Origin of the sequence: Methyloversatilis universalis EHg5 (assembly GCF_000378945.1) — a bacterium.
GTDB lineage: Bacteria > Pseudomonadota > Gammaproteobacteria > Burkholderiales > Rhodocyclaceae > Methyloversatilis > Methyloversatilis universalis_A.
This window is the reverse complement of the sequence record NZ_KB900539.1, coordinates 811,697-1,042,382: the sequence shown is the minus strand read 5'-3', so window position 1 is coordinate 1,042,382 and position 230,686 is coordinate 811,697. Positions and strand designations below refer to the sequence as shown.

The following is a 230,686-nucleotide window of genomic DNA, read 5'->3' as shown; positions in this document are numbered from 1 at the left end:
ACCTCGCCGACCAGATGCGCGGCGCCGAAATGGTGTTCATCACCGCCGGCATGGGCGGCGGCACCGGCACCGGTGCAGCGCCCATCGTCGCCGAGGTCGCCAAGGAGATGGGCATCCTGACCGTCGCCGTCGTGACCAAGCCCTTCGACTACGAAAACCGCATGCGCGCTGCCGAATCCGGCATCGATGAACTCGCCCGCCACGTCGATTCCCTCATCGTCGTGCTGAACGAGAAGCTGATGGAAGTGCTGGGCGAAGACGCCAGCCTGGAAGATGGCTTCAAGGCTGCGGACAACGTGCTGCGCAACGCGGTCGGCGGCATCGCCGAAATCATCAACATTCCGGGCCTGGTGAACGTCGACTTCCAGGACGTGCGCACCGTGATGGGTGAAATGGGCCGCGCCATGATGGGTTCGGCCGAAGCCGCCGGCATGGACCGCGCCCGCATCGCCGCCGAACAGGCCGTTGCAAGCCCGCTGCTCGAAGGCGTCGAACTGTCCGGCGCACGCGGTGTGCTGGTGAATATCACCGCCAGCCGTTCGCTGAAGATGAAGGAAGTGAAGGACGCGATGGAAACCGTGCGCGCCTTCGCCGCCGAAGGCGCCCATGTCATCTTCGGCACGGTGTTCGACGATTCGATGGAAGACCGTCTGCGCGTTACCGTGGTCGCCACCGGCCTCGGCGCACCGCGCGCGATGAGCAGCAAGCCGCCGATGACCATCATCCGCACCGGTACCGACGATGTCGCGATGCCCGCTGCCGCCACCGGCACCGACTACTCGCATCTGGACATCCCGGCGGTCATGCGTGGCCGCGGTGGCCGCACCGCCTCTTCCGCGGTCGAAGCCATGCGCGCCAACGGCGTAGAAACCCTGGACATCCCGGCCTTCCTGCGCAAGCAGGCCGACTGAGCGTCCTCCGCAGCATCCGTCCGGTCACCCGCCCGACCGGACGGAAACGCCCTGTTACACGGGCATGACGCGAAGGTGAGATAATCGTGAATATCCGCTTTCAGCTGTCGTTCCAGCCATGATCCGGCAACGCACCCTCCGCTCCATCGTCCGCGCCACTGGCGTCGGGCTCCATTCCGGCCTCAAGGTCAATCTCGAACTGCGCCCGGCTCCGGTCGATACCGGCATCGTGTTCCGTCGTGTAGACCTGACTCCGCCGGTTGAACTGCGTGCCGACGCGCATGCGGTCGGCGACACCCGTCTCGCCTCCTGCATCGGTCGCGAAGGCGCCACCATTTCCACCGTCGAACACCTGATGTCGGCACTGGCCGGTCTGGGCGTCGACAACGTGTTCGTCGATGTCGATGCGCCCGAACTGCCCATCATGGACGGCTCGGCATCGACCTTCGTCTACCTGATACAGCAGGCCGGCATCGTCGAACAGCAGGCCGCGAAGAAATTCGTGCGCGTGCTGAAGACGGTCGAGGTGAAGGACGGCGACAAGTGGGCGCGGCTCGATCCGTACGAAGGCTTCAGCCTCGAATTCTCTATCGAGTTCCGCCATCCGGCGATCGAACGCACCGGTACGCAGGTGAAGGTGGATTTCGCTCACCAGTCCTATGTGAACGACGTGGCGCGCGCGCGCACCTTCGGCTTCATGCACGAGGTCGAATACCTGCGGCAGAACGGGCTCGCTCAGGGTGGCAGCCTGGAAAACGCCATCGTGATGGACGAGTACCGGGTGCTCAACAGCGACGGCCTGCGCTACGCCGACGAATTCGTGAAGCACAAGGTGCTGGACGCCATCGGCGACCTCTACATCCTCGGTCACCCGCTGCTGGCGGCTTTCTCGGCCCACAAGTCCGGCCATGCGCTGAACAACGCGCTGCTGCACGCACTGCTGGCCGAACAGGATGCCTGGGAATGGGCCAGTTTCGACCAGCCGGCCGCCACGCCGTCGGCGGTGTCGCACCAGTACCGGCCGCTGATCGATGACAGCGGCTCGGCACCCGCCTTTGCCTGAGCACCGCGCGTGCTGATCGTCCGGCTGATCGGGGTATTGCTGATCATCGCGGTCGGCGCCTGCTTCCTCGCCTTCGTTCTGACCGGTGACCGCCGCTATCTGGCACTGGCCTGGCGGCTGATCCGCTACGCGGTGATTGCGGTGCTCGGCTTCTTCGCCCTGCTGGCGCTCGAACGCGTCATCGTGCTCTAGCGCTCCCGCGCCCGCTTTTCCGCCGTTCAGCCCTTCTTCGCGCGCTCGATCAGATGTTCGATCGCCTGCCTCAGCGCGCTGTCCGCCTGCAGTGACGAGACCCCTGCCTGCAGCCCGCGCCGCGCCTGTTCACTCACCGGTCTGGCCGCCACCGTTGCCGGAACCCTTGGCGGATCAAATGCTTGCACCTTCACCCTGACTTCGGTAACCTCGCCCGCACTTTCCTGCAGCGCGATTCTGGCGCTGGGCAGCAACTGCTTCAGCCGGTGAGCAACGGCGCCCGATGAGGCGCTGACCACCACAACACCCTGCTTCACATTCATCACCCGACTGACCTGTGTCAGCTCGGGCGGCAGAAATTTTTCATACGCTCTCTGCACGCGGGCAATCAGCCGCACATGTGCAGACAGGGTGGCCAGTGCGTCCTGCGCGTCGAGATGATGGTGCAGCGGGCGTGCGGACATAAGAAGATTCTTGGGAGCGGATGTGCAGATTATTCTGGTTTCCGACCGCCTGACAACGGCCAAGGCCATCACCATCCGGCCCTGGCATCTTTTCGGCGCACTGTTTGCCTTCACCACGCTGGTCCTGCTGCTGGCCTCGGCCTTTTCCTTCATCACGCTCAAGCACGCGAGCAGCCTGCGCCTGCCGGTGATCGACGAAATGATCGCCGCCGCCCGGGTTCAGGAAACAGAGCGCAGCGAACAGTTCGTCCGCGAGAACCTGAACACGATGGCGATCAAGCTGGGGCAGATGCAGGCCCAGCTGATACAGCTGGACACCCTGGGCAGCCGGCTGGCCAAGCTGGCCGGTGTCAAGGCGCCGGAACCGGTCACCGATCGCCCGCTGCCCGGCCGGGGCGGTCCGCTGATCACGCCGGAAACGCTGTCGGCCACCGAGCTGGAAGCGCAGATGAAGCATTTTTCCGACCTGCTGGCGCAGCAGGACGACTATCTGGGCGTGATCGAGTCGGAACTGCTGCTGGACCAGGCCACGCTGTCGCTGGTGCCGTCCACGCTGCCGGTCACCGGCGGCACCTGGAACGCATCCGGCTTCGGCTGGCGCATCGACCCCTTCAACGGCTCGCGGGCGATGCATGAAGGCGTGGATTTCGTCGCCGACGTCGGCACCCCCATCATTGCCGCCGCCGCCGGCGTGGTGATCGACGCCAGTTTCCATCCGCAGTACGGCAATGTGGTCGAGATCGACCACGGCCGTGAACTGACCACCCGCTATGCGCACGCCAGCAAGCTGCACGTAAAACCGGGCATGGTGGTGCGCCGTGGCCAGAAGATTGCCGAGGTGGGCAGCACCGGCCGCTCGACCGGCCCGCACCTGCATTTCGAAGTGCGGGTGAAGGATGTGGCCCAGAACCCGAACCGCTTCCTTGAACTGGCCCGCAAGGCCCTGCCGCCGGGCGCCCGGATAGAAACCGCCGGCCGCCGTCCCTGAAGCGCCGCACGCGGCGCGCACGCCACGGCCGGGAACCCCGGCCGCCGCATCCAGTCCCTTGCTGCCGCCGGTGACTTCGTCACGCAACACCGCCGGCGTACGCTGGTCGCCGGACCGGGCCACTTCGGCCCGCATGCTAGAATCCGCGACTTTTCCGCCATCGGTTCGCCCGCCACGGGCCTCTGTCTTCGATGATTGCTTCCCTGTTCACCAAGATTTTCGGCAGCCGTAACGACCGCCTGCTGAAAAAGTATCGTCCGGTCATCGCGCGCATCAATGCGCTGGAATCCGAACTGTCCGGACTGAGCGATGAAGCGCTGGCCGGCAAGACTGCGGAATTCAGGCAACGCCTGGCCGATGGCCAGACGCTGGACGACCTGCTGCCAGAAGCGTTCGCCGTGGTGCGCGAAGCGAGCAAGCGGGTGCATGGCATGCGCCACTTCGACGTGCAGATGGTGGGCGGCATCATGCTGCACACCGGCAAGATCGCGGAAATGCGCACCGGCGAAGGCAAGACCCTGACCGCGACACTGCCGGTCTACCTGAATGCGCTGGCCGGCAAGGGCGTGCATGTGGTGACGGTGAACGACTACCTCGCCAGCCGCGATGCCGAACAGATGGGCAAGCTGTACGCCTTCCTCGGCATGAGCACCGGCGTGAACCTGTCGCGCATGCCGCACGACGAGAAGCAGGCCGCCTACGCAGCCGACATCACCTACGGCACCAACAACGAATTCGGCTTCGACTACCTGCGCGACAACATGGTCTATTCGACCGGCGAGCGGGTGCAGCGCGGCCAGAACTTCGCCATCGTCGACGAGGTGGACTCCATCCTGATCGACGAGGCGCGCACGCCGCTGATCATTTCCGGCCAGGCGGACGACCACACCGACCTCTACGTGAAGCTCAACGCGGTCGCGCCGCTGCTCGCCCGCTGCGAGAAGGAAGACGGCCCGGGCGACTACTGGGTGGACGAAAAGGCGCACACCGTGCTGCTGACCGAAGCCGGTCACGAGCACGCGGAAGATATCCTGACGCAGCACGGCCTGCTCGAAGCCGGCCGCAGCCTGTACGAGCCGGCCAACATCACGCTGGTGCACTTCCTGTACGCCAGCCTGCGCGCGCACAACCTGTATTTCCGCGACCAGCAGTACGTGGTGCAGAACGGCGAAATCATCATCGTCGACGAATTCACTGGCCGCCTGATGCCGGGCCGCCGCTGGTCCGACGGCCTGCACCAGGCGGTGGAGGCGAAGGAAGGCGTACAGATCCAGGCCGAGAACCAGACCCTGGCCTCGATCACCTTCCAGAACTACTTCCGCATGTACGGCAAGCTGGCCGGCATGACCGGTACCGCCGACACCGAAGCGTACGAGTTCCATCAGATCTACGGTCTGGAAACCGTGGTCATCCCGACCCATCGGCCGATGGTGCGGAAGGACAACAACGATCTGGTCTATCGCACCGCGAAGGAAAAGTACGCCGCGGTCATCGCCGACATCAAGGACTGCCATGAGCGCGGACAGCCGGTGCTGGTGGGCACCACCTCGATCGAGAGCTCGGAGCTGCTGTCCAACCTGCTGAACCAGGAAAAGCTGCCGCACCAGGTGCTGAACGCCAAGCAGCACGAGCGCGAAGCGGACATCGTCGCCCAGGCCGGACGGCCGGGCGTCATCACCATCGCCACCAACATGGCCGGCCGCGGCACCGACATCGTGCTCGGCGGCAATGTCGAGAAGCAGGTGCAGGCGCTGGAGCGCGACGACAGCATGGGCGAGGCGGACCGCGCCGCGCGCATCGAAAAGCTGCGCAGCGAATGGTCCTCGCTGCACGAACAGGTGGTGAAGGCCGGTGGCCTGCACATCATCGGCACCGAGCGCCACGAATCGCGCCGCATCGACAACCAGCTGCGCGGCCGTTCCGGCCGTCAGGGCGACCCGGGCTCGTCGCGCTTCTATCTGTCGCTGGAAGATCCGCTGATGCGCATCTTCGGTGGCGAGCGCCTGAACGCCATCATGATCCGTCTCAAGATGCCGGAAGGCGAGGCGATCGAGCACGCGATGGTTAACCGCTCGCTGGAATCGGCGCAGCGCAAGGTCGAACAGCGCAACTTCGACATCCGCAAGCAGCTGCTCGAATACGACGACGTCGCCAACGACCAGCGCAAGGTGATCTACGAACAGCGCAACGCGCTGCTCGAAGCCGAGAACATTTCCGAAACCATCACCGCGATGCGCCACAGCGTGCTGGAAGACACTTTCCGCCAGTACGTGCCGGCCGAAAGCGTCGAGGAACAGTGGGACCTGGCCGGTGCGCAAGCCGCCTTCCTGTCCGAGTTCCGCATCGACACGCCGTTCGCGGAATGGATCGCGGCCGAGCCGAATCTGGCCGATGACGATCTGCTCAAGCGCGCTCAGAGCCTGTCGGACGACCAGTACGCGGTGAAGGTGGCGCTGGTGGGCGCCGATTCCTTCGGCCAGTTCGAACGCAACGTGATGCTGCAGAGCCTGGACAGCCACTGGCGCGAACACCTGGCCGCGCTGGACCACCTGCGTCAGGGCATCCACCTGCGCGGCTACGCGCAGAAGAACCCGAAGCAGGAATACAAGCGCGAAGCCTTCGAACTGTTCGAAGGCCTGCTCGATCAGGTGCGTGTCGAGGTCACCCGCGTGCTGGTGAATGTCGAGATCCGTTCGCAGGAGCAGATCGAGGAGAGCGAACCGACGCCGCCGCAGCTGGACAACATGCGTTTCACGCACGCCGACTTCGACCCGGCCATGGCGCGCGACGATGTGGATCCGCTGGCGCCGCCGGCCGGCGACAACGCACCGGCGCAGAGCGGCCCCAAGGTCGGCCGCAACGACCCCTGCCCCTGCGGCTCGGGCAAGAAGTACAAGCAGTGCCACGGCCGCCTCGCCTGAGGCAGTCCGGCACTTCGGGGCGGCCTCAGGGCCGCCTTTTTTGTTTCAGCCGCCCGTACGGCCACAGGAGCCCACCGACATGAGCACCGACACGCCCGCCGCCCTTCCGTTTCCGGTTTCCCGGCGCGCCCGCGACATCGCGCCCTTCTTCGCGATGGAAATCGGCAAGCAGGCGGCCGCGCTCGATGCGCAGGGGCGGCGGGTGATCCGGCTCAATATCGGCGAACCGGACGAAGGCGCGCCGCCGGCGGCCCTGGCCGCACTGCGGACGCAGCTGGACGGCCGGCCGGTGCCCTATACCGACGCGCTCGGCCTGCCCGCCCTGCGCAGCGCCATCGCCGGCTTCTACCGGCAGATGCACGGCGTCGAGATCGATCCGGGCCGGGTGGTGGTGACTGCAGGCGCTTCGGCCGCACTGCTGCTGCTCACCGCCGCGCTGGTCGATCCGGGTGACGAGGTCATCGTGGGCGACCCGTCCTACCCGTGCAACCGCCAGTTCCTGACCAGCTTCGGCGCCGACATCCGGCTGGTACCGACCACCGCGGCCAGCCGCTTCCAGCTGGACGCTGCCGCGGTCGACGCGTACTGGAGTGCACGCACCCGCGGCGTCATGCTGGCTACGCCGTCCAACCCGACCGGCACCTCGATCGCGCCGGCGGAACTGGACGCGATCTGCGCCCTCACCCGCGCCCGCGGCGCCTGGTGCATCGCCGACGAGATCTACCTCAACCTGCAGCAGGACGACGCGCAGGGCCGCGCACCGCAGACCGCGCTGGCGCGCAATCCGGACGTGTGCGTCATCAACAGCTTCTCGAAGTACTTCGGCATGACCGGCTGGCGGCTGGGCTGGTGCGTGCTGCCGGACGCGCTGGTGCCGGCGGTCGAGCGGCTGGCGCAGAACTACTACATCTGCCCGCCCACCACCGCCCAGATCGCCGCGCTGGCCTGTTTCACGCCGGAATCGCTGGCGGTATGCGAACAGCGCCGCGCCGGTTTTGCGCTGCGCCGGGGGCTGGTCACGCGCGGCCTGACCGACATCGGCCTGCCGCCGGCGGTCGCACCGGACGGCGCCTTCTACGCCTGGTTCGACGTGAGCGAAACCGGCCTGCCTGCGTGGGACTTCTGCCAGCAGGCGCTGCAGCAGGTTCAGGTCGCCCTCACCCCCGGCCGTGACTTCAGCGTGCTGGAGCCGGAGCGCTACGTCCGCCTGTCCTGCGCCGCCTCGGTCGAGGATCTGGATGAAGGGCTGGCGCGACTGGGCCGCTTCGTGGCCGGCCTGCGCGGCTGACGCCGGGCGCTCAGATGCGCGCCGGGCGGAACTGGCGGGTATCGTCGAAATAGGCGGGGTCGAGATTGTCCGGCGTCATGCCGGGCAGACCCAGCACCGGCAGCGGCTTCAGATCGCGCGGTGTGGCCGGCCACTGCCCGGCTTCGATGCGGGACGCCAGCCAGCGGTCGAAGGCCGCGACATTGGTGAGCACATCGGCGGCGCCGCCCGACAGCTCGTCCACGTGCAGATGGAGCACCTTGGCGCACAGACCGATATGCGGCGCGCGCGCCTTGTCCATCAGCGCATGACCAATCACGTGCAGCCGGGCCCGTTCGAGCGCGGCGCGACGCTGATGCATGGCTTCGCGCCAACGGTGGCTGCGCAGCGCATCGATGAGCGCGGCATCGTCACTTACCAGCACCAGACCGTCCTCGTCGAACTGGGTCAGCGCGTCGCGCACCTGGCCGCGTTCGCCGGCCGGGCGCAGTGCGATTTCGGCGCAGTGGCGCGCATTCATCGCCGCCTTGATACGCGGATAGCGCAGCCACACCAGCGCGTTGAACAGGTCGTGCCAGCAGGCATCGCGGGTGCCGACCCGTCCGGTGGCGGCGATGCGCGCCTCGTAGCCACCGGGCTCGCCCGGCGCATCAGCGGTAAAGGTGAGCGGAATGCCGGCAAAGTTCAGCGGCCGGCCCACCGTGGCCGCCAGCCGGTCGATGCACACCGCGTCGGGCGGACCGTCCGGCGGCAGACGCTGCAGCAGGGCGTGAACACCCGCATGCAGCGGGCCGGTGCCGACGAGGTCGGCGAGCGACGGCGTCAGGATGGGTCGGCGTCCTTCTTCACCGGCACGAAGGTGAAGTCGTCACCCTTCTTGCGGAAGGTGCCGATGGCCGCCGGCTCGGTGGCCGGCTTGTCGATCACCGCGAACACGCAGTCATTGGTATTGACCGCATACCAGCGGCTGGAACCCTGACGCAGCAGGTAGCGGTTCGGCTCGCCGCCATCGAACACGGTCACCACCGCGGTATTCAGCCGCGCCGGCTTCATGTCGAAACGGCGCTGGCAGGTCGGCATGCGCGACACCACCACCGCCATTTCGTACTGGTCGCTCCAGAAATACGGCTTTTCGCGGTTGATGATGAGGGCGTGTTCCTTGCCCTCGATCATGTAGGCGGCGGTGTCGATTTCGCAGCCGGCCAGCAGGGCGGCGAGCGGCAGCAGAAGCAGCGTGCGCAGGTGTCGTGTCATGGATGGACGGCCGGGTTCATTCGAGGCGCCAGGCCACGCGCTCACCCGCGCGCAGCGGCACCAGTACATCACCATCGGCAAATGCCTGTTCCGCCTTGACCTCCCAGGATTCGCGCACCAGGGTGATCTGCGACGCATTGCGCGGCAGGCCGTACCAGTCCGGGCCATTGAAGCTGGCGAACGCTTCCAGCTGGTCGAGCGCGCCGGCCGCGTCGAACGCTTCGGCATACAGCTCGATGCCTGCGTGCGAGGTGTAGCAGCCGGCGCAGCCGCAGGCGGCTTCCTTCGCGCCCTTGGCGTGCGGTGCCGAATCGGTGCCGAGGAAGAAGCGGCGGTTGCCCGACGTGACTGCGGCCACCAGCGCCTGGCGATGCACTTCGCGCTTGAGCACCGGCAGGCAGTAGTGATGCGGCCGCACGCCGCCGGCGAAGATCGCATTGCGGTTCATCAGCAGGTGATGCGCGGTAACGGTGGCGGCAATGTTGTCACCGGCCGCAGCGACGAATTCGGCGGCGTCCTGGGTCGTGATGTGCTCGAACACCACGCGCAGCGACGGATGACGGGCCAGCAGCGGCCGCAGCACGCGCTCGATGAACACCGCTTCGCGGTCGAACACATCCACGTCACCGTCGGTCACCTCACCGTGGATGAGCAGCGGCAGGCCGCGCTCGGCCATGCGCGCGATGGCGGCGTCGCAGCGGGCGACGTCGGTCACGCCGGAATCGGAATTGGTCGTCGCGCCCGCCGGGTAGAGCTTCACCGCCTTCACGAAGCCGGATTCGATCGCACGATCAATCTCGTCGGGCGCGGTGTTGTCGGTCAGGTAGAGCGTCATCAGCGGCTCGAAAGCCGGCAGACCCGGCGTGGCGGCGTGGGCCGCCAGGATGCGGTCACGGTAGGCGGCGGCCAGCGCCACCGTGGTGACCGGTGGCCGCAGATTGGGCATCACGATGGCGCGGCCGAAGCGGCGCGCGGTGTCCGGCAGCACCGCCGTAAGCGCGGCGCCATCGCGCAGGTGCAGATGCCAGTCGTCGGGGCGGGTGAGGGTCAGTCGGTTCAAGAGCGTTCCAATCAGTCAGCGGAACCCGCCGGCGTCGCGCCGAGGGATGGGTCGCCTGTGATTATCCCGCATAGTCGCCCGCCCGCCCAAGCCGACCGGCCGCTTCAGTCGTCTTCGTCGTCCTGCGGTGCGTCGACCGCCTGTGCCATCGCGTGGTCGTACAGCAGCTTGCGCGGTGCCCCGGTGATGGCCTGGGCCAGCTTCACCGCACGGCTGGGCGGCAGTTCGTCCAGCAGCAGGTCCAGCGTGCGACGCGCATCGGCGCCCAGCCCCTCTTCCGGCCGCGCACCGGCCAGCAGCAGTACGAATTCGCCGCGCTGACGGTTGGCGTCGGCCGCCAGCCAGGCCGGCGCCTCAGCCACCGGCAGGCGAACGATCTGTTCGAACAGCTTGGTCAGTTCGCGCGCAATCACCAGTTCGCGCTCCGGCTGCATGACCGCCGCGATGTCGGCCACGCAGTCGACGATGCGGTGCGGCGCTTCGTAGAACACCAGCGCGCAGTCCTCGCCGCGCAGCGCTTCCAGCGTCTTGCGGCGGGCAGCGGACTTGACCGGCAGGAAGCCGACGAAGCGGAACTGGGCATCCAGCAGGCCGCTGGCCGACAGCGCCACCACTGCCGCACTCGGGCCGCTGACCGGTACCACGCGATAGCCCGCCTCCTGCACCGCGCGCACCACCCGGGCGCCCGGGTCGGACACCGCCGGCGTACCCGCATCCGACACCAGCGCCACCCGCTTGCCGTCGGCCAGCGCGGCGATGAGCCGCTCTGCACCGGCGCGTTCGTTGTGCTCGTGCACTGCCACCAGCTGTGCGCCCAGACCGAGGTGGCTGGCCAGACGCGCGGTTTCGCGGGTGTCCTCGCAGGCGATCAGGTCGGCGGCACGCAAGGCCGCGATGGCGCGCGACGACAGCTCGCCCAGGTGACCGATGGGCGTGCCGACGACATACAATGACACTGTCTTGAATTCGGACTGGGAATCGTCATGACCGGAAGCGGGAGAGGCGTGCATGCTCATCGTCGTGCGGGCTGCGGGCGGGCCGCCATTCTGAGCGCCGCTGCCCGCGGCCACAAGCCGGCATGAAAGCGCCGGCCGACCCCAGGGCCGCCCACGGCGCGGCCGCCGAAGCGCTGGCCGCCCGCTTCCTGCAGTCGCAGGGCCTGACCGTGATCGGCCGCAACCTGCGCTGGAAAGACGGCGAACTCGATCTGGTATGCGAGCACGGCGATACCCTGGTGTTCGTCGAGGTACGCATGCGCCGCAACGACCGCTACGGCGGCGCCGCCGCCAGCGTAGGCGCGGCCAAGCAGGCGCGGGTGATCCGCGCCGCGCAGCACTGGCTGGCCGCACAGGGTCGGCGCATGCAGGCCCGGCCCGCGCGTTTCGACGTGATCGCGATGCGCGCACTCGACATGCAGGGCATCGAGTGGATACGCGATGCGTTCGGTCTTTAGCCTGTGCGCGCTGCTTTGCCTGACCCACGCCGCTCACGCCGGCGATCTGCGCATGCTGGCCCAGCGCTCGCCGCTGGCCGGTGCGCAGTTCCACCGGCTGGCCGAAGTGTGGCCACAGCTGTCGGTCGGCGACCCGCTGACGCTGGAGCGGGAGCCGGACAACCGGCACGACCGCCGGGCGGTGCGGGTGCTGTGGCGCGGCGTCATGATCGGCTACCTGCCACGTGCGGCGAATTTCGAGGCGGCCGACGAAATGGACGCCGGCGCCCGGCTCAGTGCACGCATCGGCCGGCTGGCGCCCGACCCGGACCCGTGGAAGCGGCTGCGGGTGGATGTGTGGGTCGAACTGGCGCGCTAACGACCGCCTCCGGCCCGAAAATTTGCAAGCGCAGGTATCGGTCTGCAAGCAGTCTTCACAAAACCGGCCAGCGCAGCCGATCTTGGTACACTGCCGGCCACAGACAACGCTGCGAGCTCACATGAATCTGGTTTCACGCATTTCAGAGCACTTCATCGACAGCGCGCAGACCAAGCTTTCGTCCACCGAAGTGCTCGCCGCGCCGATCGCCGACGCGGTCGAAGCCATGGTGGAAAGCCTGATGGCCACCGGCAAGATCCTCGCCTGCGGCAATGGCGGTTCGGCGGCCGACGCCCAGCATTTCGCGGCCGAACTGGTCGGGCGCTACGAGCGCGAGCGGCCGGAACTGGCGGCCATCGCGCTGACGGTAGACAGTTCCATCCTGACCGCCATCGCCAACGACTACGCCTTCGAGCAGGTGTTCGCCAAGCAGGTGCGCGCGCTGGGCCAGCCGCAGGACGTGCTGCTGGCCATTTCGACGTCCGGCAACTCGGCCAACGTGATCGCCGCGATCAATGCCGCCCACGAGCGCGAAATGCGCGTGGTCGCGCTGACCGGCCGCGGCGGTGGCCGGATTACGGAACTGATGAGCGATCGCGACATCCACATCTGCGTACCGGCCGAACGCACCGCACGCATCCAGGAAGTTCACCTGCTGACGCTGCACTGCCTGTGCGACGGCATCGATTGCATGCTACTGGGAACCGAATGATGACCAAAACCCGCACCACCCCTTCCTACACCCGTCCGCTGCTGATCGCCGCGCTGATCGGCCTCACCGTGCCCGCGCTGCAGGGCTGCTTCCCGGTGGTCGCTGCCGGCGCCGGTACCGCGGTGCTGTCGGCTCTTGACCGCCGCACCAGCGGCACTCAGGTCGAGGACGAAGGCATCGAACTGCGCGCCGGCAACCGCCTGCGCGAAAAGCTCGGCAACCGCGCCAACGTGAGCGTGACCAGCTACAACCGCAACGTACTGCTGACCGGTCAGGTGGCCGACGAAGCCACGCTGGCCGAAGCGGCCACCATCGTGTCGGAGGTACCGAACGTGCGCGGCGTGAGCAACGAAACCGAAATCGCCGGCGTGTCTTCGCTGACCCAGCGCTCGAACGACGCGCTGGTCACCTCCAAGGTGAAGGCGCGCATCCTCGATTCGCAGCGGGTGAATGCCAACCACGTGAAGGTGGTGACCGAGAACGGCCGGGTCTATCTGATGGGCCTGCTGACCGAAGCCGAAGGCCGGGCCGCGAAGGAAGTGGCCGCCTCGACCTCCGGCGTGCGCAAGGTGGTTGCCATCATCGAAACCATCTCGCCGGAAGAAGCCCGCCGTCTCGACGCCACGGGCAGCGCGAAGAAGTGATGCGCTGAGGGTCGGGTGCGCATCCGCGCCCGACCCGTTTCACCCCGCCGCCAGCCGCCTGCGCAGCGCGCGCAGCACGAAGCCGATCAGCGGCAGTTTCTCGTACAGCTCCTGTGCTGCATCCCAGTAATCCCGGTGATCGATCACCCTGCCCTGCGCGTCGAAACGCAGGCGGGTGGCACCGACGATGGACTGCGCACGACCGCGCATGACGAAATGCATGGTCCATTCCAGCCATGCTGCATCGCCTTCGCACATCGCCGAATGCACCTTGAAGCGCGGCGTCTCGACCTGTTCGAACATGTGACTGAAGATGCGTGCGACTGCAGCGCGCCCACGCACGTCGTTGAACGGGTCGCAGAAGTGCGCATGATCTGCATAGAGCGCGGCGAGCGTGTCGACAGTGGCGGGCGTCAAGGTTTCGAAGACCGAGATCAAGGTGCGCAAGCGGGCATCGGCAGGCATTCGGACATCTCCATTCTTGGGATCGGCGGTGATCGACCGCTGCATCGTGATCGTGAGCAGGCGCGCTCCAACGGAAGACCCGGCTCAAGCCGGGAAACCCGTGGGCGGCTTGTGGGCGCAGGCTTGGTCGCGATAGCCACCGGCAGCACGGCTATCGATCAGAAAAAGTGTCCCAGACTTACCCGTGCGAACGCGACTCCCAGATCTTCTGCAGTCGCTTCACCGATACCGGCACCGGCGTGCGCAGTTCTTGTGCGAACAGGTTCACGCGCAGTTCTTCGAGCAGCCAGCGGAATTCATCGATGAAAGGATCGGTCACACCGGCGCGCGCGCGGGCGATGCGCTCGCGCTCCCACGGAGTGGCCAGCGACTGCCAGTCTGCCAGCGCACGCGCATCGCGCGCCGGGTCGCCGCGCAGCTTGTCGATGCGCAGGGACATCGCCTTCAGGTAGCGCGGGTAGTGGGCCATTCGCTCGAACGGCGTGCGCTCGATGAAGTGTCTGGTCACCAGCGCATCGAGCTGGGCCCGCATGTCGGCGCCTGCGTCCGGGTGCGCCTTCAATGCGACCAGCCGCTTGTTAAGCGCGGCGTACTCGGTCAGCACGCTGCCGGCGAGGCGACCGATTTCCTGCGCCACCAGCGAAATGCGCGGCCGCGCCTCGTCGCGCCGCACCGCAAAGCTCGCGGCGTCAGCAGGCCACGGCTCCATCATGCAGCAGCGCTCCAGCGTGGCGGCGATCAGCTGGGCGCGCAGCTCGGCTTCGCTGCCCAGGTTCATGAACTGCATGGCCATGTCACGCAGGCCGGGCAGACTTTTCTCGATGAATTTCACCTGATCGCGCAGCTCAAGCGCGAACAGGCGGCGCAGACCGCGGCGGTGCACCTCGTACGCCGCTTCCGGCGTATCAAACACGCGCACGCTGACCGCATCGCCATCGTCCTGCAGCGCCGGAAAACCGATCACCATGCGGCCGGCAACCTCGACTTCCATCAGCTCGGGCAGTTCGCCGAAAGCCCAGCTCGTGTAGCGGCCCTCGCCCGCCGTCTGTGCCGCGGCAGCCGGCGGCGGCGCTTCGGCGCGCCCCTTCTTCGCGGCCGGCTGCGGTACCGGCGCCTTGGCGACGGCGTCGCGCGCGCCGAGCGCCGCCAGGGCGTCGGCCATGCTTCCGCGGGCGGCGCGCGCCTCCGGAGCAGGCTTTACGGTGGGTGCCGGCGTCGATGACGTGACGGGCGTGTTCGCCAACGCGGCGGCAGGCGCCGCAGTCGGGGCGGCAGACTGTGGCTGTGCGGCCGGCAGGGCGATGCGCGCCTGTTCGAAGCGACGCGCCACCTCGTCCTTCAGCCGGGTGCGCAGTTCGGCCAGATTGCGCGACTGGCCCAGCACGCGGCCGTGCTCGTCGATTACCCGCACATTCATGATCAGGTGGGCCGGCAGGTTTTCGGCACGTATCGCGTCCGGCGGCAGCTTGAGGCCGACATACACCTCGATCGCCCGCGCCAGCACCTTCACCAGCGGCTCGGCCTGATCGTGTTCCTGACCGAGAAATTCATCGACGAAACCGCTGATCGGCTGGATGCGATGCCTCAGCTTGGGCGGAATGGTCTTGGCGAGCTGCACCACCTTTTCCTCGATCAGGCCCGGCACCAGCCAGTCCAGCCGCGCGGCCGGAATCTGGTTCAGCAACGTGAGCGGCACCGTGAGCGTGACGCCGTCGTCAGCCGCATTCGGTTCGTGCCGGTATTCCAGCTTCAGCTTCTGGCCCAGCAGATCCATCTTCGCCGGGAAGCGCTCGCTGCTGACTCCGGCCGCCTCGTGCCGCATCAGCTGCTCGCGCGTCAGGTGCAGCAGCTTCGGGTTCTCGCGCTCGGCGTCGCGGCGCCAGCGCTCCAGGCCGCGCAGGTCAATCACGTCCGCCGGCAGGATGGAGTCGTAGAAGGCCTCGATCAACGATTCATCGACCAGCAGGTCCTGCCGCCGCTGCTTTTCCTCCAGCCGCTCAATCTGGGCGACCAGATCGAGGTTGTGCTGCAGGAACTTCATCTGCTTCAGCGCGACGTCGCTGACATCGCCATTGACCAGCGCCTCGCGGATCAGAAGCTGGCGCGCCAGCGCCGGGTCGGTCCTGCCGTACTGCACCGCGCGCTTGGCGTACAGCGTGATGCCGTGAATGACGCCGCGCTCCCAGGCCACGGTTTCGCCGCGGCTCTTGGACCAGTGCGGTTCGTAGGTCGAGCGGCGGATCAGATGGGCGCCCACTTCCTCCACCCACTCCGGCTCGATGCGCGCGAGGCAGCGTGCGAACAGCCGGGTGGTTTCGACCAGTTCGCCGCACATGATCCACTTCGTGCTCTTCTTCGCCAGCGCCGAGCCCGGGTGCGGCCAGAACTTGATGCCGCGCGCGCCCAGATAGGGCGGTTCGCCGGCGCGCGCGTCCTCGATGCGCTGACCGAGATTGCCCAGCAGTCCGGTCAGCAGCGCGCGGTGCAGCGCCTCGACCGCGGCAGGCTGTTCGTTCTCCTTCCAGTCGTGCTCGGCGCACAGCGTGTGCAGCTGGGTATGCACGTCGCGCCATTCGCGCATGCGCATCCAGTTCAGGAAGTTGTCGCGGCACCAGGCGCGCTGCTTGGCCTGCGACTGGTGATGCCACACTTCGTCGAAGGCCGACCACGCCTTCAGATACCACAGGAATTCGCTGCGTTCGTCGGCAAACTTCGCGTGCGCCTGGTCGGCGGTGCCGGCACGCTCTTCCGGCCGTTCGCGCGGGTCCTGCACCGACAGGCCGGCGGTGATGATGAGCACCTCCTTCAGCGCCGAATGGTTGCGCGCGGCCAGAATCATGCGGCCGATGCGCGGGTCCAGCGGCAGCTTCGCCAGTTCGCGGCCCAGCGTGGTGAGCCGGCGTTCCTCGTCCACCGCGCCCAGCTCCTGCAGCAGCTGGTAGCCGTCGGCGATCGCGCGCGGCGCCGGCTTGTCGATGAAGGGAAATTCCTCGACATCGGTCAGCCCCAGCGCCTTCATGCGCAGGATGACGCCAGCCAGCGACGAACGCAGGATTTCCGGATCGGTATGCGCGGCGCGCTGGGCAAACTCCTGCTCGTCGTACAGCCGGAAGCAGACGCCGCTGGACACCCGCCCGCAGCGGCCGGCGCGCTGCTTGGCGGCCGACTGCGCGACCGGCTCGACCTGCAGCTGTTCGACCTTGTTGCGGTAGCTGTAGCGCTTGACCCGCGCCAGGCCGGTATCGACCACGTAGCGGATGCCGGGCACCGTCAGCGAGGTTTCGGCCACATTGGTCGACAGAATGACCCGGCGCCCGTTCGAGCCCTGGAACACGCGCGACTGTTCCTGCGCCGACTGGCGCGCGAACAGCGTCAGGATGTCCGGCTTCACGCCGGGCAGCCGGGTGTGGTGCTTGCGCAGCGTTTCCGCGCATTCGCGGATTTCCCGCTCGCCCGGCAGGAACACCAGCACATCGCCCGGGCCGGTCGAGAAGGCCTCGTCCACCGCGTCGGCCACCGCATCGTACAGATCCCTTTCCTTGTTGGCGTCGAACGGCCGCCAGCGCATTTCGATCGGGTAGAGCCGGCCGCTCACCTCGATCACCGGCGCCGCCCTGCCGTTCTGCGCGAAGTGGTTCGCGAAGCGCTCGGCGTCCAGCGTGGCCGAGGTGACGATCACCTTGAGATCAGGCCGGCGCGGCAGCAGCTGGCGCAGGTAGCCAAGCAGGAAATCGATGTTCAGGCTGCGCTCGTGCGCCTCGTCGATGATGAGCGTGTCGTAGGCCGACAGCCAGCGGTCATGCTGCGTTTCCGCCAGCAGGATGCCGTCGGTCATGAGCTTGATGCGGCTGTCTTCCGAGGTGCGGTCGGTGAAGCGGATGGCAAAGCCCACCTCGCGACCCAGCGGCACGTTCAGTTCCTTCGCCACCCGGTCGGCGGTGGCACGCGCGGCGATGCGTCGCGGCTGGGTGTGACCGATCAGCCCGCGCGCACCGCGCCCCAGTTCCAGGCACAGCTTGGGCAGCTGTGTGGTCTTGCCGGAGCCGGTCTCGCCGCACACGATGACCACCTGATGCGACGCCAGCGCGGCGGCGATCTCGTCGCGCCGCGCCGACACCGGCAGCTCTTCCGGATACTCGACCTTGGGCGCCGACGCGCGGCGCGCCGCCACCCGGGCCTGCGACGCCGCGATGCGTTCGGCCAGCTTCGCCGGCCACTTGTCCGGCGCCCGCATGCCGGGCGCCAGATCGCGCAGCGCGCGCGCAATGCCGCCGGCCTCGCGGCTCATGCAGGTTTCGAGAAGGGAATCGATGTCGGTCATGGGGACGATGCAAGGGGCAAGCGAAACCCTCGCAAGCACCCTGACTTGAATCTATGAGCTTGTTACCAGAATCTGACCTCGCCGGTTCAGCCGGCGAGGCGGTGCCAGCCCCACCAGCCGAGCGCGGTTAGCGCCAGCGAACCGAGCACGTGGGTCGCCACCGTCGCCAGCGCCCAGCCGGTGTCGCCGCGCTCGAACAGCGCGAACACCTCGCCGGAAAAGCTGGAAAAGGTGGTCAGCCCGCCGAGGAAACCGGTGGTGGCCAGCAGCCTCAGGTGGACCGGCAGGTCCGGCACGGTCTGCATCAGCCCCAGCGCCACGCCCATCAGCAGGCCGCCGATCAGGTTGGCCGCCAGCGTGCCGAGCGGAAAGCCGGCAAACAGCGGGTTGAGCGCCAGCGACAGGCCCCAGCGCAGCCAGGCACCGAGCGCCGCACCGACGCCGACTGCGATGAAGTTATGCATCCGTAGGCCTGACGATAGACGTGCGGCTCGGATTGTAGGGCCTGACGTGTGCTTTGCCGAATGGCGCACGTCAGGCCCACGCCAGACCGGGGGGCGGGCGCGAGCCCGGAGCACGTGCCCGCCGCCGGCGATCAGCCCTGCAGCCGCTGCAGCAGGGCGCGCAGCTGTTCGATGCCAGCCAAGTCCAGCGGCTGCAGCGGAAGGCGGGGCAGACCCGCATCGAAGCCCTTCACCCTCAGCCCCGCCTTCACGGTGGTCGGCAGGCCGCCCTTCAGAATGAACTGCAGCACCGGCAGCTGGCGGTAGAACAGTTCGCGCGCCGCCACCATATCGCCCTGCACGCAGGCCTCGTAAAGCCGCATCGGCCACTGCGGAATCAGATTGGGCGCCGCGGTACACCAGCCGACCGCGCCGGCGGCGAACGCTTCGAGCGCCAGCGGATTGCTGCCATTGAAGAACGGCACCCGGCCGTCGGACAGCTGAGCGATGCGGTGCATGCGCTGGATGTCGCCCGAACTTTCCTTGACCATGGTGACGTTGTCGATCTGCGCCACCATGCGGCAGATCAGCTCCGGCGACAGATCGATGCCGGCGGTGGCCGGGTTGTTATAGACCATGACCGGAATGCCGATGGCACGCGAAATGCGCTCGAAGTGGCCGAACACCTCCTGTTCGGTGAGCTTCCAGTACGACACCGGCAGCACCATCACCGCGTCGGCGCCCAGCGATTCGGCAAAGCGGGCGCGGCGCATGGCGCCCTGCGTGGTGAGGTCGGAAATGCCGACCACCACCGGCAGACGGCGCGCGACATGGCGTACCGAGGCGTCGGCGACGGCATCCCATTCGTCGTCGTCCAGATAGGCGCTTTCGCCGGTGCTGCCCAGCGGTGCGATGGCGTGCGAGCCCTCTGCGACCAGGCGGTCGATCAGCGCCTCGAGCGCCGGAACGTCGACCGCGCCGTCGCTTTCGCGAAACGGGGTGACCGGGTAGGAAACGACGCCCTTGAGCGGAATGCTGTTCATGTCTGCAGATCCTTGTGATGGTAAGAAACGGGGGAAGGCGGCGGGGCGCGGTATGACGGCTCAGTCCAGACAGTCCGGATGACGGCGCAGCGCGCGGCGCGCGTGGTAGTCGAAGGAGGCCTCGTTACGGCGCGGCGTAGAAATCCAGTCATGCGCCTCGCGGCCGAGCACGTCGGGGATAGGCTTCACGGTGCCGGCGGCCATCGCAGTCAGCTGCATGCGCGCCGCGCGCTCCATCAACAGGGCCAGCACGCAGGCTTCCTCGACCGTGCGACCGGTCACCAGCAGACCGTGGTGCGCCAGCAGGATGGCGCGCCGGTCGCCCAGCGCCCCGGATATGAGTTCGCCCTCCTCGTTGCCGACCGGCACGCCCGGCCACTCGGCCAGAAAGGCGCAGTCGTCGAACAGCGGGCACAGATCCATGTGCGACACCTGCAGCGGCACTTCCAGCATGGACAGCGTCGATGCATGGAAGGGGTGGGTATGGATGATGCAGTTCACCTCCGGCCGCGCCCGGTAGATCCAGGTGTGGAAACGGTTGGCCGGATTCGGCATGCCTTCGCCGGACACGACGTGCAGGTCGTGATCGACGTGCACCAGGCTGGACGCCGTGATTTCGTCAAAGCCGAGGCCGAAGCGCTGGGTGTAGAAGGTGTCGGGCGCTTCCGCCCGGGCGGTGATCTGCCCGGCGAGCCCGGAATCGTGGCCGCCTTCAAACAGGACACGGCAGGTCAGCGCGAGTTTTTCACGGGTGCTGCGCTCGGGCACCTTGAGCGCGGTCTGCATCCGCTCATGCGCCCGGGCCATCAGTTCGGCCTTGGGCAGCGACAGGGTGTCGGTCATCGGGAAACTCCTTACTGGACGTTGCGCCGGCAAGCACCGGCGACACCCATGCTAGGATTTCAATGGACCATCAAAAACATCCAGAATCTGAAACATTGATGGTCCAGAAGCCCTGCCCACACCCTGCCACGGAGACCTGCCTTGCTGCGCCGCTGGACGCTGACCATGACGCTGGACCGCAACGGCCCGCTGCCGGTGCATCTGCAGATCGCACAGGCGGTGATCGACGGCATACAGAGTGGCCGGCTGCTGCCGGGCACGCCGCTGCCCGGCAGCCGCACGCTGGCCGACTCGCTCGGCGTGAACCGCAAGACGGTCGTGCTGGCCTACGACGAACTGCACGCTCAGGGCTGGGTACACACGCAATCCAAGCGCGGCGCCTTCGTGTCCGCGCAGCTGCCGGCGGCTGCCGACGCCCGCCGCCAGCCGGCCGACCGCTGTCCGCTGGCCGACGTCGGCCTGCCCGCGTCGGACAGTGACGGCCCGGCACCCGGGCGGCTGATCGAATTCAGCGACGGCGTGCCGGATACGCGGCTCATTCCGTTCGACGTGCTGTCGCGCGCCTACCGCCACGCGCTGATCGCCACCGCGCGCGCCAACCGGCTGGCCTACGGCGACCCGCGCGGCTGCGCGCCGCTGCGCCAGGAAATCGCCGCCATGCTGAGGCTGGAGCGCGGGCTGGACTGCGGCGAACATCATGTGTGTGCGGTACGCGGCAGCCAGATGGGCATCTTTCTCGCCGCCCGCATGCTGGTCAGGCCGGGCGACCACGTGGCGCTCGAACAGCTGAGCTATCCGCCCGCCCGCGCCGCCTTCGCCTCCTGCGGCGCGGTGCTGCACGGCGTGCCGCTCGACGGCAGCGGGCTGGACACCGATGCGCTGGAAGCGCTGTGCCGTCGCCAGCGCCTGCGTGCCGTGTTCGTGACGCCGCACCACCAGTTCCCGACCACGGTCACGATGAGCGCGGAGCGGCGCATGCGCCTGGTCGAACTGGCCCGGCGCTTCGAGTTCGCCATCGTCGAGGACGACTACGACCACGAATTTCATTTCGCGCACCGGCCCATGCTGCCGCTGGCCAGCATGGACCACGGCGGTCGGGTGATCCACATCGGCTCGCTGTCCAAGGTGCTGGCGCCCGGCCTGAGGCTGGGCTACATCGCCGCTTCGCCGGACGTGATCCGCCGCTGCGCCGCCGAAATCACGCTGATCGACCGCCAGGGCAATGCGCTGACCGAACTGGCGGTCACCGAACTGATGCACGACGGCGAACTGAAGCGCCACATCCGGCGCGTCCGCCGCATCTATCAGTCCCGGCTGGCGGATGCCGCCGATCAGGTGCGCGCGGCGCTGCATCCGCATGTCGATTTCGATCTGCCGGGCGGCGGTCTGGCGCTGTGGCTGAAGCTGGGCGGCGACATCGACATCGACCGGCTGGCCGCCGATGCGCTGGAGGAAGGCGTGCGCATCCTGCCCGGTTCGCAGTTCGCCGACCGCCCGGGCCCGGTGCCCGCTTTCCGGCTGGGCTACGGTTCGCTGGACAGCACCGAACTGGGCCGCGGTCTGGCCCGGCTGCGCAGTGCGCTGCAGCGCCAGACCGGCCCGTTGTAAGGTTGCGGCACGCGCCCCGGTCTGATGCGATGACACCTTCACCACGCCCATTGCCGTGATTCTCGGATTCAACGCACGCAAGAGCTTCGAACAGGCGGTCAGGGCCTTCAGCCCTGACCTGTATCGCTTCGCCTGGTGGCTGTGCCGCGACCGCTTCGTCGCCGAAGATCTGGTGCAGGAAGCCTTTGCCCGCGCATGGAAGTCCTGGGGCAACCTGAAGGACGCCGAAGCCACCAAGAGCTGGCTCATCACCATCGTGCGGCGCGAACATGCACGGCTGTACGAGCGCAAGCAGTTCGATTTCGTCGACACCGAACTGGAAGACCTGCAGATCGCGGCCGAGCACGCGCCAATCGAACTGTTCGAAATGGAAAACCTGCTCGACAGCCTGCCACTCACGCTGCGCGAGCCGCTGGTGCTGCAGGCGCTGGGCGGCTTTTCCTGCGCCGAAATCGCCGACATGCTGGACACCACCGAAGGCGCGGTCATGACCCGCCTCACCCGTGCGCGCCAGACGCTGCGCGGTGCGCTGACCGCCCAACCGGCCCGGAGAGCCGAATCATGAGCCGCCCCGAACACCACGCCCCCGCGTTCAACTGCATCGACTTCCGCCGCGAAAAGCTGGCCGACCCGCGTCGTCTGTCGGAAGCGGCCGAAGAACACCTGATCGCCTGCGCCGCCTGCCAGACCTTCTCGCGCCGGATCAATGCGGCCGAACGCACGCTGCAGCAGGCGGTGGCGGTGGACGTGCCGGACGGGCTGGCCGACCGCATCCTGGCTGGCAACCGCAGCCGGGTGGCGCAGCCGTTCAAGCTGTGGGCGCTGGCCGCCAGCGTGGTACTGAGCGTAGGCATCGGCCTGCAGTACGCCTACCGCACGCCGGGTCAGCAGAATGTCGAACTGGCGGTCGAGCACGTGATGCACGAGCCGGAAGCGCTGATGAGCACGCGGCTGATCGAGCCGCAGCGTGTCGCCCAGGTGCTGGAAAGCTTCGGCGCCGAAATGAAGCTGCCGCTGACCGCGGTGCGTTACGTGAAGCTGTGCCCGGTACCTGGCGGCACCGGCTGGCACATCGTGTTCGACACCGGCCACGGGCCGGCCACGCTGCTGCTGATGCCGCAGAGCCGCGAACGCACGGCGGCCACCCGCATCATCACCGCCTCTTACCGCAATATGGGCGTGCATGTTGAACCCGGCGGCCAGGGCGTGTTCGCGGTGGTGGCCGCGGACGAAACGCGCGCGCGCGCCGCTGCCGAAATGCTGCACCAGCATGTGAGCTGGGGCCCGGGTGCTGCGCTGGCCGACGAGGAACACGTGCAGCGGCCACGTAGCTGATCTCCCCGCGGCGGACCTGCCCCGCCGCAGATCCGCCGCATACCCGGTCCATCGTCACGACAGCGCAGGAACGCAGGGCTTACAATCCTGCGTCCGTTTTTTGCCCGCCGGGCACCACCGACGATGGAACTGACCCGCCTGCTGTCCCAGCTCGACAACCGGATGCTCGGAGAAATGTTCTCCGAGGACACCATTGTGCGCGGCGGCCAGTACGTGACCCGGGTCGGCGATATCGACGTGCAAGGGCCGACACTGCGCGCGCTGGTGCGGGGTACCCGCCCGCAGCCCTACCAGGTCACGGTGCGCCTGGAGCGGCGCGAGTACTTCGGCGAACGCACGCTGGAAATCGCTACCCGCTGTTCCTGCCCGGTCGGCAACCGCTGCAAGCACGCGGTCGGCCTGCTGCTGGCCGCCAAGAAGCAGGGCGAACTGATCGAGCGCCCGCGCGCCGAAGTGCTGCGCTGGGCGCAAAACCTGCAGAAGCGTCTGAGCGACCGGCCAGCCGGTGCGTCGCGCAAGCGCAACGCTGCGAAGGAAGCGATCGCCTATCTGGTCACCCCGCGCGGCACCCAGCCGGCCGACCTGCGGCTGCTCAAGGCACGCCCGGGGCGCGACGGCACGCCGGGCGCCGACAGCCAGCCATGGTTCAACTTCGAACAGGCGCTGCTCAAGCCGCCCGCCTTCGTGCAGGACAGCGATCTGCCTGTGTTCCGCACGCTGCGCGACGCCATACGCAAGCGTGCGGTCAGCGTATTCGTACCCTTCGAGCTGCGCGGCGCCGACGGTCTCGCAGTGCTGCGCGCCGCGCTCGACACTGGTCGCTGTGTCGTGCGCGCCGACGAAGGCAGCGATGAAACCCGCCCGCTGAAGCCGGGCGAAGCGCGCGCCGGCCAGCTCGAATGGCAGACCGAAAAGCTGGGCGTACGCGCCCTGCTCGCCTGCTCACCGCCAGCCGACTGGACGCTGCCGACCGACCCGCCCTGGTACCTCGATGTCGCCCGCGGCATGGCCGGCGAAATCACCCACCCGGCGCGCGAGGCGGTGCAGGCAGTGCTCGAACTGCCGCTGCTCACCACCGCCGAACTGCCGCTGGTGGCCGAGGCGCTGGCTCAGGCTGCGCCCATGCTGCCCTCGCCGCTGGGTCGTGACGCCTCCAGCCTGCCGCGCATCGAGACGGAACTGCGCCCGGTGCTCAAGATGGCCAGCCTGCCGGTGTGGCACGTGAAGCCGCACCGCCGCTACGACAAGGCGCTCGGCCACGCGCTGTACGACATCGCAACCGTCGCGCTCAGCTACGGCCAGGCGAAATTCGCCGCCACCGACAGCGCCGACCTTGCCACCCTGCCCAATGGCCGCGCGGTAAGGGTCACGCGCGATCTCGCTGCCGAACAGGCGGCACTGGCGCTGCTCGGCGAAGTCGGCTTCGCACCGGTGCAGGCGCGCTGGCTGCAGATGTACGAATCGCTGCCGGTCGGCGCGCTGGGTCTCGAAAGCGAAGAGGCATGGGCCCGCTTCTTCGGCGACGCCGCCGCCCGGCTCACCCGCGCTGGCTGGCAGATCGAGTGCCCGCCGGACTTCCGCCACCGCGTACTGGTGGTTGACGAATGGCACGCCGAACTGGACGAGAACGAGAATGGCTGGCTGGAGCTGTCGCTCGGCATCGACGTCGGCGGCCGCCGGCTCGACCTTGCGCCGCTGCTGTACGCGCTGTTCAAACGCGACGGCCGCTGGCTGGACCCGATCGCGCTCGACCGCATGCGCGACGAGGACACCACCGACCTGTTCACCGCCGAAGGCGAACGCATCATCGTGCCGGCCGGTCGCATCAAGCCGCTGGCGCGCACGCTGGTCGACCTGTTCGACAGCCCGGCCGGCGGCGCGCTGCAGGTGTCGCGCATGGACGCACCACGGCTGGCCGATGCGCTGGACGCGAAATGGACGCGTGAAGGCTTCCGCTCGATCGAACAGTGGGTAGACCGCCTGCGCGGCATGCAGGGCGTGGCGCCGGTCGAGCCGCCGGCGGGCTTCGGCATCGAACTGCGCCCCTACCAGCGAGAAGGTCTGGCCTGGCTGCAGCACCTGCGCGCGCACGACCTCGGCGGCATCCTGGCCGACGACATGGGCCTGGGCAAGACGGCGCAGACGCTGGCCCATCTGCTGACCGAAAAGCGCGCCGGCCGCCTGGACCACCCGGCGCTGGTGGTGCTGCCCACCTCGCTGGTGTTCAACTGGCAGCGCGAAGCCGCCCGCTTCGCGCCCGAACTGCGCGTGCTGAAGCTGCACGGACCGGATCGCGCAAAACTGTTCGAGCGCATCCCTGAACACGACGTCTGCCTCACCACCTACCCGCTGCTGTGGCGCGACCACGAAAAGCTGGCCGCGCACGATTACCACCTGCTCATTCTCGACGAGGCGCAGACGGTGAAGAACGCAGGCAGTCAGGCCGCGCGCGCGGTGCGCCTGCTGCGCGCCCGCCACCGGCTGTGCCTGACCGGCACGCCGCTGGAAAACCATCTGGGCGAACTGTGGGCGCAGTTCGACTTCCTGCTGCCCGGCTTCCTCGGCGAACAGAAGAACTTCACCCGCGGCTGGCGCACGCCGATCGAAAAGCACGGCGACCCGATCCGCCGCGAACTGCTGGCGCGCCGGGTGGCGCCCTTCATCCTGCGCCGGCGCAAGGACGACGTGGCGGCCGACCTGCCGCCGAAGACCGAAGTCGTGCGCACGGTCGAACTGACCGGCCGCCAGCGCGACCTGTACGAAACCGTGCGGGTGGCGATGGACAAGCGGGTGCGCGACGAGATCGCGCACCGCGGCTTCGCCCGCGCCCGCATCGTCATCCTCGACGCGCTGCTCAAGCTGCGCCAGGTGTGCTGCGACCCGCGCCTGCTGAAGTCCGACAGCGCCACCCGCGTGAAGGAACGCGCCAAGCTCGAACTGCTGATGGACATGCTGGAAAACCTGCTGGCCGAAGGCCGCAAGGTGCTGGTGTTCTCGCAGTTCACCGGCATGCTCGACCTGATCCACGAACAGCTGGTCGAAGCCGGCATCGGCTCGGTCATGCTCACCGGCGACACGCAGAACCGCGAAGCCGTCGTGCGCCGCTTCCAGGAAGGCACGGTGCCGGTGTTCCTGATCAGCCTGAAGGCCGGCGGCGTCGGCCTCAACCTCACCGCCGCCGACACCGTCATCCACTACGACCCCTGGTGGAACCCCGCCGCCGAAAACCAGGCGAGCGACCGTGCCCACCGCATCGGCCAGGACAAGCCGGTGTTCGTCTACAAGCTCATCGTCGCCGGCAGCATCGAAGAACGCATCGTCGCGCTGCAGGAAAAGAAGGCCGCCCTGGCCGAAGGCATCCTCGGCAACGACGAAGCCGCGCTTGAGAAATTCGGCGAGAACGATCTCGCGGCGCTGTTCGAGCCGCTGGCGGACTAAAGGCCCCGCCCGACCGGCTGCCTCGCGCCGCCAGAAATCCTCCTGGCATCGTCCTCACGCCTCTGGTAGCGTTCGCCGCCATGTCTATGGCATCGAGATATGACAGTCCGTGACGCTGAACGGAGCACGCCGCCCGTCGGGACGTGCGACGCGAATTTGCACCGGGTCAAGTGCTTTCCATCATTCGAGCAGGACCCCGGACCCGGGCTGGCGACATACGGTCTGATTGACAAGCCGATTCCAGGCACATATTCCAACAAACAAGACATCGAACCGATGAACGCCAAACCGAATCGCTGGGTCGCTGTGCTGCTGGCTGTCTTCCTGCAACTGGCGGCCATGCTCTATGTCGCGCGGCCCGGATGGGCGCTTTTCTATTTACTGCTCCCGCTGACAGTGGGCGTGTTGGGCGAAATCCATCTTGGCGACCCGGACGGCCGGAACGTGGCCGCTGCGATCCAGCTCGCTATTCTTCTCACCTGCGCGGTACACGCCTATCACCTCGCGAGGACGTATCCGGGCGAAAAACGCCGCCCAGCCTACAGCCGCTGGTACGGCCTGCTGGGCGCAGCAGCGGCGCTGTTACTGGTGCTCACCACAGTTCGGGCGTTCATCGGAGAACCTCATAGATTCCCATCGTTGGCGATGCGCCCCACCATCCCGCCCGGAGCCCTGCTGATTACCCAGAAATGGGGCTACGGAAACTACAGCGCCTACGGCATCCACTTTCACCGGTCACCGATCACTTCTCCGCTCGTTCGCGGCGACATCATCGTCTTCGAATATCCGGCAGACAGATCCGTGCCATTCGCGAAGCGACTTATCGGCCTCCCGGGCGACAGGGTGACCTACAAGGACGGCCGTCTGGTCGTGAACGACGTTCCGGTTGCATCGCGCCAGACAGCCGATTTCATCGATCCGAAGACCTCGGAACGGCTGCATGCTTTCGTGGAATCACAGGGCGATATCGAGTACTCGATCATCCGACAGAAGGAAGGTCTCAACCTGTCCTCAATGGCCATCAGCTTTCCGCATCGCGACAGATGTATCTATGAAGCGGACGGCGTGACCTGCGAGGTGCCGCCCGCCCACTACTTCGTGATGGGCGATAACCGCGACCAGAGCGCCGACAGCCGGGTGTGGGGTTTTGTACCGGCCGACCACATCATCGGAAAGGTCCGCTACATCCTGCCTTGAGGCAGGTAACTCGACGGGCCATCACGAGCGGGCAGCGTAGAGAAACCAGGCCGGCGGCAGCCACCAAAGAATTGGCTAGGGCACGCCTGTGTTCGTATCTAAAGCTATCGTCGCCAGCAGCTTTGAGAGCGTCGTTTTGCAGAAAATGAGAGCCGCCCTAGCCGCAAGTCCCCTCGGAAACGACGAAGCGGCGCTAGAAAAATTCAGCGAGAACGATCTGGCGGCGCTGTTCGAGCCGCTGGCGGAATAGGCCGCCGTAAGTTCAGCGCCGGGAGCTTCCGGTTCATGCGTACGGAGTACGACCGACCGGGCCAGCAGACGGCGCCCATCCCTTTACGTAAAGGAAGCGCGGGCCGGGCTTCCGGGCAGTCCCGGAGGTCATCCGGATACCCGCGCTGAATCATCGCTGCACGGATGCCTTGAGCATGGCTGCTCGGACAAACGGCTGATGGCGGCAGCCGCGTCGATATCCGATCATGCGGCGCGATTCATGCGGCATACCCACCGAACGATCTTTGCGCGGATGAATGAATCCGCAAGCCCTGATCCGTTACACCGCGCCTTGATGTTCGGACGCCAGCACTCTCCCGTCACGCCCCAGAAAGGATTGGGAATGAAAAAAACCCTCTATGCCGCGCTCCTGTTACTGGCCTCATCCAGCGCGAGCGCAGCGCCGGTCAGGTGGGAACTCGTGGATTTCCGGTTCAGTGACGCGGCCACCGCCTATGGGTCGTTTACCTACGACAGCGACACGGAAACCTTTCACGACATAGACATCCGTACGACCGATGGCCCGACACAGGCCGGACGTCACTATGTGTCCACGGCAGGCACCTGGGGCATGAGTGCGTCCACCGGAACCCTGGCTTTCAGCGACAGCACCGGGCCGGATTTCACCAACGCGGGCTGGTTCCGGATGGAAATCTACGTTCACTTCAACGCGTCGCCGGGGACCATCGCCGAACAGTGGTTTCCAGTCGGCGCCGAGAGCTTCTGCATGAACGAATCGTGCTGGACGGCAGCAAGTGAAGACATTGCTCCGGGCCAATCACGAAGGCTGACGGCCGGTTACCTGATCGCGGCAGCGCCTGTTCCGGAGCCGGCGCCAATCGTACTTAGCACTGCGGGCCTGATGGTGCTCGCCGCGCGTCTCGCCTCACGCAGGCGCCGCATCTAGCCCTGCCGGGCGTGCGCCCGATGCACGCCAGGCACCGTCCGTCATTGAACAGCTACACTCGGGTTCCGCGACCATTGGCCACCCTGCCCGGAGCCCCCATGCCCCACCTCCTCCACATCGAATCCTCTCCCCGCAAGCAGCGCTCGGCCTCGATCGAGGTTGCGCACGCCTTCATCGACGCCTGGCAGGCGGCGCATCCGAACGGCACGGTGGATGTGCTGGACGTATGGTCCGAGCCCTTGCCTGAATTCGACGGCGCCGCGCTGGACGCGAAGTACGCCGGCCTCGCCGGCACGCCGCTGACCGACGCGCAAGCGACAGCGTGGGCGCAGATCCGCGCGCTGGCGGCGCGCATCCAGAAGGCGGACCGGCTGCTGATCAGCGCGCCGATGTGGAACTACTCGATTCCGTACAAGCTGAAGCAGCTGATCGACGTGGTGTCGCAGAAAGACCTGCTGTTCACCTTCGACGAACGCGGCCAGCTCGGCACGCTCGGCCACTGCAAGGCGGTGCTGGTGCTGGCGCGCGGTGTTGAGGTGGGCGACGCGCCGGACGCGCTGAAGTCGTCGGAGTGGGACCTGCAGCGGCAGTATCTCGACCTGTGGCTGCGCATGATCGGGATCACCGAGGTCGAACACGTCATCGTGCAGAAGACGCTGTACGGCCCCGAAGTGGACGCCGGCTCACGCGCCGAGGCGGCGGCGCGGGCAGCCGTGCTGGCGGCGACCTTCTAGGGCCGCTTCGCCTGCGCGCCGGTCTTGCAAGGACTACGCGCAGACACCGCCTTCCGGATCAGCCCACTCACGATCAGGCCGTACGCCATGCAATCAAAGGAACACTGGGAACAGGTCTACAGCAGCAAGTCGTCTACCGGTGTGAGCTGGTATCAGGAACACGCCGAACAGTCGATGCAGCTCATCCGCGCCACCGGTCTGCCGCGCAATGGCGCACTGATCGACGTGGGCGGCGGCGCCTCGACGCTGGTGGATGATCTGCTGGCCGAAGGCTACCGCGACCTCACGGTGCTGGACCTGTCTGCCGGCGCGCTGGCCACCACTCGCGAGCGGCTGGGTGAGCGCGGGCAGTCGGTGTGCTGGATGGAAGGCGACCTGCTGCAGGCCGCCCTGCCCGCCGCTCACTATGGCCTCTGGCACGACCGGGCGGTGTTCCATTTCCTGACCGACGAGGCAAGCCGTCAGGCCTATGTGGCGCAGGTGCGGCACTCGGTGAAGCCGGGTGGCCATGTCATCGTCGCCACCTTCGCCGAGGACGGGCCCACCCAGTGCAGCGGCCTGCCGGTCATGCGCTATTCGCCGGACGCACTGCACGATCAGTTCGGCGCCGGTTTCGCACTGCTGAAGCAGGCACGCACCGACCACCGCACGCCCTTCGGCTCGGTGCAGAAATTCATCTACTGCTACTGCCGGCTGGCGGCGTCCTGACCGCGCTGTCGATCCACCGCCGGCTGCTTCGTCGTTCACACAGCGCGGCGGATGTCCTGCCGCCCCTCGTAGGAGACCTGTCATGCCGCAGCAGATCTACATCAACCTGCCGGTGAAGGAGCTCGCGCGCTCGAAGGCCTTCTTCAGCGCGCTCGGCTTCACGCTGAACCCGCAGTTCTCGAACGACGACGCGATCTGCATGGTGGTGTCTGACACCATCTATCTGATGCTGCTGACCGAGCCCTTTTTCGCCGGCTTCACCGGCAAGCCGATCGCCGACGCGACGAAAACCACCGAAGTGCTGCTCTGCCTGTCGCGCGACAGCCGCGAGGCGGTGGACGAGATGGTGGCGAAAGCCCGGGCGGCCGGCGGCGCGGTGCCGCGTCCGCCGCAGGACTACGGCTTCATGTACGGCCACGGCTTCGAAGACCCGGACGGCCACATCTGGGAGCTGTCCTACATGGACCTGAGCGCCGCACCGCCCGACTGAGCGCGCGGACCGGGCGCACTGGACGGTACAGCCGGGCCGCCGCATGACATGCGGGACGGCTACACTCCAGGCTTCTCCGCCTTGCGGCGGATTACGGACACCTCCATGTACACGCTCCGCCTGGCCGGCCGCCTCCTGTTCATCTGTCTGTTCGCCACGCTGCTGGCCGGCCGCGCCTGTGCCGCCTCGCCCGGCGCCAGCCCCGAGGAACTGACCCGCGACTATTTCAATGCGCTGAAGCTGATGGGCTTCGGCGCGATCGCGCCCTACACCCATCCGGTCGAGCGCTCGCGCTTCAAGGCCATGATGCTGCCCTTCTACGTGGAAGAGGCGCGTGCCGGCCAGGTCGAGCTGCTGCACATGACCTTCGGGCAGGACGCCACGCTGGGCGAGGTGCAGGCCGCTGACCCCTACGTGTTCATGAACAACTTCTTCCGTTCGCTCGAACAGCGCATGCCCGCCAACGTGCAGTTCGAGCGCATCGAGGTGCTGGGCACGGTGGCCGAAGGCGAAACGGTGCATGTACTGGCCCGCGTGACCGTAGCCACCGAAGGCGTCACCTTCACCAAGCTGGAAGTGCTGTCGCTGCGCCGCTACGAAGGCGAGTGGATGGTGATGCTGGCTGCGCAGTACGAAGGGCTGGCGCAGGCGCTGGGCGCCCGCCGCAACGCGCGCTGAGGCGCGACCCAACAGGAGGAACACACGATGACATCCACCGGAAGCTGCCACTGCGGCCGCATCGCCTTCGAGGTCGAGGGCGCACCCGACGCGCTGACCGCCTGCAACTGTTCGATCTGCCGGCGCAAGGGCACGCTCATGTGGTTCGTGCCGCGCGACGCGCTCAGGCTGAAGACGCCAGCCGCCGACATGGCGACCTACACCTTCAACAAGCACGTGATCCGCCACCACTTCTGCCCGGTGTGCGGCATCCACCCCTTCGGTGAAGGCCGTCTGCCCAACGGCGCCGAAATGGCCGCGATCAATGTGCGCTGCCTCGACGGCGTGGACATCGACGCGCTGCCGGTGCGGCATTACGACGGACAGGCGCTGTAGCGGTGAAGCCCTGCGTTTCGCTCATCACGCTGGGCGTGGACGACCTGGAGCGAGCGCTGGCCTTCTACCGTGACGGGCTGGGCTGGCCGACCGAAGGCATCGTCGGCCGCGAATTCGAGCACGGTGCGGTCGCCTTCTTCGAACTGCAGCCGGGGCTGAGGCTGGCGCTGTGGCCGCGAGCCAGCCTCGGGCATGAGACCGGTATCACGCCGGGCGCGCCGGACCCGACCGGCTTTTCGCTGGCGCACAACGTCGGTTCAAAGCCGGCGGTGGACGCGGTGATGACGCAGGCGTCTGCCGCCGGTGCCCGGGTGGTGAAACCCGCCGCGGACACCTTCTGGGGCGGCTACGCCGGCTGCTTTGCCGACCCGGACGGCCATCTGTGGGAAGTGGCGTGGAACCCGGCCTGGCCGATGGACGAATGATTCCGCGCGATCAGGGCTCGGTCGAGAAGTCCCTGGGCCTCGGCGCCAGCGCAAAGCGCACGCAGCCCTCGCGGTTCAGTTCCAGCGTCAGCGCGTAGCCGGCCGCTTCGGCCAGGCGGGCGGACTGATAGAGGCCGACGCCCAGACCGTTGGCGGAGGCGACCGGTTCGCGCAGCAGGCCGGCTTCGACCTCCGGCCGGATGGCGCTGCCGTCGTCCTCGACCGACAGTCGCTCGCCGCCCAGACGCAGCACGATGACGATGCCCGGTTCGGCCAGCCGCTTCTGCAGCGCGTTGGCGATCAGGTTTTCCGCAACCGCCGTATAGAGGGCCCCGGGCAGCCACTGGTCGGGGTCGGTCGCCCCCTCCACCGCCACGCGCTGTCCGGCGAAGCGGGCAGACATGGCAAGCAGCCATTCGGGGGCCGGCATCCATTCGCCGTCGGCTGGCGTGGGCCGGCGCAGCTTGTCCAGCGTCGCTTCCAGCCGCGCGGTGATGACCGGCAGCTGGCGGGCCAGCAGCGCGTTGGCGCGCGCCGCGTCGTCCGGGCCGTCGGCTTCCTGCAGCGCGTAGCACAGCGTGTTCAGCGACTGCAGCAGGTTCTTCACATCGTGGGTGAGGCGGGCGCCGGTGTCGTGAATGGCCGACAGATAGCTCAGCCGTCGCAGTTCCTCGGCGCGCAGCCGCGCCTGATAGAACTGACCGAGCAGCTGCACCAGCAGGTTGAAGTGCCACACCAGCCCGCCTGACAGCGGGCGTTCGGTGTACAGCGCCAGTTCAAGCAGCGGATGCTCGAAATCGTAGCGCTGCGCGCCGCGCCCGCCGAAGCGGCCTTCGTGCGCCGGACCGTCGCCGCCTCGGGTACGCCATTCACCGCCCGCCACCAGCGGCAGCGCCAGCAGACGGTTGGCGGCACGGGCGACGAAATCCTCCGGCCGGCCGTCGCGCTCGGACAGCGCGGCCAGGCTTTCCAGCCAGCGCTCGTAGGGCAGCGCCAGCGACAGCACATAGCGGGTGAAGGCCACGCCCAGCCCGCCGAATCCGCCGCGCGGATTCCACGCCCAGCTCAGCAGCAGCAGCATCGCGGCCAGCACGCCCAGCGTGCCGAGCAGCGCCCGCAGGTAATCGACACCGGACAGCAGCATCGCAGCCAGCGTGCCCAGCGCCAGCACCGCCAGCAGCAGCAGGACGAAGAGGCCGGACACGAAGTCGAGTACGTCGCGGTCGCGGTCAGCGCGTTCGTGGCCGGACACGCCCAGCATCACGGTGAGCGCCAGCGGCGACAGCCACAGGCCGAGCGGGGCGATGCCGGCCGGCACCGACAGGCCGGGCGGCAGAGCGCGCGGCAAGGCCACGGTAAACAGCGCGGTGATCAGATAGGCCAGCGCGCCCAGGTAGTACACCCGCGGCCCGCGCGAGGTCGAATAGAACACCTTGCCGCCGATCAGGCCGGCCAGCAGCAGCATCCACAGACTGAGCACGCGCGGCCCGTAGAACACCACCAGCGCCAGCACCACGACCGCCAGTGCCGCCAGCCCGCGCGCTTCGACGCGGCTGTGCACGCCGACCAGCGGCTGCCACATCAGCAGCAGTCCGACATGGACCAGCAGCAGCACACGGCCGTAGCTCACGTCCTCGCCCACCCAGAGCAGCGCGTGCAGGCTGGCCAGCACGCACAGCAGCAGCCAGGGCCGGACGGCGGACAGCCAGGTCAGCAGCCGGGCGATATGGGCGGAGGTGTCCGGCCGGTTCACGCGCCGGCCCTCACCCGCAGCGGGGCGCCATGCCGATGACCGGATCGTGACGAATCTGTCGAAAAACGGTCACAGCTGGACAGTGATTCGGGCCGTGATTTGAACGTATGACCAAGGTCATACGCGCCCTTTGAAACAGGCATCGAAAAAAATCGTTTCGGATTCAGCATGATGCGCACTGCCGGCCAAATCTGCCCGGAACAGGCACGGAACATGCAGGATTCCTCGCAAGGAGACACTTCATGAAATCCACGCAACAAGGTTTCACACTGGTCGAAATCGCCATCGTATTGGTCATTATCGGTCTGCTGCTCGGCGGCGTGCTCAAGGGTCAGGAACTGATCAACAGCGCGAAGGCGAAAAGCCTGGTGAACGACTTCCGCACCATTTCGACCGCGATCTACGCCTACCAGGACCGCTTCCGCTTCATGCCCGGTGACGACCCGGCCGCCGGCCAGCACGTGGGCGGCGCCAATGCCAGCAGTCCGAACACCGAGGCGCGCGGCAACGGTCGCATCGGCGGCAGCTGGAATTCGACCACCGCGACCGATGAAGCCTTCCTGGTGTGGCAGCACCTGCGCATGGCCAATCTGCTGACCGGCACCAGCGACATCAGCGATACCGGCGCCGCCAGCCCTTACTATCCGAAAAATGCCGACAACGGCCGCATCGGCATCACCGGCGCAGCACCGATCACGCCGGCCACAAGCTCGGCCACATCCAACCCGTCGGCCGCGTTGCCGATGACCGGCGCCTTCTTCATCTGTTCCGACGGCATTTCCGCCCGTCTTGCACGCCAGGTCGATTCAACCATGGACGACGGCGCCACCAACACCGGCAACGTGCGCGCGATGTCGCAGACCGATGGCGCCGGTGCCGCCACCGGCACCGCGGTCGAAATCACGCCGGCACTGGAAGCCGAAGGCCGCCTCTACACGGTCTGCGTCGCCTTCTGATCGACGCCTGACGCCCGGCCGGGAACGCAGCACGCCCGGCCGGTCCTCCCCGCCCCTTCCCGCCTCGTTTCGTCCTACCCCCGCTTCTCTTCCCGCACGCTCGGCCGCTTCAGCAGCCCGGCTTCGCCCTTCAGCAGCCGCGACTCCGCCTTCGCCAGTTCGGCCGGCTCGCCCAGCAGCACCACCACGTCACCGCTTTCAAAAGCCAGATCGGAACTGGGCTCCAGCGCACGGATGCCGCGCCGGCGGATCGCGCTCACCTCGACCCGCACGTCCTCGAAACGGAATTCGTCGATGCGGTGGCCGATGGCCCAGGCGCCGGGTGCCAGCGTGACCGAATGCAGCCGCTTGTGCTGCGCCTCGCTGACCGCCTCTTCCGCCAGATGCTCGGCGCCGCGGTAGAGACCGCGCAGCAGGTGGTAACGGTCGCCGCGCAGCTGGCGAATGCGCTTGAGCACCCGGTTCAGCGGCACACCCAGCAGCACCAGCGCGTGGGTGGCCAGCATCAGCGACGATTCCAGCGATTCCGGCACCACCTCGGTGGCACCCGCGGTCGACAGCTTGTCGTAGTCGCGCTCATCGAAGGTGCGCACCACCACCGGCACGTCCGGCCGCAGGTCGTTGGCGAGGTGGATCACCCGCATCGCCGCGTCGGTATCGACAAAGGTGACCACCACGATGGACGCGCGCGCAATGCCGGCGGCGATCAGCGTTTCACGCTTGCCGGCGTCGCCGAACACCACGGTTTCGCCGGCCGCCGCCGCCTCGCGCACCCGTTCCGGGTCGAGATCCAGCGCGATGAAGGTGATGCCCTCGTTCTCCAGAAAGCGGCCGAGGTACTGGCCGTTGCGGCCGTAGCCGCACACGATGGCGTGGCTGTCGGTGGCCAGGGTCTGGGCGGCGATGGAGGTGAGCTGCATCGAGCGCAGCAGCCATTCCGACGGCACCAGCCGCAGCACGATGCGGTCGGCGTAGTGGGCGATGATGGGCGCGGTGAGCAGGGTGAGCAGCAGCGCGGCCAGCACGATCTGCAGGATGCGGTCCGGGATCAGGTTGGCGGCATCGGCCAGCGCCATCAGCACGAAACCGAATTCGCCACCGGCGCACAGCCACAGACCCACGCGCAGCGCATTGCCGGGCGACGAGCCGAACAGCCGCGACGCGCCGGCCGCCACCACGAACTTGCCGATCAGGATGAACAGCACCGTCGCCAGCACGAAAAACAGGTCGGAAAACACCAGCGTCAGATCCAGCTTCATGCCGATGGTGACGAAGAACAGCCCGAGCAGCACGTCGCGGAAGGGCTTGATGTCCTCTTCCACCTGATAGCGGTACTGGGTTTCCGAAATGAGCATGCCGGCGAGGAAGGCGCCCAGCGCCAGCGACAGGCCGGCCAGTTCGGTCGCGAACGCCATGCCCAGCGTCACCAGCAGCACGTTGAGCATGAACAGTTCGGGCGACTTGCGCATGGCCACGATGTGGAACCAGCGCTGCATCATCCGCGGGCCGAGGTAGAGGATGACGGTGAGCGCCACCGTCGCCTTGACCGCGGCCAGCGCCAGCGCTTCCATGCTTTCTTCCGCACCCAGCGCCAGCACCGGAATGACCACCAGGAAGGGCACCACCGCCAGATCCTGGAACAGCAGCACGCCCACCACCTGCCGGCCGTGGGTGGAATCCAGTTCCAGCCGCTCGACCAGCAGCTTGATCAGCACCGCGGTTGAGGACATCGCGATCGCGCCGCCCACCGCCACCGCACCCTTGAAACTGAGGCCGAACAGCCAGGCGAAACTGACCACGCCCAGCACGGTGAAGGCGACCTGGGCCGCGCCCAGGCCGAACACCAGCCGCTTCATCGAAAACAGCTTGGGCAGCGAGAATTCGAGCCCGATCGAGAACATCAGGAACACGATGCCGTACTCGGCGAAATGACGCGCCTCGTCGGTATCGGGGATGAAAGCCAGCGCATGCGGGCCGGCGAGCGCGCCGACCAGCAGGTAACCGAGAATGGGGGGCAGTCCGACGCTGCGGAACAGGCCCACCACCAGCACCGAGGCGGTAAGCAGAAGAAGAACCAGCTCGAGGGCAGACATGGTGGCTTTGCGTTCGGTCCGGCCCCGCATCCCGGAGCGGCCGCCTGTCGGAGCAGGTTGTTATAATCCGGGCCGATCATAACCGATCGCCCCTGCGCCCGTAGTACGGGCGACTGACGGCGCCCGACCACGCTCTACAGCGCATACGCTGCCACCCATCCCGATTTCCCTGTACCGCGCATGACAAACGCCGCCCCGACCGACAGCCCCACCCTGCTCGCCAGCGCCCGCCGCGTGCTCGACATCGAAGCACGCGCGCTCGACACGCTATCGGCCCGGCTGGGCGAGGAATTCGCCCGCGCGGTACGCCTCATCCTGGACAGCCCGGGCCGGGTGGTGGTGAGCGGGCTGGGCAAGTCCGGCCACATCGCGCGCAAGATCGCGGCCACCATGGCCAGCACCGGCACACCGGCCTATTTCGTCCACGCGGCTGAAGCGCTGCACGGCGATCTCGGCATGATCCACCGCGACGACGTGCTGATCGCGCTGTCCAACTCCGGCGAAACCGCCGAGCTGCTGGCGGTGGTGCCGCTGGTGCGCCGCCAGGGTGGCAGCACCATCGCGATGACCGGCAAGCCGGCCTCCACGCTGGCCACGCTGGCCGACGTGCATCTGGACGCCGGTGTCGAGTTCGAGGCCTGTTCGCTCAATCTCGCGCCGACCGCCAGCACCACCTGCGCGCTCGCGCTGGGCGACGCGCTGGCCGTGGCGCTGCTGGAAGCGCGCGGCTTCCGCGAAGACGACTTCGCGCGCAGCCACCCGGGCGGCGCGCTCGGCCGCCGCCTGCTCACCCATGTGCGCGACGTGATGCGCGCCCGCGACGCGGTGCCCACCGTGACCACCGCCTCCACCGTGACCGAAGCGCTGCTGCAGGTCACCCGCGGCGGCATGGGCATGACCGTGGTGCTCGACGCGAACGGCGCGGTGGCCGGCGTGTTCACCGACGGTGACCTGCGCCGCGCGATCGACCGGCTGGGCGACGTGCGCGCGGTGCCGGTGGCCGACGTGATGAGCCGCCATCCGAAATCGATACCGGCCCACAGGCTGGCCGCCGAGGCGGCCGACCTGATGGAAACCCAGCGCGTCAGCCAGCTGCTGGTGACCGACGAACACGGCGCGCTGGCCGGCGCGCTGACCATGCACGACCTGATGCAGGCCAAGGTGATATGAGCGAAAGCACGGTACTGGAGGCCGCCCGCAGGGTGCGCCTGATGGGATTCGACGTCGACGGCGTGATGACTGACGGCACCATCTGGTTCGGGCCCGAGGGCGATTCGCTCAAGGGCTTCAATACGCTGGACGGCCACGGCCTGAAGATGCTGGCCGGCGCCGGTGTCGAGGTGGTCATCATTTCCGGCCGCTCGTCGCCGGCGGTGCGCCACCGTGCCGCCAACCTCGGCATCACCACCGCGCTGCTCGGCGTCGAGAACAAGCGCGAGGCGATGCGCGAGCTGGCCACGGCCCGCGGGCTGGACATGGACGAATGCGGCTACATGGGCGACGACATCGTCGACCTGCAGGTGCTGCGCGCCTGCGGCTTCTCGGCCGCGCCCGCCAACGCCCACTTCTTCGTGCGCCAGCACGTCGCCTGGGTGGCCGAAGCCGACGGCGGCCGCGGCGCGGTGCGCGAGGTGTGCGAGTACCTGCTCGACGCCCGCGGCGCGCTCGACGACCTGCTGCAGGACTGCCTGCGTTGAACCTCCAGCGTCATGTGCAGCAGGCGCTGCCGCTGCTCATCCTCATCCTGCTGGCCGGCCTGACCGTATGGCTGGAGCGCGCCACGCGGGTGGAAGACAGACCGTCGTCCGGCAAGCTCAGGCACGACCCGGACGTGATCGTCGACAACTTCACGCTGCGCCGCTTCGACGAGAAGGGCGAAGTGCAGCACACGCTGAACGGCACGCAGCTGCGCCACTTTCCGGACGACGACAGCACCGAGCTGGACGCCCCCAATCTGGTGTATCGCGGCAAGGTGTCACCGACCCGGATCACCGCAGACCGCGCGCTGCTGACCAAGGACGGCAAGGAAGCCATCCTGCGCGACAATGTGCGGGTGCGGCGCGAGGCCGGCCCGTCCAACCCGGAAATGACGCTGGACACCACGCTGCTCTATGTCTACCCGGATGACGAGATCGCGAAGACCGACCAGCCGGTGAAGATGACCCACGGAAAATCGGTGGCGAACGGCGTCGGCCTGTTCGCCGACCGCGTCAAACAGACCTACGTGCTCGAATCGCGCGTCAAAGCCACCATCGAAAGAAGCCGCCGCCCATGACCCCGCGCACCGCACTGAAGGGCCTCTGCGCCCTGCACCTTCTGGCCGCCGCCGCCCTCCCGCTGCCGGCGCTGGCCGAGCGCGCCGACCGCGAAAAACCGGTCAACCTCGAAGCCGACAAGGTGACGGTCGATGACCGCACCCGTACCCACGTGTTCGAGGGCAATGTGGTGTTCACCCAGGGCACGCTCACGATCAAGGCGAACAAGGTGGTGGTGACCCAGGACGCGACCGGCTACCAGAAGGGCGTGGCCACCGGCGGCGAAGGCGGCCTGGCACGCTTCCGCCAGAAGCGCGAGGGCATCAACGAGTGGATGGAAGGCGAGGCCGAGCGCATCGAGCACGACGCCAAGACCGAAATCACCCGCTTCTTCGTGCGTTCGCACGTGAAGAGCGGTGGCGACGAGGTGCGCGGCCAGTACATCGAATACAACTCGCTGACCGAGAACTACACGGTGACCAATTCCTCCGACGCGAAATCGGTGCCGTCGGCCGGCGACCAGTCGAAGCGGGTGCGCGCCATCATCCAGCCCAAGACCGCACCGAAGGAGTAAGCGGCGCCGGGTCATGATTTTCATGACCCGCTTTTCAGCAGTGGCACGAAGCCGGCAGCGGTCACCCTTCCCATACTTTCATCCAGGCAGCGCAGTCGCGCTGCTCTGTCAGAAACACAACATTCAGGAGAGAGATATGAGCTGGGAAACCCCGAAGGCCACCGACCTGCGTTTCGGCTTCGAAATCACCATGTATGTTGCCAACCGCTGAGTCGGCGCGTATAGAAAGAAACGGCGGCTTGTCCGCCGTTTTTTTTCGTCCGTTGAAAACTTCGCGGACGGTGCGCGCAGCCGTATGCGGAACGCTTGCTGCACAGCGGCGTCCACGTCGTGGTAAAATATCCCGCGCCGGGTGAGGCGCGGCACGCCCCGGTCCTTACCCACAGGAGACCCCGTGCTGAATCAAGCGGAACCCGCCGCGCCGCGGCCCCCGAGGCAGACGGTGCTGGTGGCCGACGACACGCCGGAGAACATCGACCTGCTCAGCGGTCTGCTGCATCAGGACTACCGGGTCAAGGTGGCCACCAATGGCGAGAAGGCGCTGGCCATCATCAATTCGGACGACCCGCCGGACCTCATCCTGCTCGACGTCATGATGCCGGGCATGAATGGCTACGACGTGTGCCGCCGCATCAAGGCCAACCCGGACCGCCGCGGCATTCCGGTCATCTTCGTCACCGCCATGACTTCGATCGAGGACGAGCGCCTCGGGCTGGAAGTCGGCGCGGTGGACTACATCACCAAGCCGATCAGCCCGCCCATCGTGTGCGCCCGGGTGCGCACGCATCTGGCGCTGTACGACCAGACCCGCGCGCTGGAAGAGCGGGTACGCGAACGCACCGCGGAGCTGCTCGCATCGCGCCAGCAGATCATCCGCCGGCTGGGTCGCGCCGCCGAGTTCCGCGACAACGAAACCGGCAATCACGTCATCCGCATGAGCTACTACGCGCGGCTGATCGGCGAGGCCAGCGGGCTGGAACAGGCGGCCGCAGAACTGCTGTTCAACACCGCGTCCATGCACGACATCGGCAAGATCGGTATTCCGGACGCGGTGCTGCTGAAACCGGGGCCGCTCAGCACCGCGGAATGGGCCGTCATGCGCCGGCACCCGGAAATCGGCGCCGAAATCATTGGCCGGCACGATGACGAGCTGCTGGACACCGCACGCACCATCGCGCTCACCCACCACGAACGTTTCGATGGCAGCGGCTATCCGCACGGGCTGATCGGCGAGGCCATTCCGCTGTTCGGCCGTATCGTGGCCATCGCCGACGTGTTCGACGCGCTGATGAACAAGCGCCCGTACAAGGACGCGATGGCGGTGGAGGACACGCTGCAGGTGATGGCGCGCAGCACCGGTACGCACTTCGATCCACGGCTGGTCGAGGCTTTCCACCGCGCATTGCCGGACATGCTGCGCATCCACGACACCTATGCCGATACCCACGGCCCGATGACCGATGTCGATGTGCCGCCGGAGGCCGCCCGCCCGTCGTCCGGGCCCTTGGCGGAGGCGGCAACCGGCGCGACCGACTGAAGACAGCTCAGCGCGGCGTGCCGGCGCGCTCGCGCAGCGCTTCCAGCCAGCTGGCGGCGCGTTCGAAGTCGTAGCGCTTGAGCGCCTCGTGCAGCGAGGTGGCCAGCGATTCCAGCGGGGTGCCCGACAGCGTGCGCATCAGGTCCGCCGCCAGCGGTCGCGCTTCGGCGTCGCTGTCCGCGATCAGGCTCTGCAGCAGCGACAGCGGCTCGACCAGGGATGCCCGGTCAGGCGGGTCGCGCTCTTCACCGGCCGGGTCGGCCAGCCAGGCGTGCGCCTGCAGGGCGTCGAGCAGCGCGTTCAGTTCGCGCCCGGTCGCGCTCAGCGCATCAGTCACCTCTGCCGCCGGTGCGGCGGCACTGACCCGATCTTCCAGCCTGGAAGCCATGCGGTGCAGCGCATCCGCACCGATGGTGCCGGCCAGGCCGCGCAGCGTATGCACCAGCCGGCCCTGCATCGCGGCGTCGTCCATCGCCCGCGCCAGATCGAACTGTTCGACGAAGTCGCGCTGGCTGCGCACGAAACCGTGCAGTACCCGCCGGTAGAGCGGTGTCTTGCCCATGCAGTGCGACAGGCCGGCGGCGGTATCCAGCCCGGGCAGCGGCGGCACCTCCGCGTCGCCGGCCGGCGCGGCCTCGGGCAGCGGCGCCGCACTGCCGCGCGGCTGCAGCCAGCGAGCCAGCGTGGCGAACATCTGCGGCACGTCCAGCGGCTTCGGGATGCAGTCGTTCATGCCGCAGGCACGCATGCGCTCGCGGTCGGTTTCCAGCACGCTGGCGGTCATCGCGATCACCGGCAGCGCCTCCAGTCCGGGCAGCGCGCGCAGTTCGCGGGTGGCGGTATAGCCGTCGATGACCGGCATCTGGCAGTCCATCAGCACCGCGTCGAAGCGGCCATCGCCGGCCAGCAGGTCCAGCGCCTGCCGGCCGTCGCCGACCACCTTCACCTCGATGCCGGCGCCTTCCAGCAGATCCACCGCCAGTTCCTGGTTCAGTTCGTTGTCCTCGACCAGCAGCACCCGGGCGCCGGCCAGCCCGGCGGCGGCCTCCGCACCGTTGTCGGCACCCGGATGGCGCGCGCTGTCCTGACGCCGGCCGTAAGCCTGCGACACGGCATCCAGCAGCGAGGACGGCGTGACCGGCTTGTGCAGCACCGCCTCGAACTGCCGGCCGGCCGACTGGGTGGCGACATCGTCTCGCCCCAGCGCGGTGACCAGGATGAGACGCACGCCGCGGCGCGGCCAGCGGCACCGTATCTCCTCCGCCAGCTGCACGCCGTCCATGCCGGGCATCTTCCAGTCGATCAGCAGCAGGCCGTAGCGCGCGCCGTCGTGCTCCAGCCTTTCCAGCGCCTCGTCGGCACTGCCGGCGACGTCGGTGTCCAGCCCCATGCCGCGGCACAGCGTGGCCAGTACCTCGCGCGCACCGGCATGGTCATCCACCACCAGCACCCGGGTGCCGCTCGCTTCGCCGGCCAGCGCCGGCCGCGACGGTGCGGCACTCTGCTGCAGACCGAAGCAGGCGGTGAAATGGAAGGTGGAGCCACGGCCGGGCGCGCTGTCCACCCAGATGCGGCCCCCCATCAGTTCCACCAGCTGGCGGGAAATGGTGAGCCCCAGCCCAGTACCACCGTAGCGGCGGGTAATCGAACTGTCGGCCTGGGTGAAGGGCTTGAACAGGCGGGCAATCTGCGCCTCTTCCATGCCGATGCCGGAATCGCTGACCGTGAAATGCAGTTCGACCGTGCTTTCGTCGCATGACTGCAGCGCCACGCCTATGGTCACGTCGCCGCGCTCGGTGAACTTGATCGCGTTGCTGCCCAGGTTGATCAGTACCTGGCCCAGCCGCACCGGATCGCCGATCAACGCGGTGGGTATGCCGGCGTCGGCGCTGAACAGCAGTTCGAGGTTCTTTTCCTCCGCCTTCACGCCGATCACGTCGACCAGGTGGTCGATCACCGCGTCCAGCCGGAAATCGATGCGCTCGATGTCCAGCCGGCCGGATTCGATCTTCGACAGATCGAGAACATCGTTCAGGATGGACAGCAGGCCACGCGCCGCGCGGTGCGCCTTCTCGACGTAATTGCGCTGGCGCGGCGGCATGTCGTCGCGCAGTGCCAGATGAGTCATGCCGAGAATGGCATTCATCGGCGTGCGGATTTCATGCGACATGTTGGCCAGGAAGCTGGACTTGAGCCGGGCTGCCGCCTCGGCCGCGTCGCGCGCACGCTCAAGCGCCGCCTCGGCGTCCTTGCGCACGGTCACGTCGTGCGCCAGCAGGCAGTAGAGCTGGCGCCCGCCCTGGGTGATCGGAATCACCGCCAGCTCGACCGTGAAGACCTGGCTGTCGGCGCGCAGGAACTGCCATTCGCGCGTCTGCGCCCGGCCCTCGTCACGCGCCCGTGCCAGCAGCCGCTGAGCCGCCGCCTCACTGTCCTCGCCACCGGGCTGCAGCGCCGGCGACATCGGCGGCCGCCACGGCAGCAGATGCTGCAACGCCCGCTCCGATGCCGCGCCGAACATCTGCAGCGTGGCCGGATTGCAGCTGAGCACGCCGCCGTCGTCGCTGACGAACATGTAGCTGTCGAAGGAATGTTCGAACAGCGCGCGGAACTTGGCGTCGTTCAGCTTGCGTTCGGTGATGTCCAGCCAGTAGCCGTTGTACAGCGTGCCACCCTCGCCGTCCGGCACCGGCGCGCTGTCGAGCCGGAACCAGCGCGGGCCGGCAGGCGTGTCCATCTGCACTTCGCGGAAGCCGACCGGCGGTTTGTCCTCGTCCAGCCCGGACGCCTGCCAGGCCCGTTCAGGCGAACGCGCCAGTTCGTCCGCCGACACGCCGAAAAGCTGCTCCACTCCGTGACCGAGGAAGGCAAAGCGGCCCAGGCGGCCAAGCGGCTTGTGATACCGGAACACGGTCAGCGGCAGCGCATTGGCCAGATCCAGCAGTTCGCTGCGGGCGCGCTGAGCCTCCAGACTCTGCCGTTCGCGCCGTTGCCACAGCGCCAGCAGGGCCAGACCGAGCAGTGCCACGACGATGCCGCCGCCCACATGGCGCTGCCAGATCGGCGCCTCGTCGCGCATCGGCAGCAGCACCCACACGGTGTAGGGCGCGCCATCCATCGGCCGGCCGATCACCATGTGGCGCATGCCGTCTATCACCTGGAAATGCAGGGTCGTGCCGTCTGACATGTGCGTCTCGTCGTTCTGCCAGGGCAGGAAGGGCGGCGAGGTCTTGTACAGCGCGCGCAGCCTGTCTTCGGGCACCGAGGTGGTCACCGCCGGCACGAAGCGCTTCAGGACCACGCCGGCCGGCGAACCCAGCACCACCACGCCGTTGCTGTCGGTCACCAGCGCGAACTGGTCGTAACCGCCGAACAGGTGCTTCATTGCATCGGCTTCCTGCTTGATCGCGATCACGCCGGGAGCCCGGCCGGTCACATCGACCCGGGCCGCGAAGAAAAAGCCCGGCCGGTTGGTCACCCGCCCCATCAGGTACTGCTGCGACGCACCGGTCTCGACCGCCTCGCGCACATAGGCGCGATCCGAGAAATCGGTACCCAGAATGGCGCTGGCCTGGTGGAAACTGCTGTCGGCGATGGCCAGGCCGCGACCGTCGATCAGGAAGATGAGGGACACGCTGAAATCGTGGGCCACGGCATTGAACAGACTGCTCAGGCCGAGTACGTCGCGCCGGGCCAGCAGATCGTCGCGCACGGAACGGCCCGGAAACGCGCCGGCCGGATCGTCGGCATGACGCTCCAGATACTGCTGCAGCGTGCTCTGGCGCGACAGGGTGACCGGCAGCGCCGCCAGCTGGCGGAAGGTGGTGGACAGGGTTTCGTTCAGACTGCCCAGGCGCAGCGCGGTGCGGGCCTGCATGTCCACCAGATAGTCGGTGTGGGCGCGGTGCAGCAGCCAACCGGTGACCAGCGCGCAGCCGGTCAGCCAGACCAGCACACGCATGGCAAGACGTTGGCGCAGGCGCGCGAGGTCATCTTCCGGCGAGGGCGGCGTGGGCATTGTCATCATCGTGGCCGCCGGGTGGGTCCGGCGGTGCGCTGGTCAGGCAGGTTTTGGGCCTCGCCGCACCGGATACGATCCTTCGGTGACGAAGGTTACCGAAGGGCGGCAGCGTTCGGATCACTATAACGGACACCGCCACGCCGGGCTTGATCCCGCTTAAGGAAACACACCGGACACCATGCCCATGCCGACCCTGCAGATCGAATCCTTCTTCGACCCGGCCACCAGCACGGTGAGCCATCTGGTGCTCGACCCGGACAGCCGCGCCTGCGCGGTGATCGACAGCGTGCTCGATTTCGATCCGAAATCCGGCCGCACCTCGACCGCCTCGGCCGAGCGCATCGCGGCGCGCATCCGCGCGCTCGATGCCCGGGTCGAGTGGATACTGGAAACCCATGTCCATGCCGACCACCTGTCGGCCGCGCCCTGGCTGCAGCAGCAGTTCGGCGGCCGGCTGGGCATAGGCGAGCACATCGCCACCGTGCAGGCGGTGTTCGGCCGGCTGTTCAACGCCGGCCGCGACTTCGCGCGCGACGGCAGCCAGTTCGACCACCTGTTCCGCGATGGCGAACACTTCACCATCGGCAACCTGCAGGCCGAGGCGCTGCACACCCCCGGCCACACGCCGGCCTGCATGAGCTACCGCATCGGCGACGCGGTATTCGTCGGCGACACCCTGTTCATGCCGGACTACGGCAGCGCCCGCTGCGATTTCCCGGGCGGTGACGCGCGCACGCTGTACCGCTCGGTGCAGCGCCTGCTCGCGCTGCCGCCGGACACCCGTCTGCTGCTCTGCCACGACTATTCGCCCGGCGGCCGCGCACCGTGCTGGGAAAGCACGGTGGCCGACCAGCGTGCGCACAACATCCATGTGCACGAAGGCGTGTCGGAAGAGGATTTCGCCGCCATGCGCACCGCACGCGATGCCACGCTGGACACGCCGGTGCTCATGCTGCCGTCGGTTCAGGTCAATATGCGGGCCGGCCACCTGCCGCCAGCCGAAGACAACGGCGTGCGCTACCTGAAGATTCCGCTCGATGCCCTCTGAACGTCACCGATTCTGACCCGATGCTGACCGGCTCCACCTCGCGCCTCGCCCGCTGGCTGCCGCTGCTCGCCTGGGCGCCGCGCTACGACCGCAGCACGCTGTCGGCCGACCTGCTGGCAGCGGCCATCGTCACGCTGATGCTGATTCCGCAGAGCCTGGCCTACGCCCAGCTCGCCGGCCTGCCGCCGCAGGTCGGGCTGTACGCCAGCATCGCGCCGCTGTGCGCCTACGCACTGTTCGGCAGCAGCCACGCGCTGTCGGTCGGCCCGGTGGCCATCGTGTCGCTGATGACCGCCGCGGCGGTCGGCAGCCTCGGCCTGGTCGACCCGGCGCTGCGACTGCAGGCGGCGCTGACGCTGGCCTTCCTGTCCGGCCTGATGCTGGTGCTGATGGGCGCGCTGCGCCTCGGATTCCTGGCCAGCTTCCTGAGCCACCCGGTGGTGTCCGGCTTCGTCACCGCCTCGTCGCTGCTGATCGCGCTGAGCCAGGTGAAGCACCTGCTGGGCATTGCCGGCAGCGGCGACACGCTGCCCGCGCTGCTGGGCAGTCTGGCGGCGCACATCTCCGACCTCCACGGTCCGACCGCCGCGCTCGGGCTGGGCGTGACCGTGCTGCTCCTGCTCGCACGCAGCCGGCTGCGGCCGCTGCTGATGCGCGCCGGCCTGTCGCCGCGCGCCGCCGACATCTGGACCCGCGCCGCGCCGGTGCTGGCCGTGCTCGCCAGCACGCTGCTGAGCTGGGCCGTCGGTCTGGAAGCGGCCGGCGTGCGCACCGTAGGCCTCATTCCGGCCGGCCTGCCGCCGCTCACGCTGCCTTCGGCCGACCCGGAGCTGCTCGCCCGGCTGGCACTGCCGGCGCTGCTGATCAGCGTGATCGGCTTCGTCGAATCGGTGTCGGTGGCGCAGACCTTTGCCGCCAAGCGGCGGCTGCGCATCGAGCCGGACCGCGAACTGGTCGGGCTGGGGGCGGCCAATGTGGCCGCGGCGGTGACCGGCGGCTATCCGGTGACCGGCGGTTTCGCGCGTTCGGTGGTCAATTTCGAAGCCGGTGCGGCCACCCCGGCGGCCGGTGCCTATACCGCGGCCGGCATCGCGCTGGCCACGCTCACGCTGACACCGCTGCTGCGCCACCTGCCGCAGGCCACGCTGGCGGCCACCATCGTGGTGGCGGTCAGTTCGCTGATCGACACCACGACGCTGCGCCGCACCTGGCGCAGCTCACCGGCCGACTGCGCAGCGCTGGTGACCACGCTTGGGGTCACGCTGTTCGCCGGGGTCGAGAGCGGCGTCGGCGCCGGCGTGGCGCTGTCGCTGCTTACGCTGCTGTGGCACGCCAGCCGGCCGCACATGGCGGTGGTCGGCCGGGTGCCGGGCACCGAGCACTACCGCAATGTCGAACGGCACGCGGTGGACACCGATCCGTCGCTGATCGGCCTGCGCGTCGACGAAGGCCTGAACTTCATGAACGCCCGCCAGGTGGAAGACCGCATCCTGGCGCTGGTGGCTGCACAGCCGGCAGTGCATCACGTGGTGCTGCTGTGCTCGGCGGTCAATGACATCGACGCCAGTGCGCTGGAAATGCTGGAAAGCGTGGCGCACCGGCTGGCCGACATGGGCGTGCTGCTGCACCTGTCGGAAGTGAAGGGGCCGGTGATGGACAGGCTGGAACGCACCGACCTGCTGGCCCATCTGGGCGGCCGGGTGTTCCTGTCACATCACGCGGCGGTCACCGCCCTGACTGCCGCATCTGATCCACCGCGGCCCTGAAGCGACGGCGCAGCTCTTCGGTCGGCTGGCCCTTGGCCTGCGCCTCCTGCAGGGCGCGCAGGATGTCGATCGCACCGGCGTCGGCGGCCAGGGTCTGAGCAGCCGGCGTAGCGCCGCCGGCCACCAGTTCGGCGCGTTCGCCGCCGGCCTTGCTGCCGCCACTGCTTCCACGTTTCGCGGAAATGACCAGCGCCGAGGGCGCGGCCTTCACCGTCTGCTTGGCCGATGCCTTGCGGTGCGACTCGACCGCCGCCATGAACTGGCGGCGCAGCGCGTCGGTCGGCTTGCCCTGGGCTTCGGCCTGACGCAGCTTCTTCAGCAGTTCGCTCACTTCGGGCGGCGCCGGGATGGAGGCCTGCGGCGGCAGCGGTGCGGGCTGGGCCGGCAGCGCCGGCGCGCTGACCGCCTCCGCCACGTTTTCCGGCGGCGCCACCAGCGTGGCCATCTTCAGCCGGTTGTAGCGCAGCGCCCAGGCCAGCGCGTTTTCGCCGCGGTCAGACACCGCAGTGGTGCTGGCACCGGCATCGACCAGCGTCTTCGCGATGCCTTCGTTCCCTTCACGCACCGCCATCATCAGCGGCGTGGCCAGATTGGGCGCGCGGGCGTCGATCTTCGCACCGCGTGCGACCAGCAGATCGACGATGCGAGGCTTGCCGGCGAAGGCCGCGTAATGCAGCGCGCTCCAGGTCCGGTCCGGCGGGTCCAGCGACGCCCCCTGTTCGATCAGCCACTCGACCGCCTTCTGGTGTCCTTTCCAGGCGGCCAGCGCAATCGCCTGTTCGCCGATGCGGCTCACGTAGTTGATGTTGGCGCCGCGCTCGATGAACAGCTGCATCAGCGGGATATTGCCTTCGCCGGCAGCGATCATCAGGCCGCTGCCGGTCACGTCGGCTTCGAAATCGGGCGGCATGCCCTCGTCCAGCCAGCGGCGGGCGGAACGGATGTCGCCCAGTTCGATCGCGCGGCCGAAGCCGGCAGGGTCAGGCAGTTCGGCCTGGGCCGAACTCAGGAAGAAGGCGGCGCTGACAGCGAGCAGCGCACGTGCTGCGGTATTCAAATGCAAGGTCCTCTCGGAGCAGTGTGGAAGCGCGCCTGACGGCGCAATATCGGGTACGCAGCATGCCGCATCATCGTTACCGGACGCTTCGCGGGCACGGTCCGGCGCCGCGACTGCGGCACAATGCGCGCAAGTGTAGCCACCCCGCCTTACGGTTTGTCCCGCCTGAAACTTCCTTTCGCACTTGCGCTGTCCGCCCTGGTGCACGCCCTGCTGATGTTCTGGCCCGCGCCGGTCGATCAGGCCGCCCCGGCGCGCCCGGCCTTGCAGGCCCGGCTGCAGCCGCCACCGCAGGTGCCGGCACCCGAGGTGACGGAGGCCGCTCCGCTGCTGAAGGACACCCTCACCGAACAGCCGGCGGACGCGCCGCCCGCCCCGGCCGCGGTACAGGCCGCCCGGCCCTCGCCCGTTTCCGGCGCGCGGGCGCGCGAACGTGCGCAGCGTCAGCTGAACCGCCATGTGTTCTACCCGCAGGAGGCGATAGACCGCGGTCTGGAAGGTGAAGTGAAACTGCGTCTGCTGCTCGACGAACGCGGCCGGGTGATCGAGGCGGCCGTGCTGGCCGGCAGCGGTCATGCGGTGCTGGACCGGGCGGCACTGGACGCCGCACGCCAGATCGGCCGGCTGGAGGCCGGCGGCGCACGCGAACTGCTGCTGCCGGTGGTATTCAGGCTGGACTAGTCAGCCGCAGGCAGCCGCCGGATTCAGGCGGGTTCGTCGTCCGGCGGCAGTTCGGGCGTGGCGTCGGGCACGCGGTATTCCTCGTTCGCCCAGGCGCCGAAATCCACCTGCTTGCAGCGCGGGCTGCAGAACGGACGCGCCGGATTGGCGGGCGCGAACAGCGCAGGCTGGCCGCAGCGTGGACAGGCGACCATGCGCCCTTCCGGATTCTTCGGGGTGCTCACAGATTGCAGAAGGTCAGTTCGAAGGCGACATCGGCGTCGGCCACGCGCGGCCGTGCATGACCGCCGGGGGCGATGAAGCGGATGTTGAGCGCGTACTTGTTGGCGCTGATTTCAGGGGTGAAGGGCTCGTTCTGCTCGACCCGCAGACGCAGCATCTGCGCCGACTTGCCGCCCATCATCATCTGGAAGGCGCCGTTGCCGGCGATCTGCCGCTCCGGCCGGCCGCTGGCGCGCAGCAGACGCAGCACGATGGTGAGGCCGTCGCGTATCGGCAGCATGGGATTGAGCCAGCCGGCCAGATCGGCCTGGCGGGCCGAAGCGTCGCGGTGACGCCAGTAGTGGTAGGACGGCAGATCGAATTCGCACAGCCCGCCGGGGATGGCGGCGCGGCTCTTGATGCTCATGAGCCACTCGTTCTCGCGCAGGTACTGGCCGATCTTGCCGGCCATGGCCAGCAGCGCGGCGCTCGCCTGTTCGATCTCGTACAGCGCGCCGGACAGCGCCTCTTCGGAAATGTCCGGGTTGTTGCGGAAGGTCATCAGCGTCTGGCGCTGACGCTCCAGCTCCTGCACCAGATCGACCTTGAGGTCGGCGCGCGAAGCCACTTCCAGGATTTCGAACAGGCTCACCAGCGCGACATGGTGTTCGTGCGCGCCGTCGCTGCGCATGAAGTGCTGGGTACGCTCGAACAGGTCCTCCAGGCGCAGCAGGGTGCGGATGCGCTCGTTCAGAGGATATTCGTACGTGATCACAGAGGCTTGTCCGATGACAGTTCAAGCAAATTCTGACGATTTTGACTGAAAAGCCGCACCGTCACAACGCGTTTGCAGAGATTTGGCGTGCCGACGCCGTGTGAATCCGGTACACGCCTCATGTGCGGCGTGCGGCCGCCAGGGCCAGGTAGTGCCGGTGCAGCGCGTCGACACGTTCGCCCAGGGCCTGCAGACCGGCTGCGTTGTCGATCACGTCGTCGGCCGCCGCCAGCCGCTGCGCACGCGTGGCCTGGGCTGCGATGATGCGATCCACCTCCTCCGCCGCCAGCCCGCTGCGTGCCATCACCCGGGCGCGCTGCACTTCGGGCGGGCAATCGACCACCAGCACCCGGTCGCAGCGCGTCGACCAGTCGCCAGACTCGATCAGCAGCGGCACCGCCAGCACGATGTAGGGCGCATCGCTGGCGGCGACCTGACGACTGGATTCCGCGCGGATGAGTGGATGCAGGATGGCTTCGAGCCGGCTGCGTTCGGCCGGGTCGGCGAACACGCGGGCCCGCATGCGCGCACGGTCGAGCGCGCCGTCTGCGGTGGCGATGTCATCGCCGAACGCGGCACGCAGGGCCGGCATGGCCTCGCCGCCGGCTGCGGTCAGTGCGTGTGCAATCGCGTCGGTGTCGACCAGCCGGGCGCCGCGCACGACGAACAGATCGGCCACCGTGCTCTTGCCACTGCCGATGCCGCCGGTCAGGCCGACCACGAAGGTCACGGGCAGTCCGCCGCGTCCACGCCGTCCGGCACGCCGCCGGCTTCAGCCAGCACCGCCTCGACATCGGCCGCGGCGCCGCGCAGTTCCACCCGCAGCCGGCCGGCCTTCGCTTCGCGCTCGACGATGCGGGCGCTGCGCACGCCCAGCCCCGACAGCCGGGACAGCAGTTCGCGGGCCGACGCTTCGGTCTTGAACAGGCCCAGCGAAATCGCGAATTTCTGGCCGTCTGCGTCCGGCATCAGCGCCATTTCGCGCACGCCCAGCGCCTTCAGTTCGGCCTGCTTGCGCTCGGCCAGTTGCCGGGTCTGCAGGTCCGCGATGTGCACCCACCAGGACGGGCTGCCCGGCTGCTCGCTCTCGCTCAGCTGCACCGGCGGATCGCGGTCGCGCACGCGGGCGGCCAGCGCGTCGGCCTGTTCGCGGCTCAGCCCGGTCAGCATGCGGCAGACCGCCGCCGGGGTGTCGGCATCCGCGTCGGCGTCGGTCGGCCGCGACGACACGGTGGTGACCGCGCCGTCTTCCGCCACGATGCGCAGACGTTCCGGTTCGATCTGGCTGTTCAGACGCAGCGGTTCGGTCTGGCTGCCGCCCAGATGAACAAGGCCGGCGACGAAGGGCCAGAGCACGATATTGACCAGCAGCAGGAGCAGGAAGACGAGACGCATGGGAAGTCAGCAGGCCGCGGATGCGGCGGTGCGGCAGTGATCCGTCATTTCAACACATCCGCCGCGAGCCGGGCCAGCCCGCGCAGCACCAGATTGTCGGCGCGCCGGAGGTCGCCCTCGATGTGAGGCGACAGCGCGTCAGCACCGCCGCCGCTCAGCAGCAGCGTGGCGCTGCTGCCCAGCCGGTCACGCACGCGAGCGATGAGCGCGGCCTGAGCGCCGGCGCAGCCGTTCAGGATGGCGTCATCGGTGTTGCGCGGCCAGTCGGAGGGCGCGCCCTGGGCGTGCGGCAGGTCGGCGGTATTGCGCGCCAGCGATTCCAGCATCAGATGCAGGCCGGGCAGGATGTAGCCGCCGAGAAAGCGGTCGGCCTCGTCCAGCGCGTCCACCGTTGTGGCGGTGCCGGCGGTGGCCACCACCAGCGGCCCGGCCACCAGCGTGCGCGCGCCGATCAGCGCCACCCAGCGGTCGGCGCCGAGCTGGGCCGGGCGTTCGTACAGATTGGTGAGGCCAGCCGCCTGTTCGCCGGAACGGATGCGGTGCACCGCGCAGCCCGACGGCAGCGCCGCCCGCAGCGCGGCATCGACCGCATCGCCGGCCACGCAGGTGTACAGCGCCGCGGTGGCACCGCGCCAGGCGGACGCGAGCGGCGCGCCATCGAGGGCGGCCACGTCGATGCCCGCTTCGTCGCCCGGCCGGCCGTCGCGCAGCCAGGCCCACTTGAGCCGGCTGTTGCCGGCGTCGATCAGCAGCACCATGTCAGGACGCCCGCACCGCGCGCAGCGATACGTCGCCGGCCAGCACCCGCTCGATGCGGTCGCCGCAGTCCAGGCGCAGCGCGCCATCCAGGTCTGCGCCGAGGCAGATGCCGGACAGCGCGTGCAGATCGCCCTGCACCTCGACCGGCAGGCCGGCGTGCAGATTGAGCGTATTCCAGCGATCGACGAAGGCGGCGAAGCCCTGCGTCTCGAAAACGGCGAGAGCGGCAGCCAGTGCGTCCAGCAGCGCGGCAGCGATGCGCAGCCAGTCTTCGCGCGGCGGCGTGGTGTCGAACAGCGCGACCGGCACATGGGTGTAGCGCCCGGCCGGTGGCGGTGCCAGATTGAGGCCGATGCCGATCACTGCGTCGGTGTGGGCGGCCGAGGAGGACAGTTCGATCAGCACGCCGCCGAGCTTGCCGGCGCCGTGACCGGCGTCGCGCATCAGGTCGTTCGGCCATTTCAGCGCCAGTCCGCCCACACCCTGCTGCGCCAGCGCCTCGGCCAGCGCCACGCCGACCGCGAGGCTGAGGCCGGAGAGCCGGTCGGCACGCAGCGGGAAACGCCAGCCCAGCGAAAAGGTGAGGCTGTCGCCCGGACGGGCCGCCCAGTCGCGTCCGCGCCGACCGCGGCCGGCGCTCTGTTCCAGCGCGAACAGCGCGCGCGGCTGGCCGTCACGCCATTCGAGCAGATCTGAATTGGTGCTGCCGGTGCAGGCCACCACATCGATGCCGGCATCGGCGGGCAGCGCGGGCGCACGGGCGCGCAGCGCCTGTGCGAGCAGAAGAAGGTCGTCGGCGGTCATGCGCGGATTGTAGCTGCGCCGCCGCCCGAGCCGGGCCCTACTCGGCCTCGCCGTCGACGTCGCGACCGCCTTCGATATTGAGTTCCTGGATCTTGCGGGTAATGGTATTGCGACCAATGCCCAGCAACTGGGCCGATTCGATGCGCCGGCCACCGGTGCTGGCGAGCGCGCGCCGGATCAGCGTGCGCTCGAATTCCTGCACCAGATGGTCGAACAGCGCCGGCTGCTTGACCGCGATCAGCCGGTCCACCTCGGCTGCCAGCGCTCCCGCCCAGTCACCGGTGGATTCGCGCGCCGGCTGCGCGCGCAGTTCGGCCGGCAGATCCTTCACATCCACCGCCTGGCCGGGCGCCATCACGGTGAGCCAGTGACACAGGTTTTCCAGCTGCCGGACATTGCCGGGGAAATCCAGGCCTTGCAGATAGCGCATGGCCGGCTCGGACAGGCGCTTGGCTTCGACCCCCAGTTCCTGCGCGCTCTTGGTCATGAAGTGCTGGGCCAGCAGCACGATGTCTTCGCGCCGCTCGCGCAGCGGCGGAATGCGCAGCCGGATCACGTTGAGCCGGTGGAACAGATCCTCGCGGAACAGGCCCTGCTTCACCCGGTCTTCCAGATTCTGGTGGGTGGCGGCGATCACCCGCACGTTCGACTTGATTGGCGAATGGCCGCCGACCCGGTAGAACTGGCCGTCGGACAGCACGCGCAGCAGGCGGGTCTGCAGTTCCGGCGGCATGTCGCCGATTTCGTCCAGAAACAGCGTGCCGCCGTCGGCCTGTTCGAAACGGCCGCGACGGGTGGCAGTGGCGCCGGTGAAGGCGCCGCGCTCGTGACCGAACAGCTCCGATTCCAGCAGGTCGCGCGGAATGGCCGCGGTATTGATCGCGATGAAGGGCGCGTCACGGCGCGGGCTGTGACGGTGCAGCGCGCGTGCGACCAGCTCCTTGCCGGTGCCGGATTCGCCATTGATCAGCACCGTCGCATGGCTCTGGGCAAGCCGGCCGATGGCGCGGAACACGTCCTGCATCGACGCCGCCTTGCCGAGAATTTCCGGCGCCATGTCGGCTTCGACCGGCGCCCCACCCTGGTGCATGCTCTCTTCGATCGCGCGCCGAACCAGTTCGATCGCGTGGTCCACGTCGAAAGGCTTGGGCAGGTATTCGAAGGCGCCGCCCTGGAAAGCGGCGACCGCACTGTCGAGATCGGAGTAGGCGGTCATGATGATGACCGGCAGGCTGGGGTGGCGGGCCTTCACCTTCTCCAGCAGCGTGAGGCCGGACTCACCCGGCATGCGGATGTCCGACAGCAGCACCTGAGGCTGACCGCCGCCGTCCATCGCATCCAGCGCTTCCTGCGCGCTGGAATAGGCCTCGAAAGGAATGGATTCGCGGGCAAGGGCCTTTTCCAGCACCCAACGTATCGAGCGGTCGTCATCGACTATCCAGACCGGGTTCATGGCTTCTCCGTCGTGCCCTGTTTGAAGGGCAGCAGTATTGTGAATACAGTGTGGCCAGGCCGGCTCTGCACCTCGATGGTGCCGTGGTGCTGGTGCACGAAGCTCTGCGCGAGCGTCAGCCCGAGACCGGTGCCGCCATCGCGGCCGGATACCAGCGGGTAGAAGATGCGATCGAGCAGTTCCTCGGGAATGCCGGGGCCGTTGTCGATCACTTGCAATTCGAGTGCCAGCTTGTGCCGGCGCTTCACCAGCGTGGCCTGACGGTAGGCGCGGGTGCGCAGCCGGATCTCGCCTTCGCCGTGCATCGCCTGCGCCGCATTGCGCGCGATGTTCAGAACCACCTGGATGAGCTGTTCGCGGTCGGCGACCAGCTCCGGCAGGCTGGTGTCGTAGTCACGCTGCACGCGCACCTTCGGATATTCCGACGCGATCAGCAGCCGCACCCGCTCCAGCACCTCGTGCACGCTCACCGTGGTGACCTGCATCGCGCGGTGCGAATGCAGCAGGCGGTTCATCAGATCCTGCAGCCGGTCGCTTTCCTTGATGATGACCTGGGTATATTCACGCAGCTCCGGCCGCTCAAGCTCGCCTTCGAGCAGCTGGGCCGCGCCGCGTATGCCGCCAAGCGGATTCTTGATTTCGTGCGCGAGGTTGCGGATGAGCTCGCGGTTGGCCTGTTGCTGCTGCAGCAGCTGCTCTTCGCGCGCCACCCGCAGCTGCTGATCGATGGGCCGGAATTCCAGCAGGATGCGGGCGTTCTCGGCCTGCACCGGCGACACCGTGCAGTCCAGCTGCAGCGGTCCGCCGAGCAGTCGCTCGACCGTAAGGTTGTGACCGGTATAGCTCCAGTCGTTGGCCAGCGCGTTGTCGAGCGCACCGTCGAGTCCGTGCGCCACGCCGATCAGGCGCTCGCAGTGCTTGCCCACCAGCTTGACCGCGCTGACGGCGAACAGGTTTTCAGCGGCGGGATTGAGATAGACGATGTGGCGCCCGGCGTCGAGCAGGGCGACCGCACTGGCCAGAAGTTCCAGCCCGTGGAAACGCTCGGGCCAGCGATGCGAGGACAGTCGGGGAGTGGTCGGCGTCATGGCACCGAACCACGCAAGAAGCGAGCCAGAGCGGCTGCGCGATGCCCGGAGGCGTCAGGGCAGCTTGGACAGCTCCTTGCGCAAGGCATCGACATTGCGTTCGTGCAGAGAAACATTGTCCTTCAGCCCCTGGATGCGATCGAGATACTTCTGGTAATTGCGCTCGTCGCCCAGCCGCACCGCCTCGCCGTCGACCAGCGCCTTGCGGGCGGCCTCGAGGCTTTTCGATTCGGTGTCGAGTTCGGCTTCGAGTATGCGACGGCGCTCGCCGTCACGCGCCTTCTGCTGGTCGCCGCTCACGCTGGGAAAGCTGCCGCCGGCATTCGCCGGCTTCGCGGGCGCCGCCGCCGGACCGGGCACCGAACTGACCGGCATTTCACTGGACAGCGTCTTGCAACCGCGCGCATTCGACCTGTCGTTGGTGTAGGTCACGTGACCATCGGGGCCGACGCACTTGAACACGTCGGCATGGGCCGGCAGCGCGCACAGCGCGGCGGCAATGGCGATCAGGAAACGGGAACAGCCTCTGGACATGTGAATCACCGGAACGGGACGTAAGCGGGCCGCGGCAGTGTAGGCCGCGCATACCGGCAGTGACAATGAAAAAGGACGGCAAGTTGCCGTCCTTTTTCGGGACCGGACGCGCACTGCCTGCGTCCGGCTTCAACGCCCCGCGTGCGGCCTGCGCCGACACGCGGTCCGGCAGGGCCGGATCAGAGGCTGTAGTACATGTCGAACTCGACCGGGTGGGTCGTCATGCGGGTGCGGTTGACTTCGCCCATCTTCAGTTCGATGTAGGCAGCGATGAAGTCTTCCGAGAACACGCCGCCCTTGGTCAGGAAGGCATGGTCGGCTTCCAGCGCGGCAAGCGCTTCGTCCAGGCTGGCACACACGGTCGGGATGAGCTTGTCCTCTTCCGGCGGCAGGTCGTACAGGTTCTTGTCAGCCGGATCGCCCGGGTGAATCTTGTTCTGCACGCCGTCCAGACCCGCCATCATCAGTGCGGCGAAGCACAGGTAGGGGTTGGCCAGCGGATCCGGGAAGCGGGTCTCGATGCGGCGGGCCTTGTCCGACGCGACGTGCGGAATGCGGATCGATGCCGAGCGGTTGCGGGCCGAGTAGGCCAGCTTGACCGGTGCTTCGTAGTGCGGAACCAGACGCTTGTACGAGTTGGTACCCGGGTTGGTGATCGCGTTCAGCGCCTTGGCGTGCTTGATGATGCCGCCGATGTAGTACAGCGCGAACTCGGACAGGCCGGCGTAGCCGTTGCCCGCGAACAGGTTCTTGCCATCCTTCCAGATCGACTGGTGCACGTGCATGCCCGAGCCGTTGTCACCGACGATGGGCTTCGGCATGAAGGTCGCGGTCTTGCCGTAGCTGTGGGCGACGTTGTGCACGATGTACTTCAGGGTCTGCGTCCAGTCTGCGCGGCGCACCAGCGTGTTGAACTTGGTACCGATCTCGTTCTGGCCGGCGGTCGCCACTTCGTGGTGATGCACTTCGACCGGGATGCCGACGGCTTCCAGCGCCAGCACCATGGCAGCGCGGATGTCGTTGTGCGAATCGACCGGCGGAACCGGGAAGTAGCCACCCTTCACCGCCGGGCGGTGACCGGTGTTGCCGCTCTCGAACTTGTCACCGGACGACCAGGCGGCTTCTTCCGAGAAGATCTGCACGCGGCAGCCCGACATGTCGATGTTCCACTCGACGCTGTCGAAGATGAAGAATTCGGGTTCCGGGCCAAAGTAGGCGGTGTCGCCCAGACCGGAGGACTTCAGGTAGGCCTCGGCGCGCTTGGCGATCGAGCGCGGGTCGCGGTCGTAGCCCTTGCCGTCGGACGGCTCGACCACGTCACAGCTGATGACCAGCGTGGTTTCGTCGAAGAACGGGTCGATGAAGGCGGTTTCCGGATCCGGCATCAGCAGCATGTCTGAAGCCTGGATGCCCTTCCAGCCGGCGATCGACGAACCATCAAACGCGTGGCCTTCGGTGAACTTGTCAGCGTCGAAGTGGCTGACGGGCACGCCAACGTGCTGTTCCTTGCCGCGGGTGTCGGTGAAACGGAAGTCGACGAACTTGACTTCCTTTTCCTTGATGATGTCGAGAACCTGCTTCGCGGTGGTCATGAATCTCTCCTACGAGGTATGGATGTGCAACGAGTCGGCTTAGGGTCACGACGAACGGCGCGCGGATGCGCATCCGTTCCGGCGCGATCGGCCAGCGTCGGTCACCCGCGCCGGTCATCGCGACTTTGTCCTGCTGCGCGGCTCAGAAGCAGAACCCGTGCCACGCGATTCCTGAAGCCCGATGATTGTGCCACAGGCGGGCACGCAGGCGATGCGATGCACAAAACAAGCGCAGGCGCGCACCAACAGAGGGCGTTCGCACCATGACGACGCACGATTTTGGTGCAAACCACCTGCTGGCGGCGCGCTATATACTTTGAGTCATTCCAAGACGACGGATCAGCGATGACTACGCTCGGACACATACTGGGCCTCGCGCGCGAGCGCGCCCAGCAGCTGCAACTGCCGTACGCCGGCGCACTCACCCCGGCCGAGGCCTGGGAACTGTTGAAACTGGCGCCGGGCGCCCGCATTGTCGACGTACGCACGTCGGCCGAGTGGCAGTGGGTGGGCCAGGTGCCGGACGCGGTGCAGATAGAGTGGAATCTGTCGAACGGACAGCGCAATGCCGACTTCCTGGCCCAGCTGAAGCACCAGGTCGATCCGGAAGCGCTGGTCATGTTCCTGTGCCGCAGCGGCGGCCGTTCTCACGGTGCGGCCACCACCGCGGCGGCGTCCGGTTACGGCAATGCCTACAACATCCTCGAAGGCTTCGAGGGCGATCTGGATGCCAACGGCCACCGGAATACGGTAGGCGGCTGGCGCAAGGCCGGCCTGCCCTGGCGCCAGGGCTGAGCACTCGAGCGGAACACCCCGCAGCACAAGGATTCAAGATGCAAGTCGCCACCATCAGTTTCGACCGCTTCAATGCCCTCGCCGACGACCAGGCGCAGGCGCGCATCCTCGCCGCCCGCGAAAAGCTGGGCAAGCGCGCGGTCATCCTCGGCCACCACTACCAGCGCGAAGACGTGTATCGCCACGCCGACCTGACCGGCGATTCGCTCAAGCTGTCGCGCCTGGCCAGCCAGACCGACGCCGAGTACATCGTGTTCTGCGGCGTGCATTTCATGGCGGAAGTGGCGGACATCATGTCCAAGCCGGAACAGATCGCCATCCTGCCCGACCTCGCCGCCGGCTGTTCGATGGCCGACATGGCCAACCTCGCCAAGGTGGAACGCTGCTGGCGCGAACTGCGCGGCCTGCTCGGCGACGATCCGGACAACACCTTCACGCCGGTCACCTACATCAATTCCGCCGCCGACCTGAAGGCTTTCTGCGGCGAGCACGGCGGCATCGTGTGCACCTCGTCGAACTGCGGCAGCATTCTCGAATGGTCGCTGGCGCGGCGCGAGAAGGTGCTGTTCTTCCCGGACCAGCATCTGGGCCGCTGGACCGGCTACAACATGGGCATTCCGCTGGAAGACATGCAGGTGTGGGACCCGGACCTGGAGAACGGCGGCCTGACCGCCGAACAGGTGGCGAAGGCAAAAATCCTGCTGTGGAAGGGTCACTGCTCGGTACACCAGATGTTCCAGCCCGCACACATCCTGCGCTGGCGCAACCAGAACCCTGACGGCATCGTCATTTCCCATCCGGAAAGCGCGTTCGAAGTGTGCCGCCAGTCCGATTTCGTCGGCTCCACCGAATACATCCTGAAGACGGTGAAGGCCGGCGCGCCGGGTACGAAGTGGCTGGTCGGCACCGAACTGAATCTGGTGAACCGGCTGGCCGAAGAAGTGAAGCACGAAGGCAAGACGGTGCAGTTCATGGCGCCGACCGTGTGCATGTGCTCGACCATGCAGCGCATCGATCCGCAGCACCTGGCCTGGACGCTGGAAAACCTGGTCGAGGGCAATGTGGTCAATCGCATCAGCGTGCCGGCACACGAAGCCGGGCCGGCCAAGCTGGCGATGGACCGCATGCTGGCCGCTTCACCCTGACCTGACCCCCCGCAGGCCCGCCCTCGCATGACCGACCTGCGCATCTGCACCTGGAACATCCACAAGGGTTTCTCGCAGTTCAATCGCCGCATGGTGATCCACGAACTGCGGGAGCGCCTGCGCGCGTTCGGTGCCGACATGGTGTTCCTGCAGGAAGTGCAGGGCCTGCACCACGGCCACGCGCAGCGGCACGCAGACTGGCCGAGCGAACCGCAGTACGAATTCCTCGCCGACCAGGTATGGCCGGCCACCGCCTACGGCCGCAATGCGGTGTATGACCACGGCCACCACGGCAACGCCATCCTGTCACGTCACCCCATCGTGCAGGCGGTGAATCACGATGTGTCGGCCCACCGCTTCGAGCAGCGCGGGCTGCTGCACTGCGTGATCGAACCGTGCGAAGGCCGGCGGGTGCATGCGCTGTGCGTGCACCTCGGTCTGACCGCGCGGGGTCGCGAACAGCAGTACGCCATGCTGGCCGACCACATCCGGCAGAACATCGCGGCCGACGACGCGCTCATCGTCGCCGGCGACTTCAACGACTGGCACAACCGCGCCGAAGACCAGTGGTCACGCGCGCTTGGCCTGCACGAGGCGCACAGCCTGGTGCACGGCCGGCCGGCGCGCAGCTTTCCGGCTGCCTTCCCGCTGCTGCGACTGGACCGCATCTATGTGCGCGGGCTGGATGTCGGCGAAGTGCGGCTGCACTCCGGCCCCCCCTGGTCCCGGGTGTCTGACCACGCGGCGCTGACCGCGCGCCTGACGCCGACCCCGCGATGAGCCGACTGCTGCCCGGCAACGACATCCGGCTGCTGGTGTGCGGCATGCAGTACTTCCCTGCGCTGGAACAGGCGATCGACGCCGCGCGCAGCGAAATCTTCCTGGAAACCTACATCTTCGCCGACGACGAGACCGGCCGGCGGATCGCGGCCGCGCTGGCCCGCGCGGCGCGGCGCGGCGTTCGGGTGCGCGTGCTGGTCGATGGCTTCGGTGCGCGCGAATTCGAGGACACCCACCAGCAGAGCCTGGAGTCGGATGGCGTACACGTGCTCACCTTCCGGCCCGAGGTCGGGCGCCTCAGCTTCCGGCGCAACCGGCTGCGCCGCATGCACCGCAAGATGGCGGTGATCGACGGCGAGATCGGCTTCGTCGGCGGCATCAACATCATCGACGACATGCATACGCCGCATCAGACGCCACCGCGCTTCGACTACGCGGTCAGCGTGCGCGGTCCGCTGGTGACACGCATGCAGGCCGAATGCCAAAAGCTGTGGGAACGGGTGGCCTGGGCCACGTTGCAGTTCCGGCCACGTCTGCCGCGCGCGCCGCACTACGGCCGTCGTCATGCCGGCCGGGTGCGCGCCGCTCTGCTGGTGCGCGACAACCTGCGACACCGGCATGACATCGAGGACGCCTACATGCAGGCCATCGATGCCGCCTATGACGAAATACTGATCGCCAACGCCTACTTCCTGCCCGGCCGCCGCTTCCGGCAGGCGCTGATCGCGGCGGCGGCGCGCGGCGTGAAAGTCACCCTCATCCTGCAGGGCCGGGTCGAGTACGCGCTGCTGCACTACGCGTCGCAGGCGCTGTACGGTTCGCTGCTGTCACAGGGCGTGCGCATCTTCGAATACCGGCGCAGCTTCCTGCACGCGAAGGCGGCGGTGGTCGACCACGACTGGGCCACCGTGGGCTCCAGCAACATCGACCCGTTCAGCCTCATGCTGGCGCGTGAAGCGAATGTGGTGGTGCGCGACGCCGGTTTCGCCGACGAACTGAGACAGAGCCTGCGCGCTGCGGCCCGACACGGCGGACGCGAACTGCGCCACCGTCAGTGGCGCTCGCGCCCGCTGCACGAGCGGGTGCTGCGCTGGCTGGCCTACGGCGTGGTGCGGATGATGATCGGTCTGGCCGGCGAGCGGGTGAGCCGCCACATGCTGAAGAAATCCTGATCCGCCCCGCTCCGTTTCAGGCTGGTTTCAGCCTGGCCGCCTACACTGGCTGCATGAAACCCCGACGCCTCCACCTGCTGTTCGTACTGCCCGCACTGGCGCTGCTGGTATCGCTCGCCGCGGCCGGCCTGCTGCTGTTCCACGCTGGCGACAGCCTGGCCGGCGACGACGCGCAGAAGGCGCGCGCACTGAGCCAGCGCGGCGACATCCTGCCGCTGGAGAAGATTGCCGAACACGCGCGCGCGGCGAAGCCGGGCAAGCTGATCGACATCGAGCTGGAGCAGAAGCACGGCCGGTGGATCTATGAAGCCGAAGTGCTGGACGACGCCGGCCGTGTGTGGGAACTGAAGCTGGACGCGCGCACCGGCAGCGTGCTGAAGATGGAACTGGATGACTGAGGGACGACCGGGGAAGGACTGACATGCGCCTGCTGCTGGCGGAAGACGACGAAGCGCTGGTGGCCGGACTGAAGCCGGCACTCGAGCGCGCCGGATATGCGGTCGACCTCGCCACCGACGGCGTGTTCGCCCAGATGTCGGCGGAATCCATCGATTACGATCTGGTGGTGCTCGACCTCGGCCTGCCGCGGCGCAGCGGCGTCGAGGTGCTGCGCGCCTGGCGGGCGGCACGCCGCAGCATGCCGGTGGTGGTGCTGACCGCACGCGACACCTGGCAGGAAAAGGTTGAGGTGCTGAACGCCGGCGCCGACGACTATGTGTGCAAGCCCTTCCACACCGAAGAACTGCTGGCGCGCATCGCCGCGGTGCTCAAGCGCAGCGCGGCGGTGGCCGCGCCCGGCCCGCTCGCCCGCGGTGCGCTGCGGCTGGACGAAGGCACGCAGAGCGCCACGCTGGATGGCGCGCTCATCACCCTGAGCGGCATCGAATTCCGCCTGCTGCGCTGCTTCATGCTGCACGCCGGTCAGGTGCTGTCGCAGCAGCGCCTCGGCGAACATCTGTACGACCACGAGGCCGAGCACGACAGCAATGTGATCGAGGCCCACATCACCCGGCTGCGCCGCAAGATCGGTCGCGACTGGATACGCACCCGGCGCGGTCAGGGTTATGTGTTCGGCGAGCCGGAGGGCGCGTCATGAGCGGCTCGCTGCGCAGGCGTCTGGCGGGCGGTCTGGCCGCCGGCTTCGTCGTGCTGGCCGGCCTGCAGTGGTGGCTGGCCGGTCTTGCGGTCGAGCGCATGCTGCAGCAGCAGCTCGCACAGCGCCTGCAGCGCGACGCGGAAAACCTGCTGGCCGCGCTGGAACCGGCAGCTGACGGCACGCCGGCGCTCGATGCCAGCCGCATCGGCGGCGAATATCAGCGCCCGTTCTCCGGTCACTACTACCGCATCGTCGCCGACGGCGTCGATCTGTCCTCCCGCTCACTGTGGGACGCAGCGCTCGCACTGCCGGACGACGCTGCGCCGGTCGTGCAGCAGGCGGCCTCCGGCCCCCAGGGCCAGTCGCTGTGGCTGCTGGCTGCACGCTACAAGAAGCACGGTCGCAGCATTCAGATCGCGGTGGCCGAGGACAGCGCCTCGCTGCGGACCGCGCTGCGCGAATGGCATCTGCTGTACGGCGCACTGACCGTGACGGTGCTGGCCCTGGTTCTGGCGGTGCAGCAGTGGCTGCTGCGGCACGCGCTGGCACCGCTGGACACGCTGGGCCGTCAGATGCAGGCGCTGGAGCGCGGCGAGCGCGACACGCTGGACACCGCGCTGCCGGTCGAGATCGCGCCACTGGTCGATCAGTTCAACCGGCTGCTCGGGCAGCTGCTGCGCCGCTCGCGCCGCTCGCGTGACGCGCTGGGCAATCTGGCTCACGCGCTGAAAACCCGGCTGGCGGTGATGGTGCAGGCGGCGGAATCGCCGGAACTGAGCGCACACCCGGACCTGCGGCAGCGGCTGGCGGACAGCGCCGAACTGATGCGCCGTTCGATCGAGCGCGAACTGCGCCGCGCCCGTCTGATGGGCGGCGCCCATCCGGCCCGGCGCAGCAGCGTACACGGCGCGGCCGACGCGCTGTCGCGCACGCTGGCCATCCTGCACGGCGAACGCGCACCGCTCATCGCGCTCGACCTGCCGCCCGGCCTCACGCTGGCGATGGACGAAGAAGACCTGCTGGAGCTGCTGGGCAATCTGATGGACAACGCCTGCACCTGGTGCGAGGGCCGCGTACGCCTGTCGGTCAGCCCGGCCAACGGCGAAGGCAGGGACGACCTGATGCTGACGGTCGAGGATGACGGCCCTGGCTGCCCGCCGGATCAGCTGGAATCGCTGAGTACCCGGGGCTTCCGCGCCCACGAGGCAAAGCCCGGCCACGGCCTGGGCCTGTCCATCGTGCGCGATCTGGTCGACAGCTATGGCGGCGCGCTCGAATTCGGGCGCTCGCCCTCCCTTGGCGGACTGCGCGTCACCGTGCACCTGCCGTCCCGTCTGGCGCTGAGCGCGCCGGCCACCGTGAAGGAGTGATCATGAAAACGTCCACCACCGCCCTGCTGCTCGCCACCGCGCTGCTGCTGTCGGCCCCCGTGCGGGCCGACGATGACGACCTGCCCAAGATGCGCGCCATCGCCGCCGCGATGAAACTGATATCGCTCGAAGACGCCACCGCCAAGGCCCTGGCGGCGAAGCCGGGCACGGTGATCGAAGCCGACCTCGACCGCCGCATGCTTGGCGGCTACGACTACGAATTCGAAATCATCGATGCCGACGGTCAGAACTGGGACGTGCACATCGATGCCCGCGACGGCAAGGTGCGCTCGGTTCGACGTGACTGGTTCGACTGAGATCGGTTGACGAAGGCGGCAGCCATGCTGCCGTGCGGCGGGAACTTGCGCGGGGTCTGACGCACAATGGGGTCTTTCGACCTGCATCAGACGACCATGATGAGTACGCCCACCGACACCCTCACTCACTGGATCGACGGCCAGCGCAGCGCGCTGGACAGTACCCGCACCGCCGACGTGTTCGACCCGGCCCACGGCCGGGTGGCCCGCCAGGTGCTTCTGGCATCGGAAGCGGACGTGAGCCGCGCGGTGGCCAGCGCGGCCGCCGCCCAGCCGGCCTGGGGCGCACTGGCGCCGCAGCGGCGCGCGCGCGTGCTGTTCCGGATGAAGGAACTGGTCGAGCGCCACAGCGCCGACATCGCCCGCCTGATCACGCGCGAGCACGGCAAAACCTTCCCGGACGCGCAGGGCGAGGTGCAGCGCGGGCTGGAGGTGATCGAATTCGCCTGCGGCATTCCGCACCTGCTCAAGGGCCAGTATTCCGACCACGTCGGCGGCGGCATCGCCAACTGGAGCCAGCGCATGCCGCTGGGCGTGACCGCCGGCATCACGCCGTTCAACTTCCCTTTCATGGTGCCGATGTGGATGGCGCCGGTGGCGCTGGCTTGCGGCAACAGCTTCATCCTGAAGCCGTCGGAACGCGACCCGTCGCCCTCGCTGCTGACCGCGGAACTGTTCCGCGACGCCGGCCTGCCGGACGGCGTGTTCAACGTGCTGCAGGGCGACCGCGTCGCGGTCGATGCGCTGCTGACCCACCCGGACGTGCGTGCGGTGAGCTTCGTCGGCTCGACGCCGATCGCCCGCCATATCTTTGAGACCGCGGCGAAGCACGGCAAGCGCGCGCAGGCGCTGGGCGGCGCAAAGAACCACATGGTGGTGATGCCGGACGCCGACATCGACCAGGCGGCCGATGCGCTGATCGGCGCCGCCTACGGTTCGGCCGGCGAGCGCTGCATGGCGATTTCGGTTGCCGTCGCGGTCGGCGACATCGCCGACGCGCTGGTCGAGGCGGTGCGCGTGCGAGCGCAGAAACTGAATATCGGCGATGGCGAAGGCGACGACGTGGACATGGGCCCGGTGGTGACCGCCGCCCACCGCGAACGCATCGTGTCGCTGATCGATGCCGGCATTGCCGAAGGCGCGCAGCTGGTGCTGGACGGCCGCCGCCATACGGTGGGCGGTCGCGAACAGGGCTTCTTCCTCGGCGCCACGCTGTTCGACCGGGTGACACCCGATATGCGCATCTGGAAGGAGGAAATCTTCGGCCCGGTGCTGTGCGTGGTGCGCGCGGCGAATCTGGCGGAGGCGATCGCGCTGGTAAACGGTCACGAGTACGGCAACGGCGTGTCGCTGTACACCCGTGACGGCGCGGCGGCGCGCGAATTCGGCCAGCGCATCGAAGCCGGCATGGTGGGCATCAACGTGCCCATCCCGGTGCCGATGGCCTGGCACTCGTTCGGCGGCTGGAAACAGAGCCTGTTCGGCGACCTGCACGCCTACGGCGAAGAGGGCGTGCGCTTCTACACCCGCTACAAGAGCATCATGCAGCGCTGGCCGGACAGCGGCTCGAAAGGGCCGGAATTCGTGATGCCGGTGAACTGAGGCGGGCCGCTGCGCTCACTCGATGGTGAGCCGCGGCAGCCAGTGCGTCTTCGCGTCGCCGGGGCTCAGGTCGGCGTCGCGCAGCGGCCGGTTGCGGCGCTCGACCGGCACGCTGTCCGGCGTGATGAAAGGATCCATATCGACGTCGTGGGCTACGCCCTCGATGCGGCCGCCGACCACCTTCATCCGGTAATACACGCCGTTGAACGGATCGATGTGCAGCGAGGCCGGCGCGGTGCGCATGAACATGAGCGCGTATTCCAGCGGCACCAGATCGTCCGCGCTCACCACGGGCTCCTCGCGCGCGACCGCGAAATTGCACAGGCGCTGGCTCGGCCCGGTCAGGCAACGGAAGGGGCGCATCGCCAGAAAGTACTCCTCCAGCTTCGCATCCAGTACCACCGCGAAAGTCGAACGGCCGTCACCGCGCGGCGTAAACACCACCTGCCCCACCTGCACCCGTTCGCCGCCGGCATTCGACAGCACGATGGCGCGCGTGCCGGCGAGCGCCTCCGCCCGCGCCGCTACCGGCGCTGCCAGGGCCATCGCCACGCAGACCGCACTCATCAGTGTTTTCATCATCCCGCTCCCGGAAGGCAATGGAGGAACCCGACCACCGCACCGGTCGAAGGGCTGAACGCACACAGTATCGACCTGAACCCGCCGCCACGGTGACCGGCGTCGTCGACATTCAAAGAAGGGGCCTGATGGGCGTGCTGCTCGCCGCACCCATGCCGTCAACGCGGGCCAACGCAGATGCAGTCACGCGCTTGGGTCACGGGGGATGTGCTGCTGATGCGTCACACGATGACCGGAGCGGGCATCGGCGATCCGCCTGATTTCAGGTTGGGCGACTGCGCGCGGCCGAGGCGACATCCGCCGCCTCGGTCGGATCGGACCTGACGGCGGTCAGTAGCCGGCGGCCTTCACTGCGGCGAAGTGTTCGTCGTAGCGGAACACGAAGTCCTTGTCCTTCAGCGGTGTATGACAGCCACGACAGGTGTCGTACTTGGCTTCGCCATTCAGTTCGCCATTGCCCTTGAAGGCGGTGTAGATCCAGTTGCCATTGCGCTGGGCTTCCGGCACGTTGCTGCCCCAGCCGGTGTTCTTGCCCATCACGAACACCGCGGCCAGCTTGTCCTTCACCAGCTTGCCGTCGGCGCCCTTGACCGGCTTGCCGTCAGCGTCGAGCTTCACCGCCCAGTTCTCCATCACGAACACCGAGCCGTTCGGGAATCCCTTGTCGGCGGAGCCCTTCTTCGCATCCGTGTTCATGTAGATGTCGCGCACCTGCTTCGCGTCCTCGCGCTGCACTGCAGTCAGGAATTTCGGCCAGCTCCTGTAATCGCCAGGCAGGGACAGCTGACCGTCGTTCAGCTGGGCAACCGGCTTCGATTCCATCTGGCTGCAGCCCGCGATCAGCAGACCGAGAACGAGGGCGGGCAGTACAAGGGTTTTCATGGGGCTCACTCCTTTGTTCAGGTTGTTCACGGGATGCCACGATTCAGACTAGCCGTTCAAGCCGATCTTTTCGCGTCCCGGATACCTGTACTACGCGCGAGCTCCGTTTCCGGATGCAGCGGCCGAGAAATTCTTCTGCCGGCGGCGACGAACGCCTTCCAGCGACAGCAGCACCAGCCCGGTACCGATCAGCAGCATGCCGGTCAGTTCGTTGGCCCCCGGCCGCTCACCGAGCTGCAGAGCGGCGGCCACCACGCCGATCACCGGCGTCAGCAGCGACACCATGCTGGTGGTGCCGGCGGACAGCCGGCGCAGCGCGTACAGCCACAGCAGCCAGGCCAGCGCATTGGCCAGCAAGATATTGAAGCCGAGCGCGGCGATCAGCGACGGCGACCAGTTCGCCGGCCGTGCCGGCCAGAACAGCGCGAAGGCGACCAGCGGCAGCGAACCGATCAGCATCTGCCAGGCAGTCATGGACAGCAGATCGATGTCCGGCGCCCGCATCTGCAGGCGCTTGGCGACGATGACCGCCAGCGCCCACAGCGCGCCGGCCAGCGTGGCCAGCGTCATGCTGAACAGATCGCCACCAAGATGGGCCGGGTCGAGAATGAACAGCAGGCCGGCCAGCGTGGCTGCGGCCGACGGCCATTGCCAGCCGTGCAGCCGCTCGCCCAGCAGCGGCCAGGCGAACACCATGACCCAGAACGGCATGGTGTAGGTCAGCACCGCGGTCTTGCCGGCACCGCCGCTGACCAGCGCGATGATGATGAGACCGGTGAAACCGCAGGTCTGCAGCACGCCCATCAGCGCAACGGTCGGCAGGTGGCTGGGCCGGAACGGCCGGCGCAGCACCGCCATCAGCGCGAACAGGCTGAGCGCGCCACCCAGGGTGCGCCAGGCCCCGAACTGGAGGGCGTCCATGTCGGCCAGACCGACCTTCATGACCACCCAGTTGTAACCCCAGATCACGGCCAGCAGCCCGAGGGCAGCCACGGCACGCAGCGACGGCGAGCGGGTATTCATGCGCGTTCCTTCCGTTCCGGCTCAGTTCCGGCTCAGTTCCAGCTCAGTTCCAGATATGGGTCAGCGCGCGCCAGCTGCCATCCGGCTGCCGGCGATACACCACGGTGAGGTGACCGGAAAAGGTCTGCAGTTCGCCGTCGGCGTTCTTCGCCTGGGCGCTCCAGCGGCCGCGCTGGGTCGCGTACGCGTCGTCGCCGGCCACCGCGTGCTGTTCGATCCGGTGGTTGTGGATGCCGCTGGCAATGGCGCCGGCGAACAGCGCTTCGATCGCAGCCGGGCCCGCGGCAGCGTCGCCACCGGCTGGCAGCACCGCCGCTTCGGCATCGTACAGTGCAGCCACCGCAGCGGCGTCGCCCCGGTTGAAGGCGGCGTCCCAGCGGGTGTTGATGTCGGCAATCGTGGCCTGCAGCGTGTTCTGGCTCATGTCTGTCTCCTTGAAAGTGAGGGGTGAATCCAGGTTTTGATACGGAACCTAACTATTTCGGCAAATTTTTTCAGGCGAAGGCGTCGGCCGCGCCCCGCAGCGTGCCCAGCATGGATTTCAGCAGCACACGTTCGTCCTCGTTCAGGCCGGCCATCAGCGCACGCACGCGGCGGTAGTAATCCGGCATCACCGCGTCCAGCACCGCCTGCCCGGCCGGCAGCAGGCGCACCGTGATGCGGCGGCGGTCCGCCGCGTCATACACCCGCTGCACCAGCCCGTCGCGCTCCAGCCCGTCCAGCAGGCCGGTCATGGTGGCGCGGGTCACACCCGCCTTTTCCGCCAGCACCGAGGGCGACGATTCCAGCGTTTCCTCGCGGAACAGCAGGATGAGCACCCACCACCGGCCCTGCAGCAGACCATGCCGGGCCAGAAAGGCATCCAGCATCTGCGACAGTTCGGTCGCAGTGCGCAGCAGGGTCAGAAAGGTGCCGACCCCGCTGATGTCGGCGTCCGGATAGCGCTGCGCGAAACGTTGCAGCACTTCGGGGGTGGGCAGATCGCGTACGGTCAGCATGGTTAGGAAGATTATAGTTAGGATCCGTATTTGTCAACGGGGACTGGCAAGGAGCACCCGGGCTGGCTAGCATGAGACATTCCATCGCCATTGCCCGGACTTCGCCATGGACACACTGGATGCCATCGCCGCCGCTGCCGGCCTCGCCTGGGCCAGTGGCCTGCGCCTCTATGCCGTGGTGTTCCTGGCCGGACTGGCCGGCCGCATGGACTGGATCGAACTGCCGGGCGATCTGGACCTGCTGGAACATCCGCTGGTGATGGCCGCCGCCGGCTTCATGCTGTGCGTCGAATTCTTCGCCGACAAGGTGCCGGCGCTGGACAGTTTCTGGGACGCCGCCCACACCTTCATCCGCATTCCGGCCGGCGCCCTGCTCGCCGCCGGTGCGCTGGCCGATCAGGGGACGGCGGCAGTCCTCGCGGCCGCACTGCTTGGTGGCTCACTGACCGGTGCCACTCATCTGACCAAGGCCGGCAGCCGCATCGCCATCAACACCTCGCCGGAACCGGTGAGCAACGTGATCGCCTCGACCGGCGAGGACGGCATGGCGGTGGGCGGGCTGTGGCTGGCCTTCGCGCACCCGCTGGTCTTTCTTGCGCTGCTGGCGCTGGCGGTGCTCGGCATGCTGTGGCTGCTGCCCCGGGTATGGCGCTTTCTGACCGGGCTGTTGCACTGGGTGGCCGGCAAGCAGGCGCCCGGTTGACCTGCATCAGGCCGTCATGACCCGGCCAGCGCTTCAATGACGAAAACAAGCCCAAAGGGAGGGTGTCATGAAAGCGTGGTCCGATCTGATGACGACCGATTACGGTCTGATGAGTCTGGTGGTGATTGCCATCGTCATCTATATGAGTGTCTGGTTCTCGCGCTTCTTCAAGCGCCATATGGATGAAGATGCGGCCGCAGCGGCACGTGCCGAACAGCAGGCGGGCAAGCCGGGGGCCTGAACCGGCCCGCATCGACCGCTCAGCGGGTGAGCACCCGCCACACCAGTCCGACGCCGGCCACCAGCAGGTCGGCCACATCCAGCCCGCCGGTATCGCGGGCTGTTTCGATGCGCTGCTGCCGCTCGGCGCGCGCACGCGTACGTTCGCTCTCGACGATGGCGTCGGCCATCATCATCGGGTCACGCGTAGTGCGTTTCGCTTCTGCCTGCTGATAGCCCTTCAGGGCGTTCTCGACCGCATCCGGATCGAGCAGCGAAAAGGCGGAGCGACAGTGCGGGCAGGCGTGGTCCTTGCGGATATCGACCGGCGCACCGCAGCTGGTGCAGTAGATCGCCCCCACCCGCTTGGCCAGATCGGCGATTTCGGCGGCCGTCATCTGCCGCACGAAACCCTTCTCCACCATGAAGGACGAAAAGCTGCTGTAGCGGCCGTGCTTCTCCGGACAGCGGTAAGTCATGTAGCGACCGCTGCGCACCAGGTCGAAACCCTTGTCCAGCTTGCGGCTGCAGCGCGGGCAGGCCATCACGTTGGCGACCGGATGCTGCATTTCATCGCGGTGGGCGTGCAGCAGCTTGAACAGGTCGTTGACCGAGCCGGGCGACAGCTGAAGGTTCTCGAAGGTGTCGAACCAGATGCCCTGACAGCTCCAGCAGATGTCCAGCTCCATGTCGTCACCACCATGATTCCTGAAGCGGTGCGCCTTCATCGGCAGCCGGCAGGAGGGGCAGTGCGGAACGGTATTCAGCATGGTGGTCGGCGAAGCTCCGGAACGCGGCGGACGGGCACCTGCACCGTCCTCATCCGCCTTGTCAGCGGCATGCGGCGCGCAAGGTTTAGGGCCGCTGCGCCGAACGGGTCACCTTGACGCCTTCCGGCGCCGTGCGATGGAAGGTGACCGGCACTGCCTGCGCCTTCAGCACGTTCTTGCGGATGCGGCCGACCACGTGCATTTCGCACTTCTTGCAGTCGAAGCGCAGCGTGAGCTTGTCGTTGCCATTCATCAGCGTCATCGGCTCCGCCTTCACCATGCCGCGCAGGTCGTATTCCTTCAGTTCCTTCGGGCACAGGTTGTGGCTGAAGCGCAGGCAGTGCTTGGTGATCATCAGCGACACCTCGTCCAGTTCCTGATTCGCCTCGTAGGCATCGGCAATCAGTTCCACGCCGTGCCTGCGGTAGAAGGCGCGCGCCTTCTCGTTGGACACGTTGGCGAGATAGGACAGTTCGGTATCGGTGAAACGCACCGGCGGCTCCACCGGCACACCGGGCTGCGGCCGGGCGTGGGCGGCAATGCGCTTCACCTCCAGCAGCGCCACCGCGTCGCGGCGTAGGCCGTTCAGCGCCGACGCCGGCAGGAAGCGCGCTTCCGGCAGGTCGATCGCGATGTCGCCGGCTTCGAACAGCGTATTGCCCAGCTTGCCCAGGCTGTCGCGGATGCCGGCCAGCGCCCGTTCGGCGTCACGCGCAGGCTGCTTGTCGTGCGCCAGTTCGACGCGAGCGCTGACGCCGTCCTCGTCGGTCATGGTGAGCGCGAAGCCTTGAGCCGTTTCCGCAAAGTGCAGGTCGGCACGGATGCGACGGTCGGACGACTTCTTTTCCAGCGCGCGCTCGAAGGCCTGGTCGCGGTTGCGGAACAGCGTCATGCCCGGCTTCAGATCGTCCGGCATCACGTTCGGGTAGAGCTTGCGGCCCTGCACGACGTTGATGCGCAGCCCCATCAGTTCGCGGTGGCTGTCGTAATAGCTCAGGCCGTCGCCGTTGTGGATGTCCACCGCGGCATCGACCTCGATGTGGTCAGCGGCGACCTTGACCAGGGTGGCCGCCTCCTCGCCGACGAAGCTCGGCGATTCAAACGCCTCGATGCCGTGCTGGCGGCCGTTGGCGAAGTAATCGGTCGAGCCGCGGTTGAAGGTCTTTTCCGGCTGCGGCACGAAGGTGTAGGTGCAGCGTCCGCTGGCTGCGCGGCGGTAGCCTGGCAGGTCGGGCAGCAATTCGTTCAGCAGCGTGCTGTAGTGGGCGGTGATGTTCTTCACGTAGCCCAGATCCTTCAGCCGGCCCTCGATCTTGAACGAAGACACGCCGGCATCGATCAGCGCGCGCATGTTCGCCGACTGGTCGTTGTCCTTCATCGACAGCAGATGCTTGTCGTGCGCCACCACCCTGCCCTGCGCGTCGGTCAGCGTGTAGGGCAGGCGGCAGGCCTGCGAGCACTCGCCGCGGTTGGCGCTGCGGCCGGTGTGCGCGTGGCTGATGAAGCACTGACCGCTGAAGGCCACGCACAGCGCGCCATGCACGAAGTATTCGAGCGTACAGGAGGTATTCGCGGCGACCTTGCGCACGTCCTCCAGCGTCATTTCGCGCGCCAGCACGATCTGGGTGAAGCCCACGTCCTGCAGGAAGCGCGCCTTGGCCGCGTCGCGGATGTCGGTCTGCGTGCTGGCGTGCAGCTGGATCGGCGGCAGGTCCATTTCGAGCAGCGCCATGTCCTGCACGATGAGCGCATCGACGCCCGCGTCGTACAGCTGCCAGATCGCGCGGCGGGCCGGTTCCAGCTCGTCGTCGCGCAAGATCGTGTTGAAGGCGGTCAGCACCCGCGCGTGGTAGCGGTGCGCGTGGGCGCACAGGCGGGCGATGTCGGTGATGTCGTTGTCCGCCCCCTTGCGCGCACCGAAGGACGGACCGCCGATGTAAACGGCGTCAGCGCCGTGGTTGATGGCCTCGATGCCGAAATCGGCGTTCTTGGCGGGCGCGAGCAGTTCGAGGATGTGGCGGTCGGAAGTCATGGGTACGGCGGACGCTTCAAAACGCGGATTATCCGCGAGCGCGCCACAAATGAAAAACCGGCCCGCAGGCCGGTCCGGTGGCGCGGCCCGGATCAGGTCCGGCGGCGAGCCGATACACCGACCAGCAGCAGGCCGCCGGCCAGCAGCGCCCAGGTGCCGGGTTCCGGCACCGGCGCCGGAATGGTCGCCTGCAGGCTGGCCACCTGCCAGCCGATGTCGTCCAGCGCAGCCCAGTCGAGATCGGTCATGTAGCGACGCGTACCGGGCGGGATGAAGGGCGACAGCAGCGGCACCTGCCCGGCGCCGTTCACATGGCCGGTCAGCGTGGAGGCGAAATGGGCATCCGAGCCGTCGCTGCGCAGCGCGGGTGCGATGCCGCCATTGATCGAGGTCGCCAGCGTACCGGTGAAGGTGTCGCCCACCACCTGGGCGAACCAGCTGTCGGCTGTGCCGATGCCCAGCACGTGGGCGGTTTCGTGAACCGCCACCGTGTACAGGTCGAACTGGCCGCCGAAGCTTTCGACCGTACTCAGATCGCTGTCGGCATACCAGCTGATCTGCGAACCGAAAGTGATGGTGCCGCCCCAGGGTGCGAAATCGGTGGCCGGATTGAACAGCGCGCCCGGCTGGCCGCGGGATTCCACTTGATTGACGAAAGCCTGGCTGCCGCCCAGCGAGTGGAAGCCGGGGCCGCCCACACCCAGGGTCTGGCCGCCAAAGTCATAGGCGCCGACGAAAATGCGGATCTGGTCGGCCGGTACGGTGAGGTTGTCCACAACGATCGAACTGTTCAGCGGATCGAGCGGGTTGTAGATGCGCGCGACGAACAGTTCGTCCGGGCCGGGCTGGATGGCGCTCAGACTGTCAGTCAGGTTGTCGCTGAACAGACGGGCCACGCCATCGAGCACCGCTCGCCGCTCGGTGGTGAAGAAACCGGCGCTGTCGTAACGGTAGTCGAACACGATGTCTACAGCCTGTACCGGAGCGGCACACAGGATGCAGCCAAGCGCTGCGACGGCAAAATAAGGCTTCATGGGAATCTCCGTAAGCGGGCGGCCGGATCGTTCTGCGCCCGTTGCTGCAGTAAGTTGTACTCTATCCGTTCATGAGCACGTCGTATATGCGGAAGGTTCCACCTCATGCAAGCGGACAACTGCCCCCGCTCACAGGCAACGCCGGCCATCGCGTCGAGCGCGCACAAGTCGCCGCACATGGCTGACCGCAGGGCGCCGCCGTCGGGTGCCACCGGCGCGCTGGCACGCCTGGTGCTGGACGACGATCCCAGACAGCAGATCCGCATCGCACGCAGCCTGACCTCGATGCTGATGTATGTAGTCTGTCTCGGCATTGCCGAGTACTGCCTGCAGCAAGACATGGCCGACCGTACCGCAACACGGCTACTGCAATGCAGCATGATCGGGTGGATGGCCGTTGTCTATGGCACCCTGCGCAGCGGACTGAACCTGCGCTTCGCCGATCCGTCACTGACCTTCATCCAGATCATGGCAGCCGGCGGCTGCATCACGATCGCCTACGCGATCTTCGCGCCGGTGCGCGGCGCACTGCTGATGCTGCTCGCGCTCACGCTGGTGTTCGGCATCTTCAACCTCGACCGTCTGGGCCGCCGCATCTATAACAGCTGTGTCGTGATCGGCAGCGGTCTGACCATGTTCACACTGTCCCATTTCAGTCCGGCCACCCATCCGCCTGAGGTGGAGACGGTGCACTTCGTGCTGACCGCCACCATACTGCCCATCATGGGCATGCTGAGCGACCAGCTGCGCGCCATCCGGTCAAGGCTGCACGCTCAGCGCGACGAACTTGAAGCGGCACTCGCCCGCATCCACGAACTGGCCACGGTGGACGAACTGACCCAGCTGCCGAACCGCCGGCACGCCGGAGAACTGTTCGCGCACATGACCCGGCATGCAGAACGGAAAGGCTCACCGCTCACCGTATGCATGCTGGATCTCGATCACTTCAAGCGCATCAATGACAGCTTCGGCCACAGCGCCGGCGATGCGGTGCTTGTCCGTTTCGCGGAGACGGCATCCGCGTCGCTGCGAGACTCGGATGTGATCGCCCGCTGGGGCGGAGAGGAGTTTCTGGTACTGCTGCCGGACAGCGATGCCCGTCAGGCCGACCTGACGCTGATGCGCGTACGCGAAGCGCTGGCCGGACAGCGCCTGCTGGCCAATGCAGAGGGTGGCACCGTCACCTTCTCCGCCGGCCTCGCCCAGATGCGCGCGGGGGAATCCCCTGAGCAGGCGCTGGAGCGCGCGGACTTCGCGCTCTATCGCGCGAAGTCCGAAGGACGCAACCGCAGCGTGATCAGCGGCTGATCGGCTTGTAGCGGATACGCTTGGGCTTGGCCGCCTCTTCACCCAGACGCTTCTTCTTGTCGGCTTCGTATTCCTGGTAATTGCCGTTAAAGAAGGTCCATTGCGAATCGCCTTCCGCCGCCAGGATGTGGGTGGCGATGCGGTCGAGGAACCAGCGGTCGTGCGAGGTCACCAGCACGCAGCCGGAGAACTCGAGCAGCGCGTCTTCCAGCGCGCGCAGCGTTTCCACGTCGAGGTCGTTCGACGGTTCGTCGAGCAGCAGCACGTTGCCGCCGGAAATCAGCGTCTTGGCCAGATGCAGGCGGCCGCGTTCGCCGCCGGACAGGTTGCCGACGATCTTCTGCTGGTCGCCGCCCTTGAAATTGAAGCGGCCGATGTAGGCGCGGCTGGGCATTTCGAAGCGCCCCACGGTCAGGATGTCGGCGCCGTCGGACACTGCCTCGAACACCGTCTTGGAGGCGTCCAGCCCGTCGCGGGTCTGGTCGACCGCGGCGATCTTGACCGTCGGCCCGACCACGATTTCACCCGAATCCGGCGTGTCCTTACCCTGGATCATCCGGAACAGCGTCGATTTGCCGGCGCCGTTCGGGCCGATCACGCCGACGATGGCGCCCGGCGGAATGGTGAAGCTGAGGTTGTCGATCAGCAGACGGTCGCCGAAGCCCTTGGACACGTTGTGGAATTCGATCACCTTGTCGCCCAGACGCTCGCCCGGCGGGATGAAGATTTCGTGCGTCTCGTTGCGCTTCTGGTATTCGACGCTGCTCATTTCCTCGTAGCGGGCCAGACGCGCCTTGCTCTTGGCCTGTCGCGCCTTCGGATTGCCGCGCACCCACTCCAGTTCGGTCGCCAGCGCCTTCTGCCGGGCGGATTCCTGCGACTCTTCCTGACGCAGGCGCTCGCCCTTCTGGTCCAGCCAGCTGGAGTAGTTGCCCTTCCACGGAATGCCGTGGCCGCGGTCCAGTTCGAGAATCCACTCGGCCGCGTTGTCGAGGAAGTAGCGATCGTGGGTCACCGCCACCACGGTGCCCGGGAAGCGCACCAGGAACTGTTCCAGCCACTCGACCGATTCGGCGTCCAGGTGGTTGGTCGGCTCATCCAGCAGCAGCATGTCCGGCTTGGACAGCAGCAGCTTGCACAGCGCCACGCGGCGCTTCTCGCCACCGGACAGCGGGCCGATCTTCGCCTCCCAGGGCGGCAGACGCAGCGCGTCGGCGGCGATTTCCATCTGCGTCTCGACGTCCGAGCCGGCCGCGGCCAGCACCGCCTCGTACTTCGCCTGTTCCTCCGCCAGCTTGTCGAAATCGGCGTCCGGCTCGGCGTAGGCGGCGTAGATCTGTTCCAGCTTCTGGCGCGCCTCGACGATTTCGCCCAGCGCCGATTCGACTTCCTCGCGCACCGTCTTGTCCGGATCCAGTTCCGGTTCCTGCGGCAGATAGCCGATGCGCACGCCCGGCTGGTGCTGGACCTCACCGTCGTACTCACGGTCGGCGTTGGCCATGATGCGCAGCACCGTGGACTTGCCCGAACCGTTCAGGCCGAGCAGACCGATCTTGGCGCCCGGGAAGAAGGACAGGGAAATGTCCTTGATGATGGTGCGCTTGGGAGGAACCACCTTGCTCACGCGGAGCATGGACATGACGTATTGAGCCATTTTGCCTAGTGCACTGACGAAGAAAACGCGCAAGTATATGCGCCGGGAGGTTGAAAGCCGATCCGGAAGGTGCAGCGCCGGCAGCCTTCAAGTACATTGTATTTTCCGTCGTAAAACGGCTAGTCGGAACAGAACCGGCGCCCGCTGCGCATATGCGCCCAGGTCGCCGGCCACCCACGCCCGGATCTCGCAGCTTCGATGCCCGACACGACACCAGACCCCCTCGGGGGAACGACCGCTGACCGCTCCGTGTGGCAGATCGTGCTGCCGGTGGTCGTGGCCATTGCGCTCGCGGTGGGCGCCTTTTCGCTGGTGTGGTCCGAGATCGGCCGCCGCCACCAGGAGCGGGTGACCGAAAGGCTGGATTTCGCAGCGCATGATGTCGCCCAGCAGATCGAACAGCGCATGCGGGCCTACCGGCAGGTGCTGCGCGGCGCCCGCGCGCTGTTCGACGCTTCCGACGAAGTCACCCGCGAGGACTGGCACGCCTACGTGTCGGCGCTGTCGCTGCAGCGTGACTTTCCCGGCATCCAGGGGGTGGGGTTCTCACGCTTCGTCCCGGCGGCCGAACTGAGTGCCCACGAACTGGAAATGCGCTCGACAGGGCACGGCGACTACCGCATCCGCCCGCCGGGCGAACGCCGCGAATTCAGCAGCATCGTCTACCTGGAACCGTTCGACTGGCGCAACCAGCGCGCCTTTTCCTTCGACATGATGTCGGAACCGGTGCGTCGCGAGGCCATGCAGCGTGCCCGGCTGAGCGGAGAGGCGGCGCTGACCGGCAAGGTGCGGCTGATACAGGAAACCGACCAGGACATACAGACCGGCGTGCTGCTCTATCTGCCGGCCTACCGTCACGGCATGCCGCTGGACACCGAAGTCCGGCGCAGCGAAGCGCTGATGGGCTGGGTATTCAGCCCGTTCCGGATGCGCGACCTGATGGAAGGCACGCTGGGGCGCTCGATGTCCGGCCTGCGCATGCGCATCTACGACGGCGAGGCCCGACCGGAGGCGCTGCTTTACGACAGCCATCCGGACGACCCGGAGCGCTACGACGCGCCGGAACACCGCCTCGAACGCGACATCGATGGCCGGCGCTGGCTGCTGGTGTTCGAACAGCGCGAGCTGGCCCCGTCCGAACTGGACCGCTGGCGTACCGAACTGGGGCTGGTCATCATGTTCGGCGCCCTGCTGGTCGCGCTCAGTGCCAGCCTGGGCGTCGCACGCCGGCGCGCCGCCCGGCTGGCAGCGGTCAGCCGCTCGCTGGCCCGCAGCGAATCGATGTATTCGACGCTGGTCAATCTGTCGGGAGAAGGCATCCTGTCGGTCGATGTCCGGCAGGCCATCGAATTCGCCAACCCGGCGCTGCACCGCATGCTCAATCTGGACAGCCGCGACGTGGTCGGCCTGCCGGCCGACGAGCTGGCGCAGGACGGCGGCCGCCACGCGGTGCAGGCCATGTTCACTGCACTGCTTGCAGGCGAGACGGTCAGGATGGAGCTGACGCTGAAGGCGCGCGACCGCGGCGACGTGACCGTGCTGGCGTCCGGCGTGCCGCGCATCGACAGCGACGGGCGCGTGACCGGGGCCATCGTCGTGATGGCCGACATCAGCGAACGCAAGGCGGACGAGGCGCGCATCGCCTGGCTCGCCACCCACGACAGCCTGACCGGGCTGCCCAACCGCTCGCTGCTGGCCGACCGGCTGAACCGCACCCTGGTGGCGGCACGGCGCTACGACACCCCGTTCTGCGTGCTGTTCATCGACCTCGATCACTTCAAGGACGTAAACGACCGGCTCGGCCACCAGGCGGGCGATCAGGTGCTGATCGAAGCCAGCCGCCGCATGCTGTCCTGCCTGCGTGCCGCCGACACGCTGGCCCGCCACGGCGGCGACGAATTCGTCGCGCTGCTGCCGGAGACCGGCAGCGTGGACGCCGCCTGCGCGGTCGCCGAGAAGATACGCGCGCGGCTCGGCGAACCTTTCATGGTCGATCGGGGCGACGCGCAGATTTCGGCCAGCATCGGCGTGGTGACCTGCCCGGAACAGGGCGAGGACTTCGACACCCTGCTCGCGCGTGCCGATGCCGCCATGTACGCCGCCAAGGCAGACGGACGGAATACCATCGCGGTCTGGAAGGAACAGGACGGCAAACAGGACTTCAGGGACCCCTCATGATCGGATCGATCGGCCTCATCGTCATCGGCGCACTGCTGCTGGCGTCCAATCTCAATCTTTTCTCGCTGCGCGAACTGGCGGAGCTGTTCGGCACCTGGTGGCCGGCACTGCTGATCGCCGCCGGGGTCGCCGGCCTCGCCAAACGCAAGTGAGCGATCCGACCGTCTGTCGCTGAGCGATACAGATTCCGGGGTTTCCTCCGTTATTCAGGCACTTGTTATCAGGAGTGCCCTCATGACCGGACTGAAAACACTGCGCGGCCGGCTGCTCGCCCTTGGCATCGTCGCGCTTGCCGGCCTGATGGCGGCCGGCGGCTTCGGCCTGCTGCAGCTCTACCGCCTCGACCGCGGCGTCGGTGAGGATCTGGGACGTCTGCAGCGCACGGTCGAGATCGGACTGGACGTGCAGAACGCCAGCATCGACTTCAAGACCCAGGTACAGGAATGGAAGAACATCCTGATCCGCGGCAACGATGTCGAGCAGTTCCAGCGCTACGCAAAGAGTTTCGAGAAGCACGCGCAGGAGGTGTCCGCCCGTCTGGCCGACCTCGACGGCCGCCTGCAGGCGGAAGGATCGCCGCGCGTCGCCGAGGTGAAAGCGCTCGCCGCCGCACACGCCGCGATGCAGGCGCGCTATTTGGCGGCCCTGAAGAACTTCGACCCGGCCGATCCCGAATCGGGCAAGAAGGTGGATCGTGCCGTGAAGGGCATAGACCGCAGCGCGACCGAGGCGATGACCGCGCTGACCCGGCTGATCGAGCAGGACGTGAAAGCGCTGGGAGACGACACGCGCGCCCGCACGAGCGCACTCTACCGCACTGGCCTGATCACGCTGGGCATCGCCATCGCAGTGCTTTCGCTGCTGCTGATCGTCGGCATCGTGCTGACGCTGCGTCGTCTGACCACCAGTCTGTCCTCGCTGCAGGGTGCGCTCGGACAGGCACGGGCCCGGATGGACCTTACGGTACGCGCGCCCGACAGCCGCGGCGACGAACTGTCGGCCGCCGGCGCGTCGATCAATGCGCTGTTCGCCGAGCTGCAGTCGACACTGAAATCGATGCGCGACAACGCGCAGCAGGTCGCCAGCCACTCCTCGTCCCTGCACGGCTCGGTCGACACGCTGGCCGGTGCCGTGGCACAGCAGAACGATTCGACCTCGAGCATGGCCGCGGCGGCCGAACAGCTCGCCGTCAGCGTGGCCCACGTCAGCGAAAGCGCCGGTCACGCACGCGACGTGTCGCGCAGCTCGCTCGAACGCGCCGACTTCGGTGGCGGCGTGATCGAAACGACCGCCTCCTCGATGCGCGACGCCGCGGTCGACGTCCAGGCGGCGGCCGGCGGCATGGAGGAACTGAGCAGGCAGGTGGAACAGATCGGGGACATCGCCGGCACCATCAAGGGCATCGCCGACCAGACCAATCTGCTGGCACTCAACGCGGCGATCGAAGCAGCACGCGCCGGCGAACAGGGCCGCGGTTTCGCGGTCGTGGCCGACGAGGTGCGCAAGCTGGCCGAGCGCACGACCGAAGCGACCAAGCAGATCGACGGTGTGGTGGGCAACGTCCAGTCGGTCACCGAACAGACGCGTAGCCGCATGCAGGAACTGGTGTCGCAGTTCGACCAGATCGGCCACTCGACACAGCAGGCGGCGCAGGCGATGGGCGACATCAAGAGCGAATCGCGTAATGCGGTGGGGGCAACCGATGAAATCTCGCGCGCGCTGCGCGAACAGACCAGTGCCAGCGAAAGCATCGCGCAGCAGGTGGAGCGCATCGCCGGCATGAGCGAGCACAACAGCGCGGCGGTACGTCAGGTGAGTCAGGCGGCCGACGCAATGAACGCGCTGTCGCAGTCGATGCGCCAGCGGCTGGAAACCTTCGTCGTCTGATCCGGTGGCACGGCCCGCTCACGCGGGCCGGCGCCCTCACTTGCGGCCGTAGGTGTCCTCAAAGCGGACGATGTCGTCCTCGCCCAGATAGCTGCCGGACTGCACCTCGATCATTTCCAGCGGCAGCTTGCCCGGGTTTTCCAGGCGGTGCGTGGTGCCCAGCGGAATGTAGGTGGACTGGTTTTCCGACAGCAGCAGCACGTTGTCGCCGCAGGTCACGCGGGCGGTGCCGCTGACCACGATCCAGTGCTCGGCGCGGTGGTGGTGCATCTGCAGCGACAGCGAGGCGCCCGGATTGACCACGATGCGCTTGACCTGGAAGCGCGGGCCGGCGTCGATCGAGTCGTAATAGCCCCACGGGCGATACACCTTGCGGTGGTTTTCCGCCTCAGGGCGCTTCTTCGCCTTCAGTTCGGTCACGATGCGCTTCACGTCCTGGGTGCGGTCCTTGGCCGCCACCATGACCGCGTCGCTGGTTTCGACCACCACCACGTCCTTCAGGCCGAGGCAGCTCACCATGCGGGTTTCGGCGAACACCAGACTGTCCGAAGTGTCCTGCAACAGCACGTCGCCGCGCGCGACGTTGCCGGCGGCGTCCTTGTCGGCCACCTGCCACAGCGCGTCCCAGGCGCCGACGTCGGACCAGCCGGCGTCCAGCGGCACCACCACGGCCGGCGCCAGGCGCGGCTCTCCGGCGGCCAGCGGTTCCATGATGGCGTAGTCGATCGAATCCGACGGGCAGGCGGCGAAGGCCGCCTTGTCAACGCGGTAGAAGTCGTGGTCGGCGGCGCCGCCTTCGTAGGCGGCACGGCTGGCGGCCTCGATGTCCGGTCGGAAACGCTTCAGCAGTTCCAGGGCGACGCCGGCCTTCATCATGAAGATGCCGGCATTCCAGAGGTAATCGCCGCTTTCCAGGTAGGCAGCCGCGGTCGGCGCGTCCGGCTTCTCGACGAAGCGGTCCAGCGTGCGCGCCGGGCTGCCGGCCAGCGCCGCACCCACCTTGATATAGCCGTAGCCGGTTTCCGGCCGGTCCGGCGTGATGCCGAAGGTCACCACCGCGCCCTGCTCCGCCTGGGCCGCGCCGATGGCCACCGCATCGCGGAAGGCCGGGGTGTCGCGGATCACGTGGTCGGACGGCATGACCAGCAGCACGGTGTCCGGCCCGGCCGCGGCCAGAGCGGCCAGCGCCAGCGCCGGCGCGGTATTGCGGCCCACCGGTTCGAGCAGCAGCGCGGCCGGATGCACGCCGATCTGGCGCAGCTGTTCGGCGGTCAGGAAGCGGTATTCCTCGTTGCACACCACCAGCGGCGGCGCCAGTTCGATGCCCGGCGCACCGGCGCGCAGCGCGGTGTCCTGCAACAGCGTATTTTCGCCGTCCAGCGGCAGCAGCTGCTTCGGATAACGCTCGCGCGACAGGGGCCACAGGCGGGTACCGGAACCGCCGCACAGGATGACGGGCTGCAGGGACATGACGCTTACCTGAAAAGAATCGGAAGCGCCCGAGTCTACGCGAGCACCGCACTGCTTCTGCGATAAATCCGTTACAGCCTTTGCGTGTTGCCCGGTTTCAGGCCAGCCAGCGCTCCATCTGATGGACCGGCGCATTGCGCAGCCGCCACAGCTGGGGGTTGTCGCGCTCGGCACGCTGGTTCCCTTCGACTACCGCGACCGGCGTACGGTCGAGAATGCACAGCCGGCGGCTGATGCAGTCGGCCCGCCACTGGGCATTGGCGGTGCGGCCGCGCTCCTCGACCGCGATGCGGGTGAGCGCGAATTCGTCCTGCGGCATCTCCCGCTCGATGCGGCGCCTGATCGCGGCGTGCGCCTTGTCCAGGCTGCCCTGCTGCACGCACAGGTCGTACAGCGCGGCCAGACAGCGGAAATTGCGTATCGGTATCGGCCGCACGCCCTTCAGCCAGGCCAGCGCCACCACCAGCTTGCGGCCATAGGTGTCGTAGGCGTAGCGCAGCCATTCGGCACGGAACACCGGTTCGCGGCCCACCGCCTGCAACGCGGCAGTCCACGCCGGATCGAAGCGGGCTTTCTGCGGGCCGCGGCTCAGCGCATCGGCCCAGCGCACCTGGGCGGCCCGCGACGGCATTTTCAGCATGCGCTGCCAGGCATCCCACAGATCGCCGAAGCAGGCACGCAGCCGCGCCTCATCGCGGGCGGCGAAGCGGCGGAACAGTTCCTGCAGCGTGCCGGTGCCCAGATTCACCTGCAGCGGCCCGAAGGACAGGCCGGCGCCATCGAAATTGCCGGTGACCTGCAGATAGGGATCACCGCTTGTTTCGAAGGCGGCGGTGACCGCGATCGCCAGTTCCAGTGCGCGCTCGGCCGGCAGCGGTGGCAGCGCGGCCGGATCCGGCAGTTCGACATACACCCGGTCAGCACGCCGCTCGGCCCGGGCCAGCCCGCCCTCGCGCACCACGCGCTGCGCCGCCGCCAGCAGTGCCGCGGGGTCGGCAGCCTTCAGCCACGCGAACAGGCCATCACGACCGCTGCCCAGGCCCGCCACCGGCGCAAAGCCGGCGATGCTCACGCCCTGCCCGAGCGCGTCGCGCACCGACTGCACCGCGGCCACCAGTTCGCGATGCACCCGCACCGAGCCGTCCAGCCGCGCGTATTCCGCCACCGAAAAGTTGGGCGTCACCGCCGCCCGCGCCGGACCGCCCACCAGCCAGTCACCGTCGTACTTCAGGCCCTTTGCCATCACCACCTCCTCATGCGCCGAGCGCGGCGCGTATCTTCTTCAGCCCGGCGCGCAGCACCCCGGTATCGATCAGGAAGTCGAGGTGGTCGAGCACGGATGCGTGCTCACGTGCGCTGCCGCCGCGCGCGAAGGCGGCGCGATAGGCGTCGGCGATGTCCGCCTGTTCCTGCGCCGCCAGCCGGCCATCGAGCAGCGCACCGAGCAGCAGGCTGTCGCCGACCACCGCGGTACTCCAGAAGTCCGGATTCGGGTGCGCGGCGGCCAGGTCCCGCGCCCGCGCGCACCCGGCACGCACCGCATCGGCCGCCTCCGGCGGCAAGGGCTGTCCGGCGAGACGCGCGTGCAGCAGCCGGGCGGTCCACAGGTTGAGAAAGGCGTAGCTGTCTACCGTCGGCCCTGGCGTGCGCTCGGCCTGTTCCAGTGCGCGGCCGTAGTGCAGGGCCATCGCATCGAGCGCCGCCAGGCGGTCATCGCCCTGCTGCATCCAGGCCAGCCGCTTGCAGGCGCTGCCGGTGAGCGCGCTGCGGCGGGCTGACGGCGTCAGCAGTTCGAGATCGGCGATGGCACGCCGGATGTCGTCTACCGGCGCGCGAGCCCGGCTGCGCTGGGCACGCGCCAGCGCCCAGGCGTCATCGGCGGCACGCACCCTGAAGTTGGCCGACAGTTCCAGCACCCGCAGCGGGCAGTCGCCATCGTCGGATGCGCGCGCGCGGTCCAGCCAGGGCGCGGCCGCGGCATACAGACCCGCTTCGCCCAGATACAGGCCGATGGCGGCGGCGATGTCGGCGCGCGCCAGCCAGTCATCCCGCACCACTGCCGGCATCCGCTGCAGGCAGCCGTCCAGCCAGCCCTGCGCATCGCCGGCGGTGCCGGTGCCGAGCGCGCTGGTGCGGTTGTCCAGTTCGGCCACCAGTTCCGACGGCGTGGTGAAGGGCGGCGGTGCGCTGTCGCGGTGCATCGGGCCGGTCGGATCGAGCCGGTAGTCAGGGTCGCCGTAGCACTGGTAGGCGCCCCAGGTATTGACCCGCGGATGACGGCTCCAGGTCGCTTCGCGCGCCAGCCTGACCGCGTCGCCGAAGCCGCGACCTTCCAGCAGCGCGCCGTACAGCGTTTCGGCGAAGCAGCGGGCCGCCGCGTCATCCACCGCCCAGCCGGCCGCCACCACCGCGCGCACGCCCATGCGGATGAACTGCATCGCCAGATTGGCGGCCAGACGGTTGAATTCCGGCAGTTCGGACGACTCTGTGCCGCGCGCGCCGGTGGCCCCCAGATGGCAGCAGTTGATGAACACCAGCTCGGGCACGAAGCGCATCTGTTCGACGTCGCCCGGGGTCAGGAACCAGCCGTCGCCGATCACCATGCCGGACACGCTGCGCGCCTGGCCGCCACCGGCCGCCGGCAGTGCGTACTCATGCACGCCGTGGCCGGCCAGATGCAGGATGCGCCAGGCATCCTGGTGCAGCGCCGCCATGATGGCGCGGCCCTCGGCCTGCACCAGTTCGGTCACCGCACAGCCGCCGGTGGACAGCACCGCGGCCACGGCACGCGCTTCGGCCGCGGCCTCGGGCAGCGCGGCAAAATCGCGGCCGAGTGGCGCCGGGTCGCCGATCACCAGCGCGCTGGCGCGGGTCGCCCCCTGCGGCCGCTCGCGATACTGCGCGGTACGCAGCTGGCGCAGCATGCCGGAGGCCACCGCCGGCGGCTGCTGGCCGCCCTGCCACCGATCTTCCAGCAGCTCCCACGGGTAGCGGCCGGACACTTCGTCCACCAGCAGCACCAGGCTGCGCCGTTCCGGCGCGAGCTGTTTCATGCGGTGCGGCAGCAGCATTTCGAACAACGTGCGCGCGGTGTCGGCATCGGCCGCGCACGAGCGGCAGGCCTGCCGCACGAAGGCATCGACCTGCTGCAGCTGGCCGCCGACCAGACTGATTTCGGCGCGTGCGCGATCGGTCAGCGCGATGAAGCGCAACTCGTCGAGGCGCGCGTCATGGGTGATTTCAAGCCGGTGCCACCAGCTCGCGTCCTCATCGAAACTGACCCGGCGGCGACCGCCATGGCCGCGACCCAGCACCTGCTCCGGCCACGCGAAGTCGGCTGCCAGCGCGCCGCCCGCCACATCGCGCAGCGCGCCCGCAGCCTGAATGGCGATGTCTTCGTACAGCTCGATGAATTCGACCTCGGCGATATCGACCCGGCCGGCCAGCGCACCATCGCGCAGCGCGCGCCGTGCGTCGGCCACCCCGCGCAGGATGGATTCGACCGAATCGCGCACCCGCATGCCGCCGGCGCCGGTGCCGATCAGCAAGGTCGACACGCACAGCGTACGGGTGGCATCGGCCGGGCCGAAGCGGTCGTCCGGCCACTCGATCACCTGCAGCGCAAAATCGAGCAGCGCACGACGCACGCCGTCCTGCAGCAGGCCGGGGCTCAGTTCGCCGACCTCGCCCAGACCGATCACGATGGCGCCCTGCGGGTGCTGGTGCATTGCACGCGGAATGAATACGCCGTGGGTGCCGGCGGCGCCCGGGTAGCGCCCCAGCTGCTGGCTGCGCGACAGCGCCCCGCTCATCCGGCGGTCCATGCTCGCCTCGGCGCTGACGATGGTGTCGCCGGCGTAGTGCCCCACCATGACCGGGTGCCGGGCGTAACTGAGTTCGCAGTGACGGATGCGCACCGCCACCGGCGACCGCGCGTCCTCAGGCTGCGCCTGCGGCGGCGTGCTGCCGCCGAAACCGAACAGTGCCAGTTCGCCCGGCTGCGGAATGCCATCGGCCGGCGGCACCGGCCGCAGCAGGAAATCCGCCCCGTCGGCTCCGGCGGCGCGCGCGCCGGCCGGCGGGCTGGAGGGCAGACGACGGGTGGTGCCGGTCATCAGCAGTTCGAGATAGCCCTCGAACGCCCGGGTCTGCGCGCACAGGAAGTCGTGCGCGGTGTCTTCGGCGTACCACACCGGCACGCCGGGCAGCGCACCGGACGCCCAGCTCACCGTGCCATCGCCGCGCGCGGTGGCGACGAAATCGATGCGGCTGCGGCCGAGCGGCCACGGGTCGTCCTCGCCGCTCACCTGATAGCCCACGACGGTGGCGGGCTGGCAGCCGGCTACGTAGCAGGTGAGGCGGGCATCCACCGGCATGGTGCGCAGCCTGTTCCAGGTGTCGCGGGCAGTCTTCAGCGTGGCGGCGTCGGCGGTGCGCCAGGCCGCGCCCAACTGACGGCGCAGCGCGGTCCACAGACCGGCATCGGCAAAATCGGGGTCGCTGTCGGCAAAGGGCAGCAGTTCGAGCAGGCCAGGATAGGTACGCACCAGACCGATGATGTCGGTGGTGCTCTGGGTGAAATCGAGCAGCGCCAGGCGCGCCTGTGTCGGGTTATGCCCGGTCAGCCAGCGCACCGCCTCGTGCGAACCGGCATTGGGCGTACCGAGCATCAGGAAGCGGCTGCCGGGCAAGCGGGCGATACGCGCCCACACCGCAGCGCCGCGACCGCCGTCGGCCATCAGCGCACGCACCACCAGACCGCCCATCGAATGGGCCACGATGTGCACCGGCTGGTGTTCGGCTTCGGCGCGGGCCACCAGCGCTTCCAGCCGCTCGGCCAGCCGGGCAGCGGCGGCGCGCACCGACTGCCGCCAGTCGTAGGCGAAGACGTCGACACGGTGGGTGCGCGCGAGGAACTCGACCAGCGGGCCGTAGAACTGATCGACCAGACCGCCCGGCTCCACCTGCGCCGCGCCCATGTCCAGCCGCCGCAGGCCGCCCTTGAACAGCGCGAAGTAGTCGAGCCACACCGGGTCGCCGCCCACGCTCAGTTCGCTGCCCATGGTGCCCGGCAGCACCAGCGCGAACGGCCGCGGCTCGGCGGCGGTCTGGCTGCGCGCGACAGCACCGCGCCAGCGCGGTGCTTCATGCTGCGCGCGGGCGATGGGCAGGAAACCGCCGTCATCGCTGTCGGCGCGCAGCAGGCCGGAGGCCAGCCAGCGCACGCTCTGCGGATTGACGAAATAGCGGAAGTGATTCACCTGCGCACCGGCGTCGCGCCGGAAACGGGCACCGCCCGCCGGCCGGTTCAGGCCGCCGGTCATCGAGCCGGTGTTCACCACCAGATCGTGGTCGGCGCCGTAGAACCAGTCGGTGGCCAGCAGCTTGATCTTCTGCCACAGCGTATCGCCCTCGACATCGCCGGCGATCACGCTCAGGTCGGCCGTGGTGCTCAGTTCGGCGTGGTTGAGCAGACGGGTGAGCGCAGAGCCCGGCATCATCGCCTCAGCACCGGGCAGCGTGCGCGGGTCGGTACGTTCCTTCACCACGGCGAGCAGGAAATCCACCGCGTCGCCGAACAGGCCGTGACCGGACAGGAAATCGAGCACCGACAGCCAGCGGTCCAGCCGGCCGGAGGCGAGCGTGGTGCCACGCGCCGGGCAGGCCACCCGCACGAAGCGCCGCACGCGACACTGCCGCGCCTTCAGTTCAGCCAGCAGCGTGGCCAGCTGTGCGCGGTCCGCCTGATAGGCGGCGTGGCGCGCCGCTTCGGCCGCGGCGTCCAGCGGCCCGAGGCCGATCTGCTCCGACAGCGTGCGGTCAGCGGCGAACAGCGCGTCCAGCCGGCCCTCGACCGCATCGAGGTTCGTGCACTCGCCCAGGCACAGCAGTTCGCCGACCAGCCCGCCGCGCGAATGGCTCACCAGATGCAGTTCCGCCCCTTTGGGCAGGCGACGTGCCAGCGCCAGTGCATTGGTGATCGGGCTTTCGGTCAGCGTACGGTGCTCCAGCGCGAACACGCGCTCGCCATAGCGCGCGGCCAGCCGGCTGCGCAGCGCCGCACCCTCGCGATTGTCCGCCGCCCACAGCCCGCCGAAACTGCCTTCGCAACTGGAGCCGGTACCATGCAGGAACACCAGCAGCGGCCCGGCCCCGGCCGGCAGCGCGTCACCCGCCGGCAGTGGCGTGAGCGCAAAGCGGTCGAGCGCGCAGCGGTACAGGCCGGGTGCGCGCGCCAGACACTTTTCCTCGAAGCCGCGCCCAAGCGCTGCAGCGGCCTGTTTCTTCAGATCGATGCCGAAGAAATCCAGCACCTTGATGCCCAGCCCGAGCAGTCCACGCTCGCCTCCTGCCATCGGTGCCGACAGCGCATCCAGCGCCCAGCCGGCCCCGCCATCGCGGGCCACGGTGCGCCGGCCGTGCTCGCGCACCAGATCGTCAGCGCGGCTCCACAGCACGAAACCGTTATCCAGTTCGATGCGCACCACATCGTCGGCCGGCGCTTCGAAATCGCCCGCCGCGGCGTCGCGTGCGCTGCCCGGATGCAGGCGACGGGCGTGGCTCACGGTCAGCGAGGTCGGCAGCGCCGGCGCCGGGGTAGCCGGCGCGGTGGCACGAATGCGCAGCAGGGGGGGCGTCATGGGGTCGTCCTCCGGTAGAGCGCGCGACAGGCCGCGCGCTCAGGGTTGTCGGGCCAGCACGACGGTGTCGCGCTCGCCGCTGTTGAGCTGCACGCTGCCCGCCATCACGCGCCCTTCCGGGCCGATGCGCAGGGCGAGATGGCCGGTATCGACCACGAAGCTGCCCTCACCGCTGCCTCCTGCGCTGGCAATCACCACCGCCAGGTCGGCGCGGTCAGCCGACAGCCGGCCTTCAGCAGTGAAGATGATGTGGCTCAGTGGCGCGGCTTTCATCGCCGCAAGCGTGTCGAGATAGACGCGCCAGTCCGGATCGTTGTCGATGCGCACCGGCTCGGAACGCAGCTGCAGGCGGTCGCCCTGCTGCCGGATGGACAGCGGAATGCGGTCGCCGTCGGCAGTGGTGAGCAGCCAGCGCCCCTCCAGAAGGCCGCGTTCCTGCTCGACCGTCCTCACCTCCACCGGGCGCGGTGGCGCCGGCTCGGGCCCGGCTGCGGTCGTGGGCAGCACCAGATCATCCGTGGTGGCGTAGCGCACGCCGGCGATGGTGGCCAGCAGCGCCGCAGCGGCCAGTGCCCAGCGCAGCGCATGAATGCGCGGGCGGGGTGTTGCGGCCGCGCCGGCCCGGCTCACGCCCAGCCGCTCGATATCCCCCACGATGCGCGGCAGGTCGAGGCGGCTCCAGTCGTCGGTGCGCAGCGGCAGTGCATGACGCTCGGTCACCAGCTGGATGGAGGATGGCAGATCGGCGGCGAGCGGCATCGGCGTGCCATCGACCCTCAGCGGCATCAGCACCGCGCTGGCATCGATCGCCGATTCGACTTCGAGGCGCACCGGGTCATCGACGTCATGGATGCGCAGCCGACCGTCCGGATGACGGGCACCGGCGAAGCCCTGCGTGATCAGCAGAAGCACCACCGGGCGGTGGCCGATGGCACGCGCGATCTCCTGCCGCCAGCTGCTGCCTCCGCGCAGGTCCTGCCGGTCGAGAAAGACCTGATCGTCGCCGAACACCCGGCCCAGATCGTCGGCCAGCCTGCTCGCGTCCTTGGCACCATCGACGGTGCGATAGCTGATGAAGATGCGGTTCATGCGCGCCACCGGAAGCGGGCCGGCCTTCGCGCCGCATCTTGCGAGGCCTGCCCGGGCGTGTCCGTCCTTCAGCGGCCGGACACCATTGTTTGCAGTCTATGCCCTCAGCAAGGGTGCGGCCACCCGCCCGATGGACGATGGCGCGGCATGACCGCATCCGGCGGAACTTCTTTCGCAACGCAACACTCGATCCACCCCGGGATTGCAACCGGGAGGCCTAATGTTAGACACCGTCGTGCTGTTCTTCGCGCTGGGCTTCGCCGCCCGTCTGGCGAAGTCGGAACTGAAACTGCCGGCGCCGCTGTACGAGGCGCTGTCCATCTACCTGCTGCTCGCCATCGGCCTGAAAGGCGGCGCTGAACTGGCGAAGCAGAATGTGCTCACCGTACTGCCGCAGGTGGGCGCGGTGCTGCTGCTGGGCGTATTCACCGCCCTGCTCGCCTTCGCGCTGCTGCGCGCCGGCCGCATCGCACACGCCGACGCGGCGGCGATCGCCGGCCACTACGGTTCGGTCAGCGTGGTCACTTTCGCGGTCGCCTCCAACACGCTGGTGTCGCAGGGCATCGACTTCGAGGCGGTGATGCCGCTCTTCCTGGTGCTGATGGAGGTGCCGGGCATCGTGGCCGGCATCCTGCTCGCGCGCCTGCTCGGTCCGCGCGACGCCTCCACGCCAGTGGCCTGGGGACCGCTGCTGCACGAGGTGTTTCTCGGCAAGGGGCTGGTGCTGCTGGTCGGCGGCCTGCTGATAGGCTGGGTCGCTGGCAGTGACGGTCTGGCGCCGATGAAGCCTTTCTTCGGCGACCTGTTCAAGGGCACGCTCTGCCTCTTCCTGCTGGAAATGGGCCTGGTTGCGGCCGGCCAGATCGGCGGCCTGAAGCGTGGCGGTCTGTTCCTCGCCGGCTTCGCGATCGTGATGCCGCTGCTCGGCGCCATGATGGGCACCGCGTTCGCGCTGATGATGGGGCTGTCGGTCGGTGGCACCATGCTGCTGGCAACGCTGGCGGCCAGCGCGTCCTACATCGCGGCACCGGCGGCAATGCGCATCGCCATTCCTGAAGCCAGCCCGGGGCTTTCGATCACCTGCGCGCTGGCGATCACCTTTCCGTTCAACCTGCTGGCCGGCATCCCGATCTATCTGTGGATGGCGCGGCTGGCGCATTCGATGGCGGGCTGACCATGAACACGCATCCGATCAAGCTGGTGGTGCTGGTATGCGAAGCGGCGCTGGAAAAACCGCTGTGTGCCGACGTGAAACGGCTGGGCGCGCGCGGCTACACCGTGGTCGACGCGCGTGGCGCCGGCCGGCGCGGCGAGCGCGACGGGAGCTGGGACGAGGACCGCAGCATACGGATGGAGGTGCTGTGCGACGCACCGACCGCCGATGCCATCCTGAACCATGTGCAGGCGGCCTACTTCCGCAACTACGCGATGACGGTCTATACCGCCGACATCGGCGTGCTCCGGCCCGAGAAATTCGGGCCGAGCTGAGTCGGGCCGGGCTGAGTCGGGCCAGGCCGAGTCGTTCAGAGCACGCGGGCGAGACGGGCCAGCACGCGCTCGCGGCCGAAGGCTTCGAGCACCGCGTCGATCGACGGCGTCTGCGGCTGGCCAAGCAGCGCCACACGCAGCGGAATCGCCACCTGCGGCATCTTCAGGCCGCATTCGGTGCAGGTTTCCTTGATCGCGGCCGACAGCGCGGCCTTGTCCCAGGCCGCCGCTTCGAGCCGGGCCGACAGCTTGCGCAGCGCGTCGCGCGCCGGGTCGGTCAGGTGCTGGGCGATCAGTTCCGGCGCAACGTGCAGGTCGATAAAAAAGGCCTCCAGCGCGTCCGCCAGTTCGACCAGCGTAGCGACGCGGTCCTTGTAAAGCGCGACCAGCGGCTCGAGCGCCGGGCCGGCTTCCGGATCGACGCCGCGGCGAGCCAGACGGTTCGCCACGTCGGCCGCCAGCCAGGCGTTGTCGGTCTGCTTGATGTAATGAGCGTTCAGCCAGCGCAGCTTTTCGGTGTTGAACTGGGCGGCGGACGGCGTGATGTGGTCGAGGTCGAACCACTGCACGAACTGCTCGCGCGAGAAGACTTCATCATCGCCGTGGCTCCAGCCCAGGCGCGCCAGATAGTTGATCACCGCCTCGGGCAGATAGCCGTCCTCGTCGTACTGCATCACGCTGACCGCGCCGTGGCGCTTGGACAGCTTCTGACCGTCGTCGCCGAGGATCATCGACAGGTGGGCGTACTGCGGCACAGTGGCGCCGAGCGCACGCAGGATATTGATCTGGCGCGGCGTGTTGTTCACGTGGTCGTCGCCGCGGATGACATGGGTGATGCCCATATCCCAGTCATCAACGCAGACGCAGAAGTTGTAGGTCGGCGTGCCGTCAGCGCGGGCGATGATGAGGTCGTCCAGCTCCTCGTTGGCGATCGCGATGCGGCCCTTCACCTGGTCTTCCCACGCCACCACGCCGTCCAGCGGGTTGCAGAAGCGGATGACTGGCTGCACGCCTTCCGGCGGCGTCGGCAGCGTCTTACCGGGCGCCGGGCGCCAGCGACCGTCGTAACGCGGCTTTTCGTTGTTGGCGCGCTGGCGCTCGCGCAGCGCATCGAGCTCTTCCGGCGTCGTGTAGCAATGGTAGGCGTGGCCCCGCTCCAGCATCTGCGCAATCACCGCCTTGTAACGGTCCATGCGCTGCATCTGGTAGAACGGGCCTTCGTCATGACCGAGGTCCAGCCACTGCATGCCGTCGAGAATGGCCTGCACCGCCTCGGGCGTCGAACGGGCGACATCGGTGTCCTCGATCCGCAGGATGAACTGGCCGCCGTGGCGGCGCGCATACGCCCATGAAAACAGCGCGGTACGGGCGCCACCGATATGCAGATAACCGGTGGGACTGGGGGCGAAGCGGGTGCGGACAACCTGTGACATGACGGTGCGGACTCCAATGTGAGCCTGCAATTGTAGCGCGACGCGAAAGAGCATTTGACGCCGCCGGTTCCGCCGGCTATTATTCGCGCCCTGTCACGAATACAGGGCAGTTAGCTCAGCGGTAGAGCACCGCCTTCACACGGCGGGGGTCAGTGGTTCGATCCCACTACTGCCCACCACATTCAGGGCCCGAGTCCAGCGATTCGGGCCCTTTTTCTTTTCCGGCGCCCGCCGGGCCGTATCCGGTTCAAGCTTTCCGCGAGGTGCCGGCCGCCTGACCGCGCTACACTGCGCCCGCCCTGTAGCCTGTCGCACCACTTTGACGCGCGGCCCAGGAAAATATACATTCACGTCTGTTTGTATAAATCCCCCACAGTTTTCATGGTCAGACGGACGAAGGAAGAAGCGGAAGCGACACGGGTGCAGCTGCTCGATGCGGCCGAACGCTGCTTCCGGGAAAAGGGCGTGGCCAGCACCACGCTGGACGACATCGCAAAGGCCGCCGGCCACACGCGCGGTGCGGTCTATTGGCATTTCGAGAACAAGGCCGACATCTTCGAGGCGGTGTGCGAGCGGGTAGTCACCCCGATGCAGGCCATGCTGGGCGATCTGGCGGCCGACCCGGGCAGCGATCCGCTGGGCTATCTGCGCAAGGACGCCATCCACGTGCTGCGCATGCTGAGCGAATGCGAGCGGGTGCAGTCGGTGTTCGAAATCAAGTTCTGCAAGCTCGACGGCGGCCCGGATTTCGACCGCCTGCGCCGTGCCGAGCTGGAAACCCACGGCCGCTGCCTGTCCATGCTCGAAGTCATTTTCGAAGCGGCAGTCCGGCGCGGACAGCTGCCCGCTCACGTCGATCCCAAGGTGACCGCTGAGGCGATGCACGCCTTCATCGGCGGCCTGATGCGCAGCTGGGTGGAGCGCCACGATTTCGATCTGCGCGCGCACGCACCGTGGCTGGTCGATACCTTCCTGACCGGCCTGCGCAACGCGCCAGTACCGGAAGCATCGACCGACTGAGTCGCGCCGTCGGAAAACAGAAAGGCCACCCCGCGGGGTGGCCTTTTTTCATGGCGGGCGCTGAACGCCCTTGTTTATTGCTGTACCGGATCAGGGCTGCTTGGGCGCCTCAACCAGCTTCTGGTTGATCTTGACCGGGTAATCCTTGCGCAGCGCGGTGATGTAGGACGCAAAATCGTCCTGCGACACGGTCTGTTCAAGCTGGGCCTTGATCGCCTGGATGCGTGCCGGATCCAGCGCTTCCTTCGGCTGCTTGACCGCGCTGATGCGGAAGACGGCGTAACCACCATTGTCCATCGGGAAGCCGAGATAGGCCGGCAGCTTGTTGGCCGGCGCATTGAAGATGGCCTTCACCATGACCGACGCCGGACCCTGCGCCTGGGCGCGCGACACGTCCTGCGGCGGCGACCACACCAGCGGAGCCTCTTCGCCGGCGCGCAGCTTGGTCAGCGAGCTTTCGCCACGTTCCAGCGCCAGCTTGCGGCCGGCTTCGAAACCCAGCTTCTTCTCGATGTCTGCCTGCACCGATTCGAACGGCTTGATCGACGGCGGAATCTGTTCGAGCACGCGAGCGGACACCAGGGTGTTCGGCGCGGTCTCGACCGCCTGGGTATTGCGGCGGTTCTTGATCGCGTCTTCGGCGAAGATGGCATCGCGCAGCTTCACGTTGTCGAACGGGGCCGGCATCAGCATGCCCTTCGGAATCAGCGGGCTGGTCCTGACCTGCAGGCCCAGCTTTTCCGCCGCCGGCGCCAGGCTGTCCGCCTGTTCGTAGACCGTGTTGCTGAAGGTTTCCGCCAGCTCCGCGAAGCGGCGGCGCGCGGCCTGCTTCTTCAGTTCGTCGGTGATTTCGGCACGCGCCTGTTCCAGCGTCTTGCCCTGACCGCCGCGCACGTCTTCGAGCTGGATGATGTGGTAACCGAAATCGGTTTCCACCAGACCGCTGATTTCGCCCTTCTTCAGCGAGAAGGCGACTTCCTCGAACGGCTTCACCATGGTGCCGCGGCCGAAGAAGCCGAGATCGCCGCCGTTGTCCTTGGAGCCCGGGTCATCCGAATTGGCCTTGGCCAGTTCGCCGAACTTCGCCGGGTTCGCCTTCAGCTGTTTGAGCAGCGCATCGGCCTTGTCCTTGACCACCTTGCGCTCTTCCGGCGTCGCCCCCTGCTTCACGCCAAGCAGGATGTGACGGGCCTTGCGTTCCTCGCCCTGCATGTACTTGGACTGGTTGGATTCAAAGGCCTTGCGCACCTCCTCTTCCGCGATGTCCATCCTGGCGGCCAGCGTGGCTTCGCTCAGCATCAGGTACTCGACCTTCACCTGCTCGGGGACGGCGAATTCCTTCTGGTTGTCGTCGTAATACTTGCGGATCTGTTCCGGCGAGATCTTGATCTGTTCGATGAACTCGAAGGGCGTGATGATGGCTTCGCTCACTTCGCGCTCTTCCTGCTGCATCTGCGCCCAGCGACGCGCCAGCGACGGCGGCACGAAAGAACTGCCGGCAACGCCTGCGTACAGCTGGCGCATCACGAGGTCCTGCCGGATGCGGGCCAGCAGGCCGTCACGGCTGTAGCCCTGGGCCTGCGCCACCTGATCGAAACGTGCTTCGGAGAACTTGCCATCGACCTGGAAGCCCGGCACGCCGGCGATGATCTGGCTCATGCGGCCGTCGGACACGGTCAGGTGCTGGCGCTGCGCTTCCTGCATCAGCAGGCGCTGGCTCACCAGGCCTTCGAGCACCTGGGTGCGCGCTTCCGGTGTGTCCATCATCTTGGGATCGAATTCCTCGCCGGCCATCTCGCGCAGACGGTCAGTCTGTTCGCGCAGCGCCTGCTGGAACTCTTCCGGGACAATTTTCATCTTGCCGACCACTGCCGCGTCTTCGCGTGCGGAATCCCGGTTCATGTAGGACTCAACGCCGAAGAATGCGAACGGCAGCACCATCAGCAGCAGGATGATCTGCACCACGCGCTTGTTGTTGCGGACTGCATCGAACATAAGCACCTTTCGCGGAACCCGGCTTTCCGGGCGCGGAAATGAAAAAGGCGAACTGTCGTTCGCCCGCTGTCAGTGTTGGCGGAGTGGACGGGACTCGAACCCGCGACCCCCGGCGTGACAGGCCGGTATTCTAACCAACTGAACTACCACTCCTGATACAGCGCATCCGGGCGTGTGGTGGGTGCTGACGGGCTCGAACCGCCGACATTCGCCTTGTAAGGGCGACGCTCTACCAACTGAGCTAAGCACCCGCTCGGACCGGCATGGAGCCGGCTGCAAAAAACAGCCCGCGATGATACCTCACAAGAGGAAGTTCGCGGGCTGTCGTGCGGCAGCTTTCAGTGCGTAAGGACCGTGCTCGCGGCAGCGGGTTCCTCGACCTTGGCGACCACTGCCGCCGGATCGGCTTCGGGCAGCGGATCGGGTTTGCGCTCGAGCGCACGCTCAAGCACATCGTCAATCCACTTCACCGCGACGATTTCGATCGAGTTCTTCAGGGTGTCCGGCATGTCGGCCAGATCCTTGACGTTCTCGTGCGGAATCAGCGCGGTGCGAATGCCGCCACGCACCGCAGCCAGCAGCTTTTCCTTCAGGCCACCGATGGCCAGCACTTCGCCGCGCAGCGTGATCTCGCCAGTCATGGCGACATCTGCACGCACCGGAATGCCGGTCAGCGCCGACACCAGCGCGGTCGTGATGGCGATGCCTGCGGACGGACCGTCCTTGGGCGTCGCGCCTTCCGGGAAGTGCACGTGCAGGTCGGTCTTCTCGAACACTTCGTCCTTGATGCCCAGACGGCGTGCACGCGAGCGCACCACAGAACGCGCTGCTTCGACCGATTCCTTCATCACGTCACCGAGCGAACCGGTACGCTGCACCGCGCCCTTGCCCGGCATGGTGGCCACTTCGATGGTCAGCAGTTCGCCGCCGACTTCGGTCCAGGCCAGACCAGTCACCTGACCGATCTGATTGTCCTTTTCGGCGATGCCGAAGGTGTAACGGCGCACGCCGAGGAACTTGTCCAGGTTCTTCGCGTTGACCACGACCTTGGACGAGCGCTTGCGCATCACCAGGCCCTTCACCACCTTGCGGCAGATCTTGGACACTTCGCGTTCGAGCGCACGCACACCGGCTTCGCGGGTGTAGTAGCGCACGATGTCGCGCAGCGCGTCTTCGGTGACCGACAGCTCTTCCTTCTTCAGGCCGTTGTTCTTCATCTGCTTGGGCACCAGGTAGCGCTGGCAGATGTTGACCTTCTCTTCTTCCGTGTAGCCGGACAGACGGATCACTTCCATCCGGTCCAGCAGCGGCGCGGGGATGTTCAGCGAGTTCGCAGTCGCGACGAACATGACGTCCGACAGGTCGTACTCGACCTCGACGTAATGGTCGACGAAGGTCGAGTTCTGTTCCGGATCGAGCACTTCGAGCAGCGCCGACGACGGATCACCGCGGAAGTCCTGGCCCATCTTGTCGACTTCGTCGAGCAGGAAGAGCGGGTTCTTCACCGCAACCTTGGTCATGTTCTGCAGGATCTTGCCCGGCATCGAACCGATGTAGGTACGGCGGTGACCGCGGATTTCGGCCTCATCACGCACGCCGCCGAGCGCCATGCGCACGAACTTGCGGTTGGTCGCCTTGGCGATCGACTGGCCAAGCGAGGTTTTGCCCACGCCCGGAGGACCGACCAGGCACAGGATGGGCGCCTTCAGCTTGTCGACGCGCTGCTGCACCGCCAGGTATTCGAGAATGCGTTCCTTCACCTTCTCGAGACCGTAGTGGTCGCGGTCAAGAATCTTCTCGGCTTCAGCCAGATCCTTCGAGATGCGCGACTTCTTGCGCCACGGCAGACCAACCAGCGTTTCGATGAAATTGCGCACGACGGTGGCTTCGGCCGACATCGGCGACATCAGCTTGAGCTTCTTCAGCTCGGATTGGGCCTTGGCGATGGCTTCCTTGGTCATGCCGGCCGCCTTGATCTTCTTCTCGATTTCTTCGAGATCGGCGCCGTCCTCGCCCTCACCCAGTTCCTTCTGGATGGCCTTGACCTGTTCGTTCAGGTAGTACTCGCGCTGGCTCTTCTCCATCTGCCGCTTCACGCGGCCACGGATGCGCTTTTCGACCTGCAGGATGTCGAGTTCGGTTTCGAGCTGCGACAGCAGGCGCTCAATGCGCTCGGCGGTGCCGAACAGTTCGAGGATGTCCTGCTTCTGTTCCAACTTGAGCGGCAGGTGAGCAGCCACCGTATCCGCCAGACGACCGGCTTCCTCGATGCTGGACAGCGAGGTCAGGATTTCCGGCGGGATTTTCTTGTTCAGCTTGACGTACTGGTCGAACTGGCTGATCAGCGCACGACGCATGGCCTCGATCTCGTGCGAGGTCTGTTCCACCGCAGGCACCGTAGTGACCTGGGCCATGAACAGCGTCTTGATGTCCGCGATGTCCTCGACACGCGCACGCTGCGTGCCCTCGACCAGCACCTTCACGGTGCCGTCCGGCAGCTTCAGCATCTGGAGGATGTTGGCGACGCAACCGATGCGGTACAGATCTTCCGCACTCGGCTCGTCCTTGGCGGCCGACTTCTGGGCCACCAGCAGGATGCTCTTGCCGGCTTCCATCGCCGACTCGAGTGCCTTGATGGATTTCGGGCGACCGACGAACAGCGGGATCACCATGTGCGGGAACACGACCACATCCCGCAACGGCAGCAGCGGCAATTCGAGTTGCTCGGGAACGGTTTGGAGGCTGGACATTGCAATTCCTTAACGCGACAGTGTCAGACAGATTGGGGCGGCACTTCCCGAATCAAGCCGCCCCGGCTCCGGCACCCGCGCAGCGCGCAAACCGACGCGCGGGTTTCAGTTCGAACCGGACACCTTGGGCTGTTCGGCGAACAGCATGATGGGCTTGGTATCGCCCTGGATCACGCCTTCGTCGATCACCACCTTTGCGACATTCTCGACGCCCGGCAGTTCGTACATGGTGTCGAGCAGGGCCGCCTCGATGATGCTTCGCAGGCCGCGGGCACCGGTCTTGCGCTTGAGCGCCTTGCGAGCAATGGCCTGAAGTGCGCCGGGGCGCACTTCCAGTTCCACGCCTTCCATCTGGAACAGCTTCTGGTACTGCTTGATCAGCGCGTTCTTCGGCTCGATCAGGATCTGGATCAAAGCTTCTTCATCCAGTTCCTGCAGGGTCGCCACCACCGGCAGACGGCCGACGAATTCCGGAATCAGACCGAACTTGATCAGATCTTCCGGTTCAACTTCCTGCAGCGCCTCACCGGCGCTGCGGCTGTCACGGCTCTTCACCTCCGCTCCGAAACCGATGCTCACGTGTTCGGTGCGATTACGAATCACCTTCTCCAATCCGTCAAAGGCACCGCCGCAGACGAACAGGATGTTGGTGGTATCGACCTGTACGAAATCCTGGTTCGGATGCTTGCGCCCGCCCTGCGGCGGCACGCTGGCCACCGTGCCTTCGATCAGCTTCAGCAGCGCCTGCTGCACCCCTTCGCCCGACACGTCGCGGGTGATCGACGGGTTGTCGGACTTGCGCGAAATCTTGTCGATCTCGTCGATATAGACGATGCCCTGCTGCGCGCGCTCGACTTCGTAATCGCACTTCTGCAGCAGCTTCTGGATGATGTTCTCGACGTCCTCGCCGACATAGCCGGCTTCGGTCAGCGTGGTCGCATCCGCCATCACGAAGGGCACGTTGAGCAAACGCGCCAGAGTCTGTGCCAACAGCGTCTTGCCCGAACCGGTCGGGCCGACGAGCAGGATGTTGCTCTTCGACAGTTCGACCTCGTCCTTGCGCGACATGTGGCGCAGGCGCTTGTAGTGGTTGTACACCGCCACCGCGAGGATGCGCTTGGCCGGCGACTGCCCGATCACGTACTGATCGAGGATTTCGCAGATTTCCTTCGGTGACGGCAGGTCACCGCGCGAACTCTTGCCCGCCTGCTCGTTGCTGATCTCGTCACGGATGATGTCGTTGCAGAGATCAATGCACTCGTCGCAGATGAAGACCGACGGCCCGGCGATGAGCTTCTTCACCTCATGCTGGCTCTTTCCGCAGAAGGAGCAGTACAGCAGCTTTTCGGAACCCGATTTCTTGTCGGTCATGAGTCAACTCCAAACTTGACAGGTACGTCACCCGGCACGCGGTAGTCCGCGTATCAGGCCGCCGAGCTTTCCGCGCGGGTAGTCAGCACCTTGTCAATGATGCCGTATTCGCGCGCCTGTTCGGCCGACAGGAAATTGTCGCGGTCGGTGTCGCGCTCTATCGTTTCGATGGGCTGCCCCGTGTGCTGCGACATGATGGTGTTCAGCTTCGCGCGCAGCGTGAGGATTTCGCGGGCGTGAATTTCGATGTCCGAAGCCTGGCCCTGGAAACCGCCCATCGGCTGGTGAATCATCACGCGCGAGTTCGGCAGGCATGCACGCTTACCTTTGGCACCTGCAGACAGCAGGAAGGCACCCATGCTGGCGGCCTGGCCAATGCACAGCGTGGACACGTCAGGCTTGATGAACTGCATCGTGTCGTAGATCGACAGCCCTGCCGTCACCGAACCGCCCGGCGAGTTGATGTAGAAGAAGATGTCCTTGTCCGGATTCTCGGACTCGAGGAACAGCAACTGAGCAACGATCAGATTGGCCGTCGTGTCGGTCACCGGACCGACCAGAAACACCACGCGTTCGCGCAGCAGACGCGAGTAGATGTCGTAGGCACGTTCGCCCCGACCACTCTGCTCGATGACCATGGGCACCATGCCCAGACCGACGGTTTCCGACATCATTCCTTAAGCTCCCGGACGGGGCCGCAAGCGGCCCCTCTGTCTATCATTCAAGCAAACATCGGCACCGACGTCGCTGGCGACACGCTGAAGAACGCTATCAGTTGGTCGCCATCAGATCGTCGAACTCGACCGGCTTGTCGGCTACCTTAGCGACACCGAGCACCCAGTCAACCACATTGTCCTCGACGACCAGCGCTTCCACCTGTGCAAGACGTTGCGTATCGCTGTAGTACCAGCGAATCACATCGGCCGGATCTTCGTAGCTTTGAGCCTGTTCTTCGACCACGGCGCGGATTTGTTCCGGCTTGGCATACAGTTCATTCTTCTTGACGATCTCGGCCACCAGCAGACCCAGGCGCACGCGACGCACCGCCTGATCGGCAAACCACGCTGCCTCGACCGGAATGTCCTTAACATTCATGCCGCGCGATGCGAGATTGGCACGCGCCTCTTCAGCCATGCGCTGCGATTCCTGCTCGATCAGTGCCGTCGGTACGTCGAAGGTATGCGCTTCGATCAGCAGATTCATCACTTCGTTCTTGACGCGAGCCTGCAGGCGCTTCTTCACCTCGCGCTCGAGGTTGGTCTTCACGTCGGCCTTCAGCTGGGCCACGTCACCCGAAGGCACACCCAGCGACGCCGCGAAATCGGCATTCACTTCCGGCAGTACCGGCGATTCGACCGACTTCAGCTTGACTTCGAACTGTACCGTCGTACCAGCGAGATCCTTCGCCTGATAGTCTTCCGGAAAGGTCAGCGAGAAGGTCTTTTCCTCACCTGCCTTCATGCCTTCGACATTGGATTCGAAATCGGGCAGCATCGCGCCCACGCCAAGCACGACAGGGAAATCTTCCGCGGTGCCGCCATCGAAGGCCTCACCTTCACGGGTGCCACGAAAATCCATGACCACGCGATCTTCCTTGGCAGCCGCCTTGTCGGCAGCCACATAGGAGACACGCTGCTTGCGCAGGACTTCCAGCGTCTTGTCGACTTCTGCGTCACCCACCGACAGAGTGGCGCGATCCAGCGCCTTGTCCGACAGATCGGCAGTCTCGATCTCCGGATACACCTCGAAAGTGGCGCTGAAGAACACTTTGCCGGGTTCGGACGACTCCAGCGGCTCGATTTTCGGAAAACCTGCCACACGCAGATTCTGTTCGCGCACTGCGGAACCGAAAGCCTGTTGCACTGCTTCGGTGAACGCCTCCGAACGCGCCTGAGCAGAATACTGCTGCTCGACGATCTTCATCGGCACCTTGCCCGGACGAAAGCCCGGCATCTTGACGGTACGTGCCATGCGCGCGAGACGGGTCGCGACGTTCTTTTCCACATCCGCGGCGACCACCGACATGTTGATCTTCCGCTCGAGAGTGTTCACGGGTGAGGTGTTCTGCGCCATTAGCGAATGTCCTTGAATCGAAAGGGAAAGTTACGCGTGTTTTTGCGAAGTACCGCGATCGCGGATAGCCGTCAAGAATAGCACACAGAGCCAGCCCTTGTCCGTCGCTCGGTGACCCACGGTATCGAACGGCCTGCATTTTCGATGCTGACGTCGAGCTTGATGTAGTCGTAGGTGCTATCTGGATGCGTGTTTGATTCGCACAAACACGAACGCCCGATCACTGATGAGTGATCGGGCGTTGTGTTGTTGGGTAGCCTGGCGCTGACCTACTTTCGCGAGCGGATTGCTCACTATCATTGGCGCGGCTGCGTTTCACGGTCCTGTTCGGGATGGGAAGGGGTGGTTCCACAGCGCTATGGGCACCAGGCTGAAGCTTTGTCATGGAGGCGCGAGGTGCATCGGGCCGCCATGTGGAAGAAGTAAAGGATTGGGGTGATTGTGTGCGCGAGGCACTTTTGATCACCGGTGCTGTTTCAACGATTTGTTGAGCACACGGTTATAGGGTCAAGCCGCACGGGCAATTAGTACTGGTTAGCTTAATGCATTACTGCACTTCCACACCCAGCCTATCAACGTGGTGGTCTTCCACGACCCTTCAGGGGGATCGAGTCCCCGGGAAGTCTCATCTTGAGGCGAGTTTCGCGCTTAGATGCTTTCAGCGCTTATCTCTTCCATACTTAGCTACCCGGCGATGCCACTGGCGTGACAACCGGTACACCAGAGGTATGTCCACTCCGGTCCTCTCGTACTAGGAGCAGGCCCCCTCAAACTTCCAGCGCCCACGGCAGATAGGGACCAAACTGTCTCACGACGTTTTAAACCCAGCTCACGTACCACTTTAAATGGCGAACAGCCATACCCTTGGGACCGGCTACAGCCCCAGGATGTGATGAGCCGACATCGAGGTGCCAAACTCCGCCGTCGATGTGAACTCTTGGGCGGAATCAGCCTGTTATCCCCAGAGTACCTTTTGTCCGTTGAGCGATGGCCCTTCCATACAGAACCACCGGATCACTATGTCCTGCTTTCGCACCTGCTCGACGTGTCAGTCTCGCAGTCAAGCTCGCTTTTGCCATTGCACTTTAGGTACGATGTCCGACCGTACCAAGCGAACCTTCGAACTCCTCCGTTACCTTTTAGGAGGAGACCGCCCCAGTCAAACTGCCTGCCATGCACGGTCCCCGACCCGGATTCACGGGCCTAGGTTAGAACCTCAACGACACCAGGGTGGTATTTCAAGGATGGCTCCTCGTGATCTGGCGACCACGTCTCACAGCCTCCCACCTATCCTACACAAGTCCCGTCAAAGTCCAATGCAAAGCTACAGTAAAGGTTCATGGGGTCTTTCCGTCTAGCCGCGGGGAGATTGCATCTTCACAAACATTTCAACTTCGCTGAGTCCCAGGAGGAGACAGTGTGGCCATCGTTACGCCATTCGTGCAGGTCGGAACTTACCCGACAAGGAATTTCGCTACCTTAGGACCGTTATAGTTACGGCCGCCGTTTACCGGGGCTTCGATCAAGAGCTTGCACCCCATCACTTAACCTTCCGGCACCGGGCAGGCGTCACACCCTATACGTCCACTTTCGTGTTTGCAGAGTGCTGTGTTTTTATTAAACAGTCGCAGCCACCGATTCTCTGCGACCCCGTTTGGCTCCATCCGCGAGGGATTTTACCTACTAGGGGCATACCTTCTCCCGAAGTTACGGTATCAATTTGCCGAGTTCCTTCTCCTGGGTTCTCTCAAGCGCCTGAGAATTTTCATCCTGCCCACCTGTGTCGGTTTGCGGTACGGTCAATCCATGACTGAAGCTTAGAGGCTTTTCCTGGAAGCGTGGTATCTAGCACTTCAGAGCACGTGGCTCCTCGTCATCACATCTCGGCTAAGCCGCGCGGATTTGCCTACGCAGCACGCCTACCTGCTTAAACCGGGACTTCCAACACCCGGCTGCTATAACCTTCTCCGTCCCCCCATCGCATCATGGACTGGTACAGGAATATTGACCTGTTTCCCATCGACTACGCCTTTCGGCCTCGCCTTAGGAGCCGACTCACCCTACGCCGATGAACGTTGCGTAGGAAACCTTGGGCTTTCGGCGAGCGGGCCTTTCACCCGCTTTATCGCTACTCATGTCAGCATTCGCACTTCTGATATCTCCAGCATCCGTTACCAGACACCTTCGCAGACTTACAGAACGCTCCCCTACCATATGTCTTACGACATATCCGCAGCTTCGGCTCGTGGCTTGAGCCCCGTTACATCTTCCGCGCAGGACGACTCGACCAGTGAGCTATTACGCTTTCTTTAAAGGATGGCTGCTTCTAAGCCAACCTCCTGGCTGTCTATGCCTTCCCACCTCGTTTTCCACTTAGCCACGCATTGGGGGCCTTAGCTGGCGGTCTGGGTTGTTTCCCTCTTGACGATGGACGTTAGCACCCACCGTCTGTCTCCCATGCTCGCACTTCTCGGTATTCGGAGTTTGCTATGGCGGGGTAGATCGCAATGACCCCCCCAACCATTACAGTGCTCTACCCCCGAGAGTGATACATGAGGCACTACCTAAATAGTTTTCGGGGAGAACCAGCTATTTCCAAGTTTGTTTAGCCTTTCACCCCTATCCACAGCTCATCCCCTAATTTTTCAACATTAGTGGGTTCGGACCTCCAGTACCTGTTACGGCACCTTCATCCTGGCCATGGATAGATCACTTGGTTTCGGGTCTACGCCCAGCAACTGAATCGCCCTATTCAGACTCGCTTTCGCTACGCCTCCCCTATTCGGTTAAGCTCGCTACTGAACGTAAGTCGCTGACCCATTATACAAAAGGTACGCAGTCACCCCTTTCGAGGCTCCCACTGTTTGTATGCATGCGGTTTCAGGATCTATTTCACTCCCCTCCCGGGGTTCTTTTCGCCTTTCCCTCACGGTACTGGTTCACTATCGGTCGATCACGAGTATTTAGCCTTGGAGGATGGTCCCCCCATCTTCAAACAGGATTTCACGTGTCCCGCCCTACTTGTCGCACGCTCAGACCCGCCATCTACTTTTCGCATACGGGACTATCACCCTGTATCGTCGGACTTTCCAGACCGTTTTGCTAAGTAAATGGTTTAGTCGTGCAGGCTACTCCCAGTTCGCTCGCCACTACTTTGGGAATCTCGGTTGATTTCTGTTCCTCGAGCTACTTAGATGTTTCAGTTCGCTCGGTTCGCTTCCTCTGGCCTATGTATTCAGCCAGGGATGACCCTTACGGGCCGGGTTTCCCCATTCGGACATCTGCGGATCAAAGCTTCATTGCCAGCTCCCCGCAGCTTTTCGCAGGCTTGCACGTCCTTCATCGCCTGTGATCGCCAAGGCATCCACCACATGCACTTATTCACTTGACCCTATAACGCTGTGCTCGACTTGCGTCTCACACCGCACTACAGGATAGTTCTCAAGCGCTCGCGCTATCTATCCCACCGCTGGTTCAAAGTGGTGGGACGATGCAATCACTACCCATGAGATGCCAGCGCGGTTGAAACGCTGACATCCCTTTACTTCTTCCAAATTTTTAAAGATCAAACTTCGCACCCTTGCGGGTGAGGTCTGGGCAGCATTTCTGCACCCCACGCCTCACACTCAAAGCTACGGCAACAAGTACAGCCGACATCCCGGCCAGAACCAGATGGTGGTGGAGGATGACGGGATCGAACCGACGACCCCCTGCTTGCAAAGCAGGTGCTCTCCCAGCTGAGCTAATCCCCCTATGCCCTCATTCAGGCAATCTGGTGGGTCTGGTTGGGTTCGAACCAACGACCCCCGCCTTATCAAGACGGTGCTCTAACCAGCTGAGCTACAGACCCGGTCTTTCCAGGGTCGGGTGCTCACTGCGGAATCAGCATCTCTGCCTCTCCCGAGCTCCTTGCCCTTGTTGCTTCTATAACAGCCGATAGGTTGTGGACACGTCGCAGTCGTGACTCTAGAAAGGAGGTGATCCAGCCGCACCTTCCGATACGGCTACCTTGTTACGACTTCACCCCAGTCATGAATCTCACCGTGGCGACCGCCCCCCTTACGGTTAGGCTAGCCTCTTCTGGTGAAACCCACTCCCATGGTGTGACGGGCGGTGTGTACAAGACCCGGGAACGTATTCACCGCGGCATGCTGATCCGCGATTACTAGCGATTCCGACTTCACGCAGTCGAGTTGCAGACTGCGATCCGGACTACGATCGGCTTTCTGGGATTGGCTCCACCTCGCGGCTTGGCAACCCTCTGTACCGACCATTGTATGACGTGTGAAGCCCTACCCATAAGGGCCATGAGGACTTGACGTCATCCCCACCTTCCTCCGGTTTGTCACCGGCAGTCTCATTAGAGTGCTCTTGCGTAGCAACTAATGACAAGGGTTGCGCTCGTTGCGGGACTTAACCCAACATCTCACGACACGAGCTGACGACAGCCATGCAGCACCTGTGTTACGGCTCTCTTTCGAGCACCCCCACCTCTCAGCAGGGTTCCGTACATGTCAAGGGTAGGTAAGGTTTTTCGCGTTGCATCGAATTAATCCACATCATCCACCGCTTGTGCGGGTCCCCGTCAATTCCTTTGAGTTTTAATCTTGCGACCGTACTCCCCAGGCGGTCGACTTCACGCGTTAGCTGCGGTACTCAATGAGTCTCCTCACCGAACACCTAGTCGACATCGTTTAGGGCGTGGACTACCAGGGTATCTAATCCTGTTTGCTCCCCACGCTTTCGTGCATGAGCGTCAGTATTGGCCCAGGGGGCTGCCTTCGCCATCGGTGTTCCTCCACATCTCTACGCATTTCACTGCTACACGTGGAATTCCACCCCCCTCTGCCATACTCTAGCTGTGCAGTCACAAGCGCAGTTCCCAGGTTAAGCCCGGGGATTTCACACCTGTCTTACACAACCGCCTGCGCACGCTTTACGCCCAGTAATTCCGATTAACGCTCGCACCCTACGTATTACCGCGGCTGCTGGCACGTAGTTAGCCGGTGCTTCTTCTTCAGGTACCGTCATTAGCAAGCTATGTTAGAGCTCACCGTTTCGTTCCTGCCGAAAGAGCTTTACAACCCGAAGGCCTTCTTCACTCACGCGGAATGGCTGGATCAGGGTTGCCCCCATTGTCCAAAATTCCCCACTGCTGCCTCCCGTAGGAGTCTGGGCCGTGTCTCAGTCCCAGTGTGGCTGATCATCCTCTCAGACCAGCTACAGATCGTTGCCTTGGTAGGCCTTTACCCCACCAACTAGCTAATCTGACATCGGCCACTCCAATCGCGCGAGGTCTTGCGATCCCCCGCTTTCTCCCTCAGGACGTATGCGGTATTAGCACTTCTTTCGAAGTGTTATCCCCCACGACTGGGCATGTTCCGATGTATTACTCACCCGTTCGCCGCTCGCCACCAGGGTTGCCCCCGTGCTGCCGCTCGACTTGCATGTGTAAAGCATTCCGCCAGCGTTCAATCTGAGCCAGGATCAAACTCTTCAGTTTAATTCCCAAAACTCGTCAGAATTCACAGGTATAAGCTTTCGCTTAAAACCTTTGATTCGTATGAGCACTTCAATTTAGTTGTCATGCGACCAACCATCACCCCGGTCACCCGGAAACGACAGCTGCTCGCCATCTCAACCACAACGTGCCCACACCTATCGGCTGTTTGGTTTGTTAAAGAGCGCACTGCAAACCTTGCCAGCAAGTTGCTGGTTGCGGGGACAGGATTTGAACCTGTGACCTTCGGGTTATGAGCCCGACGAGCTGCCAGACTGCTCCACCCCGCGTCAGGGAGAAAAAGATTATGGCAGGACGAAAGGGGTAGGTCAACACCTTTCTCCAAATTCTTTTCATCTCGCGTAGAGCCCCCAGCTTTCGCTTGCCGCCCTTGTGGCAGCATCGACACTCCACAAGTAGGGAGCGACGTTGTCGCTCGACACCATGCATATATATAGAGAGGCGCTGCCCGGTCCCCGGGCGACAACGCGACGCCGCCAACTCGAGCTTCTGATGATAGCCGCCGCGGCCGTACTCACCTTTCTGGTCAGTTCCCGCACAGAGCTGTATGAAAGCCTGCATACGGCGCTGGAACGATACGAAGGCTTCCAGGCAGACGAGCTGGTGTTCGTTCTGCTCAGTCTGCTGGCCGGTCTGGCCGTATTCTCCCTGCTGCGCTGGCGCGAGGCCCGGCGCGAACTTCTGTCCCGCATTTCCGCCGAACGCGCATTGCAGCGGCTGGCGGCCCGCAACCGTGATCTAGCTCAGACGCTGATAGGACTGCAGGAAGCGGAACGTCGCCGCATCGCGCACGAACTTCACGATCACTTCGGCCAGAGCTGCAACGCTATCCGTATCGACGCGGTATTCCTGTGCAAGGCGTTGCCGGACGATGCGATCGAACAGGCTGCGGCCTCGCGTATCGCCGACATGGCGGATGAGCTTTACCAGACCGTACGCGGCCTGCTGTACGAACTGCGACCGGCCGCTCTGGACAGCCTCGGTCTGGTCGGTGCTCTGCAATCCCTGTGCGAGTCCTGGGAAGAGCGTACCGAGGTGAGCTGCGCACTGCTGCCGTCGGGCGAACTGTCTGATCTTGGCGAACAGATCAATATCGCGCTGTTCCGCATCGCGCAGGAATCCCTGTCCAATGTAGTCAAGCACGCCCGCGCCAGCCACGTACGGATATCGTTGCGCCGGGAAAGCGAAGCTGGCCCGATCGAGCTGGAAATCGAGGACGATGGCGTCGGGCACGATGCGGCAAGCGTCCGCGCCGGCCTTGGCTGGCTGGGAATGAAGGAACGTGCGTCGATGCTGGGCGGCGAACTGACGATCGGGCAGAGCCGGCTTGGCGGCGTGATGGTCCGCTGCCGCATACCGGCTGCACCCCGGTCCGAGCAACGCATCTATACAGAAACAGAACAGGAGAACCGATGATCGACGTGCTTCTGGTGGACGACCACCCGGTGGTGCGCTCCGGATATGCCCGCCTGCTGGAAACCGGCGGCGACATCCGGGTCGCGGCCGAAGCCGCGGATGCTGATGCCGGCTACGCCGCATATATACAGCACATGCCGGGTGTGACCGTGACCGACCTGTCGCTGCCCGGATCCAGTGGCATCGACCTGATCCGTCGCATCCGCGCCCGCGACCCCGGTGCCCGGGTGCTGGTATTCAGCGTCCACGACGAGGCGGTCGTCGTGGACAAAGCCATACAAGGCGGCGCCTGCGGCTTCATCAGCAAGCGCAGCGCACCGGAAGTGCTGCTGGAGGCCGTCCGAGCGGTCGCCCGTGGGGAACGCTATTTCAGCGAGGACGTACGCAAGGTGGTCGAAGCGCGGGCGCCCGATTCCGAACGTGCGGTGATCAACGCGCTGTCGCCACGTGAATTCGAAGTGTTCCGCCTGCTCGCCCAGGGCATGTCGGCCGCCGAGTGCGCCACCACGTTGAATCTGAGCCAGAAGACAGTCGCCAACTACCAGGCGCTGATCAAGGAGAAGCTCAACGTCGGCACTTCTGCCGCCCTGGTTCACCTTGCACTGCGTCTGGGCATCGTCGGCGGCTCTCCGGACAGACTCGTGTCCGACGACTGATTCAGGCTCCTGACACTCACGAAGCACCGCCGTCTTTTGCCCGACCGCATCTCGGGAAAATTTCCCGAGATGCGCGCCCTCCTCTCCGTTATCGTCCATCGCGACTTCCGGTCAGCCGTGTCGTCACTGCGAGCACGCCATCAGAACGTGCAGCCCCCGAAACGAGAGGAGTGAAAACGTGAGCACCCATCACGGCGCAGCCGCCCTGCGCCTGACGCCGATCGCCGCACTGATCGGCACCGCCTTCGCCCTGGCGCCGCTTTCCGCGGCCTATGCCCAGACCGTCGCCCCCGCAGTCGAAATCGTCGGCACCTCGCCGGTGCCCGGCCTCGATCGCCCGAAGGACGAAATACCGTCCAACGTGCAGTCGATCCGCCGTGAAGCACTGCGCGATACCGGTGCCGCCGGCCTGCCGGAGCTGCTGGGCAGCCAACTGATGAGCGTCAACGTCAATGAAATCCAGGGCAACCCCTACCAGGCCGACGTGAATTACCGCGGCTTCACCGCCAGCCCGCTGCTCGGCACGCCGCAAGGCCTGTCGGTGTACCAGGACGGGGTGCGGGTGAACGAACCTTTCGGCGACATCGTGAACTGGGATCTGATCCCGCGTAACGCGATCGCCTCGATCGACCTCATCCCCGGCTCGAACCCGCTGTTCGGTCTGAACACGCTGGGCGGCGCGCTGTCGATCCGCACCAAGGACGGCTTCAGCCACGCCGGTACCGGCATCGAAGCCTATGCCGGCAGCTTCGGCCGGCACGCGGTCACCGCCGAGCACGGCGGCAACAACGGGGAACTGGGCTGGTACTTCACCGCAACCCGCTTCAAGGAAGATGGCTGGCGCGACCTGTCGCCGTCGGACGTGAACCAGTTCTTCGGCAAGATTTCGCACCGTTCGGCCAAGCACGAGCTGGATCTGAACATCACGCACGCCAACAGCGACCTGATCGGCAACGGCCTCACGCCGCTGTCCTTCTACGAACAGCGCAAGCGCTCGATCTTCACGTCGCCGGACAACACCCGCAACCAGATGACCATGGTGTCGCTGACCGGCGGCTACTGGCTGGACGACGAACAGAAGCTGTCGGGTACCGTCTATGTGCGCAAGAATAATGTGCGCACGCTGAACGGCGACGTGAATGACGAGTTCGCGGCCCCCGGCGACCCGCAGGGCGTGCTGAACCGCACCCGCACCCGCCAGACCGGCTATGGCTTCAGCGCGCAGTGGGCACACATCCGTGACGACCGCCAGCTGGCCGTGGGCACGACCTTCGATCACAGTCGCACCAAGTTCCAGCAGACCGAACAGGAAGGCGATTTCCTGCCGGACCGTTCGGTCACGCCGACCGCCGCCGAAGAGGATCCGGATCCCAAGCTGCGTGGCCGCAGCCAGACCTGGAGCCTGTTCGCCACCGGCACCTGGAAGCCGATCACCGACGCCACGGTGTCGCTGTCCGGTCGCTACAACCACACCAGCGTGCGGACGATGGACCAGCTGGACGCCACCTCCAGCCTGAACAGCGATTACACCTACAGCAAGATCAACCCGGCCCTCGGCGCCACCTATGCGCTTTCGCCGGCGGTCACGCTGTACGCGAACGCGCAGCAGGGCAACCGCGCGCCCAGCCCAATCGAACTGGGCTGTTCCGACCCTGCGCAGCCGTGCAAGCTGCCCAACGCGATGCAGGCGGATCCGCGTCTCGACCAGGTGGTCACCCGCGGCATCGAGATCGGCGCACGCGGCACCGCCGGCCCGGTGCGCTGGAACGTGGCCGCCTTCGGTGCGATCAACCGCGACGACATCCTGTTCGTGGCCAGCAACACCGTGGGCCAGGGCTATTTCAAGAACTTCGGCAAGACTCAGCGCAACGGTGTCGAACTCGGCCTGTCCGGCGACTACGGCCGCTTCGGCTGGCATGCCGGCTACACCTGGGTGGATGCCACCTACCGTTCCAGCGAGTGCATCGTTTCGGCCGAAAACTCCGAAGCGGGCAATCAGGGCTGCGGTGCGGACAACATCCGGGTCGAATCCGGCGACCGGATTCCTGGCATCGCCGAGCACTCGTTCAAGCTGGGCCTGAACTGGCGCGCCACCGACTGGCTCACGCTGGGTTCGGACGTGGTCACCCACTCCGGCGTCTATGTCCGCGGCAACGAGAACAACGACCACGACGATCACGGCAAGACCTCCGGCTTCACCTTGGTCAACATGGTCGCTGATGCGCGTCTCGGCGGTGGCTGGTCGGTGTTCGCGCGGGTGAACAACGTGTTCGACAAGCGCTACTTCACCGCCGGCCAGATCGGCGAGAACCCCTTCGTCGGGCCGAACAACAGCTTCGACACGACCGGCGGTTCGCGTGACGAAACCTTCTACGCACCGGGCGCCCCGCGCGCTGGCTGGGTGGGGGTGCGCTACCGCTTCGGCGGCTGACGAAAGGCCACGGTGTATCGCCTCGCGCGATACACCGTCCGCAGAAAGACAGAAGGCACCGCAAGGTGCCTTCTGTCTTTTCAGGAACCCGATCGGTGATCGGGCCTTAATCCATCTACTTCGCTGCAGGCGCCGCGGCCGGTGCGGCCGGAGCCGGTACGGGCGCGGCCGCCGGCGGCGCCGGGGGCACGACCGGCGTGGGCGTCACGGTGACGCCCTTCGCCTTCATCTGCTCGATGTACTTGCCGGCCACCCTGTCCTGCGCCACGGCGAGCTGCTCATTCGCCTTCTTGGTCGCTTCGTCGGCCTTCGCCTTCTTCTCCGCCGCGGCCGCCTTCTGTTCCTCGGTCAGCTCAGGCAGCTTGGCCCAGGCCGCCGAAGTCAGCACTGCGCCCAGCAGCAGCACGATCAGTCTGTTCATTCGATCTCTCCTCTAGGTCCTGACGGCCGCCGGCGCCGACAGGCCGCCCGGCGTCTGTTCCATGCCCTGGTTCTGACGGGCGGCGTCGTACCACAGCTCGTGGTGCTCCTTCGCCCAGGTCTCATCGACATAGCCGGTCTGCATGCCTTCGAGCGCGCCTTCCATGCCCAGCGTACCAATGTAGATGTGCGCCAGCGACAGCGTCATCACGATCAGTCCGCCGATCAGATGCACCAGATTCGCGGTCTGCATCACCGCCCGACCCTGTTCGAAGTTCGGGAAGTTCAGCACCAGTCCGCTGGCGCCGACGGTGAGCGACAGGAACACCACGCCAAGCCAGAACCAGGTTTTCTCGCCGAAATTGAAACGGTGCGAGGGCACATGCTCGCCGCTGAGCAGACCGCCCGCCTTGCGTATCCACAGCGCGTCGATGGCCTGCCACACGTTGTCCTTCACGAACAGCACGATGAACAGCAGCACCGACAGGATGAATACCGGGCCGACGAAGTTGTGGATGTTCTTGCACACCATGGCGACCACCGCGAACAGCGAATAGCCGAACACCGGCAGCAGCACGTGCTTGCCGAACAGCATGATCAGCCCGCTCACCATCAGCACGCAGAACGAGATCGCCATGGTCCAGTGCGACATGCGCTCCAGCGTCGTGAAGCGCTGGATCAGCCGGCCGGTCTTCGGCTCGCTGAGCCGGATCTGGCCGCGCAGCTTGAAGAACACCGCCAGCAGCACCAGCATGGCCGAGAAGACGATGCCGCCGTACAGCGTGATCGGGCCATTGCGCAGCGCCCGCCAGGTCTGGCCGCCGGACTGGATGAGCACCCCGGTTTCCACACCCTTCACCGTGGTGAAGTGCGCTTCACCAGAGCGTACCTCGCGCCAGACCGGAGCGTTGTTCAGCGGCTGCACCTGCTGGCGCAGCGCCTGGTCCGTGGGCGGCGGGTCGGCCGCGAAGGCCGGACCGAAGGCCAGCGCGCACAGCGTGAGCAGCGCGCACAGCAGTCGCCGCCATACCGTCATGTCGTAAGCCATGAACGCTCTCCTAACCGTTGATGCGGCGATATTCGTTCTGGCTCTGGTTGCGCGCCTTGATGGCGGTTTCCCAGTTGCCCTTGTCGCCGGAGAAGGCCTCGTTGTCCCAGGGCTTGCCATCCGCCTTGCCCTGGTACTGGCCCTGCTTGTACACCACCACTTGCGACTTCTCGCCGCAGCCGGCCAGGCCGGCGGCGAGCGCGATCACACAGGCCGTTGCGATCAGCGGCTTCATGATTTGCCTCCTGCTGACGGTGCCGGGGCGGCGGCGGGTGCATCCGGCTTGCCGTAGGCGGTCGACCAGCCCCAGATTTCGGCGCCCTTGCCGCGGGTGAGCACACGCTGGCGGTAGATGTCAGCCAGCACGTCGGCATCGCCGCCGAGCAGCGCCTTGGTCGAGCAGACTTCGGCGCACAGCGGCAGCTTGCCTTCGGCCAGCCGGTTGCGGCCGTACTTGCGGAACTCCTCTTCCGAACTGTTCGCTTCCGGGCCGCCGGCACAGAAGGTGCATTTGTCCATCTTGCCGCGCAGACCGAAAGCCCCCGCCTGCGGGAACTGCGGCGCGCCGAACGGACAGGCGTAGAAGCAGTAGCCGCAGCCGATGCACAGGTCCTTGTCGTGCAGCACCACGCCCTCGTCGGTGCGGTAGAAGCAATCGACCGGGCACACCGCCATGCAGGGCGCGTCGGAACAGTGCATACAGGCGACCGACATCGAGCGCTCGCCCGGCACGCCGTCGTTGATGGTCACGACGCGCCGCCGGTTCACGCCCCAGGGCACTTCGTGTTCGTTCTTGCAGGCCGTGACGCAGCCGTTGCACTCGATGCAGCGCTCGGCGTCACAGATGAATTTCATTCTTGCCATGGTGTTCTCCTGTGTCTGCGTTGCGCCGTCAGGCCTTCATGATCTGGCAGACCGTGGTCTTGGTTTCCTGCATCATCGTCACCGAGTCGTAGCCGTAGGTGGTCGCGGTATTGACCGCCTCGCCACGCACCACCGGCGCCGCACCTTCCGGGTAGCTGTCGATCAGGTCCTTGCCCATCCAGTGGCCGGCGAAGTGGAAAGGCAAAAAAACGGTGTCCGGTCCGACCCGCTCGGTCACCATGGCCTGCACCTTGATCTGCGCGCCGCTGGGCGACTTCACCCACACCATGTCCTTGTCGCGGATGCCCCGGTCGTTGGCCGCCTTCGGGTTGATCTCGACGAACATGTTCTGCTGCAGTTCGGCCAGCCAGGGGTTGGAACGCGTTTCGTCGCCGCCGCCCTCGTACTCGACCAGACGGCCGGAGGTCATGATGAGCGGGTAGTCCTTGCCGACATTGGCGAACTGTTCCTGCACGCTCTTGTACAGCGTGGGCAGGCGCCAGAAGGCCTTCTTGTCCTCGTGCGTCGGGTACTTGGCCACCAGGTCGGCGCGCGGCGAGAAGATGGGTTCGCGATGCACCGGCACCGGGTCCGGGAAGTTCCACACCACCGCGCGCGCCTTGGCGTTGCCGAAGGGGTGGCAGCCGTGGTTCTTCATCGCGACGCGGATGATGCCGCCCGAGGAATCGGTCTTCCAGTTCTTGCCCTCGGCCTTCTTCTTCTCGTCTTCGCTCAGTTCTTCCCACCAGCCCAGCTTCTTCAGCAGCACGTGGTCGAACTCGGGGTAGCCGAACTGCAGGTCGGCCCCCTTCGACGCCGAGCCGTCAGCGGCCAGCAGGCTGGCGCCGTCCTTCTCCACGCCGAAGTTGGCGCGGAAGTTGCCGCCGCCATCCATCACGTGCTTCGAGGTGTCGTACAGATTGGGCGAGCCCGGGTGCTTCATCTCGGGCGTGCCGTAGCACGGCCACGGCAGGCCGAAGTACTCGCCGTCGAGCACGTAGCCGGTTTCCTTGTCGATGCCGCCCTTGGCCTTCAGCGTCTTCGGGTCGAACACCTGCATGTTGCGCATGTGGATCTTCAGCCGCTCCGGCGACTGGCCGGTGTAGCCGATGGTCCAGGTGCCGCGATTGATTTCGCGCAGGATGTCCGCAACATCAGGTTCGTTGTTGTTCACCTTCACGTTCTTGGTCAGCTGTTCGGCGAAGCCGAACTTCTGCGCGAACAGATACATGATGGTGTGGTCAGGCTTGGACTCCCACAGCGGCTCGATCACCTTTTCGCGCCACTGGATGGAGCGGTTCGACGCGGTGCAGGAGCCCTCGGTCTCGAACTGGGTCGCCGCCGGCAGCAGGTAGACGCCGTCCTTGCGGGCGCTGGCCGCCATCGCCGCGGTGGCCGACGGATAGGGGTCGATCACCACCAGCGTGTCGAGCGCCTTCATCGCCTCCAGCATGTCCTTGCCGCGGGTCTGCGAGTTCGGGGCGTGGCCCCAGAACACCACCGCGCGCAGGTTCGGGTCCTGGTCTATCAGTTCGTTCTTCTCGGTCACGCCGTCTATCCAGCGCGACACCGTGATGCCCGACTTCTCCATCAGCGCCTGCGACGCGTAGCGGCCCTTCAGCCACTCGTAATCGACGCCCCACACATTGGCCCAGTGCTTCCACGAACCGGTCGCGATGCCGTAGTAGCCGGGCAGCGAATCCGGGTTCGGGCCGACGTCGGTCGCGCCCTGCACGTTGTCGTGGCCGCGGAAGATGTTGGTGCCGCCGCCGGCCACGCCGACGTTGCCGAGCGCCAGCTGCAGGTTGCACATCATGCGCACGATGGCGTTGCCGGTGGTGTGCTGGGTCTGGCCCATGCACCACACCACGGTCGACGGCTTGTTCTTGGCCATGGTTTCGGCGATCAGCTTCACCTGGTCATCCGGCACGCCGCTCACTTCCTCGACCTTGTCGGCGGACCACTTCATCGCCTCGTCGCGGATCTTGTCCATGCCATAGACGCGGTCCTCGATGTACTTCTTGTCTTCCCAGCCGTTCTCGAAGATGTGGCGCAGCACGCCGTACAGGATGGCGATGTCGGAGCCGGAGCGGATACGCACGAAGTGGTCCGCCTTGGCCGCGGTGCGCGTGAAGCGCGGATCGGCGACCACGATCTTCGCGCCGTTCTCCTTCGCGTGCAGGATGTGCAGCAGCGACACCGGATGCGCCTCGGCGGCGTTCGACCCCATGAAGAAGATCGCCTTCGAGTTCTGCATGTCGTTGTAGGAGTTGGTCATCGCACCATACCCCCACGTGTTGGCCACGCCGGCCACCGTGGTCGAGTGGCAGATACGCGCCTGGTGGTCGCAGTTGTTGGTGCCCCACATCGACACGAACTTGCGCATCAGGTAGGCCTGCTCGTTGTTGTGCTTGGACGAGCCGATCCAGTACACGCTGTCCGGGCCGCTCTCTTCGCGCAGCTTCAGCAGTCGGGCCGACAGTTCGTTCAGCGCGTCGTCCCAGGACATGCGCACCCACTTGCCGTCGACCAGCTTCATCGGATAGCGCAGCCGGTGTTCACCGTGACCGTGCTCGCGGATCGACGCGCCCTTGGCGCAGTGCGCGCCCATATTGATCGGGCTGTCGAACACCGGCTCCTGCCCCACCCACACGCCATTCACCACTTCGGCGTCGACGGCGCAGCCGACCGAACAGTGAGTACAGACGGTGCGCTTCACCTCCACCTTGGCACCGGCTGCGGTGGCGGTCGCCGCCTCGGCGCGGCCGACCATGGAAAAGGGCAGTGCGGACGCGAAAGCGCCTGCACCGGCTGTGATGCCGGAGCGCTTCAGGAAGGCGCGGCGGTCCATCGTGCGCGGCGCGGAGGTGGCAGCATGAGCCGTCTGGGCCGGACGGGCCAGACGGGCAGCGCTGCGGCCGCCCCGTTCAGCCGCCGGGAGTTTGCGGGTCAGTGTCATGTCGACTCTCCTCGGATCAGACGCGGGCGGTGCGGTAGTAGGCCGCCACGTGCTCGGTCAGGCGGTATCCGCCCTGGTCGGCCTTCGCCGCGGTGTCGGTTTTCGCGGCATCGCTGCCGCCCGATTTCACCGCCACCACGGCCGCCGCGGCGCTCACGCCGCCGACGCCCGCGGTCAGCAGGAACTGACGTCGTTTCAGGTTGGCTTTGTCGGTCATTGCTCTGTCCTCCTGGTGATGACTGCCCGGTTTCGGGGTATGGCGCTCTTCAGTTGTCGTGAGGTCATGGGTCTATGCTCAGCGCCGCTTTCTCGACCTCGAAAAAGCAGCGTGCGTACTGCGAAACACGTCGATAGAAATTGGCGCCGGCGGCAGCCCCGACCGCATCGCACAGTCCGCCGTACCAGGGCTGCAGATGACGCGCAAAGAAGCGGTCCTGCAGCGCAGCACGGTCTGCGGCGGTGCGGCTGGCGTCGGTCAGCAGCAGGCGCATCACGTCGCACACCGCGGCGATGTGGTCCTCCGGCAGCGCCTCGCCCTGCGCGCGGGCAAAGCCCAGTTCGGCCAGATCGCCACGCAGCGCGGCCAGCGGCTTTTCATTGACGAAGCCGGCCAGATAGAAGGAGCCGAATACCGTGACCGCCGGCCGGCCGACACCGCCGAACAGCGCGTCGAATTCCAGCCCGGCGGCTTCGGCGTCCATCGCCGAGCAGGCGCCGCACAGCGCGTTCCATGCTTCGGCCATGCGCACCGCCTCGACGGCCGGCGCGTCCTCGTCGATCAGCCAGTCACCGGACGCGGCCATCATGTCCAGCAGCGCGTCGTCCGGCGCCGCATGGAACAGGCGCGAAATCAGCGCGTAGTGATTGGCGCGAGCCAGATCTTCGTCGCTGACCGGGTCGCGCACGAACTGCAGCGGTTCGGTGGTGTGCGCGCTCATGTGTCGAACACCGTGGTTTCGCCGCCCTTCGCCTTCATCAGGTCGATGACACGGCAATCGGCGCACATCTGCAGCCGGCGCAGCGCGTCACCGCCGGCGAACATCGAATGCGCCGAAAGCCGGCCGGTCATCGCGTCGATCATCTGCTTCGTGCCGAAGGGCGTGCCGCAGCTGATGCAGTGGAAAGGTTCGGCTTCGTTCAGCACGCGCTCGCGCCGCACTGCGTCGCCGATCAGCAGACGCGGCTCCAGCGACAGCGCGTTCTCCGGGCAGGTATTCACGCACAGGCCGCACTGCACGCAGTTGCGTTCGAGAAAGCGCAGCGCCGGCCGCTCGCCACCGTCCATCAGCGCCGAAGCCGGACAGGCGCCGACGCAGCTCATGCACAGCGTGCACGCGTCCTTCCTGATATTGACCGCGCCGAAGGGCGCACCGGCCGGCAGCGCGATGGCCTCCGCCTTCTGCGCCGCGTGGCGGGCCAGGTGATCGATACAGAACTCGAGCGCGCCGCGCTTCTCGACCGGCAGCGCAAAGCTGGCGGGCGGACAGGAGAACACCGGTGCAGCCACGCTGCCCAGCGCGTGGGTCAGCGCCGCCGGCTCGTCGGCGATGATTGCGACCAGTGCGGCACCCGGGTAGCCGAGCGCTTCCAGCACGGTGCGGCCCAGCGCGATCTGACCCGCTGTGGCTTCGCGGTAGGCATCCGGCTGATCGTCGTGCGACAGAATGACGCATTGTGCGGCGCCGTAGCACAGCGCCGCGAGCATCAGCTCCAGCCCGACCGACGCCACGTCATGCACCGCCACCGGCAGCACATCGGCGGGCAGGCCGCGCCGGCGTCCGGTCAGCGCAAGCAGATCCTCGCCCTGCTCGCCGCTGTGAAACAGCACGCGCGGCGCTTGGCCGCCTGCGGCGCGCCAGGCCTGCAGGCCCGCCTTCATGCGCACCGCAACATCGGACGCGGACGGGTAGGCGTAGCGCATGGCCCCGGTGGGACAAACTGTCGCACAGGCGCCGCAACCCATGCACAGATGAGGCTCGACGAACACGCCGTCGCCGTCGGCGCGGATGGCCGCGGTCGAACAGGTGTCGATGCAGCGGTTGCAGCCCTGCCTGCTGTTGCGGCTGTGGGCGCACACCGACTTGCGGTAGGTGAAGAACTTCGGCTTTTCGAACTCGCCCACCAAGCCGGCGAGCCGCTGCAGCGCCAGCGACTGGTCGAGCGGATCGCGACCGGGCGCGGCATAGCCCTGCGGCGGATGCGGCATGCGCAGCAGCGGCGGGTCATTGAGGTCCAGCACCAGGTCGTAGCGCTGGCTCTGCCGTGCGCCGATGGCGGCGAAATCGATGGCGCCCACGTCGGCACAGGCTTTCACGCAGGCGCGATGGCCTGTGCAGCGGTCCGGATCGATCTGGTAGTCGTAGCCGATGGCGCCTTCGGGACAGGCGTCGATGCAGGCGTTGCAGCGCACGCAGCTGTCCAGGTCGATGGCGTTGGCGCGCGACCAGCTCACGTCGAAGGCGCCCAGCCAGCCGCTCACCGTCACGTCGCGCCCGCTCACGACCGGCCAGTCACGGCGCAGCGGCAGTTCGCTGCCGTCGCGCGCGGTGATCAGCACATTGACCGCGATGTCTTCGCCGTACTGTCGCTGTGCTTCCGCCGCCCAGCCGAGCGCCGCACCGGCCGGGCCGATGATCAGCAGCTGGCCGCCCGAGTCGTAGCTCACCGCCGGCACCGGCGCCGGTTCGGCCAGACGCGCGATGGCCAGCCGGGCCGCCATCGCCGGCGTCGCATCGCTGCCACGCGGGCTGCGGCCGCCGATGTCGCGCAGGTTGATGAAGGCAAGACCGGCGCCCGCACCGGCGTCGTCGGCCAGCGTGCGCAGCAGCGCCGCTTCCTGGGTACAGCCGACGATCGCGTCCTCGCCGCCCAGCGAGGCGGCAAAGGCGGCCGCGTCGCGGCCGCACAGCTGGTGGGCGAGCTGAAAGACGGCCGGGTCGGCGCCGTCCAGCGCTTCACTCAGTCGCTTGATGTCGATCTCGACCGTGCCGTTGCAATCGCACAGCCGGACCGACTTGTGTGTGTTGTTCATTCAGTCGGGCTCCTCAGGCAAGGCTTTTGCAGCCTTCGTGCCAGAGAACCCGAGAAAGAAACGGACTATTCCGACCCTGAATGACTTCCGGCAACCGGGGGCGACACCGGCCTGTCCGGCTCCGGCCCGGGCGAACCGGCCTCCGCGCCCTGAGCCCCCTGCCCGCCCTGAGCGGCCTGCTCCGCATCGCCGGCGTCTGCCTGCGCGGACTCGCCGGGCGCGGCATCCGCTGCTTCGTCGTCGATCACCGCATCGGCGGCCCGCTCATCGGCGGCCTTCTCCGGGTCGCCGGTCGGCGGGCTGTCCGGGGTGGCGGTCAGCCAGTCCGCCGGCAGCGTGGGATTCAGCGTTTCCTTCGCATGCGCGAGCTGCGACACCATGGACGCCGGCAGCGGCTCGTACAGGTTGAAGTCCTCGATATAGACGTCCAGCCCGTCCATCGTGTTGAAGTGCGGCGTGTGGAACAGCTTCTTCAGCGCCGCCCGCTTCAGGCCCTCGTCCACTTTCTGGCCGAGGAAGGCGCGGTAGTCGGAGTCAAAGCCCAGCGATTCGAGCGGCGGCGGCTCGGCGGCCTCGTCCGGCAGCGCCTGCGCGGAGAGGGAGGGCGGCACGACCGCGTTCGCCTCTTCCGGGGGCGTCGCCACCGGCGGTGCGGGCGGCAAGGCAACGGCGGCGGCGGCCTCCCGCTTCAGCCGCGACCAACGGCCGAGGAAGCCCTTGACCGGATCATCGCTCACGACCGTCTCCATTCACCCCGCCGTAATGCGTGTTGCCGTCGCCGGTCTTCGCGAAGCGCTTCGGCTTGCGCGGCTCCGGCGGTTTCTGGAAGCGACGCGCGAAGTCCTCGACCCAGTCGCGCATGTCAGGCGGCATGGTCAGGCCATCGACCTTCTCCCCCGAGTCCATCCAGCGCGCCGCCTCGCCGTAACTGGCGCTGATCTGCATCGGCCGCACCGGCGGATCGAAGTCCTCGTCCGGTCGCCACATGACGAAGATGCGCGGCTCGGCAGCGGTCACGTTGAGCAGATAGTTGTCGGCCTCGTCGGTGTAGAGCGTGAGGTCGAGCGGCGGGAACAGCCACTGGATCGATTCGGCAGACTGTGCAAAAACCCTTGGCGCATCAGGGCTTTCCGGACCTTCGGGGAGAAGCGCGCGCGCTTCCCAGGCATGGTCTGCCCACTTGTTGTGCAGTACCCTGCGTTCCATAATCACTGCCAATCTGAGGGTGACGGGACTGGTTTCCACGAAATCTTCCTCTGCCTTTCTGTCAAACGGAGCCGGAGAAAAAACGGCTCACGCCGCACCGCCCATGAGCGAAAAGATCATACATCTGCTGGACATCCGCACTGCCGGCCGCACCGCCGCGCGGGTGCCGGAGACGCCCATTCCGGCGACCGGTACGCTGCTCGACACGCGCGGCCGCGCGGTGCGCGACCTGCGCATTTCGGTCACCGACCGCTGCAACTTCCGCTGCATCTACTGCATGCCGAAAGAGGTGTTCGACAAGGACTACCCCTATCTGGCACGCACCGAGCTGCTGAGTTTCGAAGAGATCGAGCGCATCGCGCGCATCTTCGTCGCGCACGGCGTGAACAAGCTGCGCATCACCGGCGGCGAACCGCTGCTGCGCAAGGACGTGGAAAAGCTGATCGAGCGGCTGGCGAAGCTGCCGGTCGAACTGACATTGACCACCAATGGCGCGCTGCTGAAACAGAAGGCGCGCGCGCTGCGCGACGCCGGCCTCACCCGCGTCACGGTCAGCCTGGACGCCATCGACGATCCGACCTTCCGCATGATGAACGACGTCGACTTCCCGGTCGCGCGCGTGCTCGAAGGCATCGACGCTGCGCACGCCGTGGGGCTTGCGCCGGTCAAGGTGAACATGGTGGTCAAGCGCGGCACCAATGACCACGCCATCGTGCCGATGGCGCGCCACTTCAGGGGCAGCGCCCACATCGTGCGCTTCATCGAGTTCATGGATGTGGGATCGAGCAACGGCTGGAAGATGGACGAAGTGCTGCCCAGTGCCGACGTGATCGCGCGCATCGACGCCGACATGCCGCTGGAGCCGATCGACCCGAACTACCCGGGCGAGGTCGCGCAGCGCTGGCGTTACCGTGACGGCAGCGGTGAAGTCGGCGTCATTTCGTCGGTCACCCAGGCTTTCTGTTCGTCCTGTACCCGCGCGCGGCTGTCGACCGAAGGCAAGATATTCACCTGTCTTTTCGCGACCGAAGGGCACGACCTGCGCGCGCTGCTGCGCGAGGGCCGCAGCGACGATGAACTGGCTTCGGCCATCGGCGCCATCTGGCAGCAGCGCGGCGACCGTTACTCCGAAATCCGCACCGCCGAAACGGCCGCGGCAAGAAAAATCGAGATGTCCTACATCGGTGGATAGTGTGCACAGACCCGAACTGACCGACGCCGCACGCCCCGCCACGATAGAAATCCCCGCCATCAACGAGCGCGGCGAAACGGTGCCGACCGCGATCGCCGGCGAACACCCGCTCACCGTCTATCTCGACAAGCGCGAACTGGTGACGCTGATGACGCTGGGCGGCGCACCCGAGGCGCTGGTGATCGGCTACCTGCGCAACCAGCGCCTGCTGCCGTCCATCGACCACATCCTGTCGGTGCAGGTGGACTGGGACGTGAACGCCGCCGCTGTCACCACCCGCGCCGGCGTGGCTGACCTTGACGCACGCATGGCCACCAAGACGGTGACCACCGGCTGTGGCCAGGGCACGGTGTTCGGCGACCTGATGGACGACATCGAACGCATCCGCCTGCCGGAAGACGCGCGCCTGACCGAGTCGACGCTGTACGCAATGCTCGACGTGGTGCGCAGGCACGAAACCATCTACAAGCAGGCCGGCGCGGTGCACGGCTGTGCGCTGTTCCGCGGCGACGAGCTGCTGTACTTCGTCGAGGACGTCGGCCGCCACAACGCGGTCGATGCGATCGCCGGCCACATGTGGCTGGATGGCGTCGAGGGCGGCGACAAGATTTTCTACACCACCGGCCGGCTCACCTCGGAAATGGTGATCAAGGCCGCGCAGATGGGCATCCCCTTCCTGGTGTCGCGCTCCGGGCTCACGCAGATGGGCTACGACATCGCGCAGCAGGTGGGCATCACGATGATCGGTCGCTCGCAGGGCAAGCACTACCTGCTGCTGACCGGCATGCAGCGCTTCGTGCGCGACGGAGAAGGCGCATGACGGAAAGCTCCGTAAGCGAGGCGATCACCGGACTGGTACTCGCCGGCGGCCTCGGCCGCCGCATGGGTGGCGTGGACAAGGGTCTGCAGGCCTTCCGCGACGAACCCATGGTGGCCCACGTGATCCGCCGTCTGGCGCCGCAGGTCGATGTACTCATCATCAACGCCAACCAGAACATCGAGCGTTACGCCGCCTTTGGCCATCCGGTGGTAGCGGACGCGATAGCCGGCTTCGCCGGCCCGCTGGCCGGGCTGCACGCGGGCCTGAGCGCCTGCACCACTCCGCTGCTGGTCACCAGCCCCTGCGACTCGCCCTTCCTGCCGCTCGACCTGGTCGCGCGGCTGCACGCGGCGCTGGAGCGCGAAGGCGCCGACCTCGCGGTGGCCATCACCGGCGACCAGCCGCATCCGGTGTTCAGCCTGGTGCGCGCGCACGTGCTGCCCGGTCTGACCCGATTCCTCGAAAGCGGCGGCCGCAAGGTCGACCTCTGGTACTCGGCGCTCAAGGTGGTCGAGGTGCCTTTCGACGACGACCCGGACGCCTTCGCCAACATCAACACGCTCAACGAACTGGCCGCGCTCGCCGCGCGGCCCGACGCCTCATGACTGATCGCTTCACTCCGGTCGCGGACGCCCGCGCCCACATCCTCGCCGCTTGTGCCACGGTGCGCGGTACGCAGCGCGTGTCGGTACGCGACGCGCTCGGCCGCGTGCTCGCCGCCGACGTCATCTCGCCGGTCAGCGTGCCGCCGCACGACAACTCGGCGATGGACGGCTACGCCGTGCGCCACGCCGATCTGTCGGCCGATGCCGAAACGCGGCTGACCGTGGTCGGCACCGCCTACGCCGGCCACGCCTGGGACGGCGAGGTCGGCCCGGGCCAGGCGGTACGCATCATGACCGGTGCCGTCATGCCGCGTGGCGCCGATACGGTGGCAATCCAGGAAACCGCGAAGGTGGACGGCGACGCGGTGATCATTCCGCCCGGCCAGAAGGCCGGCCAGAACCGCCGCCGTGCCGGCGAAGACCTGAAGGCGGGCGAAGCCGCGCTGCGCACCGGTCGCCTGCTGCGCCCGTCCGACATCGGTCTGGCCGCCTCGCTCGGCGTGGCGGAACTGACCGTGGTGCGCCGGGTGCGGGTCGGTGTGCTGTCGACCGGCGACGAGGTGATGTCCATCGGCGACGCGCCGCGCGAAGGCGGCATCTACGACAGCAACCGCTACACGCTGACCGCGATGCTGACGCGTCTGGGCTGCGAGGTGGTCGACCTCGGCGTCGCGCGCGACACCCGCGAAGCGCTGTCGGCCGCGCTCGAATCGGCGGTCGGCGAGGTGGACGCCCTTATCACCAGCGGTGGCGTGTCGGTGGGCGAAGCGGATTTCGTCCGCGAAATTCTCGCCGCACTCGGCGAAGTCACCTTCTGGAAGATCGCGATGAAGCCGGGCCGGCCGATGGCTTTCGGCCGGCTCACCAAAGGCGGCCGCGACACGCTGCTGTTCGGCCTGCCGGGCAATCCGGTGGCCACCATGGTCACCTTCTACTTCTTCGCCCGTGAGGCGCTGCTGACGCTGATGGGCGCCAGCCCCGTGCCAGCGCCGATCCGCTTCGACGCGATCAGCGGCAGCACGATGAAGAAGCAGCCAGGCCGCACCGAGTACCAGCGCGGCATTCTCGAACTGCGCGACGGACGCTGGCATGCCACGGTCACCGGCGCACAGGGCTCGGGCATCCTGCGTTCGATGTGCGACGCCAACTGCGTCATCGTGCTTGACGACCATGTCGGCAACGTCGCGGTGGGCGACACCGTGGGCGTCATCCCGTTCGAAGGGCTGATCTGAGGTGAGTGCCGACGGCGAATCTCCGCAGGACGCGCCGTCGCCCTATCTCACCGTGCGCGAGGCCGCGGCCTACCTGCACCTGAACGAGAAAACGCTGTACGCGATGATTCAGGACAGCGGCATCCCGGCCACCAAGGTGACCGGCAAGTGGCTGTTCCCGCGCAAGCTGCTCGACGACTGGCTGCTCGAATCCACCCACGGCGGCGTACTGGCCGACCGTCTGCTGATTGCCGGCAGCGACGACCCCTGGCTGGCGCACAGCATCGCCCGGCTGGCGCAGCGCGCCGACGACGGCACGCTGATCGCCTACAGCCCCTGCGGCACGCGCAAGGGCCTGGCGCTGCTCGCGCAGCGTCGTGCCAATGCCTGCCCGATCCACTGGGGCGAGGCACAGCACGCCACGCGCCGGCACGCGCTGCTGCTGCGCGAATACACCGGCAGTTCGAACTGGGTCATGGTGCAGCTGGCGCTACGCGAACAGGGTGTCATGCTGTCGCGCACGCTGGCGCCGGTCACCACCCTGCAGGACCTGTTCGCACGCCAGCCGGTACTGATACAGCGCGGGCCCGGCGCAGGCTCGCAGCATTTCTTCACCCAGGCCTGTGCCGCCGCCGGCATCACCGCGCCGGAGGCGGTGCAGACCGCCGCCACCGAACGCGAAGCCGCCTTCATGGTCGCCAGCGGTGCCGGCGACTGCGCACCGGGCACACGCGCCGCGGCCGGCGAGTTCAATCTGCACTTCCTGCCGCTGGGCAGCGAAGCGCTCGACCTCGTCATGCCACGCACCCTCTACTTCCGCGCCCTGCTGCAGCAGCTGCTGGCCGAACTGACCAGCGACGACAGCCGCGACCTCGCCGAACGGCTGGGTGGCTATGATCTGGCGCCGCTGGGGCGGCTGCGCAGCGACGGCGGCGCAGCCTGACCCCGAATACTCAGTTCGCGCAGTCCTTGTCGCCCTCGCGGCACCCCGATCCGGTCGCGCTATCGCCCAGCCCGACCAACTCGACGGTCAGGATGGAGTTGCGCTCGCGTTCGCTGCGCGAGCCCGACGCCGTCGGGCCCTGTGCATCGGCAGCCGCCTTGTTGCTCTCGGCCGGCGGTGCGGCGGCCGGAGCAGGTGCCGTCGCCGGCGCCACCGTGACGCTACCGCTGAGACCGCCCTTGAAGTTGTCGCCGACGATGCGCTCGGCCACCACGAACACGTTCGGTCCGCCAAAGCCCGCGTCCTGAGCGATCACCGCACCGTCCGGCGCGAACACGTAGAGGTCGGTGTTCGTCAGGTCGATGTCCGGCGACTTCTGCAGCGTCCGCACGCCGGAGCCGGACACCGAGGCGCTGATGTCGAGTACCACCAGATCGCCGCGGATGACCACCTGCGGCGGCGGCGTGGCCGACGCGGTGCTGGAGCCACGGCCCGCGTCGATGTTGCCAGAGGAGGACCAGATCTGGATGTCGCCGCCGCCCATCGAGAACACGCGTGACGGTCCGACCTGGAAGTCGTCGCGCGAAATCGCATTGATTTCGCCGGCGCCGATCGCGAACACGCCCTGCCGTGACGGCGCCACCGCAGTCGCGCCCGAGCCGGCCACACCGACGTTGATGGCCCCGCCGGGCGCCATCAGATCGACATTGCCACCCTGTTCCGACTTCACCTGGCTGGCGAACAGATTGATGTCGCCTCGGCCACTGCCCGGGAAGGCGGCGGCGATCGCGTCATAACCAGGCTTGAAACCGTCTTTGCCGGCGGACAGCAGGTCGCCCAGGCGACCGGCGTACCGGATGCCTTGGTTCAGCAGCGTCGACAGCAGCGGACGCTGCGCGTCGTAGAAGCCATCGCGCACCGCGGCAGGCAGTGCGTCGAAGTGCGCGATCAGCTGCGCGTCGGTGGCGTCACCGTTGCCCGGCTGTGTGCGCATCCAGCTCACGATGGCGCCGTCGAGGCGCTGCAGCGTATCCAGCATGCGCGCGCGTTCTTCGTTGCGCACCCGGATCACGTCCGCCTTCAGCGTCTGACGGGCGGTGTCGTCGCCCGCAGCGGCGGCAAGGAAGTCCTCGACCGACGCAGCGCCGGTTTCCTTCAGCAGTACCGCGTCGAACGGATCGTTGCCCGAGCCACCGCGCACCGACAGCATCAGCGCCCTCAGCGCAGCACCGTCGAAACGGCTTGCGCCGGCCTGTACCAGGATGGACGCGCCTTCTTCCGGCAGCGCCGGATTGTCGTAGTTGCCACGGGTGACGATGCCGAATGAATTAGCCAGTTCGACGCTGCCGCCTGCAATCACCTCCAGCTTGCCGCGGCCACCCACCTGTATGCCTTCCGACACGTCGCCGCTCGGCACGCCGGCGGTCTCCACCGCGCTGAACCGGATATTGCCGCCCGCGCGGATGCGGGTGAGATCGCTGGTCGAGAAGTGCTGCGCCCGCAGCGTCAGGTTGGTGATGTCGCCCCCCGCTTCAGCCAGCACCGGCTGGGGCGAATACAGTGCCAGCAGCAGGTCGGAACCGCCGAAAGGCACGGTGATGTCGCCGTCCTCCGCCACCAGACGTACCGGCGTCACTACGCGCGCCTCGTTCAGCGTCGCGTCGTGCGCCAGGCTGCCAGCCACCAGCGCGGTGCCAAGCAGGCGGTCCAGCGCACGGTCGTTCACGCTGACCGCCGGATTGAACGCGGAGGGCACCGCGGACGGCGCCATGTCGGCAATCTTGATCTGGCTCGCGCCGCCGTCGGCGGTCGCCAGCGTCAGGCTGCCGCGCGCGGCGAGCAGCACGTCGTTACGGGTGGAAGGCATCAGCACCATGCCGTTGCCGACCGACGCGTCGCCACCCATGGCGACCAGCGACAGCGACGCCGGCAGCAGCGGCCGGGTGCCCACCCACAGATCCAGCGCCCCCCACGGCTTCTGGGTATTGCCCAGGGTCGCGCTGCCGCCGTAGCTCAGCACATCGACCCGGTTGTCGCTGGCATAGCGCGAAAAATAGCTTTCGCGGCTGCCGGTGATGCTGGCCGCCAGCTGACGGCCCATCGTGGCCGAGGCCACCGTTTCGAGCTGGATGCTGCCGGCGGAACGCAGCGTGGCTGACGCGTCGCCCAGCACCAGCACCGACCCTGCGCCATTGTTGCGTGCGCTGCCGAAGCCACCGGCGGCCTGCGCCAGCAGCGTGCCGCGGTCGACGTAGAAGCTGGCGCTGCCGATGTCGCCACCCGCCGCCACCGCGATGTCGCCGCCGCCCAGCACCTTCAGGTTCGCCGGATCGGGCACCGTGCCGCCGTCGCCGAACAGCCGGCCGCTGGTCGCGGTCGACACGCCGACGTTGCGGATGTCGGCACCAGCACGCAGCGAAATGTCGCCGCCACCGAAGGTCGCGATGCCCTGGTCGAACAGGTCTATCCGCGCGTACCAGGTCGGGTTGCGCAGCGAACCGGCGCTGCCCGACACCAGCGTGCCGGAGCCGTCGTCGGCCAGGCGGCCCTGACGGAACAGCCAGCTGCCGACCGACTGCGTGCTCTCCGGCGCGCTCACGCTGCCCTGCGCCTGGATGCGGATGTCGCCGCCGTTGGTGGCGTACTCGGCGCGCCGGTTGCCCGAGCCCGCCACATTGAGCTGGGTGGACACGTCGAAGGCGGCGCCGCGCGCGTCCTGATAGCCGGCGGTGTAGATGGCCGATTTCGCGCCCGCCAGTTTCAGGTTGCGGCCGGTAGCGATGTCTATCGTGCCGGCGCCGGTCCGCACCTGGGCGTTGGCCGCCACGGTCAGATCGCCCTTGCCGGTGGCGTCGAGCACGGCGCCCTCCTGCAGCGACAGCGCGTGCGCGGCCGCGGTATCCGCGCCGGAGGCCAGGCGGAAGGACCACGCGGTATCGCGGGTGCCGAGATTGAAACGGCTGGCGGTGAGGCCGCTGCTGGTCAACGCACCCAGCACCGGCGTCGTACTGCCGGTCGCCAGCGCACCGAAGCCGTCCGACAGCGTGCCATTCACGTTCAGGTTGCCGCCGGCCCGCACGGTCAGCGTGCCCGCTTCGGTGCCGCCCAGATAGGTGCGGGTGGCCAGGTCGGTGGCGGCGATCGCGAAATCGCCGCCAGTGCGGAACTCGACTGCCGGACGCACATGGAACTGGGTGCCGGACGCCGGGTTCGCCGCCGGCAGGCCGAGTGCGCTGCGCAGGGCCGACACGTTGCCGCTGCTCATGAAGCTGTTCGAATGCGTGTGGGCGGTCGCCATGTCCAGCGTGCTGCCGGCGTAGATGCGCGTGCCCTCGATGAATACGTTGCGTGCCCCGCTCACCGCGGCACCGACATTGCCCTGCACCGCCACGGTGGTGTTGCCGACCCGCTCGCCGCGCAGCGTCACTTCGCCCTGGCGCGCGGCACTGTCGGTGACCACGCCATCCACGGTCTTCGAGGGGGTGCCGACATCGATGCGCGCACCGTCGGCAATGCGCACGACGCCGCCCTTCGCGGTGCCGGTTTCGCCGCCGGCGCTGAACGGACTGGCTTCAATGATGACGGTACCGCCCTCGCCCGCCGAACCTTGGGCGGCAGCCACCCAGGCGGTGGCCCGGGCATCGAGGCGCGCGTTCGAAGTGAGCACCACATTGCCTGCGCCTTCGCTCGCGCCGGCCACGTAAGACGCGACCGGTCGGGCCGTCAGTTCGATGCGGCCGCCCTTGTCGACGCCCGACGCGTCCAGCGTTCCCCCTACGGTGATCGAACCGGCGTCGGCCGACAGCGCAATCTCGCGCGCGGTCAGGGTGCGGTCGATCCGGGTGTCGCCGGTGCGCACGCGTGCCGACCAGCTGCGGGTGAAGTCGCCGGTTACCGCCACCATGCCGTCAAGCGAGGCCGCGTCATGCGTATCCAGCGAGAACTCGCCACCGGCGCTGCCGCCGGCCGACGCCGCCTTCAGTGTGCCGGTGGCGACACGCACGTCGCCCTGAGGCGCCGACAGCGACACCGACCCGGCCTCGCCGCCGCTGGCCGCCGATACGTCGATCAGTGCGCCGGTGCGCAGGTCCACATCGCCGGTGCGCGACGCCAGCACCACGCTGCCGCCGGGGGTCGCCACGGTGCGGCCGAGATAGTCCTTCGCCACGCCGGCGGCAATGATGCGGCCGCCTACGCTGACATCCTGTTCAGCCTGCAGCGACACGCGACCGGACGGCAGGTCGATCAGCGTATCGACCACGATGTCGCGCGCGGTCACGGCCAGCGATGCGCCCACGCCACCGCCGCCCGGGGTCGCGGCCGCGCCGCCGCTGTCCATCGCCAGCCCGCCGGTGACGTCGATGCGCACCTCGGCACCGGTCCGGGCCGCGATGCGCGGCGTCGTCAGGTCGAGTCGCGCGGCATCGACCGAGTACTGGCCCTGGCCGGCAAGCATGACTGCGCCGCTCGCATCGACCTTCACCGCGTCGTAGCCGCGTATCGCAAAGCCGCTCGTGCCCGGGCTGGCTGCCGGCGTGTCGCCCAGCGACAGGGTGCCGGCGCTGATCTGCAGCGTGCCGCCGTCGAGGCCGGCTGCGAACGCGTCCGCGCCGCGGGCGCTGCCCGCGCTGTTCGACAGCACCACGTTCTGCGCCACGATGCGCTGGCTGCCCCCGTTGTCCCGGTAGCCGCCGATGCCCACCGCGTCCAGCGTGAGGGTCTGCAGCGCCGATGAACCCAGGGTGACGTCGCCATACAGATTGAGACTGCCGTAGGACTTCAGCGTCAGACTGGCCGGGTTGCCCAGCGCCGCGAGCGCGGCGGTGTCGAACACCAGTCCGCCGACACCGGCATCGACCTCGCCGACGCTGATGGTGGAGCCGGTCATCGCCAGCGCGCCACCGGCATCCGGCAGCTTGATCACGGCGCCAACGTTTTCGGTGCCCAGCGTGCTGTCGAGCACCACGCTGCGTCCTTCGATGCGGGCATCGCGGCCCAGCGTGAGCGTGCCACGCTGTCCAGCCGGCGCCTCGCGCAGCGGCAGTGCCACGTCACCGTTGCTCACCCGCAGCAGCGCGCCATCGGCGTCGGCACCGCTGCCGACCACGGCCAGCACCTCCGGCCGTGCGGCACCGCTGGCGGCGATGCGGCTGCCGTCTTCCAGCGTCACCGCGTCGCGTGCGGCGACCACCACATCGGGGGCCGACAGCACGCTGCCGCGGGTGTCGATGCGCACGCTGGACGCACCGTACTGCGTCAGTCCGCTGTCGTTCTGGTCGCGCAGATCCAGGCCGCTCGCGCCGGTGGCCGGATCGCGGCCGGTACGGGTGCCGCCCAGCACCAGGCTTTCGGCATTCAGCGCATTGAGCTGCGCCACATCGATGCCGACCTCGCCGGCGCGCGCCTGCGCGCCGCCGCCGAGCACGGCCAGCGCATGCGCCGCGATATCGACCTGTGCGCCGCGCGCGCTGGCGGCGTGCGCCGTGTCGAGCACGCCGGCCAGCTGCAGCGCACTGCCCACCTGCAGCGACAGGCGCGCGGCGTCCTGCGTGCTGCGGCCGTCATCGAACACGTCGCCGGTCTTCGACAGCGTGTATTCGGCCAGCTTGCCCACCTGTTCCGAGGTGTACAGGCGGGCCACATAGTTCTTTCCGCCGGAGGCGTTGCCGGTGGCGGTGATGCGTGCATCACGCGCCGCCACCTGCACCGATCCGTCCGCGGTCACGACGCTGCGGCCGGCCACCACGTCCTGGCTGTCGCGCGACACCTTCACCAGCAGGGCGCCCGGCAGCAGCGCATAGCGCGCCGGCAGCAGGCTGTAGGTGCCGGCGGGTACGCCGTCGATGCCGCCCATCAGCGTGATTGCATCCCCCGCCTTGAGGCCGTTTGCGTCATCGGCGTAGATCGCCGCGTCATGCGGCGCCCAGCCGCTGCCCAGCGACGGCAGGATGGCGTAAGTGTCCTTCGTTTCGGCCGCCGACAGCACGTCGCGCGAGCCGCCGGTACCCGGAATCCACTCCCAGGCCTGCAGGTCACCGCCACCGGACAGATCGACCCGTGCCGCCGGCGCATCGCCGCGGGCGCCCGCCACGTTCACGCGGTCGCCGTTGAGGGTGATCGCCGGCTGCGGTGTCGCGTCCAGCGCCAGCGGGTCCATGCCGCTGATCAGATAGACCCACTCCTGTCCGCTCAGCGTGGTCTGGCCGTAGGGCAGCAGCAGACCGGCCGCCGACACCGAGGTCACGCTGCCGGCGCTCAGGTCCACGGTGCCGCCCATGGCACCGGTGCGGGTGGCCGACGCCATGCTGCCGCCGGTGCGGGTGATGTTCTGCGACAGCAGGCGGATCTGCCCCATCGGCGCCACCACGCGGCCGGCCTGCACGATGTGCGGCGCGGCCAGCGTCAGGTCGCCCAGCGCCGAATAGACCACGCCCGGCGTACGGCCCGACGGGCGCACCGTCAGCACGCCCTGGGCATTGTTCTGGATTTCGAAAGCGTACTTCGAGGCGGTGGTCGGATAGACCTGGGCCGCGGTCAGCGTAAGATTGCCGCTGGTGGCCAGCGTGCCGCCCTCGGCGAAGTAGGCGGGCGCGGCACCGGCGCGCAGATCGCCGGCCGCGTTCAGATCCACCGTACCGAAGCCGCTGGCCGCCAGATTGCCGGTGACCGAAATGAGGTCCGCATTGAGCGACAGCGCACCGTCGCCGGCCGCCCGCGACGTGGCCTGCGCGTGGTCCTTCTGGTCGCGTCCGCGGTTGTGCCAGTCGATCACCGCGGCGGACAGCGCCACGTCGGCACCGTTGCGGCCGACGATGTTGGCGGCATCGATGTCCAGGCGGCCGGCGATGTCGAGACGGGTGTCGCCGTCGAACGCCACCGAACCGTGCGCGCTGGTGCCGACCGCGCCCAGTTCGACGTCGATGATGCCGCTGCCGGCCAAGCTGCTCAGCACGAAGGTGCCGCGACCGGCGAAGCGCGACGCATCGGGCGCCACGCCCGCCAGGAAAGCATCGGCGCCGCTGGCGCCGGACTGGCGCACGGTCAGCGTGCGCGGCCCGGTCAGCGCCGGATCGATGGACAGCGGATCCAGCCAGGCGTAGCCGGCCTGCTCCAGCCGCACCGACAGCGAGCCGCCGGCCGCGGCCGCACCGCCGGCGCGCGCCGACAGCAGCGGATCGAGATACAGGCCTTCACGCGCGCTCAGCGCGATGTGGCCGCCGTTGCTGTCGATGACCGTGCCGGTCAGCCCGCCCAGGCTGCGCTGCATCAGCGTGGCCCGGGTGCCGTCGGCACGCAGCTGGGCACCGGACTGCACCGCCAGGTAACCGCGGCGGGCAGCGAGCGTGATGCGGCCGCCATCCAGCACCTCGCCGTCGGCGTAGGGCAGATCTGGCGTGCGCACGAAGGTGCCGCTCACGTCCAGTTTCGCGCTGCCGGCGAGCACCACAGACGCGCCGGTGTAGTAGTCGCCCTCGGCGGTATCGACCGTGCCCGGCGCCACCTGGTCCAGCGTGATCGAGCCGCCGGGCGCGGTGATCGTGCCGGCCACTTCGATGCTGCGGTTGCCGGTGAGCGTGACCGAACCGCCGGCATCGACCTCGACCCGGGCGCCGGCCAGCACGCGGACCGCGCCGCTGGTGTTGGACAGCGCACGGACCGTCAGGTCCACGCCGTCATCGCGGCGCTCGCGTTCGAGCACTGCGGCGCGCCCGACGCCGGCCAGCGAATCGCGCGACGCGGCGGGCAGGCTGTCCAGCCGGCGGGTGGCCACCTGAGGCGCCAAGCTGACCGCGCCGCCATCGGCGCGGCCGATGGTGACGCCGTTGCCGCCATCGATCGTGAAGTCGTCGAAACCGTACTGCGTGAACAGCGCGTCCGACAGGTAGAGCGTGCCGTCGCGCTGACCCGAGGTCTGCCCGTCGTAGGCGATGCGAGCGCTGCGCAGCGCCAGCGATCCGCTGCCGCCGGAACGATCCAGCCAGCTCACGCCGTAGCCGCCGAGCGCGCCGCCCAGCGTGAGGGTGCCGAAGTAGTCACCCAGCGTGCCGCTCTCGCCGGACGCGCTGGTGAGGCGGGAACCGGCCAGCAGCGCGATGCTGCCGGCGTCGCCGAGATGGATCTTGCCGTCCAGCGTGCGTCCGCCACCGGCCGATACGTCGATGCGGGCGCCGTCCGGAAACACCAGATTGCCGCGCGCGTCGACCGTGACGCTGCCACCGTCGTAGGCGAGGTACTGCGGCGCGCCATCGCGCGTATCGCGGGTCCAGCGGCCGGCGGTGGAGATCGACGCCTGCTGGCCGAAGCGCACGCTGCGTTCCGACAGGCGCAGACCTTCGTCCGGCGCGTCGGTGGTGAGCTTCACGTCACCGCCGGCGGCAGTGATCGTGCCGTCGATGTCGAAGGCGGTGGCATGCAGATCGAACAGGCTGCCGTCGGTCCACTTGCCGCTCGCAGCATCGCGCCGGGCGGTGGCACCGATGTCCAGCGTCACGTCCTGCGGCAGCGTGACGCGACCGGCGCCCTGCAGGCTGAACACGCCGATGCCGCCACCGGCGAACAGGTCGCTGCGCAGCCACAGTTCGTCCGGCAGCGGCGACGTCGCGCTCACCGTGCGCGAGGCCGTGCCATTGACGAAGCGCACGTTCTGCGGCGCGTCGCCATTGGTCAGCGTGAGCAGCAGCTGACCGGCCTGCGGCACGCCGACGGTCTGGCTCACGCCGGGCGCCACCCAGCGCGTGCCCAGCTCGCGCTGGGTCAGGCCGATGGTGCGGGTCGCGGTGATGCGGCCATCCAGCACCATGCCGGACGCGCTCACGTCCATGCGCCCGGCGTCGCGTCCTTCGACCACGCTGGCGACGCTCCGGGTGCGGTCAGCCACGCCGGTGTAGATGCGGTCTGCCTTCGCGTCCTCGACCGACTGGCTGCGCCCGTCCGCCGAGCGCACCACGCTGTAGCCCACGGTGCCCGCGCGATAGGTGACGGTGCCGCCGGACAGGTCCACGCTGCTGCCGCCGTTCATGCGCACGTCGCCATCGGAGGCGAGCACGAAGTGACCACCGGCCACGCTCTTCTCGTCGATGGTGCGCTCGATGCCGCCGATGTAGCCGGACACGTCGAACAGCTGGGTGCCCTTGCGGGTGTCCACCCACATTTCCTTGCCGAACAGCGCCTTGCCGTACTCCGCGTCGCGCAGCAGCGGCGCGTCCTTCACCTCGTCGCCACGCAGTTCGACCCGCACGATTTCGCGGTCGGCGTCCGCCACCGCATCGACACCGGACAGGTCGATGCGCGCACCGGCGCCCACGTACACCGACGGCGTCACCGCAGGATTGCTGTCCACGCCGCGATCGCGGTGAGCGGTCATGCGCAGCGTGCCGGACGGTGCATGGATGGTGGCGCCGGCGGCGCCGGGCGCGGCATCCTCGAGCACGATCTGGCGACCGTACAGATTCACTTCCGAAGGCCGGAACAGCGCGTCGTCGCGCACGGTGACGTCGCGGGTCGCTTTGTCCGGACTGACGTCGATCACGCTGCCGGCCGCCAGTTCGATGCGGCCGGTACGCTGACCCACCGGCACCGATTCGCCGTCGGCCAGCCGTGCCGCGTCCGGGAACATGGCGTCGCTGTCGAGCGCGGCCACGTTGTCGCGCGCCTTCAGATACACGGTGCCGTTCAGCGTGACCGAGGTGGTGGCGCGGGCGGCGCCGGCATGACGGATGTTCAGGCCGACCAGCGTGACATTGCCGCGATCGGACAGCAGTTCGCTGGCGGCTTCGGTCGTGACCTTGCCGCCGTTGTCGACCTCGACCAGAAAGCCGCGCAGGCGGCTGTCCAGCGGATCGGCGATATACACCTTCTCGCCCGCAGCCAGCACCACCTGGCCCTCTTCCGCCTCGATGCGGCCGCCATTGCTCACGTTCGGCGCGGCCAGCAGCACGCGGCCGTTCTTCGCAGCGACGATGCGCGCACCGGGCGCGACCGCAATGTCACCGGTCGGCAGGCCGGCGCGGTTCGCGTCGTCCCACAGCGCGAAGGCCGGCGACTGCGCGCCGAGCGAATTCAGCGCACGCGCCAGCAGTTCGTCATTCAGCTTCAGCGTGGAGCCGACCAGGCCGCCGACGTCCACCTGCGCATTGGCGCCGAACAGGATGCCGGCCTGGTTGAAGATGAACACCTGTCCCTTCGCGGTCAGCGCGCCATCGATCTCGCTGCGCGGACCGCCCGGCGCCACCACGTTGATCGCCCGCATGGCGGCGCTCGACTGGTCGAAGTGCACCGAATTGCCGCGACCAATATTGAAGCTCTGCCAGTTCAGCATGACCGCGTTGCCGGTCTGGTGAATCACCATATTGTTCGCGGTCTGCGACACGGTGGCCGAACCGGGCAGCCGCGCGTCAACGAAGTTCTGCGCCGCCACCGGCAGCGCGCCGGCGGCGAGGGCCTGCGGCGCGAACGCGAGCGACAGCGCGGCCGCGAGCGCGGCGCGACGGACACGACCCGCACTGCGCTTGCCGCGCGCGGACACGTTCTCGGCCACCGGCACCCAGGCGCCGATCAGTTCGTTGAACACCAGACGGTAGCGATCTCGATTCATTGCGGACTCCTGCGGCCCTCGGAACGGGCCCTTGCATCCAGTTTCGGCGTCATGCATGACGCTGCGGTGACGGGCAGGCGCCACTGGGCCGCCTGCCGTGAACGGCGTCGCGCAGCGCTCAGAATTCGTAGGCCAGCTTCAGCAGCAGGCGGTGGTCGCCTTCGCGGGTGCGGCCGTTGCCCACCGCGCCGTCGCGCAGCGCGTAGGCCCAGTCGGCGTGCAGCTTGAAGCCGCGCGGCGTAAGCAGGCGCAGACCGAGACCGGCGCTTTCCAGCGCCGAGCGCGGATCCTGACCGGCAAAGGCCTCGCGTATGCGCACACCGGCCCAGTCGTAGAACATCAGCGCGTTCAGCGCGAACGCCGCATCGAAGAAGGGGCGCGTCGGCGTGGCCAGTTCGAGGCGCAGCCGCTCACCCTCGTCGCCCATGCGTTCCGACTCCAGATAGCCGCGGACCGAATCGACGCCGCCGGCCGAGAACTGTTCGCTGTTGATCAGCGGATCGCTGGTGCGCTGCGCGTCGGCGCGGGCCAACACCAGCCAGCCGCCGGCGAACGGATAGCTGCCTTCCAGCTCAAAGCGGCTGACGAAGAAAGACGGCGTGGCGCCCGCGCGGCGGCAGGCGAACTGTTCGGCGCGCACACCGTTGCAGTCGATGTAGCGCTCGTTCAGGCCGGTCGAACCGGCGGACAGGGTGGTGCCCAGCCGCAGGCGCGCGCCGGATTCGAAGGGCAGCGTGATGCCGTACTGGGCCGACATGACCCAGTAGCGCACCGGCTGGCTGATGACGAAAGAGGTGCCGCCGATGCCGCGGGTGTCCTGATCGTTATCCTTGTAATCCAGACCCAGGCTGATGGAATGGAAGAAGCCGCGACCGCGGTCCGGCAGCGGACGCACGTAGCGCGCGCCCATGGTGTCGCCGCGACCCAGCGAGGCGGTATCGAACTGGGTCGGCACATTGCTGTTGGAGCGCGCGAAAAAGGCGGCCAGGATGCCGTCGCCCAGCGGCGCCGCGTAGTTGAGGCCGAACACCTCGACCTCGTCGCGGTTGCGCGGCGACGAGAAATAGGTCAGGCCGATGGAATGGCGGCGCTGCCACAGATTGTCATAGCGCAGCGTCGCTTCCAGGCGACCGGTTTCGGTGTCGGCGCTGCGCTTGTTGTTCAGTTCGATCGAACCGTGCAGCGGCGAACTGTCTTCCATCCGCAGTTCGACGTTGACCGAACCCGGTACCCGGCCCGGCTGCAGCAGCGGCGTCACGCGCAGGTCGGCGTTGCGCCCGAGCCGGCCAAGATCTTCCTGCACGTCCGGAAAGTGGGGCACGCCGCCTTCGGCCAGCGAAGGCGCGGCGTCGCGCACCGCGCTCGGCAGCGTGTATTCGGCGCCGGTCACGCGCAGACGCTCGATGCGCCCTTCGGTCACCTCCAGCGTGATCACGCCGGAATCGGTCGCCTGCTCCGGAATGCCGACCGCCACCGTCATGTAGCCGGCATCCTGGTAGGCCTTCTCCAGCGCGGCGGCCGCGGCATTCACGTCGGCCGCGTTGCGGCGCGGGCCCAGATGCGGATACACCGCACGCTCGACCGCCTCGGGCGGGAGCACGGTATTGCCCTCGACCACGAATTCGAGAATGTCGAAACGGCCGGCGTCCTGCGCCGACGCGGAGTGTATGCACAGTGCGAACAGCGTCGCGCACAGGCGGATGCAGCGGGAAATCGGACCGGACATGCGTGCCCTGAAGAATATGACGGCCGGAAGCCTGACAAACGAACGGCCCGCCGGGAGGCGGGCCGCGAAATCAACCGACGGTGCGACGGCCGAAGAGCGCCGTCGCACCGTCGCCCTGCTTAGTTGCCGGTGAATTGCAGCGGCGCGCAGGTGTTGGCGTTGCGGGTGTACTTCGCGACAAACAGATCAGCGAAGCGCACGCCCGAGCCATTGACCGCCGAACCGGCGGCATTGGTCAGGCCAGCGTAGTACTGCGGCAGCGACGCGAAGGCGTCCGGGGTCGACACCTGGGTACCGGTGTTCTCGAAGTTGCCAGTGAACTTCGGCGAACCAGCGCGCTTCACGAACTCGTCAGCCACCGCCTTGGTCAAGCCGGCGATCGGAGCAATGGTGATGCCCTGTTCGTTGGTCACCGCAACATTGCGCGACTGAGCCGACACTTCGACCACGAAGTCGTACTTGCCGGCCAGCAGGTTGGCCTTGGACGGCGCAACACCGGTGGCACCGGCGGACGACGAGAAAGTCTTGGTGGTCGAGTTGTAGTCGTAGGTGCCTGCGCCGTCGATGTGACGGAAGCTGAACTTGGCACCAGCGGCATTGGTGTAGGAGTCCAGCGACACGACACCGATCGCCTTCTTCGGACCGGATTCGGCGAAGTTCACGCGGAAGGTGTTGTTCTTCTGCTCTTCCGAATCCCAGGTGGTGAAGGTGTAGTTAGTGCCGTCGTTGGCGGCCTGCAGGCAGCTGCGGACGTTGCCGGACGAGGCGTTCTCGATCACGGTGTAGCCGGCGCTCGCGTCGATGATGTACGGATCGGCGGTGGTACCCGAACCCGCCACCTTGTAGCCAGCGCTGTCGCTCATGCGAGCCGGAGCCACTGAACCAAATTCGTTGGCCGAACACGGGAAGTTGCCGAAGAACCAGTTGTACGAGGTCTGGGTGCCCGAACCTTCCGAACGACGGCACACGGCCACATCGCCGTCCAGCGACGGATCAACCTGGTCCCAGGTCTGCACCTGGCCATTCAGCATGGCGCCATACACGGCACGCGACAGGTGAGTCGACGCCGGCAGCGTGTTGGTGGCGGCCAGACCCATCATCAGCTGGTTGACCGGCTGGACCGAGAGGCGGGCCACTTCGTCGGCAGAGAGGGCAGCCGTGTCGTTCTCGGTGTTGTACGGCTCCTGGAACATGGCCGGCTCAACGTCGGAAATGCCAAAGTCAGGCACCAGACCGGCGTTGGTGGCCAGTGCGTGGTTGGCTTCGCCCGGGTCTGCGCCAGTGATCGCGCACACGAAGGGGCTGGCCTTGGTGCCGGCGCCGCTGGTGCAGTTGGTCACGTCGATGGTCTTGACGCGCTGGGCACGGGCCACCGGGCCGACGCCGAAAGCCGAACCGCCGGCCGAACGCTTGATGAACAGCACCTTGGTGCCGTTGGTCACGCCCGGAATGCCGTTGGCCGAACCGGCAAAGGCCTTGTAGTTGCTGGCGCTGTAGTGGGTGACGCCGGTCATCATGCCTTCGGCGATGTCGGCCAGGAAGTTGTCGGGAGCCGAGGCGCCGGACAGATACACGACGTTGTGCGCCACACCACCGATGCTGACGGTGCCAGCGGCCTGAGCGGCGAAGCCGGCAGCCATGGCGGCGACGGCGAAAGCGATCTTCTTCAGTTGCATGAGTATCTCCAGGAATTCAGGCGTGGGCGGTCGCACCCGGTGCGGCCGCCGGTAAAAAGACGATCAGACGTTCTTGCGACGAGCAGCGAAACCCAGCAGGCCCAGACCGGCCAGCAGCATCGCGTAGGTCTCCGGTTCCGGAACCGGAGCAAGGGCAACCTGCAGGTGATAGCCGTCGGCACCGCTGTAGACACGGGCGATCACTTCCTGACCATCTGCGGTAAGCAGCTGAGCAACGCGACCGGCATTCTGGTTTGAGGTGGTGGCGGTCGAACCGAAAACCCACAGCGACAGAACATCATTCACGCCACCAGTCGAGGAGTAGCCCGGGCCGCCGAAATTGGAGCCGATGCCACCCGCGTAGGACACACCGTCAGCCGAGGTGGTCAGCGCGTAGCCATCGCTCAGGACTTGACCACCGACGTTCGTACCTTTGCCGTTAACACCGCCAATGTAGTTATTGAAGTTGGCAACCGAGGTAATGACCGCGGCGTTGGTCAGCGGGGCCGACGGGTCGGTCGAAACGGTCTGAATGATCCGGCGGATGCCTGCGTTCTCAGCAGAAACCAGGTTCCACTTAAGATTGCTCGCATTGGCGCCTTCGAGGAAGGTCGAGAACGACGGCAGAGCTATGTCAAACAGGATGCCGTTCGCCGGCTTGGCAACCAGCGTGGTACCGATAGCGGCCGTCGTGTTCAGCGAACCGATGATGCTGTTCGTGCGAACGTTGTCGCCGAAGATGTCATCCCAGCCAAGGTCGGACAGGTCGTAGGTGTAACCCTTGCCTGCCGCGCTGTCGTAGGCCGAGAACACGAATTCTGCATTGCCGGTGTCGGTTGCAGTGATAGATGCATTGGCAAAGCCCGAAACGCCCAGCGCAATTGCCGCAGCAATCAGTTTGGTCTTGAACATTGAATATCTCCAGAAAGTTAAGTCGTGGGTGGATTCCGGGATGCACTCCGAACCTCCCTGCTCCACGAGGAAGCGAATCGAAGCGTGACGGCCGCGCGTTACATCAACCGCTGCACGGCAGACGCGTTGAATGAGCCGAACGGACCATGCGCTGTAAGAAATTCCGTCCGATATTCCTCCGGCAAGTTATCGACGGACGATGACAACCCTGTTTCACTGCCGGACCCTTGAGATGAGCCGAACGGCTCATCCTGAAATGAGCCGCGGAGCGGAGATCTGCGCAGAACAGGCGTTTCCGGAATGAGCCGCGCGACAACACCCCGGACATCCGCGTCGGTCATCAGCGTGACGGCGCAGTGACCAGACGCGCTTCGTCCAGACGGTCACGCCAGGTTTCGATCAGGTTTTCGAGCTTCACCCGCGCGGTCTGCGCGAACGGCTCGGACTGTCCGATGCGTTCGCCCAGCGTGCGATTGCGGTAGTGCTCGAGCACCTCGATGCCGGTGCCGTAGAGCGCGCGGTTGTCCTTCTCGCACTGGGCGAGACGGGTGGCTGACTGCTCTGCCTTCACCCGCGACTGTTCGAGATCGCGGCCGGTGCCGGCCAGCGTGTTGCGCGCCTCGTTCAGCTCGCGTTCGCGCTCGGTCAGACGCTGGCTCAGCTGTTCGGCCTGGAGCGCCGACTGCTCACGTGCCTGCCGCTCGGCCGCCAGATCCTTTTCCAGCTGTTCGATCTGCCGGCGCGACGCCTGTGCGCTGCCGCGCGCGGCCCGTGCTTCGGCACCGAGCTTTTCGAGCTCATCAACCTGTGCACCTTTCAGAACCTTCAGTTCGGTCTCGGCGCCCTGGCGCGCCTGTTGCTCGGCCGCCAGCGACTGCTGCAGCTGTTGCGCCTGGGCGCGCAGCCGGCGCAGCTGTTCCTGCTCGCGCGACGGCTTCTCCTGCGCGGCCACCGCGCCCGCGGTCAGCAGCAGCGACAGCATCAGTACGAGGTGCTTCATGCTCAGAACCTCACATTCATGTCGAGCATGACGGTGTCGACCTCGTAGCGCTGACCGGCGATCACGGTCGGGTCGTAGGTCATGCCGTGGATGTTGCGGGCCGAGTACCAGCGCAGGCCGACCGCGGTATCGCGGTAAAGGCCGTAGCTGCCGCCGATGACGAAGCCCTTCAGGTTGGTGCCGCCGAGACCGAAGTCGGAATCGGTGAAGCCATCGACCACCGAATCGGAACCGATGTACTTGTAGGACGCGAACACCTGCCAGTCTTCGGCCAGACGGACCGAAGGCATGCCGACTGCCAGCCGCACGTGCCAAGCGGTGTCCTTGCCGTCGGTCAGGTTGAGGCCGGTTCGACGCAGGATGTCGGCACGGTCGAAGCCGGTGTTCTTCACGTATTCGGCGGACAGCAGCACATGCACCGGGTCGAAATGGGCCAGATCGGCGGTGGCGGTGATCACCCACGGCTCGAACTTCGACGCCAGGCCGTAGATCGGCGCGCCATTCGCGTCCAGCGGGCTGTTGGTGCGCACCAGGGTGTTGCCCTTCTGGCGCAGCGCGGACGAATGTTCGTACCCGCCATAGCCCGGCAGCGCACCGGTCAGGTCGAAGCGGGTGTCGGTACGCGCCTCCAGCCGGCTGTAGTGATACTTGGCCAGACCCACGCGCAGACGGGTGCTGCCGTTGAGGTCGTACTCGGCGCCGATCTGCGCGCCGGCCAGCCACTGCTTGTCGGCGTTCGGCGGGCTGTCGGCGCGCAGCGGAAACCAGCCGGCGGTGGCGAAGGGGCGCAGCGCCTGGGTCATCGTGACGTTGCGCAGGTTCACCGCGATGCCATCGAAATTCAGGTCCTCATCCCACACCAGATCGGTCGCGAACCAGGGGTTCGGAATGCGGCCGCCGCTGAAGGACGCCCATTCCACCGGATCGAACTTCATGTAAGCGCGGTCGACCAGGAAGCTGTACTTGTTGAAATTGCTGCCCAGGGTCTGGTTGGTCGATACCCGGTCGGTCACGTTGCCGGTGGTGAAGCGGAAGCCGGCGCTGACCGTATCGTTGATCTTGGCCAGCACACCGAGCCGGGCGCGCAGACGCAGGCGGTTCACGTCGTCCGACGCATTGCCGGTCGGGAAGCCGTTGTCATCAAGGCCGACACCGGCCGGAAAGCGCGTGCCGAGCGGAAAGTCCGGATTGGTCGCCGCCGGATTGCCGGCCGCACCCGGTGCATAGCTGGCGATCGGGCTGTTGCCCTTGGGGAAGCTGTCTTCCTGCATGCGCACCCGCAGATCGCCCTCGATCCTGATCCGCTCGGTCCATTCGGGAATCGCGTTCGGCGTGGCCCAGCCTTCGGTGCGGGCCTGCGCCAGCACTTCCTGCTTCAGCTGCTCGCGGATTTCGGCCTTCACCGATTCCGGCACGTACTGCACCCGCACCGTGCTGTCCTTCTTCACCCTGGCCGCGGTTTTCGCGGCTTTGGCTTCGGCGGCCCTGATCAGTTCGTCCGCCTTGTCGCGGGTGAGCACGCCGGTGTCGACCAGGGCGTCGATCAGGTTCAGCGTGGTCTGGCGCAACGTGTCGATGGACGCGCCTTCGTCCGCCTGTGCGGGCAGTGCGCACAGCGAGGCGAGCGCGAGCGGGAGCAGTGCTTTCTTCATCACTTCGGTCCGGAGTGTCGTGTGTGGGTGTGCTCAACCGGTCATGCGGTTGCTGATGCGCAGGCGCACCGGTTGGGGCATGTCGGCGGGCGGCGCTTCCCGGAAGGGTCGCATCTGGGCCAGCGCTGCACTGAGCGCGGCGTCGGTCTTGTCATCGCCTGTGGAACCGGCCAGCTCGGCGCGCTGCACGCTGCCGTCGCGCGCCAGCCAGATGGCGACCGGCACGCGGTAGTCGAGCTGCTTGATGTCCTTGTTGCGGGCCAGTTCGTCCTGGATGTGCCGCTGCAGCGCACTGGTGAAGAAGGCGAACTGCATGCGGTTGGACTTCACCTGCGGCGCACCGCCGACCGTAGTACCGACGTCGCCGCCCTTGTACTCGTTGGCCACACTGCCAGCAGCGAAGGGACTGGGGCCATCGCCGGCAGCGCCTTCCATCTTCAGCTGTTCGGCCTGCTGCGGCGGCGCCTCGACCTGCTTCGGCTGCTCGACCTTCACTTCCTTCGTTTCCTTCGGCTCCGGCCGCTTCTCTTCCTTCGGCGGCGGAGGCGGGGGCGGCGGCGTGTCCGGAATGATGGAAATCTTCGTCACCTGACGGGTCGGCGCCGACGGCTTGGAGAACAGATCCTTCAGCCACATGCCGGCCGCCACCAGCAGCGCCACGCCCACCGCCAGCGCGACGAAGCGCAGCGCGCGCGTGCCGCGCGACAGCTCGACCGAATCTTCCGCGAGCGCGCCCATCAGGTGCCGATCCGCGAAGTGATGAGGCCGACGTTGGCGATGCCCATGCGATTGACCAGATCGACCACCTGGATGACGCCGTTGTAAGGCGCACGCGCCTCGCCACGGATCATCACGCTGAATTTCGGATCACGCGCGCGCGCGGCATCGAGCTGGCCTTCGAGCTGGTCCAGCGTCACGCCGACGCCATTGACCATCAGCGCGCCGCTTTCCATCACCTGCACGATCTTCACTTCATGTTGTTCGGTGCTCGGCTTGTTCGACGGCTTGGGCAGCGTCATCGTCAGCCCCTGCACGCCGGCAGTGGTCATCAGGATGAACACGACCAGCAGCACGTAGGCCAGATCCAGCATGGGCGTGACGTTGATCGAGTCGTAGGGTTTGGCTTCGGTATTGATCTGCATGGCTGTGTGTCATCCGCGCGGCATCAGCCGGCCACCTTCTTGGTCACCAGACCGACTTCGGTGATGTCCAGCCGCTTGCAGATTTCCAGCACCGCCGACACCTTCTCGTAGTGCGCGGCAGCGTCGCCCTTGAGCACCACCGGCAGCGCCGGGTTGGCGCCCTTGTACTGCGCGAGCCGGGCTTCCAGCGTGGCCATGTCGACCGGATAGGCATCCAGATAGACGTCGCCGGCAGCGGTGATGGTGATGGCCTTGGTCTGGGGCTTGGCCAGCGAGGCGGTGGTGCGCGTCTGCGGCGCATCGACCTTGACGCCCTGCACCGAGGCGGTGGTCATGATGATGAACACCACCAGCAGCACGTAGGCGAGATCAAGCATCGGGGTGACGTTGATCTCGTCGTAGGGCTGGTTCTCTCCCTTTACGTCGGCGGACATGGCGCGCTGCTGCCCTTATCGGCCGTGCACTTCGGCGACGCGGGTAATGAACTCGTCGACGAAGATCTGCATGTCGGCGCTGATGTTCTTGATGCGCGCCGCGAGGTAGTTGTAGCCGAACAGCGCCGGAATCGCGACCGCGAGGCCGGCCACGGTGGCCAGCAGGGCGGCGGCGATGCCCGGCGCGATGGCGTTCACATTCACGTCGCCCGCCGCCGCGATGGCGGCAAAGGTGATCATGACGCCGACCACGGTACCGAGCAGGCCAAGGAAGGGACCGCCCGAAATCGCGATGGTGAGCAGCACCATCTGCGAGTTGAGCTTGTGCGATTCGCGTACCAGATCGGCGTCGATCGACGCCTTGATCGCGTCCATCGAGGCACCGGTCAGACCGGCGGCTTCACCCTGCACGTCGAAGCGCTTGCGGATTTCCCTCAGGCCCGCACCGTACAGGCGGAACAGCGACGAGCTCTTGTGTACAGCGCCCTGATCCAGCTTCAGGAAGTCGACGCTAGCGCCACGGAAGCGCTGCAGGAAGGCGCGGTTGTCGCCGTCGATGCGACCGACCAGGAGGGCCTTGGCAATCATCACCCAGCAGCTGATGACGAACATGACCGCGAGGATGACGATGACCACCCAGGCATCAACCGTGAGGTTGTCGATCAGGATGCCGAAGTAGTTGTGGCCGCCCTCTTCGCCGCCCGCCGCGTCTTCGCGCACGCTGACGAAGGTGCTGTCCGCACCCTGTCCGGCGGAGGCCAGCTTGATCCAGTCTGCACTGCGCACCGTGTTTGCCAGTTGCAGCTCGTCCAGTTCGCCGCTGTAGGCGTCACCGATCACGACCTCAGCCTGCCCCGCCGGCAGTGCGGCGTCAGCGCTGCCGACCGGCTGGCCGTCGACATACAGCGTGGCCTTACCGCCACCGACCGTGGCCGCGACGTGCTGCCAAGCGCCTGCCTTCAGCGTGCCACCGGCCACACGGGTGCCGGCCACATCGAGCGCGAACGCGCTGCCGTCGACCTTCACCGTCAGCGTACCCTGCGCATACAGCGTCGCCTGCTGTGCGCCGGCCGGCTTGATCCAGGCCGACATCGTCCACGCACCACCCGCGCTGGTCGCAAGCGCTGGCGAGGCCGGCACGCGCAGCGGGCTGCCGGCGAAGATGGCCGCGTCGCCCAACAGTGCGGCCTTCTGGATATTCACGCTACCGGTGGCGCTCAGCGCGCTGACCGAAGCATCTGCCAGCGGCGCCGACTCGGCGAAATGCCAGACACCGACGGTCGAGGCGTCATAGCTGGCCTTGCTGTCCTGCGCGCCACCAACCGCGGCATTGCCGAAATAGGCGTAGACGGTGGTCTTGTCCTGACCGGGCGCCACCAGCGGCACCTGCACCCACACAACCGCAAGCTCGTTCAGGCTGTCGTAGCGCTCGACATGGTGCTTGATCACCGTCTTGTCGTCGCCAGCGACAAAACGCAGATCCGAGCCATCCTCCTTCGCAGCAGTGAAATCGAAGTTGCCGCTGTGCAGGCGCACCACGACTGGCACCGAAGACTGCGGCGCAGCGATGGTGACGCCGGTGGCGGAGGTGTCCAGCGTGACGGTGCGACGGGCGGTCCACGCCTGGTCCCACCAGGCGTTGGCAAAGGAAGGTGCGAGCGCCGCAAGGGCGCCAAGGGCAATGATTTTTTTCATGGCAGGGCGGGAAAAATTCAGGCCGGATTCTCCCGGCCCAACGTGTCCTTGCCATGACATGAAATATTCGCGCGGATAGTCCGAACGGACTATTCAGGCGCGAACCGGTCAGGCGGATCCGCACTGCCTGTCACAGGATCGTGGGAGCGGCGCCCTCGCCGCGATGCAGCTTTCATCCCACCGCCGCACTTCATCTCTGCACCACCACTCATGCCGGGCTCAGCAGCGCGGCATCCCACCCGAACACCTGCGCCAGCTGCTCGAAGGCGTTGCCGGGCCGGCAGCGCAGTGCGATGTCCTCGCCGCTGACCGGGTGGCGGATATGCATATGTATACAGGCGAGCAGCAGGCGGGGCTCGTCGCACAGGGTGGCGACATAGCGGTTGTGCGCGCCCTTGCCGTAGGTGGCGTCGCCGATGATGGGGTGGGCGATGTGCTTCAGATGGCGACGTATCTGGTGGGTGCGGCCGGTCAGCGGCATCGCCTCGACCAGTGCGTAGCGGCTGGCCGGATAGCGGTCGATGGCCACCGGCATTTCGGCCACCGCCCGCCGGCGGTAGCGGGTGAGCGCCGGCTGGGCAGCCACCGGTTCTGCGCCCTCGCGCGCGGCGCGCGGGTCGATTGCGTCGTCGATGCGGCGCAGCGGGTGATCGATGTCACCCGCTTCCGGCGGATGCCCGCGCACCACCGCCAGATAGCGCTTGGCGGGCAGATGCGCCGCGAACTGCTGCGCCAGCGCATGAGCGGCCTCCGGGTTCAGCGCGAACACCAGCACGCCTGAAGTGCCACGGTCCAGCCGGTGCACCGGCCACACCCGCTGCCCGATCTGGTCACGCAGCCGCTGCACCGCGAATTCGGTTTCGTGGCGGTCGAGCGTGGTGCGATGCACCAGCAAACCGGACGGCTTGTCGATGGCGACCATGAAGTCGTCGCGGAAAAGAATGTCCAGCATCGGGGAATCTGGCATGGCAGCCGGCGGCATGGCGGTCAGGGAGACAGGATCGGACGTGTGAGGGGCCAGGGCACTGCGGCCCGCCCGCATGATGCCGCATGTGCGGGAGACGCCGCAGGCGTCACGGCGGATCACGTACAGAAGATGTTCCGTACATGAATCTTGTCCGCGATCAAGATCAAGTCCAAATGGTCACTGCATCATCCGCCCCTGTCGCTCGACGACCCGGTGTCCGGCCCGAGAACCCGGCCGCGCATCGGTACAGAACACCAAGAACAGCCCCGCCGCCATGACCTATCTGCCTGCCCCCGCTCTGCCCGACGAAAGCGCCCGCCTCGCGGCGCTGGCCGAATACGCCATTCTCGACACCGACCGCGAGCCGCTGTACGACGACTTCGTGCTGCTGGCCACGCAACTGTGCGGCACGCCGCTGGCCTATATCAGCCTGGTCGACCGCGACCGCCAGTGGTTCAAGGCGCGCAGCGACCGCGGCCCGCACGAAACGCCGCGCGACATTGCGCTGTGCGGCCACGCCATCGCCCAGCGCGAAGTGTTCGTGATCGAGGACACCCACGCCGATGAGCGCTTCGCCGACAACCCGCTGGTGACCGGTGCGCCGCACATCCGCTTCTACGCCGGTGCGCCGCTGATCACGCCGGAAGGCCACGCAGTCGGCGCGCTGTGCGTGGCCGACCGCGTGGCCCGCACGCTGACCGGCGCGCAGCGCGAAGCGCTGGCCGCGCTGGCCCGCCATGTCGTATCTCAGCTGGAACTGCGCCGCGCCACGCTGAAACAGGCACGCACGCTGATCGCGCTCGAGGCGTCCGAGCGCCGGCTGCTGGAGGCGAACGAACATCTGGAAGAGCGAGTGGCCGCCCGCACGCTGGAACTGCGCCAGCTCAACGACGACCTGTCGGCCTTCGGCTACTCGTGCGCACACGACCTGCGCACCCCGCTGCGCGCGATCGACGGCTTTTCGCGCATCCTGCTCGAAGAGGCCGGCGAAGCCCTGCCGCCGGACCAGCGCGTCTGCCTCGACCGCATCCTCGCCAACACCCAGCGCATGGGCGAACTGATCGACGCGGTGCTCGATTTCTCGCGCATCGGCAGCAAGTCGCCCGAAGTGCAGCGCGTCAATCCGGGCCTGCTGGTGCGCGACGTGGTGGCGGCCCATCCGGGCTATCGCGACGACAGTCAGGTGCGGGTGGATATCGCCCCGCTGCCGGAAACGCTGGCCGATCCGGTGCTGTTCAGGCAGGTATGGCAGAACCTGATCGACAACGCGCTGAAGTTCTCGCGCAGCCAGACGGTCAGCGAAATACGCGTAGACGGCTGGGTCGAGGGCAATCGCGCCTGCTATGCGGTAAGCGACAACGGCCCGGGTTTCGACCCGGCGCAGGCACACCGCATGTTCCGGGTGTTCGAGCGGCTGCACCCGGCCAGCGAACATCCGGGCGTGGGCGCCGGACTGGCCATCGTGGCGCGCATCGTGTCGCGCCACGGCGGCCGCATACGTGCCGAATCGGGGCCGGACGGAGGTGCGCGCTTCGTGATCGACATGCCTCTGGCGCGCGCCGCCACGCCCGGCCGCACGTCGCCAGCGGGCACCGTAGCCTCCATCGCTGCCTGATACGACACGCACGATGACGGCGTACGGTGCTAGATTGAACGCATCGCTGCACGGTTTCTGCCTGCCTTGTCCGGAAAGCTTCATCCCGGACCAGAGTGCTTAGTCCGGAAAGCTTCACCCCGGACCTGAGTGCCCTGTCCGGATCGCTGCACGCCGGACGGCCCCTGGCCCACGTTGAACGGGAGGACGTCATGAGCACGGCCTGCACCACCGACTACATCGTCGATCTGAGCAATCACTCCAACCGCCTGCGCCTCGAATCCGCCGTACCCGGCCGCCCGCTGAAGGTGGTGGTGCGCGACCCGGCGCAGCCGGATGGCCCGGCGCTGCATGGCACCGGCCTGCTGAGCGCGGACGGCAAGGTGTTCGCGATCGACATTCCGACCGCCGGCGGCCTGCATCACCAGACCTGCGACTGGGCCGCGCTCAGCGCGGCACTGGACGCGGAGTCGGAATTCGACTGAAACGGTGGCGACCCGACCGGGTCGTCTCAGCCCGGGCGGCGGCTGCCGTCCGGCAGGCCGAGCGCGCGCCAGCCGTCCAGGCCGAGCCGGTTCAGCGTTTCGATATTGCGCTCGTAGATACTTTCCGCTTCCGGGAAGGCATCGACCGCGCGCGTGACGCTGGCTTCGCGCAGCAGATGGATGGTCGGGAAAGGCGCGCGATTGGTGTAGTTGCCGATGTCGTCCGGCTCGGTGTCGGCGAACTGCCACTGCGGGTGGAAAGCCGCCACCTGGATGACGCCCTCGTGCCCCTGTTCGCTGACCGCCTCGTCCACGATGTCGAGGAAGTCGTTGAAATCGAGGAAATCCTCCAGCAGCGAGGCGTGCATGATGAGCGTGGTATCGACCGCGGCCGGATCGGCCGCAGCCAGGAAGTCGATCTCGCGGTCGATGTCTTCCAGCAGGCCGTCGAGGTGCTTCGCCTCGCTCACCACGTAGCGCACCTGTTCCTTCACATACACCGCCTTGGCGAACGGGCACAGATTGAGCCCGATGACCGCCTTTTCCAGCCAGTGCCGGGTAGTGGCGATGACTTCGTCCTTGTTCATGAAACCGTGTCTTCCAGCAGGAATTGTTGGATCGGCGCGGTCTGCGCGATGTCCATGAACATCGGCGCGTGACCGACACCGGGTATTTCGAGCGTGCGCGCCTTCGGGCCGCGCTCCGCCATCTGCGCCAGCGTATCGCGGGTGATCAGGTCAGATTCTGCGCCGCGCACGCACAGGGTCGGGCAGCGTATCGCGTCGTACAGGCTCCACAGCTCGATGTCGCCGAGGAACTGCATCGCGGCCAGCGGCTTGCCGATGTCCGGGTCGTAGCCCATTTCATAGCCCGGGTCGCCGTCACGCCGCGGCCGGGTGGAGTGTACGGTGAGATGGCGCCACTGTGCGTCGGTCAGCGGCCCGAAAGGCGCGCTGACCACGCGGATGTAACGCTCGGCCTCGTCCAGCGACGCGAATTTCGGCGCCTTGCCGACGTATTCGGCGATGCGGCGCAGGCTGACCGCGGTCACCACCGGGCCGACGTCGTTCAGCACCATGCGGGTGATGGGCGTATCCGGCAGCGCGGCCAGCGCCATGCCGATCAGCCCGCCCATCGAGGTGCCGAACCAGTGCACCCGCTCCACGCCCAGCCGGGCGATCAGCGTGACCATGTCGCCGACGTACTGCGGCACGCCATAGCCGGCGGCGTCCGGCAGCCAGTCGCTGCGGCCGCGCCCCACCACGTCCGGACACACCACGCGGTAATGCGCGGACAGGCGCTGGGCGAGGAAATCGAAATCGCGACCGACCCGGGTCAGTCCGTGCACGCACAGCAGCACGCGCGGATTGTCCGGGTCGCCCCACTCCGCGTAGGCCATGCGGTGAAGCCCTTTCGGGTTCGCGCACTGCACCTGCAGCAGCCGTGGCTGTTCGCTCACCCGCGCCCGCCCGAACCACCCCGCCACCTTGTCGATCACGCCCATATCGCCCCCTGGTCCCCAGCCCCTAGCCCCTAAAACCCATTGTGCCAGTAGCGCGCATCGCGTTCGCGGCTGCTTTCGATGATCAGACCGGTGGCGGCGAAGCGGTAGCGCAGCGCGCCATCGCGGTCGCTGCGCCGCTGTACGGTGGCGGCCGCCTCGTAACGCGCGACCACCGCCGGGTGCGGATGCCTGAAGCGGTTGCGGTAGCCCATGGCGTGCACCGCCTCACGTGCGCTTACCGCCTGCACGAAGGGCTCGGTCGACGAAGTGCGGCTGCCGTGATGCGGCGTCACCAGCAGGTCGGCCGCCAGCGGCGCACCGGCCGCGACCAGCGCCGCCTCGCCATCGGCCAGCAGGTCGCCGGTGATGAGGGCGCTGCCGTGAGCGGCGTCGATGCGCAGCACGCAGGACAGCGCATTGCTCGAACGCGCGCCCCGCTCTACCGCGCCGGGCGGCGGGTGCAGCACAGCGAAGCGCACACCATCGAGCTGCCAGGTCTGGCCGGCGGCGCAGTCGACGGTGTCCGGCCGGCGCAGCCGCAGTGCGTCGTGTGCCGGCACCGAGGACAGCACCTGTTCGACCGTCAGCCCCTCCAGCACCGACGCCGCACCGCCCGAGTGGTCGCTGTCGGCATGGCTCACCACCAGCGTGTGCAGCCGTCGGACGCCGACGGCGCGCAGATAGGGCAGCACCAGCCGTTCGCCGGCATCGGCTTCGGCGCCGTAGCGCGGGCCGGTGTCGAACAGCAGGTCGTGGCCGGCGGTCTGCACATGCACCGCCAGCCCCTGGCCAACGTCGAGCACGGTCACCACCATGTCGCCATGCAGCGGTCGCTCGGGCTGTACCCACAGCACCGGCAGCATCAGCGGCAGCGCCAGCGCGCGCCCTGTCCAGCCGGGCGGCGCCAGCAGGCAGAGCGCACCAAGCCCGGCCGCGACGACCGCCCACACCGGTGGCGCAGCGCTCTGCCACAGCGCCCAGTCGGGCGCGGTCAGCCAGGCGATACCCGCCATTAGCCACGCGGTCAGCGCGTGGGCCAGCCACAGCAACGGATCGAAGGGCAGCACCACCGCCAGCAGCACCAGCGGCGTGACCAGCGCGCTCACCACCGGTATGGCGATCAGGTTGGCCAGCGGCGCGATCAGCGACACCCGGCCGAACAGTGCCAGCGTGAGCGGTGCCAGCCCGATCGTGATCGCGGCCTGTGCGCGCAGCCAGCGCCGTACCGGCCCGGCCGCCATCCCGACATCGCCGGCGACCGCATAGAACAGCAGTGCGACCGCGCAGAAGGACAGCCAGAAACCGGCGTCGATCACCGCCAGCGGGTGGGCCAGCAGCACCGCGCACAGCGCCAGGGCCAGCGCATCCGCCGGTGACGCGAAGCGGCCGCGCCAGAGCGCGAACGCCCCGACCGCCAGCATGATGAAGGTGCGCTGTGCCGGTATGCCGAAACCGGCCAGCAGGCAGTAGGCCAACGCCGCAACCAGTCCGGCAGCAACCCCGGCGCGCTGGGCCGGCAGCCGCAAGGCGAGCGCCGGCACCCGTCGCCACAGCGCGGCGCACAGCCCGCCGGCCAGTGCAGCGACCATGGTGATGTGCAGGCCGGAAATCGACACCAGATGGGTCAGGCCGGCACGCTCGAACAGCGTCCACTGGGCGGTCGGGATGGCGCGCTGTTCGCCGATGGCCAGCGCGATCAGCACGCCGGCCCAGGGTGCGGCGTCCGCGGCCTCCCCATCGACGCCGAGCGCGTGCTCGAAGCGGCTGCGCACCGATGCGCGCAGCCGCTGTACCGCCGGCTCGAACCCGGCCGCCTCGGCGCTGAGCATGCGGGGCGGCAGGCTGGCCCGCACCTGCCCGGTGGCGCCGATGCCGCGCGCAAACAGCCAGCCTTCGTAATCGAAACCGTGCGGGTTCATGTTGCCGTGCGGGCGCTTCAGCCTCACCCGCAACTGCCAGCGGCTGCCCGCCGGCAGGGACGGTGCGGCCACCGGCTCGGCGTCGCCGTGCTCGCCCTGCTCGCTGCGGCGGCCGTCATACCAGTTCAGCATCAGCCGCGACGGCACGCCCGGCGGCGGCACATCGACCGCGAACTCGAAGCGCCGGCCGCGCTCGATGCGCACCGGCAGGCTCACCACCACGCCGCTCAGGTCGATGTCCTGGCCTTCCAGCGCAGGCGCCAGACGGTCGGCGAGCTGCACATGCCCCCAGCCGGCCGCCAGACAGAAGCCGCCGAACAGCACCGACACGAAGCGCGCCCCTGCTGAGCGCCGCCAGTACGCGGCGGGCAGCAGCGCCAGCACACCCAGCCCGGCCAGAACGCCGGGCGCCGGCAGCTGCGGCAGTCGTGACGCAAGCAGACAGGCGATGAGCAGGGCGAACGTGAGCGGCGGCAGCATGCCGCATTATTGCGCCGAAAATTCCATTCGAATAAACCGGAGAAAAATCCGCCCGGCATCCGGATGACCTGTGCCGGGCGGATGAAACCCCGGCTGGCGCCGCCTGTCCTCAACCGGTACGCTCGACGCGCCCGGACCGATCGCCCGCATGAAAAAACTGATACGCAACTACCTTCCCGACAGCGACAGCCTGCGCCGCAACCGCTGGCTGGCGCCCTTCGCCGACAGCCTGGGGCATCCGCGGCTGTGGCGGCTGAACCGGCACAGCTGTGCCGGCGGCGTGGCGGTCGGGCTGTTTTCCGGGCTGATACCGGGGCCGCTGCAGATGCTGGGGGCGGCCCTGCTGTCGGTGCTGCTGCGGGTGAACCTGCCGCTGGCCATGCTGGTCACCTTCTATACCAATCCGCTCACCATCGTGCCGCTTTACGCGGTGGCCTGGGCCTACGGCCGGGCGGTGATGCCGCTGCTGGGCATGACGCTGCCGGCCGGCGCGCGCTTCAGCGCACCGCACATTCCGGACGACGCCGGCTTCGCCGACTGGATGGACGCACTGGTCACCTGGTTCATGGCGCTGGGCGAACCGCTCCTGATCGGCCTGCCGCTGCTCGCGCTCACGCTGGCCGCCCTCGGCTATGTCGCGGTACTCGGGCTGTGGCGCTGGCACCTGGTACGCGCCTGGCAGCGCCGCGCCGAGTCGCGGAAAGCCCGCTCATGCTGACCCGGGACAAGCTGGATCTGTACCGCCGTTTCAACGGCGATCTGGACGACCGCACTCGTCGCGCGCCGGATACCCGCGTGCTGATCAGCGACGAGGAATGGGCCGCGCTCGACGAACTGCGCATGCAGATACGGATCGCGCTCGGCGGCCCGTGCAGCGCAACCTTCCGTACCGCGCTGGACGCCCGCCTCGCCGCCTGCTGCACGCCGGAGGTCCGGGCCGCGCTGCTGGGCGAGGCCTGAGGCTAGCCCAGCCGCCCGTCCACCAGCCGGACCGTACGGTCGGTGCGCGCCGCCAGCCGCTCGTCGTGGGTGACGATGACGAAGCTGGTGCCGCGGGTACGGCTCAGTTCGAGCATGAGATCGAACACGGCACCGGCGGTGCGGCTGTCCAGATTGCCGGTCGGTTCGTCGGCCAGCACGCAGGCCGGCTGGGTCACCAGCGCACGGGCGATGGCCACCCGCTGACGCTCGCCGCCGGACAGCTCACCCGGCTGGTGCTCCACCCGGTGCGCCAGACCGACCTCGGCCAGCATGGCCGCCGCCGCCTCGCGCGCCTGGGCGCGGGTCTGGCGGCGGATCATCAGCGGCATCGCCACGTTGTCCAGCGCCGAAAACTCGGCCAGCAGATGGTGGAACTGGTACACGAAGCCCAGCGCGCGGTTGCGCAGCGCGCCCCGCGCTGCCTCGCCGAGCGAGGAATAGTCCTGTCCCTGCAGCGCCACGCGGCCGGCACTCGGCACGTCCAGCCCGCCGAGCAGATGCAGCAGCGTGCTTTTTCCCGAGCCGCTGGCGCCGACGATGGCCACCCGCTCGCCGCGCGCCACCTGCAGGTCGACACCGGCCAGCACCGGCACCTCCACCTTGCCCTGATGGAACACCTTGGTCAGCCCGCGGCAGCTCAGCACGATTTCGGTCGACACGATGTCACTCATAGCGCAGCGCCTCCGCCGGCTGCACGCGCGACGCGCGCCAGCTCGGGTACAGCGTGGCGGCCAGCGTCAGCACGCCACCGATCACGGTTACGGTGATCACGTCGGACCACAGGATTTCCGACGGCAGTTCGGGAATGAAGTACACCTCGGACGACCACAGCGACACGCCGGCGATCTTTTCGATGGCCGGCACCACCACGTCGAGATTGCCGGCCAGCAGCACGCCGCCGGCCACGCCGAGCAGCAGGCCGAAGCCGCCGATCAGCGCACCCTGCACCACGAACACCGCCATCATCGACGCCGGGCTGGCGCCCAGCGTGCGCAGGATGGCGATGTCGGCCTGCTTGTCGGTCACCACCATGATGAGCATGGACACGATGTTGAAGGCGGCCACCGCGACGATGAGCGACAGGATGATGAACATCATGTTCTTCTCGATCGCGATGGCGCGGAAGAAGTTGGCGTGCTGGCGGGTCCAGTCGCCGACCAGCAGCTCCTGCCCGGCGAACTGTTCGTGCAGCGCCCGCGCCACCCGCGGCGCCTCGAACAGGTCGGCCACCTTGAGCCGCACGCCGGACACGCGGTCCTCCATCCGGTACAGCGCCTGGGCGTCCTGCATGTGGATGAGCGCGAGGCTGGCGTCGTACTCGAAATGCCCGGCCTCGAACACGCCGACCACCGTGAACTGCTTGAGCCGCGGCAGTACCGCGGCCGGCGTCACCAGGCCCTGCGGCGCGATCAGCGTCACCTTGTCGCCCACCCGCACCTGCAGCGCGCGCGCCAGTTCGATGCCCAAAACGATGCCGAAAGCGCCCGGCTGCAGATCGGCCAGCCGGCCGGCGCGCATGTGCTGGCTGAAGGCGGCCACGCCGTCCTCGGCCGCCGGCAGCACGCCGCGCACCATGGCGCCGCGCACCGTCTGGTCGAAAGACAGCATGGCCTGTTCGCTGATGTAGGGCGCGGCGGCCTTCACATCCGGATTCTTCAGCGCTGCGTCGGCCACCTGCTGCCAGCCAGCCAGCTCGTTGTCGTAGCCGGTCACCTGGATGTGGGAGGCCACGCCGAGGATGCGGGTGCGCAGCTCCTTCTGGAAACCGTTCATCACCGACAGCACCGTGATCAGCGCCGCCACGCCCAGCGCCAGACCGAGCGTGGAAATGAGGGAAATGAAGGAAATGAAGCCGTTGCGCCGTTTCGCCCGCACATAGCGCAGGCCGAGCAGGATTTCGTAGTTCATGGGGACGGCATGGTACCGGAGCGCCCGCGCGTGCATGCAGGATTGCGCCGACAGCACCGTGGCACTGCAACGCAGGTACACTTCGCGCATGTCACTGCATCTGGTCCTGCCCGGCCTGCTCTGGCCCTCCACCACGCCGCTGCCCCCGCCCGCCACGCCCGCGCTGTCGCTGCTGCTCGGACGCGGGGTGCGCAGCCGTCGCCCGGCCGCGGCGCCCGAACATCTGCTGGCCGGCCTGTTCGGCCTGAAACCGGATGCGCCGCTGGGCGCGCTGCGCCGCGCCGGCTGCGGTGAGCCGGTGGACAGCCGCTGCTGGCTGGCGGCCGATGTCGCCCACCTGCGCTTCGCGCGCGACGCGCTCATGCTCACCGACCGGCCGGACGTGCGCCCGGACGCCGACGAAGCCGCCGCGCTCGCCGCCGCCTGGAACGCGCACTTCGCCAATATCGGCTGGCTGCATCTGCCAACCGGTGGGCACGGCCATCTGGCGCTGCTGGAGCCACTGTCGGTCAGCACCGTGCCGCCGGGTGCGGCGCTCGGGCGCAAGCTGGACGCGTCCATGCCCAGCGGCCGCGACGCCGCCCGTCTGCGCCAGTGGATGAACGAAACCCAGATGCTGTTCCACGCCCACCCGGTCAATACCGCGCGCGAAGAAGCCGGCCGGCCGACGCTGAACACGCTGTGGTTCTGGGGCGCCGGCACGCTGCCGGTGCAGGCCGCCCTGCCCTGCATGCAGCTGTGGGCGGACGATGCGCTGGCCCACGGTCTGGCGCACGCCGCCGGCGTGCGCGCGGCGCCCTTGCCAGAGCGCCGCGACATCGCGCTGCAGGAAGGCAATCTGGTGCTGCTGCAGGACGCGCTGGCCCCGGCGCTCTACCTGGATGCCGAAGCCTGGCTGCAGGCGGTGCAGACGCTGGAGCGCGACTGGATCGCGCCGGCGCTGCAGGCGCTGAAGCGCGGCGACGTACAGTCGGTGACCGTCACGCTGAGCGGCGACGAAGGTATTCTGGCCTGCACCACCGAAAAGCGTGATCTGTGGAAGATCTGGCGCCGCCCGCTCGCGCCGGCCTGCTGAAGCCCCATCGCGGCGGGGTCGCTCCCGGCCCCTTGAACCTTGAATCCTGAAGCTGCATCCATGACCTGCATCGTCAATCGCCCCATCCCGCCCCGCAGCCATGCCCAGCTGGAACAGCAGGGCGTGCACCCGCTGCTGGCGCGGCTGTACGCCTCGCGCGGCGTGCAGGACCGCAGCCAGATCGACTATTCGCTGAAGGCCCTGCTGCCGCCGGACACGCTGACCGGCGCCAACGATGCGGCACAGATGCTGGCCGACGCGATCGAAGCCGACGCACGCCTGCTCATCGTGGCCGACTACGACTGCGACGGCGCCACCGCCTGCGCCATCGGCATCCGCGCGCTGCGGGCGATGGGCGCCAACGTGAGCTATCTGGTGCCGAACCGCTTCGAGTACGGCTACGGGCTGACGCCGGAAATCGTGGATCTCGCGGCACACGCCGAGCCGGACATCATCATCACCGTGGACAACGGCATCGCCAGCGTCGAGGGCGTGGCACGTGCCAACGAACTGGGCATGTCGGTGCTGGTGACCGACCACCACCTGCCGGGCGACGAACTGCCGCTGGCCGACGTGATCGTGAACCCGAACCAGCCGGGCTGCGGCTTCACCAGCAAGTCCATCGCCGGCTGCGGCGTCATGTTCTACGTCATGCTGACGCTGCGCGCCGAACTGCGCCGGCGCGGCGCCTTCGCCGGCCGCGAGGAACCGAATCTGGGCAGCCTGCTCGACCTGGTGGCGCTCGGCACCGTGGCCGACGTGGTGAAGCTCGATCACAACAACCGGGTGCTGGTCACCCAGGGCATGCAGCGCATCCGCTCCGGCAAGCTCACGCCCGGCCTGCGCGCGCTGTTCGCCGCCGCCGGCCGCGAACCGGAGCGCGCCACCTCCTTCGACCTCGGTTTCGCCATCGGCCCGCGGCTGAATGCCGCCGGCCGGCTGTCCGACATGTCGCTGGGCATCGAATGCCTGATCACCGACGACTTCGCGCGCGCGCTGTCGCTGGCGCAGCAGCTGGACGCGATGAACCGCGAACGGCGGGAGATCGAACAGGGCATGCAGGAAGAGGCGGAAGCGCAGCTGGCGACGATAGACATCGGCGAATCGAAGTCGCTGGCGCTGTTCCACCCGGACTGGCACCAGGGCGTGATCGGCATCGTCGCCTCGCGCATCAAGGAGCGCGCGCACCGGCCCACCATCGCCTTCGCGCGCGGCAACGAAGGGGAGATCAAGGGCTCCGGCCGCTCGATTCCCGGCCTGCACCTGCGCGACGCACTCGATCTGGTGTCCAAGCGCGAACCCGGCCTCATCCTGCGCTTCGGCGGCCACGCGATGGCGGCCGGCCTGACCGTGCCGGAGCGGGCGTTCGAGCGCTTCCGCGACGCCTTCGAACAGGCGGTGACGGACATGGTGGAACCTTCGGCGCTCACCCGCACCATAGAGACCGACGGCGCACTGGAAGCGTCGCTGATGAACCTGCACGCTGCCGTCCTGATGGAAGCGGAAACCTGGGGCCAGGGCTTTCCGCCACCGGTGTTCGCCGACTGTTTCGAAGTGCGCAACCAGCGCCTGTTGAAGGACAAGCACCTGAAGCTGTCGCTCGCGAAGGACGGTAACGTGTTCGACGCAATCTGGTTCAACCGTGCCGAGCCGCTGCCGCCGCGGGTGAACGCCGCCTACCGGCTGGACATCAACGAATACCAGGGCGTGCGCCGGGTGCAGCTGATGGTTGAGCACGCCGAGCCGGCCTGAAGACGCCTTGGATCTTGAATATTGAATCCTGTTGCGTCAGCGCAGCGGACGGCCCAGCCGTTGAGGCCTGCAGACCGAACAGGAATGGAAAGGACAACCCGTGTCGCATGACCGCTTCTTCCGCCGCGAAATGAGCCGCCGAGATTTCCTGTGGCTGTCCGGCATCGCCGGTGCCGCCGTCACGCTGCCGCAGCTGTCCGGCTGCGCCACCGATCCGATCACCGGCCAGCAGGTGCTGGTCGGCATGTCGGAGCAGGACGAGATCGGCGTCGACCGCAAGCATTCGCCGCAGCAGTTCTCGGCCGACTACGGCGCAGTGCAGGATCCGGAACTGAACCGCTATGTAAACGAGGTCGAGCGCTCGCTGGCGAAGAACACCCACCGCCCGGACGTGCCCTACAACGCACGCGTCGTGAACGCCAACTACATCAACGCCTACACCTTTCCCGGCGGCAGCATGGCCTGTACCCGCGGCATCCTGCTGGACATGGACAGCGAAGATGAGCTCGCCGCGCTGCTCGGCCACGAAACCGGCCACGTCAATGCGCGCCACAGCGCCAAGCAGGCCGGCCGCGGCATGATTGCCCAGGCCGGCGCGATGGCGGTGAATGTGGCGGTGGCGATGTCGGACTACCGCGGCGCAGCACCGCTCGCCAACATCGCCAGCCAGGTCGGCGCCAGCGCGCTGCTGGCCGGCTATTCGCGCAACGATGAGCGACAGGCCGACGCGCTGGGCCTGGATTACATGACGCGCGCCGGCTACAACCCGGACGGCATGGTGAACCTGATGGACATGCTGCGCAGCCAGCACAAGGAAAAGCCCAGCCTGCTGCAGACCATGTTCTCGTCGCACCCGATGTCGGACGAGCGCTACGACACCGCGCAGCGCGAGGCGACCGACGCCTACGGCAGCTATCGCGGCAAGGCGCTGTCACACGAGCGCTACATGGACCACACCGCCGGCCTGCGCCGCATCGCGCCTTCGATCAAGGCGCAGCAGGAAGGCGAATCGCTGATGGCGAAAAAGTCGCTGGACGAAGCGGAAACCCGCTTCGACAAGGCACTGAAGGTGGCGCCGGACGACTACTGCGGCAATGTGCTGATGGGCAAGTGTCTGCTGGCACAGAAGGAATACGCCAGCGCCGACCGGCACTTCTCGCGCGCCACCGAAATCTATCCCGGCGAAGGCCAGGCGATGTACCAGCGCGGCGTATCGAAGCTGGCGCTCGGCCGCGGGCCAGAAGCGCTGGCCGCCTTCAATGCCTACGACCAGGTGCTGCCGGGCAACGCCACCACGCTGTTCCTGAAGGGCGTGGCCTACGAAACCATGCAGGACAAGCGCGCGGCCAGCCAGCACTATGCCGCCTACATCCGCAGCGGTCAGAAGGACGCCCAGGCCCAGTTCGCCTTCCAGCGTCTGCAGGCCTGGGGCATGGTGAAGTAAACCGCTGAGCGGAAAAGTCTTCTTTTACCCATCTGTCACGCTGCACTGCGGATTGTGGCGGACTGCGGGCGAGGTTAGCATCGCGATGCTTCGTGCTGTGCCGGGTACGGGCAACCGTCCGTGCCGGGCCGTGCAAAGCATCCACCACCACGAGGAGGCTTACATCCATGTCTGACCAGAACAATACGCAGTCGGCCCGTCGCAAGTTCCTGGCCAAGGCTGCGGGCACCGCTGCCGGCACTGCCGCCATCGCCTTCCCCAGCATTTCCGTCGCCCAGTCCCCGATCACGCTGCGCTTCCAGTCCACCTGGCCGGCGAAAGACATCTTCCACGAGTTCGCGCAGGACTACGCCAAGCTGGTCAATGAAATGTCCGGCGGCCGCCTGAAGATCGACGTGCTGCCCGCCGGTTCGGTGGTGAAGGCCTTCGACCTGCTGGACGCGGTGAACAAGGGCACGCTGGATGGCGGCCACGGCGTGATCGCCTACTGGTACGGCAAGAACTCGGCGCTGGCACTGTGGGGCTCCGGCCCGGCTTTCGGCATGGATGGCAACATGGTGCTGGCCTGGCACGAATTCGGCGGCGGCAAGGCGCTGCTGGACGAGATCTACAAGAGCCTGAACATGGACGTCGTGTCCTACATGTACGGCCCGATGCCGACCCAGCCGCTGGGCTGGTTCAAGAAGCCGGTCACCAAGGCCGAGGACATGAAGGGCCTGAAGTACCGCACGGTCGGCCTGTCGATCGATGTGTTCACCGAACTGGGCGTGTCGGTGAACGCGCTGCCCGGCGGCGAAATCGTGCCGGCGATGGACCGCGGCCTGCTCGATGCGGCCGAATTCAACAACGCCGCCTCGGACCAGGTGCTCGGCTTCCCTGACGTGTCCAAGGTGTGCATGCTGCAGAGCTTCCACCAGGCGTCGGAACAGTTCGAAATCCTGTTCAACAAGAAGCGTCTGGAGTCGCTGCCGGCCGATCTGCGTTCCATCATCGCCAATGCGGTGCCCGGCGCTTCGGCCGAAATGTCGTGGAAAGCGATCGACCGCTACTCCACCGCCTACCAGGAAATGCAGGAAAAGCAGGGCGTGAAGTTCTACAAGACGCCGGACGCCATCCTGAAGGCGCAGCTGGCCGCCTGGGACAAGGTGACCGAGAAGAAGGCCGCCGAGAACCCGATGTTCAAGAAAGTGCTGGAATCGCAGCGCGCCTTCGCCAAGCGCACCGCGAAGTGGCAGAACGACACCACGGTGAATTACCGCATGGCCTACGAGCACTTCTTCTCGAAGAAGGGCTGAGGCCAGCGCTGTTGCAAACGAGCCGGCGTCTCCAAAAGGGACGCCGGCTTTTTTGACTCCAACCGAATAGGACGGACACCGACAAGTGTCCGCAGACTGCCATGCAAAAACTGCTGCTCGGCGTTGACCGTTTCAATACCTGGGTCGGCCACGCCTTCGCGTGGACCATCGTCGTGCTGACGCTGATCATCACCTGGGAAGTGTTCTCCCGCTATGCGCTGAACACGCCGCACGCCTGGGTGTTCGACGCCACCTACATGCTGTACGGAACCCTGTTCATGATGGCCGGCGCCTACACGCTGGCCACCGCCGGCCATGTGCGCGGCGACGTGCTGTACGGCTTCTTCGAGCCACGCACCCAGGCCATCCTCGACCTCATCCTGTATTTCGTGTTCTTCATTCCGGGCGTGCTGGCGCTGTGCTGGGCCGGCTGGGATTTCTTCAACGATTCGCTGGCCATCCGCGAACACTCGTCGGTGACGTCCGACGGGCCGCCGATCTACCCGTTCAAATTCATCATCCCGCTGTCCGGTGCCGCGCTGATGCTGCAGGGCGTGGTGGAAATCCTGCGCTGCATCGTCTGCATCCAGCACGGTGAATGGCCGTCCCGCACCCAGGACGTCGAGGAAGTCGACGTCGACAAGCTGCGCCACATGGTGCATGCCGACCAGCCCGAGGGCGCCACTGCCGGGAGCACCCAGAAATGAAGAAGGAACTCCGTTTCGGCTTCGGCCTGATGGCGATCATCATCGTCGCCACGGCCGTCCTGATGCCGTCGCCGTCCGAATGGACAGGCGGCCATCTCGGTCTGCTCATGCTGGCACTGGTGGTGGTGGCCATCATGCTGGGCTTTCCGACCGCCTTCACGCTGATGGGCATGGGCGTGCTGTTCTCCTGGCTGGCCTACCGGATGCAGAACCCGGACATCGCCACCCAGCAGACGCTGGACCTGATGGTGCAGCGCGCCTTCTCGGTCATGACCAACGATGTGCTGATCTCGATCCCGCTGTTCGTGTTCATGGGCTATCTGGTCGAGCGCGCCAACCTGATCGAGAAACTGTTCAAGAGCCTGCATCTGGCGATGGCCCGCATACCGGGTTCGCTGGCGGTGGCCACGCTGGTCACCTGCGCCATCTTCGCCACCGCCACCGGCATCGTCGGTGCGGTGGTGACGCTGATGGGCCTGCTGGCGCTGCCGGCCATGCTGCGCTCGGGCTACGACGTGCGGCTGTCGGCCGGCGTGATCACCGCGGGTGGCTGCCTGGGCATCCTGATCCCGCCCTCGGTCATGCTCATCGTGTATGGCGCCACCGCCGGCGTATCGGTGGTGAAGCTCTACGCGGGCGCCTTCTTCCCGGGTCTGATGCTGGCCGGCCTGTACATGCTGTACGTGATCATCGTGGCCAAGCTGAAGCCGGAAATGGCGCCGCCGCTGCCCGAGTCCGAACGCCATGTCGAATTGCCCGCTGCGGCGAAGGAAGTGTCAGTCCGCTATGGCCGCAAGGCGGTGCCGGCGCTGCTGGCCGCGCTGAAGGGGCCGCGCGGCAACGCCGGCACCGGTACGCTGCTGGGCCAGCTGGGCATCGCGCTGCTGCCGCTCATCGTCGCCGCCTTCGCGCTGTCGTCGATACACAGCTCGCTGACCGCGCCCAAGGCGGTCGAGGAACTGCCGGCCGGCATCGAATCCTTCGACAGTGGCATGAGCACCAGCGATCTGGCCGAACCGCCGGCAGATGACGGTGGTCTGGCTGAACCGCCGGCCGAAGGTGGTCTGCAGGAGCCGCCCAGGGAAGGGGGCGACCTGGCCGAGCCGCCGGGTGCCGCGCCGGTCGCGAAGGAGGCTGCGCCCCCGGCGGCCGAACCCGCTGCTGCGGCTACCCCCGCAGCCAGTGCGGAGGCAACGCCGGCACCCAAGGGCTTCTGGGTTGCGGTGGGCGTGATCGTGGCACTGCTGGCGGTGTTCTACGGCCTGCTGAGCTTCGAGCGGCTGGAAATCTTCAAGATGCTGCTGGCGTCCTTCTTCCCGCTGGCCATCCTGATCCTGGCGGTGCTGGGCACCATCGTGTTCGGTCTGGCCACGCCGACCGAGGCGGCGGCAATCGGCGCCTTCGGTGGCGCGCTGCTGGCGGCGGCCTACGGCCAGCTCAGCATGAGCGTGATCAAGGAGTCGGTGTTCCTGACCGCCAAGACCTCGGCCATGGTGTGCTGGCTGTTCGTGGGCAGCGCCATCTTCTCGGCGGCGTTCGCGCTGCTGGGCGGACAGGAGCTGGTGGAAAAGTTCGTGCTGTCGATGGATCTGACGCCGATCCAGTTCATGATCCTCGCGCAGTTCATCATCTTCGTGCTGGGCTGGCCGCTGGAGTGGACCGAAATCATCGTCATCTTCATGCCGATCTTCATTCCGCTGCTGGCGCACTTCAACATCGATCCGCTGTTCTTCGGCCTGCTCGTGGCGCTGAACCTGCAGACCGCCTTCCTGTCGCCGCCGGTCGCGATGTCGGCGTTCTATCTGAAGGGCGTGGCGCCGTCGCATGTGACGCTGAACCAGATCTTCGCCGGCATGATGCCTTTCATGGGCATACAGGTGATCGCGCTGATCCTGCTCTATCTGTTCCCGGGCATCGGCATGTGGCTGCCCAACTATCTGTACAACTGAGCAAGCCGGTACAGATGGCTCTGACTGCGGCGCTCCGGCGCCGCAGTTTTTTTGTACCGCCGCGTAGAATCCTTTTGATGCTCTCCCCCGAACAGACCCGCCTGCTGATCAGGCTGCGCTGGACCGCCTTCTGCCTGCTCGCGGCCGCTTACGTGCTGGTGTTCTTCCACCGCACCGCCCCGGCCGCCATCGCCACCGAACTGGCGCGCGATTTCAACGTCGGCCCGACTTCGCTCGGCGCGCTGGCCTCGACCTATTTCTGGATCTACATGGTGATGCAGATCCCGACCGGAGTGCTGGCTGACACGTTGGGGCCGCGCCGCATCGTGGCACTGGGCAGCGTGGTGGCCGGCATCGGCTCCCTCGTGTTCGCGCAGGCGGACAGCCTCGGCGTGGCCATGGCCGGCCGCACCCTGGTCGGGCTGGGCGTGTCTTTCCCCTTCATCGCGCTGCTCAAGATCAACGCCGCCTGGTTTCCGGAAAACCGCTTCGCCACGCTGAACGGCGTCACCATGTTCATCGGCAATCTCGGTGCGGCCAGTGCGGCGCTGCCGCTGGCCTGGGTGGTCACGCTGGTGTCCTGGCGCACGGTGTTCGTGGCGCTCGGCCTGCTGTCCATGCTGCTGGCGCTGTTCACCTGGCTGCGCGTGCGCGACCGGCCGGAAGACGCAGGCCTGCCCACCATGCGCGAACTGGATGGCAAGCCGGCGCACCCGCCGCTGCCGGTCGGCGACTGGCGGGCCGGCCTGAAACAGGTGGCGGCCAACCCGGCCAGCTGGCCCGGGCTGTTCGTGAATGCCGGCATCGCCGGCAGCCTGTTCTCGTTCGGCGGTCTTTGGGGCGTGCCCTACCTGATGGCCGCACACGGCATGACGCGGGCGGTGGCGGCCCAGCACACCTCGCTCATGCTGGTGGTGTTCGCCTGCAGCTGCCTGTTCATCGGCCGGCTGTCCGACCACCTGCGCCGGCGCAAGGCGGTCATGCTGAGCTATGCCGCGATCTATGTGGCGAGCTGGCTGCCCTTCGCGCTGGCCGACGCCCCGCTGCCGCCAGCGGTCACGTACGGCGTCTGCGCGCTGATCGGCCTGTCGGCCGCTGCCTTCTCGCTCACCTGGGCCTGTGCCAAGGAAGTGAATCCGCCGGCGCTGTCCGGCATGGCCACCAGTCTGGTCAATGCCGGCTGCTTTCTCGGTGCGGCGCTGCTGCAGCCGCTGGTCGGCTGGGTGATAGAGCGCAATTCGCCGTCGGTTGCGGCCGCGACTGCCGGTGCGGTCACCAACGGACTGAAGGTGCTGGCCGCCGCAGCGCTGATCGGCTTCATCGCCGCCTGTTTCGTGCGAGAAACCCGCGGCCGCAACCTGACGGAATTACACGGATGAATGCGCTGATCGGACTGATGGTGCAGGTGATGCTGCCGCTGTCGCTGCTGGTGGCGGCCGGCGGCTGGTGGGCCGCACGCATGGGCGAAGGGCGCGACGCCGACGTGCTGCGCGCACAGCTGAACCGGTTGGTGCTGTACGTGTTCTACCCGGCCATCCTGTTCGCGGTCGCGGCCAGCACGCCGATCAGCCTGGACCTGCTCACGGTGCCCCTGCTGGTCGGCCTCGGTACGCTGGCCAATGGCGCCCTGCTCTATGTGCTGCTGTGGAAGACCCGGCTCGGCGCCGGCCTGCACGACACCACGCGGGCGGCGCTGATGCTCGGCGGCATGTTCGGGAACACCTTCAACGTCGGCGCACCGGTGCTGGAATTCTTCTTCGGCAATGGCGCGATGCGCTACGCCATCTTCAACGACATGTTCATGACCATGCCCTTCGTGTGGACGCTGGGCGTGTGGATCGCCACCCGCCTGGGTTCGCACGCCGAGGGTGAGCGGCCGGACGTGCTGCGCACCGTGCTGATGATGCCGCCGATCTGGGCCTTCGTGCTCGGGCTTGCGGCGCAATACACCGGGCTGGCCTACCCGCCGCTGGTGCAGGCGGCGCGCTTCATCGGCCAGGCGGCGATTCCGGTCATTATCTTCGTTCTGGGCATGACGATTCCGTGGCGCAGGCTGGTGCCGCGCACCGAAATACTGGTCGCCTCCACGGTCAAGCTGCTGGTAGCACCGCTGCTGATCTGGGGACTGGTGCTGGCGGTGTCCGACGCGCCGAACGAGGCGCAGCGCGCCTCGCTGGTCGAATGCGCGACGCCCACCTTCATGACCTCGCTGCTGCTGGCTGAGCGCTTCAAGATCGACGGAGCGGCCTCGGCGCTGCTGATCGGCTGGAGCACGCTGCTGTTCTGGCTGTCACTGCCCCTGCTGCTGGGACTCGGTGTGTTCGGCTGAGGCGGTCGGGGGCGCTGCGCGTTCAATGACGGCGGTGGCGAGCCGCCGTCCCAGCGCGAGCCCGTCCTCGTTGTCGTGGCGGAAGTGGATGCCGCCATAGAGCCGTGACATCGCCGCCTGTTCGGCCTGGGCATCGAACACCGCAGCACGGTCGGGCAGATAGTGGCCCAGCACGCGTGCGGCCGCCCCGCTTGTGGCGGCATGGCCCGACACATAGCCGGGAAACGGCGGCGTCAGGATGGCCGGCTTGAGTTCGACGCCCAGCAACTGCCGGGCCGCGGTAATCGGACGCACGGTCCAGTAGCGGTACTTCACCGCCCAGGTCACGATGAACGCGTCAGCCATGGCCATGTTCAGATCAGCGAACATGTCCAGTGTGCGGCGGGCATCGACAGCACCGCGACCGGCCAGTGCATCAAGGGCAATCTGGTTCCAGTGACCCGGGGGCGTGACCGAACCGTGGCCATCCACCCAGAATTTGGCAATCGCAAGCTGTTCCGGCGTCAACGCGCGCTGCACGTCGATCACCTCCTGCAGATCCTTCAGATAGGCCGGTGACCCGTAACGCGGCGGCACCGGCCTGATCGCGTCATGATCAACCGGCATCCAGGTGCGCCAAAGCGGCGCGAAAGGCTCCGAAGGCGGAAAGTAGAAGTACGGTGGCGTCGGCTCCCAGCTGCCCGGGCCGTAATAGCGCTCCTCTCCGTACCACTGCAGGCGCACCCCGTTCCACCCGTGCTGGGCACCATCCGAATCGCCGTGGGCGACCAGCTGCCGGCCGATCTCGTAGCCGAGCGAAAGCGCCCGAGCGCTCGCGTCGTCAGGCCTGTCGCGCGCATGCCCCCGATAGCGGGCGGCCAGTTCGAACACGATGCGATCGAAGGACCGTTCTTCGGCATTGAACAGATAGCCGAGCACATGCGCTGCCGCCATCGACTGTGCCAGCGCGACATCATGGCCGCAGGTCTTTGCCGCCAGTGCGGCATCGCGCATGGCCACATGCATGAGCGCCAGCCCGCGCGCGGCACGCGTCGGCGACACCTTGTGCTTGACGTGCATGGAAAGCTGCAGCCGCGTCCACGCCAGCCCTGGCGGTTCGGAGGCCCATGACTTCACCATGCCGGCCGCTTCGACACCGGCCTTCTCCCAATCGTGGAACACGGAGGCGGGCAGCAGGCTGCGCACCTCATGCGCGTGGGCCAGTGTTTCACACTCGCCACGCGCGACCCGGGTGTCCTCCAGATTTCGCGCCGCGGCAGCATCGCTCAGCACCAGGGCTGCCATGACCAGCAGGCTGCCGACCAGACGGCTGCGGAGGGGGTAGGCAAGCATCATTCCTTCTCCACGGCCGGCAGCAGCGCCTCGCGGCGGAGGGTGCGCGCCAGCGCGTATGCATCGCGATGATCGTCGTCCTGCTGAGCGGGATCGGCACCGTGCTCGATCAGCAGCCTGACCGCGGCGGCCTGATTGCCGAATATCGCCTGATGCAGCGCCGGGCACGCCGGCTGACCGGCCGATACCGACGCACCTGCCTTCAGCAGCCTGCGCATGATGTCGACATGCCCGCGCCAGCTCGCGGCGGCCAGTGGGCTGCAGCCCGCGTCATCGAGCGCATTGACGTGCGCCCCGGCCGCGATCAGCTGTTCGACGATGCCCGCCTGCGCCTGCGCCACCGCACCGTGCAGCGCGCGCAGTTGTCGCCCCGGCAGCGGATCGTCGGCCGGCACACCGGCGCGCAGCAACTGCTTCACGATATGGGCGTCCCCGATGCCGGCGTACTGGACAAGTGCCGCACGGGTAGCCGGTACACGCGCGGCTTCGAGCGCACGCAGGGCGCCGTCCCTGCCCTCGTCCGCTGCTGCCGTGCCGGAGATCAGCACCAGCGCGAAGCCGGCTGCGCAGGCGCTCAGCGTGGATTCACTGGACATGGCCGTTCTCCTCCGCAACACGGCTGCCCGCCCAGGTTCTGACATGCCGGGCCACTTCGTCCGGGCTCAGCCCCAGCCCGGCACGCCGCGCGGCGATGCGACCGTCCGGATGCAGCGCGATGCGCGCCGGCACGCCGGTCAGACCCAGCGTGCCGAGCAAGGCCGGACTGTGCGCACGCAGCCAGCTCACCTCGCCCAGACGGGCGTAGGACAGCCGCAGCGCATCGAACTGTTCGGCCGTACCGAGCACCAGCACCACCACGTTGCTGCCAAAGCGCTCGTTCTTCGAACCCAGCGCGTCGAGAAAACGGCGGGCGCTCGGCAGGCCACCATCGACCACGACCAGCATCCAGCGTCCGCTCACGCCCGCTGCGTCCACCGTGACCGGCGAGGCATCGGTGTCCATCGCCTCGAACACGGGCAGGTAGGGGTCTGCCGCGGGCGCCACGGACGACCACGCCAGTGCGGCAACGAGTGCGACGGGAAGCAGGAACTTGCGCATGACGTCCTTACGGGATGATGAAATTGAGTATCGCACTGCGTTCGCTGCCGATGCCCCTGAACATGTCCGGGTCGGTGCCGCCGGTCAGCGACAGCGCCTGCGCCCGTGCCGCCTCGGCATCGCCGGCAGTGCGCTGGACGGCGAAATGCATCAGCCCGATGGTGGCGCCGGCCGGAATGCTGACTGACCAGGTGGTCGACATGCTGTCGCCGCTCAGCGTGGTCACCGGCAAGCGCGTTGCGGTGGTGCCTGCGAACACGTGAGCCAGTGCCGGATCGCTGCTCCATGAGCCGTCCGTGGTCACGGCATAGCGCTGGGCCGTATCGACAGGGCTGACGATGACGCTCGTGGCACCGTCGGAACCGAGATTGGACGACAGCGTGACACTGACCGTGGCATCGACCGCCCCGCGGTTGGTAACGAGTTCGATGTAGCGCGCATAGCGGCCGGCCGCCGGCACATACAGACGACGCACCACATCGAAGCTCCCCATGCGGGCCGGGCCGAGCAACAGTTCGCGTCCCGCGGTGCGAAGGCTGGCCAGGGTGATGCACGGGAAGCTGCTGCCGCCCACTTGCAGCGCGTAGGCGGTGTCGTAGGCATCCGTCCGGCCGTTGTATCCGCCGTCACCGAGGGTGCCGCTGCAGCCGAAGTCGTAGCGCGAGGTGTCCGGCGAATCGAAGACGTAGCCCATATTCACCATCTGGCTCACCACCAGGTTCAGCGTTGCCGAGCCGGCCACGAGCTGTTCCAGCGTCGCCTGGCCGACATAGCCGCTGCCGTTGACCTGCAGCCGGATCGAACCCAGCGGCAACATGTCGAACCGGTAACGGCCCTGAACGTCGGCGAGGGCCGACACCTGGAATTCGCCGAACGGACCGACTGCAGGCCCGACCGCGCTCACCGCCACCTCGGGCAGCGGCTCGCCCGATTCGAGCTGCACCTGTCCGCTCAGCGCGAACACGTCCGGCTCGTTCAGCACTACATCAGCCACCTGCCCTTCGCTGCGCAGCACGGCGGTTCCGGTCGCCACCAGACCGTTTGCCGGATTGCGCGCATGGAGGGTCAGTTCGCCTACAGCCATGCGCGGCGCGACGAAGCGGCCGTCAGCGTCAGTGCTTTCGAAGCGGTCGAAGGGCAACGCGCTGGAGCGCAGATGCACCTCGGCACCGATGACCGGCGCACCGCTGCGATCGAGCACGATGCCGCGCACGGTGCCGCTGGCCGGCAGCACCAGATCGCGTGTCTGCACCACGGATGCATCCGGGAAGCTGCCGCTCGCCTCGCCACGCAGGCCGTAACTGTCCTCGAAACCCAGTCGCCAGTTACCCGCCGGCATGCCGATCAGCCGGTACAGCGCATTGTCGTCCGACTGGGTGCTGACATAGGCGCCACCGGCGTCGCCCAGCACCGCCTCGATGAATACCGAAGGTGCAGGCGTGCCGTCGGCATAGCGCGTCACACCCTTGAATACCGACGCCAGAATGTTCACCGTCACCGGCGCCTGATCGACGATTTCAAAGGTCGCGCTGCCGTACTGCGTACTGACGACATACAGCCCGTCAGCCAGCCCCGAGAAGCGAACGCCGTTTTCGCACACCTCGCTGGCGTAGTCGTTACCAACCGGCAGTTCGACCGCCTGCGCTGCGGCCAGCCCCACTTCGCCGCCGCCTCCCGAACCGTTCAGCGAGAAATTGCACAGTGCATCGATGGGCAGGCCATCGGCGGCGCGCACGCTGACGGTGGCATGCGCCGACGGCAGGGTCAGCGCGAGGTCCTGGGTCAGTTCCTGCATGTCGGTGGCGAGCAGTACGGTCTGCACGGTCGAGAACAGGTTGCCGCGCAGCCAGTATTCCACCTGCAGCCGCAGCGGACGACCGACCGGAAGATTGTCGAAGCGGAAGCGCCCTTCGCCGTCGGTACCCGCACCCACGGCAGTTTCCCAGCCCCGCAGATCATCGTAGATGTAGTAGGCAGACACCCAGGCACCCGCAATCGGTACGCCACCGGTAGAGCGCAGCACACCGCTGACGGCGCCACGACCGACCAGCGTCAGATCGACCGTGGTCGGGCTGTCAGACGACAGGGTGACCGTGCGCTGGGTACTGACCGCGTTGTAAGGATCCTGTACCGCGAACACCAGGGCCTCGCCGGCCGGCAGCACGATGCCGCTGTAGCGACCGTCGAAGTCGGTCGAGAAGCCGGTCAGGTAGGCGCGGTCGGCAGCGCGGAACACCTCCACCCACGCCGACATCAGGTGAGGCATGCCACTCGCGGTCAGGATGCGGCCGGACACCTGTGCCCCCTGCAGATGCAGCGTGACCGGCCGGGTTTCACCATCCTGCGGCTGCAGCTGGCGGGTCACCGCGATCAGGCCGCTGTTCGGATGCTGGGCACGCACCGAAACCGTATCGCCGTAGGTGGTCAGCGTGAAGGTCTGGCTGGGCGAGGTACCGCCCGCGAAAACGACCGGCCCCTCGCTGCGGCTGCCCAGTGCGTCGGTCACCGTGAGGTAGAGCGAGGCCGGCACCGGCAGCGAGGTGCCCACCGTCACCTGCACGTCCAGACGCGCCTGCGCCTGAAGTCGCAGCGCATGGCTGCGGATCTGTCCCGCTTCGCCCAGCTGGGCACGCTCGCTGATGAGCACGCGCACGGCGTCGCTGCTCAGCACCTTCAGCTCGTACTCGGCCAGCGGTACCGCCGGGAAACTGAACTGACCGATGCTGTCGGTCAGCGTACGCACCCGCAGCAGCCCGTCGCCGGTCTGCAACTCGACCGGCTGACCGACCGCAGGCGTGACACCGTCGGCACGCACCAGCGTGCCGCGCACGACGCCGCCTCCGACATAGGCAGCCGGCGTGACCGGCTCGCCATTGACGCGCACCTGCAGACGGTAGCCACCCAGATAGCTGCTGTTCGCGCCCCAGTTGTACACCACGACCGGATGGCTGCCGGCAACCGTCACCGGCACCGCGAGCAGATTGTTCCGGTCGTTGTACTGCAGGAAGCTGTTGCGCTGGTCATAGCCGTAGCCACGGGCGAGCAGCGACTTGTCGCCGGCATACACCTCGGCACCGACGATGTAGGCGGAGGGCGTTTCGCCGACCGGTGCCCCGTTGATGTTCACCGACACCACGTCGCCTGCCTGTGCCGGTACCGAGAACAGCTGGCGCTCGCCGGCGAAGCCGAGCACGCCGAGGCGATCCTGCACCGCGGTGATGGCCAGCGTGCGCTCCAGCGTCTGGCCGTCATCCGCGGCCGACAGTACGCCGCGCAATTCGGCGCTGCGGCCCTGCGGCGTCCGCACGCTCACCGTGTAGGCGCCATCGCGCAGCGTGCCGATGAGCACACGGCCGGAACCATCGGTCACGCCGGAATAGCAGTCGGTGCAGCCGGCCATCGTGATGCGCACCGTCGCGCCCTGGAGTGGCGCATTGCCCGCATCGGCATCGACCACGGTGACACGCATCGCCGCAAGCGGCGGCAGCACGGTGGCAAGGTTCTGCGTTTCGTTGTTCGCAGCCAGCACGCCATCGATCACCCGCGCAGTCGAAGAATCCGACGGGTGGCGAACGTTCAGGGAATAGGCACCCACCGGCGTCGGCACCGACAGGCGGCCCTGGCCGTCCGTGCGGCCTACATAGCGGCTGCTGATATTGCCTGCCGGCGCGCTGAGATAGACATTGGCGCTCGCCGCGGCCACACCACGGGCGTAATTCACCTGCAGGGCCAGCGCACCGACACCGGTCAGGGTCACGTTCTGGCTGCTGACCTGGTTGCTGGAGATCGCTACTTCGATCACGGTGGTGCCGCCGGTGCGGCTGTCGGTCGCGGTCAGGCGATAGCGACCGACCGGCAAGGCGCTGAAGGTGTACCGCCCCAGCGAATCGGTCGTGGTGGTGCGGATGATGGAGCGCGGCACATCGATCGAGTCGACACGCATCGCACCGCTCACGCTGGCCTCACCGTTTGCGGACACGACGGTGCCGGTCAGCGAACCGGTGGCTTCGATCTGCAGATCGGTCACGGTCACTTCACCGACCGTGACGGCGACGTCGCTGCGACGGCCGATCAGACCGGTGCCCTGATTGTGCGGCACGCTGGCGTCCAGCACGTAGCGGCCGGCCGGCATGCCGGGCAGCAGATAGCTGCCGTCATTGGCGATGGACACCGACACCGTTCCGCGGCCGCTGGGCACGGTCGTCCGCAGCGAACCGCCACCGACGCCATAGTCGGACGGACCGGTCACGGTACCGGTCAGCACGCCGCTGGGGAACACGACATCCAGCGTGGCGATGCCGGTCTGGGCATCCGGCGTGGCAACGACCGTCGGTGCGGCAATGCCGGTGACCGGATGGCCGGTGCCATAGCCCCATGAGCAGTTCCTGTCGACCGCCTTCGCTTCGACCTCGAAGCCGGCCGGCAGCGCCACCGATCCGGAATCCTGCATGCGACCGGCCAGCGACCACGCTCCCGCGGCGTCCGCCCTGAGCGCAGCGACCCCGGTCGATTCGAACTCGCAGTCCGAACTGTTGAAGCGCACCGGCAGCCAGCTGCGGCCGAACAGCGGGTGCCGGCTGCGCAGCTGCACGCTTCCCTGTGCCACGGTGGTGCGGCGGTCGCCTTCGAGCACCCGTCCGCTGACCGATCCGAGCAGCGAAGGCAGTGCTGCCACGGTGCTCACCCCGTCAGCCGGCAGCGTGAAGTTGGCAATTGATGCGCGTTCGGCATCGGTCAGCGACTGCAGTGCCTCCGGCGGCAGCGCACTCAGGCGCTCGGCGGCGGCGCGCGCCGAGGCGCGGCCGATCTGCGGCGCGGTGAAGTGCATCAGCGTTACACGCCCACCGGCCGGCACCGTGATACGGCTCCATCCGGCCTCGATCCGGTTCGGTCCGGATATGACGTGGCTCAGGCGGTCAGGCGTGCCGCGACTGCGGTCACCCAGCACGAAGGCGGTCGCCGGTTCGGAGGTCGAGATGAACGGATCGGCATCGGTCGTGTCATCGATCACCACCCAGGCGTCGCCACCGGCATCGACCACGGCGTCGCCGCTCGAACTGTCGACCACACGCATCGAGCTGTCGCTGAAACCGCTGCGCAGGCTCACCTCCACGGTCACCGCATCGGCGCCCGGGTTGTCGAAGGTATCGAGGTAACGGGCGAAATAGGCGCCGCGCGGCACGAACACCCTGCGGCTCACGTTCAGCCCCGACAGCGGAGCGAGCTGGGTGATGGCGTACTGGCGCTTGCCGGCCTCCAGGAAGGCCGAGCCATCGCCGACGAAGCGCTCGCCATTGACGAACAGCAGCACGCCGCCCGGCAGGCTGGTGTTGCCGCCCGAGAACATGCTGTAGGAGCCGCGCCAGCCGTTGGCGATCTGTCCACCGTCATCGATGTCGTACTTGAAGTTGTTGGCATCCCACAGCGTGGAAGGCAGCGGAATGCGGTTATCGGCCAGCACCAGCGACAGGTTGCTGTCCTGGCCGTCGCTGCCGAGCAGGAGGTCGGCATCGGCGTAGCGCGAGGTCGCCGCGTCCTCGGCGGACACCGAGTAGCTCGCCACCGGTACGCCGTTGAAGCGGAAATCGCCCAGGCTGTTGGTGGTGGCCGAGCGCGACCACACGACACCGTCGGTACGACGCAGCACCACACGGACGCCAGCGGCCCGCGTACTGCCATCCGGCCGCAGCACGGTGCCGCTGACCGAACCGGCTGCCGGCAGAGACAGGCTGATCGTTTCGGCGGCACCATCGCCCGGCAGCGTCACGCTGGCGGTCTGCGTCAGCGCGGTGTTGTCCGGGTGGCGCGCCTCGACGGTGAGTACCACACCGGCCGGCACCGAGAACTGCACCGAGCCGCTGCCATTGGTGGTGCCGCTGTTCAGGTTGTACACATAGACCGATGCGCCCGGTGCGGCGACACCGCGCGCGAAATTGACCTGCACGGTCAAAGTGCCGATGCCGCTCAGCGTCAGGTCGCTCACCGCCTGGGTGTCCGCCACGACGCTGACCGATGCCGACGCGGACAGCCCGGCGCTGCTGGTGGCGCGCAAGGCATGCGCGCCCAGACGCACGTCGGTGAAGCGATAGCGTCCGCCGGTATCGGTGGTGGTCGAACGGTAGGGGTAGTAGCAGCAGATGTAGTCAGGATCGAGCTGCACGGTCACGCCCACCGCCGGATCGCCGTTGGCGGCGCGGACGATGCCGGTGACCTCGCCGGTCGCCTCCAGCGTGATGTCGGCCACCGTCGTTTCCGCGGCCGGCACCGACGCCGGACCGCCTGCGCTGCCGGTCACCGGCTGCCCCTGCGGATGGCTGAGCGAGGCCTGCGGCAGGTAACTGCCCGGTATCAGCCCGGTGTACAGATAGGCACCATCGCTGCCGATCGACGTGCTGAGGGTGGACACACTGCCGGACGGATGGCGGTAGGAAATGCTCACGCTGCCGGAAGTCACCAGCGCACCGCCGGCACGCCGCACCGTGCCCTTGAGCAGGCCGGTATTGACGAACGCCACATCGCTGACGCGCACCGGCTGCCCGGCGTCGAAGCCGGCGGTGATGACAGGGCTGGTTTCGTAGGTGGACGGATGGGTGGCGTACAGCCGGAAGCGGTCCTGCGGAATGGCACGCACCGACGCGGTGCCGAAACCGGCCGAAGCCAGCGTATAGCTGCCGTCATTGGCCGAGTTCGCGCTGTAGGTACGCGTGTAATAGGGCGATTCGCTCTTGAAGGTGAGCGTCGCGCCCGGCAACGGGGTGCTGCTGTCGCCGGCATAGACCACGCCGCGCACGGTGCTGCCCTCGACCGGCGGCAGCGCTTCCTGCGTGCTCAGACCGTCGGCCGGCACCCGGAAATTGCGGATGATGGCGCGCTCTTCGGCCGTAAGGCCGTCCAGCGCCTCGGGGGGCAGGGCCAGCAGGCGCTGCGCCGATGCGCGCGCCGGAATGCGGCCGGTCTGCTGCACCGTGAAGTGCATGAAGGCCGCACTCGCGCCGGGCTGCAAGGTCACCGACTGCCATTCGACCGACAGCCGCGCCACGGTATTGAGTGCGGTCGTGCCACCGGCTCCGGCCGCGGTTTCACCGCCTTCGCCATCAAACACCCAGGCGACCGACGGATTGCCGCCATCGGTGAAGGGGTCGGCATCGGCATTGTCGTCCGCCACCACCCAGCGGTCGGCACCGGCGCCGGAGCCGACGGTGAAGACCGGGTCGTTGCTGGAACTGTCGACCACGCGCGCGCCCACACGGCCGGCCGCGATATGGCTGCTCACGCGTACGGCCACGGTGACCGGCGCGGCGGTGCGGTTCTCGAGCACTTCGAGGTAGCGCGCGAAATAGCCATGCTTCGGCACATAGACGCGACGGCTCACGTTGAGGCCGGAAGCGGAATGCAGTTCGTCGACCTCGAGCAGCTGGCCGTCCTGGGTCAGGCGGCCGACCGAGCCGTCGCCATTCAGGAAAGGCACGCCGACGCCGCCGACCACCAGTTCGAGCAGTGCGGCACGGCGTGCCGCGCTGCCGTCGCCGTCGAACACCGAATTGTCGCCGCGGGCGATGCTGCCATCGCCCTGCAGGTCGAACAGGAAGCCGTTCGCGTCGTAGCGGTTGAGCGGCAGATTGACCGCGCTGTCCACCATGTTCAGATCGACCTGCACCGCGTCCTGGTCGAAGCGCACCGTGCCGCTGTCCTGCGCCTGCAGACGGCCATCACCGCTGCGCGCGCGCAGCGTGAAACTGCCGGCGGGCACGTCAGTAAAGCGATAGCTGCCGTCGGACTGCGAATAGGCGTCCCAGCTTCCGCCATAGGTCGGATCCGGATTGGACAGCGTCACGCGGATATTGCCGACCGGGGCCGAACCCTGGGCGTTGAGCGTACGTCCGCTCACGCTGCCCACGCCCAGCAGCGCAAGGTCGCGCACCACGGCTTCGCCATCGGCGCTCACACGCAGATCGGCGCGCGCACGCACCCGGCCATTCACCCGTGCCGTCACGCGGTAGTCGATGCCGACTTCCAGCTGTTCGAAGGTGTAGCGACCATCGGTGCCGGTGGTGAATACCCGGTTCTCGCTCGAACCGCTGACACGCGTCAGGCGCACCTCCACAGCGGACTGCGGCGCGGCGGACAGGCCCTGAGTCACCACGCCGGCAACCGAACCGGTCTCCTTGCGGCTCATGCCGATCACGACATCCGCATCGCGCCCGTGGGTCAGCGTGGCCTGCGCGCTGCCACTGATGCGTTCGATGCCGCTGCCGCGCGAGGCGATGACCTCGAAATCACCGTTGAACACCCGCGCAAAGCGCACGCGGCCTTCGCCGTCGGTGACCGCGGTCTGGCTGCCACCGAAGGCGCTGGCGCTGTTCAGGGTGACCGATGCACCGGCCACCGGTGCGCCAGCGCTGTCCTGCGCCAGCACATTCACGTTGCCCAGACCCAGCATGCGGATGCGCACGGTGCGCACTTCGTTCAGCGCGGAAATGCGCGATACCGCCTGCCCCTTGTCGCCATCGGCCGGCTGGGTCGCCAGCAGGGTGAAATCACCCAGCGGCACCGCCGGAATGTCGAACCCGCCGGAGCCGTCGGCAGTCACCGTGATGGCGGTGCGGCCATTGAGCTGCAGCTCCACCATCGCGGCGGCGGCCGGCGTCACGCCGTCAGCGCGCACCACGCTGCCGCTGATGCGGCCGGTCGCCGCGAGCGTGACGTTGGCGCTCACCGTTTCGCCGTCGCCGGACAGGCGTGCGCTGGCAAAGCCGGCCAGATCAGTAGACGGATTGCGGGCGTACACCGTGAAGTCGCCGACAAACTGCGGGCTGGCGCGGTAGCGGCCGCCGGCATCGGTCTGCACCGTGATGCTGCCGCCGAACAGACCGGAACGGGTGATCTGCACCGGCACGTTGGCCTGCGGCACGCCGGACGGATCGCGCACCACGCCCTCGATGCTGCCCTGGCCAAGGAACACGACGTTGGCCGTGACCGGCGCACCAGCCACCACTGTGGTCAGCACGACGCTGGTGCGCCCCCGGTTTCCGCTGCCGTCGCTCGCCTCTATCGTGTAGCTGCCGGCCGCTGCGATGGGCAGGCCGAACTGGCCCTGCGCGTCGGTGGTCGCGCTGCGGTTGCCCGGTGACAGGGTGACCGTAACGCCGGCACCGACCGGCGTGCGGCCGTCGCGCCCGAACACGGTACCGACGATGCCGCTCGAAGCGAGCTGCAGATTGAGCGTGACCTCGGCACCATCGGACGGCACATTGCCGCCGGCATTCGCGGTCTCGCCCTGACTGCCGACCGCGGTGATGCCGAAGGCGCCGACCGGCACGCCATCGATCGCATATGCACCGTTCGTGTCAGTGCGGGCGACATAGCTCAGTCGGCTGCCGACCAGCGACTGTATCGTCACCTGGGCATCGGCCACCGTCGCGCCGCCAGCGCGGGTGATGCTGCCGCGCACCCGGCCGGTCGGCCCGAACACGACATTGCGCACAACCACCTGCCCGCCCTGGTTCAGCACGACGCCGGTTTCCCGGCCGCGCAGCCGGCCGTCCAGCATGGCGTCCAGCGCGTAAGGACCATCGGACAGCGGCAGCGAATCGAAGCGGAAGGCCCCGCCGTCGACCGTGACCGTCTGGGTCACGATACCGCGGGTCGCCGACACCAGGCGGACCTGTACCCCGGCCTGCGACGTGGTGCCGTCAGACGCCAGCACCACGCCGGCGATGCTGGCCACTGGCTGCAGACGCAAGGTCAGCGGCAAGGCCCCACCGGCGGCGATCTGTCCGTTGGCGGTGCCAACCAGTCCGGTGGACGGATCTGTGGTGGACACGCTCAGGAAGCCGGTCGGCACGCGCTCGAACACGACCACACCGGACGCGCTGCTGCGCACGGTGCGAATGTCGCGCGTGGCACCGAGGCTGGTCAGCGTGACCGGCGCATTGCCCACTGCGCTGCCGCTGCCATCGAGCACGGTCACGGTGACCACGCCCTGGCCATTCATGCGCACATCGATGCGCGCGTCCTCGCCCTGGCTCTGCAGCGTGCCAAACGCCTGACCGTGATCGCCGGTCACCGGGTCTACCACCGACACCGTGAAACTGCCTGCACTCACGTCGGGAATCCGGTAGTCGCCGTTGCTGTCGGTGCGTACGGTGGCCAGCGTTTCTCGCGGCTGATTGCGGGTGACCGACACTTCGGCGCCCGCGAGCGGGGTCGCGCCGTTGGCCTGAAGCACGCGGCCGACCAGGCGCCCACGCGGGCCGAGCTGCAGTACGGTGCTGCCCTGCACCCCGTCATTCTGACCGGCCATTACCACGCGCGCGGCGGAGCCGGTTGCGAACTGCGCCATCACGGTCACGCGACCGCCGTCATCCACTGTTGCGATCAGCGGATTGCTCGACGTGAACAGGGTGCCGCGCGTTTTGCCGGTCAGGTCTACCTGACGGCCATCGCGCAGTACGCCCAGCGCGGACAGCTGGGTGGTTTCCCCGCCGCCCAGCCGCGGCTGGGCGGCCGTGATGCCCAGGGCAACCGGCACCGGTGTGGCCGGACGCCATGTGATCTCGCCGGTGTAGACCGCGGTCGAACCGAATTCGGGATAGGCCAGTTCGGTTTCGCCCACCGTGCCGTCGGAGCAGGTGACCCGTACGCGGAAGGGCGGAGCGGGAATCTGCGGCGCGTTTGGTCCGATGGCCGCAGCGGCCCCCGGCAGGTTGTACAGCGTGAACGAGAAATCAGCCTGCAGCGGCGCGTTGCGGTTGAGCGCCGACACGGTGCACGAAGCATCGGCGGACGGCGGTGCCGCATACGCCTGCAGCATCAAGAACAGCGCCAGCGCGACGACGGCAAACGCTGATGCGGCCAGTCTCCGGGCCGGCCCGGAGATCCGTCGCAACGCGTCCGATACCGATGGGAAACGCGCTTGAGCGGGTATCTGACTCGACGTAGAAGTCATCGGTTTCCATCCACGAGGGCATCGGGTGCGACCTGGACACGGCCATTCGGCGCGTTCCAGTTCAACAGCAGCGGGCTGCGTGCAAGCGCCTGCGTAAGCTTCCAGGCGCCGTCCTCCTGCTCGAACGCCACCGTGTCCTTCACCACGATCTGTCCGGAAGCGCCGTCGCGCAGGCGATAGGCGAGCAGCACGTAGCGACCGAAATCGACCCGCGTTTCCACCACGGCCTCCCGGCCCGCGAGCACCTTGGTCCAGCGCTCGACGGCTGCTGCGCGCGCGGCATCACCCGCCAGCTGCCTGGCGGCAAGTTGATGGCGTGCGGAGGCAGTCCAGGTCGAGAGGAAGGCGTCGACGTCGCCACTGCGCATCGCCGCGAAATGCCGCTGCAGAGTGGCCAGCGGATCGACGTCAGCCGAAGGCTTCAGTGCGCCGAGCGACAGTGGCGGATCGAAATCGGTCTGCTTGAACGGGTACACGGTTTCCACGGTCAGCGTGCGGAATCGCTCCGTACCGCCCTCGCCCGCATGAGCGGACAGATTGCAGGCGGCCAGGCATCCCAGGAACATCCATGTACTTGTCTTCATCGCTGCATCTTCCGATCACTGAAACGCGCACCGGCTCCGAGCACTAACGAAGCCGCCAACATCATCAAGGGGAGCCCGAAGCGCTCACCCCAGTCGATGTAATCTCCATCCAGGCGCAGCGCGCCTGTTCCCAGCCGGGGCCGGATGAACACGAAGGTCTGCCCTGTCGGGCAGGCCTCGCTCCATGACTTCCAGGTCGGCACACGGACCGTCGCACCGCCTCCGCTGCCCGCCAGTTCCGCCTCCAGCACCATGCGAACGGTCTGCGTGGAGGGCAAGCCCGGCTGAGGCGCACTCGACACCCTGACTTCCGGGTGGCATGCGATGACCTGCCCCGGCACGCGCTCGACCCAGAACAGGTCGAGCACCTGCAGGGCGGTCATTGCGAGGGTGCCGGCCATCAGTGCCAGCGCGATCGGTTTCAGTCGATCCAGCATGTGCAGCGCCTCAGTCGATGAAGCCGATCAGCGGCAGGTTTCCGGACTGATCCGAAGACCGATAGAAATCGATCAGGCCCCACTTGAAGTTGAACATTTCGATTTCGCTCTTCGCATAGACGAAGAACTTGCCCTTGCAGCTGATGGACGTGAACGTGACCGGGCAGGACGCACCGCCACCGCCACCGACCGTGATGGCATTCAGCTTCACGACGTCGATGACTTCAGCCTTCAGGATCCCCTCGACTGCGGCGGACATGACCACCTGACCGGAACCGTTGCTGAACATCGGCGAGCAGTTGCGGCTGTAGTCGAAACGTATCGTGCCGCCGGCGGTCACCTTGGCCTTCACGAACAGACCGATCTCGACCAGGCCCGGATAGACGAAGGAATAGCCGGGAAGGGGAATGTCGGGCGTTGCGATCTCGACCAGGGGGCCGACCTCGAAGCGCTCGTAGTGCGTCACGTCACCGAGCGATTCGCAGCAACGCTCACGCGGGCTGGCCGAACCGTCCACCTTGAATTTCTGCTTGGTGAAGGCGTCGTGCACCGGCAGCTTCTTGAGCGCGCCGGTGATGAATTCACCGAGACCGGTCTTGGACGCATCGAAGCCGAAGATGCGCGGATTGCCGTCCGGTCTGTCCTTGTTCGGATCGTTCTTGAACTTGCAGGTCGGGCATTCGCCGCTGCTGTCGAGCTCCTCGCAGTACTTGCAGCGGGGCGGCGCGTTCTTTCCGCACTTGTCCGGGTCATACACGCACAGACCGCCCCAGCCTGCCTTGCTGATGCCACTGCCGGCGTCGGTCACCAGCAGCGCACCGTCCTCGCTTACGGTGGCGCGGCCCATGGGCACGAACTGCCCGAGGTCGTGATCCCACTGCACGACAGGCAGGTTGTCGCCGGGCGGATAGGCGCGGCTGTTGGGCAGGGTGACCTCGATCGGCGGATCGAAGCGGGTACCGGCCGGCTGCACCGTCCAGGCTGGCAGACCGAAAGCTGCGCCACCGGCCGGCGGCGCCATCGGCAGCTTGTCCGCGGTGACCGGGCTCACGACCAGGGTGCCGGTACGGCTGCCATCCGGGAAGGTGACGCTGTTGGCCTTCACCTTCATCTGGAAGCCTTCAATGCCCGGAATGGTCAGGATGACATCTTCGTTGCCCCCCACCACCTTCGCCTGCGAGGACAGCAGCGGCGGCAGATAGACCGGGTGCGGCAGCGCGTTCTCCTGGCCCCGCACAGCGAAAGCCTCGAAATGCAGGCTCGGCCAGACCTGACCCAGATGCGAACTGGTGCGACCGTCGACGAACAGGTCAACGCGACCGGGCGGCAGGCTGTCCAGCACGAAGGCACCGCTTTCATCGGTGGTGGACACCACGCTGGTACGCCCCACCGATATGCGCACGCCGGGCAGCGGTTCACCCTTGTCGGTGTAGACAAACCCGCGGAACCGGGTGGTGCCGTCGCGCGCCTCGCGCACCTGAATGAGGTACTGGGCATTGCCGGCCAGCTGCGCCGGATCGTTGATGTCGCCGTCCGCGCTGCGCAGCGCACGCGCGCTGACGCGCACCGTGCCGGGGGTCAGCCCGAGCTGCGGCCGGGTCGCGGTCAGCCCGTTGCGGTCGGTCACCAGCACGCGCTTCTGCGACCTGTTTCCGTTGTCGTCGATGAAGAAGGCATCGCCCTCCTCGATCGCGAACACGATGGGCACGCCGGGCAGGTGGTTGTCACTGGCATCGCGCACGACCAGCGACAGCAGCTCCAGCGGAACGCTGCCGGTTTCGGCGATCTGGTGGATGCCGGTATCGGCCAGCACCTTGGATACCGCCCCGCGCCGGGTCGTCGCCGAGAAATACACTTCGCCGGCGAACGCGCTGGCCTGCGCACCCGCCTGTGCAGACACCTGGGCCCGGACCACATTGGAGCCCGGACCGGTCTGCTTGCCGGGCACCAGCCACACCTGAGCACGGCCGGTACTGTCGGTGCGCACGACAAGATTGCGCGCCGGGTTCACGCCATCCGGTCTCTGCACCTGGCCGCGGACCGTCGTGATGGCACCGGTATTGCGCATGACATCAAAACTGACCGGGAGATCGGCGACCGGTGCGCCGTCCCGATCCAGCGCGACGATGGCGAGCGGCTGCGCCAGCTCGATGCCGACATCGCCGGTCTGGCCATTGCCTGACAGGGCGGCCAGGCGATGGCTGCCGACCGCGATGCGACTCACGCGCAGCTCGCGCGTACGCCGGTTGCCAAGATGATCGGTGGCGGCCACGACCAGCACGTTCTCGCCCACCTGCAGTGGCACGGTGCTGGCCAGGAAATAGCGGTCCGCCACCTGCGCCTCGACGCCATTGACCGTCACCACCGGTTCCGGTGCGCCGGTCATGCCTTCGACCGCATCATTGACGACGCCCCGCACATCGATGGCCGCGGCCGAAGTGACATGGAGGTCCTGCGGCGTTTCGATGCTCAGTATCGGTGCGGTCTGGTCGACCGAAACCGTGATGGTCGAACTGCCTGCGCGACCTGCCGCATCGGTGGCAACGACGGTGAGCACATTCATGCCTTCGCGCAGGAAGAAGCGCTCGAAGGTGAAACCGGTACCGGCCGCATCCAGCACCGCAGCCTGCTGATTCACGGTCACCGCGACCACGGGTTTGCTGACGCGCCCGGTCACCGCGACCGGACGCTCGACGTTGCCGGTCAGGTCGGTCGGGCTGCTGTCCTGCACCCTGCCGAGTATGGCCTTGTCGGTCGGGCCGAGCACGGTGACCCGCGGCGGACCGTCCAGCGCGACCGTGCGTCGCTCGGTCCTGACCGTTCCGTCATCGAAGCGCGCGACGAATTCCAGCGTGTTTTCGCCATCGAGCAACTTGACCGAACCGGTGTAACCGATGCGACCGGACGGGTCCGCGGTCCGCATGCTCATCGCGGAGCCATTCACCGTCAGCCCCTGAATCGCGCTCCGGTTCGAAAACACGGTCGCGGTCACCGGCAGCTCGATCGACGTCACGGTCTGTCCGCCTGCCGGCGACGTCACGTCCAGAACATGCTGACTCTCGGCATCGACATCGAAGCCCCAGGCCGTGCTCGCCAGCACCCCGGCGGCATCGGTCACTTCGACGTAGAGGGTATAAGGCCCCTCCGGCAGCGGCTGCGGCGGGACGTAGGTCAGATCGGCACCGCTGACCCGGACCGCCGGGGTGACATCGCTACCGTTGAAGGTGAAGCGCAGCGAGGCCGGATCGAGCGCCGCTCCGCCGGTGACCAGGCGGGCACGCACGGTCGGTCGCGCACCGTATGCCAGTGTCTCGTCCCGCGGAGACATGTCGGCAATCGACGGGGGAACGCGCGTGCTGAATGCCCACCGCGATTCGGTCGCATTGCCAGCCCGGTCGACCACCGTAAGCTGCACCACATGCGTCGCATCGTTCAACGGAGCCGGAACGGGATAGGTGACGTCCGTCTGCGTGATGCGGGACGACGCACTGACATCGACCCCGTTGAACAGCAGGCGGACCTTCGCCGTATCAATACCTGCGCCAAGATCGGCGAAGCTGGCCCGGATGGTCGGCTGCGCCCCCTGCGGCAGAAAGCCGCCCGGCGGATCCTGGGCCAGCACCTCGGGAGGCGTGCGCGTCACGAAGGCAGTCTGCGCCGTCACGCGGTTTCCGGCGACATCGCTCACCCGCACGACCAGCGTATGCGCCCCTTCAGCCAGAGGAAGTGCGGGGCGGAAGCTGAAGCCCGATGCACTCCTTACCGCCTGAGCGGCGATCGACACGCCATCAAGTTCAAGCTCGACGGACGCACCATCCACGCCGCTGCCTGAATCGGCGAATGCAGCACTCATGTCGGGCAGCGCGTCTGCCGCGAAAACCGCACCGGATACCGGAACGAGGCCGGATATCCGCGGCGGTTCGCTGTCACCCGGCGGATTCGTACCGTCGAAGCGCCAGTTCAGCGCACTCGCCAGATCGATGGCGGTGGAGCGGTTGGTCCGGACGGTGATGGAGTCCTCTGGCACCCGCGTTTCACCGGCAGCAAGATCGCCAACCGTCAGCGAACCATCGTGCACGATGACGTGATCCACCGACGATGTGGCGGTACCGGTGACCGAACGCAGCGCACCACCGCGATTGAGCACCCGGACCCGATACACCGACTCCCACTCGATGCGGGACAGACGCTTGGTGGATATCAACTCGTACGCGGTCACCGACACGGCGGCGTTCTGCGCGAAGGCGTGCGACACCATTACGAACGAGCACAGCAGCAGGGATACCAGGGCGCGCAGCATGACCATGACGGGTGACGTCACCTTTTCAGACATTGTCGGGATTCCGGACCGGACGATCGGTGCAAAGGCGGAGCGCGTGGCCCCGCCTTCGTCTTCAGGTGGAGGTGCGCGAGCGGAAGATGCGGGCCAGCGCCAGACCGGTCACCGCAAGCAGCAGGGGCGCCGGCTCTGGAACCTGGACCGCACCCGCGGTGCGACCGGCGGATACCGTATCGAAGGTGTCAGGATTCACGATCTGGAAGGCCTGCGAGCCCGGCAGGCCGGCACCCAGCCATTCGAATTCGATGGCAAAGCCCGACAGCGTCGCACCATCGGACAGCGGGGCAACCAGTGCGAACAGATCGAGCAGCGCCGGCAGGCCGGCTTGCGAGCCGATCAGCAGCTGATCCCAGTCAGCCGTGAGCACCGGATCACTGACGATGGTCAGGGACGATTCAAGATAGAGGGAAGGATCGAACTCGATGTCGATCAGATGGATGGGGTCTTCGCCGATCTGGTGAGTGATCGTGTATTGATGACGATAGGAAGCACCGCCCAGGGATTGCGTCGTATATGTGATCAGCGCGGCGCTGACCTGCGTCGCCGCAAGAAAGGGGAGGAGCAGGAAGAAGCGGACGGCGGCAAGCACTGATCTCTTTGTCATGATTTCTTCATGAAGAATGGGAACTTGCAACACCAAAGCAGAATCTGTTCCACGCTGAAAAATCAAAGAGATAAACCTTACTCAATTTAACGTTTGTAAAATTTTGCGACACACCCGCGGCGCAGATTCCCCCGGAAACACCGGCGCGGACCCCTGCCGGACCACCCCGCCTCCGGGTAAGCTCCGCACGCCGCACATCCGGACAGGCTCTTGTTGCAGACCCGTCCACCTGCCCGCCAGAGCATCCGACTGTCCCCCAGGAACGATGGAACTTCAGGACCCCGCCCTGCTGAGAACCGAGGCCTTCATCGGTGGCCACTGGCTCGCCGCCGATGACGGTGCGCGCCTCGCCGTGTCAGACCCGGCGAATGGCCGCCTCATCGGTGAGGTGGCGTGCTGCGGTGCGGTCGAAACCCGTCACGCGATCCAGGCTGCGGACGCCGCCCTGCCCGGCTGGCGCGCGCTCAGCGCCCACGCGCGTGCAGCGGTGCTGATGCGCTGGCACGCGCTGCTGCTGGAGCACGCAGACGATCTGGCGCGGCTGATCACCGCCGAGGGCGGCAAACCACTGCCCGAAGCACAGGGCGAAGTGCGCTATGGCGCCCGCTTCATCGAGTGGTTCGCCGAAGAAGGCAAGCGCGTCTATGGCGACCTGATTCCATCGCCGGAGCCAGACAAACGCCTGCTGGTGATGAAGCAGCCAATCGGCGTTTGCGCCGCGATCACGCCCTGGAATTTCCCGCTCGCGATGATCACCCGCAAGGCCGCGCCGGCACTGGCTGCCGGCTGCACGCTGGTGGTGAAGCCGGCGGAAGCGACGCCGCTCACCGCACTGGCGCTGGCGACCCTGGCCGAACGCGCCGGTCTGCCGCCCGGCGTGTTCAATGTGGTGACCGGCGAGCCGGCAGCGATAGGCCGCGAACTGTGCGACAACCCGGTGGTGCGCAAGCTGAGTTTCACCGGATCGACCGCGGTCGGTCGTCTGCTGATGGCGCGGTGCGCACCGACGCTGAAGCGGCTGTCGCTGGAACTGGGTGGCAACGCACCCTTCATCGTGTTCGACGACGCCGACCTCGAAGCTGCGGTCGACGGGGCACTGGCCGCCAAGTACCGCAATGCGGGTCAGACCTGCGTGTGCGCAAACCGCTTCATCGTGCAGTCGGGCATCCACGATGCATTCGTCGAACGACTGGCGGAAAAGGTGGCCGCGCTGTCGGTCGGCCCCGGCATGCAAGCGGGTACGGCAGTCGGCCCGCTGATCAGCGACGCCGCGGTTGCAAGGGTGGAAGCCCAGTTGGCCGACGCGCTCGCGCGTGGCGCCACCGTGCTGTGCGGCGGCGAGCGGCATGCCCTGGGTGGCCGCTTCTTCCAGCCCACGGTGCTGACCGGTGCCCGGCCGGACATGCTGTGCGCCCGCGAGGAAACCTTCGGCCCGCTGGCCCCGGTATTCAGGGTCGATAGCGAAGCGGACGCCATCGCGCTGGCCAACGACAGCGAAAGCGGTCTGGCCGGCTATTTCTATACCCGCGACATCGGCCGCGCCTGGCGGGTGGCCGAAGCGCTGGCCACCGGCATGGTGTGCCTGAACACAGGTCTGCTGTCGAACGAGGTCGCGCCTTTCGGCGGCATCAAGCAGTCGGGCTTCGGCCGCGAAGGCTCAAAGTACGGCATGGACGACTACCTAGACATCAAGTACCTGTGCATCGGCCTCGGCTGACGGACGCTCATACCGCGTCGTAGCCGGCCGCTTCCACCGTTTCCAGCAGGGTTTCGCGGGTCAGCGACGGCGCATGCTCGATTTCGGCATCGCCGTGCTCGAAATGCACGTGGACCCGCTGCACGCCAGGCAGCGCGGTCAGCGCACCTTCGATGCCCCCCACGCATCTGCGGCAGTTCATGCCGACAATGCGGATGCGGGTGATCAAAGCGTTTCCAGCAAGCCCAGGTGAAAGCCCGACACCCGCTCCAGCGCAACACGGCACACCACGGACCCGTTGCCCGGAACCGGCTCCTGACCCGGCGTGAAGTACATCGCGTCACGCAGGTGAATGAAGGTGCGCGCGCCGTCGTCACTGGGCATGCCGGCCACCAATGCGTCCTTCACGCCCTGTTCGATCGAGGCGGTGAGCAGGTGGTGCTGCATGTACTGGTCGCGGCTGACCACGAAGCCGGAAATGAGGAAGCCATCGACCACCAGCGTGATCGCGGTTTCGAGCCGGGTCTTGTCGTTCTCGGCAAACTTGACGATGAGTTCGAGTATCGGATCCTGCATGGCGCCTTCTCCCTGTGGCTGGTCTGTGGTGCGGCCGGTTGCCGGCATGCCGCAGGGTGCACCTTACGCCGCTTTCATCGGCTGGCAATGCGGATACAGGGCGTATTCATGCATGCTTTTCCGGTATTCGCCTCCGTCCCCCAAAAACACTGGCCGTGAAGGAAAAAACCGCGTGCCGCTCACGCGGACACGCGGTTTCCAGTGCAGCGAAACGATGGATCAGCTCAATGCCTTGATATGACCGATCATTTCGCCGACCATACCCTGCGCAGCGCCGTAGCACAGCCGGCAGCTGTCCTCGAAGAACAGCGCGTTCTCGATACCGGAGTAAGCGGCACCCTTGCCGCGCCTGATCACGATGACGTTCTGCGCCTTGTCGGCATTCAGAATCGGCATGCCGCAGATCGGGCGGGTCTTGTCGGTACGCGCGCCCGGGTTCACCACGTCGTTGGCACCGATCACCAGCGCCACGTCGGCCTGGGCGAACTCCTCGTTGATATCCTCGAGGTCGAAGATCTGCTCGCAGGGCACGCCCGCTTCGGCCAGCAGCGTAGTCATTTCATAGACCTTGTGCTGGGCGCCGGCCACCGCCATGCCCTACCCCGGCACGATGATCACCTTCTGCGCGTAGCGCATCATCGAGGCGCCGTCCATCGACGAGCACTCCTTCATCGTGCCGGTCGGGCCCGAACCCGCATGCACCTCACCGGTGTTTTCCCTGACCCGGCAATGACGCAGGGCCCCAGGCCGCAGCGGGACGTCATGCTGCGCTACAAAAAAACAGGCGGGCAACAGGGGCCCGCCTTGGCACGTCGGGCCGGGCCTTCCGGCCCGACACCGTGTCCGATCAACTCTTGAGCGCCACCAGGACCTCGTCGAGCATCTTCTTGGCGTCGCCGAACAGCATGCGGTTGTTGTCCTTGTAGAACAGCGGGTTGTCCACGCCCGCGTAGCCGCTGGCCATAGAGCGCTTCATGACGATGCTGGTGCGGGCCTTCCAGACTTCGAGCACCGGCATGCCGGCGATCGGGCTGGTCGGGTCGTCCTGCGCGGCCGGGTTCACGATGTCGTTGGCGCCGATCACCATGGTCACGTCGGTGTCGGGGAAGTCCTCGTTGATCTCGTCCATCTCCAGCACGATGTCGTAGGGCACCTTGGCCTCGGCCAGCAGCACGTTCATGTGGCCCGGCATGCGGCCGGCCACCGGGTGGATGCCGAAGCGCACGTTCACGCCCTTCTCGCGCAGCAGTTTGGTGATCTCGAACACCGTGTGCTGTGCCTGCGCCACCGCCATGCCGTAGCCGGGCACGATGATCACGTTCTTGGCCTCGCGCAGCAGCTCGGCGGTTTCCGTCGCGCTGACCGGCGTCACCTCGCCCTGCGGCTCGGCCGATGCACCGGCTGCGGCCTTGGGTGCGGGGGCACCACCACCGAAACCGCCCGCGATCACGCTGATGAAGTTGCGGTTCATCGCGCGGCACATGATGTAGCTCAGGATCGCACCCGAGGAGCCCACCAGAGCGCCCACCACGATCAGCAGGTCGTTGCTGAGCATGAAGCCGGTGGCCGCGGCCGCCCAGCCCGAGTAGCTGTTGAGCATCGACACCACCACCGGCATGTCGGCGCCACCGATGGCCATCACCATGTGGATGCCGAACAGCAGCGCGATCACGGACATCACGATCAGCGGCGTCATGCCGGACTGGATGTCGTGCGCGTTCAGGAAGGCGCGGCCGAACCAGATGACGACCAGCAGACCGATCAGGTTGAGCCAGTGGCGCGCCGGCAGCAGCAGCGGCTTGCCGCCGATGCGGCCGCTGAGTTTGCCGAAGGCAATGATCGAGCCGCTGAAGGTGACCGCGCCGATCAGGATGCCGATGTAGATCTCCATCTCGTGGATGGCTTTTTCCGCCGGGGTGGCGAAGACGGTGGACGTGTCCACGTAGCTGGCGAAGCCCACCAGGCAGGCCGCCAGGCCCACCAGGCTGTGCATGAGCGCGACCAGCTCGGGCATCTGCGTCATCTGCACCTTCTTGGCGGCGGTGAGGCCGATGGCGCCACCGACGACCAGCGCGCCGACGATGTACGGGATGCCGGCCGCGGTGACACGCGGGCCGAGCACGGTGGCCAGCACGGCGATGGCCATGCCGACCATGCCGAACAGGTTGCCGCGGCGGGCCGTTTCAGGGTTGGAGAGGCCGCCCAGGCTGAGGATGAACAGGATGGTGGCGCCGATGTAGGCCATGGTGGCCAGACTGGATGTCATGTGTTGTCCTCTTCTTATTACTTGCGGAACATCGCCAGCATGCGGCGCGTGACGGCGAAACCGCCGAACATGTTGATGGCGGTCAGCACCAGCGCGACCACCGCGCAGCCCAGGATCAGGGTGTTGGGCCGGTCGGCGGCACCGGCCGCGTCCAGCGGCGGCGCGACCTGGATCAGCGCACCGATGGCGATGATCGAGCTGATGGCGTTGGTCACGCTCATCAGCGGCGTGTGCAGCGAAGGCGTGACGTTCCACACCACCATGTAGCCGACGAAGCAGGCCAGCACGAACACGGTGAAGTGCGACAGGAAGGAGGCCGGCGCATAGAGGCCGACCAGCGCGAACAGCAGCGCGCCGACGCCGAACACGATGGCCAGGGACTTGGCCGACATGGGCTCGCCAGGTCCATGGCCATGGGCGGGTGCCTTGGGCATGGCCGCGGCGGGTTTGGCCGGCGGCTTGGGCGCAGCCGCGATGGGCGGTGCGGGCCAGGTGACCTCGCCGTCCTTGATGACCGTGAGGCCGCGGATCGCGTCGTCCTGCATGTTGACGTTGATCACGCCGTCCTTGGTCTTGCACAGCTCCTCGGTCAGGCGGAACAGATTGGTGCCATACAGCGTGGACGACTGGCGCGCCATGCGTGAGGCCAGGTCGGTGTAGCCGACGATGGTCACGCCGTGCTTCACGACAGCCTTGCCGGGTTCGGTGAGTTCGCAGTTGCCGCCCTGTTCGGCCGCCATGTCCACGATCACGCTGCCGGGCTTCATGCTGCGCACCATCTCGGCCGTGATCAGGCGCGGCGCGGGTTTACCGGGGATCAGCGCGGTCGTGATGATGATGTCGCACTCCTTGGCCTGCTGCGCGTACATCTCGCGCTGCGCGGCCTGGAAGCCTTCGCTCATGACCTTGGCGTAGCCGCCGCCGCCCGAGCCCTCTTCCTCATAGTCGACCTTGACGAACTCGCCACCCAGCGACACGACCTGGTCGGCCACCTCGGCGCGGGTGTCGTTGGCACGCACGATGGCGCCCAGGCTGGCCGCCGCACCAATGGCCGCCAGGCCGGCCACACCGGCACCGGCAATGAACACCTTGGCCGGCGGCACCTTGCCCGCGGCGGTGATCTGGCCATTGAAGAAGCGCCCGAAGGCGTTGGCCGCCTCGACCACCGCGCGGTAGCCGCTGACGCCGGCCATGGAGGTCAGCGCGTCCATCTTCTGCGCGCGGCTGAGCGTGCGCGGCAGCGCGTCGATGGCCAGCACGGTGACCCTTTTCGCCGCCAGCTGCTGCATCAACTCCGGGTTCTGCGCCGGCCAGACGAAGCCGATCAGGGTTTGCCCTTCGTGCATCAGCGCCACCTCATCGGCGGTCGGCGGACGCACCTTGAACACGATGTCGGTGCTGCTCCACAGCTCGGTCGCAGAGCCGGCGATGCTGGCGCCCGCTTCGCGGTAAGCGCCATCGGACAGGTCGGCCAGATCACCCGCGCCGGTCTCAACGACCACGCCAAAACCCAGCTTGGTCAGTTTGGTCACCACGTCTGGCACGGTGGCCACGCGCTTTTCACCCGGGAAGATCTCTCGGGGGACGCCGATGCGCTGCGGCGTGGGGGCTGCCGCGCTGGCCGCGGCGTTGTCGTTCGATGCGCCAGAAGTCATGGGTAGGTTCTCGGTCGGTTTGTTTGTTTGTTGGAATTCGGTCAGTTGCTGCGCGCTGGCGCATCAGGGGGGCGGAACCGTCAGCCTGCCCCGAACACTGTTAACACAGTCCGTAGCGGCCTTGTGCAGTTGGCGCCCCCAGCGCAGGCCGGCGGCGGACACGCCCTTCGACAGCGGTTCTGTCGATGGCCCAGAGGTGCCGGGGATCACGGGCAAGGCTTCGGGCACCACCAAGGCCATCAAATCCACGAAGGCGCCGTTGTAAGGATCGTACCCTCCCCTGTTCGAAAACGGCCCCTGGCCGCACATGACCGGTCCGGCGACAGGCGCATGACAGCCCGCTCGGAGCACCTGCCGTGCGCTTTCTCCCGCCTTCCGGATCGCGCAGTCTAGCGTGTCGGGCTTCGCGGCGCAGCACTTTGTGCCAAAAAAGATGCACATTGCGCCGCAGCACAATAATTCACCGCAAGGCTATTTACAACGAAAAAGCCCTGTGTTGCATCGCAACACAGGGCTTTTCTGGAGAGCGCCGACCGTCTCCGGCTGTTCCCGCCTCAGGCGTCAGGCAGGGAGCTTTCCGAGCTTGCGGCGCGCCGCGTCAAGGCGGTCCTGTTCGGCTTTCTGGCGGGCTTCGACGTCCACCAGCTTGATGATGATGAGCGACACGTTGTCACCGGTCGGCCGGCCACGCTCGCGGGCCCGCTTGATCAGCACTTCGGCCGCCTCGCGCGCCGAATACACCGACAGCACGCCACCCAGCTCCTCGTCCGAGAAATAGGCCCACAGGCCGTCGGAGCACACGACGAAACTGTCGCCGTCGGTCAGCGCGTCGGTGCCGCCGAAATCGATTACCGGCTCTTTCTGCGCACCGAGACAGTGCAGAAGCAGATTGCGCTGCGGATGGGTCTTTGCGCCTTCCTGATCGAGGCGACCCTGGCGCATCAGCTCGCCGACCAGAGAATGATCCTTGCTGCAGCTGACCAGCCGGTCGTTACGGAAGTGGTAAATGCGGGAATCACCGCAATGCGCCCAGTCCGCGCGACCGCCGTTCATCAGCAGCACGCAAGCGGTCGAGTGCGGATCCTGTTCGGACGTGAAGCGGGTGAGCTTGATCACCACATGCGACTCTTCGACCACGCTGCGCAGCAGATCCTGCGGCTTTTCGACCGAGGGCGCGAAAGTTTCGAAATTCTCGCGTGCCTTCAGCACCACCTGTTCGGCCGCCATGGCGCCGCCGCTGTGTCCGCCCATGCCGTCGGCGAGCACGGCCATGAGCATGCCCTTGTGACGGGAATGCGGAAAAACCGCCGCGCGGTCCTGCTGTTCCTTGCGGTCGCCTATGTGCTGTGCAACGCAGCTATCGAGTTTGAGTGCCATGAAGCTTTCCGGATACCTGAGCCGATTCTAGCGCCCGGACCCGCGGACCTTGTGTAACCGTCCGTTCATGTCTGCAACAGTCGTTCGCATTTCACGATTCTTTACACCGCGAGACTGACGTGACGGTCATTGATTTCGTCGATGTACTCGTCCAGCGCGCTGGCATGTATGCCCAGCTCCTCGAGTATCTCGCCCGAGCGCATGGTCCAGATCGGGTCCGGCAGGCCCTTGTTGTACAGATAGATATGAGTGGCGAGCGCCACGATGCCTATGGTGCTGCGCAGACCGTAGGTATCGTCCTCCGGCATTTCGTGGTGGTAGCGGATGGACTGCACGATCAGTTCCGGCAGCCCCCAGTTGCGCGCGACCCAGTAACCGACCGTGGCGTGGCTCATGTTGAAACGCACGTTTTCCAGGCCGGTATCGACCCAGCACGATTCGTCGTCCAGGTTCAGCGTGCTCCAGTAGTCCTTGAAGCGCTGCGTGAGCAGCGGTACGCCGCAGTCGTGGAACATCGCGGCCAGATAGGCCTGATCGGGGAATACATTGCACACCGCCACCCGCTCGCCGGCGATCTGCGACGCGATGCTGGCGATTTCCTCGCACCGCAGCCAGAAGCGCTCCATCTGCGGCCCGGGACCACCAGCCGCCTGGCGGATCGAAATGCCGCGCACCAGGTTGATGGTCTGGGTCAGGCCGATCAGCATCAGCACCTGTTCGGCATTGGTCGGCGCACGACCCCGGCTGTAGGCAGGCGAGCGGCACAGCTTGAACAGCGCGGCCAGCACGCCCGGATCGCGGGAAATGCTGTCGGCCAGATGCGACACCTCGAAATCCGGGTTGCGCATCAGGTTTTCGATTTCCTGCAGCAGACGCGGCTTGGGCGGCAGCAACAGGGCGGAAGATTCAAGAACGCTTTCGAGGGCTTTGGGGTCGAGCGCTGCAGCGGCGTGCGGCATGAAGGACTCACTCTTCGATTGATCTGCGGGCTGCGACCTTTAACGACCGCCTCCCGCAGAACTTGAGCCCCGGGGGTCGATCGTCAGCCGGCCGCTCTCAAGGCCTCGTCCAGCCACTCGATCCAGTGCCGCACCGCGGTGCCGGTGCCGGTCTGCAGGTGTGCGATGCAGCCCACGTTGGCACTGGCGATGCCCGCCGGCTCGCCGACCTGTAGCGCACGCAGCTTGCTGTCGCGCAGCGTGGCGGCCAGCTCGGGCTGCAGCAGCGAATAGCTGCCGGCCGATCCGCAGCACAGGTGGCTGTCGCTCACCGGCTGCAGGTCGTAGCCGGCTGCACGCAGCAGTGCTTCGGCATGGCCACGCACCTGCTGGCCGTGCTGCAGCGAACAGGGCGGGTGATAGGCCAGCGGCCGCCGGGTCGTGCCCTGGGCAGCGAACAGGCCTTCGATCTGAACACGCTCGGCGGCGAGGATTTCCGACAGGTCCTTCGTCATTGCGGCCACCCGGGACGCGCGCTCGGCGTAAGCCGGATCGTCGGCCAGCAGATGGCCGAATTCGCGCACCGTGCTGCCACAGCCGGAGGCGGTCATCACGATGGCTTCGACGTCGCCGCGCTCGATCGCCGGCCACCAGGCGTCAATCAACGCCCGCATGTCGTCGCGGCCGCCGTCCTGGTCATTCATGTGGAAGCGCAGCGCACCGCAGCAGCCGGCGCGCGCGATCTCGACCAGCGAAATGCCCAGCAGGTCGAGCACCCGCGCCGCAGCGGCATTCACGTCCGGCATCAGCGCCGGCTGCACGCAGCCGGCCAGCACCAGCATGCGGCGCGCGTGACGCACCGGCGGCCAGTGGCCTGCGGGGCGCGCGGGTGCGATCTTGGCCGCCAGCGTCGCCGGCAGCAGCGGACGCGCCAGCCTGCCAAGCGCCAGCGCGGTGTTGAAGATGCCAGGCCGGGCCAGCGCCTCGCGCATCACCCAGCGCTTCGCACGTTCGGCCAGCGGGCGCGAACCGCGGCGCTCTGCCACTGCGCGGCCGATATCCACCAGCTCGTGATAGCGCACGCCGGACGGACAGGTGGATTCGCAGTTGCGGCAGGTCAGGCAGCGGTCGAGGTGGGGCAGCACGGTGTTCGCCGGCACCTCGCCTTCGAGCATCTGCTTCATCAGATAGATGCGGCCACGCGGCCCGTCCAGCTCGTCACCGAGTATCTGGTAGGTCGGGCAGGTGGCGTTGCAGAAGCCGCAGTGCACGCATTTGCGCAGCACCTTGTCGGCGGCGTCGCCTTCCGGCGTGTTACGGATGAAATCGGCCAGTCCGGTCTGCATCAGTCGGCTCTCACAATTCTGCGTACAGGCGTCCGGGGCTGAACACGCCGGACGGGTCGAAGGCCTGCTTCAGGCGGCGATGCACCGCCATCACCTCGGGCGCCAGCGGCTCGAACACGCCGAGCGCGCGATCCACCGCACGGCCGCCACGGAACAGCGTGGCGTGACCGCCCAGCGCGCGCACCGCGTGGCGCAGCGCGTCGGCGTCGATGTCGCTGCGCAGCCAGCGCTGCAGGCCGTTCCATTCCACCAGCGGCCGGCCTTCCAGCGCCAGCGCGGGCGCCATCGGCGGCAGCGCGACGCGCCACAGCGGCGCATCGCCGGCGAAGAAGGGATGGCGCTGTTCGCGCACCGACTGCCACAGGGCCGCCGCGTCATCCGCCGCCAGCGGTTCGCCACCGATGATGCGCACCGCAGCCGCGAGCGCCGGTTCGGCACCGGACAGGCGCACCGCCAGCCGGCCGTCGTGCCACAGCGTGGCCGACAGCGGCAGCGGCTGCGCGCCCCACTCGCGCAGCGTGGACAGCGCGTGCGCCTCGTCCAGCGCCAGCACGCGGGTCTGTTCGGCAGGCGGACGGGGCAGCACCTTCAGCGTCACTTCGAGAATCAGGCCCAGCGTGCCGAAGCTGCCGGCAATCAGGCGCGACACGTCGAAACCGGCCACATTCTTCATCACCTGTCCGCCGAAGCGCAGCACCCTGCCCTGGCCGTCCATCAGCGTCACGCCGAGCACGAAATCGCGCAGGCTGCCGGCAGCCATGCGGCGCGGGCCGGACAGGCCTGTGGCCAGCGCGCCGCCCAGCGTGGCATGCGGCCCCAGGTGCGGCGGCTCGAACGCCAGCATCTGGTTGTGTGCCGCCAGCAGTGACTCGATGTCGGCCAGCCGGGTGCCAGCGTGGGCGGTGATGAACAGTTCCGACGGCTCGTAGGCGATGACGCCCTGAGCACCGCGCATGTCCAGCGGCGTGCCGCTCAGCGCCTGCGCGAGAAAATCCTTGGAGCCGCTGCCGTGCGGGCGCAGCGTGCGACCGTGCGCGGCCGCCTCCAGCACCTGCTCTCGCAGCACCGAATGAAGATGTGAGCTCATGGTCAGAAACGCGGCAGGTCAGGATGCGGCAGTTCGCCGTGGTGCACGTGCATGCGGCCCATTTCGGCACAGCGGTGCAGCGTAGGCACCGCCTTGCCCGGATTCATCAGGCCGGCCGGATCGAACGCCGCCTTCACCCGATGGAACATGTCCAGTTCGTCAGCGCCGAACTGGCTGCACATCTGGTTGATCTTCTCCAGCCCCACGCCGTGCTCGCCGGTGATGGTGCCGCCCAGTTCGACCGACAGTTCCAGGATGTCGACGCCGAAAGCTTCCGCCCGGCGCACCGAATCCGGGTCGTTCGAATCGAACAGGATGAGCGGATGCAGATTGCCGTCGCCGGCGTGGAATACGTTGAGCAGGCCCAGATCGTATTTCTTCGCCATCCCGTCCATCGCTTCCAGCATGTCGGCCAGACGCTGGCGCGGAATGGTGCCGTCCATGCAGTAGTAGTCGGGCGCGATCCGCCCGGCCGCCGGGAAGGCGGCCTTGCGGCCGGCCCAGAAGCGCAGCCGCTCGGCCTCGTCGGTGGATATGCGGATTTCGGTGGCGCCGGCCGCCTCCAGCAGCACGCGCACACGCGCGATCTCGTCCTGCACCTCTTCTTCGGTGCCGTCCGATTCGCACAGCAGGATGGCGGCCGCGTCGAGCGGATACCCAGCATGGACGAACTGTTCAACCGCGGCGGTGGTGGCCTGGTCCATCATTTCCAGACCGGCCGGAATGATGCCGGCCGCGATCACGTCGGCCACCGCCTGACCGGCCTTGCGGATGTCGGCGAAGGCAGCCAGCACGCAGCGCGCGACCCGCGGCTTGGGCACCAGCTTCACCGTCACTTCGGTCACCACGCCGAGCAGGCCTTCCGAACCGATGGTGACCGCCAGCAGGTCGTAGCCCGCGCTGTCCGGCGCGGCGCTGCCGATTTCCATCACCTCGCCGGCCATGTTCGCCATGCGCACCCGCAGCACGTTGTGCACGGTCAGACCGTACTTCAGGCAATGCACGCCGCCCGAGTTCTCTGCCACATTGCCGCCGATGCTGCAGGCGATCTGCGACGACGGGTCCGGCGCGTAGTAGAGGCCGTAGGGCGCCGCGGCCTCGGACACCGCCAGATTGCGCACGCCCGGCTGCACCACTGCCTGCTGCGCCAGACGGTCCACCGACACGATGCGGTTCAGGCGGGCGGTGGATAGCACGATGCCCTGCCTGTGTGGCGTGGCGCCGCCGGACAGGCCGGTACCGGCGCCGCGCGGCACCACCGGCACGCCCAGCCGGTGACAGGTGCGCAGCACCGCCACCACCTGCGCTTCGGTGGTCGGCAGCGCAACCGCCAGCGGCATTTCGCGCACCAGCATCAGGCCGTCGCACTCGTAAGCGCGCAGCCGGCCGGAGTCGGCGATCAGACAGTCTTCAGGCAGCACGCGCGACAGTTCCGCGATCAGCGCGGCGCGGTCGGTGCGGACTTCCGGTGTGGGGCTTGCGGCCTCGTGGGCCTGCGGCAGTGCGCTCATGGCGGCTTCCGGTAACGCGACACAGGGGCTGGATGATAACCGCAGACGTCTGCACCCGCCTTCTGCGCCGCAGGATGAACCCGCACCGGAACGGCAAAAGAAAACGGCGCCCGCAGGCGCCGTTTCCGGGGAGGCCAGAGGTCGTTCAGACCTTCTTTTCGACGTAGATGGCGCGGAAATCGTTGACGTTGGTCAGCGTCGGCCCGGTCACGATGAGGTCACCGGTGCCGGCGAAGAAGCCGTAGGCGTCGTGCACGTCCAGCATGTGACGGGCGTCGATGCCGGCCGCGCGGGCGCGCGCCAGGATGTCGTCGGTCACCAGCGCACCGGCATTGTCCTCGCTGCCGTCGATGCCGTCGGTGTCGCCGGACACCGCATGGATGCCCTTCATGCCGTCGAGCGCGATCGCCAGCGACAGCAGGAATTCCGAGTTGCGGCCGCCGCGCGGCTTCTGGCCCGGCTTGATCGGGCCCAGCGTGACCGTGGTTTCACCGCCGGACAGCAGCACGCAGGGCGGTTCGACCGGCGTGCCATTGATTGCGCAGGCCTTGGCGATGCCGGCCAGCACCTTGCCGGCGTCGGCCGACTCGCCTTCGATCATGTCGCCCAGCACCAGCGGCGTCACGCCGTGCGCGCGAGCCACCTCGGCCGCCGCCAGCAGCGAGGCCTGGGCGGTCGAAATGACGCGGGTTTCGCAGCGCGCCAGTCGCGGGTCATCGGCCTTGGGCGTTTCCGATTCCGGCTTCGCCAGCCAGGCCATGACCGCGGCCGGCACTTCGATGTTGTTGCGGCGGATGATGGCCAGCGCGTCCTCGCGCGTGGTGGTGTCCGGCACGGTCGGGCCGGAGGCCACCACCGCCGGATCGTCGCCCGGCACGTCGGAAATGACCAGCGTGAACACGCGCGCCGGGAAAGCGGCCTGCGCCAGCCGGCCGCCCTTCATCGACGACAGGTGCTTGCGCACGCAGTTCATTTCCTGGATGGCCGCGCCGCTGGCCAGCAGCGCACGGTTCACCGCCTGCTTGTCCTCCAGCGTCAGGCCTTCGGCCGGCGCCGACAGCAGCGCCGAGCCGCCGCCGGAAATGAGGGCGATCACCAGATCATCCTCGGTCAGGCCCTGCACCGTTTCAAGGATGCGCCTGGCCGCCTGCTGACCGGCTGCGTCCGGCACCGGATGCGAGGCCTCGACCACCTCGATGCGCTGACAGGGGGCGCCGTGGCCGTAGCGGGTCACGACCAGGCCGGACAGTTCGCCCGGCCAGTTCTTCTCGACCGCCAGCGCCATCGACGCGGCCGCCTTGCCAGCACCGACGACGATGGTGCGGCCCTTGGGCGGCGGCGGCAGGTTGGCCGGCACGCACAGATCGGGGTTGGCAGCGTCAAACGCGGCCTGGAAAAGCTTGCGCAGGAATTCTTTGGGTTCGGGGGTACTCACGGCAACTCCGTCTGGTCTGTTCGTTCGCGGGGGTGTGGTCTGCGTGTATGTGCAAGAACCGCGCAGCGCTGCCGGGTGATGGCCGCCCGCATATCCGGCTGTCGCGGGGTGGGCGCCAGCGTGGGATGATGTGCAATTCTAGCGTGCGACGGCCTTATATTTGCGCACACTTATAATCAATAGCTCTTATCCAAGTCATCACACGTCATGGGTCATCGACTTTCCAAGATTGCCACCCGCACCGGCGACGGCGGCGAAACCGGCCTGGGCGACGGCACCCGGGTATCGAAATCCTGCCCGCGCGTGCACGCGCTGGGCGATGTGGACGAACTGAACAGCGCGATCGGCGTGCTGCTGTGCGAAGACCTGCCAGCCGACCTGTCGGCGCTGCTGACCGAAATCCAGCACGACCTGTTCGATCTGGGCGGTGAGCTGGCCATTCCGGGCTACCAGCTGTTGAAGGCGGAACAGGTGGCCCGGCTGGACGCCGAACTGGAACGCCTGAACGGAGAACTGACGCCGCTGAAGGAATTCATCCTGCCCGGCGGCACCCGCGCCGCTGCGCTGGCCCACCTCGCGCGCACCATCTGCCGGCGCGCCGAGCGGGCGGTGATCACCGCGGCGACAGAAGGCAAGGTATCGGACGCCAGCCGGCAGTACCTGAACCGGCTGTCCGATCTGCTGTTCGTGCTCGGCCGCACCTGCAACCGGCTGGCCGGCCGCGGCGACGTGCTGTGGCAGCGCGGCCGCGCGCACGACGGCGAAACCGGCTGAAAGGACAGCCGGGGCACCGCCGCGGCTGATCACGGTCCGTGAGCCAAGCATCCGACGCGCCGATCGGCGTTTTCGACTCCGGCCTCGGTGGCCTGTCGGTGCTGCGTCACGCGCGCGCTGCACTGCCGGCCGAGGATTTCCTGTACGTGGCCGATTCCGGCTTCGCACCTTATGGCGAACGCAGCGCCGACTGGATACGGGCGCGCAGCGCGGTACTCGGCCAGTTCCTGCTGGACCAGGGCGCGAAAGCGCTGCTGATCGCCTGCAATACCGCCACCGCGGCGGCGGCCCAGGCGCTGCGCGAACGCTGGCCCGGCCTGCCCATCATCGGCATGGAACCGGCGGTGAAGCCGGCCGCCGCGGCGACTCGATCCGGCACCGTAGGCGTGCTGGCCACCACCGGCACGCTGGCCAGCAGCCGCTTCGCCGCGCTGCTCGACACCTTCGGCCGCGACGTGCATGTGGTGACCCGACCGGGCAGCGGTCTGGTCGAAGCGGTCGAGCGCGGCGAATTCGACACGCCGGCCGCCCGCGCACTCGTGGCCTCGCACATCGAACCGCTGCTGGCCGAAGGGGCTGACGTGATCGTGCTGGGCTGCACCCACTACCCCTTCCTCCGACCGCTGATCGAAGCCGTGGCCGGGCCGGCGGTGCAGGTGATCGACACCGGCGACGCGGTGGTGCGTCAGCTCACCCGGGCGCTCGAAGCGCGCGGCCTGCGCAGCGCAGGCCGGATCGGAGCGGAAAGGTTCTGGAGCAGTGCCGCCCATGCCGGCGGTCGCGCGGCGCTGCAGCGGCTGTGGCAGCCAGGCTGCGCGGTGCAGGCGCTGCCGGTCTGATCAGCGCAGGATGAATACGGTCACCACCACCCAGCCGACCATGGCGGCGATCAGGTGGCGGTCACGGAAGATGTCATGCGACGGGTCACCGCCACCGCCTTCGCGGTGCATCAGGTAGAGGTAGCGGAACAGCCCGTACAGCACGAAAGGCAGCGTGTAGATCAGGTCGGCGGTGCCGTGTATGCGCACCGTGTCCTGATCCACCGTGTACAGCGCATACGCCACCACCGCGCAGCCGCCGGTGATGGTGATGAACTGGTCAAGCAGCGCTGCCGAGTAGTGGTCCAGCACCTTGCGGTGAGCACCGCCCTCCTCTTCCATCAGCATCATTTCGGCGCGCCGCTTGGCGAAACCGAGGAAGAGCGTGAGCAGCAGACCGCACATGAGCAGCCAGTTCGACGGCGGAATGCCCAGGCCGGTGGTGCCAGCCAGCAATCTCAGCATGAAACCGGCACTGATCAGGAACACATCCAGCACCACCACCCGCTTCAGGCCATAGCTGTAACCGAGATTGATCAGGCCATAGACGCACAGCAGCCATACCAGCGTTTCGCCGACCTGCCATGCCAGCAGCAGTGCAGCCGCAGAACAGCCGCCCATCAGCAGCACCGCCACCGACGGCGACAGCGCGCCGGAGGCCAGCGGGCGCAGGCGCTTGACCGGGTGCAGGCGGTCCTGCGCGATGTCGCGGAAATCGTTCAGCGCATAGACCGCGCTCGACATCAGGCAGAACGCCGCGAAGGCGAGCAGCGCCGCCTGTACCATGGCCTGCGCATGCCAGGCGTGGCCGAACAGCAGGCCGAAGAACACGAAACCGTTCTTCACCCACTGTTTGGGACGCATCAGCTGCAGTGCGGCGGCGATCATGGCAGGGTCACTTCCCGAAATAGCGTTCTTCAAAATAGCAGCCGCAGTCCGGCAGCCACTTCGGAATGGCGTACCACAGGCGACGGGCCGGTTCGAGCACGCCCTTGTGATAGGCGGCGTAATCGAAGCCGTGGCCGCGGATGCGCCAGAAGGTCGCGCCACGCACCTGCAGCGTGTCTTCGCTCACTTCGCGGAAGTAAGGCGTGTAGTCGGCGAGATCCGGCTTTTCCTTGCTCAGGATGAGGATGTCGCGGCCCTCGAACGTGCGGAAGTCGGTCAGCACGTCGTCGTGCCGGGCATGGCTGGAGGCCGGGCCGAACACCGCCCAGTAACGGCGATGGTTGTAGCCCAGCGTGACCGAGGGCGAATAGCCGTCGGTCATCGGCACATAGCGCTCCAGGTCGTCACCAAGCGCGGCGATCAGTTCGTCCGCCTTCACCGTCTGCACGATGCCGGCGTAGCGGCGCTCGCCCAGCCGTTTCTCCCAGCTCTCGACCGAGGTGGTGCCGATGGCCAGCAGTGCCACTGCGTGCACCGCCGCGATGACCGCAGTGATGTTCACGGTACGGCGCAGCGTGGCGGCATCGACCGTGCGCGCGTACATCAGGAAGGCCAGCGGCACAAAGGAGAACACCCAATGCAGGCCGATGGTCTTGAGCAGCGACAGCAGCGCAAACACCGCCAGAGGCACGCACACCAGCCAGGGCAGTGCCGGCTGACGCAGCCAGGCCGACGGCGCGCGTACCAGCCGCCACGCCACCATGGGTGTCAGCAGCCATACCATCATGACCAGATAGAGCAGCGGCGTCTGCCAGCCCAGATGCGCGTTGCCGTGCCGGTTGAACACGTTGAACATCACGTTGGCCCAGCAGTGCTGGCTGTTCCACCATGCGTTGTACAGCCCGGCCGGCAGCGCGCACAGCACCAGCAGGCCGAGGCCCTTCCATTTCCACGCCGCCGGCCGCCAGGCCGCCCAGCCGATGTAGGCCAGGCCGAGCAGCACCGAAAAGTACTTGGACAGGAAGGCACCGCCGAGCAGCAGGCCGGCCAGCGCGAACGCCGGCATCGACCGGCTGCGCTGGGCATGCAGGAAAGCCAGCGCCGACGCCACGCTGAAATACACCAGCGGGATGTCGGTGGTGATGAGCACATCCAGCAGACCGGCCGGCGCCAGCAGCATCAGCGTGGCGGTACCCCAGCGCACAGCCGGCGACTCGTCGCGCAGGAAGGCGAGCATCAGCGCCGACAGCAGTGCCGGCTGCAGGATGGACGGCAGGCGCAGCCACCACTCGGCTTCCGACACCGAAATCAGGGCGGCCAGCCACCAGCCCACCATGGGCGGATGGTCGTAGAAGCCGCCGGCCGGAATCCTGCCCCACCAGTAGAAATAGGCTTCGTCGCCGGTGAAGGGCAGCGCCGCACCCAGCCAGCCGCGGAAGACCAGCGTCAGCAGCAGGCTGATGAAATAGAAACGGCGCCAGCTGGAAGCCGGCGCCGCAGCGAACAGCGTGTTCACCGATCAGTCGCGGTCGGCCAGCGCACGGCGGCGGGCGCGCACCGCTTCGGCCAGCACGTCGAGCAGTTCAATGCTCTTGTCCCAGCCCAGGCAGGCATCGGTGATGCTCATGCCGTATTCCGGCTCCTTGCCGGCGACCAGATCCTGACGGCCTTCCTTCAGGTGCGATTCGACCATGACGCCGAAGATGCGGTCCTCGCCGCAGGCCAGCTGGGCCGCGACGTCACGCGCCACGTCCATCTGCAGCGCGCACTGCTTGCGGCTGTTGGCATGCGAGAAGTCGATCATCACCTTGGCCGGCACGCCGGCGGTGGCCAGTTCGCGGCACACCTTCTCGACCGCCTCGGCGTCGTAGTTCGGTTCCTTGCCGCCGCGCAGGATGACGTGGCAGTCCTCGTTGCCGGCGGTGGACACGATGGCCGAATGGCCAGCCTTGGTGACTGACAGGAACACGTGCGGCGCCTGCGCCGACTTGATCGCGTCGGAGGCGATGCGCACATTGCCGTCGGTGCCGTTCTTGAAACCGACCGGGCAGGACAGGCCGGAGGCCAGTTCGCGGTGCACCTGGCTTTCGGTGGTGCGTGCGCCGATCGCGCCCCAGGCCACCAGATCGGCCGTGTATTGCGGCGTGATGGTGTCGAGGAATTCGGTGCCGGCAGGCAGACCCTGTTCGTTCACTTCCAGCAGGATGCGGCGCGCCAGACGCAGGCCATCATTGATCTTGAAGCTGTTGTCGAGGAAGGGATCGTTGATCAGGCCCTTCCAGCCCACCGTGGTACGCGGCTTTTCGAAATAGACACGCATGACGATTTCGAGGTCGGCTGACAGCCGCTCGCGCTGCGCCTTCAGCAGCTTCGCGTACTCCATGCCCGCCTTGTAGTCGTGGATCGAGCAGGGGCCGATCACCACCAGCAGGCGGTCGTCGGCGCCACGCAGGATGCGGTGGATGGCCTGGCGCGCGGCAAACGTGGTTTCCGAGGCCACATCGCTGGCCGGCAGTTCGCGCAGCACGTGCGCGGGCGGAAGCAGTTCGCGGATTTCCTTGATGCGGACGTCGTCGGTAATCTTGTGCATGGGGGCGTTCATGGGCTTCGTTGTTCGATACCGCGCCGGCAAGATGCCGTTGCAAAGAGAGGGATTCTAACCTGCCGGCGGAGTTCCTTCCTGCGTGCCGACCCTGAACCGGAACACACCGATGTCAGCCGCGCCGCTCGCGCCACAGCAGATGCACCGCCAGATAGCCGATGGCGGCAGCGGAACAGGCCATGATGAACAGTCCGGTCAGCAGCGGTACGCCGGCCGCACCTATCCACAGCCACAGCCCTTCCAGCCAGCCGGTGTTCGCCAGCTGGCCGATGCGGTCGGCACTGTGCTCGACCTGACGCACCTCATCCGGCGCAGCCGGGCGGGCCAGCACGAAGCGGCCAAGTTCGTAGGCACCCCAGTAGATCGGCGTGAAGGTGAGCGGATTCGACACCAGCGTGAAGGTGGCGCTGGTGACCAGGTGGGCGCGCAGCCACAGCGCGGTCAGTATCGCGAACAGGAACTGCGCGAACGGAATCATCAGCCCGAAGAACAGGCCGATGGACACCCCGCGTGCCACGCTGCGGCGGTCGGCGCGCCACAGGCGTTCGTCGCGCAGACGGCCGGCAAAGGGCGCGAGCGCGCGATTGGCGAGGATCTGTTCGCGCGTGGGTATCCAGCGCTTCAGCCAGGACGGCATGGTGCAGCAGCGTCAGCGGAATCGGATCAGGCCGTGCCCCCGACCGTCAGACCATCGATGCGCAGCGTGGGCTGGCCGACGCCGACCGGCACGCTCTGCCCTTCCTTGCCGCAGGTGCCGACACCGCTGTCCAGCGCCATGTCGTTGCCTATCATGGACACCCGGGTGAGCGCGTCCGGGCCGTTGCCGATCAGGGTCGCGCCCTTGATCGGGTAGGTCACCCTGCCGTTCTCGATCATGTACACCTCGGCGCCCGAGAACACGAACTTGCCGCTGGTGATATCCACCTGGCCGCCGCCGAAATTCACCGCGTACAGGCCCTTCTTGACCGAGCGGATGATTTCTTCCGGCTCGCGGTCGCCGTTGAGCATGTAGGTATTGGTCATGCGCGGCATCGGCAGATGGGCGAAGCTTTCGCGCCGTCCGTTGCCGGTGGGCGCCACGCCCATCAGGCGGGCGTTCAGGCTGTCCTGCATATAGCCCACCAGTTTGCCGTCCTCGATCAGCGTGGTGCAGCGGGTCGGGTTGCCCTCGTCGTCCACGGTCAGCGAACCGCGACGGTTGGGCAGCGTACCGTCGTCCACCACGGTCACGCCCCTGGCCGCCACCTGCTGGCCGATGCGGCCGGCGAAAGCGGAACTGCCCTTGCGGTTGAAATCGCCTTCCAGGCCGTGGCCGATCGCCTCGTGCAGCAGGATGCCGGGCCAGCCCGGGCCGAGCACCACGCTCATCGTGCCGGCGGGCGCCGGGCGTGCATCCAGATTCACCCGCGCCTGATGCACCGCCTTGGCCGCGTAGTCGCGCAGCACCGCGTCGGTGAAATAGCCGTAGTCGAAGCGGCCGCCGCCGCCGGACGAGCCCTGCTCGCGACGGTCGCCGTCCTGCATGATGACGGTGACCGATACCCGCACCAGCGGGCGCACGTCAGCGGCCATGTGGCCGTCGTTGCGCATCACCAGCACCACTTCATGCGTACTGGCGATGTGGGCCATCACCTGATTCACCCGGCCGTCCTCGGCGCGGGCATAGCTTTCCAGCCTTTCCAGCAGCTTCACCTTCTCGGTGTCGCTGAGCGAACCCTGCGGATTGCGCGCGGTGTACAGCGGAGCCGGCACGAGCGCCGGCTCCGCGCGCACGATCTGGCTCTGCCCCTGGGCCGCGATCGCGCGGGTGGCACGGGCGGCGGCTTCGAGCGCCGGCAGGCTGATTTCGTCGGAATAGGCGAAGGCGGTCTTGTCGCCCTGGATGGCGCGCACGCCCACGCCCTGTTCGATATTGAAGCTGCCCGACTTCACGATGCCCTCTTCCAGACTCCAGGCCTCGCTGCACTGGTACTGGAAATAGAGGTCGGCGTAGTCGATGCGGTGTGCGCCCAGCATGCCGAACACCTGGTCGAGATGGCTGCGCTCCAGGTCGAAAGGCGCGAGCAGCGTGGAGCGTGCGGTGCCGATCAGATCGGCGGCGGTGACGGCAGTGGCAGCGGAAAGGGTGCTGGCAGGGGTGCTCATGTAGCGGTGACGGTCCGTTTCAGGTGCGTGCCGGACGCCCGAGGCGTTCGGCGATGGCGTCTTCTTCCACCCGCGGGAAGAAGTACTTGAACATCGATTTCTCTTCTTTCAGATCACGCCAGCGGCCGCCCAGTTCATCGACCCGTGCGCGATAGGTTTCGCGGGTCAGTCGCAGCAGCACCGCCGGCGCGCCCACGCGCTGGCAGATGCGTTCCTCGGCGGTGGCGAAGAAATCGAGATATTTTTCGTAGAAGGCGCGATGGCGCGGATTCACTTCGATCAGCGCGTCGTCGCAGTCCTGGATACGGAAGGCGTAGATGCACATCAGGTGGAACAGCGTGCCCATCAGTCGCTTGGATTTGACCGACTGCTCGACCGCGAACTTGCCGAACTCGCACACCTTGCGGCCCTCGCCGCGCAGCGCGCCCATCACGTCCGGATAGGTTTCGTCGGCGGCCAGACCGGTGTCGGAATCCAGATTGACCGTGATCGTGCCATAGACATGGCCGTCGAATTCGGCCACCAGCGTGATCCGGTTCGGCGTTTCGTCGATCTGCTTCTTGGTGTGGTAGCCGCGCCACGAATACATCTTTTCGATCAGCAGGCTGGCGCCTTCGCGCCGGGTGGAATCACTGCTGAGCAGGCGCACCCGGAACTTGTCCTTCTGCTGCGCCATTTCGCGGGTGCCCGGAATGTCTTCCTGCTCGATGCACATCGAGCGCAGACGCTCGACATCCATGACCGTCACCTCCGCCAGCGTAGGCGGATTCTGGGACGGAGTGCGTGCAGGTTGGTCGGACATGCGGACAGGCCTCAGCAAGCGATGCGCCGGTGACCGAGCGCAGGAAGATTCTGCCTTATTTCAACAAGATAATCCGGATCCATATCGCCTATGACCACACCTGGCCCGCGCGCCAGGCGGTTGATCACATTGCCCCACGGATCGATCAGCATCGAGTCACCCCAGGTGCGGCGGCCGGACGGATGCACGCCGCCCTGGGCGGACGCCAGCACGTAGCACTGGTTCTCGACCGCGCGGGCGCGCAGCAGCAGTTCCCAGTGCGCACGACCGGTGGTTTCGGTGAACGCGGCGCCCAGCACCAGCAGCTTCATGTCGCCCAGCGCACGGAAATACTCCGGAAAGCGCAGGTCGTAGCAGATCGACAGGCCAACCCGGCCAAACGGAGTTTCCAGCGACACCGGCCGGTGACCGGCTTCGATGGTGCGCGCCTCGTCGTAATTCTCGGCGCCCTTGGTGAAGGCGAACAGGTGCACCTTGTCATAGCGCGCGACCTGGCGGCCTTCCGGATCGTAGGCCAGGCAGGTGTTGCGTACCTTGTCGTCCACATCGGCATGCAGCGGCACCGAGCCGCCGATCAGCCAGATGCCATGCCGGCGCGCACAATCGGCCAGGAAGCGCTGTATCGGCCCCTCGCCTTCCGGCTCGCGTATGCCCACCTTGTCCGCCTCGTCGCCGGAAATGAGCGGAAAGTACTCGGGCAGCGCCACCAGGCGCGCGCCCTGACGCGCCGCCTCGGCGATCCAGTGGCCGGCTTCCGCCAGGTTCTCGGCCACCACCGGGCCGGACACCATCTGCACCGCGGCGACGCGGATGCGGGTCGATGCATTCATGATCAGCCTCTCGTCTTCAAGGGGTCGCGCCGGACGCATCCGCCAGCTTGGCCACCACCGGGTCGTCCCACGACCCGGTCACCGCATATCGGAAGGAGAACATCTGGCCCAGCGGGTCTTTCAGCACCTTCTGCGCCAGATAGGTGGCTACGCCGACCGCCGGATTGGCAATCAGCGCGCCGACCGACACGCTGTCACCGAGCGCCGGTTGTACGTTCACGGTGACATTCTGGGTTTCCGCCGCGATGTTGGCGCTGCCGCTCATCTGCACCCGGGCGGCCGGGCCGACCAGTTCAAAATCCGTAGTCTTCATGATGCCACGCTCGACCGCCACGCTGCCTTCCACCCGATCAAAGGCGAAGCCTTCGCTGAACACGTCGCGAAAATCCAGCGTGATGCGGCGTGGCAGCGCCTGCAGGCTCAGGATGCCGAGCAGACGCCCGGCGCCGGGATTGATCTTGCTGAACTGTCCGTTGCCCGCCTTCAGGTCGAAGGCGCCGGACAGCGTCGGATAGTCGATCGACGCCGGATTGCCCTGCCAGCGCAGCGTGCCTTTCATGGTGGCCGTGCCGCGGCGCAGGGCGCCGGCATGGCCCAGACGGTCGAGCAGCTTGCCGGCATCCGCGGTGTCTATCGTGAAGTCCAGCCGGGTTTCTCGGCCGCGCAGTCCGCCCAGCGTATTGCCCCAGGCGCCGCTGGCAATAAAGCTGCCCTCCGGCATGGTGAGCGCCAGCCGGTTGATCAGCCAGGCACGGCGCTCGTTGCTGGCCTGAAGTTCCAGCCGGCCCAGCGGCTTGCCATCCAGCACGAAGCGCTCGGCCTCGATGTCCAGACCCGGCAGTTCGTCCAGTTCCTGCGGCGGTTCGCTGCTGCTCACCCTGCTGCCTTCACCGTCGCCGGTATCGAGTTTCAGCTGTTCGAAGCGCCCCTTCACATGACCCTTGCCCTGCGCGTTCCAGGTCAGCCGGCCACGCGCCTGACTGCTGACCAGATCGATGTCCCACTGGTCGCCATGCCGCTGGGCGTCGATCTTCGCCGCCTCCAGCCAGTGGCCGGTCATTTTCAGGTTCTTCGCGTCGATGCGCACCCGCGACACCGGCAGTGGTTCGCCATCACCCTGGCCGGTCGCCACCGGCGGCGCAAAAGCGCGGCGCAGCGCGTCGATGTCCAGCGTTTCGGTGGCGATGGCCAGCGAAACGCCCTGTTCCGGCAGGGCCGGCGGCTGCGGCAGGCCGACCGCGCCACGCTCCAGCAGCCAGCCGCCGGCGCCGCTGCGGCGGACCAGATCGGCACTGCCGAAGCGGCCGGCGCTCACCCGCAGCAGTTCGCGATCGGCCGGCAGGGCCGGCAGCCCACGCCGTGCGGCTTCGCGCGCATCGAGCGCACTGATGCGCTCCACCTTCACCGTGAGCGCTTCGCCTGCCGGCTTGCCGAAGGGTGCCGGCAGCGCCGACGTGATCTGGCTCAGATCGCTTTCGACTGCCAGTTCCAGCCCGTTGCGCCGCACGCCCAGCTTCGCCTGCCAGCCGGCCGTGCCTGACAGCGCGGTCATCCACGGCTGGCCGAACTGGGCGCGCACCGCCTCCATCGAAGCACGACCGCGTGCGTCCACGGTCACCATGCCGCCCCCGCCGGTCCCCACGTCCAGCGTCATCGGGAAGCCGAGTACGCTGGCCTGGGCGCCGCGTATCGACAGCGAACTGTCGGTGAAACCCACCTTGCCGGCGGCGTCGAGCAGCGGCGGCAGCGCACTGTCCACCACCAGCCGGTTGCCGGCGAATACGAATTCGCCTTCGATCCGGGTGTCCTTCGAGTGGCGCAGCGGTATGGTCAATGACAGCGCAAGCCGGCCATTGCCTTCGGCCCGCATGCCGGAGGTGAAACCGTCGATGCGTTCGGCCACCGGGCTGGCGTCGATGTAGCGCAGGAATTCGGAGGTGGCGCCGGCGGCCGAGCCCTTGACCAGCAGCAGTTCTTCCGCGACTTCAAGATCAGGAATCTCGGCCGTGGTCGGGCCGAGCTTCGTGTTCAGGATGCGGCCGTCGCGTGAGGTGATGAGCATGCGCTTGCCTTCGAACAGCACGTCGGCGCGCAGCTGGGTGATCGGCGGCCAGCTTGGCCCGAAATCCACGGTCGTGTCCTCGGCCTTCACCTTGACCTGGAAGATGCCGGGCCGGCCTTCGAACGGGAAATCGTCCAGACGGCCGCGCAGTTTCAGCGTGGCCTCCGGCGCACGGCCTGCGGTCAGCGCGGTACGCAGCCAGTCCCGCGTATCCGGGCCGATGCTGTGCGGCAGGTAACGCCAGACCGCACGCGCGTCGCCATTGAGCAGCTTCGCGTCGAGCTCGATCTCGCCGGCACTGTCGCCGGCGGTGCGGTAGCGACCGTGCGCACTGCCCTGGGCGTCGGCGTTCTGGAAGCTGATCGATTCGATCGCGACCTCGGTTTCGCCCTCGCTGCGCGACCAGCCGGCACGCGCCTTGAACTGTGCAAAAGCGATTTCCGGCTGCGGGAACACCGCCGGCAGATCGAGCACCAGCCCGGGCGCATCGATCTGCACGCTGCCGCGCGCGTCACTGCCCTCGATGCGACCGCTCAGCCCGCGCATACCGGGCAGGCTGCCGTCGGCACGCAGGCCCAGACGCTCCAGCCGGGCGCTGACGCGGAAAGCTTGCGGCGCAGCCAGCGGGCCGGTCCAGCCACCGTCCAGTTCGTGGATCAGGCCTTCGGCGGCATGCCGGCGCAGCCGTTCGCGCACGTCGTCCGGCAGCGGCAGATAGCCGGCCAGCCGGGTGAGCGCATCCAGGTCCAGCGTGCTGGCCGACACCTCGCCGCGTTCCGGCGCGCGTTCGGTAGCCGCCTGCCAATGGATGTCCAGACTGGTCGGCTGCAGCGCCAGACCGTCGCGGGTGGCCAGCTGCAGCTGGCGGGCGGAAGCGACCACCCGCTCGGCGCTGAGCTGTTCGGCGCTGACCCGGCCGGACAGGCTGACCAGATCGAGCAGCGGCAGTGCCGGCGCCAGCCTGAGCTGCACATCGGCCAGCGCCAGTTCGCCGGTCACCTCGTTCAGCCGGGCTCCGTCGAAGCGCGACCACAGCCGGGCGGCGCCACGGCCGCGCGGCAGTTCCACCGGGTAATCCACCCAGGTCTGCCAGACCGCCATGTCCGCACCTTCCAGCGACACGAACAGTTCGCCACTGGCGGTGCGCAGGTCGTTGCGGTCAGGCAGCGTCACCTCGCCGCGGATGTCCAGCCGGCTCGCCAGTTCGGCCGGCGGCGTCGCCGACAGGCCGAAGCGGTGATCGCGGCCGGCGTTGTCCAGCCGCATGTCGACATGGGTGAGCTGCAGCGGCGGCGCCGACGGCCGCTGTCCGTCGTCCCACTCAAGCCGGGCACCGCGGATGTTGATCTGGCCCTGCGACAGCAGCCAGCGGGTGAAGCCGCCCTGCTCGCCGTCCTGCCGGATTTCCAGACCGGCCACGAACAGCCGGCCGTCGGCTTCGCGCCGTATCCACAGATCGGGGCTGTTGATGTCCAGCCGGTGCAGATGCAGTTCGCCGCGCACCAGCGAAGAGAAACCGAGCGCGGCTTCGACCTGTTCGAGCCGCAGCGCGGGCTGGCCGGCTTCGTCCAGCAGCGTCAGGCCGCGCAGCGACAGCTGCGGGTGCAGACCGGTCCAGTCGGCGCTCAGGCTGTCGATGCGCACCTTGCGCTGAAGCGCGTCGCCCAGCGCCTGTTCGATGCGCGGGCGGTGCAGATCGACCTCGGGCAGCACCCAGTGACGGGCCGCCAGCACCACCGCTGCGGCGAACACCCAGGCCCACAGCACGGTTTCGAATGCCCGGCCGGCAAGGCGCCGCCAGCGCGGGCGGGCCGGAACCGCAGGGGTCGGGACGACCGCTGCGGCGGATTCAGCGTGGACAGGCTCGGACAAGATGGATCTTTGCGGGCAGTCAATACGTGGCTGACTGCGTCTGTGAAACGATGCGGAAGTGTACCTGCAACCCGGGCCGCCACGGCGCCTGTCAGCTGCCGCCGACACACGAAGCCTTGCGGGTTTTTTGCATAATGACTTTCCCGTCACTGATATCGCCCCCATGGACGCCGCTGCCGCCATCGCCCACGCCCGCCGCCACAGCCGCTACCTCGCCCGCCAGCTGGACGCGCGGCCGACCCTGGAAGAGGCGCTGACCACCACGCTGCAGGCCCATATCAGCGCCGCACTGCTGCTGGAATGGTTCGCCCAGACGCCGTTCGAGGCGGGCGACGAAGCCGGGCTGAAGTCGGCGCTGCGCCGGCTGCGCATCCGCACCATGGCCCACCTCATCGTGCGCGACCTGGCCGGTCTGGCCGATCTGGACGAAATCACCGAAGGCATGACCCTGCTGGCCGAACAGACGGTGCGGGTGGCGGTGGACCAGGCGCGCGCCGGCCTGGTCGAACGCTTCGGCGAGCCGCGCGGCGAGACCGACAACGCGGTGCAGCCCTTCATCTGCATCGGCATGGGCAAGCTGGGTGGCCGTGAGCTCAACGTCAGTTCCGACGTCGATTTCATCTTCGTGTACCCGGAAGCGGGCGAAACCGACGGTGAAACCCCGACCGGCCCGGGCAAACGCATCGACAACTTCGACTTCTTCACCCGGCTCGGCCGCAAGGTGATCGAACTGCTGGCCGACGTGACCGGCGACGGTTTCGTGTTCCGTGTGGACATGCGGCTGCGGCCGAATGGCGACTCCGGCCCGCTGGCCTGCAGTTTCGACATGCTGGAGAACTACTTCTTCACGCAGGGCCGGGAATGGGAGCGCTACGCCTGGATCAAGGCGCGCGCGCTGACCGGCGGCGTGAACGACGAACTGGAATCGCTGCGCAAGCCCTTCGTATTCCGCAAATACCTGGATTTCGGCGCGATCAACGCGATGCGCGACCTGCACGCGCAGATCCGACGCGAAGTGGCGCGCCGCGACATGGCGGACAACATCAAGCTCGGCCCGGGCGGCATACGCGAAATCGAATTCATCGCCCAGGTGTTCCAGCTGATCCGCGGCGGCCGCGAAAGCGCGCTGCAGATCCGGCCGACGCAGAAGGTGCTCGACCGGCTGGCGCTGCGCGGCGTGCTGGGCGAAGAGGCGGTCGAACAGCTGCAGGACGCCTACGTGTTCCTGCGCCGGCTGGAGCACCGGCTGCAGTACGTCGAGGACGCCCAGACCCACAAGCTGCCGGCCACCGACGAAGATCAGGCGCTGATCGCCTCGGCCATGGGCTTCGACGGCTACGCCGCGCTGCTGGTCGAGCTGGACCGCCACCGCACCCATGTCAGCCGCCATTTCGACGCGGTGTTCGGCGCCCAGGACGCCGAAACATCGACGCCGCGCGCGGTGTGGCAGGACATCGAACAGTGCGAGGCCGGCGCCGGCGAATGCCGCAGCGCACTGGCCGGCATGGGCTTTTCCGACGCCGACGAACTGGCGCACCGGCTGAGCGCCTTCAAGGGCGGCAGCCGCTACCGCCAGCTGCCCGACCCCTCGCGCACCCGGGTAGACGCGCTGGTGCCCAAGCTGCTCGAAGCCTGCCGCGACACGCCGCAGCCCACCGCCACCGCGCTGCGCGGGCTGGACCTGCTGGAAGCAATCAGCCGGCGCGCCGCCTATCTGGCGCTGCTGGCCGAATTCCCGCAGGCGCTGGGCATGGTGGCGCGGCTGATCGGCGCCTCCAGCTGGGCCGCCACCTATCTGGTGCGCCATCCGATCCTGCTGGACGAACTGCTGGATACCCGGCTGCTCACCGCCGAACCGGACTGGCCGGCGTTCGAAGCCGGTCTGCGCGTCCAGCTCGAAGAACTGGGCGACGACACCGAGCGGCAGATGGACATGATGCGCGACGCCCACCACGCCCAGGTGTTCCGGCTGCTGGCACGCGACCTGGGCGGCGACCTGTCGGTCGAGCGGCTGTCCGACCACCTGTCGGCGCTGGCCGACGCCATGCTGCGCATCACGCTGGACATGTGCTGGCGCAAACTGCCGCGCCGCCACTGCGACACGCCGCGTTTCGCGGTCATCGCCTACGGCAAGCTGGGCGGCAAGGAACTGGGCTACGCCTCGGACCTGGACGTGATCTTTCTGTTCGACGACACGCACGAAGCCGCGCAGGAAACCTATGCGCGGCTGGCCCAGCGCATGCTCACCTGGCTGTCCAGCCACACCAGCGCCGGCATCCTGTTCGAAACCGACACCCGGCTGCGGCCCAATGGCGAATCCGGCCTGCTGGTCAGTTCGGTCGAGGCTTTCCGCGACTACCAGCAGAAATCGGCCTGGGTGTGGGAACACCAGGCCCTCACCCGCGCCCGCTACTGCGCCGGCGATGCCGGGGTGGGCGCGCAGTTCGAAATCATCCGCCGCGAGGTGCTGACCCAGCCGCGCGATGTCGACACGCTGCGCAGCGAAGTGCTGGCGATGCGGCAGAAGATGATGGACAGCTATGGCAACAAGTCGCCGCTGTTCGACCTGAAGCAGGATGCGGGCGGTCTGATCGATCTGGAATTCGCGGTGCAGTACATGGTGCTGGCCCATTCCGGCGCGCACCCGGAACTGACCGGCAACCTCGGCAATATCGCGCTGCTGCGCATCGCCGCCAGCGCCGGCCTGCTGCCTGCGCTGGACGCGGTGGCCGCCGGCAATGCCTACCGCCGGCTGCGCCACCTGCAGCACGGCCTGCGGCTGAACGACGCACCGAAGGCGCGGGTGCCGGCGGACGAGGTGCAGACCGAGCGGGCCGCCATCCGTGCGGTGTGGTCGCATCTGTTCGGCGACGCGGCGAACTCCGCGGCACCGGCCGGACTCTGAACCCTATATGAACAGGAGTCCGGCATGACCACCCACCTTCTGCGCCGCGGCCTGATCCGGACCGCGCTGCTTGCCAGTCTGGCGCTGCTGCTCGGCGGCTGCGTCACCGCCCCGCCGCGCCCGCCCGCGCCCACCACCGACGAAATCGTGCAGATGGCGAAGGACGGCATTCCGGCGGCCGAAATCATCCAGCGTCTGGAAGAAAGCCGCGCCCTCTACCCGCTCAAGGCGTCGCAGCTGGCCCAGCTCAAGCAGGACGGCGTGCCGGACGAAGTGATCGACTACATGCAGCAGACGCTGATCGAAACCGAACGCATGCGCGAGGCGATGCGCGAACGCGACCGCATGTGGATGTACGGCTACCCCTACTACCCGCCCTACCCCTGGGGCTACTGGCGCCGGCCCTACCGCTAGAGCAGGCCAGGACTCGCCCCTCTCCGCCGGGCAGGCTTACGCCTCGATGCCTCCCCGCGAACGCCGCACTGCACCCCGCCTTCCAACCGCCCCGACGCCGGCGGTGCGTGCCGGCGTGGCCGAAAAAGCCGATCAGGTCATATCCATAGAACGAAATATCACTTTTTTGGATAAGCATTGCTGACTAGACTGCGCGCTCCCTGAACCAGCGAGCGACCCGCCGTGAAGATCCGCCACATCGACACCCGCCAGACCGAAGTCGGGCAAGCACACGAAGCGCTCGGCCTGCCGCCGGTGGAACAGGTGATCGTCCAGGCGCAGGCGCACCCGCTGGCGACCGTGGCCACCTGGTTCATGCTGTTCGTGCTGGTGGCGCTGCCGCTGTTCCTGCTCGGCCGCGGGCTGCCGCTGAACGATCCGTCGGCCGCGCTGCACATGGTGATCGAGGTGCTCACCTCGTCCGAATTCCTGCACGCGGCGGCGGTGGGCTTCATCGCACAGAGCATCGACGGCGCGCTCGGCATGGCCTACGGCATTTCCGCCACCACCTTCCTGCTCGGCTCGGGCGCCAGCCCGGCGGTGGCCAGCGCCAGCGTGCACATCGCCGAAATCTTCACCACCGGCCTGTCCGGCCTGTCCCATCTCCGGCTGGGCAATGTGGACCGCAAGCTCATGCTCAAGCTGCTGATTCCAGGCGTGATCGGCGGTGTGCTGGGTGCGCTGGTGGTGACACAGTTCGACGGCAGCCAGCTCAAGCCCTGGATTTCCGGCTATCTGCTGCTGATGGGGCTGTACGTGCTGGCCAAGGCCTGGCGCCATCGCCGCAAGCCGGCGCAGGAGCCGAAGCATGTCGCCAAGCTGGCGCTGTTCGGCGGCTTCGTCGACGCCGCGGGCGGCGGCGGCTGGGGCCCGGTGGTCACCACCAGCCTGGTCGGTGCCGGCAGCGACCCGCGCCGCACCATAGGCTCGGTGAACTTCGCCGAATTCTTCATCGCGGTGTCCAGCGCTGGCGCCTTCGTGCTGTTCATCGATGCAGCCCCCTGGGCCACCGTGGCCGGTCTGGTCGCCGGCGGCATGTTCGCCGCCCCGCTGGCCGCCTTCCTGTGCCGCGCGCTGCCGGCCCGTGCGCTGCTGGTGCTGGTCGGCCTGCTGATCAGCAGCCTCAGCGTCTACAACCTGTCGAAAGCGCTGGGCTGATCCGCCCATCGCTTGATCTGCATCTTGAGTCCCGGCCGTCCGCGCCGGGATAATTGCGGGATGAACCGTTACGCCAACACCGCCGCCTACCGCTTCGTGCAGCTCGCCGACCGCGAGGCGCTGCGGCCGCACATCCAGGAACTGGCGCAGTCACGCAGCCTGCTCGGCACCGTGCTGCTGGCCAGCGAAGGCATCAACATTTTTCTCGCCGGCCTCGAAGCCGATCTGCGCGGCTTTTTCGACGCGCTGGGCGAAGATCCGCGCTTTGCCAGCATGGACGTGAAGTGGAGCCACTCGGATTCACTGCCGTTCAAGCGCCTGCGGGTGCGCCTGAAGAAGGAAATCGTGACCGTCGGCCTGCCCGGCTTCGATCCGGCGGAAACGCCGGCGCCCTATCTGCCGCCAGCCGAGCTGAAGCGCTGGTACGACGAAGGCCGCAAATTCGTCATCATCGACACCCGCAACCGCTGGGAGATCGAAAAGGGCACGTTCGATAACGCGCTCGACCCCGGCGTGGACAGCTTCGGCCAGTTCCCGGCCGCGCTCGAACAGTACGCCGACCTGAAGGACACGCCCATCGTCACCTTCTGCACCGGCGGCATCCGCTGCGAAAAAGCCGCGCCCATCATGAAGAAGGCCGGTTTCAATCAGGTGTGGCAGCTGGACGGCGGCATCCTGCGCTATTTCGAGGAAATCGGCGGTGCCCACTGGCACGGCGACTGCGTGGTGTTCGACGACCGCGGCGCGCTGAAGCCGGACCTGAGCCCGGCGTCCGGTTCCGCGGCCTGAGGGTCGAGCCAGCCCAGCAGGCTGGTTGCAGCGGCAAGACAGTCGTTACGCCGCCCTGATCTTCTTGATGCCCAGCACCACCGCCAGCGTGATCGCACCGGCGACCACGCCGGTCAGCGCATCCGCCAGAAAGGGCAGCAGCACGCCGGCCACGCCGCCGAGCGCTTCGGCCTGGTGGGCGATGGCGTGGTGCAGCGCCGGAATGCCGTGGGTCAGGATGCCGCCGCCAACCAGGAACATGGCGGCGGTGCCGGCCACCGACAGCGCCTTCATCAGCCAGGGCGCGACCGCCAGAATGCCCCGGCCCAGCGCACGGACGGCCCCCGAGGCGCTGCGGCTCAGGTAAAGACCGGCGTCGTCCAGCTTCACGATGCCGGCCACCAGACCATAGACGCCCACGGTCATGATGGCGGCAATGCCCGACAGCACCGCGACCTGGGTGCCGAAAGGCGCGTCGGCCACGGTGCCCAGCGTGATCGCGATGATTTCGGCGGACAGGATGAAATCGGTGCGGATCGCGCCCTTCACCTTGTCCTGTTCCAGCGCCACCAGATCGACCTGTTCGTCCGACAGTGCCTTCACGTGTTCGGCGTGGGCGGCCGCGTCGTCCTCGGCGCTGTGCAGGAATTTGTGCGCCAGTTTCTCGACGCCTTCGAAACACAGGAACAGCCCGCCCACCATCAGCAGCGGTGTCACCGCGGCCGGCAGGAAGGCGCTGATCGCCAGCGCCGCCGGCACCAGGATGAGCTTGTTGCGCACCGAACCCATGGCCACCGCCCACACCACCGGCAGTTCGCGGTCGGCCTTCACCCCGGCCACCTGCTGCGCATTCAGCGCCAGGTCGTCACCGAGCACGCCAGCGGTCTTCTTCGCGGCAACCTTGGTCAGCACCGACACATCGTCCAGCACGCTGGCGATATCGTCGATCAGGGCAAGCAGACTGGCTCCGGCCATGCGAAATCCTCTATATCAAATGCAAGGGTGGGATGCGCCGCGCATGCTAGCCGATTTCGGCAACCGGCCCGTGACCGTCTTCAGTCGCGCGGCCAGCGCGGCACCGTCCAGCCGGTGAGCACCGCGGCCAGCCGCAGACCGGCGATCAGCGCCACCGACACCGCGAGCGACAGCAGGGGCGGTGCCTGCACCGCTTCCAGTCCGAGATAGAGCCAGGCACCGGCGAAGGCGCACAGCGCGTACGGACGATGGTCGTGGAACACGTTCGGCACCTCGTTGCAGATGACGTCGCGCATCACCCCGCCGAACACGCCGGTGATGACGCCCATCATGACCGACACGAAAGCCGGCATGTCAGCCGCGTTCGCCAGACTGACGCCGGTGACCGAGAACAGCCCCAGACCCAGCGCATCCGGCAGCATCATCGCGCGTTCGGTGAAGCGCTCGCGCCGGCGGTGCAGCCAGGGGGCGGCCACCACGGTCAGCCCGAACACCAGCCACACATAGCCCGGATGTTCGACCCAGAAGAAGGGCCGCCGGTCGAGCAGCACGTCGCGCACGGTGCCACCGCCGAAGGCCGTAATGAAAGCCACCGCGAATATGCCCACCACGTCCATGCGCCGGCGGGCGGCCTCAATCAGACCGGACACCGCAAAGGCGAGCGTGGCAGCGAATTCGATCGCCGCGATGATGAGCTGGAATCTGGGCATGCGGCGATTCTAGGGCGTCCGCCCCGGTTTCTGCCGTCAGGCTCAGCGCCCTGCCGCCTCGAACACGTGGCGGCCGGCCGGCGTCACCACCGGTTCGAGGAAACGGATGCGCCGGCGATCGGCGGCATCCGGCGGCTCGGACCGGCAGGGAGCCAGCGTGAACGGACGGTATTGGTAGACCGACAGTTCGGGCGATTCGAAATGCACCCGCAGCGATGACATGCGGCGCGGGTCGATCTCTTCCGGCAGCGCGATCTCGGCCACCAGCGTGTAGGCGATCAGCCGGTCACGCCAGGCCATGTTGACCAGCCGGTCATGCAGGATTTCGTACTGCAGGTAATTCGGCAGCGCGTAATTGGCCGGGTCGGATTCGAGCGGATGCACATAACCGGCCGGGCAGACGTAAGCGCCGAAAGGCCATACGCTGCCGAAACGGCGCAGCCGGTCGCGGGCCTGACGGTCGGCTCGGTCGAGCAGTTGCAGCAGTTCGACTTCGGCCAGCGGAGATTCGGGTTTGAACAGCGGCAGGGCCATGATGCGGAATGAGGGGCGCTTGCGGCAGCCTGCGCCCTGAAACAGCGACGGCCCAGTCTATTCTGCGGCCCCCCGCGCAAATGCCTACTGCATCACGGTTCCGGCGCCAGCCGCATGAGGCATGGAAACTCCCCGGACGCATGCTGAACACCGCGGCGGGATTAGTGCTTTCGGCTGATTGCTGCATATGAAAGCGGCTGCGTATAAGGGCCGCTGCTTCGATTCCCCCGCCTGTTCATCGTGTCCGCCACCGCCCCGCGCGCCGCCCAGCTCCGTATCCGCCTCGCCGTCCGTGCCGCTGTCGGCCTCGGCCTGCTGGCCGTGCTGAGTGTCGCCTGTGCACTGTTGTCGGGCTTTGCGCTGGCGCCGCTGCACACACCGTTCGCGCGCTCCGCCCTGCCGCATCTGCTGGTGGCCGGCATGCTGGCCTCGGTCGCGCTGCGCCTGCTGTACTGGCTGTGGGTGCCGCCGCCCGATGGCGCCGGCATCGTGCTGCCGGAATCCCGTGTACCCGGTCTGCGCCGGCGGGTGGATCGCCTGTGTGCCCAGCTCGGCGCCCGCCGCATAGACCGCATCGTAATCACGCCGGACATGAATGCCGCGGTGGTCTGCCGGCCGGCACTGGGACTGCTCGGGCCGATGCGCACCACGCTGCTGCTGGGCATCCCGCTCGCGCACAGCCTGACCGCGCGCCAGCTGTCGGCGGTACTGGCGCACGAACTGGCCCATCTGTCCGCCCAGCTCGACGGCGCGGGCGCCTGGTCGGCTCACCTGCGCACCTGGTGGCTGCGCTGCGTGGACCGCATCGACGGCGACCGCAGCGCCGTGGCCCGTGCAGCGCTCTGGCTGCTGGCGCCGGTGGCGCGGCTGGACCTCGAACAGTCGGTCGCGCTGTCCCGACTGGACGAATTCGAGGCCGATGCGGTCGCCGCGCGTGCGGTCGGCTCGCCGGCACTGGCCGGTGCGCTGATCGAACTGGCGATGAAGGACCGCTTCCTGCACGACGACTACTGGGTGCGGGTGCTGGACCAGGCGGACGACCGTCGCCGGCCGCGCGTACGCCCCTTCCGCGAAATGGGGCTGGGTGTGCAGGTCGGCTTCGTGCGGCGCGAAGCGCTGGCCGGCCTCGATCACCTGCTGCGCTCGGACGCCGGCAGTCTGGACACCCACCCCTCGCTGCCCGAAAGGCTGGACGCGCTGCGCATCGGCCGGCTCGGCGGCCTGCCGGTGGCGGGCGAAGGGCCCAGCGCGGCCGAACACTATTTCGCCGGCCTGCTGCCCACCCTGTCGCTCGCCTTCGACCGGATGTGGTGGGAAGCGTCGGCCGACGACTGGCGTCAGCGCTACCGCCAGGCACGCGGCCAGCACCGGACCCGACGCCAGCCGGTGCTGTAACGGTCCGCTTCGCCGCACAGTCGCGGACCGGCACAGCCTGCCCCGCGCCGTTCCGCACAGGATGGCGCGTACACTGCGGGGCCACCTGTCGTTCGCGTCTTTCTTCGCATGTCCGCCCCGTCTTCCCGGACCAGCGGCTATCTGGCCGCCGCCGGCACCGTCGCCCTCTGGACTGGCTTCATCCTGCTGTCCCGCCTCGCCGGCCGCAGCCCGCTGACCGCGTGGGACACGCTGGCGCTGCGTCTGGGCACCGCGTCGCTGCTTCTGCTCCCCTTCTCCGGCGGCCTGCTGCGCACCGCCTGGCGTGACCTCCGGCTGTGGGTGCTGGCGCTGCTGGGCGGCCTGATCTACGGCCTGTTCGTGTTCGCTGCCTTCAAGTACGCACCGGCGGCACACGCGGCCATCCTGCTGCCCGGCATGCAGCCCTTCCTGGTCGCGCTGGCCGCGGCCTGCATCCTCGGGTCGCGACCGGACCGCCGGCGCATCGTCGCACTCGCCTGCATCGCGCTCGGCATCGCGTTCGCCGGCGTGCATGAATTCCACGCCCACGGCGGGCCCAGCCCCGGCACGCTGACCGGCGACCTGCTGCTGCTCGGCGGCTCGCTGGCCTGGGCGGTGTACAGCGTGCTGGCGCGCAAATGGCAGCAGCAGGCCTCCGCGCACGTGACCTACGACGCCTGGACGCTCACCCGCTTCGTCGCGCTCGCCTCGACCGCGCTCTACCTGCCGGTCTATCTGCTGTGGCTGCCCAAGGCGCTGGACCAGGTGCCGCCAGTCATGCTGGCGGTGCACGGCCTCTATCAGGGCGCCGGCGTCACCATTGTCGCCATGATGTTCTTCCTGAAAGCGGTTCAGGTGCTGGGCGCCGAACGCACCGGCGCACTGGTGGCGCTGGTGCCGGTGCTGGCCGGCGTCGCCGCCGCGCCGCTGCTGGGCGAGGCGCTGTCGCCCTGGCTGGTGGCCGGCCTGTTCTGCGTGTCCGGCGGCGCCTTCATGGCTGCCGGCACGACGGCCCGCCGATCGCAATGATCGGGTGCATTGATCGCACGCACACGCTTCATTCCGGTGCGTAAAGGGCGGGTAAGACCCTGCTTTGAAAAGGGTTTTCAGAACGATCCGGATTGTCTGCCGGCGTCGGCAGCAGCCTGTGCGCTGGTTGATCGCATCTTGATCGCATCGCGCTGACCGGGTGTGGCACGCGGTATGCGAAAGGAAAGGCGAGTGCGGGGGGCACCGATCCCCGGCACCACCTTCCTGAACGCATTACCCACCGGAGATTGCCATGCCCAAAGTCACCCGCCCCGCCAACGAGAAGGGCGAATTCCTCGTCGATTACGAAGAGAAGGTGTTCGAGGACGTGAAGGCCGAGCCCGGCGAGAAGGCGCTGGTCACCTTCCACACCGTCGCCTTCGAGGGCTCCATCGGTTTCGTGAACCTGCTGCAGGCCACGCGGCTGCAGCGCAAGGGCTTCGACACCTCGGTGCTGCTGTACGGCCCGGGCGTCACGCTGGGCGTCAAGCGCGGCTTCCCGACGCTGGGTGATGAAGCGTTCCCGGGCCACCAGAACTTCAACAAGCAGATTTCGAAATTCATCGAGGAAGGCGGCAAGGTGTATGCCTGCCGCTTCGCGCTGCAGGCGCTGTACGGTCATGGTGAAGGCGCGCTGATCGAAGGCATACGGCCGATCAATCCGCTGGATGTGCTGGACATCATCCTGCTGCATCGCAAGTCGAACGCCTTCATCCTCGACACCTGGACGCTCTGATCATGGGCGCCCGCTCGTTCTTCGGCGCCCGGCATGCCTGCGGCGTGCTCCCGCTCGCGCAACGCGGCGCTCCGGCTCCGGTTCGGGTTCCGATGGCCGCGGCTCAGCCCGCACCGGCTGGGGCGGTGGCCTGGCCCTGGGGCCAGACCACGCCCGCGACCGGCGCGGCCACTGCGCACACGGAGGCGCAGACCGCAGCGACCTGGCCGTGGGGACGTGCGGGCGCGCATCGCCCGGTCCGGGCGTCCGGCCGCACGGCGGAGCGCCGGTCATGAGCGCGCCGCGCATCGTACGCGCCGCGGCCATCCAGATCGCGCCCGACCTCGAATCCGCCGACGGCACGCTGACGCGCGTGCTGGCGGCGATCGACGAAGCGGCGGACCGCGGTGCACGGCTTGCCGTGTTCCCGGAAACCTTCGTGCCCTACTACCCCTACTTCTCCTTCGTGCAGCCGGCGGTGCGCATGGGCGCCGACCACCTGAAGCTGTACGAGCGGGCGGTGACGGTGCCGGGCCCGGTCACGCAGGCGGTAGCGGAGCGCGCAAAGGCGCGCGGCATGGTCGTGGTGCTGGGCGTGAACGAGCGCGACCACGGCAGCCTGTACAACACCCAGCTGGTGTTCGACGCCGACGGCCGTCTCGCGCTGAAGCGTCGCAAGATCACGCCCACCTATCACGAGCGCATGGTGTGGGGTCAGGGCGACGCCGCCGGGCTGAAGGTGGTCGATACCGCCATCGGCCGGCTCGGCGCGCTGGCCTGCTGGGAGCACTACAACCCGCTGGCGCGCTATGCGCTGATGACCCAGCACGAAGAAATCCACTGCGCCCAGTTTCCGGGCTCGATGGTCGGCCAGATCTTCGCCGACCAGATGGACGTGACCATCCGCCATCACGCGCTGGAATCCGGCTGCTTCGTCATCAATTCCACCGGCTGGCTCAGCGACGAACAGATCCAGTCCATCACGCCCGACGCAGGCCTGCAGCGCGCACTGCGCGGCGGCTGCCACACCGCCATCGTGTCGCCGGAAGGCGTACATCTGGCGCCGCCGCTGACCGAGGGCGAAGGCATGGTGGTGGCCGATCTCGACATGGCGCTGGTGACCAAGCGCAAACGCATGATGGATTCGGTCGGCCACTACGCGCGTCCCGAACTGCTGAGCCTGGCCATCAACGACCGGCCGGCCACGACGACAGTCGCCCTGCACGACACCTCACCCCGGAGCATTGCCGATGAGCACGATCACCACCCCCGACGCGTCCAGCCGGCAGCTGATGACGGAGCTGCAGTCGTACGGCTTGCGGCTGGCTGACCCGAAGGCCGGCGCGCCCAGCCGCCGCGGCGGCGCCGGGCCGTCCGACCACAAGGCGGTGACAGTGGATGGCGTCACCATCATGGTGCCGGTGCATACCGGCAGCGCCTTCGAGTCGCCGTTCAGCGCCGACGCGCCGGACGCCGACGGCCGCGTGCAGATCCGCCGCGGCCACATTCCGATCGCGCTGGCCAGCTTTCCGAAGCAGCCGCGCTTCTACGCGCTGCAGACCTTCGATGGCATTCCGTACTCGCACATCGCGACGCTGCACGGCGCCGACGTGCTGGCGACCACGGTGCTGCAGACCTGCATCCGCTACGAGAGCCGGCGCAAGGCCTGCAAGTTCTGTTCGATCGGCCAGTCGCTGGCGGCCGGCCGCACCATCGCGCACAAGACGCCGGAACAGCTGGCCGAGGTCGCGCGCGCCGCGGTGCTGCTCGACGGCGTGAAGCACATGGTGATGACCACCGGCACGCCGGCCACGCCGGACCGCGGTGCGCAGGTCCTCTGCGATTCGGCGTTCGCGGTGCGCGCGGCGGTCGACCTGCCGATACAGGGCCAGTGCGAGCCGCCGGACGATGATCGCTGGTTCGCCCGCATGAAGGCGGCCGGCATCGACACGCTGGGCATGCACCTCGAAGTGGTGACACCGGCGCTGCGCGAACAGATCATGCCGGGCAAGGCCACGGTGCCGCTGGCCCGCTACATGGAGGCCTTCGCCGCGGCGGTCGAGGTGTTCGGCCGCGGGCAGGTGAGCAGCTACATCCTGGCCGGGCTGGGCGACACGAAAGAGGCCATCCTCGACATGAGCGCGCAACTCATCGCGCTCGGCGTCTATCCCTTCGTCGTGCCCTTCGTGCCGATCAGCGGCACGCCGCTGGAAGACCATCCGGCGCCGTCGCCGGACTTCATGCGCTCGATACTGGCGCCGCTCGGCGAAAGGGTGTCGGCCGCCGGCCTGCGCTCGGCCGACATCAAGGCCGGCTGCGGCAAGTGCGGCGCCTGCTCGTCGCTGTCCTCGTTCGAACGCGCGGAGGCGGCCCATGCTGTCGGCTGACGCGAAGGATCTGTGCGAACTGGCACCGCGCTTCGCGCCCTGCGAGTTCCGCATCAAGTGGGCGCACGGCGACTGGGAGCACGACCAGGCGATGCGGCTGCGCCGCGCGGTGTTCTGCGTCGAACAGGGCGTGTTCCCGGGTGACGACCGCGACGCCATCGACGAGCACGCGCAGATCATCGTCGCGCTCGCCTGCGTCGGCGGCATGCCGGATCAGGTGGTCGGCACGGTGCGCATCCACGAGGACCGCGCGAGCGACCCCGGCCTGTGGTGGGGTTCGCGCCTCGCGGTGCATCCGGCCTTCCGCAGCCAGGGCCGGCTCGGCGCCACGCTCATCCGTCTCGCGGTGACCAGCGCGCACGCGCGCGGCGCCCATACCTTCCTCGCCCACGTGCAGGCGCAGAACCTGCCGCTGTTCCGTCGCCTGCACTGGACGCCGCTGCAGGCGGAAACGCTGCACGGCCGGCCGCACTGGCTGATGCAGGCTCAGCTCGACCACTATCCGCCCTGCTACGACGTCTACACCGGCTTCGTCGCGCGCAGCGCCGGAGCGTCGGCATGACGCCGGGTGCGCTGACGCTGGCCGAACTGACCGACGCACTGCGCGGCAGCCCGGGCTTCGCGCACAAGCGCGACATTTCCGACGTGATGGCAGCGCTCGGTCGCGCACTGCCCGGCGGCGTCGCCGACATGGCGCAGGCCGTGGCGGTCGGCGACGACTGTGCAGCCATTCCCGATCCGTCGGGCGAGGGCTGGCTGCTGTTCGCGATCGAAGGTCTGGTCGAAGAATTCGTCGCCCGCATGCCGTGGTTCGCCGGCTACTGCGGCGTCATGGTGAACGTGAGCGACATCTGCGCCATGGGCGGCCGGCCACTGGCCGTGGTGGACGCGCTGTGGAGCGACGGCGCAGACAGTTCCGGGCCGGTGCTCGACGGCCTCGCCGCCGCCTCGTCGCGCTACGGCGTGCCCATCGTCGGCGGCCACAGCAATCACCGCGCGGCGCGCGGCCAGCTCGCGGTGGCGGTACTGGGCCGCGCGCGCAGGCTCATCACCAGTTTCGACGCACAACCGGACGACGATCTCATTGTCGCCATCGACCTGCGCGGCGCCTTCGAAGAGCCCTATCCGTACTGGAACGCGTCGACCCGTGCGCCGGCCGAGCGACTGCGCGATGACATCGAAATCCTGCCGCGCCTGGCCGAAGACGGTCTGTGCGACGCCGGCAAGGACGTGAGCATGGCCGGCGCCATCGGCAGCGCGCTAATGCTGCTCGAATGTTCCAGCGTCGGCGCGCAGATCGACCTCGACACCGTGCCGCGCCCCGAGGGCGTGCCGCTGCTGCGCTGGCTGCTGTCCTTTCCCAGCTTCGGCTACGTGCTGTCGGTGCGTCCGCAGCACCGACTGAGCGTGCTCGAACGTTTCGCCGCACGCGGCATCGCGGCCGCGCGCATCGGTCGCGTCACGGCGTCGCCCGAAGTGTGGCTCGCCCAGCGCGGCGAGCGGGCGCTGCTGTGGAACGTGAAGGATGAGCCCTTCATCCGCGCGCCGCGGGAGGTGATCGATGTCTGAGCGACTGCGCATCGGTCTGCTGACGCACTCGGTCAATCCGCGCGGCGGGGTCGTGCATACGGTCGAGCTGGCGCAGGCGCTGCATGCGCTGGGCCACACGGTGACCGTGTTCGCGCCGGCCGCGGCGGGCCAGCGCCTGTTCCGCCACATCGACTGCCATTTCGAGCCGGTGCCGGTCGCACCGTCCGCGACCGACGTGGTCGACATGGCCCGCCGCCGCATCGACGCCTTCGTTGACCACCTCGCGCCGCGCCTCGAACAGACCCGCTTCGACGTGCTGCACGCACAGGACGGTCTGGGCGCCAATGCGCTCGCCACGCTGCAGCAGCGCGGGCTGACAGACGGCTTCGTGCGCACCGTGCATCACCTCGACCCGTTTTCCGATCCGCAGCTGGCCGCCTGGCAGACGCGCGGCGTGCGGGCTGCACGCGCCGTGCTGTGCGTGAGCCGGCTGTGGCAGCAGCGCCTGCAGGACGAACTGGGCGTGCAGGCGCACTGCGTGAACAACGGCGTCGATCTGGCGCGCTATACGGGCACCCCGGACGCCCGTGACAGCGCACTGGCGCAGCGCCTCGGTCTGCGCGGCGCCCCGGTCTTCCTCGCCGTCGGCGGTATCGAGGCGCGCAAGAACACGCGTCGCGTGCTGCAGGCCTTCGCGCTGCTCAAGCCGGCGCTGCCGCAGGCGCAGCTGCTGATCGCCGGCGGCGCCAGCCTGCTCGATCACGCCGACTATCTGCAGG

Annotated in this window: 184 protein-coding genes, 6 tRNA genes and 3 rRNA genes (2 of these 193 cut by a window edge); 86 read left to right on the top strand and 107 right to left on the bottom strand. The window is 67.3% G+C overall.

The features are described from left to right. The 3 genes from ftsZ to METUNV2_RS0104760 all read left to right on the top strand — a co-directional run. Positions 1 to 911: the 3' portion of a cell division protein FtsZ gene (gene ftsZ / locus METUNV2_RS0104770; protein WP_018228354.1), read on the top strand. The gene continues 253 nt to the left of window position 1, outside the view; the window shows 911 of its 1,164 coding nt (coding positions 254-1,164); the start codon falls outside the window, past its left edge; the stop codon is at positions 909 to 911. Positions 912 to 1,029: 118 nt separating this feature from the next. Further along, positions 1,030 to 1,974, top strand: coding sequence for a UDP-3-O-acyl-N-acetylglucosamine deacetylase (gene lpxC / locus METUNV2_RS0104765; RefSeq protein WP_018228353.1), 945 nt, complete (start codon positions 1,030 to 1,032; stop codon positions 1,972 to 1,974). Between the two features lie 9 nt (positions 1,975 to 1,983). Further along, positions 1,984 to 2,166, top strand: a complete 183-nt coding sequence (locus tag METUNV2_RS0104760; protein WP_018228352.1) for a hypothetical protein — start codon at positions 1,984 to 1,986, stop codon at positions 2,164 to 2,166. A gap of 26 nt (positions 2,167 to 2,192) precedes the next feature. On the opposite strand, the gene METUNV2_RS0104755 is transcribed toward METUNV2_RS0104760, so the two are convergent. Then, positions 2,193 to 2,630 carry a DciA family protein gene (locus METUNV2_RS0104755; protein ID WP_018228351.1) on the bottom strand — a complete coding sequence of 146 codons (438 nt, stop codon included), beginning with the start codon at positions 2,628 to 2,630 and terminating at the stop codon, positions 2,193 to 2,195. A gap of 22 nt (positions 2,631 to 2,652) precedes the next feature. On the opposite strand from METUNV2_RS0104755, the gene METUNV2_RS0104750 reads away from it, so the two are divergent. From METUNV2_RS0104750 to METUNV2_RS0104740, 3 genes are all read left to right on the top strand, one after another. Continuing rightward, positions 2,653 to 3,618 (top strand): M23 family metallopeptidase, encoded by a 966-nt coding sequence (locus METUNV2_RS0104750; RefSeq protein ID WP_018228350.1) that lies wholly within the window; start codon positions 2,653 to 2,655, stop codon positions 3,616 to 3,618. Between the two features lie 191 nt (positions 3,619 to 3,809). After that, positions 3,810 to 6,539 carry a preprotein translocase subunit SecA gene (secA, locus tag METUNV2_RS0104745; RefSeq protein ID WP_018228349.1) on the top strand — a complete coding sequence of 910 codons (2,730 nt, stop codon included), beginning with the start codon at positions 3,810 to 3,812 and terminating at the stop codon, positions 6,537 to 6,539. A gap of 79 nt (positions 6,540 to 6,618) precedes the next feature. After that, positions 6,619 to 7,827, top strand: a complete 1,209-nt coding sequence (locus METUNV2_RS0104740; protein ID WP_018228348.1) for an aminotransferase class I/II-fold pyridoxal phosphate-dependent enzyme — start codon at positions 6,619 to 6,621, stop codon at positions 7,825 to 7,827. Positions 7,828 to 7,837: 10 nt separating this feature from the next. Here METUNV2_RS0104740 and METUNV2_RS0104735 read toward each other — a convergent pair whose 3' ends face one another. The 4 genes from METUNV2_RS0104735 to rsmI all read right to left on the bottom strand — a co-directional run bounded on the left by METUNV2_RS0104735 (position 7,838) and on the right by rsmI (position 11,070). Beyond that, positions 7,838 to 8,533 (bottom strand): DUF3025 domain-containing protein, encoded by a 696-nt coding sequence (locus METUNV2_RS0104735; protein WP_018228347.1) that lies wholly within the window; start codon positions 8,531 to 8,533, stop codon positions 7,838 to 7,840. Positions 8,534 to 8,628: 95 nt separating this feature from the next. Next, positions 8,629 to 9,060: a hypothetical protein gene (locus METUNV2_RS0104730; RefSeq protein WP_018228346.1), complete on the bottom strand. Its 432-nt coding sequence runs from the start codon at positions 9,058 to 9,060 to the stop codon at positions 8,629 to 8,631. A gap of 16 nt (positions 9,061 to 9,076) precedes the next feature. Further along, positions 9,077 to 10,120, bottom strand: a complete 1,044-nt coding sequence (gene pyrC, locus METUNV2_RS0104725; RefSeq protein ID WP_018228345.1) for a dihydroorotase — start codon at positions 10,118 to 10,120, stop codon at positions 9,077 to 9,079. Positions 10,121 to 10,224: 104 nt separating this feature from the next. After that, entirely contained in the window at positions 10,225 to 11,070 is an 846-nt protein-coding gene (gene rsmI, locus METUNV2_RS0104720) for a 16S rRNA (cytidine(1402)-2'-O)-methyltransferase (RefSeq protein WP_018228344.1), read from the bottom strand. Positions 11,071 to 11,198: 128 nt separating this feature from the next. Between rsmI and METUNV2_RS0104715 the strand changes: the two genes are divergently transcribed. The 4 genes from METUNV2_RS0104715 to METUNV2_RS0104700 all read left to right on the top strand — a co-directional run bounded on the left by METUNV2_RS0104715 (position 11,199) and on the right by METUNV2_RS0104700 (position 13,287). After that, positions 11,199 to 11,573: a YraN family protein gene (locus METUNV2_RS0104715; protein ID WP_018228343.1), complete on the top strand. Its 375-nt coding sequence runs from the start codon at positions 11,199 to 11,201 to the stop codon at positions 11,571 to 11,573. Then, a complete protein-coding gene (locus METUNV2_RS0104710) occupies positions 11,557 to 11,931 on the top strand; it encodes an HIRAN domain-containing protein (protein WP_018228342.1) in 375 nt (124 codons plus the stop codon). The genes METUNV2_RS0104715 and METUNV2_RS0104710 overlap by 17 nt, the downstream gene beginning before the upstream one ends. A 121-nt stretch (positions 11,932 to 12,052) precedes the next feature. After that, complete coding sequence (locus METUNV2_RS0104705) at positions 12,053 to 12,643, top strand: phosphoheptose isomerase (RefSeq protein ID WP_018228341.1); 591 nt, start codon at positions 12,053 to 12,055, stop codon at positions 12,641 to 12,643. Next, positions 12,643 to 13,287, top strand: a complete 645-nt coding sequence (locus METUNV2_RS0104700; protein WP_018228340.1) for a BON domain-containing protein — start codon at positions 12,643 to 12,645, stop codon at positions 13,285 to 13,287. Before METUNV2_RS0104705 ends, METUNV2_RS0104700 begins: the two co-directional genes overlap by 1 nt. A gap of 39 nt (positions 13,288 to 13,326) precedes the next feature. Here the strand turns inward: METUNV2_RS0104700 and METUNV2_RS0104695 are convergent, their stop codons facing one another. The 5 genes from METUNV2_RS0104695 to METUNV2_RS0104675 all read right to left on the bottom strand — a co-directional run bounded on the left by METUNV2_RS0104695 (position 13,327) and on the right by METUNV2_RS0104675 (position 20,402). After that, positions 13,327 to 13,752 carry a nuclear transport factor 2 family protein gene (locus METUNV2_RS0104695; protein ID WP_018228339.1) on the bottom strand — a complete coding sequence of 142 codons (426 nt, stop codon included), beginning with the start codon at positions 13,750 to 13,752 and terminating at the stop codon, positions 13,327 to 13,329. 178 nt (positions 13,753 to 13,930) lie between these two features. Beyond that, positions 13,931 to 18,073: an ATP-dependent RNA helicase HrpA gene (gene hrpA / locus METUNV2_RS0104690; protein WP_026187869.1), complete on the bottom strand. Its 4,143-nt coding sequence runs from the start codon at positions 18,071 to 18,073 to the stop codon at positions 13,931 to 13,933. 86 nt (positions 18,074 to 18,159) lie between these two features. Further along, positions 18,160 to 18,537: a fluoride efflux transporter CrcB gene (gene crcB, locus METUNV2_RS0104685; protein ID WP_018228338.1), complete on the bottom strand. Its 378-nt coding sequence runs from the start codon at positions 18,535 to 18,537 to the stop codon at positions 18,160 to 18,162. A 131-nt stretch (positions 18,538 to 18,668) separates the two neighbouring features. After that, positions 18,669 to 19,559, bottom strand: coding sequence for a dihydrodipicolinate synthase family protein (locus METUNV2_RS0104680; protein WP_018228337.1), 891 nt, complete (start codon positions 19,557 to 19,559; stop codon positions 18,669 to 18,671). A gap of 60 nt (positions 19,560 to 19,619) precedes the next feature. Further along, positions 19,620 to 20,402 (bottom strand): aldolase, encoded by a 783-nt coding sequence (locus METUNV2_RS0104675; RefSeq protein WP_018228336.1) that lies wholly within the window; start codon positions 20,400 to 20,402, stop codon positions 19,620 to 19,622. Between the two features lie 141 nt (positions 20,403 to 20,543). Here METUNV2_RS0104675 and pdxR point away from each other — a divergent pair, with 141 nt between their 5' ends. The 12 genes from pdxR to METUNV2_RS0104610 all read left to right on the top strand — a co-directional run bounded on the left by pdxR (position 20,544) and on the right by METUNV2_RS0104610 (position 32,567). Then, positions 20,544 to 22,010: a MocR-like pyridoxine biosynthesis transcription factor PdxR gene (gene pdxR / locus METUNV2_RS0104670; protein ID WP_018228335.1), complete on the top strand. Its 1,467-nt coding sequence runs from the start codon at positions 20,544 to 20,546 to the stop codon at positions 22,008 to 22,010. 55 nt (positions 22,011 to 22,065) lie between these two features. After that, entirely contained in the window at positions 22,066 to 22,575 is a 510-nt protein-coding gene (locus METUNV2_RS0104665; protein ID WP_018228334.1) for a sigma-70 family RNA polymerase sigma factor, read from the top strand. After that, complete coding sequence (locus tag METUNV2_RS0104660; RefSeq protein ID WP_018228333.1) at positions 22,572 to 23,345, top strand: DUF3379 family protein; 774 nt, start codon at positions 22,572 to 22,574, stop codon at positions 23,343 to 23,345. Before METUNV2_RS0104665 ends, METUNV2_RS0104660 begins: the two co-directional genes overlap by 4 nt. 123 nt (positions 23,346 to 23,468) lie before the next feature. Then, the gene (locus tag METUNV2_RS0104655) at positions 23,469 to 26,783 is read left to right on the top strand and encodes a DEAD/DEAH box helicase (RefSeq protein ID WP_018228332.1); all 3,315 of its coding nucleotides are present in this window, start codon (positions 23,469 to 23,471) and stop codon (positions 26,781 to 26,783) included. Positions 26,784 to 27,059: 276 nt separating this feature from the next. Further along, positions 27,060 to 27,980, top strand: coding sequence for a signal peptidase I (lepB, locus tag METUNV2_RS0104650; RefSeq protein WP_026187868.1), 921 nt, complete (start codon positions 27,060 to 27,062; stop codon positions 27,978 to 27,980). Positions 27,981 to 28,428: 448 nt separating this feature from the next. Continuing rightward, positions 28,429 to 29,157 carry a hypothetical protein gene (locus METUNV2_RS0104640; RefSeq protein WP_232415609.1) on the top strand — a complete coding sequence of 243 codons (729 nt, stop codon included), beginning with the start codon at positions 28,429 to 28,431 and terminating at the stop codon, positions 29,155 to 29,157. 98 nt (positions 29,158 to 29,255) lie between these two features. After that, positions 29,256 to 29,891, top strand: coding sequence for an FMN-dependent NADH-azoreductase (locus METUNV2_RS0104635; RefSeq protein WP_018228328.1), 636 nt, complete (start codon positions 29,256 to 29,258; stop codon positions 29,889 to 29,891). A gap of 87 nt (positions 29,892 to 29,978) precedes the next feature. Next, a complete protein-coding gene (locus METUNV2_RS0104630) occupies positions 29,979 to 30,599 on the top strand; it encodes a class I SAM-dependent methyltransferase (protein WP_018228327.1) in 621 nt (206 codons plus the stop codon). A gap of 82 nt (positions 30,600 to 30,681) precedes the next feature. After that, positions 30,682 to 31,089: a VOC family protein gene (locus tag METUNV2_RS0104625; protein WP_018228326.1), complete on the top strand. Its 408-nt coding sequence runs from the start codon at positions 30,682 to 30,684 to the stop codon at positions 31,087 to 31,089. Positions 31,090 to 31,194: 105 nt separating this feature from the next. Further along, positions 31,195 to 31,767, top strand: coding sequence for a hypothetical protein (locus tag METUNV2_RS0104620; RefSeq protein ID WP_018228325.1), 573 nt, complete (start codon positions 31,195 to 31,197; stop codon positions 31,765 to 31,767). Between the two features lie 27 nt (positions 31,768 to 31,794). After that, on the top strand, positions 31,795 to 32,142 hold the full coding sequence (locus tag METUNV2_RS0104615) for a GFA family protein (protein WP_008057758.1): 348 nt from the start codon (positions 31,795 to 31,797) through the stop codon (positions 32,140 to 32,142). Between the two features lie 2 nt (positions 32,143 to 32,144). After that, on the top strand, positions 32,145 to 32,567 hold the full coding sequence (locus METUNV2_RS0104610) for a VOC family protein (RefSeq protein WP_018228324.1): 423 nt from the start codon (positions 32,145 to 32,147) through the stop codon (positions 32,565 to 32,567). A 10-nt stretch (positions 32,568 to 32,577) separates the two neighbouring features. On the opposite strand, the gene METUNV2_RS0104605 is transcribed toward METUNV2_RS0104610, so the two are convergent. Beyond that, positions 32,578 to 34,320: an ATP-binding protein gene (locus METUNV2_RS0104605; RefSeq protein WP_018228323.1), complete on the bottom strand. Its 1,743-nt coding sequence runs from the start codon at positions 34,318 to 34,320 to the stop codon at positions 32,578 to 32,580. 242 nt (positions 34,321 to 34,562) lie between these two features. On the opposite strand from METUNV2_RS0104605, the gene METUNV2_RS0104600 reads away from it, so the two are divergent. Next, positions 34,563 to 35,276 (top strand): prepilin-type N-terminal cleavage/methylation domain-containing protein, encoded by a 714-nt coding sequence (locus METUNV2_RS0104600; protein ID WP_018228322.1) that lies wholly within the window; start codon positions 34,563 to 34,565, stop codon positions 35,274 to 35,276. A 74-nt stretch (positions 35,277 to 35,350) separates the two neighbouring features. On the opposite strand, the gene METUNV2_RS0104595 is transcribed toward METUNV2_RS0104600, so the two are convergent. Beyond that, the gene (locus METUNV2_RS0104595; RefSeq protein WP_036271282.1) at positions 35,351 to 37,369 is read right to left on the bottom strand and encodes a monovalent cation:proton antiporter family protein; all 2,019 of its coding nucleotides are present in this window, start codon (positions 37,367 to 37,369) and stop codon (positions 35,351 to 35,353) included. Between the two features lie 180 nt (positions 37,370 to 37,549). Here METUNV2_RS0104595 and METUNV2_RS0104590 point away from each other — a divergent pair, with 180 nt between their 5' ends. From METUNV2_RS0104590 to METUNV2_RS0104565, 6 genes are all read left to right on the top strand, one after another. Then, positions 37,550 to 38,539 (top strand): KpsF/GutQ family sugar-phosphate isomerase, encoded by a 990-nt coding sequence (locus METUNV2_RS0104590; protein WP_018228320.1) that lies wholly within the window; start codon positions 37,550 to 37,552, stop codon positions 38,537 to 38,539. Beyond that, the gene (locus tag METUNV2_RS0104585; RefSeq protein ID WP_018228319.1) at positions 38,536 to 39,066 is read left to right on the top strand and encodes a KdsC family phosphatase; all 531 of its coding nucleotides are present in this window, start codon (positions 38,536 to 38,538) and stop codon (positions 39,064 to 39,066) included. Before METUNV2_RS0104590 ends, METUNV2_RS0104585 begins: the two co-directional genes overlap by 4 nt. Next, positions 39,063 to 39,644 (top strand): LPS export ABC transporter periplasmic protein LptC, encoded by a 582-nt coding sequence (lptC, locus tag METUNV2_RS0104580; RefSeq protein ID WP_018228318.1) that lies wholly within the window; start codon positions 39,063 to 39,065, stop codon positions 39,642 to 39,644. Before METUNV2_RS0104585 ends, lptC begins: the two co-directional genes overlap by 4 nt. Then, on the top strand, positions 39,641 to 40,198 hold the full coding sequence (gene lptA, locus METUNV2_RS0104575; RefSeq protein WP_008057735.1) for a lipopolysaccharide transport periplasmic protein LptA: 558 nt from the start codon (positions 39,641 to 39,643) through the stop codon (positions 40,196 to 40,198). The genes lptC and lptA overlap by 4 nt, the downstream gene beginning before the upstream one ends. 136 nt (positions 40,199 to 40,334) lie before the next feature. After that, the gene (gene pqqA, locus METUNV2_RS19475; protein WP_008060142.1) at positions 40,335 to 40,409 is read left to right on the top strand and encodes a pyrroloquinoline quinone precursor peptide PqqA; all 75 of its coding nucleotides are present in this window, start codon (positions 40,335 to 40,337) and stop codon (positions 40,407 to 40,409) included. 183 nt (positions 40,410 to 40,592) lie between these two features. Further along, positions 40,593 to 41,735 carry a response regulator gene (locus tag METUNV2_RS0104565; protein WP_018228316.1) on the top strand — a complete coding sequence of 381 codons (1,143 nt, stop codon included), beginning with the start codon at positions 40,593 to 40,595 and terminating at the stop codon, positions 41,733 to 41,735. Positions 41,736 to 41,742: 7 nt separating this feature from the next. On the opposite strand, the gene METUNV2_RS0104560 is transcribed toward METUNV2_RS0104565, so the two are convergent. Then, positions 41,743 to 45,753: a response regulator gene (locus tag METUNV2_RS0104560; RefSeq protein WP_026187866.1), complete on the bottom strand. Its 4,011-nt coding sequence runs from the start codon at positions 45,751 to 45,753 to the stop codon at positions 41,743 to 41,745. Positions 45,754 to 45,934: 181 nt separating this feature from the next. On the opposite strand from METUNV2_RS0104560, the gene METUNV2_RS0104555 reads away from it, so the two are divergent. Both METUNV2_RS0104555 and METUNV2_RS0104550 read left to right on the top strand, forming a co-directional pair. Beyond that, on the top strand, positions 45,935 to 46,804 hold the full coding sequence (locus tag METUNV2_RS0104555) for an MBL fold metallo-hydrolase (RefSeq protein WP_018228314.1): 870 nt from the start codon (positions 45,935 to 45,937) through the stop codon (positions 46,802 to 46,804). Positions 46,805 to 46,824: 20 nt separating this feature from the next. Further along, a complete protein-coding gene (locus tag METUNV2_RS0104550) occupies positions 46,825 to 48,570 on the top strand; it encodes a SulP family inorganic anion transporter (protein ID WP_018228313.1) in 1,746 nt (581 codons plus the stop codon). Here the strand turns inward: METUNV2_RS0104550 and METUNV2_RS0104545 are convergent. After that, complete coding sequence (locus METUNV2_RS0104545) at positions 48,530 to 49,627, bottom strand: ankyrin repeat domain-containing protein (protein WP_018228312.1); 1,098 nt, start codon at positions 49,625 to 49,627, stop codon at positions 48,530 to 48,532. The two genes, METUNV2_RS0104550 and METUNV2_RS0104545, sit on opposite strands and share 41 nt — an antisense overlap. 156 nt (positions 49,628 to 49,783) lie before the next feature. Here METUNV2_RS0104545 and METUNV2_RS0104540 point away from each other — a divergent pair, with 156 nt between their 5' ends. Beyond that, positions 49,784 to 50,308, top strand: coding sequence for an energy transducer TonB (locus METUNV2_RS0104540; RefSeq protein ID WP_018228311.1), 525 nt, complete (start codon positions 49,784 to 49,786; stop codon positions 50,306 to 50,308). A 23-nt stretch (positions 50,309 to 50,331) separates the two neighbouring features. Here METUNV2_RS0104540 and METUNV2_RS0104535 read toward each other — a convergent pair whose 3' ends face one another. From METUNV2_RS0104535 to glnA, 10 genes are all read right to left on the bottom strand, one after another. Continuing rightward, positions 50,332 to 50,502, bottom strand: a complete 171-nt coding sequence (locus METUNV2_RS0104535; protein WP_018228310.1) for a DNA gyrase inhibitor YacG — start codon at positions 50,500 to 50,502, stop codon at positions 50,332 to 50,334. A gap of 26 nt (positions 50,503 to 50,528) precedes the next feature. Beyond that, on the bottom strand, positions 50,529 to 51,284 hold the full coding sequence (gene zapD, locus METUNV2_RS0104530; RefSeq protein WP_018228309.1) for a cell division protein ZapD: 756 nt from the start codon (positions 51,282 to 51,284) through the stop codon (positions 50,529 to 50,531). 118 nt (positions 51,285 to 51,402) lie between these two features. Then, the gene (coaE, locus tag METUNV2_RS0104525) at positions 51,403 to 52,014 is read right to left on the bottom strand and encodes a dephospho-CoA kinase (protein WP_018228308.1); all 612 of its coding nucleotides are present in this window, start codon (positions 52,012 to 52,014) and stop codon (positions 51,403 to 51,405) included. Beyond that, positions 52,011 to 52,679: an SPOR domain-containing protein gene (locus METUNV2_RS0104520; protein ID WP_018228307.1), complete on the bottom strand. Its 669-nt coding sequence runs from the start codon at positions 52,677 to 52,679 to the stop codon at positions 52,011 to 52,013. Before METUNV2_RS0104520 ends, coaE begins: the two co-directional genes overlap by 4 nt. A 44-nt stretch (positions 52,680 to 52,723) precedes the next feature. After that, a complete protein-coding gene (locus tag METUNV2_RS0104515; RefSeq protein ID WP_018228306.1) occupies positions 52,724 to 53,437 on the bottom strand; it encodes a type III pantothenate kinase in 714 nt (237 codons plus the stop codon). Position 53,438: 1 nt separating this feature from the next. Further along, positions 53,439 to 54,242: a biotin--[acetyl-CoA-carboxylase] ligase gene (locus tag METUNV2_RS0104510; protein ID WP_018228305.1), complete on the bottom strand. Its 804-nt coding sequence runs from the start codon at positions 54,240 to 54,242 to the stop codon at positions 53,439 to 53,441. 37 nt (positions 54,243 to 54,279) lie between these two features. Continuing rightward, on the bottom strand, positions 54,280 to 55,695 hold the full coding sequence (gene ntrC, locus METUNV2_RS0104505; protein WP_018228304.1) for a nitrogen regulation protein NR(I): 1,416 nt from the start codon (positions 55,693 to 55,695) through the stop codon (positions 54,280 to 54,282). Next, complete coding sequence (gene glnL, locus METUNV2_RS0104500) at positions 55,692 to 56,783, bottom strand: nitrogen regulation protein NR(II) (protein WP_018228303.1); 1,092 nt, start codon at positions 56,781 to 56,783, stop codon at positions 55,692 to 55,694. Before glnL ends, ntrC begins: the two co-directional genes overlap by 4 nt. Positions 56,784 to 56,837: 54 nt before the next feature. After that, on the bottom strand, positions 56,838 to 57,317 hold the full coding sequence (locus METUNV2_RS0104495; protein ID WP_018228302.1) for a DUF4124 domain-containing protein: 480 nt from the start codon (positions 57,315 to 57,317) through the stop codon (positions 56,838 to 56,840). 179 nt (positions 57,318 to 57,496) lie between these two features. Then, the gene (gene glnA / locus METUNV2_RS0104490) at positions 57,497 to 58,909 is read right to left on the bottom strand and encodes a type I glutamate--ammonia ligase (RefSeq protein WP_018228301.1); all 1,413 of its coding nucleotides are present in this window, start codon (positions 58,907 to 58,909) and stop codon (positions 57,497 to 57,499) included. A 345-nt stretch (positions 58,910 to 59,254) separates the two neighbouring features. Here glnA and METUNV2_RS0104485 point away from each other — a divergent pair, with 345 nt between their 5' ends. From METUNV2_RS0104485 to METUNV2_RS0104445, 9 genes are all read left to right on the top strand, one after another. Beyond that, positions 59,255 to 59,704: a rhodanese-like domain-containing protein gene (locus METUNV2_RS0104485; RefSeq protein WP_018228300.1), complete on the top strand. Its 450-nt coding sequence runs from the start codon at positions 59,255 to 59,257 to the stop codon at positions 59,702 to 59,704. A 38-nt stretch (positions 59,705 to 59,742) separates the two neighbouring features. Continuing rightward, on the top strand, positions 59,743 to 60,849 hold the full coding sequence (gene nadA, locus METUNV2_RS0104480; RefSeq protein WP_018228299.1) for a quinolinate synthase NadA: 1,107 nt from the start codon (positions 59,743 to 59,745) through the stop codon (positions 60,847 to 60,849). 27 nt (positions 60,850 to 60,876) lie between these two features. Next, positions 60,877 to 61,629, top strand: a complete 753-nt coding sequence (locus tag METUNV2_RS0104475; RefSeq protein WP_018228298.1) for an endonuclease/exonuclease/phosphatase family protein — start codon at positions 60,877 to 60,879, stop codon at positions 61,627 to 61,629. Further along, positions 61,626 to 62,801, top strand: a complete 1,176-nt coding sequence (gene clsB / locus METUNV2_RS0104470) for a cardiolipin synthase ClsB (RefSeq protein WP_018228297.1) — start codon at positions 61,626 to 61,628, stop codon at positions 62,799 to 62,801. Before METUNV2_RS0104475 ends, clsB begins: the two co-directional genes overlap by 4 nt. A 53-nt stretch (positions 62,802 to 62,854) precedes the next feature. Further along, positions 62,855 to 63,199 (top strand): PepSY domain-containing protein, encoded by a 345-nt coding sequence (locus METUNV2_RS0104465; protein WP_018228296.1) that lies wholly within the window; start codon positions 62,855 to 62,857, stop codon positions 63,197 to 63,199. A 23-nt stretch (positions 63,200 to 63,222) separates the two neighbouring features. Then, positions 63,223 to 63,897, top strand: a complete 675-nt coding sequence (locus METUNV2_RS0104460) for a response regulator transcription factor (protein WP_018228295.1) — start codon at positions 63,223 to 63,225, stop codon at positions 63,895 to 63,897. Next, a complete protein-coding gene (locus METUNV2_RS0104455; protein ID WP_018228294.1) occupies positions 63,894 to 65,267 on the top strand; it encodes a sensor histidine kinase in 1,374 nt (457 codons plus the stop codon). The genes METUNV2_RS0104460 and METUNV2_RS0104455 overlap by 4 nt, the downstream gene beginning before the upstream one ends. Before the next feature lie 2 nt (positions 65,268 to 65,269). Then, positions 65,270 to 65,584 (top strand): PepSY domain-containing protein, encoded by a 315-nt coding sequence (locus METUNV2_RS0104450; protein ID WP_018228293.1) that lies wholly within the window; start codon positions 65,270 to 65,272, stop codon positions 65,582 to 65,584. A gap of 96 nt (positions 65,585 to 65,680) precedes the next feature. Continuing rightward, positions 65,681 to 67,186 carry a CoA-acylating methylmalonate-semialdehyde dehydrogenase gene (locus METUNV2_RS0104445; RefSeq protein ID WP_018228292.1) on the top strand — a complete coding sequence of 502 codons (1,506 nt, stop codon included), beginning with the start codon at positions 65,681 to 65,683 and terminating at the stop codon, positions 67,184 to 67,186. A 15-nt stretch (positions 67,187 to 67,201) separates the two neighbouring features. Here METUNV2_RS0104445 and METUNV2_RS0104440 read toward each other — a convergent pair whose 3' ends face one another. The 5 genes from METUNV2_RS0104440 to METUNV2_RS0104420 form a co-directional block, all read right to left on the bottom strand. After that, a complete protein-coding gene (locus tag METUNV2_RS0104440) occupies positions 67,202 to 67,765 on the bottom strand; it encodes a hypothetical protein (RefSeq protein ID WP_232415608.1) in 564 nt (187 codons plus the stop codon). Between the two features lie 330 nt (positions 67,766 to 68,095). Further along, complete coding sequence (locus METUNV2_RS0104435) at positions 68,096 to 68,647, bottom strand: cytochrome P460 family protein (protein ID WP_018228290.1); 552 nt, start codon at positions 68,645 to 68,647, stop codon at positions 68,096 to 68,098. A gap of 90 nt (positions 68,648 to 68,737) precedes the next feature. After that, complete coding sequence (locus tag METUNV2_RS0104430) at positions 68,738 to 69,670, bottom strand: DMT family transporter (protein ID WP_018228289.1); 933 nt, start codon at positions 69,668 to 69,670, stop codon at positions 68,738 to 68,740. Between the two features lie 43 nt (positions 69,671 to 69,713). Beyond that, entirely contained in the window at positions 69,714 to 70,094 is a 381-nt protein-coding gene (locus METUNV2_RS0104425; protein WP_018228288.1) for a YybH family protein, read from the bottom strand. 70 nt (positions 70,095 to 70,164) lie between these two features. After that, positions 70,165 to 70,668: a MarR family winged helix-turn-helix transcriptional regulator gene (locus METUNV2_RS0104420; protein ID WP_018228287.1), complete on the bottom strand. Its 504-nt coding sequence runs from the start codon at positions 70,666 to 70,668 to the stop codon at positions 70,165 to 70,167. A gap of 106 nt (positions 70,669 to 70,774) precedes the next feature. Here METUNV2_RS0104420 and METUNV2_RS0104415 point away from each other — a divergent pair, with 106 nt between their 5' ends. Both METUNV2_RS0104415 and METUNV2_RS19470 read left to right on the top strand, forming a co-directional pair. Beyond that, a complete protein-coding gene (locus METUNV2_RS0104415; RefSeq protein WP_018228286.1) occupies positions 70,775 to 71,371 on the top strand; it encodes a DUF4126 domain-containing protein in 597 nt (198 codons plus the stop codon). A gap of 67 nt (positions 71,372 to 71,438) precedes the next feature. Beyond that, positions 71,439 to 71,612, top strand: a complete 174-nt coding sequence (locus METUNV2_RS19470) for a DUF3149 domain-containing protein (RefSeq protein ID WP_018228285.1) — start codon at positions 71,439 to 71,441, stop codon at positions 71,610 to 71,612. A gap of 19 nt (positions 71,613 to 71,631) precedes the next feature. Here the strand turns inward: METUNV2_RS19470 and METUNV2_RS0104405 are convergent, their stop codons facing one another. From METUNV2_RS0104405 to METUNV2_RS0104395, 3 genes are all read right to left on the bottom strand, one after another. Continuing rightward, positions 71,632 to 72,360 carry a TFIIB-type zinc ribbon-containing protein gene (locus METUNV2_RS0104405; RefSeq protein ID WP_018228284.1) on the bottom strand — a complete coding sequence of 243 codons (729 nt, stop codon included), beginning with the start codon at positions 72,358 to 72,360 and terminating at the stop codon, positions 71,632 to 71,634. A gap of 85 nt (positions 72,361 to 72,445) precedes the next feature. Further along, on the bottom strand, positions 72,446 to 74,392 hold the full coding sequence (locus METUNV2_RS0104400; protein WP_018228283.1) for a peptidase U32 family protein: 1,947 nt from the start codon (positions 74,390 to 74,392) through the stop codon (positions 72,446 to 72,448). Positions 74,393 to 74,484: 92 nt separating this feature from the next. Beyond that, positions 74,485 to 75,426, bottom strand: a complete 942-nt coding sequence (locus METUNV2_RS0104395) for a PEP-CTERM sorting domain-containing protein (RefSeq protein WP_018228282.1) — start codon at positions 75,424 to 75,426, stop codon at positions 74,485 to 74,487. Between the two features lie 177 nt (positions 75,427 to 75,603). On the opposite strand from METUNV2_RS0104395, the gene METUNV2_RS0104390 reads away from it, so the two are divergent. Then, positions 75,604 to 76,734: a GGDEF domain-containing protein gene (locus tag METUNV2_RS0104390; protein WP_036271280.1), complete on the top strand. Its 1,131-nt coding sequence runs from the start codon at positions 75,604 to 75,606 to the stop codon at positions 76,732 to 76,734. Here METUNV2_RS0104390 and ettA read toward each other — a convergent pair. Continuing rightward, complete coding sequence (ettA, locus tag METUNV2_RS0104385) at positions 76,724 to 78,388, bottom strand: energy-dependent translational throttle protein EttA (protein WP_026187860.1); 1,665 nt, start codon at positions 78,386 to 78,388, stop codon at positions 76,724 to 76,726. The two genes, METUNV2_RS0104390 and ettA, sit on opposite strands and share 11 nt — an antisense overlap. Positions 78,389 to 78,637: 249 nt before the next feature. On the opposite strand from ettA, the gene METUNV2_RS0104380 reads away from it, so the two are divergent. From METUNV2_RS0104380 to METUNV2_RS0104370, 3 genes are all read left to right on the top strand, one after another. Beyond that, on the top strand, positions 78,638 to 80,566 hold the full coding sequence (locus METUNV2_RS0104380; RefSeq protein WP_018228279.1) for a CHASE domain-containing protein: 1,929 nt from the start codon (positions 78,638 to 78,640) through the stop codon (positions 80,564 to 80,566). Then, positions 80,563 to 80,718 carry a LiaI-LiaF-like domain-containing protein gene (locus METUNV2_RS19965; protein ID WP_008057652.1) on the top strand — a complete coding sequence of 52 codons (156 nt, stop codon included), beginning with the start codon at positions 80,563 to 80,565 and terminating at the stop codon, positions 80,716 to 80,718. The genes METUNV2_RS0104380 and METUNV2_RS19965 overlap by 4 nt, the downstream gene beginning before the upstream one ends. A gap of 82 nt (positions 80,719 to 80,800) precedes the next feature. Beyond that, positions 80,801 to 82,453 (top strand): methyl-accepting chemotaxis protein, encoded by a 1,653-nt coding sequence (locus tag METUNV2_RS0104370; RefSeq protein ID WP_018228278.1) that lies wholly within the window; start codon positions 80,801 to 80,803, stop codon positions 82,451 to 82,453. A 36-nt stretch (positions 82,454 to 82,489) separates the two neighbouring features. Here the strand turns inward: METUNV2_RS0104370 and METUNV2_RS0104365 are convergent, their stop codons facing one another. The 4 genes from METUNV2_RS0104365 to METUNV2_RS0104350 all read right to left on the bottom strand — a co-directional run bounded on the left by METUNV2_RS0104365 (position 82,490) and on the right by METUNV2_RS0104350 (position 91,653). Further along, complete coding sequence (locus tag METUNV2_RS0104365; protein WP_018228277.1) at positions 82,490 to 83,923, bottom strand: mannose-1-phosphate guanylyltransferase/mannose-6-phosphate isomerase; 1,434 nt, start codon at positions 83,921 to 83,923, stop codon at positions 82,490 to 82,492. Between the two features lie 97 nt (positions 83,924 to 84,020). Further along, a complete protein-coding gene (locus tag METUNV2_RS0104360; RefSeq protein ID WP_018228276.1) occupies positions 84,021 to 85,166 on the bottom strand; it encodes a hypothetical protein in 1,146 nt (381 codons plus the stop codon). Positions 85,167 to 85,176: 10 nt separating this feature from the next. Next, entirely contained in the window at positions 85,177 to 90,564 is a 5,388-nt protein-coding gene (locus tag METUNV2_RS0104355; protein WP_018228275.1) for a DUF7379 domain-containing protein, read from the bottom strand. Between the two features lie 39 nt (positions 90,565 to 90,603). Beyond that, a complete protein-coding gene (locus tag METUNV2_RS0104350; protein ID WP_036271168.1) occupies positions 90,604 to 91,653 on the bottom strand; it encodes a toll/interleukin-1 receptor domain-containing protein in 1,050 nt (349 codons plus the stop codon). Positions 91,654 to 91,873: 220 nt separating this feature from the next. On the opposite strand from METUNV2_RS0104350, the gene METUNV2_RS0104345 reads away from it, so the two are divergent. Together METUNV2_RS0104345 and METUNV2_RS0104340 are read left to right on the top strand one after the other, a co-directional pair. Beyond that, entirely contained in the window at positions 91,874 to 92,827 is a 954-nt protein-coding gene (locus METUNV2_RS0104345; protein WP_018228273.1) for a sodium-dependent bicarbonate transport family permease, read from the top strand. A 2-nt stretch (positions 92,828 to 92,829) separates the two neighbouring features. Beyond that, complete coding sequence (locus METUNV2_RS0104340) at positions 92,830 to 93,141, top strand: P-II family nitrogen regulator (RefSeq protein WP_026187859.1); 312 nt, start codon at positions 92,830 to 92,832, stop codon at positions 93,139 to 93,141. A 35-nt stretch (positions 93,142 to 93,176) separates the two neighbouring features. Here METUNV2_RS0104340 and gltX read toward each other — a convergent pair whose 3' ends face one another. Beyond that, the gene (gltX, locus tag METUNV2_RS0104335) at positions 93,177 to 94,574 is read right to left on the bottom strand and encodes a glutamate--tRNA ligase (RefSeq protein ID WP_018228271.1); all 1,398 of its coding nucleotides are present in this window, start codon (positions 94,572 to 94,574) and stop codon (positions 93,177 to 93,179) included. 104 nt (positions 94,575 to 94,678) lie between these two features. On the opposite strand from gltX, the gene METUNV2_RS0104330 reads away from it, so the two are divergent. Both METUNV2_RS0104330 and METUNV2_RS0104325 read left to right on the top strand, forming a co-directional pair. Next, positions 94,679 to 94,753 (top strand) — tRNA-Val (locus METUNV2_RS0104330). Between the two features lie 202 nt (positions 94,754 to 94,955). Beyond that, positions 94,956 to 95,594 carry a TetR family transcriptional regulator gene (locus METUNV2_RS0104325; protein WP_026187858.1) on the top strand — a complete coding sequence of 213 codons (639 nt, stop codon included), beginning with the start codon at positions 94,956 to 94,958 and terminating at the stop codon, positions 95,592 to 95,594. 90 nt (positions 95,595 to 95,684) lie between these two features. Here METUNV2_RS0104325 and METUNV2_RS0104320 read toward each other — a convergent pair whose 3' ends face one another. From METUNV2_RS0104320 to METUNV2_RS0104260, 13 genes are all read right to left on the bottom strand, one after another. Beyond that, positions 95,685 to 97,589, bottom strand: a complete 1,905-nt coding sequence (locus METUNV2_RS0104320; protein WP_018228269.1) for a SurA N-terminal domain-containing protein — start codon at positions 97,587 to 97,589, stop codon at positions 95,685 to 95,687. Between the two features lie 76 nt (positions 97,590 to 97,665). Continuing rightward, positions 97,666 to 97,742: transfer RNA gene (locus tag METUNV2_RS0104315), tRNA-Asp, on the bottom strand. A gap of 22 nt (positions 97,743 to 97,764) precedes the next feature. Beyond that, positions 97,765 to 97,840, bottom strand: a tRNA-Val gene (locus METUNV2_RS0104310). 87 nt (positions 97,841 to 97,927) lie between these two features. After that, complete coding sequence (lon, locus tag METUNV2_RS0104305; protein WP_026187857.1) at positions 97,928 to 100,339, bottom strand: endopeptidase La; 2,412 nt, start codon at positions 100,337 to 100,339, stop codon at positions 97,928 to 97,930. A gap of 105 nt (positions 100,340 to 100,444) precedes the next feature. Further along, the gene (clpX, locus tag METUNV2_RS0104300) at positions 100,445 to 101,710 is read right to left on the bottom strand and encodes an ATP-dependent Clp protease ATP-binding subunit ClpX (RefSeq protein ID WP_018228267.1); all 1,266 of its coding nucleotides are present in this window, start codon (positions 101,708 to 101,710) and stop codon (positions 100,445 to 100,447) included. A 53-nt stretch (positions 101,711 to 101,763) separates the two neighbouring features. Continuing rightward, positions 101,764 to 102,384, bottom strand: coding sequence for an ATP-dependent Clp endopeptidase proteolytic subunit ClpP (gene clpP / locus METUNV2_RS0104295; protein WP_018228266.1), 621 nt, complete (start codon positions 102,382 to 102,384; stop codon positions 101,764 to 101,766). 97 nt (positions 102,385 to 102,481) lie between these two features. After that, positions 102,482 to 103,783 carry a trigger factor gene (gene tig, locus METUNV2_RS0104290; protein ID WP_018228265.1) on the bottom strand — a complete coding sequence of 434 codons (1,302 nt, stop codon included), beginning with the start codon at positions 103,781 to 103,783 and terminating at the stop codon, positions 102,482 to 102,484. 256 nt (positions 103,784 to 104,039) lie between these two features. Further along, positions 104,040 to 104,153: ribosomal RNA gene (gene rrf, locus METUNV2_RS0104285) — 5S ribosomal RNA — on the bottom strand. A gap of 133 nt (positions 104,154 to 104,286) precedes the next feature. Then, a 23S ribosomal RNA gene (locus tag METUNV2_RS0104280) occupies positions 104,287 to 107,174 on the bottom strand. Positions 107,175 to 107,459: 285 nt separating this feature from the next. Further along, positions 107,460 to 107,535 (bottom strand) — tRNA-Ala (locus METUNV2_RS0104275). 21 nt (positions 107,536 to 107,556) lie between these two features. Then, positions 107,557 to 107,633: transfer RNA gene (locus METUNV2_RS0104270), tRNA-Ile, on the bottom strand. Between the two features lie 120 nt (positions 107,634 to 107,753). Then, positions 107,754 to 109,286 (bottom strand): 16S ribosomal RNA (locus tag METUNV2_RS0104265). Together the 16S, 23S and 5S rRNA genes with 3 tRNA genes alongside form the textbook arrangement of a ribosomal RNA operon. A 210-nt stretch (positions 109,287 to 109,496) precedes the next feature. Next, a tRNA-Met gene (locus tag METUNV2_RS0104260) sits at positions 109,497 to 109,573 on the bottom strand. Between the two features lie 139 nt (positions 109,574 to 109,712). Here METUNV2_RS0104260 and METUNV2_RS0104255 point away from each other — a divergent pair. The 3 genes from METUNV2_RS0104255 (at position 109,713) to METUNV2_RS0104245 (ending at position 113,807) form a co-directional block, all read left to right on the top strand. Further along, positions 109,713 to 110,720: a sensor histidine kinase gene (locus METUNV2_RS0104255; RefSeq protein ID WP_232415606.1), complete on the top strand. Its 1,008-nt coding sequence runs from the start codon at positions 109,713 to 109,715 to the stop codon at positions 110,718 to 110,720. Further along, the gene (locus METUNV2_RS0104250; RefSeq protein ID WP_018228263.1) at positions 110,717 to 111,376 is read left to right on the top strand and encodes a response regulator; all 660 of its coding nucleotides are present in this window, start codon (positions 110,717 to 110,719) and stop codon (positions 111,374 to 111,376) included. Before METUNV2_RS0104255 ends, METUNV2_RS0104250 begins: the two co-directional genes overlap by 4 nt. 178 nt (positions 111,377 to 111,554) lie before the next feature. Further along, positions 111,555 to 113,807, top strand: coding sequence for a TonB-dependent receptor (locus tag METUNV2_RS0104245; RefSeq protein WP_018228262.1), 2,253 nt, complete (start codon positions 111,555 to 111,557; stop codon positions 113,805 to 113,807). A 115-nt stretch (positions 113,808 to 113,922) separates the two neighbouring features. On the opposite strand, the gene METUNV2_RS0104240 is transcribed toward METUNV2_RS0104245, so the two are convergent. The 10 genes from METUNV2_RS0104240 to METUNV2_RS18885 all read right to left on the bottom strand — a co-directional run bounded on the left by METUNV2_RS0104240 (position 113,923) and on the right by METUNV2_RS18885 (position 123,374). Continuing rightward, complete coding sequence (locus tag METUNV2_RS0104240; RefSeq protein WP_008064930.1) at positions 113,923 to 114,228, bottom strand: hypothetical protein; 306 nt, start codon at positions 114,226 to 114,228, stop codon at positions 113,923 to 113,925. A 12-nt stretch (positions 114,229 to 114,240) separates the two neighbouring features. Further along, positions 114,241 to 115,275 carry a formate dehydrogenase subunit gamma gene (locus METUNV2_RS18895; protein ID WP_018228261.1) on the bottom strand — a complete coding sequence of 345 codons (1,035 nt, stop codon included), beginning with the start codon at positions 115,273 to 115,275 and terminating at the stop codon, positions 114,241 to 114,243. A gap of 10 nt (positions 115,276 to 115,285) precedes the next feature. Next, positions 115,286 to 115,510: a hypothetical protein gene (locus METUNV2_RS0104230; RefSeq protein ID WP_008064927.1), complete on the bottom strand. Its 225-nt coding sequence runs from the start codon at positions 115,508 to 115,510 to the stop codon at positions 115,286 to 115,288. Further along, positions 115,507 to 116,139: a formate dehydrogenase FDH3 subunit beta gene (gene fdh3B / locus METUNV2_RS0104225; protein WP_026187856.1), complete on the bottom strand. Its 633-nt coding sequence runs from the start codon at positions 116,137 to 116,139 to the stop codon at positions 115,507 to 115,509. Before fdh3B ends, METUNV2_RS0104230 begins: the two co-directional genes overlap by 4 nt. Before the next feature lie 28 nt (positions 116,140 to 116,167). Beyond that, a complete protein-coding gene (locus METUNV2_RS0104220) occupies positions 116,168 to 119,098 on the bottom strand; it encodes a formate dehydrogenase subunit alpha (protein WP_018228259.1) in 2,931 nt (976 codons plus the stop codon). Between the two features lie 16 nt (positions 119,099 to 119,114). Further along, a complete protein-coding gene (locus METUNV2_RS0104215; RefSeq protein ID WP_018228258.1) occupies positions 119,115 to 119,315 on the bottom strand; it encodes a hypothetical protein in 201 nt (66 codons plus the stop codon). A 64-nt stretch (positions 119,316 to 119,379) separates the two neighbouring features. After that, positions 119,380 to 120,036, bottom strand: coding sequence for a TorD/DmsD family molecular chaperone (locus METUNV2_RS0104210; protein ID WP_018228257.1), 657 nt, complete (start codon positions 120,034 to 120,036; stop codon positions 119,380 to 119,382). Further along, positions 120,033 to 122,129, bottom strand: coding sequence for a 4Fe-4S binding protein (locus METUNV2_RS0104205; protein ID WP_018228256.1), 2,097 nt, complete (start codon positions 122,127 to 122,129; stop codon positions 120,033 to 120,035). The genes METUNV2_RS0104210 and METUNV2_RS0104205 overlap by 4 nt, the downstream gene beginning before the upstream one ends. 65 nt (positions 122,130 to 122,194) lie before the next feature. Further along, positions 122,195 to 122,866 (bottom strand): DUF3306 domain-containing protein, encoded by a 672-nt coding sequence (locus METUNV2_RS19330; protein WP_232415605.1) that lies wholly within the window; start codon positions 122,864 to 122,866, stop codon positions 122,195 to 122,197. Further along, positions 122,856 to 123,374 carry a DUF3305 domain-containing protein gene (locus tag METUNV2_RS18885; protein ID WP_232415604.1) on the bottom strand — a complete coding sequence of 173 codons (519 nt, stop codon included), beginning with the start codon at positions 123,372 to 123,374 and terminating at the stop codon, positions 122,856 to 122,858. Before METUNV2_RS18885 ends, METUNV2_RS19330 begins: the two co-directional genes overlap by 11 nt. Before the next feature lie 64 nt (positions 123,375 to 123,438). On the opposite strand from METUNV2_RS18885, the gene moaA reads away from it, so the two are divergent. Genes moaA through METUNV2_RS0104170 form a run of 5 tightly spaced genes read left to right on the top strand, consistent with a single transcriptional unit; the run spans position 123,439 to position 128,106 of the window. Further along, positions 123,439 to 124,527, top strand: coding sequence for a GTP 3',8-cyclase MoaA (gene moaA / locus METUNV2_RS0104190; RefSeq protein ID WP_018228253.1), 1,089 nt, complete (start codon positions 123,439 to 123,441; stop codon positions 124,525 to 124,527). A gap of 1 nt (position 124,528) precedes the next feature. Next, positions 124,529 to 125,347, top strand: a complete 819-nt coding sequence (locus METUNV2_RS0104185; RefSeq protein WP_018228252.1) for a formate dehydrogenase accessory sulfurtransferase FdhD — start codon at positions 124,529 to 124,531, stop codon at positions 125,345 to 125,347. Next, positions 125,344 to 125,952, top strand: coding sequence for a molybdenum cofactor guanylyltransferase MobA (gene mobA, locus METUNV2_RS0104180; RefSeq protein WP_018228251.1), 609 nt, complete (start codon positions 125,344 to 125,346; stop codon positions 125,950 to 125,952). The genes METUNV2_RS0104185 and mobA overlap by 4 nt, the downstream gene beginning before the upstream one ends. After that, the gene (gene moeA, locus METUNV2_RS0104175; protein ID WP_018228250.1) at positions 125,949 to 127,184 is read left to right on the top strand and encodes a molybdopterin molybdotransferase MoeA; all 1,236 of its coding nucleotides are present in this window, start codon (positions 125,949 to 125,951) and stop codon (positions 127,182 to 127,184) included. The genes mobA and moeA overlap by 4 nt, the downstream gene beginning before the upstream one ends. A 1-nt stretch (position 127,185) precedes the next feature. Further along, complete coding sequence (locus tag METUNV2_RS0104170) at positions 127,186 to 128,106, top strand: helix-turn-helix transcriptional regulator (protein WP_018228249.1); 921 nt, start codon at positions 127,186 to 127,188, stop codon at positions 128,104 to 128,106. A gap of 10 nt (positions 128,107 to 128,116) precedes the next feature. On the opposite strand, the gene METUNV2_RS0104165 is transcribed toward METUNV2_RS0104170, so the two are convergent. The 11 genes from METUNV2_RS0104165 to METUNV2_RS0104115 all read right to left on the bottom strand — a co-directional run bounded on the left by METUNV2_RS0104165 (position 128,117) and on the right by METUNV2_RS0104115 (position 149,889). Then, a complete protein-coding gene (locus METUNV2_RS0104165) occupies positions 128,117 to 138,700 on the bottom strand; it encodes a two-partner secretion domain-containing protein (RefSeq protein ID WP_018228248.1) in 10,584 nt (3,527 codons plus the stop codon). A 118-nt stretch (positions 138,701 to 138,818) separates the two neighbouring features. Next, entirely contained in the window at positions 138,819 to 140,426 is a 1,608-nt protein-coding gene (locus METUNV2_RS0104160; protein ID WP_018228247.1) for a ShlB/FhaC/HecB family hemolysin secretion/activation protein, read from the bottom strand. A gap of 119 nt (positions 140,427 to 140,545) precedes the next feature. After that, a complete protein-coding gene (locus tag METUNV2_RS0104155; protein ID WP_018228246.1) occupies positions 140,546 to 142,102 on the bottom strand; it encodes a hypothetical protein in 1,557 nt (518 codons plus the stop codon). Positions 142,103 to 142,165: 63 nt separating this feature from the next. Next, positions 142,166 to 143,014, bottom strand: a complete 849-nt coding sequence (locus METUNV2_RS0104150; protein ID WP_018228245.1) for a PEP-CTERM sorting domain-containing protein — start codon at positions 143,012 to 143,014, stop codon at positions 142,166 to 142,168. A 340-nt stretch (positions 143,015 to 143,354) separates the two neighbouring features. Next, positions 143,355 to 144,014 (bottom strand): hypothetical protein, encoded by a 660-nt coding sequence (locus METUNV2_RS0104145; RefSeq protein ID WP_018228244.1) that lies wholly within the window; start codon positions 144,012 to 144,014, stop codon positions 143,355 to 143,357. Positions 144,015 to 144,016: 2 nt separating this feature from the next. Then, on the bottom strand, positions 144,017 to 145,666 hold the full coding sequence (locus METUNV2_RS0104140) for a putative porin (RefSeq protein ID WP_018228243.1): 1,650 nt from the start codon (positions 145,664 to 145,666) through the stop codon (positions 144,017 to 144,019). A 33-nt stretch (positions 145,667 to 145,699) separates the two neighbouring features. Then, positions 145,700 to 146,404 carry an energy transducer TonB gene (locus METUNV2_RS0104135; RefSeq protein ID WP_018228242.1) on the bottom strand — a complete coding sequence of 235 codons (705 nt, stop codon included), beginning with the start codon at positions 146,402 to 146,404 and terminating at the stop codon, positions 145,700 to 145,702. Further along, positions 146,404 to 146,808, bottom strand: a complete 405-nt coding sequence (locus METUNV2_RS0104130; protein ID WP_018228241.1) for an ExbD/TolR family protein — start codon at positions 146,806 to 146,808, stop codon at positions 146,404 to 146,406. The genes METUNV2_RS0104135 and METUNV2_RS0104130 overlap by 1 nt, the downstream gene beginning before the upstream one ends. Positions 146,809 to 146,831: 23 nt before the next feature. Then, a complete protein-coding gene (locus tag METUNV2_RS0104125; RefSeq protein ID WP_018228240.1) occupies positions 146,832 to 147,242 on the bottom strand; it encodes an ExbD/TolR family protein in 411 nt (136 codons plus the stop codon). Between the two features lie 15 nt (positions 147,243 to 147,257). Continuing rightward, positions 147,258 to 148,937, bottom strand: a complete 1,680-nt coding sequence (locus METUNV2_RS0104120) for a DUF2341 domain-containing protein (protein ID WP_018228239.1) — start codon at positions 148,935 to 148,937, stop codon at positions 147,258 to 147,260. A 208-nt stretch (positions 148,938 to 149,145) separates the two neighbouring features. Next, positions 149,146 to 149,889, bottom strand: a complete 744-nt coding sequence (locus METUNV2_RS0104115; RefSeq protein ID WP_018228238.1) for a pseudouridine synthase — start codon at positions 149,887 to 149,889, stop codon at positions 149,146 to 149,148. 289 nt (positions 149,890 to 150,178) lie between these two features. Here METUNV2_RS0104115 and METUNV2_RS0104105 point away from each other — a divergent pair, with 289 nt between their 5' ends. Then, positions 150,179 to 151,519, top strand: coding sequence for a sensor histidine kinase (locus tag METUNV2_RS0104105; RefSeq protein WP_018228237.1), 1,341 nt, complete (start codon positions 150,179 to 150,181; stop codon positions 151,517 to 151,519). Positions 151,520 to 151,710: 191 nt separating this feature from the next. Next, positions 151,711 to 151,983: a hypothetical protein gene (locus tag METUNV2_RS0104100; RefSeq protein WP_018228236.1), complete on the top strand. Its 273-nt coding sequence runs from the start codon at positions 151,711 to 151,713 to the stop codon at positions 151,981 to 151,983. Positions 151,984 to 152,009: 26 nt separating this feature from the next. On the opposite strand, the gene METUNV2_RS0104095 is transcribed toward METUNV2_RS0104100, so the two are convergent. The 3 genes from METUNV2_RS0104095 to METUNV2_RS0104085 are packed head-to-tail and all read right to left on the bottom strand — an operon-like array spanning position 152,010 to position 155,886. Continuing rightward, positions 152,010 to 152,570: a DUF1415 domain-containing protein gene (locus METUNV2_RS0104095; protein WP_018228235.1), complete on the bottom strand. Its 561-nt coding sequence runs from the start codon at positions 152,568 to 152,570 to the stop codon at positions 152,010 to 152,012. Continuing rightward, positions 152,567 to 153,487 (bottom strand): alpha/beta fold hydrolase, encoded by a 921-nt coding sequence (locus METUNV2_RS0104090; protein ID WP_018228234.1) that lies wholly within the window; start codon positions 153,485 to 153,487, stop codon positions 152,567 to 152,569. The genes METUNV2_RS0104095 and METUNV2_RS0104090 overlap by 4 nt, the downstream gene beginning before the upstream one ends. Before the next feature lie 29 nt (positions 153,488 to 153,516). Continuing rightward, positions 153,517 to 155,886, bottom strand: coding sequence for a DNA internalization-related competence protein ComEC/Rec2 (locus METUNV2_RS0104085; RefSeq protein ID WP_018228233.1), 2,370 nt, complete (start codon positions 155,884 to 155,886; stop codon positions 153,517 to 153,519). Positions 155,887 to 156,034: 148 nt separating this feature from the next. On the opposite strand from METUNV2_RS0104085, the gene METUNV2_RS0104080 reads away from it, so the two are divergent. After that, the gene (locus METUNV2_RS0104080) at positions 156,035 to 156,604 is read left to right on the top strand and encodes a DUF2062 domain-containing protein (RefSeq protein WP_018228232.1); all 570 of its coding nucleotides are present in this window, start codon (positions 156,035 to 156,037) and stop codon (positions 156,602 to 156,604) included. After that, positions 156,598 to 156,846 carry a hypothetical protein gene (locus METUNV2_RS0104075; protein WP_018228231.1) on the top strand — a complete coding sequence of 83 codons (249 nt, stop codon included), beginning with the start codon at positions 156,598 to 156,600 and terminating at the stop codon, positions 156,844 to 156,846. Before METUNV2_RS0104080 ends, METUNV2_RS0104075 begins: the two co-directional genes overlap by 7 nt. A 2-nt stretch (positions 156,847 to 156,848) precedes the next feature. Here the strand turns inward: METUNV2_RS0104075 and lolD are convergent, their stop codons facing one another. Beyond that, positions 156,849 to 157,538, bottom strand: a complete 690-nt coding sequence (gene lolD / locus METUNV2_RS0104070; RefSeq protein ID WP_018228230.1) for a lipoprotein-releasing ABC transporter ATP-binding protein LolD — start codon at positions 157,536 to 157,538, stop codon at positions 156,849 to 156,851. After that, complete coding sequence (locus METUNV2_RS0104065) at positions 157,531 to 158,775, bottom strand: lipoprotein-releasing ABC transporter permease subunit (RefSeq protein WP_026187855.1); 1,245 nt, start codon at positions 158,773 to 158,775, stop codon at positions 157,531 to 157,533. The genes lolD and METUNV2_RS0104065 overlap by 8 nt, the downstream gene beginning before the upstream one ends. Positions 158,776 to 158,863: 88 nt before the next feature. Between METUNV2_RS0104065 and METUNV2_RS0104060 the strand changes: the two genes are divergently transcribed. The 8 genes from METUNV2_RS0104060 to METUNV2_RS0104025 all read left to right on the top strand — a co-directional run bounded on the left by METUNV2_RS0104060 (position 158,864) and on the right by METUNV2_RS0104025 (position 169,326). Beyond that, positions 158,864 to 159,850: a hypothetical protein gene (locus METUNV2_RS0104060; protein WP_018228228.1), complete on the top strand. Its 987-nt coding sequence runs from the start codon at positions 158,864 to 158,866 to the stop codon at positions 159,848 to 159,850. Positions 159,851 to 159,910: 60 nt separating this feature from the next. After that, positions 159,911 to 161,602: a single-stranded-DNA-specific exonuclease RecJ gene (gene recJ, locus METUNV2_RS0104055; protein ID WP_018228227.1), complete on the top strand. Its 1,692-nt coding sequence runs from the start codon at positions 159,911 to 159,913 to the stop codon at positions 161,600 to 161,602. A gap of 100 nt (positions 161,603 to 161,702) precedes the next feature. Next, positions 161,703 to 163,046 carry a M48 family metalloprotease gene (locus tag METUNV2_RS0104050; protein ID WP_018228226.1) on the top strand — a complete coding sequence of 448 codons (1,344 nt, stop codon included), beginning with the start codon at positions 161,703 to 161,705 and terminating at the stop codon, positions 163,044 to 163,046. A gap of 167 nt (positions 163,047 to 163,213) precedes the next feature. Continuing rightward, a complete protein-coding gene (locus METUNV2_RS0104045; RefSeq protein ID WP_018228225.1) occupies positions 163,214 to 164,341 on the top strand; it encodes a TRAP transporter substrate-binding protein in 1,128 nt (375 codons plus the stop codon). Positions 164,342 to 164,442: 101 nt separating this feature from the next. Further along, a complete protein-coding gene (locus METUNV2_RS0104040; protein WP_018228224.1) occupies positions 164,443 to 165,048 on the top strand; it encodes a TRAP transporter small permease subunit in 606 nt (201 codons plus the stop codon). Further along, positions 165,045 to 166,997 (top strand): TRAP transporter large permease, encoded by a 1,953-nt coding sequence (locus METUNV2_RS0104035; RefSeq protein WP_018228223.1) that lies wholly within the window; start codon positions 165,045 to 165,047, stop codon positions 166,995 to 166,997. Before METUNV2_RS0104040 ends, METUNV2_RS0104035 begins: the two co-directional genes overlap by 4 nt. A gap of 77 nt (positions 166,998 to 167,074) precedes the next feature. Beyond that, on the top strand, positions 167,075 to 168,376 hold the full coding sequence (locus METUNV2_RS0104030) for an MFS transporter (RefSeq protein ID WP_018228222.1): 1,302 nt from the start codon (positions 167,075 to 167,077) through the stop codon (positions 168,374 to 168,376). After that, positions 168,373 to 169,326 (top strand): AEC family transporter, encoded by a 954-nt coding sequence (locus tag METUNV2_RS0104025; RefSeq protein ID WP_018228221.1) that lies wholly within the window; start codon positions 168,373 to 168,375, stop codon positions 169,324 to 169,326. The genes METUNV2_RS0104030 and METUNV2_RS0104025 overlap by 4 nt, the downstream gene beginning before the upstream one ends. Here the strand turns inward: METUNV2_RS0104025 and METUNV2_RS0104020 are convergent. The 8 genes from METUNV2_RS0104020 to METUNV2_RS0103985 all read right to left on the bottom strand — a co-directional run bounded on the left by METUNV2_RS0104020 (position 169,288) and on the right by METUNV2_RS0103985 (position 188,734). Further along, entirely contained in the window at positions 169,288 to 170,658 is a 1,371-nt protein-coding gene (locus METUNV2_RS0104020) for a vanadium-dependent haloperoxidase (protein WP_018228220.1), read from the bottom strand. The two genes, METUNV2_RS0104025 and METUNV2_RS0104020, sit on opposite strands and share 39 nt — an antisense overlap. Beyond that, positions 170,658 to 171,254: an ankyrin repeat domain-containing protein gene (locus tag METUNV2_RS0104015; RefSeq protein WP_018228219.1), complete on the bottom strand. Its 597-nt coding sequence runs from the start codon at positions 171,252 to 171,254 to the stop codon at positions 170,658 to 170,660. The genes METUNV2_RS0104020 and METUNV2_RS0104015 overlap by 1 nt, the downstream gene beginning before the upstream one ends. Then, entirely contained in the window at positions 171,244 to 171,756 is a 513-nt protein-coding gene (locus tag METUNV2_RS0104010) for a hypothetical protein (protein WP_018228218.1), read from the bottom strand. The genes METUNV2_RS0104015 and METUNV2_RS0104010 overlap by 11 nt, the downstream gene beginning before the upstream one ends. A 7-nt stretch (positions 171,757 to 171,763) precedes the next feature. Beyond that, entirely contained in the window at positions 171,764 to 182,569 is a 10,806-nt protein-coding gene (locus METUNV2_RS0104005) for a carboxypeptidase-like regulatory domain-containing protein (protein WP_018228217.1), read from the bottom strand. Positions 182,570 to 182,700: 131 nt separating this feature from the next. Continuing rightward, positions 182,701 to 183,189, bottom strand: a complete 489-nt coding sequence (locus METUNV2_RS0104000) for a hypothetical protein (protein ID WP_157281307.1) — start codon at positions 183,187 to 183,189, stop codon at positions 182,701 to 182,703. A gap of 95 nt (positions 183,190 to 183,284) precedes the next feature. Beyond that, complete coding sequence (locus tag METUNV2_RS0103995) at positions 183,285 to 183,725, bottom strand: hypothetical protein (protein WP_018228215.1); 441 nt, start codon at positions 183,723 to 183,725, stop codon at positions 183,285 to 183,287. Between the two features lie 10 nt (positions 183,726 to 183,735). Further along, complete coding sequence (locus METUNV2_RS0103990) at positions 183,736 to 188,058, bottom strand: Ig-like domain-containing protein (protein WP_020493372.1); 4,323 nt, start codon at positions 188,056 to 188,058, stop codon at positions 183,736 to 183,738. Between the two features lie 61 nt (positions 188,059 to 188,119). Beyond that, the gene (locus METUNV2_RS0103985; RefSeq protein WP_232415602.1) at positions 188,120 to 188,734 is read right to left on the bottom strand and encodes a hypothetical protein; all 615 of its coding nucleotides are present in this window, start codon (positions 188,732 to 188,734) and stop codon (positions 188,120 to 188,122) included. Positions 188,735 to 188,933: 199 nt separating this feature from the next. On the opposite strand from METUNV2_RS0103985, the gene METUNV2_RS0103980 reads away from it, so the two are divergent. Next, positions 188,934 to 190,385, top strand: coding sequence for an NAD-dependent succinate-semialdehyde dehydrogenase (locus METUNV2_RS0103980; RefSeq protein WP_018228213.1), 1,452 nt, complete (start codon positions 188,934 to 188,936; stop codon positions 190,383 to 190,385). 7 nt (positions 190,386 to 190,392) lie between these two features. Here METUNV2_RS0103980 and METUNV2_RS0103975 read toward each other — a convergent pair whose 3' ends face one another. From METUNV2_RS0103975 to METUNV2_RS0103920, 11 genes are all read right to left on the bottom strand, one after another. Beyond that, positions 190,393 to 190,593: a heavy-metal-associated domain-containing protein gene (locus METUNV2_RS0103975; protein WP_018228212.1), complete on the bottom strand. Its 201-nt coding sequence runs from the start codon at positions 190,591 to 190,593 to the stop codon at positions 190,393 to 190,395. After that, on the bottom strand, positions 190,590 to 190,940 hold the full coding sequence (locus tag METUNV2_RS0103970; RefSeq protein ID WP_018228211.1) for a hypothetical protein: 351 nt from the start codon (positions 190,938 to 190,940) through the stop codon (positions 190,590 to 190,592). The genes METUNV2_RS0103975 and METUNV2_RS0103970 overlap by 4 nt, the downstream gene beginning before the upstream one ends. Positions 190,941 to 191,159: 219 nt before the next feature. Further along, entirely contained in the window at positions 191,160 to 191,534 is a 375-nt protein-coding gene (locus METUNV2_RS18880; protein WP_018228210.1) for an NAD(P)(+) transhydrogenase (Re/Si-specific) subunit beta, read from the bottom strand. A gap of 253 nt (positions 191,535 to 191,787) precedes the next feature. Then, positions 191,788 to 193,206 (bottom strand): Re/Si-specific NAD(P)(+) transhydrogenase subunit beta, encoded by a 1,419-nt coding sequence (gene pntB / locus METUNV2_RS0103955; protein ID WP_018228208.1) that lies wholly within the window; start codon positions 193,204 to 193,206, stop codon positions 191,788 to 191,790. A 17-nt stretch (positions 193,207 to 193,223) separates the two neighbouring features. Next, complete coding sequence (locus tag METUNV2_RS0103950) at positions 193,224 to 194,861, bottom strand: Re/Si-specific NAD(P)(+) transhydrogenase subunit alpha (protein WP_018228207.1); 1,638 nt, start codon at positions 194,859 to 194,861, stop codon at positions 193,224 to 193,226. A gap of 561 nt (positions 194,862 to 195,422) precedes the next feature. Continuing rightward, on the bottom strand, positions 195,423 to 196,238 hold the full coding sequence (locus tag METUNV2_RS0103945) for a PP2C family protein-serine/threonine phosphatase (protein ID WP_018228205.1): 816 nt from the start codon (positions 196,236 to 196,238) through the stop codon (positions 195,423 to 195,425). Positions 196,239 to 196,339: 101 nt separating this feature from the next. After that, a complete protein-coding gene (locus tag METUNV2_RS0103940) occupies positions 196,340 to 197,197 on the bottom strand; it encodes an HDOD domain-containing protein (RefSeq protein ID WP_018228204.1) in 858 nt (285 codons plus the stop codon). A gap of 83 nt (positions 197,198 to 197,280) precedes the next feature. Beyond that, entirely contained in the window at positions 197,281 to 198,522 is a 1,242-nt protein-coding gene (gene glcF / locus METUNV2_RS0103935) for a glycolate oxidase subunit GlcF (RefSeq protein WP_018228203.1), read from the bottom strand. A 10-nt stretch (positions 198,523 to 198,532) separates the two neighbouring features. Further along, positions 198,533 to 199,609: a glycolate oxidase subunit GlcE gene (gene glcE, locus METUNV2_RS0103930; RefSeq protein ID WP_026187854.1), complete on the bottom strand. Its 1,077-nt coding sequence runs from the start codon at positions 199,607 to 199,609 to the stop codon at positions 198,533 to 198,535. A 2-nt stretch (positions 199,610 to 199,611) separates the two neighbouring features. Further along, entirely contained in the window at positions 199,612 to 201,120 is a 1,509-nt protein-coding gene (locus METUNV2_RS0103925) for an FAD-linked oxidase C-terminal domain-containing protein (protein ID WP_018228201.1), read from the bottom strand. 145 nt (positions 201,121 to 201,265) lie between these two features. Beyond that, positions 201,266 to 202,555 carry a glycerate kinase type-2 family protein gene (locus METUNV2_RS0103920; protein WP_018228200.1) on the bottom strand — a complete coding sequence of 430 codons (1,290 nt, stop codon included), beginning with the start codon at positions 202,553 to 202,555 and terminating at the stop codon, positions 201,266 to 201,268. Between the two features lie 207 nt (positions 202,556 to 202,762). Between METUNV2_RS0103920 and METUNV2_RS0103915 the strand changes: the two genes are divergently transcribed. After that, positions 202,763 to 203,329 (top strand): cob(I)yrinic acid a,c-diamide adenosyltransferase, encoded by a 567-nt coding sequence (locus tag METUNV2_RS0103915; RefSeq protein ID WP_018228199.1) that lies wholly within the window; start codon positions 202,763 to 202,765, stop codon positions 203,327 to 203,329. A gap of 38 nt (positions 203,330 to 203,367) precedes the next feature. Further along, on the top strand, positions 203,368 to 204,168 hold the full coding sequence (gene murI / locus METUNV2_RS0103910) for a glutamate racemase (RefSeq protein ID WP_018228198.1): 801 nt from the start codon (positions 203,368 to 203,370) through the stop codon (positions 204,166 to 204,168). On the opposite strand, the gene METUNV2_RS0103905 is transcribed toward murI, so the two are convergent. From METUNV2_RS0103905 to METUNV2_RS0103870, 8 genes are all read right to left on the bottom strand, one after another. Next, positions 204,169 to 205,035, bottom strand: coding sequence for a decaprenyl-phosphate phosphoribosyltransferase (locus METUNV2_RS0103905; protein WP_018228197.1), 867 nt, complete (start codon positions 205,033 to 205,035; stop codon positions 204,169 to 204,171). Between the two features lie 7 nt (positions 205,036 to 205,042). Then, positions 205,043 to 206,551: an ArnT family glycosyltransferase gene (locus tag METUNV2_RS0103900; RefSeq protein WP_018228196.1), complete on the bottom strand. Its 1,509-nt coding sequence runs from the start codon at positions 206,549 to 206,551 to the stop codon at positions 205,043 to 205,045. A gap of 3 nt (positions 206,552 to 206,554) precedes the next feature. Beyond that, positions 206,555 to 207,625: a 3-deoxy-7-phosphoheptulonate synthase AroG gene (gene aroG / locus METUNV2_RS0103895; protein ID WP_018228195.1), complete on the bottom strand. Its 1,071-nt coding sequence runs from the start codon at positions 207,623 to 207,625 to the stop codon at positions 206,555 to 206,557. 124 nt (positions 207,626 to 207,749) lie between these two features. Further along, complete coding sequence (locus METUNV2_RS0103890) at positions 207,750 to 208,274, bottom strand: DUF2062 domain-containing protein (RefSeq protein WP_018228194.1); 525 nt, start codon at positions 208,272 to 208,274, stop codon at positions 207,750 to 207,752. 26 nt (positions 208,275 to 208,300) lie between these two features. Continuing rightward, positions 208,301 to 209,782 carry a metalloprotease TldD gene (gene tldD / locus METUNV2_RS0103885; protein ID WP_018228193.1) on the bottom strand — a complete coding sequence of 494 codons (1,482 nt, stop codon included), beginning with the start codon at positions 209,780 to 209,782 and terminating at the stop codon, positions 208,301 to 208,303. A 19-nt stretch (positions 209,783 to 209,801) separates the two neighbouring features. After that, positions 209,802 to 210,584 (bottom strand): GNAT family N-acetyltransferase, encoded by a 783-nt coding sequence (locus tag METUNV2_RS0103880; protein WP_026187851.1) that lies wholly within the window; start codon positions 210,582 to 210,584, stop codon positions 209,802 to 209,804. An 11-nt stretch (positions 210,585 to 210,595) separates the two neighbouring features. Further along, entirely contained in the window at positions 210,596 to 211,414 is an 819-nt protein-coding gene (locus METUNV2_RS0103875; RefSeq protein WP_018228191.1) for a carbon-nitrogen hydrolase family protein, read from the bottom strand. 16 nt (positions 211,415 to 211,430) lie between these two features. Beyond that, a complete protein-coding gene (locus METUNV2_RS0103870; protein WP_018228190.1) occupies positions 211,431 to 215,348 on the bottom strand; it encodes a YhdP family protein in 3,918 nt (1,305 codons plus the stop codon). Between the two features lie 163 nt (positions 215,349 to 215,511). On the opposite strand from METUNV2_RS0103870, the gene glnE reads away from it, so the two are divergent. The 4 genes from glnE to trhO all read left to right on the top strand — a co-directional run bounded on the left by glnE (position 215,512) and on the right by trhO (position 220,653). Next, a complete protein-coding gene (glnE, locus tag METUNV2_RS0103865) occupies positions 215,512 to 218,253 on the top strand; it encodes a bifunctional [glutamate--ammonia ligase]-adenylyl-L-tyrosine phosphorylase/[glutamate--ammonia-ligase] adenylyltransferase (RefSeq protein WP_018228189.1) in 2,742 nt (913 codons plus the stop codon). 24 nt (positions 218,254 to 218,277) lie between these two features. Beyond that, a complete protein-coding gene (locus tag METUNV2_RS0103860) occupies positions 218,278 to 218,667 on the top strand; it encodes a hypothetical protein (protein WP_018228188.1) in 390 nt (129 codons plus the stop codon). 222 nt (positions 218,668 to 218,889) lie between these two features. Then, positions 218,890 to 219,864 carry a sulfite exporter TauE/SafE family protein gene (locus METUNV2_RS0103855; protein ID WP_018228187.1) on the top strand — a complete coding sequence of 325 codons (975 nt, stop codon included), beginning with the start codon at positions 218,890 to 218,892 and terminating at the stop codon, positions 219,862 to 219,864. Between the two features lie 60 nt (positions 219,865 to 219,924). Continuing rightward, the gene (trhO, locus tag METUNV2_RS0103850) at positions 219,925 to 220,653 is read left to right on the top strand and encodes an oxygen-dependent tRNA uridine(34) hydroxylase TrhO (protein ID WP_018228186.1); all 729 of its coding nucleotides are present in this window, start codon (positions 219,925 to 219,927) and stop codon (positions 220,651 to 220,653) included. 45 nt (positions 220,654 to 220,698) lie between these two features. On the opposite strand, the gene METUNV2_RS0103845 is transcribed toward trhO, so the two are convergent. From METUNV2_RS0103845 to METUNV2_RS0103835, 3 genes are all read right to left on the bottom strand, one after another. Beyond that, positions 220,699 to 221,607: a DUF808 domain-containing protein gene (locus tag METUNV2_RS0103845; RefSeq protein ID WP_018228185.1), complete on the bottom strand. Its 909-nt coding sequence runs from the start codon at positions 221,605 to 221,607 to the stop codon at positions 220,699 to 220,701. Positions 221,608 to 221,687: 80 nt separating this feature from the next. Then, complete coding sequence (locus METUNV2_RS0103840) at positions 221,688 to 222,317, bottom strand: trimeric intracellular cation channel family protein (protein WP_018228184.1); 630 nt, start codon at positions 222,315 to 222,317, stop codon at positions 221,688 to 221,690. A 42-nt stretch (positions 222,318 to 222,359) separates the two neighbouring features. Further along, positions 222,360 to 222,851: a hypothetical protein gene (locus METUNV2_RS0103835; RefSeq protein WP_018228183.1), complete on the bottom strand. Its 492-nt coding sequence runs from the start codon at positions 222,849 to 222,851 to the stop codon at positions 222,360 to 222,362. A 240-nt stretch (positions 222,852 to 223,091) separates the two neighbouring features. Between METUNV2_RS0103835 and METUNV2_RS0103830 the strand changes: the two genes are divergently transcribed. The 8 genes from METUNV2_RS0103830 to METUNV2_RS0103795 all read left to right on the top strand — a co-directional run. Continuing rightward, positions 223,092 to 224,246 (top strand): M48 family metallopeptidase, encoded by a 1,155-nt coding sequence (locus METUNV2_RS0103830; RefSeq protein ID WP_018228182.1) that lies wholly within the window; start codon positions 223,092 to 223,094, stop codon positions 224,244 to 224,246. Between the two features lie 108 nt (positions 224,247 to 224,354). Further along, positions 224,355 to 225,275, top strand: a complete 921-nt coding sequence (locus METUNV2_RS0103825) for a DMT family transporter (protein WP_018228181.1) — start codon at positions 224,355 to 224,357, stop codon at positions 225,273 to 225,275. Between the two features lie 253 nt (positions 225,276 to 225,528). Continuing rightward, positions 225,529 to 226,011, top strand: coding sequence for an MSMEG_0572/Sll0783 family nitrogen starvation response protein (locus METUNV2_RS0103820; RefSeq protein WP_018228180.1), 483 nt, complete (start codon positions 225,529 to 225,531; stop codon positions 226,009 to 226,011). 271 nt (positions 226,012 to 226,282) lie between these two features. Further along, positions 226,283 to 227,320, top strand: coding sequence for a Nit6803 family nitrilase (locus tag METUNV2_RS0103815; RefSeq protein ID WP_018228179.1), 1,038 nt, complete (start codon positions 226,283 to 226,285; stop codon positions 227,318 to 227,320). Then, positions 227,241 to 228,377, top strand: a complete 1,137-nt coding sequence (locus METUNV2_RS0103810) for an MSMEG_0568 family radical SAM protein (protein WP_018228178.1) — start codon at positions 227,241 to 227,243, stop codon at positions 228,375 to 228,377. Before METUNV2_RS0103815 ends, METUNV2_RS0103810 begins: the two co-directional genes overlap by 80 nt. Further along, positions 228,364 to 228,939, top strand: coding sequence for an MSMEG_0567/Sll0786 family nitrogen starvation N-acetyltransferase (locus tag METUNV2_RS0103805; RefSeq protein ID WP_018228177.1), 576 nt, complete (start codon positions 228,364 to 228,366; stop codon positions 228,937 to 228,939). Before METUNV2_RS0103810 ends, METUNV2_RS0103805 begins: the two co-directional genes overlap by 14 nt. Next, entirely contained in the window at positions 228,936 to 229,946 is a 1,011-nt protein-coding gene (locus tag METUNV2_RS0103800; protein ID WP_018228176.1) for a sll0787 family AIR synthase-like protein, read from the top strand. Before METUNV2_RS0103805 ends, METUNV2_RS0103800 begins: the two co-directional genes overlap by 4 nt. Next, positions 229,939 to 230,686, top strand: the 5' portion of a protein-coding gene (locus METUNV2_RS0103795) for an MSMEG_0565 family glycosyltransferase (RefSeq protein ID WP_018228175.1). 428 nt of this gene lie beyond the right edge of the window; 748 of the gene's 1,176 nt are visible here — the first part of the coding sequence; it begins with the start codon at positions 229,939 to 229,941; its stop codon lies beyond the right edge, outside the window. The genes METUNV2_RS0103800 and METUNV2_RS0103795 overlap by 8 nt, the downstream gene beginning before the upstream one ends.

Coding starts and splice junctions, on each gene's coding strand:
- METUNV2_RS0103915 (WP_018228199.1), top strand. CDS start 202,763: ATGGGTCATCGACTTTCCAAGATTGCCACCCGCACCGGCGACGGCGGC.
- METUNV2_RS0104560 (WP_026187866.1), bottom strand. CDS start 45,753: ATGCCCACGCCGCCCTCGCCGGAAGATGACCTCGCGCGCCTGCGCCAA.
- nadA (WP_018228299.1), top strand. CDS start 59,743: ATGCAAGTCGCCACCATCAGTTTCGACCGCTTCAATGCCCTCGCCGAC.
- METUNV2_RS0104210 (WP_018228257.1), bottom strand. CDS start 120,036: ATGAGCGCGCACACCACCGAACCGCTGCAGTTCGTGCGCGACCCGGTC.
- METUNV2_RS0104065 (WP_026187855.1), bottom strand. CDS start 158,775: ATGAACTACGAAATCCTGCTCGGCCTGCGCTATGTGCGGGCGAAACGG.
- glnL (WP_018228303.1), bottom strand. CDS start 56,783: ATGACGCCGACCACTCCCCGACTGTCCTCGCATCGCTGGCCCGAGCGT.
- METUNV2_RS18895 (WP_018228261.1), bottom strand. CDS start 115,275: ATGGCTTACGACATGACGGTATGGCGGCGACTGCTGTGCGCGCTGCTC.
- METUNV2_RS0104695 (WP_018228339.1), bottom strand. CDS start 13,752: ATGCCTGCCGATGCCCGCTTGCGCACCTTGATCTCGGTCTTCGAAACC.
- METUNV2_RS0104595 (WP_036271282.1), bottom strand. CDS start 37,369: ATGTCTGCCCTCGAGCTGGTTCTTCTTCTGCTTACCGCCTCGGTGCTG.
- METUNV2_RS0103980 (WP_018228213.1), top strand. CDS start 188,934: ATGGAACTTCAGGACCCCGCCCTGCTGAGAACCGAGGCCTTCATCGGT.
- METUNV2_RS19965 (WP_008057652.1), top strand. CDS start 80,563: ATGATCGGATCGATCGGCCTCATCGTCATCGGCGCACTGCTGCTGGCG.
- METUNV2_RS0103940 (WP_018228204.1), bottom strand. CDS start 197,197: ATGCCGCACGCCGCTGCAGCGCTCGACCCCAAAGCCCTCGAAAGCGTT.
- METUNV2_RS0104005 (WP_018228217.1), bottom strand. CDS start 182,569: ATGCTGCAGGCGTATGCGGCACCGCCGTCCGCCGATGCTTCGTGCACC.
- METUNV2_RS0104635 (WP_018228328.1), top strand. CDS start 29,256: ATGCCCCACCTCCTCCACATCGAATCCTCTCCCCGCAAGCAGCGCTCG.
- METUNV2_RS0103835 (WP_018228183.1), bottom strand. CDS start 222,851: ATGGCCCTGCCGCTGTTCAAACCCGAATCTCCGCTGGCCGAAGTCGAA.
- lolD (WP_018228230.1), bottom strand. CDS start 157,538: ATGAGTGACATCGTGTCGACCGAAATCGTGCTGAGCTGCCGCGGGCTG.
- METUNV2_RS0104150 (WP_018228245.1), bottom strand. CDS start 143,014: ATGTTCAAGACCAAACTGATTGCTGCGGCAATTGCGCTGGGCGTTTCG.
- METUNV2_RS0104415 (WP_018228286.1), top strand. CDS start 70,775: ATGGACACACTGGATGCCATCGCCGCCGCTGCCGGCCTCGCCTGGGCC.
- METUNV2_RS0104640 (WP_232415609.1), top strand. CDS start 28,429: ATGGCGGCAGCCGCGTCGATATCCGATCATGCGGCGCGATTCATGCGG.
- gltX (WP_018228271.1), bottom strand. CDS start 94,574: ATGTCACAGGTTGTCCGCACCCGCTTCGCCCCCAGTCCCACCGGTTAT.
- METUNV2_RS0103825 (WP_018228181.1), top strand. CDS start 224,355: ATGTCCGCCCCGTCTTCCCGGACCAGCGGCTATCTGGCCGCCGCCGGC.
- METUNV2_RS0104660 (WP_018228333.1), top strand. CDS start 22,572: ATGAGCCGCCCCGAACACCACGCCCCCGCGTTCAACTGCATCGACTTC.
- METUNV2_RS0104130 (WP_018228241.1), bottom strand. CDS start 146,808: ATGCAGATCAATACCGAAGCCAAACCCTACGACTCGATCAACGTCACG.
- METUNV2_RS0104615 (WP_008057758.1), top strand. CDS start 31,795: ATGACATCCACCGGAAGCTGCCACTGCGGCCGCATCGCCTTCGAGGTC.
- aroG (WP_018228195.1), bottom strand. CDS start 207,625: ATGCACAAGATTACCGACGACGTCCGCATCAAGGAAATCCGCGAACTG.
- METUNV2_RS0104325 (WP_026187858.1), top strand. CDS start 94,956: ATGGTCAGACGGACGAAGGAAGAAGCGGAAGCGACACGGGTGCAGCTG.
- METUNV2_RS0104710 (WP_018228342.1), top strand. CDS start 11,557: ATGCGTTCGGTCTTTAGCCTGTGCGCGCTGCTTTGCCTGACCCACGCC.
- glcE (WP_026187854.1), bottom strand. CDS start 199,609: ATGAGCTCACATCTTCATTCGGTGCTGCGAGAGCAGGTGCTGGAGGCG.
- METUNV2_RS0104550 (WP_018228313.1), top strand. CDS start 46,825: ATGCTGACCGGCTCCACCTCGCGCCTCGCCCGCTGGCTGCCGCTGCTC.
- pntB (WP_018228208.1), bottom strand. CDS start 193,206: ATGACATCCAGTCTGGCCACCATGGCCTACATCGGCGCCACCATCCTG.
- METUNV2_RS0103925 (WP_018228201.1), bottom strand. CDS start 201,120: ATGAGCGCACTGCCGCAGGCCCACGAGGCCGCAAGCCCCACACCGGAA.
- secA (WP_018228349.1), top strand. CDS start 3,810: ATGATTGCTTCCCTGTTCACCAAGATTTTCGGCAGCCGTAACGACCGC.
- METUNV2_RS0104165 (WP_018228248.1), bottom strand. CDS start 138,700: ATGAATCGAGATCGCTACCGTCTGGTGTTCAACGAACTGATCGGCGCC.
- METUNV2_RS0104125 (WP_018228240.1), bottom strand. CDS start 147,242: ATGTCCGCCGACGTAAAGGGAGAGAACCAGCCCTACGACGAGATCAAC.
- METUNV2_RS0104250 (WP_018228263.1), top strand. CDS start 110,717: ATGATCGACGTGCTTCTGGTGGACGACCACCCGGTGGTGCGCTCCGGA.
- METUNV2_RS0104405 (WP_018228284.1), bottom strand. CDS start 72,360: ATGCTGAATACCGTTCCGCACTGCCCCTCCTGCCGGCTGCCGATGAAG.
- METUNV2_RS0103905 (WP_018228197.1), bottom strand. CDS start 205,035: ATGATCGCCGCCGCACTGCAGCTGATGCGTCCCAAACAGTGGGTGAAG.
- tldD (WP_018228193.1), bottom strand. CDS start 209,782: ATGAGCACCCCTGCCAGCACCCTTTCCGCTGCCACTGCCGTCACCGCC.
- METUNV2_RS0103970 (WP_018228211.1), bottom strand. CDS start 190,940: ATGCAGGATCCGATACTCGAACTCATCGTCAAGTTTGCCGAGAACGAC.
- METUNV2_RS0103890 (WP_018228194.1), bottom strand. CDS start 208,274: ATGCCGTCCTGGCTGAAGCGCTGGATACCCACGCGCGAACAGATCCTC.
- METUNV2_RS0104075 (WP_018228231.1), top strand. CDS start 156,598: ATGCTGACCCGGGACAAGCTGGATCTGTACCGCCGTTTCAACGGCGAT.
- METUNV2_RS0104100 (WP_018228236.1), top strand. CDS start 151,711: ATGAGCACGGCCTGCACCACCGACTACATCGTCGATCTGAGCAATCAC.
- METUNV2_RS0104730 (WP_018228346.1), bottom strand. CDS start 9,060: ATGACACGACACCTGCGCACGCTGCTTCTGCTGCCGCTCGCCGCCCTG.
- METUNV2_RS0104455 (WP_018228294.1), top strand. CDS start 63,894: ATGAGCGGCTCGCTGCGCAGGCGTCTGGCGGGCGGTCTGGCCGCCGGC.
- METUNV2_RS0104105 (WP_018228237.1), top strand. CDS start 150,179: ATGACCTATCTGCCTGCCCCCGCTCTGCCCGACGAAAGCGCCCGCCTC.
- METUNV2_RS18880 (WP_018228210.1), bottom strand. CDS start 191,534: ATGGCGGTGGCCGGCGCCCAGCACAAGGTCTATGAAATGACTACGCTG.
- METUNV2_RS0104240 (WP_008064930.1), bottom strand. CDS start 114,228: ATGAACAGACTGATCGTGCTGCTGCTGGGCGCAGTGCTGACTTCGGCG.
- METUNV2_RS0104655 (WP_018228332.1), top strand. CDS start 23,469: ATGGAACTGACCCGCCTGCTGTCCCAGCTCGACAACCGGATGCTCGGA.
- METUNV2_RS0104675 (WP_018228336.1), bottom strand. CDS start 20,402: ATGACCGACACCCTGTCGCTGCCCAAGGCCGAACTGATGGCCCGGGCG.
- METUNV2_RS0103950 (WP_018228207.1), bottom strand. CDS start 194,861: ATGACTTCTGGCGCATCGAACGACAACGCCGCGGCCAGCGCGGCAGCC.
- METUNV2_RS0104205 (WP_018228256.1), bottom strand. CDS start 122,129: ATGAACAACACACACAAGTCGGTCCGGCTGTGCGATTGCAACGGCACG.
- METUNV2_RS0104520 (WP_018228307.1), bottom strand. CDS start 52,679: ATGCGTCTCGTCTTCCTGCTCCTGCTGCTGGTCAATATCGTGCTCTGG.
- METUNV2_RS0104030 (WP_018228222.1), top strand. CDS start 167,075: ATGCTCTCCCCCGAACAGACCCGCCTGCTGATCAGGCTGCGCTGGACC.
- METUNV2_RS0104350 (WP_036271168.1), bottom strand. CDS start 91,653: ATGAACCGCATCTTCATCAGCTATCGCACCGTCGATGGTGCCAAGGAC.
- METUNV2_RS0104020 (WP_018228220.1), bottom strand. CDS start 170,658: ATGCTTGCCTACCCCCTCCGCAGCCGTCTGGTCGGCAGCCTGCTGGTC.
- METUNV2_RS0104025 (WP_018228221.1), top strand. CDS start 168,373: ATGAATGCGCTGATCGGACTGATGGTGCAGGTGATGCTGCCGCTGTCG.
- METUNV2_RS0104370 (WP_018228278.1), top strand. CDS start 80,801: ATGACCGGACTGAAAACACTGCGCGGCCGGCTGCTCGCCCTTGGCATC.
- METUNV2_RS0104495 (WP_018228302.1), bottom strand. CDS start 57,317: ATGTCCAGAGGCTGTTCCCGTTTCCTGATCGCCATTGCCGCCGCGCTG.
- hrpA (WP_026187869.1), bottom strand. CDS start 18,073: ATGACCGACATCGATTCCCTTCTCGAAACCTGCATGAGCCGCGAGGCC.
- METUNV2_RS0104340 (WP_026187859.1), top strand. CDS start 92,830: ATGAACACGCATCCGATCAAGCTGGTGGTGCTGGTATGCGAAGCGGCG.
- METUNV2_RS0103945 (WP_018228205.1), bottom strand. CDS start 196,238: ATGGCACTCAAACTCGATAGCTGCGTTGCACAGCACATAGGCGACCGC.
- METUNV2_RS0104360 (WP_018228276.1), bottom strand. CDS start 85,166: ATGGCAAAGGGCCTGAAGTACGACGGTGACTGGCTGGTGGGCGGTCCG.
- METUNV2_RS0104145 (WP_018228244.1), bottom strand. CDS start 144,014: ATGAAGCACCTCGTACTGATGCTGTCGCTGCTGCTGACCGCGGGCGCG.
- METUNV2_RS0104080 (WP_018228232.1), top strand. CDS start 156,035: ATGAAAAAACTGATACGCAACTACCTTCCCGACAGCGACAGCCTGCGC.
- METUNV2_RS0104465 (WP_018228296.1), top strand. CDS start 62,855: ATGAAACCCCGACGCCTCCACCTGCTGTTCGTACTGCCCGCACTGGCG.
- METUNV2_RS0103805 (WP_018228177.1), top strand. CDS start 228,364: ATGCTGTCGGCTGACGCGAAGGATCTGTGCGAACTGGCACCGCGCTTC.
- METUNV2_RS0104590 (WP_018228320.1), top strand. CDS start 37,550: ATGACAAACGCCGCCCCGACCGACAGCCCCACCCTGCTCGCCAGCGCC.
- clsB (WP_018228297.1), top strand. CDS start 61,626: ATGAGCCGACTGCTGCCCGGCAACGACATCCGGCTGCTGGTGTGCGGC.
- lpxC (WP_018228353.1), top strand. CDS start 1,030: ATGATCCGGCAACGCACCCTCCGCTCCATCGTCCGCGCCACTGGCGTC.
- METUNV2_RS0104535 (WP_018228310.1), bottom strand. CDS start 50,502: ATGGTCGCCTGTCCACGCTGCGGCCAGCCTGCGCTGTTCGCGCCCGCC.
- METUNV2_RS0104755 (WP_018228351.1), bottom strand. CDS start 2,630: ATGTCCGCACGCCCGCTGCACCATCATCTCGACGCGCAGGACGCACTG.
- METUNV2_RS0104045 (WP_018228225.1), top strand. CDS start 163,214: ATGTCTGACCAGAACAATACGCAGTCGGCCCGTCGCAAGTTCCTGGCC.
- METUNV2_RS0104475 (WP_018228298.1), top strand. CDS start 60,877: ATGACCGACCTGCGCATCTGCACCTGGAACATCCACAAGGGTTTCTCG.
- METUNV2_RS0104430 (WP_018228289.1), bottom strand. CDS start 69,670: ATGAATACCCGCTCGCCGTCGCTGCGTGCCGTGGCTGCCCTCGGGCTG.
- METUNV2_RS0104510 (WP_018228305.1), bottom strand. CDS start 54,242: ATGACCGCCGACGACCTTCTTCTGCTCGCACAGGCGCTGCGCGCCCGT.
- METUNV2_RS0104555 (WP_018228314.1), top strand. CDS start 45,935: ATGCCCATGCCGACCCTGCAGATCGAATCCTTCTTCGACCCGGCCACC.
- METUNV2_RS0104160 (WP_018228247.1), bottom strand. CDS start 140,426: ATGTCCGGTCCGATTTCCCGCTGCATCCGCCTGTGCGCGACGCTGTTC.
- glnE (WP_018228189.1), top strand. CDS start 215,512: ATGGACGCCGCTGCCGCCATCGCCCACGCCCGCCGCCACAGCCGCTAC.
- METUNV2_RS0104700 (WP_018228340.1), top strand. CDS start 12,643: ATGACCAAAACCCGCACCACCCCTTCCTACACCCGTCCGCTGCTGATC.
- tig (WP_018228265.1), bottom strand. CDS start 103,783: ATGGCGCAGAACACCTCACCCGTGAACACTCTCGAGCGGAAGATCAAC.
- METUNV2_RS0104345 (WP_018228273.1), top strand. CDS start 91,874: ATGTTAGACACCGTCGTGCTGTTCTTCGCGCTGGGCTTCGCCGCCCGT.
- METUNV2_RS0104445 (WP_018228292.1), top strand. CDS start 65,681: ATGATGAGTACGCCCACCGACACCCTCACTCACTGGATCGACGGCCAG.
- METUNV2_RS0104320 (WP_018228269.1), bottom strand. CDS start 97,589: ATGTTCGATGCAGTCCGCAACAACAAGCGCGTGGTGCAGATCATCCTG.
- METUNV2_RS0103845 (WP_018228185.1), bottom strand. CDS start 221,607: ATGGCCGGAGCCAGTCTGCTTGCCCTGATCGACGATATCGCCAGCGTG.
- METUNV2_RS0104115 (WP_018228238.1), bottom strand. CDS start 149,889: ATGCTGGACATTCTTTTCCGCGACGACTTCATGGTCGCCATCGACAAG.
- METUNV2_RS0104230 (WP_008064927.1), bottom strand. CDS start 115,510: ATGAAGCCGCTGATCGCAACGGCCTGTGTGATCGCGCTCGCCGCCGGC.
- METUNV2_RS0103860 (WP_018228188.1), top strand. CDS start 218,278: ATGACCACCCACCTTCTGCGCCGCGGCCTGATCCGGACCGCGCTGCTT.
- METUNV2_RS0103810 (WP_018228178.1), top strand. CDS start 227,241: ATGAGCACGATCACCACCCCCGACGCGTCCAGCCGGCAGCTGATGACG.
- METUNV2_RS0104460 (WP_018228295.1), top strand. CDS start 63,223: ATGCGCCTGCTGCTGGCGGAAGACGACGAAGCGCTGGTGGCCGGACTG.
- ntrC (WP_018228304.1), bottom strand. CDS start 55,695: ATGAACCCGGTCTGGATAGTCGATGACGACCGCTCGATACGTTGGGTG.
- METUNV2_RS0104090 (WP_018228234.1), bottom strand. CDS start 153,487: ATGGGCGTGATCGACAAGGTGGCGGGGTGGTTCGGGCGGGCGCGGGTG.
- METUNV2_RS0104450 (WP_018228293.1), top strand. CDS start 65,270: ATGAAAACGTCCACCACCGCCCTGCTGCTCGCCACCGCGCTGCTGCTG.
- METUNV2_RS0104620 (WP_018228325.1), top strand. CDS start 31,195: ATGTACACGCTCCGCCTGGCCGGCCGCCTCCTGTTCATCTGTCTGTTC.
- METUNV2_RS0104095 (WP_018228235.1), bottom strand. CDS start 152,570: ATGAACAAGGACGAAGTCATCGCCACTACCCGGCACTGGCTGGAAAAG.
- METUNV2_RS0104155 (WP_018228246.1), bottom strand. CDS start 142,102: ATGCAACTGAAGAAGATCGCTTTCGCCGTCGCCGCCATGGCTGCCGGC.
- METUNV2_RS0104085 (WP_018228233.1), bottom strand. CDS start 155,886: ATGCTGCCGCCGCTCACGTTCGCCCTGCTCATCGCCTGTCTGCTTGCG.
- METUNV2_RS0104435 (WP_018228290.1), bottom strand. CDS start 68,647: ATGAAAACCCTTGTACTGCCCGCCCTCGTTCTCGGTCTGCTGATCGCG.
- METUNV2_RS0104215 (WP_018228258.1), bottom strand. CDS start 119,315: ATGACCGACAAAGCCAACCTGAAACGACGTCAGTTCCTGCTGACCGCG.
- METUNV2_RS0103875 (WP_018228191.1), bottom strand. CDS start 211,414: ATGAATGCATCGACCCGCATCCGCGTCGCCGCGGTGCAGATGGTGTCC.
- METUNV2_RS0104400 (WP_018228283.1), bottom strand. CDS start 74,392: ATGACTTCCGACCGCCACATCCTCGAACTGCTCGCGCCCGCCAAGAAC.
- METUNV2_RS0104060 (WP_018228228.1), top strand. CDS start 158,864: ATGTCACTGCATCTGGTCCTGCCCGGCCTGCTCTGGCCCTCCACCACG.
- METUNV2_RS0104705 (WP_018228341.1), top strand. CDS start 12,053: ATGAATCTGGTTTCACGCATTTCAGAGCACTTCATCGACAGCGCGCAG.
- clpP (WP_018228266.1), bottom strand. CDS start 102,384: ATGATGTCGGAAACCGTCGGTCTGGGCATGGTGCCCATGGTCATCGAG.
- METUNV2_RS0104600 (WP_018228322.1), top strand. CDS start 34,563: ATGAAATCCACGCAACAAGGTTTCACACTGGTCGAAATCGCCATCGTA.
- glcF (WP_018228203.1), bottom strand. CDS start 198,522: ATGCAGACCGGACTGGCCGATTTCATCCGTAACACGCCGGAAGGCGAC.
- METUNV2_RS0104715 (WP_018228343.1), top strand. CDS start 11,199: ATGAAAGCGCCGGCCGACCCCAGGGCCGCCCACGGCGCGGCCGCCGAA.
- METUNV2_RS0104425 (WP_018228288.1), bottom strand. CDS start 70,094: ATGAGCCAGAACACGCTGCAGGCCACGATTGCCGACATCAACACCCGC.
- moaA (WP_018228253.1), top strand. CDS start 123,439: ATGAGCGAAAAGATCATACATCTGCTGGACATCCGCACTGCCGGCCGC.
- METUNV2_RS0104120 (WP_018228239.1), bottom strand. CDS start 148,937: ATGAAAAAAATCATTGCCCTTGGCGCCCTTGCGGCGCTCGCACCTTCC.
- METUNV2_RS0104015 (WP_018228219.1), bottom strand. CDS start 171,254: ATGTCCAGTGAATCCACGCTGAGCGCCTGCGCAGCCGGCTTCGCGCTG.
- recJ (WP_018228227.1), top strand. CDS start 159,911: ATGACCTGCATCGTCAATCGCCCCATCCCGCCCCGCAGCCATGCCCAG.
- METUNV2_RS0103880 (WP_026187851.1), bottom strand. CDS start 210,584: ATGTCCGACCAACCTGCACGCACTCCGTCCCAGAATCCGCCTACGCTG.
- fdh3B (WP_026187856.1), bottom strand. CDS start 116,139: ATGGCAAGAATGAAATTCATCTGTGACGCCGAGCGCTGCATCGAGTGC.
- mobA (WP_018228251.1), top strand. CDS start 125,344: ATGACGGAAAGCTCCGTAAGCGAGGCGATCACCGGACTGGTACTCGCC.
- ettA (WP_026187860.1), bottom strand. CDS start 78,388: ATGGCTCAATACGTCATGTCCATGCTCCGCGTGAGCAAGGTGGTTCCT.
- METUNV2_RS0104135 (WP_018228242.1), bottom strand. CDS start 146,404: ATGGGCGCGCTCGCGGAAGATTCGGTCGAGCTGTCGCGCGGCACGCGC.
- METUNV2_RS0103995 (WP_018228215.1), bottom strand. CDS start 183,725: ATGCTGGATCGACTGAAACCGATCGCGCTGGCACTGATGGCCGGCACC.
- glnA (WP_018228301.1), bottom strand. CDS start 58,909: ATGACCACCGCGAAGCAGGTTCTCGACATCATCAAGGAAAAGGAAGTC.
- METUNV2_RS0104040 (WP_018228224.1), top strand. CDS start 164,443: ATGCAAAAACTGCTGCTCGGCGTTGACCGTTTCAATACCTGGGTCGGC.
- METUNV2_RS0104740 (WP_018228348.1), top strand. CDS start 6,619: ATGAGCACCGACACGCCCGCCGCCCTTCCGTTTCCGGTTTCCCGGCGC.
- METUNV2_RS0103815 (WP_018228179.1), top strand. CDS start 226,283: ATGAGCGCGCCGCGCATCGTACGCGCCGCGGCCATCCAGATCGCGCCC.
- METUNV2_RS0104220 (WP_018228259.1), bottom strand. CDS start 119,098: ATGACACTGACCCGCAAACTCCCGGCGGCTGAACGGGGCGGCCGCAGC.
- lepB (WP_026187868.1), top strand. CDS start 27,060: ATGAACGCCAAACCGAATCGCTGGGTCGCTGTGCTGCTGGCTGTCTTC.
- METUNV2_RS0104355 (WP_018228275.1), bottom strand. CDS start 90,564: ATGACGCCCCCCCTGCTGCGCATTCGTGCCACCGCGCCGGCTACCCCG.
- METUNV2_RS0104440 (WP_232415608.1), bottom strand. CDS start 67,765: ATGAAAACACTGATGAGTGCGGTCTGCGTGGCGATGGCCCTGGCAGCG.
- METUNV2_RS0103820 (WP_018228180.1), top strand. CDS start 225,529: ATGCCCAAAGTCACCCGCCCCGCCAACGAGAAGGGCGAATTCCTCGTC.
- METUNV2_RS0104515 (WP_018228306.1), bottom strand. CDS start 53,437: ATGGTGCTGCTGATCGACGCCGGCAACAGCCGGCTCAAGTGGGCCTGG.
- moeA (WP_018228250.1), top strand. CDS start 125,949: ATGACTGATCGCTTCACTCCGGTCGCGGACGCCCGCGCCCACATCCTC.
- METUNV2_RS0103800 (WP_018228176.1), top strand. CDS start 228,936: ATGACGCCGGGTGCGCTGACGCTGGCCGAACTGACCGACGCACTGCGC.
- METUNV2_RS0104585 (WP_018228319.1), top strand. CDS start 38,536: ATGAGCGAAAGCACGGTACTGGAGGCCGCCCGCAGGGTGCGCCTGATG.
- METUNV2_RS0104625 (WP_018228326.1), top strand. CDS start 30,682: ATGCCGCAGCAGATCTACATCAACCTGCCGGTGAAGGAGCTCGCGCGC.
- lptA (WP_008057735.1), top strand. CDS start 39,641: ATGACCCCGCGCACCGCACTGAAGGGCCTCTGCGCCCTGCACCTTCTG.
- METUNV2_RS19470 (WP_018228285.1), top strand. CDS start 71,439: ATGAAAGCGTGGTCCGATCTGATGACGACCGATTACGGTCTGATGAGT.
- clpX (WP_018228267.1), bottom strand. CDS start 101,710: ATGACCGACAAGAAATCGGGTTCCGAAAAGCTGCTGTACTGCTCCTTC.
- crcB (WP_018228338.1), bottom strand. CDS start 18,537: ATGCATAACTTCATCGCAGTCGGCGTCGGTGCGGCGCTCGGTGCCTGG.
- METUNV2_RS0104680 (WP_018228337.1), bottom strand. CDS start 19,559: ATGAACAGCATTCCGCTCAAGGGCGTCGTTTCCTACCCGGTCACCCCG.
- METUNV2_RS0104395 (WP_018228282.1), bottom strand. CDS start 75,426: ATGAAGCCTTATTTTGCCGTCGCAGCGCTTGGCTGCATCCTGTGTGCC.
- METUNV2_RS0103990 (WP_020493372.1), bottom strand. CDS start 188,058: ATGTCTGAAAAGGTGACGTCACCCGTCATGGTCATGCTGCGCGCCCTG.
- METUNV2_RS0104140 (WP_018228243.1), bottom strand. CDS start 145,666: ATGAAGAAAGCACTGCTCCCGCTCGCGCTCGCCTCGCTGTGCGCACTG.
- METUNV2_RS0104390 (WP_036271280.1), top strand. CDS start 75,604: ATGGCTGACCGCAGGGCGCCGCCGTCGGGTGCCACCGGCGCGCTGGCA.
- trhO (WP_018228186.1), top strand. CDS start 219,925: ATGAACCGTTACGCCAACACCGCCGCCTACCGCTTCGTGCAGCTCGCC.
- METUNV2_RS0104420 (WP_018228287.1), bottom strand. CDS start 70,668: ATGCTGACCGTACGCGATCTGCCCACCCCCGAAGTGCTGCAACGTTTC.
- METUNV2_RS0104485 (WP_018228300.1), top strand. CDS start 59,255: ATGACTACGCTCGGACACATACTGGGCCTCGCGCGCGAGCGCGCCCAG.
- METUNV2_RS0104010 (WP_018228218.1), bottom strand. CDS start 171,756: ATGCGCAAGTTCCTGCTTCCCGTCGCACTCGTTGCCGCACTGGCGTGG.
- METUNV2_RS0103840 (WP_018228184.1), bottom strand. CDS start 222,317: ATGCCCAGATTCCAGCTCATCATCGCGGCGATCGAATTCGCTGCCACG.
- lon (WP_026187857.1), bottom strand. CDS start 100,339: ATGTCCAGCCTCCAAACCGTTCCCGAGCAACTCGAATTGCCGCTGCTG.
- METUNV2_RS0104630 (WP_018228327.1), top strand. CDS start 29,979: ATGCAATCAAAGGAACACTGGGAACAGGTCTACAGCAGCAAGTCGTCT.
- METUNV2_RS0104365 (WP_018228277.1), bottom strand. CDS start 83,923: ATGTCCCTGCAGCCCGTCATCCTGTGCGGCGGTTCCGGTACCCGCCTG.
- METUNV2_RS0104035 (WP_018228223.1), top strand. CDS start 165,045: ATGAAGAAGGAACTCCGTTTCGGCTTCGGCCTGATGGCGATCATCATC.